The 222,588-nt window shown below is 64.9% G+C and carries 231 protein-coding genes, 7 tRNA genes and 1 pseudogene; 89 read left to right on the top strand and 150 right to left on the bottom strand.

Annotated features, from left to right (window positions below):
* Positions 1-29: 29 nt before the first annotated feature.
* The 4 genes from E9536_RS20540 to E9536_RS20525 form a co-directional block, all read right to left on the bottom strand.
* Complete coding sequence (locus E9536_RS20540) at positions 30-452, bottom strand: hypothetical protein (RefSeq protein WP_027787483.1); 423 nt, start codon at positions 450-452, stop codon at positions 30-32.
* Positions 453-553: 101 nt separating this feature from the next.
* Entirely contained in the window at positions 554-1,612 is a 1,059-nt protein-coding gene (locus E9536_RS20535; protein ID WP_136470512.1) for a permease, read from the bottom strand.
* Positions 1,609-2,736 carry a tRNA 2-selenouridine(34) synthase MnmH gene (gene mnmH, locus E9536_RS20530; RefSeq protein WP_060084830.1) on the bottom strand — a complete coding sequence of 376 codons (1,128 nt, stop codon included), beginning with the start codon at positions 2,734-2,736 and terminating at the stop codon, positions 1,609-1,611. The genes E9536_RS20535 and mnmH overlap by 4 nt, the downstream gene beginning before the upstream one ends.
* Positions 2,737-2,800: 64 nt before the next feature.
* Complete coding sequence (locus tag E9536_RS20525) at positions 2,801-3,754, bottom strand: LysR family transcriptional regulator (protein ID WP_060172132.1); 954 nt, start codon at positions 3,752-3,754, stop codon at positions 2,801-2,803.
* A 166-nt stretch (positions 3,755-3,920) separates the two neighbouring features.
* On the opposite strand from E9536_RS20525, the gene E9536_RS20520 reads away from it, so the two are divergent.
* Complete coding sequence (locus tag E9536_RS20520) at positions 3,921-5,342, top strand: M20 family metallopeptidase (RefSeq protein WP_136470511.1); 1,422 nt, start codon at positions 3,921-3,923, stop codon at positions 5,340-5,342.
* 35 nt (positions 5,343-5,377) lie between these two features.
* Positions 5,378-6,664, top strand: a complete 1,287-nt coding sequence (locus E9536_RS20515; RefSeq protein ID WP_060317984.1) for an MFS transporter — start codon at positions 5,378-5,380, stop codon at positions 6,662-6,664.
* Positions 6,665-6,741: 77 nt separating this feature from the next.
* On the opposite strand, the gene E9536_RS20510 is transcribed toward E9536_RS20515, so the two are convergent.
* A complete protein-coding gene (locus E9536_RS20510; protein WP_027787488.1) occupies positions 6,742-7,794 on the bottom strand; it encodes an NADP(H)-dependent aldo-keto reductase in 1,053 nt (350 codons plus the stop codon).
* 146 nt (positions 7,795-7,940) lie between these two features.
* Positions 7,941-8,378, bottom strand: coding sequence for a PaaI family thioesterase (locus E9536_RS20505; RefSeq protein WP_059700144.1), 438 nt, complete (start codon positions 8,376-8,378; stop codon positions 7,941-7,943).
* Between the two features lie 169 nt (positions 8,379-8,547).
* On the opposite strand from E9536_RS20505, the gene E9536_RS20500 reads away from it, so the two are divergent.
* On the top strand, positions 8,548-9,036 hold the full coding sequence (locus E9536_RS20500) for a helix-turn-helix domain-containing protein (RefSeq protein WP_060084825.1): 489 nt from the start codon (positions 8,548-8,550) through the stop codon (positions 9,034-9,036).
* Between the two features lie 346 nt (positions 9,037-9,382).
* Positions 9,383-10,006, top strand: a complete 624-nt coding sequence (locus E9536_RS20495; RefSeq protein ID WP_136470510.1) for a phospholipase D family protein — start codon at positions 9,383-9,385, stop codon at positions 10,004-10,006.
* Positions 10,007-10,106: 100 nt separating this feature from the next.
* Here E9536_RS20495 and E9536_RS20490 read toward each other — a convergent pair whose 3' ends face one another.
* On the bottom strand, positions 10,107-10,334 hold the full coding sequence (locus E9536_RS20490; protein ID WP_136470509.1) for a hypothetical protein: 228 nt from the start codon (positions 10,332-10,334) through the stop codon (positions 10,107-10,109).
* A gap of 6 nt (positions 10,335-10,340) precedes the next feature.
* On the opposite strand from E9536_RS20490, the gene E9536_RS20485 reads away from it, so the two are divergent.
* Together E9536_RS20485 and E9536_RS20480 are read left to right on the top strand one after the other, a co-directional pair.
* Entirely contained in the window at positions 10,341-10,565 is a 225-nt protein-coding gene (locus E9536_RS20485) for a hypothetical protein (RefSeq protein WP_136470508.1), read from the top strand.
* A gap of 33 nt (positions 10,566-10,598) precedes the next feature.
* Entirely contained in the window at positions 10,599-11,570 is a 972-nt protein-coding gene (locus E9536_RS20480) for a sensor domain-containing diguanylate cyclase (RefSeq protein WP_136470507.1), read from the top strand.
* A gap of 51 nt (positions 11,571-11,621) precedes the next feature.
* On the opposite strand, the gene E9536_RS20475 is transcribed toward E9536_RS20480, so the two are convergent.
* The 5 genes from E9536_RS20475 to E9536_RS20455 form a co-directional block, all read right to left on the bottom strand.
* Positions 11,622-12,095 (bottom strand): VOC family protein, encoded by a 474-nt coding sequence (locus E9536_RS20475; protein WP_136470506.1) that lies wholly within the window; start codon positions 12,093-12,095, stop codon positions 11,622-11,624.
* A gap of 157 nt (positions 12,096-12,252) precedes the next feature.
* A complete protein-coding gene (locus tag E9536_RS20470) occupies positions 12,253-12,795 on the bottom strand; it encodes a hypothetical protein (protein ID WP_060372787.1) in 543 nt (180 codons plus the stop codon).
* 178 nt (positions 12,796-12,973) lie between these two features.
* Positions 12,974-13,216, bottom strand: coding sequence for a hypothetical protein (locus E9536_RS42660; RefSeq protein ID WP_136470505.1), 243 nt, complete (start codon positions 13,214-13,216; stop codon positions 12,974-12,976).
* Between the two features lie 189 nt (positions 13,217-13,405).
* Positions 13,406-13,714, bottom strand: a complete 309-nt coding sequence (locus tag E9536_RS20460) for a phosphatidylserine/phosphatidylglycerophosphate/cardiolipin synthase (RefSeq protein WP_048020799.1) — start codon at positions 13,712-13,714, stop codon at positions 13,406-13,408.
* Positions 13,715-13,761: 47 nt separating this feature from the next.
* Complete coding sequence (locus E9536_RS20455; protein WP_136470504.1) at positions 13,762-14,205, bottom strand: VOC family protein; 444 nt, start codon at positions 14,203-14,205, stop codon at positions 13,762-13,764.
* 26 nt (positions 14,206-14,231) lie between these two features.
* Between E9536_RS20455 and E9536_RS20450 the strand changes: the two genes are divergently transcribed.
* A complete protein-coding gene (locus tag E9536_RS20450; protein WP_136470503.1) occupies positions 14,232-14,984 on the top strand; it encodes a DUF695 domain-containing protein in 753 nt (250 codons plus the stop codon).
* Between the two features lie 421 nt (positions 14,985-15,405).
* Here the strand turns inward: E9536_RS20450 and E9536_RS20445 are convergent, their stop codons facing one another.
* Both E9536_RS20445 and E9536_RS20440 read right to left on the bottom strand, forming a co-directional pair.
* Positions 15,406-16,032 (bottom strand): hypothetical protein, encoded by a 627-nt coding sequence (locus tag E9536_RS20445; RefSeq protein WP_059700133.1) that lies wholly within the window; start codon positions 16,030-16,032, stop codon positions 15,406-15,408.
* 209 nt (positions 16,033-16,241) lie between these two features.
* Positions 16,242-16,664: a hypothetical protein gene (locus E9536_RS20440; protein ID WP_136470502.1), complete on the bottom strand. Its 423-nt coding sequence runs from the start codon at positions 16,662-16,664 to the stop codon at positions 16,242-16,244.
* A 287-nt stretch (positions 16,665-16,951) separates the two neighbouring features.
* Here E9536_RS20440 and E9536_RS20435 point away from each other — a divergent pair, with 287 nt between their 5' ends.
* Entirely contained in the window at positions 16,952-17,422 is a 471-nt protein-coding gene (locus E9536_RS20435; RefSeq protein ID WP_027787501.1) for a hypothetical protein, read from the top strand.
* A 69-nt stretch (positions 17,423-17,491) separates the two neighbouring features.
* On the opposite strand, the gene E9536_RS20430 is transcribed toward E9536_RS20435, so the two are convergent.
* Positions 17,492-18,007 (bottom strand): GNAT family N-acetyltransferase, encoded by a 516-nt coding sequence (locus tag E9536_RS20430; protein WP_134255380.1) that lies wholly within the window; start codon positions 18,005-18,007, stop codon positions 17,492-17,494.
* A 691-nt stretch (positions 18,008-18,698) separates the two neighbouring features.
* Between E9536_RS20430 and E9536_RS20425 the strand changes: the two genes are divergently transcribed.
* On the top strand, positions 18,699-19,217 hold the full coding sequence (locus E9536_RS20425) for a VUT family protein (RefSeq protein WP_136470501.1): 519 nt from the start codon (positions 18,699-18,701) through the stop codon (positions 19,215-19,217).
* A gap of 250 nt (positions 19,218-19,467) precedes the next feature.
* Here E9536_RS20425 and E9536_RS20420 read toward each other — a convergent pair whose 3' ends face one another.
* The 3 genes from E9536_RS20420 to E9536_RS20405 all read right to left on the bottom strand — a co-directional run bounded on the left by E9536_RS20420 (position 19,468) and on the right by E9536_RS20405 (position 22,155).
* Positions 19,468-19,914, bottom strand: a complete 447-nt coding sequence (locus E9536_RS20420) for a hypothetical protein (protein WP_136470500.1) — start codon at positions 19,912-19,914, stop codon at positions 19,468-19,470.
* Between the two features lie 827 nt (positions 19,915-20,741).
* Entirely contained in the window at positions 20,742-21,014 is a 273-nt protein-coding gene (locus E9536_RS20415; RefSeq protein WP_136470499.1) for a type II toxin-antitoxin system RelE/ParE family toxin, read from the bottom strand.
* A gap of 445 nt (positions 21,015-21,459) precedes the next feature.
* The gene (locus tag E9536_RS20405; RefSeq protein WP_136470497.1) at positions 21,460-22,155 is read right to left on the bottom strand and encodes an SOS response-associated peptidase family protein; all 696 of its coding nucleotides are present in this window, start codon (positions 22,153-22,155) and stop codon (positions 21,460-21,462) included.
* An 81-nt stretch (positions 22,156-22,236) separates the two neighbouring features.
* Between E9536_RS20405 and E9536_RS20400 the strand changes: the two genes are divergently transcribed.
* Positions 22,237-22,701 (top strand): hypothetical protein, encoded by a 465-nt coding sequence (locus tag E9536_RS20400; protein ID WP_247873480.1) that lies wholly within the window; start codon positions 22,237-22,239, stop codon positions 22,699-22,701.
* Between the two features lie 43 nt (positions 22,702-22,744).
* Here E9536_RS20400 and E9536_RS20395 read toward each other — a convergent pair whose 3' ends face one another.
* From E9536_RS20395 to E9536_RS20375, 5 genes are all read right to left on the bottom strand, one after another.
* The gene (locus E9536_RS20395; RefSeq protein WP_136470495.1) at positions 22,745-23,224 is read right to left on the bottom strand and encodes a DUF2514 family protein; all 480 of its coding nucleotides are present in this window, start codon (positions 23,222-23,224) and stop codon (positions 22,745-22,747) included.
* Entirely contained in the window at positions 23,221-23,769 is a 549-nt protein-coding gene (locus tag E9536_RS20390) for a hypothetical protein (RefSeq protein WP_136470494.1), read from the bottom strand. Before E9536_RS20390 ends, E9536_RS20395 begins: the two co-directional genes overlap by 4 nt.
* 112 nt (positions 23,770-23,881) lie before the next feature.
* Positions 23,882-24,073 carry a hypothetical protein gene (locus E9536_RS20385; RefSeq protein ID WP_136470493.1) on the bottom strand — a complete coding sequence of 64 codons (192 nt, stop codon included), beginning with the start codon at positions 24,071-24,073 and terminating at the stop codon, positions 23,882-23,884.
* Positions 24,073-24,777, bottom strand: a complete 705-nt coding sequence (locus E9536_RS20380) for an ORF6N domain-containing protein (RefSeq protein ID WP_136470492.1) — start codon at positions 24,775-24,777, stop codon at positions 24,073-24,075. Before E9536_RS20380 ends, E9536_RS20385 begins: the two co-directional genes overlap by 1 nt.
* Complete coding sequence (locus E9536_RS20375; protein ID WP_136470491.1) at positions 24,777-25,043, bottom strand: hypothetical protein; 267 nt, start codon at positions 25,041-25,043, stop codon at positions 24,777-24,779. The genes E9536_RS20380 and E9536_RS20375 overlap by 1 nt, the downstream gene beginning before the upstream one ends.
* 391 nt (positions 25,044-25,434) lie before the next feature.
* Here E9536_RS20375 and E9536_RS41855 point away from each other — a divergent pair, with 391 nt between their 5' ends.
* On the top strand, positions 25,435-25,878 hold the full coding sequence (locus E9536_RS41855; RefSeq protein WP_211097475.1) for an Arc family DNA-binding protein: 444 nt from the start codon (positions 25,435-25,437) through the stop codon (positions 25,876-25,878).
* Here E9536_RS41855 and E9536_RS20360 read toward each other — a convergent pair whose 3' ends face one another.
* Together E9536_RS20360 and E9536_RS20355 are read right to left on the bottom strand one after the other, a co-directional pair.
* Positions 25,879-26,376, bottom strand: a complete 498-nt coding sequence (locus E9536_RS20360; RefSeq protein ID WP_136470490.1) for a lysozyme — start codon at positions 26,374-26,376, stop codon at positions 25,879-25,881.
* Positions 26,369-26,551, bottom strand: a complete 183-nt coding sequence (locus tag E9536_RS20355; RefSeq protein WP_027791743.1) for a hypothetical protein — start codon at positions 26,549-26,551, stop codon at positions 26,369-26,371. The genes E9536_RS20360 and E9536_RS20355 overlap by 8 nt, the downstream gene beginning before the upstream one ends.
* A gap of 96 nt (positions 26,552-26,647) precedes the next feature.
* Between E9536_RS20355 and E9536_RS20350 the strand changes: the two genes are divergently transcribed.
* Both E9536_RS20350 and E9536_RS20345 read left to right on the top strand, forming a co-directional pair.
* Positions 26,648-27,415, top strand: a complete 768-nt coding sequence (locus E9536_RS20350) for an SGNH/GDSL hydrolase family protein (protein WP_136470489.1) — start codon at positions 26,648-26,650, stop codon at positions 27,413-27,415.
* 8 nt (positions 27,416-27,423) lie between these two features.
* Positions 27,424-28,437, top strand: coding sequence for an acyltransferase (locus E9536_RS20345; protein WP_168799549.1), 1,014 nt, complete (start codon positions 27,424-27,426; stop codon positions 28,435-28,437).
* A gap of 139 nt (positions 28,438-28,576) precedes the next feature.
* Here E9536_RS20345 and E9536_RS42140 read toward each other — a convergent pair whose 3' ends face one another.
* From E9536_RS42140 to E9536_RS20320, 5 genes are read right to left on the bottom strand one after another with little or no spacing between them, the layout of a single operon-like run.
* A complete protein-coding gene (locus E9536_RS42140) occupies positions 28,577-30,802 on the bottom strand; it encodes a hypothetical protein (protein ID WP_247873474.1) in 2,226 nt (741 codons plus the stop codon).
* A 60-nt stretch (positions 30,803-30,862) separates the two neighbouring features.
* Positions 30,863-31,525: a DUF2612 domain-containing protein gene (locus E9536_RS20335; RefSeq protein WP_136470487.1), complete on the bottom strand. Its 663-nt coding sequence runs from the start codon at positions 31,523-31,525 to the stop codon at positions 30,863-30,865.
* The gene (locus tag E9536_RS20330) at positions 31,525-32,706 is read right to left on the bottom strand and encodes a baseplate J/gp47 family protein (protein WP_136470486.1); all 1,182 of its coding nucleotides are present in this window, start codon (positions 32,704-32,706) and stop codon (positions 31,525-31,527) included. The genes E9536_RS20335 and E9536_RS20330 overlap by 1 nt, the downstream gene beginning before the upstream one ends.
* A complete protein-coding gene (locus E9536_RS20325) occupies positions 32,703-33,056 on the bottom strand; it encodes a hypothetical protein (protein WP_136470485.1) in 354 nt (117 codons plus the stop codon). The genes E9536_RS20330 and E9536_RS20325 overlap by 4 nt, the downstream gene beginning before the upstream one ends.
* A 7-nt stretch (positions 33,057-33,063) precedes the next feature.
* Entirely contained in the window at positions 33,064-33,813 is a 750-nt protein-coding gene (locus E9536_RS20320) for a Gp138 family membrane-puncturing spike protein (protein ID WP_136470484.1), read from the bottom strand.
* Positions 33,814-33,822: 9 nt separating this feature from the next.
* Here E9536_RS20320 and E9536_RS20315 point away from each other — a divergent pair, with 9 nt between their 5' ends.
* Positions 33,823-34,194 (top strand): hypothetical protein, encoded by a 372-nt coding sequence (locus E9536_RS20315; protein WP_247873473.1) that lies wholly within the window; start codon positions 33,823-33,825, stop codon positions 34,192-34,194.
* On the opposite strand, the gene E9536_RS20310 is transcribed toward E9536_RS20315, so the two are convergent.
* The 23 genes from E9536_RS20310 to E9536_RS20195 all read right to left on the bottom strand — a co-directional run bounded on the left by E9536_RS20310 (position 34,191) and on the right by E9536_RS20195 (position 53,660).
* A complete protein-coding gene (locus E9536_RS20310; RefSeq protein ID WP_136470482.1) occupies positions 34,191-35,162 on the bottom strand; it encodes a hypothetical protein in 972 nt (323 codons plus the stop codon). The genes E9536_RS20315 and E9536_RS20310 overlap by 4 nt on opposite strands.
* Positions 35,159-35,476 (bottom strand): hypothetical protein, encoded by a 318-nt coding sequence (locus E9536_RS20305; RefSeq protein WP_136470481.1) that lies wholly within the window; start codon positions 35,474-35,476, stop codon positions 35,159-35,161. The genes E9536_RS20310 and E9536_RS20305 overlap by 4 nt, the downstream gene beginning before the upstream one ends.
* Entirely contained in the window at positions 35,476-36,051 is a 576-nt protein-coding gene (locus E9536_RS20300) for a phage baseplate protein (protein WP_060276468.1), read from the bottom strand. The genes E9536_RS20305 and E9536_RS20300 overlap by 1 nt, the downstream gene beginning before the upstream one ends.
* On the bottom strand, positions 36,048-38,276 hold the full coding sequence (locus tag E9536_RS20295) for a mannosyl-glycoprotein endo-beta-N-acetylglucosamidase (protein ID WP_136470480.1): 2,229 nt from the start codon (positions 38,274-38,276) through the stop codon (positions 36,048-36,050). The genes E9536_RS20300 and E9536_RS20295 overlap by 4 nt, the downstream gene beginning before the upstream one ends.
* Before the next feature lie 740 nt (positions 38,277-39,016).
* Positions 39,017-39,556, bottom strand: coding sequence for a phage tail assembly chaperone (locus E9536_RS20285; RefSeq protein ID WP_136470478.1), 540 nt, complete (start codon positions 39,554-39,556; stop codon positions 39,017-39,019).
* 2 nt (positions 39,557-39,558) lie between these two features.
* Entirely contained in the window at positions 39,559-39,999 is a 441-nt protein-coding gene (locus E9536_RS20280; RefSeq protein ID WP_060276460.1) for a phage protein, read from the bottom strand.
* Between the two features lie 15 nt (positions 40,000-40,014).
* Positions 40,015-41,490, bottom strand: coding sequence for a DUF3383 domain-containing protein (locus E9536_RS20275; protein WP_136470477.1), 1,476 nt, complete (start codon positions 41,488-41,490; stop codon positions 40,015-40,017).
* Positions 41,491-41,499: 9 nt separating this feature from the next.
* Positions 41,500-42,090 (bottom strand): hypothetical protein, encoded by a 591-nt coding sequence (locus E9536_RS20270; protein ID WP_136470476.1) that lies wholly within the window; start codon positions 42,088-42,090, stop codon positions 41,500-41,502.
* Between the two features lie 4 nt (positions 42,091-42,094).
* Positions 42,095-42,466: a hypothetical protein gene (locus E9536_RS20265; RefSeq protein WP_136470475.1), complete on the bottom strand. Its 372-nt coding sequence runs from the start codon at positions 42,464-42,466 to the stop codon at positions 42,095-42,097.
* An 88-nt stretch (positions 42,467-42,554) separates the two neighbouring features.
* On the bottom strand, positions 42,555-42,950 hold the full coding sequence (locus E9536_RS20260) for a phage protein NinX family protein (RefSeq protein ID WP_136470474.1): 396 nt from the start codon (positions 42,948-42,950) through the stop codon (positions 42,555-42,557).
* 43 nt (positions 42,951-42,993) lie between these two features.
* Entirely contained in the window at positions 42,994-43,473 is a 480-nt protein-coding gene (locus E9536_RS20255; RefSeq protein WP_136470473.1) for a hypothetical protein, read from the bottom strand.
* Positions 43,474-43,501: 28 nt separating this feature from the next.
* Entirely contained in the window at positions 43,502-43,885 is a 384-nt protein-coding gene (locus E9536_RS20250; protein ID WP_136470472.1) for a DUF4054 domain-containing protein, read from the bottom strand.
* A 63-nt stretch (positions 43,886-43,948) separates the two neighbouring features.
* Positions 43,949-44,416: a hypothetical protein gene (locus E9536_RS20245; protein WP_059863049.1), complete on the bottom strand. Its 468-nt coding sequence runs from the start codon at positions 44,414-44,416 to the stop codon at positions 43,949-43,951.
* A 1-nt stretch (position 44,417) separates the two neighbouring features.
* Positions 44,418-45,509 (bottom strand): DUF2184 domain-containing protein, encoded by a 1,092-nt coding sequence (locus E9536_RS20240; protein ID WP_136470471.1) that lies wholly within the window; start codon positions 45,507-45,509, stop codon positions 44,418-44,420.
* 69 nt (positions 45,510-45,578) lie between these two features.
* Positions 45,579-46,085 (bottom strand): hypothetical protein, encoded by a 507-nt coding sequence (locus E9536_RS20235; protein ID WP_136470470.1) that lies wholly within the window; start codon positions 46,083-46,085, stop codon positions 45,579-45,581.
* 10 nt (positions 46,086-46,095) lie between these two features.
* The gene (locus tag E9536_RS20230; RefSeq protein WP_136470469.1) at positions 46,096-47,565 is read right to left on the bottom strand and encodes a DUF2213 domain-containing protein; all 1,470 of its coding nucleotides are present in this window, start codon (positions 47,563-47,565) and stop codon (positions 46,096-46,098) included.
* A 145-nt stretch (positions 47,566-47,710) separates the two neighbouring features.
* Complete coding sequence (locus E9536_RS20225) at positions 47,711-48,232, bottom strand: hypothetical protein (RefSeq protein ID WP_136470468.1); 522 nt, start codon at positions 48,230-48,232, stop codon at positions 47,711-47,713.
* A 232-nt stretch (positions 48,233-48,464) separates the two neighbouring features.
* The gene (locus E9536_RS20220; protein WP_136470467.1) at positions 48,465-48,758 is read right to left on the bottom strand and encodes a DUF6527 family protein; all 294 of its coding nucleotides are present in this window, start codon (positions 48,756-48,758) and stop codon (positions 48,465-48,467) included.
* Position 48,759: 1 nt separating this feature from the next.
* Positions 48,760-49,515, bottom strand: coding sequence for a phage minor head protein (locus E9536_RS20215; RefSeq protein ID WP_136470466.1), 756 nt, complete (start codon positions 49,513-49,515; stop codon positions 48,760-48,762).
* The gene (locus E9536_RS20210) at positions 49,512-50,978 is read right to left on the bottom strand and encodes a DUF1073 domain-containing protein (RefSeq protein WP_136470465.1); all 1,467 of its coding nucleotides are present in this window, start codon (positions 50,976-50,978) and stop codon (positions 49,512-49,514) included. The genes E9536_RS20215 and E9536_RS20210 overlap by 4 nt, the downstream gene beginning before the upstream one ends.
* 20 nt (positions 50,979-50,998) lie before the next feature.
* Positions 50,999-52,552 carry a phage terminase large subunit gene (terL, locus tag E9536_RS20205; protein ID WP_136470464.1) on the bottom strand — a complete coding sequence of 518 codons (1,554 nt, stop codon included), beginning with the start codon at positions 52,550-52,552 and terminating at the stop codon, positions 50,999-51,001.
* The gene (locus tag E9536_RS20200) at positions 52,503-52,982 is read right to left on the bottom strand and encodes a DUF2280 domain-containing protein (RefSeq protein WP_136470463.1); all 480 of its coding nucleotides are present in this window, start codon (positions 52,980-52,982) and stop codon (positions 52,503-52,505) included. The genes terL and E9536_RS20200 overlap by 50 nt, the downstream gene beginning before the upstream one ends.
* Before the next feature lie 18 nt (positions 52,983-53,000).
* Positions 53,001-53,660, bottom strand: a complete 660-nt coding sequence (locus E9536_RS20195) for a putative metallopeptidase (RefSeq protein ID WP_136470462.1) — start codon at positions 53,658-53,660, stop codon at positions 53,001-53,003.
* A gap of 64 nt (positions 53,661-53,724) precedes the next feature.
* Between E9536_RS20195 and E9536_RS20190 the strand changes: the two genes are divergently transcribed.
* Together E9536_RS20190 and E9536_RS20185 are read left to right on the top strand one after the other, a co-directional pair.
* The gene (locus E9536_RS20190; protein WP_136470461.1) at positions 53,725-53,925 is read left to right on the top strand and encodes a hypothetical protein; all 201 of its coding nucleotides are present in this window, start codon (positions 53,725-53,727) and stop codon (positions 53,923-53,925) included.
* A gap of 98 nt (positions 53,926-54,023) precedes the next feature.
* The gene (locus tag E9536_RS20185) at positions 54,024-54,356 is read left to right on the top strand and encodes a hypothetical protein (RefSeq protein WP_136470460.1); all 333 of its coding nucleotides are present in this window, start codon (positions 54,024-54,026) and stop codon (positions 54,354-54,356) included.
* A 116-nt stretch (positions 54,357-54,472) separates the two neighbouring features.
* Here E9536_RS20185 and E9536_RS20180 read toward each other — a convergent pair whose 3' ends face one another.
* The 7 genes from E9536_RS20180 to E9536_RS20145 are packed head-to-tail and all read right to left on the bottom strand — an operon-like array spanning position 54,473 to position 59,269.
* Positions 54,473-55,132: a hypothetical protein gene (locus E9536_RS20180; protein ID WP_060276420.1), complete on the bottom strand. Its 660-nt coding sequence runs from the start codon at positions 55,130-55,132 to the stop codon at positions 54,473-54,475.
* The gene (locus tag E9536_RS20175; RefSeq protein ID WP_136470459.1) at positions 55,129-55,455 is read right to left on the bottom strand and encodes a hypothetical protein; all 327 of its coding nucleotides are present in this window, start codon (positions 55,453-55,455) and stop codon (positions 55,129-55,131) included. The genes E9536_RS20180 and E9536_RS20175 overlap by 4 nt, the downstream gene beginning before the upstream one ends.
* A gap of 11 nt (positions 55,456-55,466) precedes the next feature.
* Positions 55,467-55,937: a RusA family crossover junction endodeoxyribonuclease gene (locus E9536_RS20170; protein ID WP_021161600.1), complete on the bottom strand. Its 471-nt coding sequence runs from the start codon at positions 55,935-55,937 to the stop codon at positions 55,467-55,469.
* On the bottom strand, positions 55,934-56,194 hold the full coding sequence (locus E9536_RS20165) for a hypothetical protein (RefSeq protein ID WP_136470458.1): 261 nt from the start codon (positions 56,192-56,194) through the stop codon (positions 55,934-55,936). The genes E9536_RS20170 and E9536_RS20165 overlap by 4 nt, the downstream gene beginning before the upstream one ends.
* Positions 56,191-57,240, bottom strand: a complete 1,050-nt coding sequence (locus E9536_RS41850; protein WP_247873479.1) for a DUF1376 domain-containing protein — start codon at positions 57,238-57,240, stop codon at positions 56,191-56,193. Before E9536_RS41850 ends, E9536_RS20165 begins: the two co-directional genes overlap by 4 nt.
* 56 nt (positions 57,241-57,296) lie before the next feature.
* Positions 57,297-58,403: a site-specific DNA-methyltransferase gene (locus E9536_RS20150; RefSeq protein WP_136470457.1), complete on the bottom strand. Its 1,107-nt coding sequence runs from the start codon at positions 58,401-58,403 to the stop codon at positions 57,297-57,299.
* A complete protein-coding gene (locus E9536_RS20145; RefSeq protein ID WP_060276404.1) occupies positions 58,400-59,269 on the bottom strand; it encodes a hypothetical protein in 870 nt (289 codons plus the stop codon). Before E9536_RS20145 ends, E9536_RS20150 begins: the two co-directional genes overlap by 4 nt.
* Positions 59,270-59,361: 92 nt before the next feature.
* On the opposite strand from E9536_RS20145, the gene E9536_RS20140 reads away from it, so the two are divergent.
* Positions 59,362-59,874, top strand: a complete 513-nt coding sequence (locus tag E9536_RS20140; RefSeq protein ID WP_136470456.1) for a SlyX family protein — start codon at positions 59,362-59,364, stop codon at positions 59,872-59,874.
* A gap of 80 nt (positions 59,875-59,954) precedes the next feature.
* Here the strand turns inward: E9536_RS20140 and E9536_RS20135 are convergent, their stop codons facing one another.
* Entirely contained in the window at positions 59,955-60,176 is a 222-nt protein-coding gene (locus E9536_RS20135) for a hypothetical protein (protein ID WP_136470455.1), read from the bottom strand.
* Positions 60,173-60,547, bottom strand: a complete 375-nt coding sequence (locus tag E9536_RS20130; protein ID WP_021161594.1) for a hypothetical protein — start codon at positions 60,545-60,547, stop codon at positions 60,173-60,175. Before E9536_RS20130 ends, E9536_RS20135 begins: the two co-directional genes overlap by 4 nt.
* 452 nt (positions 60,548-60,999) lie before the next feature.
* Between E9536_RS20130 and E9536_RS20125 the strand changes: the two genes are divergently transcribed.
* The 13 genes from E9536_RS20125 (at position 61,000) to E9536_RS20080 (ending at position 69,707) form a co-directional block, all read left to right on the top strand.
* Positions 61,000-61,392, top strand: coding sequence for a helix-turn-helix transcriptional regulator (locus E9536_RS20125; RefSeq protein WP_136470553.1), 393 nt, complete (start codon positions 61,000-61,002; stop codon positions 61,390-61,392).
* A gap of 836 nt (positions 61,393-62,228) precedes the next feature.
* Entirely contained in the window at positions 62,229-62,669 is a 441-nt protein-coding gene (locus tag E9536_RS20120; protein WP_136470454.1) for a hypothetical protein, read from the top strand.
* Entirely contained in the window at positions 62,666-62,815 is a 150-nt protein-coding gene (locus tag E9536_RS41490; protein ID WP_168799548.1) for a hypothetical protein, read from the top strand. The genes E9536_RS20120 and E9536_RS41490 overlap by 4 nt, the downstream gene beginning before the upstream one ends.
* Before the next feature lie 25 nt (positions 62,816-62,840).
* Positions 62,841-63,164, top strand: coding sequence for a hypothetical protein (locus tag E9536_RS20115; RefSeq protein ID WP_060318110.1), 324 nt, complete (start codon positions 62,841-62,843; stop codon positions 63,162-63,164).
* Entirely contained in the window at positions 63,161-63,406 is a 246-nt protein-coding gene (locus E9536_RS20110; RefSeq protein WP_060318113.1) for a hypothetical protein, read from the top strand. Before E9536_RS20115 ends, E9536_RS20110 begins: the two co-directional genes overlap by 4 nt.
* Positions 63,407-63,578: 172 nt before the next feature.
* Positions 63,579-63,728: a hypothetical protein gene (locus E9536_RS41485; protein ID WP_168799547.1), complete on the top strand. Its 150-nt coding sequence runs from the start codon at positions 63,579-63,581 to the stop codon at positions 63,726-63,728.
* A complete protein-coding gene (locus E9536_RS41480) occupies positions 63,725-63,868 on the top strand; it encodes a hypothetical protein (protein ID WP_168799546.1) in 144 nt (47 codons plus the stop codon). The genes E9536_RS41485 and E9536_RS41480 overlap by 4 nt, the downstream gene beginning before the upstream one ends.
* 115 nt (positions 63,869-63,983) lie before the next feature.
* A complete protein-coding gene (locus E9536_RS20105; protein WP_060318116.1) occupies positions 63,984-64,283 on the top strand; it encodes a KTSC domain-containing protein in 300 nt (99 codons plus the stop codon).
* Positions 64,280-65,089, top strand: coding sequence for a PD-(D/E)XK nuclease family protein (locus tag E9536_RS20100; RefSeq protein WP_136470453.1), 810 nt, complete (start codon positions 64,280-64,282; stop codon positions 65,087-65,089). Before E9536_RS20105 ends, E9536_RS20100 begins: the two co-directional genes overlap by 4 nt.
* 10 nt (positions 65,090-65,099) lie before the next feature.
* The gene (locus E9536_RS20095) at positions 65,100-66,386 is read left to right on the top strand and encodes a hypothetical protein (RefSeq protein WP_247873472.1); all 1,287 of its coding nucleotides are present in this window, start codon (positions 65,100-65,102) and stop codon (positions 66,384-66,386) included.
* A 29-nt stretch (positions 66,387-66,415) separates the two neighbouring features.
* Positions 66,416-67,297 (top strand): DNA translocase FtsK, encoded by an 882-nt coding sequence (locus E9536_RS20090; RefSeq protein ID WP_136470452.1) that lies wholly within the window; start codon positions 66,416-66,418, stop codon positions 67,295-67,297.
* The gene (locus tag E9536_RS20085; RefSeq protein ID WP_136470451.1) at positions 67,294-69,066 is read left to right on the top strand and encodes an AAA family ATPase; all 1,773 of its coding nucleotides are present in this window, start codon (positions 67,294-67,296) and stop codon (positions 69,064-69,066) included. The genes E9536_RS20090 and E9536_RS20085 overlap by 4 nt, the downstream gene beginning before the upstream one ends.
* Before the next feature lie 86 nt (positions 69,067-69,152).
* Complete coding sequence (locus E9536_RS20080) at positions 69,153-69,707, top strand: 1-pyrroline-5-carboxylate dehydrogenase (RefSeq protein ID WP_247873471.1); 555 nt, start codon at positions 69,153-69,155, stop codon at positions 69,705-69,707.
* Between the two features lie 67 nt (positions 69,708-69,774).
* On the opposite strand, the gene E9536_RS20075 is transcribed toward E9536_RS20080, so the two are convergent.
* A complete protein-coding gene (locus tag E9536_RS20075; RefSeq protein ID WP_247873470.1) occupies positions 69,775-70,368 on the bottom strand; it encodes a hypothetical protein in 594 nt (197 codons plus the stop codon).
* A 138-nt stretch (positions 70,369-70,506) separates the two neighbouring features.
* Here E9536_RS20075 and E9536_RS20070 point away from each other — a divergent pair, with 138 nt between their 5' ends.
* The 4 genes from E9536_RS20070 to E9536_RS20050 all read left to right on the top strand — a co-directional run bounded on the left by E9536_RS20070 (position 70,507) and on the right by E9536_RS20050 (position 75,593).
* Positions 70,507-72,303: a DNA cytosine methyltransferase gene (locus E9536_RS20070; RefSeq protein WP_136470449.1), complete on the top strand. Its 1,797-nt coding sequence runs from the start codon at positions 70,507-70,509 to the stop codon at positions 72,301-72,303.
* Between the two features lie 292 nt (positions 72,304-72,595).
* The gene (locus E9536_RS20060; protein WP_136470448.1) at positions 72,596-73,144 is read left to right on the top strand and encodes a hypothetical protein; all 549 of its coding nucleotides are present in this window, start codon (positions 72,596-72,598) and stop codon (positions 73,142-73,144) included.
* A gap of 731 nt (positions 73,145-73,875) precedes the next feature.
* On the top strand, positions 73,876-75,213 hold the full coding sequence (locus E9536_RS20055; protein ID WP_136470447.1) for a hypothetical protein: 1,338 nt from the start codon (positions 73,876-73,878) through the stop codon (positions 75,211-75,213).
* Positions 75,210-75,593: a DUF4031 domain-containing protein gene (locus E9536_RS20050; RefSeq protein ID WP_136470446.1), complete on the top strand. Its 384-nt coding sequence runs from the start codon at positions 75,210-75,212 to the stop codon at positions 75,591-75,593. Before E9536_RS20055 ends, E9536_RS20050 begins: the two co-directional genes overlap by 4 nt.
* Before the next feature lie 4 nt (positions 75,594-75,597).
* Here the strand turns inward: E9536_RS20050 and E9536_RS20045 are convergent, their stop codons facing one another.
* Together E9536_RS20045 and E9536_RS20040 are read right to left on the bottom strand one after the other, a co-directional pair.
* On the bottom strand, positions 75,598-75,822 hold the full coding sequence (locus E9536_RS20045) for a hypothetical protein (RefSeq protein ID WP_136470445.1): 225 nt from the start codon (positions 75,820-75,822) through the stop codon (positions 75,598-75,600).
* A gap of 331 nt (positions 75,823-76,153) precedes the next feature.
* Positions 76,154-76,363: a hypothetical protein gene (locus tag E9536_RS20040; protein ID WP_136470444.1), complete on the bottom strand. Its 210-nt coding sequence runs from the start codon at positions 76,361-76,363 to the stop codon at positions 76,154-76,156.
* A 36-nt stretch (positions 76,364-76,399) separates the two neighbouring features.
* On the opposite strand from E9536_RS20040, the gene E9536_RS20035 reads away from it, so the two are divergent.
* From E9536_RS20035 to E9536_RS42135, 5 genes are all read left to right on the top strand, one after another.
* Positions 76,400-76,960, top strand: a complete 561-nt coding sequence (locus E9536_RS20035) for a hypothetical protein (RefSeq protein WP_136470443.1) — start codon at positions 76,400-76,402, stop codon at positions 76,958-76,960.
* Positions 76,957-77,127, top strand: a complete 171-nt coding sequence (locus E9536_RS41475) for a hypothetical protein (protein WP_168799545.1) — start codon at positions 76,957-76,959, stop codon at positions 77,125-77,127. The genes E9536_RS20035 and E9536_RS41475 overlap by 4 nt, the downstream gene beginning before the upstream one ends.
* 365 nt (positions 77,128-77,492) lie before the next feature.
* A complete protein-coding gene (locus E9536_RS20030) occupies positions 77,493-78,251 on the top strand; it encodes a hypothetical protein (protein ID WP_348772164.1) in 759 nt (252 codons plus the stop codon).
* Entirely contained in the window at positions 78,248-78,487 is a 240-nt protein-coding gene (locus E9536_RS20025; RefSeq protein ID WP_060051606.1) for a DUF4224 domain-containing protein, read from the top strand. Before E9536_RS20030 ends, E9536_RS20025 begins: the two co-directional genes overlap by 4 nt.
* Before the next feature lie 2 nt (positions 78,488-78,489).
* Positions 78,490-79,611, top strand: coding sequence for a hypothetical protein (locus E9536_RS42135; RefSeq protein WP_136470441.1), 1,122 nt, complete (start codon positions 78,490-78,492; stop codon positions 79,609-79,611).
* Between the two features lie 10 nt (positions 79,612-79,621).
* On the opposite strand, the gene E9536_RS20015 is transcribed toward E9536_RS42135, so the two are convergent.
* The 9 genes from E9536_RS20015 to ssuD all read right to left on the bottom strand — a co-directional run bounded on the left by E9536_RS20015 (position 79,622) and on the right by ssuD (position 85,362).
* Entirely contained in the window at positions 79,622-80,182 is a 561-nt protein-coding gene (locus E9536_RS20015; RefSeq protein WP_168799544.1) for a hypothetical protein, read from the bottom strand.
* A 76-nt stretch (positions 80,183-80,258) separates the two neighbouring features.
* Positions 80,259-80,334 (bottom strand) — tRNA-His (locus E9536_RS20010).
* A gap of 57 nt (positions 80,335-80,391) precedes the next feature.
* Entirely contained in the window at positions 80,392-81,378 is a 987-nt protein-coding gene (gene dusA, locus E9536_RS20005) for a tRNA dihydrouridine(20/20a) synthase DusA (protein WP_021161571.1), read from the bottom strand.
* Between the two features lie 130 nt (positions 81,379-81,508).
* Positions 81,509-81,754 (bottom strand): hypothetical protein, encoded by a 246-nt coding sequence (locus tag E9536_RS20000; protein WP_011351864.1) that lies wholly within the window; start codon positions 81,752-81,754, stop codon positions 81,509-81,511.
* A 54-nt stretch (positions 81,755-81,808) separates the two neighbouring features.
* A complete protein-coding gene (locus E9536_RS19995; RefSeq protein ID WP_027787628.1) occupies positions 81,809-82,006 on the bottom strand; it encodes a hypothetical protein in 198 nt (65 codons plus the stop codon).
* Positions 82,007-82,145: 139 nt separating this feature from the next.
* Complete coding sequence (locus E9536_RS19990) at positions 82,146-82,361, bottom strand: TOBE domain-containing protein (RefSeq protein ID WP_006476104.1); 216 nt, start codon at positions 82,359-82,361, stop codon at positions 82,146-82,148.
* A gap of 57 nt (positions 82,362-82,418) precedes the next feature.
* The gene (locus E9536_RS19985; protein WP_059700123.1) at positions 82,419-83,378 is read right to left on the bottom strand and encodes an ATP-binding cassette domain-containing protein; all 960 of its coding nucleotides are present in this window, start codon (positions 83,376-83,378) and stop codon (positions 82,419-82,421) included.
* On the bottom strand, positions 83,375-84,187 hold the full coding sequence (ssuC, locus tag E9536_RS19980; RefSeq protein WP_059526339.1) for an aliphatic sulfonate ABC transporter permease SsuC: 813 nt from the start codon (positions 84,185-84,187) through the stop codon (positions 83,375-83,377). Before ssuC ends, E9536_RS19985 begins: the two co-directional genes overlap by 4 nt.
* Positions 84,188-84,204: 17 nt before the next feature.
* On the bottom strand, positions 84,205-85,362 hold the full coding sequence (gene ssuD, locus E9536_RS19975) for an FMNH2-dependent alkanesulfonate monooxygenase (RefSeq protein ID WP_027787631.1): 1,158 nt from the start codon (positions 85,360-85,362) through the stop codon (positions 84,205-84,207).
* A 340-nt stretch (positions 85,363-85,702) separates the two neighbouring features.
* Here ssuD and E9536_RS19970 point away from each other — a divergent pair, with 340 nt between their 5' ends.
* The gene (locus E9536_RS19970; RefSeq protein WP_006484223.1) at positions 85,703-86,131 is read left to right on the top strand and encodes a hypothetical protein; all 429 of its coding nucleotides are present in this window, start codon (positions 85,703-85,705) and stop codon (positions 86,129-86,131) included.
* A gap of 115 nt (positions 86,132-86,246) precedes the next feature.
* Here E9536_RS19970 and E9536_RS19965 read toward each other — a convergent pair whose 3' ends face one another.
* The 3 genes from E9536_RS19965 to E9536_RS19955 are packed head-to-tail and all read right to left on the bottom strand — an operon-like array spanning position 86,247 to position 88,278.
* Positions 86,247-87,407, bottom strand: coding sequence for an enoyl-CoA hydratase/isomerase family protein (locus tag E9536_RS19965; RefSeq protein ID WP_136470439.1), 1,161 nt, complete (start codon positions 87,405-87,407; stop codon positions 86,247-86,249).
* A 31-nt stretch (positions 87,408-87,438) separates the two neighbouring features.
* Positions 87,439-87,777 (bottom strand): multidrug efflux SMR transporter, encoded by a 339-nt coding sequence (locus tag E9536_RS19960; RefSeq protein ID WP_021161565.1) that lies wholly within the window; start codon positions 87,775-87,777, stop codon positions 87,439-87,441.
* 3 nt (positions 87,778-87,780) lie between these two features.
* Positions 87,781-88,278, bottom strand: a complete 498-nt coding sequence (locus E9536_RS19955) for a heme-degrading domain-containing protein (RefSeq protein WP_027787634.1) — start codon at positions 88,276-88,278, stop codon at positions 87,781-87,783.
* 197 nt (positions 88,279-88,475) lie between these two features.
* Between E9536_RS19955 and E9536_RS19950 the strand changes: the two genes are divergently transcribed.
* The 7 genes from E9536_RS19950 to E9536_RS19920 all read left to right on the top strand — a co-directional run bounded on the left by E9536_RS19950 (position 88,476) and on the right by E9536_RS19920 (position 93,768).
* Positions 88,476-88,552, top strand: a tRNA-Met gene (locus E9536_RS19950).
* A gap of 183 nt (positions 88,553-88,735) precedes the next feature.
* Positions 88,736-89,281 (top strand): NUDIX hydrolase, encoded by a 546-nt coding sequence (locus E9536_RS19945; RefSeq protein WP_021161562.1) that lies wholly within the window; start codon positions 88,736-88,738, stop codon positions 89,279-89,281.
* Positions 89,282-89,292: 11 nt separating this feature from the next.
* Positions 89,293-90,057, top strand: coding sequence for a leucyl/phenylalanyl-tRNA--protein transferase (aat, locus tag E9536_RS19940; RefSeq protein ID WP_021161561.1), 765 nt, complete (start codon positions 89,293-89,295; stop codon positions 90,055-90,057).
* 33 nt (positions 90,058-90,090) lie between these two features.
* Positions 90,091-90,921, top strand: coding sequence for an arginyltransferase (locus E9536_RS19935; protein ID WP_021161560.1), 831 nt, complete (start codon positions 90,091-90,093; stop codon positions 90,919-90,921).
* A 98-nt stretch (positions 90,922-91,019) separates the two neighbouring features.
* Positions 91,020-92,057, top strand: coding sequence for a quinone-dependent dihydroorotate dehydrogenase (locus E9536_RS19930; protein WP_136470438.1), 1,038 nt, complete (start codon positions 91,020-91,022; stop codon positions 92,055-92,057).
* 101 nt (positions 92,058-92,158) lie between these two features.
* Complete coding sequence (locus E9536_RS19925; RefSeq protein ID WP_027787637.1) at positions 92,159-92,953, top strand: cystine ABC transporter substrate-binding protein; 795 nt, start codon at positions 92,159-92,161, stop codon at positions 92,951-92,953.
* Between the two features lie 122 nt (positions 92,954-93,075).
* Complete coding sequence (locus E9536_RS19920; protein ID WP_027787638.1) at positions 93,076-93,768, top strand: amino acid ABC transporter permease; 693 nt, start codon at positions 93,076-93,078, stop codon at positions 93,766-93,768.
* A 52-nt stretch (positions 93,769-93,820) separates the two neighbouring features.
* On the opposite strand, the gene E9536_RS19915 is transcribed toward E9536_RS19920, so the two are convergent.
* The 6 genes from E9536_RS19915 to rnr all read right to left on the bottom strand — a co-directional run bounded on the left by E9536_RS19915 (position 93,821) and on the right by rnr (position 101,039).
* Positions 93,821-94,807, bottom strand: coding sequence for a Gfo/Idh/MocA family oxidoreductase (locus E9536_RS19915; protein ID WP_136470437.1), 987 nt, complete (start codon positions 94,805-94,807; stop codon positions 93,821-93,823).
* A 101-nt stretch (positions 94,808-94,908) separates the two neighbouring features.
* The gene (locus tag E9536_RS19910) at positions 94,909-95,625 is read right to left on the bottom strand and encodes an FCD domain-containing protein (RefSeq protein ID WP_027787640.1); all 717 of its coding nucleotides are present in this window, start codon (positions 95,623-95,625) and stop codon (positions 94,909-94,911) included.
* Positions 95,626-95,904: 279 nt separating this feature from the next.
* Positions 95,905-96,600: a ribose-5-phosphate isomerase RpiA gene (gene rpiA, locus E9536_RS19905; RefSeq protein ID WP_136470436.1), complete on the bottom strand. Its 696-nt coding sequence runs from the start codon at positions 96,598-96,600 to the stop codon at positions 95,905-95,907.
* A gap of 86 nt (positions 96,601-96,686) precedes the next feature.
* Positions 96,687-97,559: an N-acetylmuramoyl-L-alanine amidase gene (locus E9536_RS19900; RefSeq protein WP_136470435.1), complete on the bottom strand. Its 873-nt coding sequence runs from the start codon at positions 97,557-97,559 to the stop codon at positions 96,687-96,689.
* 97 nt (positions 97,560-97,656) lie between these two features.
* Positions 97,657-98,400: a 23S rRNA (guanosine(2251)-2'-O)-methyltransferase RlmB gene (gene rlmB / locus E9536_RS19895; RefSeq protein WP_021161555.1), complete on the bottom strand. Its 744-nt coding sequence runs from the start codon at positions 98,398-98,400 to the stop codon at positions 97,657-97,659.
* Positions 98,401-98,549: 149 nt separating this feature from the next.
* Complete coding sequence (rnr, locus tag E9536_RS19890) at positions 98,550-101,039, bottom strand: ribonuclease R (RefSeq protein ID WP_027787643.1); 2,490 nt, start codon at positions 101,037-101,039, stop codon at positions 98,550-98,552.
* 250 nt (positions 101,040-101,289) lie between these two features.
* On the opposite strand from rnr, the gene E9536_RS19885 reads away from it, so the two are divergent.
* A tRNA-Leu gene (locus E9536_RS19885) sits at positions 101,290-101,376 on the top strand.
* Positions 101,377-101,603: 227 nt separating this feature from the next.
* Here the strand turns inward: E9536_RS19885 and E9536_RS19880 are convergent.
* Positions 101,604-102,041 carry a MarR family transcriptional regulator gene (locus tag E9536_RS19880; RefSeq protein ID WP_027787644.1) on the bottom strand — a complete coding sequence of 146 codons (438 nt, stop codon included), beginning with the start codon at positions 102,039-102,041 and terminating at the stop codon, positions 101,604-101,606.
* A gap of 99 nt (positions 102,042-102,140) precedes the next feature.
* Positions 102,141-103,703 carry a DHA2 family efflux MFS transporter permease subunit gene (locus E9536_RS19875; protein ID WP_136470434.1) on the bottom strand — a complete coding sequence of 521 codons (1,563 nt, stop codon included), beginning with the start codon at positions 103,701-103,703 and terminating at the stop codon, positions 102,141-102,143.
* Between the two features lie 356 nt (positions 103,704-104,059).
* Between E9536_RS19875 and E9536_RS19870 the strand changes: the two genes are divergently transcribed.
* The 8 genes from E9536_RS19870 to E9536_RS19835 all read left to right on the top strand — a co-directional run bounded on the left by E9536_RS19870 (position 104,060) and on the right by E9536_RS19835 (position 112,073).
* A complete protein-coding gene (locus E9536_RS19870) occupies positions 104,060-105,049 on the top strand; it encodes an aliphatic sulfonate ABC transporter substrate-binding protein (protein ID WP_124918352.1) in 990 nt (329 codons plus the stop codon).
* 109 nt (positions 105,050-105,158) lie between these two features.
* A tRNA-Leu gene (locus E9536_RS19865) sits at positions 105,159-105,245 on the top strand.
* 409 nt (positions 105,246-105,654) lie between these two features.
* Positions 105,655-105,741 (top strand) — tRNA-Leu (locus tag E9536_RS19860).
* Positions 105,742-106,112: 371 nt separating this feature from the next.
* A complete protein-coding gene (locus E9536_RS19855) occupies positions 106,113-107,360 on the top strand; it encodes an ROK family protein (RefSeq protein WP_059700361.1) in 1,248 nt (415 codons plus the stop codon).
* Positions 107,347-108,900: a sugar ABC transporter ATP-binding protein gene (locus E9536_RS19850; RefSeq protein ID WP_136470433.1), complete on the top strand. Its 1,554-nt coding sequence runs from the start codon at positions 107,347-107,349 to the stop codon at positions 108,898-108,900. The genes E9536_RS19855 and E9536_RS19850 overlap by 14 nt, the downstream gene beginning before the upstream one ends.
* Positions 108,901-108,940: 40 nt before the next feature.
* Positions 108,941-109,978: a hypothetical protein gene (locus E9536_RS19845; RefSeq protein WP_021161550.1), complete on the top strand. Its 1,038-nt coding sequence runs from the start codon at positions 108,941-108,943 to the stop codon at positions 109,976-109,978.
* A gap of 82 nt (positions 109,979-110,060) precedes the next feature.
* Positions 110,061-111,005 carry an ABC transporter substrate-binding protein gene (locus E9536_RS19840; protein WP_059700109.1) on the top strand — a complete coding sequence of 315 codons (945 nt, stop codon included), beginning with the start codon at positions 110,061-110,063 and terminating at the stop codon, positions 111,003-111,005.
* A gap of 132 nt (positions 111,006-111,137) precedes the next feature.
* Positions 111,138-112,073, top strand: a complete 936-nt coding sequence (locus E9536_RS19835; protein ID WP_136470432.1) for a carbohydrate kinase — start codon at positions 111,138-111,140, stop codon at positions 112,071-112,073.
* A gap of 22 nt (positions 112,074-112,095) precedes the next feature.
* Here the strand turns inward: E9536_RS19835 and E9536_RS19830 are convergent, their stop codons facing one another.
* From E9536_RS19830 to E9536_RS19820, 3 genes are all read right to left on the bottom strand, one after another.
* Entirely contained in the window at positions 112,096-113,826 is a 1,731-nt protein-coding gene (locus E9536_RS19830; protein WP_136470431.1) for a SulP family inorganic anion transporter, read from the bottom strand.
* Between the two features lie 7 nt (positions 113,827-113,833).
* Positions 113,834-114,460 (bottom strand): ParB-like protein, encoded by a 627-nt coding sequence (locus tag E9536_RS19825; protein WP_027787652.1) that lies wholly within the window; start codon positions 114,458-114,460, stop codon positions 113,834-113,836.
* A 127-nt stretch (positions 114,461-114,587) separates the two neighbouring features.
* Positions 114,588-115,130, bottom strand: a complete 543-nt coding sequence (locus E9536_RS19820; protein ID WP_027787653.1) for a GNAT family N-acetyltransferase — start codon at positions 115,128-115,130, stop codon at positions 114,588-114,590.
* 281 nt (positions 115,131-115,411) lie between these two features.
* Between E9536_RS19820 and E9536_RS19815 the strand changes: the two genes are divergently transcribed.
* From E9536_RS19815 to E9536_RS19800, 4 genes are all read left to right on the top strand, one after another.
* Positions 115,412-116,632, top strand: coding sequence for an MFS transporter (locus E9536_RS19815; RefSeq protein WP_027787654.1), 1,221 nt, complete (start codon positions 115,412-115,414; stop codon positions 116,630-116,632).
* A gap of 215 nt (positions 116,633-116,847) precedes the next feature.
* Positions 116,848-117,669, top strand: coding sequence for a TetR/AcrR family transcriptional regulator (locus E9536_RS19810; RefSeq protein WP_027787655.1), 822 nt, complete (start codon positions 116,848-116,850; stop codon positions 117,667-117,669).
* A 156-nt stretch (positions 117,670-117,825) separates the two neighbouring features.
* Entirely contained in the window at positions 117,826-119,580 is a 1,755-nt protein-coding gene (locus E9536_RS19805; protein WP_136470430.1) for an AMP-binding protein, read from the top strand.
* 29 nt (positions 119,581-119,609) lie between these two features.
* Entirely contained in the window at positions 119,610-120,527 is a 918-nt protein-coding gene (locus tag E9536_RS19800) for a DUF1571 domain-containing protein (protein WP_136470429.1), read from the top strand.
* A 27-nt stretch (positions 120,528-120,554) separates the two neighbouring features.
* Here the strand turns inward: E9536_RS19800 and E9536_RS19795 are convergent, their stop codons facing one another.
* Entirely contained in the window at positions 120,555-120,839 is a 285-nt protein-coding gene (locus E9536_RS19795) for a PXPV repeat protein (protein ID WP_060172084.1), read from the bottom strand.
* Positions 120,840-121,134: 295 nt separating this feature from the next.
* On the opposite strand from E9536_RS19795, the gene hfq reads away from it, so the two are divergent.
* Entirely contained in the window at positions 121,135-121,719 is a 585-nt protein-coding gene (gene hfq, locus E9536_RS19790) for an RNA chaperone Hfq (protein ID WP_136470549.1), read from the top strand.
* Positions 121,720-121,796: 77 nt separating this feature from the next.
* On the opposite strand, the gene E9536_RS19785 is transcribed toward hfq, so the two are convergent.
* From E9536_RS19785 to E9536_RS19720, 14 genes are all read right to left on the bottom strand, one after another.
* Complete coding sequence (locus tag E9536_RS19785; RefSeq protein ID WP_027787660.1) at positions 121,797-122,504, bottom strand: DUF2968 domain-containing protein; 708 nt, start codon at positions 122,502-122,504, stop codon at positions 121,797-121,799.
* Between the two features lie 54 nt (positions 122,505-122,558).
* Positions 122,559-123,950, bottom strand: a complete 1,392-nt coding sequence (locus E9536_RS19780; RefSeq protein ID WP_091921408.1) for a sigma-54 dependent transcriptional regulator — start codon at positions 123,948-123,950, stop codon at positions 122,559-122,561.
* 17 nt (positions 123,951-123,967) lie between these two features.
* Positions 123,968-125,842 carry a TadG family pilus assembly protein gene (locus E9536_RS19775; protein ID WP_060358183.1) on the bottom strand — a complete coding sequence of 625 codons (1,875 nt, stop codon included), beginning with the start codon at positions 125,840-125,842 and terminating at the stop codon, positions 123,968-123,970.
* 11 nt (positions 125,843-125,853) lie between these two features.
* The gene (locus E9536_RS19770; protein WP_311766547.1) at positions 125,854-126,216 is read right to left on the bottom strand and encodes a DUF3613 domain-containing protein; all 363 of its coding nucleotides are present in this window, start codon (positions 126,214-126,216) and stop codon (positions 125,854-125,856) included.
* Complete coding sequence (locus E9536_RS19765; RefSeq protein ID WP_027787664.1) at positions 126,206-127,093, bottom strand: pilus assembly protein; 888 nt, start codon at positions 127,091-127,093, stop codon at positions 126,206-126,208. The genes E9536_RS19770 and E9536_RS19765 overlap by 11 nt, the downstream gene beginning before the upstream one ends.
* A gap of 23 nt (positions 127,094-127,116) precedes the next feature.
* Positions 127,117-128,127: a type II secretion system F family protein gene (locus E9536_RS19760; protein ID WP_027787665.1), complete on the bottom strand. Its 1,011-nt coding sequence runs from the start codon at positions 128,125-128,127 to the stop codon at positions 127,117-127,119.
* 4 nt (positions 128,128-128,131) lie between these two features.
* On the bottom strand, positions 128,132-129,127 hold the full coding sequence (locus E9536_RS19755; protein WP_027787666.1) for a type II secretion system F family protein: 996 nt from the start codon (positions 129,125-129,127) through the stop codon (positions 128,132-128,134).
* On the bottom strand, positions 129,120-130,484 hold the full coding sequence (locus tag E9536_RS19750; RefSeq protein ID WP_060358187.1) for a CpaF family protein: 1,365 nt from the start codon (positions 130,482-130,484) through the stop codon (positions 129,120-129,122). The genes E9536_RS19755 and E9536_RS19750 overlap by 8 nt, the downstream gene beginning before the upstream one ends.
* Before the next feature lie 3 nt (positions 130,485-130,487).
* Positions 130,488-131,768, bottom strand: coding sequence for a fimbrial protein (locus E9536_RS19745; RefSeq protein WP_027787668.1), 1,281 nt, complete (start codon positions 131,766-131,768; stop codon positions 130,488-130,490).
* Between the two features lie 45 nt (positions 131,769-131,813).
* Positions 131,814-133,106 (bottom strand): type II and III secretion system protein family protein, encoded by a 1,293-nt coding sequence (locus tag E9536_RS19740; protein WP_230961205.1) that lies wholly within the window; start codon positions 133,104-133,106, stop codon positions 131,814-131,816.
* Between the two features lie 108 nt (positions 133,107-133,214).
* On the bottom strand, positions 133,215-134,126 hold the full coding sequence (gene cpaB / locus E9536_RS19735; RefSeq protein ID WP_136470428.1) for a Flp pilus assembly protein CpaB: 912 nt from the start codon (positions 134,124-134,126) through the stop codon (positions 133,215-133,217).
* Positions 134,127-134,211: 85 nt separating this feature from the next.
* On the bottom strand, positions 134,212-134,682 hold the full coding sequence (locus E9536_RS19730; RefSeq protein WP_060358189.1) for a TadE/TadG family type IV pilus assembly protein: 471 nt from the start codon (positions 134,680-134,682) through the stop codon (positions 134,212-134,214).
* Entirely contained in the window at positions 134,679-135,179 is a 501-nt protein-coding gene (locus E9536_RS19725) for a prepilin peptidase (protein ID WP_027787672.1), read from the bottom strand. Before E9536_RS19725 ends, E9536_RS19730 begins: the two co-directional genes overlap by 4 nt.
* Positions 135,180-135,261: 82 nt before the next feature.
* The gene (locus E9536_RS19720; protein WP_027787673.1) at positions 135,262-135,432 is read right to left on the bottom strand and encodes a Flp family type IVb pilin; all 171 of its coding nucleotides are present in this window, start codon (positions 135,430-135,432) and stop codon (positions 135,262-135,264) included.
* A gap of 678 nt (positions 135,433-136,110) precedes the next feature.
* Here E9536_RS19720 and E9536_RS19710 point away from each other — a divergent pair.
* The 4 genes from E9536_RS19710 (at position 136,111) to E9536_RS19695 (ending at position 141,707) form a co-directional block, all read left to right on the top strand.
* On the top strand, positions 136,111-137,784 hold the full coding sequence (locus E9536_RS19710) for a collagen-like triple helix repeat-containing protein (protein WP_136470427.1): 1,674 nt from the start codon (positions 136,111-136,113) through the stop codon (positions 137,782-137,784).
* 40 nt (positions 137,785-137,824) lie between these two features.
* A complete protein-coding gene (locus E9536_RS19705; protein WP_136470426.1) occupies positions 137,825-139,246 on the top strand; it encodes a collagen-like triple helix repeat-containing protein in 1,422 nt (473 codons plus the stop codon).
* 144 nt (positions 139,247-139,390) lie between these two features.
* The gene (locus E9536_RS19700; RefSeq protein WP_027787676.1) at positions 139,391-141,079 is read left to right on the top strand and encodes a POTRA domain-containing protein; all 1,689 of its coding nucleotides are present in this window, start codon (positions 139,391-139,393) and stop codon (positions 141,077-141,079) included.
* A 166-nt stretch (positions 141,080-141,245) separates the two neighbouring features.
* Positions 141,246-141,707, top strand: coding sequence for a DUF2147 domain-containing protein (locus tag E9536_RS19695; protein WP_039358973.1), 462 nt, complete (start codon positions 141,246-141,248; stop codon positions 141,705-141,707).
* A 116-nt stretch (positions 141,708-141,823) separates the two neighbouring features.
* Here the strand turns inward: E9536_RS19695 and E9536_RS19690 are convergent, their stop codons facing one another.
* The 6 genes from E9536_RS19690 to typA all read right to left on the bottom strand — a co-directional run bounded on the left by E9536_RS19690 (position 141,824) and on the right by typA (position 151,504).
* Entirely contained in the window at positions 141,824-142,234 is a 411-nt protein-coding gene (locus tag E9536_RS19690) for a transposase (RefSeq protein WP_060084791.1), read from the bottom strand.
* Positions 142,235-142,378: 144 nt separating this feature from the next.
* Complete coding sequence (zapE, locus tag E9536_RS19685; RefSeq protein ID WP_027787679.1) at positions 142,379-143,476, bottom strand: cell division protein ZapE; 1,098 nt, start codon at positions 143,474-143,476, stop codon at positions 142,379-142,381.
* 98 nt (positions 143,477-143,574) lie between these two features.
* Positions 143,575-145,005 carry a dihydrolipoyl dehydrogenase gene (gene lpdA / locus E9536_RS19680; RefSeq protein WP_136470425.1) on the bottom strand — a complete coding sequence of 477 codons (1,431 nt, stop codon included), beginning with the start codon at positions 145,003-145,005 and terminating at the stop codon, positions 143,575-143,577.
* 81 nt (positions 145,006-145,086) lie between these two features.
* The gene (odhB, locus tag E9536_RS19675) at positions 145,087-146,361 is read right to left on the bottom strand and encodes a 2-oxoglutarate dehydrogenase complex dihydrolipoyllysine-residue succinyltransferase (protein WP_042977010.1); all 1,275 of its coding nucleotides are present in this window, start codon (positions 146,359-146,361) and stop codon (positions 145,087-145,089) included.
* A 135-nt stretch (positions 146,362-146,496) separates the two neighbouring features.
* On the bottom strand, positions 146,497-149,361 hold the full coding sequence (locus tag E9536_RS19670; protein WP_027787682.1) for a 2-oxoglutarate dehydrogenase E1 component: 2,865 nt from the start codon (positions 149,359-149,361) through the stop codon (positions 146,497-146,499).
* 316 nt (positions 149,362-149,677) lie between these two features.
* Complete coding sequence (gene typA / locus E9536_RS19665) at positions 149,678-151,504, bottom strand: translational GTPase TypA (RefSeq protein ID WP_027787683.1); 1,827 nt, start codon at positions 151,502-151,504, stop codon at positions 149,678-149,680.
* Positions 151,505-151,832: 328 nt separating this feature from the next.
* Here typA and E9536_RS19655 point away from each other — a divergent pair, with 328 nt between their 5' ends.
* From E9536_RS19655 to E9536_RS19640, 4 genes are all read left to right on the top strand, one after another.
* Entirely contained in the window at positions 151,833-152,324 is a 492-nt protein-coding gene (locus E9536_RS19655) for a MarR family transcriptional regulator (RefSeq protein WP_027787684.1), read from the top strand.
* Between the two features lie 87 nt (positions 152,325-152,411).
* Positions 152,412-153,908 (top strand): efflux transporter outer membrane subunit, encoded by a 1,497-nt coding sequence (locus tag E9536_RS19650; RefSeq protein WP_060084789.1) that lies wholly within the window; start codon positions 152,412-152,414, stop codon positions 153,906-153,908.
* A 52-nt stretch (positions 153,909-153,960) separates the two neighbouring features.
* Complete coding sequence (locus E9536_RS19645) at positions 153,961-155,175, top strand: HlyD family efflux transporter periplasmic adaptor subunit (RefSeq protein ID WP_060205595.1); 1,215 nt, start codon at positions 153,961-153,963, stop codon at positions 155,173-155,175.
* Between the two features lie 28 nt (positions 155,176-155,203).
* Positions 155,204-156,763 carry a DHA2 family efflux MFS transporter permease subunit gene (locus tag E9536_RS19640; RefSeq protein WP_021162400.1) on the top strand — a complete coding sequence of 520 codons (1,560 nt, stop codon included), beginning with the start codon at positions 155,204-155,206 and terminating at the stop codon, positions 156,761-156,763.
* 85 nt (positions 156,764-156,848) lie between these two features.
* Here E9536_RS19640 and truB read toward each other — a convergent pair whose 3' ends face one another.
* The 9 genes from truB to E9536_RS19595 all read right to left on the bottom strand — a co-directional run bounded on the left by truB (position 156,849) and on the right by E9536_RS19595 (position 169,033).
* On the bottom strand, positions 156,849-157,781 hold the full coding sequence (gene truB, locus E9536_RS19635) for a tRNA pseudouridine(55) synthase TruB (protein WP_059700075.1): 933 nt from the start codon (positions 157,779-157,781) through the stop codon (positions 156,849-156,851).
* Positions 157,782-157,794: 13 nt separating this feature from the next.
* A complete protein-coding gene (rbfA, locus tag E9536_RS19630; RefSeq protein WP_021162402.1) occupies positions 157,795-158,193 on the bottom strand; it encodes a 30S ribosome-binding factor RbfA in 399 nt (132 codons plus the stop codon).
* A 114-nt stretch (positions 158,194-158,307) separates the two neighbouring features.
* Positions 158,308-161,235: a translation initiation factor IF-2 gene (infB, locus tag E9536_RS19625; protein ID WP_027787688.1), complete on the bottom strand. Its 2,928-nt coding sequence runs from the start codon at positions 161,233-161,235 to the stop codon at positions 158,308-158,310.
* A gap of 91 nt (positions 161,236-161,326) precedes the next feature.
* Entirely contained in the window at positions 161,327-162,802 is a 1,476-nt protein-coding gene (gene nusA, locus E9536_RS19620; protein ID WP_006476166.1) for a transcription termination factor NusA, read from the bottom strand.
* Positions 162,802-163,260, bottom strand: coding sequence for a ribosome maturation factor RimP (rimP, locus tag E9536_RS19615; RefSeq protein WP_014897219.1), 459 nt, complete (start codon positions 163,258-163,260; stop codon positions 162,802-162,804). The genes nusA and rimP overlap by 1 nt, the downstream gene beginning before the upstream one ends.
* Positions 163,261-163,719: 459 nt before the next feature.
* A complete protein-coding gene (gene rluB / locus E9536_RS19610) occupies positions 163,720-165,486 on the bottom strand; it encodes a 23S rRNA pseudouridine(2605) synthase RluB (RefSeq protein WP_136470424.1) in 1,767 nt (588 codons plus the stop codon).
* Between the two features lie 60 nt (positions 165,487-165,546).
* Positions 165,547-166,581 carry an SMC-Scp complex subunit ScpB gene (gene scpB / locus E9536_RS19605; protein ID WP_136470423.1) on the bottom strand — a complete coding sequence of 345 codons (1,035 nt, stop codon included), beginning with the start codon at positions 166,579-166,581 and terminating at the stop codon, positions 165,547-165,549.
* 272 nt (positions 166,582-166,853) lie between these two features.
* The gene (locus E9536_RS19600; RefSeq protein ID WP_027787691.1) at positions 166,854-168,056 is read right to left on the bottom strand and encodes a pyridoxal phosphate-dependent aminotransferase; all 1,203 of its coding nucleotides are present in this window, start codon (positions 168,054-168,056) and stop codon (positions 166,854-166,856) included.
* A gap of 74 nt (positions 168,057-168,130) precedes the next feature.
* On the bottom strand, positions 168,131-169,033 hold the full coding sequence (locus E9536_RS19595; RefSeq protein ID WP_060084784.1) for a LysR family transcriptional regulator: 903 nt from the start codon (positions 169,031-169,033) through the stop codon (positions 168,131-168,133).
* A gap of 430 nt (positions 169,034-169,463) precedes the next feature.
* Between E9536_RS19595 and E9536_RS19590 the strand changes: the two are divergent.
* Together E9536_RS19590 and E9536_RS42130 are read left to right on the top strand one after the other, a co-directional pair.
* Positions 169,464-169,850: pseudogene (locus tag E9536_RS19590) on the top strand (transposase); the annotation flags it as partial.
* 206 nt (positions 169,851-170,056) lie between these two features.
* Positions 170,057-170,308, top strand: a complete 252-nt coding sequence (locus E9536_RS42130) for a hypothetical protein (RefSeq protein ID WP_027787693.1) — start codon at positions 170,057-170,059, stop codon at positions 170,306-170,308.
* 196 nt (positions 170,309-170,504) lie between these two features.
* Here the strand turns inward: E9536_RS42130 and E9536_RS19580 are convergent, their stop codons facing one another.
* Positions 170,505-170,822, bottom strand: a complete 318-nt coding sequence (locus tag E9536_RS19580; protein WP_011351791.1) for a hypothetical protein — start codon at positions 170,820-170,822, stop codon at positions 170,505-170,507.
* A 157-nt stretch (positions 170,823-170,979) separates the two neighbouring features.
* Between E9536_RS19580 and E9536_RS19575 the strand changes: the two genes are divergently transcribed.
* The 3 genes from E9536_RS19575 to E9536_RS19565 all read left to right on the top strand — a co-directional run bounded on the left by E9536_RS19575 (position 170,980) and on the right by E9536_RS19565 (position 172,592).
* Positions 170,980-171,696, top strand: a complete 717-nt coding sequence (locus E9536_RS19575) for a YdcF family protein (RefSeq protein WP_060172040.1) — start codon at positions 170,980-170,982, stop codon at positions 171,694-171,696.
* Between the two features lie 224 nt (positions 171,697-171,920).
* Entirely contained in the window at positions 171,921-172,199 is a 279-nt protein-coding gene (locus E9536_RS19570; protein ID WP_011351789.1) for a hypothetical protein, read from the top strand.
* A 135-nt stretch (positions 172,200-172,334) separates the two neighbouring features.
* On the top strand, positions 172,335-172,592 hold the full coding sequence (locus E9536_RS19565) for a hypothetical protein (RefSeq protein WP_021162409.1): 258 nt from the start codon (positions 172,335-172,337) through the stop codon (positions 172,590-172,592).
* Between the two features lie 40 nt (positions 172,593-172,632).
* Here E9536_RS19565 and E9536_RS19560 read toward each other — a convergent pair whose 3' ends face one another.
* The 4 genes from E9536_RS19560 to E9536_RS19545 all read right to left on the bottom strand — a co-directional run bounded on the left by E9536_RS19560 (position 172,633) and on the right by E9536_RS19545 (position 175,749).
* The gene (locus tag E9536_RS19560) at positions 172,633-172,923 is read right to left on the bottom strand and encodes a putative quinol monooxygenase (protein ID WP_027787696.1); all 291 of its coding nucleotides are present in this window, start codon (positions 172,921-172,923) and stop codon (positions 172,633-172,635) included.
* A gap of 525 nt (positions 172,924-173,448) precedes the next feature.
* On the bottom strand, positions 173,449-174,657 hold the full coding sequence (gene bamC / locus E9536_RS19555; RefSeq protein ID WP_059700059.1) for an outer membrane protein assembly factor BamC: 1,209 nt from the start codon (positions 174,655-174,657) through the stop codon (positions 173,449-173,451).
* 140 nt (positions 174,658-174,797) lie between these two features.
* Positions 174,798-174,874 (bottom strand) — tRNA-Pro (locus E9536_RS19550).
* Positions 174,875-175,035: 161 nt separating this feature from the next.
* Positions 175,036-175,749 carry a methyltransferase domain-containing protein gene (locus tag E9536_RS19545; protein ID WP_027787698.1) on the bottom strand — a complete coding sequence of 238 codons (714 nt, stop codon included), beginning with the start codon at positions 175,747-175,749 and terminating at the stop codon, positions 175,036-175,038.
* A gap of 423 nt (positions 175,750-176,172) precedes the next feature.
* Between E9536_RS19545 and E9536_RS19540 the strand changes: the two genes are divergently transcribed.
* Together E9536_RS19540 and E9536_RS19535 are read left to right on the top strand one after the other, a co-directional pair.
* A complete protein-coding gene (locus E9536_RS19540; RefSeq protein WP_247873469.1) occupies positions 176,173-176,964 on the top strand; it encodes a tyrosine-protein phosphatase in 792 nt (263 codons plus the stop codon).
* Positions 176,965-177,309: 345 nt separating this feature from the next.
* The gene (locus E9536_RS19535) at positions 177,310-179,520 is read left to right on the top strand and encodes a hypothetical protein (protein WP_136470421.1); all 2,211 of its coding nucleotides are present in this window, start codon (positions 177,310-177,312) and stop codon (positions 179,518-179,520) included.
* A gap of 80 nt (positions 179,521-179,600) precedes the next feature.
* Here E9536_RS19535 and E9536_RS19530 read toward each other — a convergent pair whose 3' ends face one another.
* The 13 genes from E9536_RS19530 to E9536_RS19465 all read right to left on the bottom strand — a co-directional run bounded on the left by E9536_RS19530 (position 179,601) and on the right by E9536_RS19465 (position 192,697).
* On the bottom strand, positions 179,601-180,014 hold the full coding sequence (locus E9536_RS19530) for a MerR family transcriptional regulator (protein ID WP_027787702.1): 414 nt from the start codon (positions 180,012-180,014) through the stop codon (positions 179,601-179,603).
* 62 nt (positions 180,015-180,076) lie between these two features.
* Complete coding sequence (locus E9536_RS19525; protein ID WP_006486093.1) at positions 180,077-180,463, bottom strand: integration host factor subunit alpha; 387 nt, start codon at positions 180,461-180,463, stop codon at positions 180,077-180,079.
* A gap of 72 nt (positions 180,464-180,535) precedes the next feature.
* A complete protein-coding gene (gene pheT / locus E9536_RS19520; RefSeq protein WP_136470420.1) occupies positions 180,536-182,965 on the bottom strand; it encodes a phenylalanine--tRNA ligase subunit beta in 2,430 nt (809 codons plus the stop codon).
* 96 nt (positions 182,966-183,061) lie between these two features.
* Positions 183,062-184,075, bottom strand: coding sequence for a phenylalanine--tRNA ligase subunit alpha (gene pheS, locus E9536_RS19515; protein ID WP_021162419.1), 1,014 nt, complete (start codon positions 184,073-184,075; stop codon positions 183,062-183,064).
* Positions 184,076-184,223: 148 nt separating this feature from the next.
* Positions 184,224-184,583 (bottom strand): 50S ribosomal protein L20, encoded by a 360-nt coding sequence (gene rplT / locus E9536_RS19510; protein WP_004192938.1) that lies wholly within the window; start codon positions 184,581-184,583, stop codon positions 184,224-184,226.
* Positions 184,584-184,613: 30 nt separating this feature from the next.
* Positions 184,614-184,811 (bottom strand): 50S ribosomal protein L35, encoded by a 198-nt coding sequence (gene rpmI / locus E9536_RS19505; protein WP_004191477.1) that lies wholly within the window; start codon positions 184,809-184,811, stop codon positions 184,614-184,616.
* A 189-nt stretch (positions 184,812-185,000) separates the two neighbouring features.
* Entirely contained in the window at positions 185,001-185,525 is a 525-nt protein-coding gene (gene infC / locus E9536_RS19500; RefSeq protein ID WP_071734130.1) for a translation initiation factor IF-3, read from the bottom strand.
* A 49-nt stretch (positions 185,526-185,574) separates the two neighbouring features.
* Positions 185,575-187,482, bottom strand: a complete 1,908-nt coding sequence (gene thrS / locus E9536_RS19495; protein ID WP_060358201.1) for a threonine--tRNA ligase — start codon at positions 187,480-187,482, stop codon at positions 185,575-185,577.
* A 271-nt stretch (positions 187,483-187,753) separates the two neighbouring features.
* Positions 187,754-187,830, bottom strand: a tRNA-Val gene (locus tag E9536_RS19485).
* A gap of 87 nt (positions 187,831-187,917) precedes the next feature.
* Entirely contained in the window at positions 187,918-190,152 is a 2,235-nt protein-coding gene (locus E9536_RS19480; RefSeq protein WP_060084775.1) for a bifunctional (p)ppGpp synthetase/guanosine-3',5'-bis(diphosphate) 3'-pyrophosphohydrolase, read from the bottom strand.
* 44 nt (positions 190,153-190,196) lie between these two features.
* On the bottom strand, positions 190,197-190,550 hold the full coding sequence (locus E9536_RS19475) for a RidA family protein (RefSeq protein ID WP_021162422.1): 354 nt from the start codon (positions 190,548-190,550) through the stop codon (positions 190,197-190,199).
* A gap of 80 nt (positions 190,551-190,630) precedes the next feature.
* Positions 190,631-191,527 carry an alpha/beta hydrolase gene (locus E9536_RS19470; protein WP_136470419.1) on the bottom strand — a complete coding sequence of 299 codons (897 nt, stop codon included), beginning with the start codon at positions 191,525-191,527 and terminating at the stop codon, positions 190,631-190,633.
* A 285-nt stretch (positions 191,528-191,812) separates the two neighbouring features.
* The gene (locus E9536_RS19465; protein WP_124816499.1) at positions 191,813-192,697 is read right to left on the bottom strand and encodes an EamA family transporter; all 885 of its coding nucleotides are present in this window, start codon (positions 192,695-192,697) and stop codon (positions 191,813-191,815) included.
* A 92-nt stretch (positions 192,698-192,789) separates the two neighbouring features.
* Here E9536_RS19465 and E9536_RS19460 point away from each other — a divergent pair, with 92 nt between their 5' ends.
* The gene (locus E9536_RS19460) at positions 192,790-193,722 is read left to right on the top strand and encodes a LysR substrate-binding domain-containing protein (protein ID WP_136470418.1); all 933 of its coding nucleotides are present in this window, start codon (positions 192,790-192,792) and stop codon (positions 193,720-193,722) included.
* 79 nt (positions 193,723-193,801) lie between these two features.
* Here E9536_RS19460 and E9536_RS19455 read toward each other — a convergent pair whose 3' ends face one another.
* Positions 193,802-194,443 carry a CoA transferase subunit B gene (locus E9536_RS19455; RefSeq protein WP_027787710.1) on the bottom strand — a complete coding sequence of 214 codons (642 nt, stop codon included), beginning with the start codon at positions 194,441-194,443 and terminating at the stop codon, positions 193,802-193,804.
* A 1-nt stretch (position 194,444) separates the two neighbouring features.
* Entirely contained in the window at positions 194,445-195,149 is a 705-nt protein-coding gene (locus E9536_RS19450) for a CoA transferase subunit A (RefSeq protein WP_021162428.1), read from the bottom strand.
* 222 nt (positions 195,150-195,371) lie between these two features.
* On the opposite strand from E9536_RS19450, the gene E9536_RS19445 reads away from it, so the two are divergent.
* Complete coding sequence (locus E9536_RS19445; protein ID WP_027787711.1) at positions 195,372-195,917, top strand: LuxR C-terminal-related transcriptional regulator; 546 nt, start codon at positions 195,372-195,374, stop codon at positions 195,915-195,917.
* Positions 195,918-196,023: 106 nt separating this feature from the next.
* On the opposite strand, the gene E9536_RS19440 is transcribed toward E9536_RS19445, so the two are convergent.
* Together E9536_RS19440 and E9536_RS19435 are read right to left on the bottom strand one after the other, a co-directional pair.
* Complete coding sequence (locus E9536_RS19440) at positions 196,024-196,464, bottom strand: thioesterase family protein (RefSeq protein WP_027787712.1); 441 nt, start codon at positions 196,462-196,464, stop codon at positions 196,024-196,026.
* 32 nt (positions 196,465-196,496) lie between these two features.
* Positions 196,497-197,279 carry an SDR family oxidoreductase gene (locus tag E9536_RS19435; protein ID WP_011351770.1) on the bottom strand — a complete coding sequence of 261 codons (783 nt, stop codon included), beginning with the start codon at positions 197,277-197,279 and terminating at the stop codon, positions 196,497-196,499.
* A 178-nt stretch (positions 197,280-197,457) separates the two neighbouring features.
* On the opposite strand from E9536_RS19435, the gene E9536_RS19430 reads away from it, so the two are divergent.
* Positions 197,458-199,131 carry an electron transfer flavoprotein-ubiquinone oxidoreductase gene (locus tag E9536_RS19430; protein ID WP_060151308.1) on the top strand — a complete coding sequence of 558 codons (1,674 nt, stop codon included), beginning with the start codon at positions 197,458-197,460 and terminating at the stop codon, positions 199,129-199,131.
* Positions 199,132-199,265: 134 nt separating this feature from the next.
* Here the strand turns inward: E9536_RS19430 and aroC are convergent, their stop codons facing one another.
* The 3 genes from aroC to E9536_RS19415 all read right to left on the bottom strand — a co-directional run bounded on the left by aroC (position 199,266) and on the right by E9536_RS19415 (position 203,120).
* Positions 199,266-200,366, bottom strand: a complete 1,101-nt coding sequence (gene aroC, locus E9536_RS19425) for a chorismate synthase (protein ID WP_059699057.1) — start codon at positions 200,364-200,366, stop codon at positions 199,266-199,268.
* A gap of 224 nt (positions 200,367-200,590) precedes the next feature.
* Entirely contained in the window at positions 200,591-202,525 is a 1,935-nt protein-coding gene (locus E9536_RS19420; RefSeq protein WP_060349698.1) for an MFS transporter, read from the bottom strand.
* A 139-nt stretch (positions 202,526-202,664) separates the two neighbouring features.
* Entirely contained in the window at positions 202,665-203,120 is a 456-nt protein-coding gene (locus tag E9536_RS19415) for a CBS domain-containing protein (RefSeq protein WP_006755543.1), read from the bottom strand.
* A gap of 159 nt (positions 203,121-203,279) precedes the next feature.
* Between E9536_RS19415 and E9536_RS19410 the strand changes: the two genes are divergently transcribed.
* Positions 203,280-203,597, top strand: coding sequence for an Mpo1-like protein (locus E9536_RS19410; protein ID WP_021160807.1), 318 nt, complete (start codon positions 203,280-203,282; stop codon positions 203,595-203,597).
* Between the two features lie 16 nt (positions 203,598-203,613).
* Here the strand turns inward: E9536_RS19410 and E9536_RS19405 are convergent, their stop codons facing one another.
* The gene (locus tag E9536_RS19405; RefSeq protein ID WP_027787716.1) at positions 203,614-204,945 is read right to left on the bottom strand and encodes a YihY family inner membrane protein; all 1,332 of its coding nucleotides are present in this window, start codon (positions 204,943-204,945) and stop codon (positions 203,614-203,616) included.
* 145 nt (positions 204,946-205,090) lie between these two features.
* Here E9536_RS19405 and wrbA point away from each other — a divergent pair, with 145 nt between their 5' ends.
* Genes wrbA through E9536_RS19385 form a run of 4 tightly spaced genes read left to right on the top strand, consistent with a single transcriptional unit; the run spans position 205,091 to position 208,396 of the window.
* Positions 205,091-205,711, top strand: coding sequence for an NAD(P)H:quinone oxidoreductase (gene wrbA, locus E9536_RS19400; protein ID WP_027787717.1), 621 nt, complete (start codon positions 205,091-205,093; stop codon positions 205,709-205,711).
* Positions 205,708-206,100: a DUF2069 domain-containing protein gene (locus E9536_RS19395; RefSeq protein WP_021160810.1), complete on the top strand. Its 393-nt coding sequence runs from the start codon at positions 205,708-205,710 to the stop codon at positions 206,098-206,100. Before wrbA ends, E9536_RS19395 begins: the two co-directional genes overlap by 4 nt.
* An 18-nt stretch (positions 206,101-206,118) precedes the next feature.
* Entirely contained in the window at positions 206,119-207,540 is a 1,422-nt protein-coding gene (locus tag E9536_RS19390; protein WP_136470417.1) for an FAD-binding oxidoreductase, read from the top strand.
* A 25-nt stretch (positions 207,541-207,565) separates the two neighbouring features.
* Positions 207,566-208,396 (top strand): metallophosphoesterase, encoded by an 831-nt coding sequence (locus tag E9536_RS19385; protein WP_136470416.1) that lies wholly within the window; start codon positions 207,566-207,568, stop codon positions 208,394-208,396.
* A 70-nt stretch (positions 208,397-208,466) separates the two neighbouring features.
* Here the strand turns inward: E9536_RS19385 and E9536_RS41470 are convergent, their stop codons facing one another.
* Complete coding sequence (locus tag E9536_RS41470; protein WP_006476208.1) at positions 208,467-208,619, bottom strand: hypothetical protein; 153 nt, start codon at positions 208,617-208,619, stop codon at positions 208,467-208,469.
* 117 nt (positions 208,620-208,736) lie between these two features.
* Positions 208,737-209,678, bottom strand: a complete 942-nt coding sequence (locus E9536_RS19380) for a LysR family transcriptional regulator (protein ID WP_027787721.1) — start codon at positions 209,676-209,678, stop codon at positions 208,737-208,739.
* A 157-nt stretch (positions 209,679-209,835) separates the two neighbouring features.
* On the opposite strand from E9536_RS19380, the gene E9536_RS19370 reads away from it, so the two are divergent.
* From E9536_RS19370 to E9536_RS19355, 4 genes are read left to right on the top strand one after another with little or no spacing between them, the layout of a single operon-like run.
* Complete coding sequence (locus tag E9536_RS19370) at positions 209,836-211,443, top strand: efflux transporter outer membrane subunit (RefSeq protein ID WP_136470415.1); 1,608 nt, start codon at positions 209,836-209,838, stop codon at positions 211,441-211,443.
* Positions 211,444-211,457: 14 nt separating this feature from the next.
* On the top strand, positions 211,458-213,659 hold the full coding sequence (locus E9536_RS19365) for an FUSC family protein (RefSeq protein ID WP_059699049.1): 2,202 nt from the start codon (positions 211,458-211,460) through the stop codon (positions 213,657-213,659).
* A complete protein-coding gene (locus E9536_RS19360; RefSeq protein ID WP_011351756.1) occupies positions 213,656-213,859 on the top strand; it encodes a DUF1656 domain-containing protein in 204 nt (67 codons plus the stop codon). The genes E9536_RS19365 and E9536_RS19360 overlap by 4 nt, the downstream gene beginning before the upstream one ends.
* A 12-nt stretch (positions 213,860-213,871) precedes the next feature.
* Positions 213,872-214,747 carry an HlyD family secretion protein gene (locus tag E9536_RS19355; RefSeq protein ID WP_014897260.1) on the top strand — a complete coding sequence of 292 codons (876 nt, stop codon included), beginning with the start codon at positions 213,872-213,874 and terminating at the stop codon, positions 214,745-214,747.
* Positions 214,748-214,784: 37 nt separating this feature from the next.
* Here the strand turns inward: E9536_RS19355 and E9536_RS19350 are convergent, their stop codons facing one another.
* Together E9536_RS19350 and E9536_RS19345 are read right to left on the bottom strand one after the other, a co-directional pair.
* A complete protein-coding gene (locus tag E9536_RS19350) occupies positions 214,785-215,813 on the bottom strand; it encodes an EpsG family protein (RefSeq protein ID WP_168799543.1) in 1,029 nt (342 codons plus the stop codon).
* Positions 215,814-216,014: 201 nt separating this feature from the next.
* A complete protein-coding gene (locus tag E9536_RS19345; protein WP_060349704.1) occupies positions 216,015-217,688 on the bottom strand; it encodes a methyl-accepting chemotaxis protein in 1,674 nt (557 codons plus the stop codon).
* Between the two features lie 407 nt (positions 217,689-218,095).
* On the opposite strand from E9536_RS19345, the gene E9536_RS19340 reads away from it, so the two are divergent.
* Positions 218,096-219,334, top strand: a complete 1,239-nt coding sequence (locus E9536_RS19340; RefSeq protein WP_136470413.1) for an MFS transporter — start codon at positions 218,096-218,098, stop codon at positions 219,332-219,334.
* A gap of 69 nt (positions 219,335-219,403) precedes the next feature.
* Here the strand turns inward: E9536_RS19340 and E9536_RS19335 are convergent, their stop codons facing one another.
* Both E9536_RS19335 and E9536_RS19330 read right to left on the bottom strand, forming a co-directional pair.
* Positions 219,404-220,201 carry a 5'-methylthioadenosine/adenosylhomocysteine nucleosidase gene (locus tag E9536_RS19335; RefSeq protein ID WP_059699042.1) on the bottom strand — a complete coding sequence of 266 codons (798 nt, stop codon included), beginning with the start codon at positions 220,199-220,201 and terminating at the stop codon, positions 219,404-219,406.
* A complete protein-coding gene (locus E9536_RS19330) occupies positions 220,198-222,561 on the bottom strand; it encodes a UvrD-helicase domain-containing protein (protein WP_060082897.1) in 2,364 nt (787 codons plus the stop codon). The genes E9536_RS19335 and E9536_RS19330 overlap by 4 nt, the downstream gene beginning before the upstream one ends.
* Positions 222,562-222,588: the final 27 nt, after the last annotated feature.

Here is a 222,588-nt window from a genome sequence, read left to right as displayed (position 1 = left end):
GCACCGGGCGCCGGCTTCATGCGACGACGTTACTCGTCGTCGTCGCTCCACGGGATCTCGACGTCGGTCAGGAACGCGACGGTCGCGAGCGGGCCACCTTCCTGGCGGCCGAGCTTGCCGTCCGCGCGATGCCATTCGACGCGGAACTGCGTGCCCGGATCGTCGGCGACCAGATAAACCGAGCGCAGCTCTTCCTTGTCGGCCTCGTCCACCGGGCCGTCGAACGACACCAGCATCTTCTGCGGCCACAGGCCGTTGACCGGATCGTAAATGCGGTCGCCTTGCGGAATGTCGATGCTGGCCTCGACGCCGATCGTTGCGGAGGCCTCGATGATCATCGTGCCGAGTGCGTTCAGCACGGCAGTCGCCCGCGCGGAATTGGCCTGGCGGATCGCGAGATCGCCGCGCGTCAGCGCCTTTTCGAGTCGAGGATGAATCTTCGGTTGGGTCATGCGTTTTCCTGTTTGCTTCTTGTAAATGGCGCCGCACGCGTGAAACGGCGGCGCCGGATGAATACGACGATTGCGCCCGGCCAGCGCACCGCTTGCGCGCGTCAGAACCCGAGCGCGACCGCGAGCAGGCCGCTCGCGATCCCGAACACGACGACGAGGATCGCGACGATGGCCAGCATGTAAGGCTTGAACGAACGCGCGAGCATCGCGAGCGACGGCACGCTGATCGGCGGCAGCGTCATCAGCAGCGCGGCGGCCGGGCCGACGCCCATGCCGAGCGACAGCATCGCCTGGATGATCGGCACCTCGCCCGCCGTCGGGATCACGAACAGCATGCCCGCGACCGCGAAGGCGATGATCCAGCCGAGATGATTGCCGATGTCCGGGCCGATATGCGGGAACAGCCATGCGCGCGCGGCGCCGAGCAGCAGCACGAGCACGATGTATTCGGGCACGAGCCGCACGGCCATGCGCGCGAGCAGCTTCATCCAGCGGACGAACGGATTGCCGGCCGCGGCCTGCTCGGCCGCCAGCGCGGCGAGCTGCGCATCGTCGATGCGGGCGTCTTCAGGGCTCGCGATCCGGTTCAGCAGATAGCCGATCCCGAATACCATCGCAACGCCCAGCACGAGGCGCAGCGCACTCCAGTGCCAGCCGAGCACGAAGCCCATGAAAACCAGCGCCGCCGGGTTCAGCACCGTGTTGCCGAGCCAGAACGCGACCGCGCCGCCCGGCGAGGCATGACGTGCACGCAGCCCCGCGACGACCGGCGCCGCGCAGCACGTGCACATCATGCCGGGCAGCGACAGCAGGCCGCCCGCGGCGACGCTGCCGAAGCCGGTGCGGCCGAGCACGCGCGCGACCCAGTGCGCGGGCAGCAGCGCCTGCACGGCCGAACCGAGCAGCAAGCCGAGCACCATCGCCTGCCAGATCGCCTTGCCGTACGCCCATGCGTAGTCGAGCGCGGCCTTCAGCGACGGCTCGGGCGCGGCCGCCGACGTGCCCATCAGGATCGACTGTCCGATCGAATGATGCTCGGCGGCAACGAACGCCTTGTTGTAGTACGGGAACCATTTCACATAGAACAGTCCCGCGACCGCGATCAGCAGGAAGGTCATCCAGCCGAGTGCCGGATTGGGTTGGGTGCGTGTGGTCGTCATCGTGTGATCGTCGATTGGTTTTTGTCGGTGGCGGGCTTCACGCCTGCCGCAAGCGCGGCCGACGCGGGCAGCCCGGCCTGCGCGAGTTGCGCCAGCAGCGTGCGCGCCTGGTCGCACGCATCGGCCGCGTTGGGCCGGAAGGTGAACGTCAGCGCCCGGTTCGGCTTGTTGTACGTCGCGCGATAAGTGCGCGCATAGGCGGGATCGTAATGCTTGTCGATCAGTTCGGTGAACAGTTCGGCACGCGCGCCGGCATCGATCAGCGCCTTCCAGTGCGTCACCTGTTCGCGGCTGTGCAGGCCGATCAGCCGGTGCAGCTGTGCCTTGAACGCGTCCGGTTCGTCGAACAGGTGCGCGTAATCGTCGAGGAGGAACGCGATGCGCTCGTCGTGCGCCGCGTCGACATGCACCCACGGCCCTGCGTGAAACGCTTCGATCAACGCGATCGGCAACTGCACGAGCCCGATCCTGCGGCTTTCCGACTCGACAAATACCGGCCATTCGGGGTCGAAACGCCCAAGTGTTTCAACGAGCCCCGAATCGAACCCCTTCTGCGCCGGCTGCGGCTTGCCCGGCAGCGCGCCGAGCAGCGAACCGCGATGGCACGCGAGCGCCTCGAGATCGAGCGTCTGCGCGCCCGCGTCGCGCAGCGCGTTCAGCAGGCGCGTCTTGCCGCAGCCCGTATGGCCGACGAGCGCGATGTAGCGAAAGCGCGTCGGCAGCGAGTCGAGCGTCGCGCATACCGACTGGCGGTATGACTTGTAGCCGCCGTCGAGCTGGCGCGCCTTCCAGCCGATCAGGTTGAACCAGGTCGTCATCGAGCCCGAGCGCTTGCCGCCGCGCCAGCAGTAGATCAGCGGCCGCCAGTTGCGCGGCCGGTCGGCGAACGTCGTGTCGAGATGACGCGCGATGTTGCGTGCCACCATCGCCGCGCCGACGCGCGTCGCCTCGTACGGCGACACCTGCCGGTACATCGTGCCGACGAGCACGCGCTCCTCGTTGCTGAGCACGGGCGCGTTCAGCGCGCCGGGGATATGATCCTCGGCGAACTCGAGCGGCGTGCGCACGTCGATGATCTCGTCGAACTCGCCGGCGCGATCGAGGGTGACAATCAGGTTCTTCAATTTGGCGTCGAACAGGGGCGATGCGGCTCGATGAGCCGCATGGGCACGGAAGGCGGATTGGCGATTATCTCACGGGCCGGCGTCTCGGGCCGCGCGCGGCGGCCGGCGGCGGCGATGCGGCCTGCATCGCGTCGATCAGATGATCGCGGAACGCGCGAACCGACGCGGGCAGATCGCGCCCCGCCATCGTCTGTACCTGGATGCTGCGCTCGCGCAACTGCGGGTTCGTCACGGGCACGACGACGAAGCCGTCCGCGGCGCAGCGGTCGCGCACCGACAGCAGCCCCGTGAACATCACCGCGCCCGTGCGCCGCGCATAACCGTACATCGCCGCCGTGTTGTTGCTCGTCAGTTCAGGCTCGAGCAGCAGCCCGTCGAGCGCGCATGCGATGTCGATCAACTGGCGCACCGTGGTGCCGGCCTCGGGCAGCACGTGCGGGTGACGCGCGACATCGGCGAGCGACACCGCTTCACGCGTCGCGAGCGGATGGTCGCGCCGCACCAGCGCGAAGATCGGCGCGCGCTCGGTATGCTCGACGCGCACGCCCTTCTCCGGCGCGAGGCTGAAGCTCAACGCGATGTCCACGTCGCCGTCGCGCACGCGCCGCGTCGCGTCCGCCGGCGATACGACCCACACCGAGAAATCGACGCCCGGATGGCGCGCCTTGAAGCGTGCGAGCGTGCCGGGCAGGAAATCGATCGCGAACCCTTCCGAGCAGGCGATCTTCAGCAGGCTGCCGTGCAGCGCGTCGAGCCCGCCGATGTCCTTCATCACGTGCTCGGCCTCCAGCAGGCTGCGCTGCGCGAACGCCAGAAGCCGCTCGCCGGCCTCCGACAGCGCCATCCCGCGCGGCCGGCGCTCGAACAGCGGTGCCCCGAGCTCGCTCTCGAGTTTCGCGATCTGGCGGCTGATCGCCGAGACGGCCACGTGCAGCCGCGCGGACGCGTCGCTGATCGAACCGGTGCGCGCCACCTCGACGAAATACCGCAACGCCAGGCCATGCAGGAAAGCCGCCATCGTTCTGTCTCCACCCGGCTGCCGGCCGCGTTGCTTTGCCTTTTCGGCAAAGAAAGGTTCGAAATTCGATCATTGTGACAAAAAAAACGGCTTTCTAGAATCGATCGCACTTCACGCTGCACGCACGATCCGCCGCATACAGCGAACCCGACAGAGGAGACACGACTTGAGCCGTACCGCCGCCATCCAGCACGCGCTGCACCAGTTCGAATCCGGTGCGTTCTTCACGACCCTGAGCCGCCGCGTCGGCTTGCGAACCGAAAGCCAGGAGAGCGGCAACGGTGCCGCGCTGCGTGCCTACCTGACCGACGAGATCGCACCCGAGGCCGCGCGCCTCGGCTTCACGTCGCGGATCGTCGACAATCCCGCCGACGGCGGCGGCCCGTTCCTGCTCGCATCGCGCCACGAAGACGATGCACTGCCGACCGTGCTGATCTACGGCCACGGCGACGTCGTGCGCGGCTATGACGCGCAGTGGCGCGCACCGCTGTCGCCGTGGACGCTGACGGCCGACGGCGACCGCTGGTACGGCCGCGGCAGCGCCGACAACAAGGGCCAGCACACCATCAACCTGGCCGCGCTGGCGAGCGTGCTCGATGCACGCGGCGGCCGGATGGGCTTCAACGCGAAGCTGCTGATCGAGATGGGCGAGGAAACCGGTTCGCCGGGCCTCGACGCACTGTGCCGTCAAGAGCGCGACGCGCTCGCGGCCGACGTGCTGATCGCGTCCGACGGCCCGCGCATCGCGGCCGCGCGCCCAACCGTGTTCCTCGGCTCGCGCGGCTCGGTCAATTTCAAGCTGAGCCTGCGCGCCCGTGACGGCGCGCATCACTCCGGCAACTGGGGCGGGCTGCTGCGCAATCCGGCGATCGTGCTCGCGCACGCACTCGCGAGCCTCGTCGACGCGCGCGGCGCGATTCGCGTCGCGGGGCTGCGTCCGCCGCCGATCCCGGCCGCCGTGCGCGAGGCGCTCGCCGATCTCTGCGTCGGCGGCGGCCCCGGCGATCCGGCGCTCGACGCCGGCTGGGGCGAGCCCGGCCTCACCGCGCCCGAGCGTGTGTTCGGCTGGAACACGTTCGAGATCCTCGCATTCAAGGCCGGCAACCCCGAGCACCCCGTCAATGCGATCCCGCCCGCCGCGTATGCGCACTGCCAGTTGCGCTTCGTCGTCGGCACCGACTGGCAGGCGCTGCATGCGCACCTGCGCACGCACCTCGATGCGCACGGCTTCACCGACATCGAGATCGACGTCGAGCGCGGTGCACCGGCGACGCGCGTATCGCCGGACGATCCGTGGGTCCGTTGGGCGGTCGCGTCGCTGGCGCGGACCACCGGCAAGAAACCCGCGATCCTGCCGAATCTCGGCGGCACGCTGCCGAACGAAGTGTTCGCCGACACGCTCGGGCTGCCGACCCTGTGGGTACCCCATTCGTACCCCGCGTGCTCGCAGCACGCGCCCGACGAGCACCTGCTCGCGAGCGTCGTCAGCGAGGGGCTGCAGATGATGGCCGGCCTCTTCTGGGATCTCGGCGACGACGCCCCGACCGTTCGCCGCGCGGCGCCCGCCGCGGCCGGCGCCACTCTGTAACGCGCTTCGCCCCTTTCACGGGACCTGCCCACACGATGAACACGACCACCCTGACCTCGCAGGAAGCCGCCCTCCCCAGCGCCGCGAAGATCCGGCGCATCATCTTCGCGGCGTCGATCGGCAACGCACTCGAATGGTTCGACCTGATCGTCTACGGCTTCTTCGCGGTGACGATCGCCAAGCTGTTCTTCCCCGCCACGAGCGAAGCGACGTCGCTGATGCTCACGCTCGGCACGTTCGGGCTGTCCTACCTGATCCGGCCGATCGGCGGCTTCGTGCTCGGCGCGTACGCGGATCGCGCGGGCCGCAAGGCGTCGCTGCTGCTGTCGATCGCGATGATGATGGCCGGCACGCTGCTGATCGCGTCGATGCCGACCTATGCATCGATCGGCATACTTGCGCCGCTCGGGATCATGTTGTCGCGGCTGATGCAGGGCTTTTCCGCGGGCGGCGAATTCGCGAGCTCGACCGCGTTCCTCGTCGAGCACGCGCCGCAGCGGCGCGGTTTCATGTCGAGCTGGCAGTTCGCGAGCCAGGGCCTCGCGACGCTGCTCGCGTCGGGCTTCGGTGCGCTGCTGACGTCCACGCTGACAACCGCGCAACTCGAAAGCTGGGGCTGGCGCGTGCCGTTCCTGTTCGGGCTCGCGATCGGCCCGGTCGGGCTGTACATCCGCCGTTACGTCGACGAAGGCGTCGAGTTCAAGACGCAGGCGCGCTCGGAAGCGCCCGTGCGCGAACTGTTCGCGGATCAGAAGCTGCGGCTGCTGCTGTCGATCGGCGCGCTCGTGATCTCGACCGCGATCAACTACATGGTGCTGTACATGCCGACCTATGCGATCAAGCAGCTCGGCCTGCCCGCGTCGACGGGCTTCGCGGCGACGCTCGCGACCGGTTTCGTGCTCACGCTCGTCACGCCGGTCGTCGGCCACCTGTCCGATCGCACGGGGCGGATCCGCATGATGGCGGCCGCGGCCATGCTGATGCTCGTCAGCGTGTGGCCGACGTTCGCCTGGCTCACGCGCCACGCGTCGTTCGCAACGATGCTCGCCGCACTGGTCTGGATCGGCGCGCTGAAGGCGATGTACTGCGGCGCGCTGCCGGCGCTGATGGCCGAGCTGTTCCCGTCGCAGACGCGCGCAACGGGGCTCGCGGTCAGCTACAACACGGGGGTCACGCTGTTCGGCGGCTTCGCGCCGTTCGTCATCACCTGGCTGATCAGCGCAACCGGCAACCGGCTGTCGCCGGCGCTCTACCTGATGGGGTGTGCGGTGCTGAGCCTCGTCGCGCTGTTCGTCGCGCGCACCCGGCTCAAGATGCGATAACGGAAGAAACGACGGCGCGGCGACGCGCCGCCGGTGCGGCCCGGCGCGGCATCGTCGCCGCGCGGGCCGCGCGCCGTTTACGGCGCCGGGTTCGGCTGCCGTTCGTGCAGCGCATCGATCTCGGCGAGGATCTCGTCGGACAGCTTCACGTCGACGCTGCCGATGTTCTCCTTCAACTGCTCGAGCGACGTCGCGCCGACCAGGTTGCTGCGCACGAACGGCCGGCTGTTGACGAACGCCAGCGCGAGCTGCGCGGGCGACAGCCCGTGACGCCGCGCGAGCGCGACATAGCGCGACGTCGCCTCGACGGCCTGCGGCTTGCTGTAGCGCTGGAAACGCTCGAACAGCGTAATGCGCGCACCGGCCGGACGCGCACCGTTCTCGTACTTGCCGGACAGCCAGCCGAACGCGAGCGGCGAATACGCGAGCAGGCCGACGCCGTCACGATGCGTGAACTCCGACAGCCCGTTCTCGAACGTGCGATTCACCAGGCTGTACGGATTCTGGATGCTCGCGATACGCGGCAGCCCGAGCTTCTCGGCCGCGCGCAGGAACTGCGCGACGCCCCACGGCGTTTCGTTCGACACGCCGATCGCGCGTACCTTGCCGGCCTTCACGAATTCCGCGAGCACGCCGAGGGTTTCCTCGATCGGCACCGTGTAGGCGTCGTCGACCCACGGATAGGCGGGACGGCCGAACGTCGTCGTGCTGCGATCGGGCCAGTGCAGCTGATAAAGATCAACGTAGTCGGTCTGCAGGCGCTTGAGGCTGCCGTCGAGCGCTTCGGTCAGGTTCTTCCGGTCGAACTGGTTGCCTTCGCCGCGAATATGGCGCGGATTGTGCGGCTGCCGCGCCGGCCCCGCGATTTTTGTCGCAAGCACGATGCGCTCGCGCTGCGCGCGATGCTGCGCGAGCCACGTGCCGATGTACTGTTCGGTGCGCCCCTGCGTATCGGGCTTCGGCGGCACCGGATACATCTCCGCGGCATCGATCAGCGTCACGCCTTGCCCGATCGCGTAGTCGATCTGCTCGTGCGCATCGCGCTCCGAATTCTGCTCGCCCCACGTCATCGTGCCGAGGCCGATCAGGCTGACCTCGATGCCCGAATCGCCGAGTGTGCGGTATTCCATGCTGTTCCTGTCGCGTCAGTGGAAAGCAGGAACGCTATCACATTGAAGCGACCGCTTCAGACAGATGCCGCACACGCTTACAGGCGGCCTTCGGTACGGTGTGAGCGTTCACGCGCAGGGCCCTAACGAAGGCGTTGCAGCCCCCGTTACTGCGGCCGCTGGATGAAACAGGTCGCCGACGCATGCGCGACGATCTTGTCGTCCGGCGTCTTCAGCGTGCCCTCGGCAACGCCCAGCGAACGCGACAGGTGAATCACGCGCCCTTCCGCAACCAGCTCGACGTCGCGCGGCACGGGCCGCAGCATCTTCACATGCAGATCGACCGTACCGTAGCCGACGCCCGCATCAAGCATCGAATGCACCGCACACCCCGTGACCGAATCGAGCACCGTCGCAGCGAACCCGCCGTGCACGCCGCCGAGCGGGTTCAGGTGCCGGCCGTCCGCCCGCGCCGAAAATTTCACATAACCGAGCTCGACGTCGAGCGGACGCATCGGGATCGTCTCGGTAATCGACGCGAGCGGCGCATCGCCCGATACCGCTGCGCGCAGCAGATCGAGACCAGACAGGGAAAGCGGGTTCATCGGGTTGTCTCCGGGTTGAAAGCGCGTCGCCGCGCGAGTAAGTTCCAAATTGGAACTGATTATTCACAACGATCACGGTCGTTGTCAACGTGGCCGGGCTCGTTGCAGTCGAAGGCGGGTTCTATAATCGAGCCCGCTATTTCGCTGAACCGCCGCAAGAGACTCGACGATGAAATGGGATGACATCGGCACGCTGAACTGTTCGGTCGCGCGTACGCTTGCCGTGCTCGGCGACCGCTGGACCATGCTGATCCTCCGCAACGCGTTCCTCGGCTGCCGCCGCTTCGACGCGTTCCAGACCCAGCTCGGCGTCACGCGCCATGTGCTGGCGGAGCGGCTCGCGCGGCTCGTCGACGAGGGCGTGCTGGCCAAGCGCGCTTATCAGGAACGCCCGCCGCGTTTCGAATATCGTTTGACGGACAAGGGCCTCGACCTCTATCCGACCCTGCTTGCGCTGACCGCATGGGGAGACCGCTGGAAAGACGACGGCCAGGGACCACCGGTGCAGTTGCGTCACCGTACCTGCGGCCATCTGATGCACGCGGTCACCGTATGCTCGGCGTGCGGCGAGCCGCTCGACGCACGCGACGTGCAGCCGGAGCGTGGCCCCGGATGGGTCGCAGCCGAAGCTGCCGGAAGGGCTGCGGCCGAGGACTGACGCATCGCGCATACGGGAGCGCATACGGAAACGCGTGACGCACACGGATCGTTCGTTGCGTTCGCGTTGCTGTCGCCGGTTCCAGCGAGCCTACCTGGTTGCACTCTCGCACGGCTTGCACGCCGACACCCTGCTGCCACCGCACGCGCATTCACGCGCTGCCATCGCCCCCATCCGCCGATCGCCCCGATCGCACACACGGATCCCGCACAACGCAACTTTGCGTCACCGCCTCTGCCATCGCCGGTCTTCGCGATGCGTCATCCCGTTGCATCCGCACGTGACCGGGCCGCCACGTGTGCGTTACACTCACGGCCCGCTGTCTCGAAATTATTCGCTGTCCAAGATGTTGTCGCGCAATCGCCTCGCCGCTGCCTGTCTCGCCGCCTCCCTGCTCGCCACACCGTTCACCGCTTTCGGCAAGACGCAAAGCGAATCGCTGCTCCAGCAGGCGATCGACTTCGTGTCGCGGTGGCTACCGGCCCCCACTCACGAAGCGCCCGCAACACAGGTCGTCGAATCGGCATTTTCACCCGATGGCGGTGCCGAAGCGCTGGTGCTGAAAGCGATCGGCGCCGCGCGCAGTTCGATCCGCGTCGCCGCCTATTCGTTCACGTCGCCGCCCGTCACGCGCGCACTGCTCGCCGCCAAGCGACGCGGTGTGAATGTCGCGGTGGTGGTCGACGACAAGGGCAATCGCGCAAAGAGCAGCAAGCAGGCGTTGAACCTGCTCGTCAACGCAGGCATCCCGACACGCGCGATCGACGCCTATGCGATCCATCACGACAAGTACCTCGTGATCGACGCCGAGCACGTCGAAACGGGTTCGTTCAACTACAGCGCGTCGGCGGCCAGCCGCAATTCCGAGAACGTCGTCGTGGTGTGGAACAACCCGCAACTCGCGTCGCGCTATCTCACGCACTGGCAAAGCCGTTTCGACCAGGGCACGCCGTACCGCTCCAGCTACTGACGCGCGCCGCGCTCACCCCGTGTTCGATCCGCCGTGGTGCAGATGATCGGCGAGCATCGCGCGAAGCTCAATTCGGCCGAATGGCCAACGCGTCGCCTGCTTAATGGATTTCAGCCGTCCGCCCCGTCGCGGCACCGGCCTGTGCCATCGGCCCGCAGCGATTCGCATGCGCACCCGCGCCGCGTGCCGACGACGTCGACAAGCCGCTGGCGCCGCCCGGCAGCGCGTTGCTCACACATACGACGCCGAATGCCAGCGTGTTCTGAACCATCGGATAAAGCAGATACAGCGCAAACGCGAGATAGCCCGCGTACAGAATTCGAACCATGATGGAATGGAAGGCGACGAACGATTGGACTCGCCCTGTTTACGGCACTGCGCCGGGCACCTTGAGACGTCGCGCACCGGATTGCGCATCGGGGCGAAACACGGGCCCATGACGCCCGCTTCTCACCGCATCTGCAACGATCCGGGCCAGGCCGAAACCGCCCGCTTCCGGATTGCCGGAATGGCGATGCGCCGCGCAATGCGCGATACTGTCCGGCATACGATCCCGTGACCGGCCTCGCAGCCGGGACAAAGGACACGACCCATGCAAATTGCACCGAAACCGGCCGACGAGGCGGCCCGGCTCGATACGCTTCATTCGCTCTCGATCCTCGACACGCCGCCCGAAGAACGCTTCGACCGCCTGACGCGTCTTGCACGCAGGCTGTTCGACGTGCCGATCGCACTCGTCAGCCTCGTCGACGACGATCGCCAGTGGTTCAAGAGCCATGCCGGGCTCGACGTCACGCAAACGTCGCGCGACGTGTCGTTCTGCTCCCATGCGCTGCTTGTGGGCAATACGATGGTGATCCAGGATGCGCTGAACGACGATCGCTTCCACGACAATCCACTCGTCACCGGCGCGCCCGGCATCCGCTTCTACGCCGGCCGGCCGCTCGCGGCGCCGAACGGCGCGCCCATCGGTACGCTGTGCCTGATCGACACGCGGCCGCGCTCGCTCGAACCCGACGAGCTCGCGCTGCTCGGCGATCTCGCCCACATGACCGAACGCGAGATCGCCGCGCTGCATTTCGCGACCACCGACGAGCTCACCCAGCTGACGAACCGCCGCGGCTTCGAGATCCTGGCCCGCCACGTGCTGAGCCTGTGCGATCGCCTGGGTCGTCACGCGGTGCTGCTGTTCTTCGACCTGAACGATTTCAAGGCGATCAACGACCGCTTCGGCCATGCCGAGGGCGACCGCGCGCTCAAGGCATTTGCCGACACGCTGACGGGCGCACTGCGCGACAGCGACGTGATCGCACGGCTTGGCGGCGACGAGTTCGTCGCGCTGCTGAGTGCCACCGATCCGGCCGACGTCGCCGAGCCGGTCGACCGCGTGACGCAGGCGCTTGCGCTGCGCAACACGGCCGACGCGCGCGGCTATGACATCCGGTTCAGCGTCGGGCACGTCGACTACGACCCCGCGCACCATCACGACGTGGCCGGCCTGCTCGCATCGGCCGACCAGCGGATGTACGAGCACAAGCAGCGCGGCAGGTCGGCCGGCGCGTGAGCGCGGGCACATGCCGCCGCCCTGCCGTTCAATTGCGGCGGCGCGGCTGTGTCAGCTGCCGCACGGCGGCGCGCTGGCCATCGCCTCCGCGATCTGTTCGGGCGTCAGGTCGCGCTGGTGCGTCGCGAGCGACCAGCGATGTCCGAACGGATCCTCGACCTGTCCGTAGCGGTCGCCCCAGAACATGTCTGCGGCAGGAATCGTCACCGTCGCGCCGGCCGCGACCGCCTTCGCGATCGCGGCGTCCGTGTCAGGCACGTACAGGTGCAGGCAGACCGGCGTGCCTCTCAGGGCCTTCGGCCCGAGCGCGCCGTGTTCGGGCATTTCATCCACCAGCATCAGTGTCGAATCGCCAATCACGAGGCACGCGTGCGCGAGCCGGCCGTCAGGCATCGCCAGGCGAAACTGTTCGCTCGCATTGAACGCGCGCTTGTAGAAGTCGATGGCTGCGGTTGCGCCGGCGCAGATCAGGTGCGGCGTCAGCGTACGCATCCCTTCCGGGATCGGTTTGACGGACGTGGACATGGGTGTCGCTCCTTCGGTCGGTTGTCGTATCGGAATCGGGACGGACGCGCGATGCGCACGCCTCCGATGCTACGACGGACGACCCCGGCGGAAATCGACACGGCGCCCTGCATTTTTTTCTCGAGTATCAGGGCGCCCGAGGTCGCCGCATCGGGCGTCACCCGCCCGTTCGGTCGACCTCGTTGTCCGGCATGCCGAACTGCCGCCGACATGCCTCGAGCAGTCCTGCCACCGCATCGAGCGGAAGATCGGCAAACCGCGCAATCGGCAGCATCACGCCGCCCGGCACCCTGATGCGCGACGAATGCGCCGAGAACTGGTAGCCGATGTAGCGATTGCCTGCGACGCTGATGATCCGGAATTCGGTGACATCACGCCATGGCGTAGCGGGTTGTTCGCGTACGCCTCCGATCAGCCTGAAACCCGTCTCGTCGACATGCAGCACCATCCTGCGTCGCGACGACACGAAGAAGGCGGCCCCCGCCAGCGCCAGCAATCCGGCCAGCGCCGCTACCGGCCAGAGTGCCGGGGCGGCCGCATAACCGCACAGGCTTGCCGCGGCCAGCACCATGCACGCGATCGCCCTTCTTTTCAGGCTCCGGCTGTCAACCGCCAGCGTCACCGGCAACTGGCCGATGATCGTTCCCGCGACCGGATCGACGTGCCAGCCGGAATCGATGGATTCAAGTGCGTCTTTCATTGTGCGATCGCTCACCTCGACGGCCGCCGGGTGATCGAAGTTGGACACCCCGTCGATGCGCTGAAACGGTCGGCGTGCCGACGGGAAATGATCGTGATCGAAAAAGGTACGCATCGACGCACGGCAGCACGCACTCGTCCACGCGGAACGGGCAGTGCCCGGCCGGCACCGGTCATATTCAGTTGCACACCTTGACGGTGCCGTTGGTCGTGCATTGACCGGTGGCCCAGTGACTCTGCCCTGCCAGATGAGGCGCCAGGCCGATGCCACGGATCGGCGCGGCTGGCGACGATGCCGGAACGGCTGCGGCCGCCGACGCGGCGTCGGGCGACGGCAGCGGAGGCGGCTCGGACGCCGTCTGGCAAGCCGACAGCGCCAGACAAAACGCGGATGCCCACGGAGCGATGAGGGATCTGGACATGATCTCGTACGCGTTTGCGAAGTTCGCTTCCGGTAACGGCTCGCCGAAGATCGCGTGACTCGTCAAACCGTTCGGCACAACCGGCCATGCGGCACGACGATCGTCCAATACTACTCCTCGCGATCGACGTCGTGCGAGCTACCGTTCGGCCAGGTGCCGCCATTCATGCGACGGCGCATGCCGCTTCGGTCAGATTTGCGGCAGATCGCGCAACGTGCGCGATTCGTTCGTGGCATCGATGTCGAGCTCGATGCCTTCCGATGCATCGCGATACAGCACGCGTTTGAGCCGGGGCCCGATCGCGGTGGCGTCCGATGCCGAAAAGATTGCGCGGACATCGTTGCCGGACGCGAGCGCGCGCGCCACGTCCGCCACCGGCGCCTCGCTCGGCGTCGCCGCCCACGACCGGTCGGACGGATTCACGGCCGCCCAGCGCACGTGCGTCACGCGCGCGCTGAGCGGATCGATTCGCACACCATTCACCGCAAACATCGACATCGGCATCTCCTTCGAATATTTTTGCGGCCCGCCGTACCGATGCACGGTCACGGACGGCCCCAGATCTCGCAGACGTTTCCCGCCGGGTCCGCCACGGAAATCGCAACCGTGCCGTCGCCGTAGTCCCACTCGTTCAGGATGCCGGCGCGGCACGACTCGAGCCGTGCGACGGCTTCCGACACATGCGCGACTTCGACGGCCAGCGCAATGCCATGGCCGGTCGGTCGAAACTCCGGATACGGAAACTTGCCGCCGCTGCCGGTGTGAACGGTCAGCGTTGCTCCGCCCATCACAAAGCGGTGCCACGGATTCCCCGCGGCCGACACGCCTTCGGAGTGAACCGGCAGCGCAAGCGCCAGACGGTAGAAATCCACCACCGCCCGAAAGCGATCGTCTTCGACCGGCACCAGGATGCCCAGACTCGCGATCATGTGCACCCCTCCGGTCAACGCGATTTTCGATGATACATTGGGACGCTTTACAACCGTCAACAGACAATCGTGCACGGGAGAAACACATGACCGACGCCTGGGGAACCTTCCCTGCCAGAATGGGCGACCATCAGGCTTTCATCAGCTTCAACCACGACTTTGCGGAAATCACGGAAGGCGATCCGCGCACGTCGCTGCTCAGCGTGCGCGTCCCCTTTGCGCATCCGACGCCGGAAGGCCTGCCGACCGGCGACGAATTCGCCGACCTCGCGAAGATCGAGGACCTGCTGGACGCCACGATCACGGCGAAAGGTGGTGTGCAGGTCGGCCGCATCACCGTCGACGGCCATCGGGATTTCCTTTTCTACGTATCGCTCGACGAAGAAGCCGCGGCGGAGATCATCGACGCGCTGGCCGATCAGACGACCTACGCGTTGCAGTACGCGCACCAGGACGATCCGGACAAGGAAGCGTACTGGCAGACGCTCTACCCGACCGACGACGACCGGCAGATCATGCGCGACATGCGCGTGCTGGACGAACTGCGGAAGAAAGGCGACGCCGGCGATGTCAGCCGGCGCGTGATGCACTGGGCGTACTTCCCCGACCAGAGCGACGCGCATCAGTTCGCGGACTGGGCCGAAGCGAAAGGCTATCCGGTCGAATCGGTCGCCCCCACCGAGGACGGCAAGTCGGCCGTACGGTTCTCGCACGAGGGCACCATGGCACTGGCCGACATCACGCGCCATACGGTCGCGATCAATCGCGAGGTACATTCGTTCGGAGGGGAATACGACGGATGGGAAACCAGCGTCGAACAGGCTGGCCGAGCGGGTTGACCTGCCCGCCGCAAGCGACGTGATGCAACGCATCCGGCGCAAAAAACATCCCGGCGGCATTGATGCGCGCCGCCGGGACCAAGGCATCACCGGCCGAAACCGGCGATGGGCCTGAGGGTTCGCTCAGGCACGAGGAAAGCGATACGTGCGGACCGGGCGATCGAATGCAGGGACACGCAACCGGTGCGATTGCGCTGCCCGCCGAACGCCTGTCCGGTTCCGCCGACGCGGCCTTGCGGCGTCGGACGGGCAAAAAGCCCCCGCTCCTGCGCGAGCGAGCGGGGAAATGGTTGACCGGGCCGGGGAAGAACGGTCAACCGGCCAGATTGTGAGCGCCGGCCGCGCAACGATCTGTGCGGCAACTCACCATTTGGTGACAATGCCGCGGCAACCGGCACGCTCGCGTGCCGCGCGGATCGCGTCACGGCCCGAGCGCGACGCCCGCGACCGGCGCGAGCAACACCACGATGACAGGCGACAGCACCACCGCCCCGATCATCATCACGCCGTCGGCCGCGAGCGTGACGGGGGTCGCGAGCACGCGCACGGCCTTGCCCGCCGTGGTGATGCGATCGGTGACGTCGATCTTGTACGAATGCGCAAACGACGACCACGTCTTGCCCTGTGCAAAACCATCGGCCAGATAACGCGAACCGGCCAGTTCACCCTTCATCTCCAGATCCCTGCTCCCGCGCATCGTGAAACCGTCCTCCAGCGCGCGGTCCCAGCCCTCGTCGGTCATATCGGCGCGACGGAGCCGGAGCCGGAACTTGCCCGAGATCTTGCTGCCCTGCGCGACGAATTCATAGAGCGACGCGTTGATCGACTTGCGGTAGGGCGATGCCAGCACGGCACCGAGATGCTCGGGCATATCGAAGATGTAGTGATATTTCTCGCCGAGCACGACGAATTTCTTGCCGTCCTCGCTGACGAGAAATCGGTCGACCGTCTCTTCATATCGGCCATCTTCGAACAGCATTGCCGTGCAGCCTGTCAGGCCGGCGGCGACGACGATCGCGCCCGCCGTCAGCAGCGCTCTTCTTTTCATGTCTGGAATTTGATCTTGTTTTAATGCAAGCGGATATTTTCAGGCCCGGGGCAAGTCTCCGGTAAGTCGCGGCTGCTGTCAAAGCAGGTTTATTCTATTTTTCCGATCGACACGATTCAGGCTTCATTTTTTCTGCATCTTTTTTTGAAACCATGTTTCGCGAACACAAGAGCCCGCATCATGACAGCCGGGTTTCGTCCTCATACCGGTCAGCTGAAAAGCCATTCGGCAACCATCTCGATCCAGTCGAGATCGCTGGCGATGTCGATGACGGTTTCGCCGACGATTTCGGCAGTCGATGTGGTCGATGTCGTTGACGCGTTCGATGCAGTCGATGCGCCCGTCACCAACGCGCCGGCAACGACCATATTCGCCTTCGCCATTTCCGCGGAAGCGCCCAATCCCGGAGCGGCCAGCCGCTCCAGCCAGTCGACGATATTGGCACGCGCATCCTCTTCATCCGCGAAATCATTCCGCTCGAGATAGCGGTCGAATACGGTCCACGCAAGTGTCTTGCTTCGCGAAGCGGATTCGAGATGCCAATCGACAACGCCCGTCCGACCGGACTCCCTGACTTCGAGCGTCGCGGTGAAACAGTAATCGAGATATTCGATCTCAAGTTTCGACGACATGGTTTTCTCCGGTCAATCCGCCCTCTCTGTTCTTGTGATCATCCGGGCTTGCCGGGTTTCGCGACACAGTGTGAATTCTGCATGAAATTCGCGCGACGGATCATTCCCGCTGGCGGGATCACGATATTCTCATAACCTGTCGATAACGATCGCCGACACATGACTGTACTTGATTTGCCCACCATTCCCCTCGGCGCTTTCCTGTACCGGGTATTGCCCTGCTTCGCCATCGCAATCGCACTGCTAAACTCCGGCCAAGACGGCCGCTTGCAATACCAGAGGAAAAAATGGCACTCGCCCGCGCACAACAAAATGGCGTAGAGGTCTGGATTGTCCAGCTTCCCGGGCACACTCCGTATGCCCATACGCACCTCAAGCGGGTATTCTCGTGCGACGATACGCGACACAGGGTCGTGACGATCGACCTGCCGAAACTGCTGGCATGTGCCGACCGGGACACGACGGACTACGTGTTGCCGCCTGTTCTTTACTGGGCCCCAGGAAAAGCCGCGGGCATTCGCGAATTCCTCGATCCTGAACAGGACAGGATTCCGGACATGCCGTACATCACGTTTCGCGAGACGAGAACACGAACGCTGCTCGGCATCCCCGGGCTGTCGAAGGTCGGCGTCGCATCGTTCCGGAACGGCCAGCATCGCGCGCGCTATCTTGCCTATGCAGGTGCAACGACCCTGCCCGTCGAAGTGCACGAGACGGAAGCCGATTTGCTCGTGCGGTACTGCGGCGTGTCACCGTGAAGTACGTTCGGCTTTCGCCCGGCGATGGCCGCACATCATGCGGCCGTTCGCTCGAATGTGGCCAGGTGGCTAGGCCTGTATCGCGTAGATCCGGTCGGTGACTTCCGTCTGGCCGATGCGGCTCGTTTCGATACCCGCCAGTTGCCATCCGTTGTGCTCGTAGAAACCGATCGCGCGCTCGTTGCCCGCCAATACCTTCAGATGGACCTGGTGCACGCCGAGCGTTCGCGCCCATGCACGGACGGCTTCGATCATGTGCTTGCCCGTGCCGCTTCCGTGATGCGAAGGATGGACGTGCAGGCAGTCGAGCAGCACGCCCAGCGCCGGATCGACGGGGCGCTCGGCACTGACGAACCCCACGGGCTCGCCGTCCGCCTCGGCGATCAGCACCAGGCCCCGCTCGTTTTCGTTGCGATCGAAATATTGCCGCCACCGGGTCGCGTGTTCCGTCGGCACCTCGTCGGACAGGTAGGTCGCCGGCAAGATATGGCTGTATGCAGTTTGCCAGCTCAGCGTGTGCAGGCGGGCGATGTGCCGTGCGTCTTGCGCTGTCGCGGCACGCAGCGTGGCACGGGTTTCCGGCATCGGTCGTTACTCCTTCCACTTGTTCTCTTGATCGGAACGTCTCGCCGCGAAATATACCGCGTGGAGGCGCGCAAGGCTCAATGTCGCCACGCGCAGGTTATCGTCGCGTACCTTGCAAGCGCCGTCGCCGCACGTTGGCTCGTGATGTTTGCAGGCGTTCGCCTCCGTCACGCCTGACGCGATCGCGTCAGCAGTTGTCTGCCGGACGCCATGCAGGGTTCGTGCACCGCTGCAGTTCGTTGCCAAAACAACGAGGCACAGGCAAAAAAAATCCCGACACTGTCATTGGCTGTCGGGATCGAACGGCCCTGCAAAGCATGAGGGCACGAGGAAGTCGATACGTTACACCAATGTAAGACTGTTGCGCGCTGTCGGCTCGCGCCAAGTCCCTGTCTCATTCCGCCATAAACGAAAAAAGCCTGCTCACGCGAAACGCGAGCAGGCAAGAAAACGGATCAGCATTCGAGGCACGAGGGCTGTCCAGGAAAGATAACGGCACCGGGAGCGAGAACCTTAGTCGAAAAAGGAAATTGCGCAACATCACGTCGACTGAATACGGCCATACAATCTCGCATCGACGATGGATTGACGAATACCGGCGGCACTGTGGCGATATCCTGTCCAATCGGCCATGTATGGCAAACTTCGGCTCCGAATCGACGCAGCGCGCACTCTTTACCGCAGGGGAATCATGTACGTCTTGATCTATATCGCAGCGGTCGCCGTCGCCAACCTGATGGTCGCTCATTTCGGGCCGGCTGCAACACCGATCATCGCGTTCCTGCTGATCGGCCTCGATCTCGCGATTCGAGACCGGCTCCACCTCGATTGGCGAGGCCGCGCGCTTTGGTCGCGAATGTTTGCGTTGATCGCGGCCGCCGGTGTCGTCAGTTATGCACTCAATCCCGCCGCCAAGGAAATCGCCGTCGCGTCCCTGATGGCGTTCGGTTCGGCAGCCGTGGCGAGCACAGTCGTGTTTCAACTCGCACGTCGCTTTCCGATACTGGCGCGCGCAAACGGCGCGAACGTCGCGGGTGCGGCTGTCGACTCCATCATCTTTCCGCTTATTGCGTTCGGGGCCGTGTTTCCGACGATCGCCGCGTTGCAGTTCGTCGCCAAGGTGGCTGGCGGCGCCTTGTGGTCGTGGGTGGTGTTTCGAAACACTCGATCGGTTCAGGCGGGAATCGCGAGCAATGTGGTCGATCGGTGAGGACGGGTTTGCTTTTCGCGGCATTCGCTACGTTCGAATGCGCGTCTGACCAGACGCCCAAAAACAACAATCCCACTCGGTCGCACCATACCCCATCGCCATGCGCTTGCCGTCCGAATAGCGGCGACGACGTTTTGATAGATGAAGGCCGAAGCGCATCCAGCATCTTCCGCCAGCTTCAGCGCCTGACTCACCCGCTCAAGAAAGGGAAACAGCGCGGTGACGTTGCGAGGAGAACGCGGATCGGAACCTATCGGGCGGGAACCCTGGCCAAGCGTCTTACAAGCAGTGCTGCAAGCACCTCCAGCTGATACACGATCGCCACGACGTTGCACGCGATGAGGGCAAAGTCACCAAAATCCACCGGGTGCATGTGATAACCGATTCGGTGGTTATCGATGATTTTTTCGAACGAGGCAATGGCCGACGGCAAGCTGACGACGCTCCCGCAGATCAACAGAACGCTGACTCCCGCAACGTGTTTGATTCGCGCCTTTTGCGGCAAAACGCAAGTTGCGAGAAGCAAGCCGATGCCGCCTGCGGTGGAAAAAAGAAAAGACCACGCTATAGGCCAATCCACGGTCCAATCCAGCAAAAAATGGATAAACACAAGCCACGACAAGATCAGCAGGGGCATCGCCGGCGCGACTCCAGCGAACAGATAAAACGACGCCCTCACCACCCCGAGAGTCGTCATGACCGTAATCTTTGGCCTTGAATCGGTTTGCCGTTCCGTTGTCTGTGCAACGGGTTTACTCTTTGACTGCATGGATTCCCCGAGAAGCCTCGAATTCCAAATCCTGTGGAGCCCATCAATTTACCGTAGAACGCCGCTCCGCCAATAGCGCGCGCAAAACGCAACCGGAAATTTGACCGCCCGCTCCTTTCGGCGCATTGGCGCGGCTGCGTTCATTCACTCGGATTCCCGGCACCGCAATTTTCGACTGCACGAAGTACGACACTCGGCATGTCTACGCGATCGCGATACCGTTGGCCGGAATGACCCGCTCGTGTGAGCGATACAGCTCAAGCACGACACCGAGTTGTTCCCGACTGGATGCGCAAAATGGAGGATGGCGAGCAGAACGCTCTGGAGGGGGACGACGAGAGCTCGAATCGACGCTATTGCGACGATTGCCTCCCGCAAAGCAAAACAGGCGCCTAGGCGCCTGTTTTGTTAATGCATTCGGTGGGGTGGCTGATGGGACTCGAACCCACGACGACAGGAATCACAATCCTTATACAATTTCCTTATATTTCATGGCGTTAGGCAAGAACATTGGAATATATGGTGTCGCGAGAGCCTTGTTTGGCGCGGCGAAAATCCCTCATCTTCCAGAGAAATCCGCCTCATCCCGCTGCCGTCGACTCAGTCGCGGTGTTTTCCCCTGGGTTAAAGCCGAGGCACAGCATGCGCGGTCTCGACGTTTGACGGCGCCGCCCGCATCGCCCCCTATCTTCAAAGCAATGCTGGGACCCAGAAAAACAAAGAAGCCCGCTCAAAGCGGGCCTCAGTCCAGCAACCTATTTCGAACGTTCCCAAGCGCTGTACACGTCGCCATCGTTTCGCTTACCGACGACAAGAACCTCGACACTATTGTCATCGAACGAATAAATGACGCGATATTCCCCGACATCGAGTCGCCGTTCACCGCGGGGGGCACCCCGAAGCTTCTGACTGTCGTGTGGCTCGGGATTCGACAAAAGCGCGAGAATCGCCGAGACAACTTGACGATACTGCTTTGCGTCAAGTTTGCTGATGGCCTTGAGGGCCTGTTTTGTTGGTTTCAGGTTCATCTATGGTGTTCCTATGTACCGCAAGGAACGCCTTGACCTCTTCATCACTCGCGAAACCTTCCGCGCGAGCAGCGTCAGCTCGTAGCAGCCAGAGTTGATCCTCGAGCTCTTGGAGTCGCTCGCGCATTCCATCGAAATCCCTTTTCGACACAACATACGCAGTCAAGCGGTCGTGACGAGTGATGCCAACAGGATGCCCGAGTGCTTCATCCAAGACCTCGCCGAAGCGAGTCTTAGCGTCCCTCGCGCTGAAAGTCACGAGGGATTCATACGACATTGCCTTCTCCTTGTTTACCTATCGGTTCGGCTATTGACTGATAGGGTGGCCGCGAAGCGAGTTGTCGCTTCTTTAACAGCCCCGTTCGCCTGGTTCATTCCCCGCAATGAGCGACGGTGATCACATCATAGCACATTAACCATAAAAGTTCAAAGTGGTCATTTTGATCTAAATTAGTCCAGTCGGACCATCGGAGTAAGGCTCCGCCGCCATGTCCTCCGCCGGATACGGTTGCAGCATCGCGCGCGCGGCCTCGATGTTCGACGTCGTCAGCCATTCCTCCCAGTCGTCCGGGTGCAGGATCACGACAGCCCGCTTCTCGTCGTCTGGCTTGTGCATCCGAGAAAAAATCGGGTGCCCATCCCCGTTGACCGTGATCATCGACATCGTGTGATGCTCAGCCCCGTCCGGGCTCGTCAGCGTCCGCCAGATGCCGGCGACGCACATCGTTCGCCAGTCGGTCAACCCGATCCGGTGCCACACGTTCTTCCCCGTCTCGTAGCACGGCTCGTAGATCCAGTCGGCCGGGATCAGGCAGCGGCGCCCGGCGCGCCAGGCCGGCCCGTACAACGGTGACTTCCCAAGGTTGTCGTCGCGCACGTTCATGGTGCTGCGCATGATCGGCGGTTTCCGGCCCTGCTCCTTCGCCTTTTCGATGTTGGCCTTCTGCAGCGCTCGCGGCCAGAAGCCGAAGCCGGCCGCCAATGGTCTGAGCTTTCCGTCGACATTCGCGACGATCGGCGCGAGGTAGTCCTGGTAGATCTCCGGCTTCCACGGGAAGTCGCGGTACAGGTCGCTGAACGGCTCGATCCTCAGTTCGCGGATCTCGTAGTCCTCGTGCGGCGCTCGGTAGTTTGTACACATCGCCCGTCCCCATTTTTCCGGCCTTGACTAGGGTAGCTTATCGCGAAATATACTGTGTTTTTATACAGTGGTGATGACGTGATCAAGCCGGAGTGGGCTTACATCTGGGAGTACGGGTTCCAAGGCGACAAGACGCGCCGAAGGACGCCTATCGAGCTCACGAAGCAGGAATTTGAACTGTGGATCGATCAGGACGAGCGGTCGACGTTCCTGAGCTCGTGCACGCCAATCGAGGCCACCCGAATTGATCGCAACCGCGTGCCGCTCACGGATCCACGCTTCAAGCTGAAGTCTAAGATGCCGGAATTTGATGCCCCGTCCGATGCTGAGCTGCGGGCCCTGTGGCGCGAGTACACCGACCTTCAGGTGCGCTGGCTGATCCTCGAGATTCTTGCTCTTCGAAAATCGCTGGACAGGGTTCAGGAGTGGTTCGACTACGTCGACAAGAACATCCCCGACCGCGGGGAGCTGAGTGGTGGGAATGGAAAATTTCAGGAGCTGCGCCACCTTCTCCGGAAGGAAAAGGGGCGCGCTGGGATGATGTGACGCGCGGCAGCCATGGCTGCGAGCTCGTCAAATGTGGAAGGTTTCAGCGCGCGGCAGCCGTCAAGGCGTCGTAGTCGCGCTCACATTGCTGGCCGGCGATACGGGCGCGGTCAGCGTACTCTGCCAAGTCGCCCGCGCGCTGGTCAGCGCGGCCGAGCACGTTGGCAAGCAGATCGAGGGCGTCGCCGGTTGCCGGGCCTCCGGTGGTAGCGGCGGGATGGCGGGCGGCGGCGACGAGCTGGTCGACACGCTGCTGCAGGCTGCCAGCGGCAGCACGAGCAGCAAAAGCATCCGCGAGCGCGGCCGTGCGTTGTTGGTTCGCATCGTTTGCGATCTCCTGTTGTGCCGCGGTGCGGCGTTGTTCCTCGGCGCGCGCAGCCGCGACGGCGTCGAGCTGCGCCTTCTGCGCGGCCACGACCGTCGCGCGCGCACCGTCGGCGTGGCCCTTGAGGTAGCCGCCGGCGAGGCCGACGGCACCCGCCACAATGATGGCCAGCCAAACACGTGGATCGAACCAGGTCATTTCGGCTCCTTCGCGTGCAGTTGCTTCAGCTCGTCCGGCGAGTAGACGAAGCCCGGCAGCAGGAACGCCTGCACGCTCCAGACGGGATCGCTTTCCTCGTGCCGGCCGTGATCCTTGCCCCGGTGATGGAGCGCACACAGCAGCAGTTGGTTGTAGGTCGAGTCGACGAACGCCTCCGGCCGCGCCGGATCGAACGCCTCCCAGTCAAAGCCCTGCGTCAGCCGGATCACGTCCCAGACCGGATGCTGGCGCGGGATGGGCACGATGCGCTGCAGCTTGTGGCTGAACATCGTGTCGACCTGGTTCAGCGCGACGCCGCGGATCCACTTCCAGTCAATTGCATGCGAGAACGCCCACTCGAAGAACCGGTGGTGCGACTCGACCGCCTGGTCGTCACCGCATACCGCGCAGACGTAGCCGCCGGCCGCTTTCATCGAGCGCTTGCTCGCGCGGAACGTTGCCGACTCGGTGCGCGGCTCGTGGTCTGGGTAGAACACGTCTTCGGACAGCGTCCGCCGCGTCTCGTGAGATTCCTCAACATCCATAAAACCTCCGGACAATAAAAAAGCCCCCGGGGATGCCGGGGGCCAGGTAACAACGTCGATTTCTATGCGGGGCACGTCGATCACATGCCCCGTCGAAGCGAAAATCCGAAACTTAGTCGCGATATCTCATTTGTGGCGGGAGTCCAATCGATTCGCGGAAGCGCACGAGCGCCTCGCCATCTTTCCGCTCCTCCTCGCGCGTCTTGTGCTGATTGCATACGCCGTTCGGAGTTACGTTGCCGATGCCGTTCATGCACTCGCCGTCGTCGTAAGACGAGCATGTCGAACAGGAGCGATCGCTCATCAGTGCTTCCCCTTTCTCTTCTTCGAGCCACCCGACAGAGACAACGTCACGCCGGCGAGTTGCTGTTGCGTCTCCTCTCCGTAAAGCATCGCGCGATTCCGTTCAATACGCTCGAAGTCGCGTTGCGTTGCCTCGCCTTTCAGGAGACGCCCAGAGAAGCTAGTCGTCTCGACTGCCTGTCGCTTTGTCATCGCAGGAAAACGTCGCACCCCCGCAAATTGGCTGAAGGCCCGATACGCGTTCGGGAGCGAAATATGCAACGACACCATCACATCAATCGCGTCATGCAACAGCGGCGCCCGATCCTTGACCGTCGACGGCTCTTCGTCACTGCCCTCATGCGACTCGGCAGTTCGACGGAAGTAGCAATCCTCCAGCTTCTCGAAAACGTCCCAAGCCTGATCGGTTTCGATCATCTTGGCATGCCGAGCAGCGCCGCGCTCCGTCCAAAGGATCAGGCTGCGCGTTTTCGGGGAAATTTGTGACTGACTAAAAGTCAGTCGCAAACTTTTCAGGTCATCGCCATTGAGCAGAAAGTAATGCTTCCCTTCTTCGAACCGTTCGGCATTTCGGCGATGGTTAGTCTGGATGTTGTTCGGCTCTACGCCGTACAGCTTCGCCAACAACTCGGTGGTGATGACGTTGGTTTCACGCCAGACGATAGCCGGTAGCGTCTCCGGCGTGACATCGCGTTTCGGCTTCATCAGTGCACCTCCCGGCTGACCGACAGGACGTCCGCGCAGCCCGCATCGAACAGATCTTCGGTGTTCTCGGCAACGAACTGGCCGAGCGCCGCCAGATCGACTGCGACCTTCGACGACTCACCTGCCGTGGCCTTGATCGCGATGAAGAGCGCGTGCATGTAACGGAGGTGGTTGTCCATCATGCTCGAAAGGTCGACCACGCGCCGTTCGAGCGGCCGGGATTGCTGAACCTTGTCATTGTTGGGTGCAGTGCTATCATGCGTCATGCTTATCCCCTGGTAGGGTGGGTTTGCATAAACTAGGTCAACATTACCTAGCCTCTAAGGCCCTGAACGTAATCCGCCAAGATCACGCGTTCGGGGCCTTTCCTTTTTCTGCTTCCAGACTTGCTGCCAGCCGAGCGTTTATCTCCGCGTTCATACTCCTGCGGTTCCGTGCCGCAATGACTTTCAGTTCGTCCCTCATTCCCGCTTTGTCGAACCGCACCATAAAGCTATCGGCGGTTCGACTCGGATACAAATTTCGGTTCATACTCACCTCACTCATGTCACCGTGACATGAGAACAATCATATGTCACGGTGACGCATCGAGCAAGCAATATTTAAGTCACCGTGACATCATTCCAAAAGAGTCACCGTGACGGTACCCTTTGCCCCATGAAAAAGCCCCAATCGCCCCCAGATCTCGCCCCTTCAACCGGACCTGTTGGTCGCGAGTCGGACAAGTTCATGCTTCGCTTCCCAGATGGCATGCGCGACCGTATCGCTGAGTCGGCCAAGAAAAATGGCCGCTCAATGAACGCGGAAATCGTGTCACGCCTTGATGTGTCGCTGAACTCGAGCGCCGACATCGTGTCGCAAAAGCTTCTGCGCGAAATTCGGCTCTATGAGGAGAAGCACGGCATCAACTTCGGAGAAGCCATCGAGCGACTGCTCTACGCCGGATTGCAGCCTGATGCGCCTAGTGTCGTTGTGCTTCACGTCGATTCCGCTTTAGAAATCAGCAAGCTTGCGTCCTTCCTCGATCTGATCGTGAAAAAGACGCCGAAGGGCAGCGTTGTCGCCGTTGAGCCGCCAGAAGGCGGAACTCGACAGCCGTAATCAAAGACCTCTTTCACACAGCGCGCGCTCTTCAGCACGACGCTTCACCAAACCCGGCAGCACCCGACCACCAGCCGTCACCCACTGCGGCCGGCCGTTGTCCGCCTCGTTCATCGCGCGGCACGCGCCCTTCCAGTCGCCCGCGTTGAACCGCTTGGCCGTCGTGCTGCCGCAGTACGCGCCCGCGCCGACGTTGTAGGCGAAGCTGACCGCCGCCGCGAGCTGGTACGTGTGCCCCTTCAGGACGGGCGTGCACTTCAGGACCGGCTCGGCGTGCTCGATCAGCCGCTGCTCGAGGCGCGCGTGGCACTCCGCCGGCGTGAATCGCTGCCCGGCGTGCACATCCTTCGTGTCGCCGTTGCACGCCGTGACGATCCCGATCGGATCGGGCCGCGCGACGAGCTCGAGCCCCTCGAATTTCGGGACCATGGAAAAAAGAAGGGCTGCCGCAGCAGCCCCTACAACGCTGGCAAGCGTCTTCTTCGGAACGTTAACCATCGAGCAATGCCCTCTTCCCTTTGTTCTTGACCAGGTAGTACGCCTGCAGCCCTATGTACGCGATGGTCGCGACGGCTACCCACCAGTTGATGTCGTGGCTCGTAAGCCATAACCAGAGATTGCCGCCAACCGCCGGCACAGCCTTTGCTGCGCTCGCAACGACCTCGCTCTTCATCGAGCCCCCGTAATGAAAAAGCCGCCCCGAAGGCGGCTGGTTACAAACCTTGATCTTGTCTCGCCCGTTCTGGGCATCTACCACTCGAGGTAAAACATGAAAATGAACTTGGCCGCGCTCGCCGCGGGGATCGCGCTCGCCTGTGCATTGTCAGCATGCGGCGGCGGCGATGGGGACGCGAGTAGCCCCATTCCGCATGCGAAGGCCGACACCATCCCGGCGTTGATCGACGTCTTCGGCGACAGCACATCGAAGGGCGTACAAACTATCGGTGGTCGACTATTCAACACTGCGGACAGCGAACCTGCGATCCTGCAGAACATGCTTCAGGCGCGATTCGGGGCCGGCGCAATCGTCAACAACCAAGGCGTCGGCGGAACGGAAGCCGCGCAATTGCTCAATGGCACCGATGGAGTTCACCCGCCGTTCGACCAGGTGATGGCTGCAAGCAAGGCGAAGATCGTCGTCTTCAATTTCGCACTCAATGCCAGCTACTACGCATCGAAGCCGACGGAAGGCATCCCCATAGAAACAGTCGATACTTACTGGGCCAACATGTCGCAGCTCTGCCAGATCGCGCGCAAGTACGGCAAGATCTGCGTTTTCGAAGAGCCCAATCCGGTCAACGGCGTTCAAAATCCGAACGCGCCGATCTACGGATATGTCTCCGTGCTCCGGCAACTCGCAGCGCAACTGAATGCACCACTCATCGCGCAATTCGATCAATTCCAGACGCTTCCGAATTGGATGGCGTGGCTAAGCGAAGACCAGACGCATCCGACGGATGCGGGATATGCATACAAGGCGGCAAATACGGAGGCGGTGTTGCGGCCGATTGTGGCGGGTCTACTGGGAGCCCGCTAAAGCCTTGTGTGAGAGAATCCCGAATCCCAAAGAAAGAGCGCATTGTGCGGATACTCTCACTACAGGCCCTGCGCGCAGTCGGCGCCATCGCGGTCGTTCTCTATCATGCCGGAACGCTTGGCGCAGGGATCAATCTGCGTGTGGGCGCTACCGGCGTCGATCTGTTCTTCATCATCAGCGGAGCGGTAATGTACCTTTCCGTCAATGACCAGACCAGTATGCTCAGTTTCCTCTGGGCGAGATTTACACGAGTTGTCCCGCTGTACTGGATCGGAACCATCGGAGCGGTGGGAGTCTATATCGCCAAATCAGGGCATTTCCCACCGATCTTCGATATTGTTACGTCCGCCCTCTTTCTGCCGTCCGAGCACTTTGGTGACTTCCCGATTCTCTATCCGGGCTGGTCGCTTAATTACGAAATCTTCTTCTACGCGCTAATTGCGGTCCTGCTTATGTTCGGCTCAAGCGCCATGGGCCTTGCGGCAACTACCACGCTGGCGCTCGGCACATTGCATGAATCGGTGCAAGCTCCTTATGCTGAATACTACTGTCAACCAGTAATGATCGAGTTCGCAGCGGGCATCCTGATCGGCATGGCAATACGTGCCAGGCTCACCCCAAGCCGTGGCGTATCGCTAATGCTGATCTGCGTCGGGATCGCGCTGCTTACTCTTCACTCGCCTGAGTCGAAAATCAACGCAGCTATCGGTTGGGGTGTTCCGTGGGCCATGATTCTTGTCGGCTCCATTGCCTTCGATTCATCCCTCCTTGTTCGATCGAAAGTCACCCAGTTGCTCGGAGCGGCGAGCTACTCGATATATCTCGCGCACCCGTTCGTAATTTGGGGCATCGAGGCGCTCACGCGGGATAGGAACAATCTCGTCTTCGCTGCCGCAGCGGCTCTGTCCATTCTTTCTGGCCTGATCGTACATCTCGCGATCGAGAAGCCGCTGCTATCGGGTCTGCGAAAATTTCAGCCCTTCAAGAAATTGAACGTTCCGGAGGGAAAGAGTGCGGCATAGGATGTCCACCGCTCATCGTCGCTATCCACGGTCCCTTGGTTCGGCCACACATCGGGGTCTTGAGGACACGAAAACGATGCGACGATCTTGTCCTCGGTGGCGTCTGAGAATGAGACATAAATTTCCATTTTTCACCTGTTCAGAACGTGTATTCGTATAGGCCGACCGTGAATGTCAGCGTTCCGCTTGATGCGGCCGCGATGTAATACAAGGTCTGCGGCGTGACGAGCGGGACGTGGGGGAATGACGTTGTTACCGATGATGCGTTCGTCGGCATCGTACCGCCTTGACCGACCGCACCAACCCCTCCCGACGAACCGGCAATGTTTGAAGAAAGACCCGCTGACGCAGTATTGCCAGAAATTGCCTGATAACCTCGGCATGTCTTCGCGTTCGGCGGCACTGCGCCGGCAACGGAGAATGAGATATAGCTCGCAGCGGACACCGTGGTGTTAAGTACAGTGAAGCCCGGCGTCGAAATCGTGCGGCCGAACTGGCTACCCACGTTGAGCAGACCGCCCGAAGTCGTCTGCCACACCGAAACGAGCGCCGATGCCATATAGCCGGACGGCATGTTCGCGCCCCCGTACACGTTGGGGGCCGCTGACGATGTTGCGTTCGTGGCCAGCAGCGCAGTCGCCTGCGTAGCCGGATTGTAGATCGCGTAGAGCGCCACAAAGCCCGACGCCGGCGCCGAACCGGTGTCCATGCCGCCCGCGCCAGTGGTTGCGAGGTTGATCGTCTTGTTGAAGTTGGCGATCCGGAATGCGGCGCCACCGAGCGCTGTTTCGACGACAACCTCGTCGGCGGTGAACGTCGCCGATGCGCTTGCCGATGTGACCGACATTGCGGCGTTGCGCATCGAGCCGACGACGGCGCCAACTGCCCGCTGAACAAACGCAGTCGTCGCAAGCTTGTTCGAATTATCGAATTGCGACGGCGTCGTTCCCAGAACCGTCGTGTAGCTTGACAAGTACCAAGCACCAGTATTGCTGACGAACTGAGCCTGCTCGCCCGCGTTCAGCGCAAACGTGTTCGACAAGCCTCCGCTCTGGTTGTTGATGTTCTCGGTTCCGTTCCCCTTAACGGTTATGCCGACCGGAGTCGCAATGGTGATTGTTGCGCCATTGGGAACGCCGGCGACGGGTGGCAAAGTTAGAGTTATGCCTGCGCCGTATGCCCAAAGAAATGCTCCGACGTGCCCGCCGTTCAATGATGCCGTCGCGTTGATACCTTGAATTCCCGAAAACGACTCACCGGCCTGCTTTACGAACGCCGTAGTCGCTAGCCTCGTGCTGTTGTCTCCAGCAGCAGCGGTCGTTCCAAACTGGTTGAGCAACTCCCCAGCCACGTCCCATTTCATGCTGCTTTCGTTAACCAGCTCGAAGAAACCGTACACACCAACAGCGAATGTGTAAGTGTCGGCTCCGCTAGTAGGAACATTCAATTGCCCCGGCTTATTTGCCGCAAGAACGGAAGCAATCGGCCCTGCGTACTTAAACACACGAATTGCTGCACCACCGGGAAAGGCGGTGGCATCCGGCAACGTCAACGTGCCGTTGCCGTCCCAAGTAATCATCGCCCCGATGTCAATGGCGCTTAGGGTAGCGTTGCCGACATATCCTCTCGCGGACCGATAATTACCGAGGGCTCGCTGCGTGAATGCCGTTGTCGCGAGCATCGTGCTGCTGTCGAACTGAGCCGGTGTTTGCGCAATGGGGCTGCGCGTATAGTGGCTTACGATGGTCCAGTTTGATCCATCGGAAACGAGTTCAACCGTCGCTCCGACGTCAATCAAAAACGTCGATGCTCCCATCGCTTGGTTGTAGATGTTCGCCGAGGGCGTCGCGATGGTGACCGACGTGCTGTTATTTGTGACGTTTGTGATCGTATACGTGAGATTGATAGTCGTCGGCGCAGGCAACGTGATTGTGGATGGCCCGCTTCCACCAGCCTGTATCCACGATCCCGTGTCGGAAGCCGCAAGGGTGCCGGACCCTACGACGTACTTTCGAGTTTGGAAATTCCCGCCGGCCCGCTGAACAAATGCAGTAGTCGCAAGTTTCGCGGTGTTGTCGAACTGCGGAGCCGTAATCCCGGCCGCGTTGATCGCTGCTTGCAAGTTCGCCAGGAGCGTCGCGATCGTGCCGTCGTCGACCGAGTTCTGGCCAGAAAAGTTGGCGGTGAACTGCGCGAGTACCGCCGCCATGATCGAGCTCTGGCGCCACACCTTGTTGAGCTGCGCCGACAGCGCGGTGCCGGACTGAAATCCCGACAGACGGGCCGCCAGCGCCGCGTACGTCGCCTGGTCGATAACGTTCGGGGAGCTGCCCCCACCGAACACGAGAAAGTCGTTCGTTGCCATCAATGCTCCGAGCATAAAAAAAGCCACCCGAAGGTGGCTTGCAGACAATGCGATAGGCGGTTAAACGGGCCTGCTCCAGGCTCCGACATCGAACCCGGCCACAAGCTGATTGCTCATGTCGAATCCGAACAGGGGTGATCCGTCGACGGACGTGACGACCGTGTAGTTGACCCGAACTCCTTCGGGTTTCAGGGGGATGTATCCGCCGGAAAGCAGCGCGAGAAACGTCGCCGGCGGGACCTTCCCGGCAATGCCGATCGTCATCGACATGTCCTGGTGGTCCTCGATGAACACGTGCGTGTCGGCGTCGAAGATACTGTTCAGGATCGCCGCGCTTTGCTCGAGCGTGCCGTCCCAGTGGTTCGCGCCGATCTTCGCGCGGATGACCAGCCGGTACGTGTCGTCGTCCAGTACGGTCAGCCCCGAATCTGGATCGAACGGTCCCTTCCAGGTGCCCTGGTCGAAGCCGAGGCCTGCGATGTCGAACGAGAAATAAACGCCTGTCAGCGGTGTACGGATCTTCCGCGACACTCCAACCCAGAGCCCGACGTCGTCCAGCTGGACGCCGACCGCGTTATCGAGGTCGAACCTGCCGGGCATGCTCTGCAGCACGCCCATCTGGTCTACGAGCGGCTGTACGAGCGCTTCGACGGTCGCCATGAACCGCGGCTTGTCGCTGTGCTCTGACGTGATCAGCGCGGTGTATTCGGTCAGGTCAGCCATCAGGTCACCACCAGAATCACGTTCGCCGGCGTGCACGATGCAGCCTCGTTGAACAGCAGCGCGACGTCCGGCGCGCCGGCGCCACGCGGACCAGAGAGCGTCAACCCGGACAGCTTGAACGTCACCCCGCCGCCTACACTATTCGCCGCGGTCAAAGCGTCGCCCCATTCGACGCTGCCGGACAGGCCGCCGCCGATCTGCACACCATTGATGTAGTCCGACACCGCCTGCTGTATCTGCTGACCCGCCTGCGTCGTATATCCGCCGAGCGCCTTGATCGTCACGGTCGCCCCGATCGGTGCGCCTGTCGGCCGGAAGAAGCTGATCGTGATCGGCCGGCCATAGATGTCCGCGACGACGATCGACGTCGTGCCGAACGTGCCAGCGCCTGGCGTCTTCTTCGCCGCGATCGCATTCGCGATCGCCGTCGCGTCGCCACCCTCGACGACGAGCGAAATCGAGTGCGACGGGATGCCGTTGGCGTCGGTCGCGCTGGTGTCGTTTTCGTAGGCGACGTACCGCGTGACGCCGGGCACGTTCGCCACTGCACCGATGATGCCGTCGAGAACCGTGAGCGATGGCAGCGCGGTCGACACCGTCTGCCGCTGCCGCAGCACCGGGTCCTTTTCGACTGGGGCGCCCTCGGCAGCATCCGCCGGGTTCGTCACCGACTGCCAGCCGAGCGCTGGCGTCGCGATCTGGTTGATCGTGCCGGCACGCGCGGACACGTCGCCGATCGACGCGCACGTGGCCGTCACCGTGATCGTGCCGCTCGGCGGGATCGTCACCGTAGCCGGCAGCAACCACTGCACGCCGTTGGTGTCCTTCGCCGCGCCGTTCGTGATCGTCTTGCCAGCCTGGCCGATCAGCACGAGGTCCGCGCTCGAGTACGACGCGACCTTCCGCGCGATCCCATTGATCTTGACGTTGCTCGAAAGCGCGTCGCCCTGCGCCGTCGCCGGGCTGAACGACCGGTAGATCGCGATCGCGACCGAGTTGACGTCGCTGATCGCCTTCGCGAACACGCCGAGCAGCTGGCCGTCCTGGCTGTCCGGCTCCAGGTACGTGTCGGCGCCGTAGATCGAGCGATACTGGTCCTGCAGAAACGCAAGCACGTCCGCGTACGTCGGCGCGGTAATGCCGTTCTCGTCGATGGTTGGTGCGAGAGTCGTGAGAGTCACAATGTCGCCTGTACCGTGGTGGTGCCGTAGATGGTGTTGATCGTCGCGGTAACCGTCAGCACGCGCGTCTCGGGATCAGCCGTACTCGAGTAGCTCGTGAGTTCGGTCACACCCTGTGTGGCGAGGATGCACGTGCGGATCGCCGCGTCGTACTTGCCGCTGGTGTACTTCCCGAGTACGTCGGTGTCCCATAGCATGCCGGCCGTCGTGTCGAGGAACCATTCACCGCGCAGCAGGCGCAGGCGTGTCAGCACGGCCTGCGCGACCGCCTCGGGCGTGTTCACGAGGAAGTCGGCCGGGCCTCCGCCGAAGACGTAGTCGCCGTCAGCGTCAAGTTTTCGGTATCGCATGGGAGTCTCAGTTGACCGGGCCGGTGTTGCCGCCCTGCGGATCGGAGTGCGTGTGCGTGTCGTCGACACGCTTGCCGTTCGCCGTGATCTGGCCGATCACGTTGAGGATGCCGTTGAACACCGCGGCGGCACCGCTTGCAGCGCTGCCGACCATGCCGCCGACGAACGTCAGCAGCCCGGTGATCGTCACGGCCGCCGAGAATGTCGACAGCGGCGCCACCACATCGAAACCGCCCGGCGCAACGATCTTCACCTTCTGCAGCGCCGGGTTCAGGTCGATATACGTCGCGCCGTCGTCGCTGCGCAGCTGCGTCGAGGTGCCGCTGACGCCGACGAGAGCGCGCGGTCGCGAACGAAAGCCGAGCAGCGCGAACCCGTCCGACAGGTCGTGCATGCGGAGCTCGGCTTGCTCCTGCACCCCGCCCGACTGCCACCACGCGTCGATGCACCGCGAGGCGAACACGACAAGGCACTCATCACCCTGCTTGACTGGGAACGTCAGCGTACAATTTCCGCCAGCTGGAAACTGGACCGGGCAGTCGACCAACAGCGGCAGTGCAACGCTCTGGATCGTGCCGTCGATGCCGCGCACCTGCGCTTTGATCGCCGGCTGCACGCTGCATGTCGGCGGCCGATCGGCGGCACTTTCGAACGACTGGATGATGCCGGGCAATGCTGTCCAGATGCCCGCGCGCACGCCGTCGAACGCTTCACGCAGTGCGACCTCCGGGTCGCCTACCCTTTCACGTCGATCCATGGGATGAAAATGAAAAAACTGCTGTTGACCGCCGCGCTGCTCGCGCCGCTCGCCGCCATCGCTGACGACGCCTTCGTTTACCCGTTCGCCGGCATGAAGGTGGGCGTGACCGTCGAGAACGAGTTCCCAACCATCCTTTACACGGCAAAGAAGTGCGACCTGCCGCTTTCCAACGCGAAGAATATGCGGCGCTACGAGTCCTACCGCGGTGTGTGGGACATTGGCTGCTGGGGTGAGACGATCGACGGCAATGCCGTGATCATCGTGCCGAAAATGCCGACTAAGTCGATGCCGCTCAACGTGCTCGCCCGCGCGGACGTGAAGCGCAACGGCGAGAACACGACGATGACCATCAAGGCGCTGCCGACGTATGGCCGCTAGCCGAACCTCTTGATCACGTCGGCGGGTGGCACCGCCGCCTTGTCTTTGAACGAGTCAGGCAGCACCGTGACGTCGGCCGCCAAGCAGATCACGCTCGTGTACCACTCTTCGCCGCGCGTGTCTCCGCTGACCTCCGCGAGCATCACGTAGTAGAAGCCGTCGTCCTGCAGCTTCGCCTGCATCTCGATCCGCTCGTTCTCGGCCTGCTGGCCCACGTTCAAGCTGTACTCGTACTGCTGAATGCTCGCGTTGTCGAGCCAGATCAGCCGGCCGATCTTTACGCTCGGATTCAGCAGCATCTTCACCTCGATGCCGTTCGCCGTCTGCTGCGGCAGGCCGACCATGCCAGTCGCAGAAGTGATCACCGGGATCTCGCCAGGCATGTATGCCGTCTCGGGCACCATCACCACCTTGCCGTCTTGGATGCTCCAGACGGTCTGCGTGGTGCGCGCGGTCCATCGCATGAAGTCCCGCGCCATGCCAAACATCACCTTGCCTCTCGGCAGCGGGTTCGACGGCAATTCCGGTAGATAGCCCTGCTGCACGCCATACTGGCCCATCGCAGTGCATACGGCCGCCACATGGTCGGCCGGCGTCGACCCGGCCGCGAGCGTCGTGTTCACCACGGCGAAGTTGTACGCCGAGTCGCCGTCCGCCGCAGTGATATCGATGAATGTATCCGTCTGGCTCTCGCGCCCGCGCCGTACCTGCTTGATCTGTCCGTCGAAGATGATCCCGTAGTTGCCCTCGTAGCCGGCCTGCAGCACGACGCGCGTGAATTCCTTACTTTGGGCTCGTCGTGCCGTATTCGCGGACACGTTGTAGACGCGGATCCGCGCCGAGTTCGGCGTCTGCAAATCGCCCCGCTGCACGCGGAACACGATCCGCAGCTCGGACAAGTCAAGTGCTTCTCCGCTGTCGAAGCCGATGATCAACGATACCTTCCGGCCGAACTGCTGAACGCTCATTGATCCGTCACCCAGAAAACATGCGACCCGATGCCGAGATCCTCGTACGTCGCAACGTCGTCAGGATCAGCGGCGCCCTGCACCCACATCCGCCCTTGGAACCCAAGGTGCTTGTACTGGCCGAGCAGGTCCATACCGGTAACCAGCGGTATGCCCGATACCAGGGGATTGTCCGATGCGTCAGCGATGTCGAGCACCCATCCCGCGCCGCCGGCCTTGCGGTACTGGACGGTCAGGCGATAGTCAGTCCCGCTCAGCGTCACGGTGAAGCGCTCCGGGCGCGGAGAAAACGGAATCTCGAAGAAGCTCGGCATCACATACTCCCCGGCGGCACCGCGCCGCCCGGAGCGGGCGTCGCGGGCATTGCTGCTTTCGTGCCGCCATTGCCTGTTTCAGCCGTCGAAGCTGGATCGGCCTGGTTCTCTTTCGGAGGCAGTTTCGTAACCTGCGTCGACACGATCCGGATCTGCTTGAGCGTCGCCGTCAGGATCAGCGCGCTCGACGTCTTGGCGTCAGTCGTGAGCCGCAGCCCCTGCAGAAGCATGTTCTGGTAGAAGCGGCGGCTCGTCGTTACATCGAACGGCGTGCGTGCCTGCTGTAACGCAAGCAGCTGCGAGTAGATCGCATTCACGTACTGCGCCGATGGCAGGCCACCGCCATCGAACGTCGCTTCCGCGGCGCCGAGCAGTGCCTCGTAATCGGCATTGCTCCAGCCGCAACGTATCGCGACATCCGGCTGCCGCTTGAAGGCGTGATCGGTGATCTGCGCCCCTTGCTCGACCGGATGTTCCGTGATCGTGAGCTCGTCGTTGTAAACCTCCTCGATCGCGACCTGCACCGTAATGCTGCCGATCTTCTTCGGCGAGATCATGATCATGTCGAGGATCATGCGACTACCCCCTGAAGGTTTCGAACCAAGTCGGAATTCACCGCACGCTGCTCACGCTCAACTGCCCGGCCCGCTGCGGCTGGATCACCAGCGCCGCTCACGTGAATCTGCGTGGTTTGGTTCACCTCGACCTTCGTCGCAGCCGCCGACGTGGCCGCGGCTTGCGCCATCGCGGCAACCGGCTGCTGATAGGTCGCGCGCGTATTGCGCAGCGCCGCCTCCATCTCGGCAGCCGAGATGCTCGCGCGGTTGTTTCCCTTGCCAGCGTAGTAGCTGCGACCGGTATCCGGATCTGCCACGCTCGCCCACTCGCGCGATGCTGCCCGCAATGCCGCGCGCAGGTCACCGCTTCGCCCTTCCACGTAGTCGGCGATCGCGCGCCGCTTGTTGCGCACCAGGTACTGCTCGAAGATCCGATCCTGAAGCCGTCGATCGAACATCTCATTGCCTCTCAGCTTCAACCCACGCGCAGCTTCGGCCAGCGTGCTGCCGATGATCTGATAGCGTCCGGCCGCGTTGAACTGCCCGGCACGCTGCGCGGCCATGACCTGCGCCAGCGTCATACCCTCGAGGTTCTCAGTGCCGGCACGGTAACCGCCTCGCGCGCCGCGATTCACGCTGTTGTAATCGCCTTCACCGCGTGCGATCAGCTTGCCGAACGCCGTGTCCGCGAGCTGGCCGAGACGGCCGGCGAGACCGCTGTCGTCGGGAATGGAAACACGCTCAATCTGCGGCGCCGGCAGCTGCGGCTGCTGCGGCAGCTGAGTCAGATTTTTCGGACCGGACGTTACCGAACTCGGTACAGATGCCTTTTCGCCAGGCTGCGCGGGCGCTGAAGCCGGAACAGGCGCACCTGATGGAGCCGGAGCCTGAGCCGCCGCCGGTGCCGCTGCCGGGGCAGGAGCCGGTGTCCCCGACGACTCGCGAACGGGAGTCGGTTCCGGCGCACTGGATGGCGCCTGAGTCGGTGGCTGATCAGAGCGCGGCGGCGTCAGCTTCGCGCCGCCTCCATCTTTCACGCTGTCGATTTCCTCCTGCGTGTAGCCGCCGGTCGCGTCGAGGCCGCGGCGATCTTTCAGCGTGAGGATGTCCCACAACGAGCGGAAGCGGCCGCCCGACAGCTGAGCGATCAGCCCGTCGACTTTATCGCGCAGCGCATCGCCGATCTTCCAACCTGCGAACGCAGCACCGACGGCAGCCACTGCCGTCGCGAGACTGCCGAGCACCGAAAGCAGACCGCCACTCGCGGCAGTAGCACTTGTCGTCGCCGCACCCGCTGCGCGCAAGGCCCCTGCCATCTTCAGGATGCCGCCAGCGATCCGAAACACACCCAGCGCCTTCAATGCCACGCCGAGTAGCAGAATCTTCGTCGACCACCCGTCGGTGCCACGATCGAGCTCTACAAACTTGTCGGCCAGCCAGGCTAGCGGCGGCCCCATTGCTGCGGCCGCCTTTACGACAGCGTTCGCGACATCGGTAATCCGATTCGCGATCTCATCGCCGTGCTCGTCCATCCACCGTTGAAAGCGATCGAGGCTCGGCCCGATCTTCTGCAGCATCGCGCCCTCGACACGGATGCCGAGATTCTCGAACGACGTGCCGAGGCCGCGCAGCTGCGTCATGAACCGGTGCGAGTCGTCCGCAGCCTTGTCCAGACCCGTCGTCTGCGACATCTCGCGATACTGCTTCAGGAGCTTCTCGAAGTCCCCGTTGCGCATCGCGAGCATCAGGTTCTCGTCAATGCCGAGAATGTTGCCGTATTGGTTGGCAAGCCAGGTCGGCTTGTTCGCCAGCGACTTCCCGAGGTCCGACATGATGTCGACCGTGTCGCGCAGCTCGCCGTTTGCGTTGCGCGTCTGCACGCCCAGCGTCGCGAGGTATCCCTCGCCCGCCGGGTTGTTGCGCAGGAAGCGCGCAAGGTTCTCGATCGTGCCGGTGGCCGCCTCGGCGGAGACGCCCATGTTGCGCGCGGCGAACTCGAAGCCGCGCAGGTTGGTTGCCGATGCGCCCGTGCGCTGCGACACGAAATACAGGCGCTCGAGCTTCGACGCGAATGCCGCGACGCCGGCGCTCACCGTGAGCGCGGCGCCGGATACGGTGGCGATCAGCTGCTTGACGCCCTTCGTCGTGCCTTCGACGCCTTCCTTGAAGTTCTTCAGGCCCTTCTCGTCGACCTTGAAGCCCAAAGCCACGAGAAATTCACGGATGACTACGCTATCGGCCATTTTTTAATCCGATGATGGGTACCATTTCAGGTCGATACCGTCTGACATCTAAACCGCGTATGTCACGAACAAAAGCACTCACGCAGGATCGTCTCAAACAGCTACTTCACTATGATCCTGGAACTGGCGAATTCACGTGGCGCGTATCTCGCGGAACCGTGAAAGCTGGATCGAAGGCCGGCAGCAACAACCAAGGGTACGTTGACATTAGCATCGACGGAGTAATGCACAAGGCGCATCGCCTCGCGTGGCTGTACATTCACGGGAGATGGCCGGACGACGAACTCGACCATCGAGTCGGTCGCCGATCTGACAATCGAATCACTCAGATCCGCGAAGCTACGCATGCCGAAAACATGCGCAACCGAGGCGCATACGCGTGCAACAAGTCTGGCTATGCCGGAGTCGACTGGCGACCCAGTAGAGGGGTATGGCGCGCTCGCATTGGTCTCGACGGGAAGCAAATCCATGTCGGGAACTTCGCCACAGCGGAGGAAGCGCACAAAGCGAGAATTGCACGGCTGAAGGAGATGCAGGACGAGTTTAGGCGCCTGCCTCTTGAATCCTACTCAGATGCTCCTGAATAAGCGCTTGATTCTCGCCCTGAACCGCTAGCATGTCATTCATCAGCGCAATGTCGGCGAGGTCCAACGTGCCATCCTTCAAGCTCTCGTAGCTACACATGCCGCGCATGACCGGATACAACAGCCAGTCCTCTCCTCCCGGAAGGCTCCGTAACTCTAACGAGCCGAGGTCTCGCTCGCCCCGGGGCTGGAAAGGAGACCTTGAATAAAATTGCCGAGGTTCGCCACCACGACGCGCACGACGAGCGGCAGCATCACGTCGATGCCGATGTCGTCGAACATTGACGTCTTGTGAGCGGCGGACCAGATCTTCGCCCAGCCAGCACCCTGCCGGCGCTCGACGACAGACAGGCACGTGCCGAAGACGTATTCGGCGTCCTCGTCCTTCAGGCCGGCCAGCGCATCAGCGAACGGCTGCAGCACCGGCGCGATTGCATCGACGAGCGTCAGCAGCTCGCGCGGCTGGTCGACTACAGGCGCCGCCTCCTCGCCGCTGGTGAGCGCCGCAAGCGCGGCGTTCGCGCGGGCCTGCTCGCGCGCGACATCGGCCTGCTCGAGTTCGGCGTAGAACTTCATCAGCACCGGAATCATCGGCGGGATGATCGGCGCGATGCGCCGCGACACGTGGAACTGCTGCATCGCGCTCAGCTTGCCGATCGCGTATCGCACGCTGTTCAGTTGGACTTCGGTCGTCATGCTCAGTACGTCCCGAGGATGTTGTCGATCTTGATCGAGTCGAAGACCCATTCGACGATGTCGCCGTCCTTCGCGTATTTCAGATCCGGCGCCTTCTTGAACGCGCAGCTGCGCGCGGTCATCACGTCGCCGGCCGCCGTCTGCCGAACCTCGATCAGGTTCTTGCCCCACAGGCGACTGTCGAGCGACTGTGCGTCGTACAGCGCCATCAGCTTCGCGTTAATCGGCGCGGTCTTCAGGTAGCGCAGCGTGACCTGACCAGACTTGTCGGCATGCAAGCTGTGCATGCCCTCGCCATCCGAGCCGATCGTCATCGTGTTCTTGTCGCCCGCGCGCACGATCGTGATGCCTTCTTCCGCGGTTGCTTCGCCGTAGCCGAGCGAGAACGCCCCGCCCGGGCCCACGATCGTCGCCGCGACGTCCTGAAAGCTGTAAGTCGTCATGTTGAGATGCCCTTGTTAGCGGTTGACGTTGACGAGGATGTCGACGCTGTGGATCGCGCCGGCTTCCTTCGCCGCGACCTGGAACGTGACGGACTTGCGCGCCTCGCGATCGGCCTGTGACTGCGTGGCGATCGGCGGTGCATAGACGTAGTAGCCCTGCGCCAGCGTGTCGCCCTGACTCAGCGCGCCGAAACCGGCCGAATTCCAGACGCCCGGCGCGAGATACCCGTTGTTCACCCCCGCCTCGCCGGCCGCGGAGATCGTGGCCGCGATCGTGGCGTTGCCGCCGTCGGTCTGCGGGATCTTCGTCGGGCTCTGGTACAGAAGGTTGTAGACGTCCGTCTCGATCCGGTTACGGAACCAGATCGCGTTGTATACCGAGTCGATGAACAGGCCGCTCGGTGTCACGCCATACTGGATGATCGACGTGTCGTTGCTGTAGTTCACGAACACGTTGCAGTTCTTCGCCTGCAGGGTGTTCGCCTGCGTGCTGGTCAGTTGTTCGGCAGCGACGCTCGGCTCCTGCTTTAACATCACCGTGATCGTCGTGTTGTTCCCGTCGAAGTTCACCGTCAGCAGCCGGCCAAGCAGCGACGACACCGCGTACGGCGTCGCGCTCGAGTACTGCACGACCGTGTACTGGAGATTCAGCGCCTTCAGCTTGCTTGCGATGTCGGTCGACACAGTCGAGTCGAGCACCTGCGGGTTCTGCGTCGTGATGCCATAAATATGGCGCTGGTCGGCCTCGATGAGCGTTGCGACCGCGATGTGCTGCGCGTCGGTGATCGACGCGTCAGCGAAGTCGAGTCCGAGGAATTGGTTCGCAAAGCGGTCAAGGAACACCGCAGCAGCGTCCACCGGCTGTTCCGGTGCAATGCCGGCCGCCGGCGTACCGGCGAGGCTGCTGGTCAGTCCGAGCATGGACGACACGTCCGTGCCACTGCCTGGCGCGGTCGCGAACCCAACGGTCGAGCTGGTACCGGACGTGCTCGACGTCACCACGAACTGCGAGCCGCTCCACGCGATCGTCGCGCCGGTCAGCTTCGCGTTGATCACCGTCGCGACCCCATTCAGGTTAGTCTGCGCGGAGAAATCGAGTGCCGTGACAGTCTTCGCGGTGCCATCGATCGTGATGTTGAAGGCGCCCGTCGTGATCGCCTTCCAGACAGTGATGTCCTGCTGCGCCGTCGACAGGACGCCACCACGCAGCGACCCGGACGTCGCCGTCTTCGCCCAGCGGCCGATCAACAGTTCCTTCGGCTTCGGTTTTTGGTTGAAGTACAGCGCAGCGGCGTAGTACTCCGGCGTGTTGGTGCCGAAGTCGGGCGTCACCTCGTCGATGCCGCCGTACGAGCGCGCACGCTCATTGGTATCGATGACGGCCGACGGGCCGAGAATCAGCCCAGTGTTCAGATTCGCGCCCTGCGCCGCGAGTGCGGCGAGGTTGATCGTCACGTTGATCAGACGCGATACCGGCAATCCGTTGGACATGCTGGTCCCCTACGAGTGGATGTTCGAAACGCCGGCCACGGGCGTCGACGAGCCAGTCGTCGTCGCCACGGTGGCCGATTTGAGGTTGAGGACCGCGTAGGTCCGGGTGATCTTGCGGCGCAGCGTCACGGTCATGTCGTAGCGCCGCACCCACTGCTGATTGACGAGATCGGGCGCCGGGCGGATCGCACCGACGCCGACGAACGCCATGTCCAGCAACTGGAGCTGCTCGCGGTTCTGCGGGATCGCGAGTCCGTCGGCGAGGCGCTGCGCGTATCCCTTTGCACGCGGCCCGTAGAACGTGCACATCACGTCGACGTCCTGGTGCCGGATGTACGTGTCGTGCCCGTCACCCGTGCCGTCGTGCTGAATCGCCGGGCCCGCGTCCGGCTCCTGCTCCTGCACGCCGAACGCGCACCAGTCGACGGACGGCTCAGGCTGCTTCGGCACGGTCGGCTGCCAGCGCGGCCGCACGAAGTCAGGCGGCAGCGCCGTGACGCCCGCAATCAGGTCGTGCACCAGATCGTCAAGGGCATCGTCCTCGGCCGGCGGCGCATCGACGGCTGGCGCCAGGTATCCGCCGGTCGAGCTGTCGTTCATGGGGTCATCCCGAAAGAGGCTTCAGGTCGCACGTCGCGCAGACGAAGCCGCGGCCGAAGTGCGAATAGTCGTTCACGTTCACGACGGTGTAGGTGCGCCCCGCCCACATGACTTCGTCGGCGTCATGGCCGGCACTCCCGTCCATCAGCCGGAACATCGTGTGCAGGGTGATCGAGCCGACGATCCGGCTGCCATCGGCATTCCGATGCAGGATGTCGCCCTTGTCGCTCGTCACGACGGCCGAGAACGGCGTCGAGGTGGGCGTGTTATGCGCCCGCCCCTTCTCGTCCGTGACCTGCGTCATGCGGTTGCAGATCAGGCCCATGTCCATGAAGTCGGGATCGAGCAGGACGTCGGTGACGTCGAGGAAGGCCATGCGAAGCCCCAGAAAAGCAAAAACCCGCCAAAGCGGGTTTCTTTCGATTCACAGGCAGATTGCCTGTGCCCTGGTTGAACTTCTCAGTTCAGGCTGCCGCGTCCTGAACCTCATCGCCAAATTTCGAGGCGACGTAGGCGCGCATGGCAGCGATCAGGGGCGTAGTTGCCTCTTGCGAACGGTGTATATAGAACATCCCGCCGCGCGCATCAGCATCAAACTCGTATGCCGCGCCCCACATTCCATCCTCAAATGGCTTGAGGATGATCCGTTCGCGCTCGATGATCGCGCCTCCTTGCGCCCATGAGCTGCTTGGATGCCAGAAGTCCCAACCAAGATCATCGGAGCCAAAGTGCACCATCAGTTCGCCAGCAATGTTGCGCTTGGCGCGCATGGTCATATGGCCGTGCATGTAGCCTTGCTCCAGATCGGCGAGAGCGACCCAGTAATCCAACTCTCCGCCGGTCAATTCCGAAATCTTCATTCCGTCTCCATACGCACGCGAGGCGGCCGCCTCTCTCGCAATTCTACTTCTTACGGACCACGTAAGTGATCGAGTTGCGGTACTGGGCGGTATCGACCAGCGTGTTCTCGCGCATGACGCCGCGGCGCCGGCGCGCGGCCAGTGTCGAGTCAGCGAGCTTGGGCTGGATGTTGCTGTTGATCTTCGCGCGAACCGAGTTCTGTGCGACAAGGCCGGCGCGATTCAGGCTGCGGTCGACTTTCTCGAGGTCGCCGTCGAGCGCCGCCTCGACGCCCTTCTGAAGCTGCGGCTCGAACTTCGGCCGCGCGTCCTGCACGCCGGGCACCAGGTGCGGGCGCGCCGGGATATTGTTCGCCGGCGAGCCGTTTTCCATGATGTAGCCGATTTCGGCGTTGCTGAGCGGCTCGCCCTCATCCTTCCGGCCGGCCGTGCTGTCCGGCACGCCGACCAGCACCTCCTTCTGCACGAGCCCGCTGATCGACTTCAGCACCTCGTCGAGGCGGTCGATTTTCATGCCGTCCATGGGATTCTCCCGATGGGCGGCGACAGCATTACAGCTGAATGCCGCCCGAGCCCATCATCAGCGCCATGCTGAGATAACGAACGCCGTACATCGTGGCGTTCCAGAAGCCGCCGTCCTTGATGGCGACGGCCTCGGTGTTGTAGCTGGCGCTGACCTTGTCGACGGCCTTCGACGACTGCGGCCCGGTCACCTGCCCGGGCACGCCGCCGACTGCCGCCGTCTTCTGATCCTTCAACGCCAGCGCGAGATGATGCGCAGTGACCAGCGCGACGCCCAGATCAGTCAGCTCGCCCCAGCGATCGGCATTGACGAGCGAGACCGCGACCGTCATCCAGAATTGAACGAGAGAGTCGGGGTACGTCGTCGTGTCGTTGAACTCGGGAAACGACTGTCGGAACTGGGCGATATCCACGTGTCACCTTGCCAATATGCGGATGCCCGGCGCGCGCCAGCATGGCGCAGCGCCGGGAGGCCATTATGCCTTCTTCCCGCTGCCGGACTTCTGCGCCGCGCCGTCGGCTGCGCCATCCTTCGCGGCCGCCGCGGCGTCCTTCTGGGCTGCGTCGAAGGCGGCAACCCGCGCGGCGAGATCCTGCTCGCTCGCCGCAACCGCAGCTTCGCGCGTGTCGAGCGCCGCCGCGCGGTCGTCCAGGCCCTTGCCGAACGTATCGAGTTCGGCACGCAGCTTGTCGAGACGATCGGACTCGGCTTGGAGGCTCGCCTTCGCCGCTGCGGCTGCCGCCGCCTGATCGGTCGCGTCGCTCTGCGATCCAGCCGAATCGCCGGAAGTCTCCGGCAGAGGGCCGGTGTGCGCCTTCGCGTACCAGTGCTCGGCGATGAAGTCCTCGACTTCCTGCACACCAGCCTCGACGCGGCGAATGACTTCCTCGCCCTCGCGGGCAAGCCGGATCGTGAACGCCGTCAGAACGTTGATCTTCGCCATGTCAGATACCGTCCCGGTAAGCGGCCGTCGTGCCGTAGCGCCATTCGACGCGGCCGATACGCGACCAGTAGGTCGTGATCTGGAACAGCGAGCGATACTCGAGCGGCGTGCGCTGCAGGTCCGTCATCGGGAACTGGACGTACTTCTTGTCGCTGTTGTACGCCACCATCCGGTCCACGGTGCCGAGCTGGCCCTGCGTGCCACCGGCGCCGGCGCCGATCAGCCACTTGAGCTCGAGGATTTCCAGCGGCGTGCCCTGCTGCGTGCAGATGTTGTTCTCGAGCAGGTACGTCAGGATCGACTTGCTGCCGGCGTTGCTGATGATGCGCGCCGCGATGCCACCGAGCGTGCCCGGGGGCAGCATCAGGCGGTTCGGCTTCACTTTCCAGCCGGACGCTTGCCACGCCGACGTCAGGATCTCGTTGACGTCCTTCAGGATTTCGTCCGGCGTCTTGGTGTTCCACTGCGGCGTGCCGGCGGCGCCGTTCGCGACGTTCGAAACGCTCCCGACAGCACCGATCGAGTTCACCAGCCCGGTGAAGCTCATCTGCGGATCGCCGTAGTAGACGATCTGGTCCAGGTCCATGTTGCGTTTCATGTTCATCGCCTCGACCTTCTGCGAGTCGATGGGCATGCCGAGCGCTTGCGATTTGATCAGCTCGGGCACCGTGTACTTGACCTCGGCACCCCAGAGCAGCATCGGCTGCGCGGTCTTGCCGATGTCGACCGACGGGCCCGCCAGCGCGTTGCCCTCGTTCGAGATCCAGTTCAGGCCGTTCGGGTTGATACCGCCGCTCATCCCGAACGCCGAGTTCGTGAATGACGCGACTTCGTCGGCCGCCGACACGTCACTGCGGATGTAGATGTCGCGCGACCAGGTGTATTCGACGAGCGGCTCGTTGAGCGTCTGGTCGAGGCGTTCGAGCTGACCGTTCAGGAATACGCCGGTCGAGTCGATCGTCGCGCGATCGTAGGTGTACTGCTGGTCCTGCGTACGCGCGCGGATCAGCCGGCGCGTCGCATCCGCGACGGCCGCCGACATCGGGATCGAGGCCCCGGCCCGGCGCAGGTGCTTCAGTTCGGACATGTCCATGTAATGGCTCCAGAAATGCAAAAGCCCCGCGATTGCGGGGCCTCGGGTGAAGCGCTGTTCAGCGCCGGATCAGATGTTGACGGCGATTTCGGCGATGCCGTACGCGTCGGCCGGGCCGTTGAAATACCAGTTCGAGGGCATCGCGACCGTGTTCGTGCCGTCAGCGGCCGCTTCGAAACCACCGAGCGGCTTGCCGGCAGCGGCCGCCGCGACGCGCACATAAACCGTGCCGTTCTTCGTGGCCGGCGCGGTGCCGCCCAGCGCGGCATTGAAATAGCCGCGCTTCAGGATGTCGGTCGGGCCGCTGGTCGGCGGCGTCGACGTGCCGAGCGGATCGTTGCCGTTGCCCTGGATCGGGTACGCGCGCAGGTTCACGCCGTAGACGAGCGCGGCGGTGTCGGCCGCGTTGTTGATCGGCTGGATCTTGCCGTTCACCATCTTCACCGGCACACCGAAAGCCGTCGGCGGCGCCGCCGGATCGATCAGTTGCGTCTCGATCGTGGCGACTTCGGCGCGCTGAAGGTCACCGGCAAAGCCTGCCGGCATGCGATATTGATAAGCTTGCAACGAGGGCATGTCGGCTCCTTTACTTGCGGACCTTCCAGAATTCCGCGTGGATTGCGTTGATGTCTTTCCGCTCGGCCTGAGTGGAATCGTTCGTCCGGCTCTGCGTCATGCCGGAGTTCTTGCCGCGCACGACCTCCGACGCTGCATTGAAGAACGCCGTCACGGAATCGCAGGTCATGCTGGCCACGTTGGCGCCGCCGACCACCGACTTGACCAGTTCGGCGTTCTCGTTTTCCAGCGCCGCGCGCAGCGCGCGGCGGCGCAGCACGCAGATGGCGTCGACCGTCTTCTTGCGTGCAACCTTCGCGTCGAAGGTCGGCAGCCGCACGCCCGGCGCGAGGATCTCGGCGCGCGAGAGCGCGTCCTGGAACTGGTCGCGCAGCGCGGTGCTGTCGCCAGTACGCGCGCCGGTCTTGTCGTCGTCACCCTCGCCTGCACCGTCGTTGTCCATCGTGCCGGTACCGTCCAGATCGTCGTCATCGCCGTCACCGTCGCCGGTCTGCGTGCCCCCGCCTTCGAGCTTCGTCACGCGATCGGCGAGCGCGTCGATCTTGCCGTTGGTGGCTTGGATCGCGTCGAGCACTTGCTTGAGCGGATCACCTTCGCCACCGCCCACACCATCGTCGCCCGTCGCGGAGACGGCCGCCTTCGGATCGGCGCCGGTACCAGGCATGTGGATGTGAATCTGGGGTTGGCCGTCGCCACCCTCGCCGCCTTCGTCGCCGGTCATCTCGCTCGCGACCTTCTCGAACGCTTCGGAATCGCGCGTCATGAACGCCTTGCGCAACGCGTCGACGAACTTGGAGCCTTTCTTGGTTGCCATGCTTGCATCTCCTGTCGGGAGTAGGTTGGAACTGCTATCCCCGATCGAACACACGGGGCCACAGCGGGCGCTTTTCACGAGGGCGACGTGGTTGCCCACGATCACCACCTGTCGCGCCCGCCCAGGCGCAATCTGTTCGTAGTCGGCGTCGTAGCCGTTGCTGACCTGTGTGAGCGCGTCCGCACCCTTGCTCTGGACACGTCGGATCGCCTCGGCGTCGGTGATCAGCAGGTCGGCGAGCATCAGCTCGGCCTGGTCACCCTCACCTTGCCGTACGTTGCGGACCGTGCCGCGCGCCACCGACATGTAGTTCGCCGGCGTCACAAAATCCGGCGGGTGGTCGATCGTGATCGGCTTGCCTTCGAAACTGGCGAGCGTCTCGGGGCTGAACAGCACGTCGGCCGTGCGCTCGGCGACGATGACGCCGTCCTTCGCCTCGATCTCGGGCAGCTCGAAATAGGCGTAGTCCTGCGCGCCGACGCGCGCGATCGGTACGGCCTCGCAGAGCAGGAAACCTTCGGGCGTGATCGACTGCCGCTCGCCGAGTTGCTCGGTCGCATACACGCCCGACGCGGTGATGCCGTCGCGCGTATGCGCGCGTGCGCGTGCGCCGCCGGCGCCGCAACTACAAGCGTGGTCCGCCGTAGGAATTCGAATGGTCCGCATCTGGATCGAAATTGGAGGTACGTCGTTGATTCAGCAGGGAATCTGCAAGTCGCGAGGACTTGGCTATAATGCGAACTGGGACGGTCGCCGGAGGTGAGCCGACTGCCGAAAGGCAGGGGGTGCCTTATTTAAACGACGGCCGGCCCTATTCCCCTTCCCGCACCAGGCCCTGGTTGTAGTACCGATGGCCGTCGTAGAACACCTTCACCGTGATCACCGCCCGATAGCTCTTGCCGTCCAGCTTGAGCGGAGCCGAGTACGTCTCGACCGCCTTGACGTTCGGATCACCACGCTTGTCGGGCTGCGAGTCGATCAACCGAGCCTTCGTCAACAGGTCCGGCAACGCGGGGATGGAACGCAGCACCTCATCGTGACCGGTCGCCACGGTGTGTCGGATCCCCCCGTTCGTCACCTCGATCTGGTTGCCCGTCGCCACGTTCTTGAACTTCTTCCCAGCGAACTGCTTGCCGTAGGCGATCGCCTTCTGGCGTAGTTCCTTCATGCTGGTGAAGTCGCCAAGCTCATTGCCCTTCAGCGTCGTCGGCGCGGCCGCCGTCGGCCCAGTGGCCCCGCCTGCTCCGAACTGGCCGTTCGCGGCTCGCGGATGCTTCGATTCCTCCCACGACGCGTCATACGTATGGAAGTAGATGTGCAGATGCTTGGGCATTGATCAGTCGGGTCTAACGGGCTTGGCCCGGCTGGTACGGTGTGCGCGCGATTGCTGAACGTTCAGCGTTCGATGCTGGATCGGACGCCGCGCGCAATGACGCCGCGGATTCGCTCGTAGTCGGGTTCGGTGCGCGTGAGCCGGCACCAGACGGCCAGGGATCGGACGTATAGCGGCAACCACCACGCGGTGCGCACTCGCACGCGCAACGTCGTTCGATGTGTCGTCACGTTCAGTCCACCCAGTCGGGAATCTCGACCGTCTGCCCGGCGAGTTCGTGTGTGCAGTCGCCGCAGAACTGGATCCGGCCATCCGTGATGAATGAATGGCAGACGTTCTGCTGGTCACCGGGCCCGGGCCACGAAACGAGGATCGACGGAGACAACGTCGGTGCATCCACGCTGCCGTTCCAGTTCCATCGCGCCGGGTTCGGCGAATCGCAACCATGCGGATAGACGACGTGCAGCTCGCCGCATGGGCACTCGAACAGCAACGATCCGCTGCTGTCGCGTTTCATCTTCGCCATATCACCCCTTCGGAAGCACGACTTCGGCCCAGCATCGGCAGTTGTAGATGCAGCCCGGATGCGCCCGCGCGCCGGACCGCTTATCCGCGATCGGCGGCTTGTCCCACGTGAAAAACTTGCCTTCCAGCTCGCGATGGTCCTCGCGCACGTCCGAGTCTCCCGACGTCCGCCAGAAGTAACCGGGGCTGCCCACGTCGAGTGCGCGCGCCTCGGTGAGGGTCGCGGCCGTGCGGCTAACCTCGGTTCTCGCGATGGTGTCGGCCCGGCTTTTCGCGACCTGCCCGGACTCCTGAATCGCCTTCGAGATCTGCGCGGCGCGCGTGCCGTCGACGATTCCTTCCAGCGTCAGCCGGTGCACACGCTCGGCAGCGTCCAGCGGAATTGACTTGATCAACCGCACCTGCTCGGACAGAAGCGCACGCATCGTCTCGCCGGTGGCGGCGCCGCGGATCTCTTCGCGCAGCGCGCGCGACATGTCTGCGGCCTGCTTCATCCACATCTGCTCGTCACGCCGGTTCAGGTCGGCGATCATGCGCGCGGCGGTCGCTTCCGCCCACGGCGCGAGCGCCTCGGCGTACCGCCGCAGCAGTTCCTCGATCGTCGGCGCATACGACGCGTCATCGGCCGGAAATCCGTTCACGAGCACGCCGACCTGATGGGCGATCTTGCGCAACTGGCTGCCGTACTGCCGCTCGGCACCGCTCAGCCGAACGGGGTTCTTGCGCCGGTCGCGCTTTCGATCGAGGGTGAGAATCATCGACGTCGGAAAAGCCTGCGAAGCAGAGAATCGTTCGTGCGCGCGCCCGCACCCGGCAGCGGGCCGAGCGGAAGCGTCGGATCAATTCCCGGCGGATCCTCGCCCTGTTCGTCACGTTCGGCCTGCTCGATCGCATCGTCTGGGATGTCGCCGAACATGCCGGTATCGGGCGACGACGCCTTCAGCTCGCGCATGCCCTGGCTGCGCGGAATCAGGTCGGCGTCGACGGCCTTCGTCACCGAATCGACCGTCTTGTTGCCGATCTCTGCCTTCTCCGCGGCCGACATCTCCTGCAGCGGGTTGAACTCGTACGAGAAGTCCTCGGGGAGCGGCTGCCCGATTTCCGAACGACACATCACGTCGAGCAGCCCGTGCAGCGGGTTGCGCAGCCGCCGCTCCTGCCGCGTGTGCACTTTCTCGTGATACAGCAGGCGCGATCCTTCGCCGGTGTCGCTCAGGCCGGCCGGCTGCTGGCCGAACAGGCGATCGAGCGGAATGCCCGTCGCGCCGCTAAGCTGCATCGCGAACTGCAGCATCACGTCGGACAGCCCGCTGAACGTGTACTGGTGCGTCTCGAACTTGTCGGTCGCGTCGATGAGGGTGATGCCCTCGTTCGACTGCCCGAGCCGGATCATTTCGACCTGCTTCAGCAGGCCGTTCAGCGCCGGGCCGCCGGCCGCGATGATCTCGCGCAGTTTCTCGACGCTCAGCGTGCGCAGATGCGCCTTGTAGACGAGCTGTCCTGCACCGACCGTCGCGCTGTCGAACGCGATGAGCCGGTCCCACATCGGCTCGAGGATCGACAGGCCCCAGCCGTTCTCGCTGATGCGCTGGTAGAACGGCAGTGCTTCACCGTCCATTCGCAGCACGCGCGAATGGTGAATGCGCCCCTGCGGTAAACCGATCGCCGTCGGCAGCACGTCGTAGTACTTCGGCATGCCGAGATCAGGGCCGAACTCGGTCACGACCTCACCGACCGGCGGCGCAACCATCCAGCGGTCGAGCACGAGCAGGCCCTTGAACTGGCCTTTCCCGATCGTCTCGCGCCGAAGCGGCTGCGACATGTCCTGGCCGTCGATCAGCATCACCGCGATCGCACCGCCGTACAGCTGCGCCCACTTGCCGGTGTCGCAGAGCTGGTCCCAGATCGCCTTACGCGTGAGCGCCGTCTCCATCTTCGACACGTCGGTCGGATCGAGCCCGGACATCTCGATGCCCTTGCGGGTCATGTCCTCCGGGATCGCGTCCACTGCGGCGCGCACGATCCACGAACCGCGATAGGCGGCTTCCAGCCAGACGCGGTTGCGGCTCTGGTACGTCAGCGTGTACTGCGCCGCCGACGCCTGGTTGTCGGCGCCCCATCCGAGCCGCGCTTCGAAGTTGGCGAACGAGTCAACCGTGCGATGGCCATGCGTTGCCGCCGGCGCGCGCGGCGGCCGCGTCTGTTGCTTCCGTTTCGACATTCCGGGAAATCCTGTCGTGCTCAACCGGCAAGCCGCTCCCAGACCGACAGGTCCTTCGCGCCTCCCAGCATGTCGTTGATTGCGTCGACCATCGGGTCAATCTGGTCGTCGTGCATGTGCGTGTCGTCAGCGGTGAACGAGTCGCACTCGGTCAAGAAGTCGCTGACCCATGGGGCATCCAGCGGCACGCCGACGTTGCCGGCGTCGATGTGGCTGACGACGTCCATGACGCGCGTCAGCTTGTCCTTCACACGCTCGATGCCTTCGATCGGGATGCCGCCCTCGGCCTGAATATCCTGAATCAGTCCGGTACCGCTGGACTTGTCCTCGACCTTCATCTGACGCAGCACCGGCGCGCCCGGATTGTCGGCGCCGACGGCCGCATGCTTGTTCCAGAAGTCGATCGCGCGACGCTTCAGCTCGGGCGCCTTCCACTTCCCGCGCACCAGGTCGATCAGGTACAGGCGGTTGTCGTACCCGAGGCCCCAGCACTCGAACACGCTGTAGTCGTTCCGCTCGGCGGTCTTCTGCGCCGTGTCCGCGAAGATCTTCCGGTACTGGAGCTGCGGCAGCGCGCCATAGCGCAGGAACTTGCCGCTCTGGATGATGCCGCCGCCCAGCGGCGACGGCCGCTGCATGTACTGGCCGTTGAAGACGTACGCGTCCGCCTTCTCGGACGCGAGCAGCTCCTGCAGCGGCTCCTTGTACGGCCAGTAGCTGTAACGGCCGTCCGCGTCTCGCTCGTCGCGCTCGACGCGGTCGCGGATGTGCGCGGGCAGCTTCGCGACGTACTCATCCGTGATCAGCGCCGGGATCTCGATGAACTCCCAGTCGCCCGGCAGCTTGCGCGCCTTGATGAAGCCTGTCGGATCTTCCTCCGCAAGCCGCTGCATGATCACGATGATCGGCGTGTCCGGATTCGCCTTCCGGCTCTTCACGGTCGACTGCAGCTTGCGGTTAGCTTTGTCCCGGTTCGTCTTGCTATACGCGTCCTCGACCTTCAGCGGGTCGTCGATGATGATCGCGCCCTGCCAGCCCTCGGCCATGTGCCCGGCCCGGAAGCCAGTGATCTGACCGCCGAGCGAAACCGCGTACACGCCGCCGGCCTTCTTCCCGTCGACGAGCACGTTCCAGCGCTTCTTCGACTTCGCGTCGTCAGCTACCTTCAGTGGCCAGAGCGCCTGATACTCGTCGGATGCGACGATGTCGCGCGCCGTCTCGCTGTTCAGCAGCGCGAGGTCGTCCGAGTAGCTGATGTGCAGGAACCGCGCGCGCGGGTTCAGCGCGAGGCCGCGCGCGATCAGGTTGATCGCGACCAGCTCAGTCTTCGACGAACCCGGGGGCACGTTGATGACGACGTTCTTCAGCGTGCCGTCGATCACGCGCTGCACCGTGTCGGCGATCAGCACGTGGTGCCAGTTGACGCGGAACTTGATCGCCTGCCGGTGCTTGAAGAAGTACCGGCTGAAAAACAGGTGATCCCGCTCGCACTTCGCCTTCAGGACGGCCCGCTCGATGGCGGGGTCAATACTCGTCTTCGAGCTTGGCGACGGCGTCTGCGACCTGCTTTTCATCGACGACGACCGTCCTCTGATCGATTGGGGCGCCGTCCTTACCGGTGTGTTCGAGCCGGTGCTTGTTCGTGAATGCGTCCCCTGATTCCTTGGCTGCCTGTTCGAGCAGTTGAGCCATCAGCGGGATGTTGCCGCGCTCCTCGGCGACGCCGACGGCGCGATCCAGCTTGCGCAGACGCACCGCGCGGTGCGCGACGCCGATGCGCGATGTGTCGTTGAGGAACTCCTCACGCGTGCGCTCGAAGATCTCGCGGTATTTCTTGCTGAGCGTCGATCCCGCGCGCTTCGTTGGGTCGTAGCGCTCGCACTGCTGCGGCGAAACGTCGACGCCGAACTCCTCCCGCACGGCCTTCGCGGTGCGCGAGATCGTGTCGAAGCACGCCAGCGACTGCACGATGAACACCTTGATCGCGTCGGGAAGTGCTGCCATAGCGGGAAAACGTTCGGGTTATGCGGCCCGCAGGATGCAGGTGCCGCAGGCGCGGGCGATGTCGACGTGACCGACCTCGGGCGCGCGCCGCGCGGCGTCGACCAGCTTCGCGGTGTCGCCCGCACCGCCGGCCACTCCGTAGCGCCGGACGATGCCGACGAACTCCTCGACGTCGTGCCCGCGGATGCCGAGCTTCGGCATGCCGTCCTTCGTGAATGCCGGCGCGCCGAACTCGTCGGCACGCTGACCGATGTGATACAGCTCGTGCTCGATCAGCGCGCACCACTGCAAGTCGTTGCACTCGCGCGCGTAGTGCGCGTCGAGCGTGATCAGGAACGCCGGCACGCGGCCGAACCATTCGAGGAACTGCTGTTCCTGCCGGGCGCGCTGCCAGCCGCCGGCGCGGATCGTCACCTCTTCGCACTGGCCGACGACGCGCCGCATCTGACGCACGTTCTCGACGGCCGCCCAGAGGTAGGCGACGTCGGCGTCGACCAGGTGCTCGTGATCAGGGTTGTGCAGCGGCGCGCCTTTGCGCAAGAGCGTGTGGTACACCCAGTCGTTAACGCTGTCGGCCGGTGCAATGCGTCCGAACCAGTTCGATTCGTCAAACAACGTATCAGGTGGAACCGGACGCAGATTCGACGCGGCCATGCGATCCCCCAAGGTAGTCGCCATGTTCTGATCCTCGAATATGCTCCGACGTCGTAGAATCAAAAGTCCACACTACTTCGGGGAAACTATGGAAAAGAAAGAATTGGAAAAGGCAGCACGGTCGCTCCGACATATGGTCGGTTTTGCCGGTGGCTTTGCGCGTACCGGAACACAGAGCCAGGTGTTCCATGCATTCGAGGAAGCTGCAACAGCTCTCGCGAACTTGATCGCTGTCGTAGAAGAGCAGCAGAAGGAAATCGAACGTTTGAAGGCAAATCAGCCGCGCTAATGCGCTTGCGTTCCGCCCCACTCCGATCGACAGCGATCAAGCGGAAATGGCCCGCTGGCTTTCGCTCAGCGGGCACCAACCACAAGGCGATCACAGAAATGGAACGAGAATATCTATTCAAGTACTACACGAAGCGTTGGGGACATGCTGAAACACTGCGCATCCGCAAAACGGATGAGGGTTGGCACGTCGACCACTTGTCATTCAAAGGTGAGACGAACAAGGCCGGAAACCACCTGCTCTACGCCAATTTCGACCAAGACTACGTGAAGTACCCGACCGGGCTCGGCGGCTTCTTCGAGTTCATCTGGGACGAACTTGACAGTGGGAACATTGACGAAGACCGCGCACAACAGCTTTTCGACGAACTCGGTGAGTGGGTAGCGAACTGCGAAATGAGCCAACCTGTTTGGCGAGGCTGGAACGCATAGCAAACGAAAAAGCCCGCTGGCTTGTCGGCTCAGCGGGCTTTAGTCGCAACTCTGCAATCTGACGAAAATCTACACCCTGTCCGCCACATTTGCAAGGGGAATTTCCGCCGTACCCCTTACGCCTCAACGGCCTCGGCGATCGTCACGTTGTTTCGCTCGAAGAGCGGAGTCAGCCGCTTCACGGCCTGCTGCTCCAGTCCGACCAGGCGCTTCCTGATGATCTGGGCGTTCCGCTCGAGCGTCCGAATCGTGATGTGAGTCTCCTCCGAAATCGCCCGGTACGACAAGCCGTCCTGACGCTGCCGAGCCTGAGAGTGCCCAGCAATCAGCGCCATGATCGCGTCGCTGTTCGTCACGGTAAGCGATGGCCGCAGGTACGTTCGCATCTCGACCAGCGCGCGCTTCCACTCAGCCGACGGCGGGATTCCAGGGTCAGCCGCCCGCGTCGCGCTTGCCGGCCGCGCCGGCATGCCGCAGGCATAGCGGAGCCACACCGCATTGCGCTCCGGCTTCAGCAGATGGTCATGCACGGCCGCGACGACCATCGCGCACTGGGCCCGGATTTCGTCACCGCTCAACCCTTCGAAGTTGATCGTGCCCGACGAAGTGCCGTACAGGTAGTCGAGAAACTCAGCTTGCCGAGCACTCAGGCGGCCGACGGATTCAAGGATCTGGATCAGCGCGAGGCGGAACTGTTGCTTCTGCCGCGGCGGCAGCGACGTCACGAGAAAGCTGACGTGCAGCGCCTGTTGCGTGTTCTCGAAGATGGCGATCACCGGCCACCCCGCGTCATCATCGCCAGCGCCTGGCGCGTGCTGAGCTCGGCCATGTACCCCGACAGGTTGCTCGTGAAGTCCGGCCGGATGCGCGTGTCGACGTGCGTGCCCGGCGAGCGGCTCGTGCCCGCGAGCGAGTACATCCGGCCGCGACTCTCCGAATGGCAGTCCAGCCGCGCGAGCGCAACGTCGAGCGCGAGCAACTGGCGCACCGACGAAACGGGATGCTTCATGCGGCGTGCGAGGTCGTGCGCCGAATACCGAACACCGGGCTTCATGGCCGCGATGATGGCGTTGATCGTGAGTTTTCCGTTTGCTTTCAAGGCCCCGCTCCTTATGCTGACTTCAGATTCAATTCGATCGCCTCGATCCGCACGCCCGGCGTGCGCGCGTAGCGCTTCGACACCCAGAGGTCGACGACCTGGCCGTCGTCGACGTACACCACCCCGTTCATCCCGTCCTTCAACGCCTTGACAACGTTGTCGGCGTCCGGCTTCTTCGTCGCGCCGATGGCGCCGGCGGCCGCCTCGCCCTGCCGCTTGTTCGACCAACTCGCCGGGATCGGCAGGCCGATGTGCACGATCAGCCGAATCGGGCCGGCGTACGGCGCGGTGCTGCGCATCGCCGCGCGGGCGGCCATCTTCACGAGGTTCTCGTACCGCTCGGTTTTCTCGGGCGTGTAGGTCGTGACGTGCGCGCCGCGGCGTGCGAACCTCGGACGCCCCTTCGCGAGAGGCGCACCGGGAACGACGAACTCGACGCGCTGTGCGACCGGCGATGCCGCGATGAGCGACTGCTGGGTCATGCCGTCACCTCACCGGCCACGTCGTCGGTCACCAGCACGCCGCTGATCGGGCGCAGCCACGCATCCGGAATCCATCCGGTCTTCAGCTCGCATGGCCGAAACGTGAGAACGTCCGTCGCCGGGATAGGCGTCGGTGCCTCGACGAACCAGCAGAAGCCGAGGTGCAGGTAATCGCCGTAAGGCGCCTTCACCTCGACGATGCGGTCGCGGGCTTTGCCACGCGTGATCACGGCCATGTCGCCGACTTTGCAGTTCATCGCCCTTCCCCCATCAATGCGCCGGCCGCGACGGGCCCGGCAGTGTTGCGAAATGCGCGGTTGTGCTCGTCCCACCACGGGCCGTCGCCGGCCGCGTCGAACACGCGCAGCTTGAAATCGAACGGTGGTTCCTCGCGGCCCTGCTCGACGCCGAGCGTGCTGCCGTGCTCGACGATGCCGGTCCACGATCGCCACCAATCGCCGACGGTGCACGTGCCTGTCGCTGGCGTCGCGGCGCGCGCGGCGAGGAGATCGCCGAGGATCGTGTCGAGGAATCCGACGTTGAGCGGTTGCTCGGAGCGCTCGCGCTCGCGGCGCTTGCGGCCCGTGGCGACGGCCGCACGCAGGTCGTCGACCGTCACGCCGCGCGCGGGCCAACCGGCCAACCGCGCGTCATCGGCGGCGAAGCCGACGCCCGACGAACGAAGGATTTCGACGAAAGCGGCGGCGGCGATCGGCGGTTCTTCCCCACCTCCCTGTGCTGTGCCGCCGCCGCTTGCTGTGTTTACATCTCCCTCTCCTTCTCTCTTGCGATCGGGGGGCGAATCGGGGGGCGATTGCGTTGGTGATCGGGGGGCGATCGGGTTGGGATCGCGACTCGAATCGGCCACGATGTCTTTCACCTGCTTTTTCCGCAGCCATTCCGATTGGGGGGCGACGCCCTTCAGCAGGTGCGCTGCCTCGACAACCTGCTTGCGAACGGCAACCGTGTCGATCTCGATCCCCCATCGCTTGGCATTGCCGACTGAGCCCGACAGGCTGCTCGTGAGCTTCGACAACCACGCCTCCAGCACCTTCTCAGCGGCGACCGGGTGATAGAGCCGACCGTCGGCGCACTTCACCCATCCACGCAATGCGTGATCCTTCACGCGCTTCCAGTTCTTCGCCTGGGACAGATGGCCGAGCATGCGATCGTCGGCCGGCAGGCTGGCGGCCGGAATCTGATGCCAGCTTTCGAGCCACAGCGTGATCGCGGCCGCGCGCTCATCGCCGGTGCCGAGAATCCACGTTTCGGACGTCAACAGGCGCTTCACTTCGAGCGGCATGAACGGAAAATCGCGGAGGTTGCAGTCCGCTGGGGTGAGAGGATTCGGGAGCTGATTCATGCAGATTCCAGCATCAGGCTCGGCTGCCGCAGGCGATCGCGCTGCAGCGGCGTGTATTCAGGATTCAGTTCGCAGCCGAGAAAGCGCCGGCCGAGCCGTTGCGCGACCTGGCCCGCCGTGCCGCTGCCGAAGAACGGATCGAACACGACGTCGCCCGGGCGGCTGCCGGCGAGCACGCAGGGCTCGACCAGCGCCTCGGGGAAGGTCGCGAAATGAGCGGCCGCGTACGGCTGCGTCGCGATCGTCCAGACGCTGCGCCGGTTGCGAGTGCCGAGATCGGACGGGTTCGCACTACGCTCCCGCTCCGCGTAGGAGACCAGTCCAGCCTTCGTCCGATGCTTCTCGTCGGACGATGATGCTGCCGTGCCCTTATGCGACTTGTTGCCGGGCACCTTACGTTTCCCGAGAGTTCCGTTGTCGGCTGCCCCACCGACATAGCAGCCGCCGCGGAAGATCACGCTGTCTTCGTCCTGCGCGCGCGGCTCGCGCATCGCATCAGCGTCGAAGTAGTAGCGTTCGCTCTTGCTCAGCAGGAACAGGTACTCGTGCGCCTTCGTGCAGCGATCGCGCACGCTCTCCGGCATCGGATTGGGCTTCGCCCAGATAATGTCCTGCCTGAGCCACCACCCTGCCTCCTGAAGCGCGAACGCGAGGCGCCACGGCTGGCCGACAAGGTCTTTCGGCTTCAGGCCGTCGACGCGCACATCGGAGCGAGGTATCGGTGCATCGTCGCGCCGGCGGCTCGCCGTCATGGCGCGGTTCGCCTCAGTCTGGTTGCGGCGAGTGCCGTTCAGCGTCGATGCCGTTTCCGGGCCGCTGCGCGAACCTGCGTAGCTGTCGCCCATGTTCAGCCAGAGCGTGCCGTCGTCCGAGAGCAGCTCGCGCGCGAGGTCGAACACGCCGACCAGCGTGTCGATGAACTCGCGCAGCGTCGGCTCCTGGCCGATCTCACGCGCTTTGTCAGGGTGGCCATCAGGCAGATACGAGCGCAGGCCCCAGTACGGCGGCGACGTGACGATCGTCTGCACGCGCACGCCGTCGGCGATCATCGCGCGCATCAGGTCGCGGCAGTCGCCGCGGTGGGATTGGTCGAGCCAGTTCACGCAACCTCCCGCGCGATGTGCGGCAGCGGTTCGGCAGCCGATTCGATCGCGGCCTGGATGCGCTCCAGCTGCTGACGGAGTCGCCTGATTTCGGGATCGGTGCTGAGCCTGCGCGCGGCCTGCTTGCAGGCGCTTGCAATCTCCCAAGCGCCGGCGCTCGCCGGCAGCCCGAGCGCACGCGCGAGCTCGAGGCGTGCGCCGTCGACCTGCGCCGCGTCGCGCTGCGCATGCTCTTTCGCTCGATCGAGGATCAGCCGTCGCTCGTTTTCCGCCTCCTCGGCCAGGTTTTCGAGCCGCTCGGTGGCCGTCTTCAGTCGGCGCTCCGCATGCAGCTGGTCCCGTACTGCATCCGCGACAACGTCACCGAGGCGCGCGCGAAGCTTCTTTTCGAGCGTCCATTCGTTGCACAGACCCGCGCGCAACTGCTCGTGGTTTTGATCAGCGAGCCGCGCCATGCCGTCGATGATCAGCTTGATCCATGCGTCGCGCGGCAGGTTCTCCATGTTCTTCAGCGTCGGGCCCTTCAGCGACCGCCAACCGTCCGGCCCGCGCACGATCAAGCCGCAGCCGGCGGGGATGTCTTCTTTCTTCAGCAGCCCGGCGGGCGCGGCGAAGATCACGCCGGCGGCGAAGCGCAGGTACGACGTCCACTTGCCGGCCGTCACGTCTCGCCGGAAGTCGGCAACGCTGATCTTGCATTCGTAGGCGACCGGCTGGAATCGCGCGAACGAGCACGGCACCGTGTAGACGTCCGGCCGCGGTGAGCCTGCCGGCCCGAGCTGCATGTCAGTCCATACGAGGCGATCGGATGCGCCGCGAAGATGGGCGGCGAGATCCTTGGCGAGGTCATCGTGCGCCCAGGTCATGCTGACTCCCATCGCACGCCAGCTCCCCCGGCCAGTGCGCTATGATGATTTCGCCGCGGGCGTGCGCGGCAGATCACAAGACGGGGAACCAGATGCCGATCATGACCATAACGGCCGCCATCGCCGGCCTGAAGAACACTATCGATATCGCAAAGGCGGCGGTTGCTGCTCGAGATGAGTTGAAGCTTGCTGAGATGCAGCAATCGATCAACGATCGCGTAATAGACGTGCAAAATGCCGCGCTCGCTTTGCAGGAAAAGCAATCTGCGGCCCGTGATGAAATTGACCGGCTCAAGGACGAGCTGAGAGAGACGGCCGCCAAACTTGCCGAAGTCGAAAAGAAACGTACCGACCGCGCCCAATATGTTCTGCACGAACTCACGACCGGTGTGTTCGTCCTGGCAAGCACCATGTCCGATGCGACTGGCCATCCGGCGCACTTTATTTGCCAGCCGTGCATGGACAACAAGGCGCACAAAGCTGTTTTGCAGCAGACCGGTACGCTCGGCACGATCAAGCTTAAGTGCCCCGAATGCTCGACGGAATATCGAACCGGCGAACACGTTCGACGGCCGCCCATGCGGATCTCTGGGGCGGGCTACTGACTCGCAAGCGCAGCAAGCGTGCAACACGACACATCGCGTCTGTTCATCAGTACGCCCCCCGATGCGTTCGAATAGATGGGTCACCATGCGCTGGCCTCCTTCGTGTTGTCGATCGGCGCCGCCTCCGGCCGCACGCGCTCGAGCATCCAGAGCTGGTCAGCCCTGAACGCAAGGTAGTCCTGCGGCGGATCGCGGAAGATGAAAAGGTGCTTTTCCTCGACGATGCCGAGGTAGGTCATGGGGCGCCCGAGCTTGCGGGCGAAATGCTTGCCGACGTCGCGGTGGCTGAGCGTCAAGGTCATGCCGCCGCCTGCCGCTGGCCGAACGCCTGCTGAACGAACTCGCCGATCGCCTGCTGGCTGAGCCGACGGTATTCCTCGATCGCCTTGCGCTCCTGGATGGCGAGCCACTGTCGCGGGTAGTCACAGCCCGTGAACATGCAGAACAGGTGCAGCTTCGTCGCCGGGAACGGACGGCGGCCGGCGACCAGGTCGGCGAAGTGCGGATAGTGAATCCCGCAGTTCAGCGCGAGCGTCTTCCGGTCGAAGCGGCGCAGGCCCAGCTCAAGCGCGCGCGTCAGGCAGTCCTCGAAGCTCATCGCCTCGACTTCCCCGTCCGGCAGCGTCGCGGCTTGGACCCACGGCGCGAACATCCTGAATTCGGTCTGGTTCATACGAAAAATCAATCGTTACCCAGTTGATTACCCACTTGCTTACCCAGTTGGCGCCGGGGCGAAATAAAGGCCAGGTCCACACCTGGCCAACACTCACGAAACCGACCTCGTCGCACTGAACGAATCGATTACGCCGGAAAAGTCGGCGCGACCCGATCGTCGCTCAGCGCGAGGACACCCTCTTCAACGCGCTCTCGGCAGATGCACACCGTTCCGCATGAAGTACCCTCACGCGATCGGCGATCGCAAACGAAACGCGCGAGCCGCGGGCTCCCCTGAGAAGCGCGGAAATAAGAGATTGCGAGCACGGAATGAGGCCGGCCAGCTGGGATTGGGTAAGCCCCGAACCAAGGAGATCGGAGACGGCTTGTTGGATGTCCATGGCCCAGTATCACATTTGTGTTTGTCGCGGTCAACACAAATCGAATGGGCCGTTCTATTACGATTGTGATATGTACACGCTAGCCGACAGACTTAAATGGGCACGAGCCCGAGCCGGCCTATCCCAAGAGGAATTGGGCGAGAAAGCCGGCGTTTCCCAATCGACGATTGGGAATCTGGAAGCGGGAACGCGCAACAGCGCGCGCCGCCTTCCTCAAATTGCCGACATACTCGGTGTGAACGCACTATGGCTCGCCGAGGGGAAAGGCAAACCGACGTCGGATACCGATACCGCGGAAAGCTACGATTCCGCGCTGATCACGGCGAGCGCAGGAGCGAAGGCTCTGATTGACGCGATCCTCAAGGCAGACAAGGCTGGTGAGCCGGAACAAACGTTCGCGCTGATGCTTCGGATGCTTCCGAATCCGGACGAGCCATTTCGCCTGGAAGACCCGTCCCGCTGATAGGCGTCAGATTCCAGTCGTTCAGCAATGCACGCCGGCGCAGAGTAACGTCCCCTGTTACAGCGCCGCGCGCCAAAACCCCCGGCCCCTGCAGTACTACGAGCCAGTCATGCTGACCGTCCCAGCATCTCTCGATCACCCGCACCAGTAGCCCGATCCGATCCGACACCCCGCATTTCGTCACGATCGCCAAATCCCCGGGCTTGCATCGCAGACGCACCTTCACTTCTTCTTTCATCAGTCGCCCTCGTTTCTCTCTGCATCGAACACTGTATGAATGTACAGTAGTTTAGTACCAGATCCGGGCGACTTTCAACTGGTGTCAGCAACCGCTTAATCAGTGGGCGTTTCCGCGACCCTCACCCCCCCTTGTTACAAACTTTTCCGGCCAAAATCACATTTGTGTTGACTGTGGCAAATCACGTATGTGATTATTCCCTCAACGCGGCACCGATGCCACGCCACCGCCTCCAGCGGCTCGCTCTCTAACAATCGAAGGTAAGCCGGGACCGCACACGCGGAGCAACCGGCCGGCGCGATCAGCGTCGTGAGTCAGGACAGGCGCAGCGCGCTAGGCCGATGTTTGGCTACCGCTTGCAGGCTTGAACGAACCTGATGCAAGACAGCCAGCACCACGTGACCGATGGCTTCGTAATCGGCACAAACCTCGCGCGGCCCGGAGCCGGCACGGCCGGGAGTAGTCGGGCGCGCGAGTGATGCAGTTCTGACCGGTGGCGGTTCTTCTTCTGAGGCGTCACCAGTGAGGGCTGCGCACGCAGCGTTTCAGTTCAAGACAGAAATTCAGTTAGCAATCCTACTTTTATTTGGAGGATGCGATGCATAGTCCTCGAACCCATCAGCACAATCTCCGCGTTCTCCCGGCCCGCGCCGAGCAGCACGCCGACCAACTGCAAGCCGCGGCAGACGATGCCGCGCTGGCGCGCGACGAGCGCAATGAAGCGATCGCCGATGCCGTCACGTTCGACGTGCTGCCGTTCTCGACTGAGCAGATCGCCCTGTTCGACGCAGCACTGCGTCGCGGCTACATCGAGGACGTGTACGAGGTCTGGAACACCTGCCAAGACGTTCTCAAGGCCGAGATCGCGAGTCGCATCGCGACCGCCGACCTCGCAGCCGTCTCACCGCGGCACGCAATGACGTACTGCTCGTCGTGCGGCGCGGAACTCGGGCCCGGAAACGCAGGAGTGAGCAGTTGCAGCGATCACCGCATCGCCCCGCGGCGCTCGCTCCACAGCATTCATCCGAGGGAGTCATGAGCCAAATTGCCCGCGACCTGCTCGAACTTCTATCCATGCCGCGCAATGACGACGGCAAGCTCGGCGGCCTTGTGGAACTGCTGCTGCGCGAGTATGCGCTGAACATCATCGCGCCGGGCGTCGCTGACGCGCGGCGCGGCTGCTGAAAAACACACAACACCGAGGGACTACATGAACGAGATCACCACCGGGCCCGACCTCGAAGCCTGCGGCTGGTATGTGCGCACGAAGCGCACTGACGTGGACACGGCCGGCTGGTTGGTCGCTGACTGCTCGACGTCGCCGCATGGGAAGGAATACGCACGGCTATTCGCGGCCTCGCCGAAGTTGCTCGCAGCATCTCGCAGCTTTCTCGACGCGTGGGATGAAGGGCTGGAGTTCGTGACGGATGAATGCCTCTCGAACCTGCGCGCCGCGATCAAACTCGCGATGCAGGCTCCTGCGGAAGCGCCGCTCCAGGTGCAGCATGTGACGATCGCAGGAGTGAATCGGTGAGCACCCTCAAATCCCCCGCCCAATGCGGCGACCTTGCTGAAAAGCTGATCGCCGACTACGTGCGCGAATCCGGTGCGTATGGCAACCCGAACGCGCTCGCGAACGTGATCGAGATGCTGATCAGCAAAGCGGCGCTCGGCATCGCCATGGTCGGCAGCGAGGCGATCGCCCAACAGATCCTCGATCGCACGAAGCACAACGTTGCGACGTTCGCAGACCGGAACCTTCGGAGGGGGCACTGATGCGCACGCCTTCCAACAGCCTACAGCCTGTATTTCTCAGAAACAAACGATCGCTTGTATTGCGCATACGGTATGTGCTCGAAGGATCGGCATGGGCGGCCGCCTACGGCGTCGCGATCGGGTTCCTGTGGTACGGCGCGCTCGTCGCCGGACCGTACCTGCGGAGCCTCGGATGAGGGCCCTACTTCGCAAGATCGCCGAGCTGTTCGCCCTCTGGATCGTCATTACGACAGGACTGTTCCTGTTCGTATGGCTCGTCGTGCCGACGCTGATGAGTACGCCGGACGACGCGCCCGTCACCGTTTCGACGAGGCCCACATGAGCCGCTTCACCGATCACGCCGTACGCTTCGAAATTCATCACCCGCGCGCTGCCCGGGTGCTGGTGCTCGCGATATTCGTGGCCGTCGCGCTTCTCGCAGCAGCCATCGACAGCATCACGAAGCACTTCGGAATTTTCTAAGCAACACCGCCTCGCGCTCCGCGAAGCGTATTCCCCTGCACTTCCCGAATCTCGCTCGCGCCTCACCCGAGCGCAGTCGGCGCGCGCGCCCACCATTCACTCGGAGCACCACCAGATGAAAACCATCGACACCCTGCCCGTCGAGTCGTCGCAGATACACAGCATCGGCTACGACGCCGAAACCGAAACGCTCGCGGTCCGCTTCAAGGACCGCAAAACTGGCGCGCGGACCTCGCTCTACCACTACACCGGCTTCACACAGGCGAACTTCGACGCGCTCAAGGCCGCCGACTCGCTCGGTTCGCACTTCTACAAGCACATCAAGCCGTTCCCCGAGCGCTTCCCGTACGTGTGCATCGAGAAGATGCCGGCGCCGGCCGCGGAGGCCACCGCCGAAACTGCAGGTGCGGCATGACTCCCTCGGTCTACACCGTGCGCGCGTCCAGTTGGGGCGCGCTCTTCGAATGTGCCTATCGGTGGGAGGCAATCCACCTCCTGAAGATGCGCAACGTCGTCGGTCTGCGCGCCGCACTCGGTACCGCGATCCACGCAGGTACGGCCGCCTATGATCAGAGCGTGCTCGATGGCTCTGGTCTGACCGTCGACGACGCGGCGGGTGCATTCGTCGACAAGCTGCACGACCCATCGAACGAGTACAACCCGGAGAGCGACGATCTCAACCTGAAGGAAGCCGAGCGCATCGGCATCTCGCTCACGACGAAGTACTGCCTCGAGATCACGCCGCGCTACGACTTCGTCGCGGTCGAAATGGAAACGAGGCCGCTCGACATCGACTGTGGCGGCGGCATCACGATTCGCCTTACGGGAACGATGGATCGGGCGCGCGTGCGTCGCACCGCGCTGGGCCCGGGCATCGCCGACCTGAAAAGCGGCTCATCCGCGGTGCAGAAAGGCGTGGCGGTCACGAAGGGACACGGCCCTCAGATCGGCACCTACGAGATGCTCTATGAGCACACGACCGGCGAGCTAATCGCCGACACGGCCGAGATCATCGGCCTGAAGACGAAGGGCACGCCCGAAGTTGCCACCGCGCCCGTGAAGAACGCCAAGCGCGTGATGATCGGCACCGAGGACGAGCCCGGTCTCATCGAATTCGCAGCCGACATGTTCCGCACCGGCCGTTTCTTCCCCAACCCGAAATCGCTGCTCTGCGACGCGAAGTACTGCCCGCGGCACGGCATCTGCAAATTCCACGAGTAACGAGGCACCCATGAATGCACCCGCACAACTGAGCGAAGTGAAGGCAGCCGGCGGCGTGCCGGCGCTGATGCCGGACCAAGCCGTCGACATGTTCACCGAGCGCGGCTTTGTCCTGGCCAACCGCATCGCCAAGGCTTACGCGAGCAGCGATGCTGTTCCGGCACAGTTCCGGTCACACAACCTGAAGAAGGCGAACAGCGAGGAAATCTGGGTCGAGAACCCGTCTGCGATCGGCAACTGTCTCGTCGCGATCGAGGTCGCGCGCGCCGTCCGCATGTCGATTACCGCAGTGATGCAGAACGCCGACATGATCGAAGGCAAGCTGCGGTGGTCGGGCAAGTTCGTGATCGCCGCCATCAACGCGTCGGGCCGCTTCACGCCGCTGCGCTTCCAGATGATCAGCCGCGGCAAGATCACGGCCAAGTACAAGGAAAAGACCGGCTGGAATCAGCAGGCTCGGAAGCCGATCTTCGAAGAGCGCGAGGTCGAGGTCGATGACATCGAGTGCATCGCCTGGGCACTTCCGCGGGGCACACCGGAACCGCGTCTCGCGCCCGAACAGGTTCGCCAATACGCGGGCCGCATGCTCGACCTTTACCGTGACATCGGCATGCCCGTGATCGAATCGGCGCCGGTCAGCATGCGAATGGTCGTCGAGGAAGGCTGGTACGGGAAGGCCGGATCGAAGTGGCAGACCGGCCTGCGCACGCTGATGTTCCAGTACCGCGCCGGCAGTTTCTTCGGCAACATCCACGCGCCCGACATCGTCATGGGCATGGGTCGCACTTCCGAGGAAGAAGCCGACATCGTGGACGTCTACCCCGACGGCTCCTTCACCGTGCAGACCACGACGCTCGACACCCTGCGAGCGGGCCCGGCACATCCGGCCGAAGAGGTACGCCGCACCACCGTAGCGGCCCCCTCCACGCCGACCGACGAGCAACCTCCTGAAGACGAAGGCGACAACGCAGGCCAGAGGGAAGCCCGGGCGTCGGATGAGGTACCGGGCGACGCTGATCACGCACCGCAAGGCGGCTTCGACTTCGACGTGAGCGGCCTGGTGCTCGGCATCCGCGAGGACATCGAGTCGGCCAAAACCCCCGAGGATCTCGACCTCGCGCGCAGCGCGATCAGCGGCGTGCCTGACGAAACCGCCAAGGCCGAACTGAACGCCCTTGCCTCGGCGCGCATGCGCGCCATCACGGCGGCGGCTGATCAGGCGGCCACCGGCAAAGCGTCGTCTCAAACGACCGCACCGGCCGGCCGCCGGGCACGCGGCCCGATCAGCGCCGATTAACCCCCTCTATCGCCGCCAAGGATTTCGACATGACCGACAAGAACGTTCTCCAGATGACCGCCGACAGCATCGGCAAAGACCTGCTTTCCGCGTTGGTGACCGAAATGAAGCTGATGCCCGACATCTGGGTAAAGCTCTCCGAGAAAAAGCAGAACGACGTCATCGACAGGCTGAAGGCACGCGTCGACCACAACGTGAAGATGGCAACGCACCTCATCGCCAGCAACGGTCGCATCGTCGTGCAGGGTGACCTCGACCAGATCACGATCAAGGACGGCGTCAAGGCGGTCGTGAAATTCGGCGGCTCTCAGCCGAACCTGCATGAGCTCTACGAAGCGAGCGGCAAAGCCGTCCTGGTCGTTGTTGCGAACCCCGACGAGCACACCGGCGGCATGGACGAGATCCGCGGCGAATCGGATCAGCGCGGTTTGGACCTAGGCCGCGAGTACACCGACCAGGACGGCGACGGCATGGACGGCGACAAGCCCGATAGCGACGTCGTCGATGCCGATTTCCGCGAGGTGCCGAAGCTCGGCGACGGCCCGACCCAGGCGCAGCTCGACGAACAGCATCAGGCAGGCCGGCAGGCGGCCGCCGAAGGCAAGCCCGAGAGCGAATGCCCCGTGATGGCCGGCGAGCTGTGCATCGCCTGGGTGAAGGGCTGGAAGGAGTGGCACGAGGAACAAGCCGCGTCCGGCAACGAGGATCCGCTGTACGCCCAAGTCGAAGCGTTCGTGATCGAGCATCAGAAGGTGACGATTTCGAGCGTGCAGCGCCAGTTCAAGATCGGCTACAACCGCGCCGCGCGGCTGATCGAGCTGCTCGAAGCCAAGGGCGTCGTCAGTGCGATGGATTCGGACGGCGGCCGCACGGTGCTGCGGCCGCGCGGAACGCAAGGAGAAGCAGCGTGAAAATCACCGACATCTACGTGGCGAACGTGCTCGGCATCCGCACCGCGGATATCCGGCTCGCGAAGCCCGTCGCCCTCTTCACCGGCCCGAACGGTGCCGGCAAGAGCAGCCTGCAGGAAGCGGTGCGCATGGCGCTCACCGGCGACACCGTGCGCGTCGCGCTGAAGAAGGAATACGGCTCGCTCGTCACCGAGGGGGCGGACGGTGGCCAGATCGTGGTCGCGTGCGGCGAGCAGGCGAACAGCGTCACGCTGCCGTCCGGGAAGCTCAAGCGCGAGCTCGCCGAGGATCCTCGCCTTCCGCTGGTGCTCGACGCGCAGCGGTTCGCGCACCTCGGCGCGGCTGAGCGCCGGACGTTCCTGTACGACCTGATGGGCGTGAAGATCGGCGTCGACGAAATGCGCGCCCGGCTGCTCGACAAGCTCGGGTTTCGCACCGACGCGGTACCGGCACCGGCCGCCGCGCGGCTCGCGGCCATCACGCCGATGTTGCGCGCCGGCTTCGAAGCGGCGCAGAAGGAAGCGGCCGACCGCGCGCGCGGCGCGAAGCAGTCGTGGCGCAACGCGACCGGCGAGACGTACGGCAGCCAGAAGGGAGCGACCTGGCGCCCGGCACCGGTCGAGTTCGACGAGGCAGCATTGCGGAAGCTCACGGGCGACCGGGCGACGCTCGACGATCGGATCGGTGAACTGCAGCAGCAGATCGGCGCTGCCGACGCGGCGGACACTGCGGCACGTGCGCGTGCGTCGAAAATCGCTGATCTGCGCACGCGCGCCGCCGGTTACGCGAAGGCGGTCGAGCTCGCGCAGCTCGCCGACGAACAGGTCACCGAATTCCTGCCCAAGGTCGAAGCGCTTCGTGTGCGCGCCGGCGCGGCACCGGCCGGCACCGAATGTTCGTGCCCCGAGTGCGGCGCGCTTCTGCGCTACCTCAACGGCGTGCTGTCGGCGGCGGCCGCAGCCGGCGCGCGCGACGCTGACGCGGCTGCGAAGCTACCCGAGTACGAGCAGGGCCTGAAGACGCTGCAAAACGCAGCCGCAAACCGCAAACGCGATCTCGAAGCCGCAGACGCGGCCGCGACGCAGTTGCGCGCGCTCGAAGACGATGCGGCGGACAGTGGCGCGGCCGCCGCACGCGAGAGCGGAGACGCCGCGCGCTCGGAGCTGGCCGACCTCCAGCGCCGCCGCAAGCAGCTCGACACCGACATCGCGACGCTTCGCGAAATCGAACGTCGCGCCGCCGGCGCCGCCGACCTGGCAAAGCAGGCCGCGGCGCTGCACGAAGATGTCGCAGCGTACGAAGCGATCGCCGACGCACTCGCGCCGAACGGGATCCCGGCCGATCTGCTCAAAGAGGCACTCACGCCGATGAACGAGCGCCTGACGGACCTCGCCGAGATGTCCGAATGGGAATGGGCCGACGTGACGATCACGCCGGAGATGGAGATCTTCGCCGACGGCCGCGCCTACGCCCTGCTGTCCGAATCGGAGCGCTGGCGCGTTGACGCGCACATCGCCGCGGCTATCAGCCACTTCTCGGGCCTGAAGCTGCTCGTGCTCGATCGCGCCGATGTCCTGGTCGGGCCGGAGCGCGACCGGCTGCTCTACTGGCTCGACGATCTCGCCTATGGAAACCAGATCGACACGGCGCTCGTATTCATGAGCCTGAAAGCGCCGCCCGGCGGGCTGCCGGAGGCCATCGAAGCTTTCTGGGTTGAGGGCGGTCAGGTCGCGCCGGCCACGCAGCACGTGATACGGGAGGCAGCATGAGAGAGGACATCGAGAAGTATCTCGCCGCCACGTCGGAAGCCACGGCGAAGGCCGTGGCTTCCGGAACCGGGCTCCCGCATCTCGACGTGACGAAGGAGCTGAACCGGATGCTCGGCGAGGCGGTCGTCGAGCGCGAGAAGCGCGCCGGCGGCGGCAACGAATACGTGTACTGGCTCGCGCGCGGCGCCGCGCCGATACCGCTGGCCAACGCCGCGCCGCCGGTTGTCGCTTTGACGCTGGCCGAGGCTGTTGCGGGCCTGCCGCCGTCGGCCGTAGCAGCCGACACCACCTCACGCGTCATCGCAGAGCTGCGAGCCGAAGTCGAACGCCTCACCGCTGAGCGCAACGCCGCGGTAGCCAAAGCTGAAACTTGGCGCGCGAACGCTGCGTCACTCGAAGCGCGCATCGACGAGCTGACACTCGGCCCGGTCGGCGCACGCGCGCCGCTGTTCGTGACGGTCGGCAGGTATTGCAAGCCGAAACGTCACACGTCGCTCGAGAAAGCCCAGCGACGCGGCAGCGCGCTCGTGCGCAGCGAGAAGGAATCCGAGGTGCTTGTGCTCGAACCGGTCGGCCGGATCGTGCGCGGCACAGAATGGATATCCTGCCGGAAGCAACCCGCGACGGCCACAGCGAGGTAGACACCTTCTATAGCGCCAGTATTTTTACGATTTCGCCCTTGCAGCAATACGTGGTGGCCAGTCAGGGTTACGGTGAGAACTGCGCAGTACGTTCAACTCCGGTTGCTGAATTCGAAGCCTCTCGCGCGCCGATACGAAACTCCTCAATCTTCTCAACCTCTTCGAACGTGAAGAGCGCCGTCGGCCTCGCGATGTGAGCTCGAATTATCCGTACGGTACCGATAAGGGACCGTCGCATCACTCCGACCATCGCCAATTGCCCCTTGTGCTTAGCTCGTTGGCGACACCACGAAAGACGCGTGAGAAGGTCGGCGACCTCGTCGTCCGAGATGACTAATGCTGATCGTTCATTTGGCTTGACGTCAATAAACTGATTGAGAAAGCCAAGCACCTCTAGGCCCAACCATGCGATCTCGGCATTCAGAACATAATCGGACTCGGCGTCTTCCTTCGCGCGTCGCATGACATCGCGTCGATGCTGCTCGCTGGCGACCCACAGTGCACCCAGAATGGCAGCAATGGATCCGATTGCTTGCATCCAATATGCCATGAGCGTCGGGTCGTATGGTTTCTTCAATGCGCTAGTCGCCCCAAATAGAGCGACGAACACTGTAGTTACAAGAGCTGTGACTAGCCCACCAAGAAACTTCCAGCCTTTCATTCGATTCCCCGATTTTGTAGTGCACAAATCGTAGCACGCACCCCCTCCAAAGCCGCGCAAATTCCGGTGCCTCGGATGCGCGGCTTCTTTTATGGGCGGCCATTACGGCGCCCGTTTTTTTGAATTACTCCGATATCTATGAACGTCCAGCGCGTATACAACAGCTTCGGTTTCTGCTGCGGCCTCGGCGGCGGTGCGAAGGGATTCATCAAGGCCACCTCTCGCGTCGGCAACATGACCGCGACATGGCGCTGCATTGGCGGGATCGACAACGATCCGGCGGCCGCGCGCGACTTCGAAACGCTGGTCGGCACGCCGTGCACGGTCATGGATCTGTTCACGCGCGAGCAGTACACCGCGTTTCACGGCGTCGAGCCACCGGCCGGGTGGCGCGAGGTCACCCCCGAAGACGTGCGACGCGCCGCCGGCTACCAGCATCCGCACTGCGTGTTCATCTCGTCGCCGTGCAAGGGTGCGTCCGGCCTGCTGTCGGAGACGCTCAGCCGCACGCCGAAGTACCAGGCGCTCAACGAACTGACGCTGCGCTGCGTCTGGCTGATGTGCGAGGCGTGGAAGGACGATCCGGTCGAGCTGATCGTGTTCGAGAATGTTCCCCGGCTCGCGACGCGCGGCCGCCACCTGCTCGACCAGATCGGCCAGCTTTTCCAGCACTACGGCTACGCGAAAAACGAGACGACGCACGACTGCGGCGTGATCGCGGGCCTCGCGCAGAGCCGCAAGCGGTTCCTGCTCGTCGCGCGGCACATGGAGAAAGTGCCGGCGTGCTTGTACGAGCCGCCCGTCAAGCGCCTGCAGGGCGTCGGGACGTTGCTCGGCCGCATGCCGTTGCCGGGCGACATCGGTGCGGCCGGCCCGATGCATCGCGTGCCGTCGCTGCAGTGGAAGACGTGGGTGCGGCTCGCATTCGTCGAGGCCGGGAGCGACTGGCGCAGCCTGAACAAGCTCGCGATCGAGAACGGCCACCTACGCGACTACCTGATCGTGCCGGACATGCACAACGGTGTGCTCGGCGTGAATCGCTGGGACGAGCCGAGTGGAGTCGTCGCCGGCGCGAGCCGTCCCGGCAACGGCTCATTCTCGGTCGCAGACCCGCGATTTGCGCAGAGCGCGAAATGGAACGACGGCCACGCCTATGGCGTGCTGCCGTGGGATGACCACTGCGGCACGATCGCGGGGCAGCAGACACCAGGACAGGGCTACTACACCGTCGCCGACCCGCGTCATGGCGGCCCGGCGAAGCACAACAACGAATTTCGGATCGTGCCGTGGGACGACGCTGCGGGAGCGGTCACCAGCGCGCATGGTACTGGCCAGTGCGTGCAGGATCCGCGGTCGACCACCGGCTTCGAAGGCGCCGGCAAGTACCGCGTCACCGGCTTCGACGAACCTGCCGGCACCGTGATCGCTCGCAGCGACAGCGGTCAAGGCGCGTTTGCTGTTGCCGATCCTCGCCCGGGCATGCGCCGCGAGCGCGGCGACGCGTATCTCACTGGCGGCCACTATGGAGTGGTCGGCTGGGACCAGCATAGCGGCGCAGTATCCGCGGCCGCCGGCCACGACAACGGCCGGTGGTCCGTCGCCGACCCGCGCATGCCTGCAGCGAACGAGAAGACCGTCGCCGTCATACGCGCGCTCGACGGCACGTGGCACCGGCCGTTCACCACGCTCGAGCTCGCCGTTCTGCAATCGCTCGTGGAACCGGAGGAGCAGCTTGAGCTCGACGGCCTTTCCGACCAGGCGTGGCGCGAGCGCATCGGCAACGCGGTGCCTCCTGACGCTGCCCAGGCGATCGCCGAAGTGATGGGCACGACGCTGCTGCTCGCCGAATCGGGCGAGACTTTCCAGCTTTCGTCCACGCCAGTCTGGGTGCGCCCGATCGCCATCGCGCTGACGGTCTCGCCGCAGCCCTTCTAAGTCGGAGGCATCTGATGCCCTGTACCCCGTTCCGCCTTCCCGGTGGCATCTCCGGAATCATCTGCACACGCGGTCGTAAGCGTGCGCACCACTGCTCGGTCGACGGCTGCACCGCGCCAAGCGGCTTCCAGTGCGATTTCCAGACGAAGCCGGGAAAGACATGCGACCGGCACTTGTGCGCGGCGCATGCGCACCTGGTCGGCGCAGATACCCACTTCTGCCCTACGCACCTCGCGGAGTCGAGCGGCAAAAAGCAGGGCGACCTATTCGCATGACCATCGAGGCTCACACCATGACCACCAACACCTACGGCGGCTATACCGTCGACCAGCTGCGCGAGTTCATCCGCCATCACTACGACGCGGAGCATGGCGGCGACAACATCGACGAACTCACGAACGACAGTTCGGCGAGCGTCAAGATCGTGCGCGACCTGCTCGACGCCATCGAGCCGCAGCAGGACGGAGATCTCCTGCGCCCGATCGCGCGCTGGGTCTACAACGCGGTGCGCGTGAATCTCGACCTGCTCCACGGTATCTGCGGCGAATTCGGTTGCCCGCAGGGCGAAGACGTTGCGGCGTGGCTGCGCGCGCGGCTCACGCAAGCGCCGGCGCCGTTCCAGCAGCGCGTGCAGCCGTGGATGCTGGCGTGCTTCGGCGCCAAGATCTCGGCGGGCAAGCTCGAGCGCAATCACCGGTTCTTCGAAGAGGCCGGCGAGCTCGTGCAGGCATGCGGGATGACGCGCGAAGAAGCACACGCGCTGGTCGCCGTCGTGCTGGTTCTCGCCGCCACCCAGCAGTGGGATGAATCAGCACGCTGCGCGTCGACCTACTGCACCTAGCTATGGGAAGGCCTAGCTTTCGTCGGGCATATGGAAGGTTCGACGGACAGGCTGCAGGAACTCTCCACCGAGCCCCCAACCGGATTCGTATAGCAGCGCTGGAGAATATCCCGTCGTTGCCGTTGGACTCGAAGATTTACATCTCGCTATCCCACCGCCAAGGCTGTACGAAATCAACAGCCCCGGCCCTCTGGGCTTCTCAACGTATGTCAGAGATCCCGGAATGTTAACGATCAAGTAGTCGTCATGCGCAAACGCGCTCATCGACGTACTGAGGAGGATCGCGGCAAGCAATGCCGCAATGTACTTGAAAGGACCATGCACGATCGCACCCCCGCGTGTTTCGGTGCGAATCGTAGCACGACCACCTTCCCCCAAGCCGCGCAAATTCCGGTGCCTCGGATGCGCGGCTTTTCTTGTGGGCGGCTTGTATAGCGCCCAGTTTTTTCAATCTACTTCGAAAGATTGAGTCCTCGGGTGACCGCGTCGCCATATGACGCACCGGCTTTCGCATTCGCAGCGCACTCGCCTAGCATCTGCTCCTGGCGCGCCCTATCGGCGGGATCCGAACTACCCACCGTGTCGTGCAGATACACAGCTGCGTCCATGCAAGTCTTTTCCGTTTTGGTGTACATCTGGAACATCGGATAGGCGATTGCAAAAATCATAGCCAGAACGGCGAAGTACAAGATTCTCACCACAGCTCTCCATCATTGGCCGAAGGAATATTCATGACGACTGGGAACGAAAATAGCCCGCTCACGCGAAGCGCGAGCGGGCAAAAAAACGGAACAGCAATCGAGGCACGAGGACTGTCCTCCGCAGATAACGGCATGACGGCAGAAAACATTAGCCAACGAAAGAGCCCCGATCCCGAACTGGCGAGCGAGGCGGCAGATCAGCGGCCGAGTACGGAGAACTCGACCGCCGTGGGCATTGTCGACGCGCAAGCAGCCAGCGGCAATGGGACGAGTTCGAAAGTTGGCCGCGCTGATGCGCTGACGCGTGAATCGATCGAAGCAATCGCGCGCAAATACGCGGGAGCCTACTTCTCCGGCCTGCTGTTTCAGGATGCGGATTCGTTCGCGCGATTCTCCGACGATCTGATCCTCGCCGCATCCCCTCTCGAGCAGCCCGCAGCAGCGCCGAACGACTCGGGCACGGTATCAGTCGCGTGTTTTTCGGGAAGCTACCCGCACGGTACGATTACCTACAGTCAGCTCGCACCCTCGCCAGCGGACGAGCGGGCGGCGTTCGAGGTCACCGGGGCAACGGAAGCGCTGCGCGAATACCTCGACGCAGAGGAAACGTGGCGCATCGTGACGGACGTTGAAGACCCCGACGAAATCGATCCTATCGAGCGAACGATGGCCGCGTCTCGTCGCGTCGCTGCGCGCGAGGCCGCACGAAAGGTTCTTGCGGCCCGCACCGCATCTGCCAACGAGACGGTGGCGGAAGGGGCGGCGATCCCAGCTGGCTATGCGCTCGTGCCGATCGAGCGCTCCTACGATATGCGGGCGAAGGCACTCATCGCCTTCAACACGACCGAGCAATCCGGGAAGGATCGAGACGATGCGCTCGATGCCGCATACCGCGCCGAGCTTGCCGCCGCCCCGCAGCCCGCGCAGGCAGACGCTCGGGTCGGGCTGACGGACGATCTGCGCCAGCGTTGCCGAGAACTGCTCGAACTGAACGAAAAAGGCGAGTCACCGCAGGTCGCCCTTCGCGTTCTCGCCGACATGTATCACCCCGATATTTCCGCGCATGACCGCCGGTCGATGGCCGTATCGCAGACGCATATCGAAGCGCTGCGCGCCCTTCTTGCCGCCCATCCGGGCCAGCCGGAGCCGCGCGCCGAGGCGACCGACGACTGGATCAGCGTTACGGCACAGCGCCCGTGCGATGCGGGGATTGCTTCATGCGATGACGTTCTCGCATGGAACAACGATCCTGGCTTTCCGACAATCGTCGAGGCGCACTTCGTCAGCCCGGGCTTTCCCGAGTACACGCACTGGAAGCATAAGCCGATAGGCCCTGCCAACGCCGCCCGCACCGGAGCGTCATCATGACCGTCTACGTCGACGACATGTACCGGTACCCGGTCGGCCAGTTCGGTCGGATGAAGATGTCGCACCTCATCGCCGACACGACCGACGAGTTGATCGCAATGGTGCGCGAGATCGGCGTCAATCCGAAATGGATTCAGCACGCCGGCACGCGCGACGAGCACTTCGACATCGCGATCAGCAAGCGTGCTGCCGCGATCACCGCCGGGGCGATCCCAATCACCTATCGCGAATGCGGGGCGATGAACAAGCGCAGACGCGTAACGGGCGCGCTCGGCTCGCCGGCCGACGCGGTCGAGTGGCTCGAAAAATTTATAGCCACTCGGCGCGAGTCGCGCATAGCTGCACCGATCGAACCGAGTGGCTCGGAGGACATTTTGTGAGCGACTAAACGCGATCTAGCTGCTCCTGAGCGATCCGAAAACCGGACTCGAAAGCCTCCTCCATTCGGTCCGCTTTCCATTGGCCGACCAGATGCGCGCCGTCGACGTAGATGTGAAACGGCCATTTATCGGAAAGCGAATCATAGCCAGTAACAACTTCGATTTTGCGGCCTTTATAGACGTCCTCTTGGACGTTTCGCGCGCCACTTTGCGTCTGGATTCTCGCCATGGTTATCCCCTCAAATCAGCAAGCCCACATCTGCCGATTGGGTACTCCGATTCAAACCGAGCGACTGCTTGCATTTCTCGGATGACTGCCCGCGAGTATCGAGCCCGCGCTGATTCGTCTCCGCGGCATATGCGCTGCAGCAGCAAAATCGATTTCCAGCGCGCACGTATCATAGAAACATATGCGGATCGCCCGCGTTCCATCATCTTATCGATTGATTTATCAGCCACTTTATTCTCCAAGGAAGTTGCTGATTACCAATCATAGGGCGGGAATAAATTAATGCAATAGCCGAATGTTATACTTTTAGAAAGCTTAATGTAATAGAAATTTAGGCATATCTGCTGAGCCACTCTTCCGAAAAATTCTTCGCGTAAGCGACCGCTTCGGCCTCGGTGTCGAACTCGCCAAGTTTCCGAAAGGCCGCCTCGCGGCTGAATCCCACCTTCGTCACTTCGACCTGCGCGGCGAACTTGCCGTCGTCGGTCGGGCGTGGCGTGCAGTTCATCTCATACCCACGCATCAGGAAAACCGTCTTCATCTGGTGCTCGCTGGAAAAAACCGGAGGAATCGTAGCATGTCGACGTCGACACGGAACCCGTGGACGACCGGCGAGATACGTCTGCTCGCCCGCCTCTATCCGTCCCACATCCCATCCAAAGCGCTCTACGCGGCGTTTCCGCGACATCCACGGAAGTCGGTGCAGACCTATGCGCGGACGGTGCTGAAGATCTCGCGGCCGCCGCGCGACCACAAGTCGGTCGCGGCGCCGGCATGGAATCACATGCGCGCCATTCTCAAAACGGAACAGCTGTCAGTTCGAGAGCTGGTGAAGCGCTGCGGAGTCTCGCAGCAACGCGTCAGCGAACTGCTGACGACCCACCGAACCGAGGTGCACATCGTCGATTGGATTCCGCCCGTCGGTCGAGCGCAGTGGCGCCCCGTTTGGGCTGTCGGAAATGCGCCGGACGTGCCGTGCCCGGCAGCGATCAAATCGGCGGCAGCGCGCGCCGCCCGAAGCGCCATGAAGCGCAATCCGTTTCTCACTGCGGCCGGCCTCGTGACGATCCCCGTCGGCGAGCCCGGCCGCGTTTTTCAGCAACCCATGGACGTCGACGAAGAGGAGCTTGCGGCATGAACACCCGAACCATCATCGAGATCAATTACGACTTCGTGCACCGGCTGCTCCGCGATACCGTCACCGTCGCCGCCACGCTGCGCTCGGTCTGCTGCGACCACCAAGCCGAGTTGAATGACGACAACGCGCGCGGCGGACTGCTCGACATCGGCGACGGCATCGTCTAACGCCGCCATCACTCCGAGGAAGCTCGCATGACATATTCCCTTCCTCGCGATAACTGGAAGGTCACTTAGAAGGACAAACGGTCCGGGCAACGAATTCTGGGACGCTATCTGGAACGATGTCGAATCGGTCAGTCCCAACTCCGCTCTCGACCACATTCCCTTTTTCGCTCCACATAACCGTAGAAGCTGCCGACGTCATTTGTGAACAGTCGATCGCCAGGCGATACATCAAAGTATCAAACGCACGACCCGATGGACTCGTTCGGTCAGAAAAAAACACTTCGCGCACCCAGACCTTTACCTGCATCCCGGACCGGAGAACTGATCCTTGATCCATTTCGATCCGCTCGAGCTTGCTTTGTCCGATGGCAGTCCAGTTCGATGCCATTGCTGCACTTATTAGACAAGCAAGCGGTATCACCCGCAGCGCTTTGCTCATACGCCCCTTACAAATTATCGAAGGACCCGTCACGCCCATGCGCGAATACCCGATTTTATTTTCTGGCCCGATGGTACGAGCCATCCTACAAGGCCGCAAGACGCAGACACGCCGCCCGGTGAAATCGCAACCTCCCGCGGCAACGCGCGACGTCTTCACTTTTCACCATCCAGACCCTCGCACGCACTTCTGGGCATTCGATGGCGGCTCCTTGCTCGATTGGACCCAGCCGTGCCCATACGGCGAGGTTGGCGATCGCCTGTATGTGCGCGAAACGTGGCAGCACAGCAATCACCCATTCGGGCCGTACGACGCCGACTGCCTGGTGTTCTACCGCGCCGATTATCTCGACGATCCGCACGGGCCCGACGGCGAAAAGTCGCCGGAGGGCAAATACCGCGACTGGCGGCCGTCGATCCACATGCCGCGAGCGGCGTCGCGCATCACGCTCGAGATAACCGGCGTGCGCGCCGAGCGCCTGCAGAGCATCAGCGAATCGGATGCGCGCGACGAAGGCGTGACGATCGAGGACCATCACATGCGCGGCTACTGCACCGGCGCCTTCCGGCCGCCGAGCATCCGCGCTTTTCACGATCTCTGGGACAGCCTGAACGCCTCGCGCGGGTACGGCTGGGACACGAACCCATGGGTCTGGGTCGTGGCATTTCGAAGGATTGCATCATGAGCCTCTACCTCACCACCCCGGAGCTGGCCGAGTTGGTCGGCTGCAAGCCGCGCAGCCACGCGTGCATGAAACGTTGGCTTGAGCGCAATCACTGGCCGTTCGCGGTCAACATCGCCGGCGTACCGCTCGTCGCGCGCGAGTACTATGACGCCCGCATGAACGGCACCGCCCCCTCGACACCCGCGCGCCGGCACCGCACCGCCGCGTCAGAAGAACCGAACTTCGCCGCACTGTAATCATGATCGGACGACGGAAACGCCCGGACGGGTTGCCCTTCCGGCTCTACGCCCATTACGGGAAACACAAGGTCAGCTTCGGCTACAAGCTGCCCAACGGCAGATGGGCATTCCGCCTGTCGGCCCCGGCCCACAACAAGGAAGCCCTCGCCGAGATCCGCAAGCAGGCGATCGAGCGCGCGGAGGCGCTCAACGGGAACGCGATCGAACCTGGCACGGTCGAGGCGCTCGTTGCGCGGTACTTCGAATGGCAGGATGGTCTGCCGCACACCGACGAGCGGCGCAAGGCACAGTCCACGTTGGAAGAGAACCGCGTCGAGGCGAAACGGCTCGTCAAGGTCTTCGGGAAGATGTCGCCGGCCGCCATCAAGCCCAAGCACGTGTATGGCTACCTGGACAAGCGCGCGCAGCTCGGCGCGCCAGCGAAGGCGAACAAGGAAATCGCCCTGCTGTCCGCAGTCCTCGAATACGGCCGGCGCCGCGGCGAGCTCGAAACGAACCCGTGCCGCGGCATCGAATACAACCCGACGCGGCCGCGGCAGAGGTACGTGACACAGGACGAAATCGAGCTTGCCGTCGAGGTCGCGCGATCGCGTCGCAGCGTGGGCGACCAGCATGCCAGTTCGACGTACGTGATCCTCGCCCTCTGCGTGAAAGCGGCGTACCTGACCGTCGGCCGTCCGACCGAGATGCGCGAGTTGCACCGCCAGTCGATCACGGCCGACGGCGTCGAAGTGCCGATCGCGAAGCGCAAGGCCGGTGAGCAACAACGCGTGAAGCTGGTCCTGTGGTCACCTGAGCTGAAGGCAGTGATCGACGAAGCACTCGCGCTGCAGCGCACGTCGAGTGTGCACGTGTTCGGCAATACTGCCGGCCAGGTGTACACGCGCAGCGGGTGGAACACGAACTGGTCGCGCTTGATGGGTTATTGCGAGAAGGAAGCGCAGGCGCGCGGCGTGCCGTTCGAACGGTTCGCGCTGCGCGACATGCGCCCGGCGGCCGTGACCGATCGCCAGGAGGAAGGCGACGACCGGATTATCGACGCGACCGGCCATGCGGACGAGCGCATGGTGCGAAAGACGTACGACCGACGCCGGCAAAGAAAGGTACGGGCAACACGATAGTTGCCTAGCGCTACGGCAACAAGTGTCCTTCCGCTGCCTTCAAGTGGCGCGCCATACTCTGCGCCGCAGAATAGGATGCAGTCGACATAAATGCCACAGTGCAAGACGAAATCGCGTAGAACGCGAATACGAACGCAGAAAGGCCGCCTATTTTCGATGAGCCTACTATTTGGCTCGCGATCACCTGATTCGGCTCAACAGCAGAAAGCGCTCCAAGCAGGCCCAATAGGAACGTAGCAACGACGGCACCAAAAATCGCAGTATGGCGATGCCTTACTTCTTCCCGAAAATAGGCGGCACGCGCCTCAGGGCTCTGCTTCAGAGCGGCTACTGTCCGAGCAAACTTCTCCTTCGATTTTTCGGACCGATCCGACCATTTTTTCCCGAAGTACCGAAAGAGTCGATCTAGGCCCCGCGTTGCATAGGCGGCAACGATACTCAAGAGAATACCTACGGTAACCACCGACAGCCACCAATATGGCGAATGCAAGTTTTGCAGAAAGTCGTCCATCGATTCCCCGAAAAATGAGCGCAAAAAAGCCCGCACATCGGCGGGCTTTCGGAACTTCATCTTCCAAATTTTGGAATCTCATCTTCCAAAACTTGTAACACATCAGCTTGTTTCTGCTGCAAGTGCTTGAATTCGTTGGGGTGGCTGATGGGACTCGAACCCACGACGACAGGAATCACAATCCTGGACTCTACCAACTGAGCTACAGCCACCACTGTTACTGCTTTTTGTTCTTCGCTGCTTTTGTGTTTCAGCAGCGAAGAACAAGATTATACGAACACTTTTGAATCTTGCAAAGCTTTTTTTTCAAAAACTTCTTCGGCCTCGTTCAGATGCGCGCGCGCCTCGTCGAACACGGCCAGATCGCCGCGTGCGAGCTTCTTGTTGTCCGACAGCACACGACGCCAGCCACGTGCACCGGGCATGCCGCGATACAGTCCGAGCGCATGCCGCACGATCGCGCCGAGATAGGTGCCGCGCTTCAGTTCGGCCGCGCAGTATTCGATCAGCTTCGCCTCCGCCTCTTCGCGCGTCGGCGTCGCTGCCGTCGATCCGTAGAAGCGTGCATCGACCTCCGCGAGCACGTACGGGTTGTGATACGCCTCGCGGCCGAGCATCACGCCGTCGACATGCTCGAGATGTTGCGCAACCTCGTCGAGCGTCGTGATGCCGCCGTTGATGACGATCTCGAGCGAAGGAAAATCGCGCTTCAACCGATACGCATAGTCGTACTTGAGCGGCGGGATCTCACGGTTCTCTTTCGGCGACAACCCTTTCAGGATCGCATTGCGTGCATGCACGACGAACGTTTCGCAGCCAGCCTCGGCCACCGTGCCGACGAAGTCGCGCACGAATGCGTAATCCTCGACCGCGTCGACACCGATCCGGTGCTTGACCGTGACCGGCACCGACACCGCATCGCGCATCGCCTTCACGCAGTCCGCGACGAGCTGCGGCTCGTTCATCAGGCACGCGCCGAACGCGCCGCGCTGCACACGCTCGGACGGACATCCGCAATTCAGGTTGATTTCGTCGTAGCCCCACTGCTCGCCGAGCTTCGCCGCGCGCGCAAGATCGTCGCGCTCGCTGCCGCCCAACTGCAGCGCGACCGGCGATTCGTTCGGCGTGAACGCAAGATGCCGCTGGGCATCGCCGAACAACAGCGCGCCCGTCGTGATCATCTCCGTATACAGCCACGTATCGCGCGTCAGCGTCCGGTGGAACGAACGGCAATGACGGTCGGTCCAGTCGAGCATGGGCGCGACGGATACGCGGCGGGGAGGAAGCGAGGACGGTACGGACATGGATTTCGGGCAACAGGCCAGACGGCGCGGAAACAACCCGGCATTTTACCGCAACAGCGGGCAGGCCTGCCCGGCATGCACGCTACCCCTCGCCCAGCTCCGCATCGACCGCCCGCCGCGCCTCGTCCAGCACGCGCTCGATCACGCGTCGTTCGGTCAGCAGGATCCCGTCCACCTTGACGAGCCGCCAGTCGATCCGCACGGCATCGCCCTGCAGCACGCGGTAATGCGCATGCTCGCCGTCCCAGACCTGCTCGGTCTTCACCTCGATCTCGAAGCCGCGGTACGGCTCGCTGAAATCGCCGAGGTCGCTGCCTCTCGGTTCCATCGCACGCTCCGTGGCGACGCAGCGCAGGCCGCCCGCGCGGCCGGCGCCGTGCGCTCAATCGTATTCGTCGGACAAAAAGGATTTGCCATCGGCCGTCAGGTCGACCCGGTCGGCCGCAGCCTGATAGATCAGCCCCTCGTTCAGCAACGCATAGACGACGTCGTCGAACGCAGCGGGAACCGGCCGGCTTTCACCGAACTGGTCGATCCACTTCAGCGCCTCGATGGCTTCGGGGGAAAGGATGGGGGTCATGCGTGGCCTCCGGCATCGGTGTCGCTCCATCCTAGCACTTCGTCCGGACGTCGAATACCAAGGCAAACGCGCTGCGCAAATGCCGGGCGGCGCCAACGGGCAGGCTGCCCGCGGCGCCGCACCGGCGCGGGACACGCGCTCAGAGGCGTGCGATCGATACTTCGGTCGATTTCACGAGCGCGACGACTTCCGCGCCGACCTTCAGTTCGAGTTCGTCGACCGAACGGGTCGTGATCACCGACGTGACGATGCCGAACGGCGTCTCGACGTCGACCTCGGAGACCACGGATCCGCGAATGATCTCCTTCACCTTGCCCTTGAACTGGTTACGTACGTTGATTGCAGTGATGCTCATCAGGTTGATCGCTCCGAAGAAAAAGATCTCAGAACGGGCGGCCGCTGCCGCCCGGATTTAAACGGCCCAGCGGATCTGCCCGACCGGTCGAACGTTGTCTGCCTCGTGCACCTCGCCCTGTGCGTCCGTACCGGGCCCGCCGGCGAGCACGCGTTTCAGCACGCGGTCCTCCAGCGCCGCAAACGCGGCCGATGCGCGGGCGCGCGGCCGGTCGAGCGGCACCGGCTGATCCAGCGCCACGCGCCCCTGCTCGATGAGCAGGATGCGGTCGCCGAGCGCGACGGCTTCCTGCACGTCATGCGTGACGAGCAGCGCGGTGAACCGATGCTCACGCCACAACCGCTCGATCAGTGCATGCATCTCGATGCGTGTCAGCGCGTCGAGCGCGCCGAGCGGCTCATCGAGCAACAGCAGTTGCGGCCGGTGAACAAGCGCGCGGGCCAGTGCCACACGCTGCCGCTGGCCGCCCGACAGTTGCGCGGGCCAGTCGTTCGCACGCTCCAGCAGGCCGACTTCGTCGAGCACCGCGCGCGCTTTGTCGCGCGCGCCGCGTCCGAGGCCCAGCATCACGTTCTGCAGCACGGTCTTCCATGGCAGCAGGCGCGCATCCTGGTACATGATCCGCGTGTCGAGCACGCCGCCGCCTTCGCCACGCGTCACGAGCGCGCCGCTGCTCGGCTGCTCGAGCCCTGCGACGAGACGCAGCAGGGTCGACTTGCCGCAGCCGCTGCGGCCGACAATCGCGACGAAGCTGCCGCGTGCGATGCCGAGCTCGACGTCGTCGAGCACCGTGCGTGCGCCGAAGCGCTTGCTGACACCCGACAGCGTCACCGCATCGTCGGGTGCCGGGCTTCCTGCCCGCCGCCGCGCGAGCGGAACGATGGACGCACTGCCGTCACGGTCGAGGATCGCCGCATCCCGCGCGTCGCCGTCCGTGACACGCGCCTGCGCCAGTTCGACCTCGAGGTCTGCGCCGGCAAGCGGGCCGTAGGCGGCCGCCGAAGTCGTCGCATTCATGCCTTTGCTCCTGATTGATAAGCCGGGTGCCAGCGCAGCGTCACGCGCTCGAGCCATTTCGCCAGCACGTCGGCCAGCTTGCCGAGCACCGCGTACAGCAGGATGCCGACCACCACCACGTCGGTTTGCAGGAATTCACGCGCATTCATCGTCATGTAGCCGATGCCCGACTGCGCCGAGATCGTTTCCGCGACGATCAGCATCACCCACATCAGCCCGAGCGCGAAGCGCACGCCGACGAGAATCGACGGCAGCGCACCGGGCAGGATCACGTCGCGGTACAGCGCAAAGCCGCGCACGCCGTAGCTCTTCGCCATCTCGATCAAGTTGGCGTCGACCGAGCGGATCCCGTGGTAAGTGTTGATATAGACCGGAAAGAACACCCCGAGCGCGACGAGGAACAGCTTCGCCTTCTCGTCGATGCCGAACCACAGGATCACGAGCGGAATCATCGCGAGCGCCGGGATGTTGCGGATCATCTGGATCGTCGAATCGAGCGCGACCTCGGCCGCCTTCGACAAGCCGGTTGCGAGCCCCAGCGCGAGGCCGACACCGCCGCCGATCGCGAAACCGAACAGTGCGCGCCATGTGCTGACTTTCACGTTCGCCCACATTTCCCCCGACGTCACGAGCGACCACGCCGCTCGCACGACCGCCACGGGTTCGGGCAGCACGCGGGTCGACAGCCAGCCGATGCGGGCGCCGACTTCCCATGCCACCAGCAGCGCGAGCGGTACGAGCCACGGCGCGACGCCGCGCCATGCGCGGGCGGCCAGGGCCGCGCCCGTCGCCGACGTTTTCGTTGTCATCGCAGGCCTCCTGTCACTCAGCTCTGGGCTGCCTTCGGCAGATAGCTGTTGCCGACGATCTCGCCGAACGGGCCGGACAGCGGGCCGGTCGCCTTCGCCGCGCCGTTGCCCTTGATCAGCGGGAACACGAGTTCCGCGAAACGGTACGACTCCTCCAGGTGCGGATAACCGGACAGGATGAAGGTTTCGATGCCGAGATCCGCGTATTCGCGCATGCGCTCCGCGACCTGCTCCGGATTGCCGACGAGCGCGGTACCCGCGCCGCCGCGCACGAGGCCGACGCCGGCCCACAGGTTCGGATACACCTCGAGTGTCTCGCGGCCGCCGCGCTTGCCGCCGTGCAGCGCGGCCATCCGGCGCTGGCCTTCCGAATCCATGTTCGCGAACGCCTTCTGCGCGCGGGCGATGGTTTCGTCGTCGAGGCGGCTGATCAGGCGCTCCGCGTCGCGCCATGCTTCGTCCTCGGTCTCGCGCACGATCACGTGCAGACGAATCCCGAACTTGATCTTGCGGCCGCGGGCTTCCGCGCGGGCCCGAATATCGGCGATCTTCTTCGCGACGGCCTCGGGCGGCTCGCCCCAGGTCAGGTAGGTGTCGATGTGATCGGCCGCGATCTGATGCGCGGCCGGCGACGAACCTCCGAACCACAACGGCGGATGCGGACGCTGCACGGGCGGATACAGCGCCTTGCCGCCCTTCGACTGCAGGTGCTTGCCGATGTAGTCGAACCCGCCGTTGTCGTGCGACGCGGACAGCAGCCCGCGCCAGATGTTCAGGAAGTCGTCGGTGATTTCGTAGCGCGTGTCGTGATCGGCGAACAGGCCGTCACCCTCGAGTTCGGCGGCATCGCCGCCCGTCACGACGTTGATCAGCAGGCGGCCGCCCGACAGACGGTCGAACGTCGCGGCCATCCGCGCCGACAGCCCGGGCGACGCGATACCGGGACGGATCGCGACCAGGAACTTCAGGCGCTGCGTCGCCGGGATCAGGCTCGACGCAACGACCCACGCATCCTCGCAGGAACGGCCGGTCGGCAGCAGTACGCCCTCGTAGCCGAGCGTGTCGGCCGCAACCGCGACCTGCTTGAAGTAATCGTAATCCGCGGCGCGTGCACCTTCGGCCGTACCGAGATAGCGGCTGTCGCCGTGCGTGGGGATAAACCAGAACACATTCATCTGCTGCTCCTGCTTGACTGTCCTTGCCGGAATTTGAAAAAACACCGCCCTGCTCGCGTCGCGGATCAGCGGCGCATGCATGGTGTGCGTTCGAATCGGGATGGTTCGCCGGTCAGGCCGTGCAGCGGGCGAGGACGCGATTGCACGGCTGTTTCTGGGAAATCAGTCTAGGGATCGGTACAGGGCTTTGGAACGATTTTTTTGAGCTTAGGTTTTCCGCTTTCGTGATTAGCACGACGCTGGAGCGAATATCACCGCGGGCGGGCCCTATAATGGCGCACCTATCCGAATAACTCCGCGCGTACAGCCCCGGCCGTGCGCGCCTGCGGTGCACTCATCGATGCAGAAAGTCATCCTGCCATTCCTGTCCGGCTTCCTGGCCGCCCTGTTCTTCCGCGAAGCCACGCTCGCACTCCTTCACACGGCCGACCTGATCGCCGCAACCGGCTTCTCCACGCAGCCGTTCGCGCCGCTCGGCATTCCTGAATTTGTCGCGAATGCGCTGATCAGCGCGTGCTGTGCGATCCCGATGGCGTGGCTGCTGCGCGTCTCGCCGGAACGCGAGGCATCGTGGATCGGCGCGCTGGTGTTCGGCGGCATCGTGCTGACGGCCGCCCGCGTGTTCGCGATCGATCCGCTGCGCGGGATCTGGCCGTCGGGCAACATGATGCCCGTGCTCGCCGCCGGCTTCGCGGCAAACGCGGTATGGGGCTTCGGCGCGCTCGTGTTCATGCGCGCGTTCATGTCGGACGACGCCGGCGACGAGTAACGCGGGCGCAAGCGCTACGCCCTTCGGCCGCCGGGCGGTCGACATCCATGCAAAAGGCCGCCTGCACCTGCAGGCGGCCTTTTCGTTTCCGGCTCGCGCGTCGGTCGGCCCGACGTCAGTCCTGCAGATTCCGCAGCGGATGCGTGTCAGGTGTCCACGGGCTGTCGAACATCGCGAGCACGTCTGCACGATCGATATCGGCGGACGACTTGAAGCGCCAGACCGGCTGGTGGTCCTTGTCGACGATCAGCGCGCGCACGCCTTCGATCACGTCGCCGCGCGCGAACGTCGAGCGTGTGAGGTCGAGATCGCGCCGCAGGCAATCGGCCATCGTCGCGCCGCGTGCACGTTCGACGACTTCCAGCGACACGGCCATCGACAGCGGCGACAACTGTTCGCGCATCGCATGGGTCGCCTTCTCGACCCATCCGTCGACGGCCGCGCAATCCTGCTCGGCGTCGAGCGACGCGAGAATCGCGACGATGTCGGGCTGCGCGAAATGCCGGTCGATCCCCGCGCGCGCGTCGGCCAGCGCCGACGTGTCGAGCGTCGGCACGACCTTGTGTGCGGCGGCCGCCTCGGCTACGCACGCGACGGCCTGCTCGCCGCTGTCGATGCGCGCGTGACGCAGCGTGTCGAGCAGCGCCGGCAGCGCGGCATCGGGCAGATAGACGTCGGCGAGCTGCGCGTACAGCGCGCCGGCCGCGTCGAGCGTCGCGCCGGTCACGGCGAGATAGCGGCCGATCGCCCCGGGTGTGCGCGCGAGGAACCAGCTCATCCCGACGTCCGGGAACAGGCCGATACGCGTTTCCGGCATCGCCATCTTCGTCGAGTCGGTCACGACACGCAGGCCGCCCGTATGCCGCGCCGCCTGCGAAATGCCCATGCCGCCGCCCATCACGACGCCGTGCATCAGCGCGATGTAAGGCTTCGGATAGGTGAAGATCGCGTGGTTCAACGTGTATTCGTCGATGAAGAACGTATCGACCGCATCGCGGTCCCCGCGCTGCCATGCGTCATGGAAGAAGCGCACGTCGCCGCCCGCGCAGAACGCGCGCGGATGCGGGCTGTGCACGACGATCGCGACGACCTCGGGATCGTCGCGCCACGCGTCGAGCGCCTGCTGCATCAGCCGGATCATGCCGACCGACAGCGCGTTGAGCGCCTTCGGGCGGTTCAGTTCGAGAAAGCCGATGCGGTTCGCGACGTACGCGCGTACGTCGGGCTGGGCGGATTCGGCGGAAACGGCAGCGGAAGTGGGAGTGGAATCGGTCATGAGGGCCATCCGGCAAATGGCAGTCGCACGCTCAGTGCGCCTGCATCTTCGAAAACAGGTTCAGCACCACGACGCCCGCGATGATCAGGCCGAGGCCGATCACGGCCGGCAGGTCCGGCACCTGGCGATAGAGCAGCATCGCGACGAGCGTGATCAGCACGATGCCGGCACCCGACCAGACGGCATAGATGATGCCGACGGGCATCGTGCGCAACGTGAGCGACAGGCAGTAGAACGCGATGCCGTAGCCGGCGACGACGAGCGCCGACGGCCAGAAGCGCGTGAAGCCGTCCGCCGCGCGCAGCGCGGACGTGCCGACCACTTCCGCGACGATCGCGATCGCGAGCCATGCGTAACCGGGAAGCTGCATCGCTCAGTTCCTTGCAAGGGCCAGCACGGCGTAGTCGTGGCCGAGCTCGGCACACAGCACCTCGACGACGAATTCGTGATCCGCGCGCTGCGGCAGCCCGGACGCGGTGATCGAGCCGATCACGCCGGCGCCGGCGACGGTCAGCGGAAACGATCCACCGTGCGCCGAATATTCGGCGATCGGCAGCCCGTGCTTGTCCGCCAGCGTCGCGCCCGCCTGCTGCATGCGCAGGCCGATGGCGTACGAACTGCGGCGGAAATGGGCGACGACGTTGCGCTTGCGGCGCACCCAGTCGGCGTTGTCGGGCGTGGCTCCGGCGAGCGCCGCGTAGAACAGCGGCTGGCCGAACGTGACGATGTCGAGCGCGACCGCATGGCCGCGAGACGCCGCGAGCGCATGCATCCGGTTGCCGAGCGCCCACGCGCGGGCCGGGTCGAAATGGGGAAACACGAGCGCCTGTTCCTGCGCGCCGATCGATTGCAGATCGTGAGCGATGTCCATGAATCCGTCGATGCAGTAATGAGAGTTGCAACGGCGCCGATGCGATCGCGCACGGCGTCGCTGGCGAAGAGGCGAAACAAACCGTTCGATTCTAGCGCACGCGCCCGACGTACCGTCCCTACAAGACACGACACGCGATTGTCAGAAAATGCTTGCACACGTTCGGGTAACTCCTTATAATTCATTTCTTCGACGGACGCGGGGTGGAGCAGTCTGGCAGCTCGTCGGGCTCATAACCCGAAGGTCGTAGGTTCAAATCCTACCCCCGCAACCAACGTCCCGATTCATGCAAAAAGCCCGGCTCAGTGCCGGGCTTTTTGTTTTTCCGTCGCATTTCCCTCCCCTCTTCGCGCATCGGCACCTTCCGCTTCGCGCGACACGCGGCCGGCATGCGCAGGCGTTCAAGAATGCCGCGACCCGGTGATACACTCGCATCACCTCGTCCCTTCCACTCGACATGAAATTCTGCTCCGTCTGCGGTCACGAAGTCATCGCGCGCATTCCTCCGGGCGACAACCGCGAGCGCTTCGTCTGCGATCACTGCGGCACGATCCACTACCAGAATCCGCGCAACGTCGTCGGAACGGTCCCGGTCTGGGGCGATCAGATCCTGCTGTGCCGCCGCGCGATCGAACCGCGCTACGGGTTCTGGACGCTGCCCGCGGGCTTCATGGAAATGGGCGAGACAACGGCCGAAGCCGCCGCGCGCGAAACGCTCGAGGAAGCCGGTGCGCGCGTCGAGGTGCAGAACCTGTTCACGCTGCTCAACGTGCCGCACGTGCACCAGGTCCACCTGTTCTACCTCGCGCGGCTCACCGATCCGGGATTCGAAGCCGGCGAGGAAAGCCTCGAAGTGAAGCTGTTCGACGAAGCCGACATCCCGTGGGACGAAATCGCGTTCCCGACCGTCAGCCAGACCCTGCGATTCTTCTTCGCCGATCGCGCCGCCGGCGACTACGGGGTGCACACCGGCGATATCTTCCGCTCGCTGCGCAACGGCTGAGCCCTCGCCCCATGGTCCCCTGGCTCGGCCCGGACGATCCGTTTCCGCCCATCGAACGCGCGCTCGGCCCCGCAACCGGCGCGCCGGGGCTGCTCGCCGCGAGCGCCGACCTGCTGCCGTCGCGCCTCATCGACGCATACCTGCGCGGCATCTTCCCGTGGTATTCGGACGGCCAGCCCGTGCTGTGGTGGAGCCCCGACCCGCGCATGATCCTCGTGCCGGCCGAGTTCAAGGTGTCGCCTTCGCTGCGCAAGACGCTGAAGCGCGTGCTGCGCGAGCCCGAATGGGAAGTGCGCGTCGACCACGACTTTCCGGGCGTGATGCGCGCCTGCGCGCAGGCGCCGCGCCGCGGCCAGCGCGGCACATGGATCACGGCCGAGATCATCGATGCATACACGTCGCTCTACCGGTCCGGCAACGCGCACAGCATCGAGACCTGGCACGACGGGCGACGCGTCGGCGGCCTGTACGGCGTGTCGTTCGGGCGGATGTTTTTCGGCGAGTCGATGTATGCGGACGCGACCGACGCATCGAAAATCGCGCTGGCCACGCTCGTCGCGCACCTTCGCGAGCAGGGGCTGGAAATGATAGACTGCCAGCAGAATACGTCGCATCTAGCGTCGCTCGGCGGCCGCGAGATCGCACGCAAGGCCTTTGTCGCTCACGTGCGCAGCGCGGTAGCCGAACCGCCGATTCCGTGGCAGTTCGACAAGCGCGTGCTCGCCGCGCTGACGGGCCGCGCCGAAACGGCGCCCCCCTCCGGGATCGAGCGCTAGCGCGGCACTCCCTCCCTGCAACGAGAGCTGCCCATGACTCATCCGACTGAGCTGCCGCTTTCACCGCTTTCGGCGCTGCAATTCTATGCAACGGCGCCCTATCCGTGCAGCTATCTGGACGGCCGCGTCGCGCGCTCGCAAGTCGCGACGCCGAGCCACCTGATCAATTCCGACATCTATACCGAGCTCGTGAAGGCCGGCTTCCGGCGTTCGGGCGTCTTCACATACCGTCCGTACTGCGACGGCTGCCGTGCCTGCGTGCCGGTGCGCGTGCCCGTCGACGCGTTCGCGCCGTCGCGTACGCAGCGCCGGATGTGGAAGCGGCACCGCACGCTCGTCGCGACGGTTTCGCCGCTGCACTACGACGAAGAGCACTACGCGCTCTACATGCGCTACCAGTCCGCGCGCCACGCGGGCGGCGGCATGGATCGCGACAGCCGCGACCAGTACGAGCAATTCCTGCTGCAGAGCCGGATCAATTCGCGCCTCGTCGAATTCCGCGATCTCGACACACCGGGCGGCGAGCCCGGCAGGCTGCGCATGGTCAGCATGATCGACATCCTCGGCGACGGGCTGTCGTCCGTTTACACGTTCTTCGAGCCCGACGACCAGCACACGAGTTACGGCACCTACAACATCCTGTGGCAGATCGAACAGGCCAAGAGCCTCGGCCTGCCCTACGTGTATCTCGGATACTGGATCCGCGAGAGCCCGAAGATGGCCTACAAGGCGAACTTCCACCCGCTCGAAGGGCTGATCGACGGCCGCTGGAAGATACTCGATCCGGATCGGATCGACCTGCCGCCCGTCGACGCGGCACTGGCCCGCGCGCCATTGCCGGGCGGACATTCCGGCTCGGGCTGACGCGCGCTGCGGGGGCGAGGACGCGAAGCGCGCCCCTGCCGCTCAACTCCCGGTAAAATAGCGGGTTGTCATCCATTCCGGCTGTCCGCCCTATTCCCGTGTTCAGTTCCCTTTATCCGCTGGCCCGCGCATCCCTGTTCAAGATGGATGCGGAAGACGCTCACCACCTCACGCTGCGCGCGCTCGGCGCGGCCGGCCGCACGGGCCTTGCCTGCGCGCTGTCGGCCCGCGTGCCCGACGCGCCGCGCACCGTGATGGGGCTCACGTTCCGCAACCCGGTCGGCCTCGCGGCAGGCCTCGACAAGGACGGCGCGGCCATCGACGGCCTTGCGGCACTCGGCTTCGGCTTCATCGAGGTCGGTACGGTCACGCCGCGCCCGCAGCCCGGCAACCCGCGCCCGCGGATGTTCCGCCTGCCGCAGGCCGAGGCGCTGATCAACCGGATGGGCTTCAACAATCACGGTGTCGACCAGTTCGTGAAGAACGTCCAGGCCGCCCGCTATCGGGGCATCCTCGGCCTGAACATCGGCAAGAACGCCGATACGCCGATCGAGCGTGCCGCAGAGGATTACCTGTACTGCCTCGAGCGCGTGTACCCGTTCGCGAGCTACGTAACGATCAACATCTCGTCGCCGAACACGAAGAACCTGCGCCAGTTGCAGGGCGCGGGCGAGCTCGACGCGCTGCTCGCGGCGCTGAGGGACAAGCAGCAGCGCCTCGCCGACCTGCACGGCAAGCTCGTGCCGCTCGCGCTGAAGATCGCCCCCGATCTCGACGACGAACAGGTCAAGGAAATCGGCGACACGTTGCTGCGCCACAAGATCGAGGCGGTCATCGCCACCAACACGACGCTGTCGCGCGCGGCCGTCCAGGGCCTGCCGCATGCGGACGAAGCCGGCGGCCTGTCGGGCCGCCCCGTGTTCGACGCGTCGAACGAAGTGATCCGCAAGCTGCACGCCGAAGTCGGCAGCGAAGTGCCCATCATCGGCGTCGGCGGCATCTTCTCGGGCGAGGACGCCCGTGCGAAGCTCGCGGCCGGCGCAGCGCTCGTGCAGCTCTATACGGGCTTCATCTACCGCGGCCCCGCGCTCGTCGCGGAGTGCGTGAAGGCCGTCGCCAGCGAACGCGCCGCGTAATATAGGCATAAACAAACGATATTTAGAGGTCGATTGCATTTTTGCTATCATCGGCCCTCATTATCAGAATCAATGACCCGGACAGGGCAAGGAAACACACGATGAAGATTGCGCTGCTGAAGAAGCTGCTGGTTGCCGGCCTGATCGGCACGTCGCTCGCTGCCGCCACCGCGCATGCGGCCGACCTCCTCGACCAGGTGAAACAACGCGGCACGCTGCGGGTCGGCCTCGAAGGCACGTTCCCGCCGTTCAACTCGAAAAACCCGCAAGGCGAACTCGTCGGCTTCGACGTCGACATCGCGAAAGCCGTGGCCGCGAAGCTCGGCGTGAAGGCGGAATTCGTGACGACCGAATGGAGCGGCATCATCGCGGGTCTGCAGGCCGGCAAGTTCGACGTGATCTCCAACCAGGTCGGCATCACCGACAAGCGCAAGGAAACGCTCGACTTCTCGCCGCCTTACACGTTTTCGTCCGCGCAGCTGATCCAGCGCAAGGACGACACGCGCGAGTTCAAGTCGCTGGATGACCTGAAGGGCAAGAAGCTCGGCGTCGCGCTCGGCACGAACTACATGGACATGGCGAAGTCGGTGCCCGGCATCGACGTGAAGACGTACCCGGGTGCGCCCGAGTACCTGCGCGATCTCGCGGCCGGCCGCCTCGACGCCGCGCTCAACGATCGCCTGATGCTCGCGTACCTGACGAAGAATTCGCAACTGCCGCTGCGCCCGGGCGCGAACGTCGGCTCGGCGAACCCGTCGGGCATCCCGTTCAAGAAGGGCAACCCGAAGTTCCAGAAGGCGATCGACGACGCGATGGCGCAACTTCAGGCCGACGGCACGTTCACGAAGATCTCGGACAAATGGTTCGGCATCGACGTGACGAAACCGATCAAGTAAGCACGCCTGCATTTCCCGCCTGACGGCGGGCCGGAAAGGGCGGCATCCGTGACGATGCCGCCCTTTGTTTTATTCGTCCGGTTTATGATTGCGCTTTCGCGCACGCATTCGATTCGTATTCCATGTCGACAACGTCCCTGCTCGTCCAATCGCTGCCGGTGCTCGCCCAGGGTGCCGTGCTGACCGTCAAGTTCGCCGTGCTGTCGATGGTGTTCGGCCTGCTTGGCGCCGTCGTGCTCGCGATGATGAGCATCCGGCAAAGCGAAGCGCTCGACGGCTTCGAACGCATCTGGGTCAACGCGCTCGCGTGGCTGGCACGCGCGTACGTGAGCCTGATGCGCGGCACACCGCTGCTCGTGCAGATCTTCGTCATCTATTACGGGCTGCCGAGCCTCGGCATCTCGCTCGACCCGACGCCCGCCGGCGTCATCGCGCTGTCCGCGAACGTCGCGGCTTACATGTCGGAAAGCATGCGCGGCGCGATCAACGGGATCGCGCGCGGTCAATGGCTGGCTGCGTACAGCCTCGGGCTGTCGTGGGGGCAAACGCTGCGCTACGTGATCGGTCCGCAGGCGCTGCGCATCGCGGTGCCGAGCCTGTCGAACAGCCTGATCAGCCTGATCAAGGACACGTCGCTCGTGTCCGTGATCACCGTGACCGAACTGCTGCGCAGCGCGCAGGAAGTGATCGCGGCGACCTATCAGCCGCTGCCGCTTTATCTCGCCGCAGCGGCCGTGTACTGGATCCTGTGCCAGATCCTCGAATGGGTGCAGCGCTGGTACGAAAAACGCCTGTCGCTGCCGTCGCGGCACTGAGCACCGGCCGTTCGCCGGGCCGCCCGCGTGCGCCCGGCGCCTTCCTTCCCGCTTACTCGCCCGAATAGCGCACGCCGAGCGCCGCTCGCGCGGCATCGGTCATCGCGATCATCTGCCGCGAATGATCGTGCGTCATGATCGGGCTTTCGGTCTTGCCCGCGCGCAGCAGGTCGCAGAAGTGTGCGGTCTCGTAGTTCAATCCGCCGCCTTCAGCCGGCGCGTCGAGTTCGACGGTGCGCCCGTCCGCATAGCTGATCGTCGCGCGCACCGGGTTCCACCACTTCTCGTGAATCGTCACGTGGCCGCCGGCTGCGGCGATCAGCGCGTCGCCACGCCCCATCACGTCGAGCCCGCAAAAAAGCTGTGCGATCCCGCCGTGCGCATGCACGCTGTTCAGGCTCGCGAACAGGTCGACACCCGTCGCGCCGACGCGGCCGAGCGTCTGTACGTCGAGCGCCGCACCGAGCCAGTCGACCGCGAGAAAGGCCTCGTAGATCCCGATATCGAGCAGCGCACCGCCCGCGCGATCGAGGCGATAGACGGAATGATCGCCGGGTACCGACGACGACGCGCACCCTGCCCGCACGAGCCGGATCTCGCCGATCGGATCGTCCTGCAGGTGCGCGCGCAACTGACGGTACAGCGGGAAGAACGGCGGCTTCATCGCCTCCATGAAAAGCTGCCCGGCGTCGCGTGCCGCCTGCAGCACGGTGTCGAGCTGCGCCGCGTTCAGCGTCGCGGGCTTTTCGCACAGCACGGCCTTGCCGGCGGCAAGCGCGGCCAGCGTGTACTGCGCGTGACTGTCATGGAGCGTCGCGATGTAGACCGCGTCGATATCGCTCGCGAGGAGTGCTTCGAGGCTTGCGGCAAGTGAACCGCCGTGCGCGCCGCAAAAGGCTGCCGCGGCGTCTGCGCGGCGGGCCCAGGCACCGGCGAGCGTGGCGCCCTGCACATGTGCGAGGCTTTGCGCGAAGCGGCGCGCAATGCTGCCTGCGCCGATGATGCCGAAGCGCACCGGGCGATGGTCGTTGTCGTTCATCCTGATCTTCCGTGTCGGTCGTATGACGGTGGCCGGCACGCTGCCGGCCGGACGTCATGATAAACGGCCCGGCGGCACACGGATGAGCGAAACGCGCCGCGTCAGGCGCGCATGGGCACGTCGACGGAGAAGTCGCGCGAGATCTCGTCGGCGCTGAAATCGATCAGCGCGAGCGAAGCGGCTTCGGCTTCGCGCGGATCGCGCCGCTCGATTGCGTCGACCACACGCGCGTGCGCCTTCACCACGACATCGTGCGCGCCCTCCTTCTGCACGACACGCGGATTCACGAGGCGCACCGCGCCGCGTACGATCGCCGCCATCTGCTGGAAGAACTGGTTGCCGCTCGCCTGGACGATCCGCGTGTGCAGCAACTCGTCCGCCGTGTCGTAGCCGGAATCGCCCGGCTGCAGCACCTTGAATGCATCGAACGCTTCACGGATGCCGGCGATGTCCGCCGCCGTTGCGCGCACCGCCGCCTGCGCGGTCGCGCGCGGTTCGATCAGCATCCGGAATTCGATGACGTCGCGCATGAACTGCGGATCGGGTTTCGCCCGGAAGCGCCAGCTCACCACGTCTTCATCGATCATGCGCCAGTCGCGCATCGGCCGCACGCGCGTGCCGACTTTCGGACGCACGTCGAGCATGTCGCGCGCAAGCAACATCGACAACGCTTCCCGCATCACGGTGCGACTCACATCGAACTCTTTCGACAGCACGTCCTGCGGCGGCAAGATGCCGCCGTACTTGTCTTCGACGATACCCGAGACAAGCCCATCCATCACTTTGGCGACCAGTGACCGGTCTTTGCCCTGCTCCATGACACCTCCCCGTGCGTCGATTTGCGAACACCTGCTCCGCAGTTCCGCCGGCCCTGGTTACGACTGTTCTTATGATCTATAAGTTGATGAGTTCGAGGACATTTCGCTATCTGGTAAACACCTGACAGGGTTATCCCTCTTTTTGACGGGGTGATTTATACGGCTAAAAATAAGGCCCGGGAAGCGCATTGCGCCTACCGGGCCCCGAATTCCACAAGATTTAAACATTCAGTTCATTACGGCACATGGCGCACCGTTACGGACTGCTTTCTATATCTTTCAATTAGCCGAATAAACGATCGTTTCAACGCCGTTTTCCGTGCCGAGCAAGCACAGATTCGCGCCGCGCTCGGCGAACAGGCCGACCGTCACGACGCCCGGCCATGCGTTCACCTGCGCTTCGAAGCCGCGCGGGTCAGCGATCTGCAGCCCCTTCACGTCGATGATCTCGTTACCGTTGTCGGTGATGTACTGCGCACCGTCCTTCGTCACGCGCAGCACGGGCACGCCGCCGAGTGCGGTCACGCGCCGGCCGATCGCCGTGCGCGCCATCGGCACGACTTCGATCGGCAGCGGGAACGCGCCGAGCACCGGCACGCGCTTGCTGGCGTCAGCGATGCAGACGAACGTGTCGGCCACCGATGCGACGATCTTCTCGCGCGTGAGCGCACCGCCGCCACCCTTGATCATCGCGCCGCCGGCGTCGATCTCGTCGGCGCCATCGACGTACACCTGCAGCGAGTCGACCTCGTTCAGGTCGAACACCTTGATGCCGTGCGATTTCAGGCGTTCGGTCGTGGCGACGGAGCTCGACACGGCGCCGCGATAGCGTGCCTTGACGACGGCGAGCGCGTCGATGAAGCAGTTGGCGGTCGAGCCGGTGCCGACGCCGATCACGGCGCCTTCCGGCACGTTCTGGATCACGTAATCGGCGGCGGCCTGGCCGACGAGGCGTTTGAGTTCGTCTTGAGTCATGGAGTGGTAAAGCTGCGGGATTGCGGAAAACCGCCAGTTTACCGGAGTCGGATGGCAGCCCGCGTTTTTCGGCGTGCGGTGCGGGTTCAGGGCTCACCTGCCGCAGGCGCATAGTCCGCGGGTTGCGTGCCGGCGAAGTACTTGTCGAGCAACGCCTGCGCGATCGCATCGGTTTCGGCGTCAGGATCACCTGTGTAGTCGGCCGGCCTGAAATGCATCTGAAACGCCGCGAACACGCGTCGCGTACGTGCGTCGAGCACGCCGTCGGTGGCCACGTCGTAGCCGTAGCGCGCGAGCTTGAGCTGCAGTTCGCGCACGTCGACCGGCGCATGCGGATCACGACCGGCGAGCCGCGCCGCCACGGTCGCGGCGTCCGGCCACGCACCGACGCCGGCCTGCGCCAACGCGTGCCACGGGAACAGCGGCCCCGGATCGATCTTGCGTTGAGGTGCGATGTCGCTGTGCCCGACCACACGCGTCGGCGGAATCGCGTAGCGCGCAACGATGTCCTTCGACAGCCGGGTCAGTGCGGCGACCTGCTCGGGCGGATACGGCTGCCAGGTGCGGTTCTGCGGATCGAGCGGGCCGCGGTTCACGTTCTCGATGCCGATCGACACCGCGTTCAGCTCGGTCGTGCCCTGCCACTCGCTGACGCCCGCGTGCCATGCGCGCTCCGATTCCGGAACGAGCTGGTAGACGACGGGCAGCCCGCGCTCGATGCGCGGCTGCGGCGGGATCACGTAATGCACGCTGACCGAATCGCCCGTCAGCGTGCGCAGCGATTTCGCCTCGTCGCTTTCGGTGTAATGCATCACGAGAAAGCGGATCCGCGAATCGGCACCACGCGCGTGCAGGCTCGTGTCGGCATAGTAGGTGCCGCGTTCGACGAGCGTCGGCGACGTGCAGGCAGCCAGCAGGCACAGCACGGCGCAGGACGCGCCTATGCGGAACAGGGTCATCGGTCGCGTGCTCCGGAGGGCCGCGTACCGCACCGGATCGCGGCACACGTCGTTCGGGTCATTCGAGGCCCGCGCAAGCCGCGCGGGACGGGCTGCGTCAGCCCTTCACGCGCCGCTGGCGCACGGCTTCGTACAGGCACACGCCGCTTGCGACCGACACGTTCAGGCTTTCGACGCTGCCGGCCATCGGAATGCTCATCACTTCGTCGCAGGTGTCGCGCGTGAGCCGGCGCATGCCTTCGCCTTCCGCGCCCATCACGAGCGCGACGGGGCCGTCGAGCTTCGTTTCGTAGAGCGTTGCCGAGGCTTCGTCCGACGTGCCGATGACCCACACGCCGGCGTCCTTCAGCTCGCGCAGCGCACGGGCGAGGTTCGTCACCGTGATGTACGGCACCGTATCGGCCGCGCCGCTCGCCACCTTGGCGGCGGTCGCGTTCAGGCCGACCGCACGGTCGCGCGGCGCGATCACCGCGTGCGCACCGGCCGAATCGGCGACACGCAGGCATGCGCCGAGGTTGTGCGGATCGGTGACGCCGTCGAGCACCAGCAGCAGCGCGGGGCCCTGAATCCCGTCGAGCAGCTCGGACAGGTTCTGCGCGAGCGGGATGTCCTCGACACGCGCGACGACGCCCTGGTGGCGCTCGGTATGCGCGAGGCCCCACAGGCGCGTTTCGTCGGCCGCGATCAGCCGCACGCCCGCTTCCTTCGCGGCGTGCAGGAAGTCCTGCATGCGGCGGTCGCGGCGCGTCTGGTCGTACAGCACCTCCGCAACCGTCGATGCATCGTGCCGCAAACGTGCGGTCACCGCATGAAAACCGTAAAGAACCTTCAGACGTGACATGACTGGAACAACCTTCGATCAAACGTGCGGCCGCGCGACGCGCGCAGCCGCGATCCATGGAAAAGGAAAGCGCCGCGTTGCCGGCCGATGACCGGTTACGCGGCGTCTCTCGATACTGCAGGGCGTGCACATGGCGCCGCCCCGAACGCTCAATACTTCTTGCGGGCGCGGGTCTTCTTCGCGGTCGGCTTCGCCGCCGCACCGCCGCCGCCGTTGCCGGCACTACCGCCCTTCTTCTTCGCGGCGGCACGCGCGGCGCGCGCGTCGTTCACCGCGACGCTCGGCGCGCTCGCGGCCTTCTTGCGGCGCGGCGCGGGTTCTTCCGCCTGCGGCAGAGCACGGACACGCGGGCCGTTACGGTCGATACCGCCGCCAGCCGAAGCCGGCGCGGGCGACGGGCGCGGCGCCTTCACCGGCGTATCGCGCACGAGGCGGAAGTCGATCTTGCGTGCGTCGAGATCGACACGGCTCACCTGTACGCGCACGCGATCCGACAGGCGATAGCGGATGCCCGTCCGTTCGCCGCGCAGCTCGTTCTTGATTTCGTCGTACTGGAAGTAGTCCGAGCCGAGTTCGGTGACGTGCACAAGCCCTTCGATGAAAAGCGTGTCGAGCTGCACGAAGATGCCGAACGACGTGACGCCGTTCACCATCCCGCCGTACTCCTCGCCGAGCTTGTCGCGCATGAAGTAGCACTTGAGCCAGGCCTCGACGTCGCGCGATGCTTCGTCCGCGCGGCGCTCGTTCGCCGAGCAGTGCAGGCCGAGTTCTTCCCAGATCGCCGTATTCGGGCGCGAGCGGCCGCGCGTTTCGTCGTCGGCCTGCTGCATCGCACGGGCGCGTGGCGACAGCGCGGTGTTCAGCTCGAAGCCGTCCGGCGCCTTCGGCACGTATTTCCTGCCGGACAGGATCGCGTAGATCGCGCGGTGCGTGAGCAGGTCCGGATAACGGCGGATCGGGCTCGTGAAGTGCGCGTACGCCTCATAGGCCAGGCCGAAGTGACCGATGTTGTCCGGGCTGTAGACCGCCTGCTGCATCGAGCGCAGCAGCATCGGCTGCAGCATCTGCGCATCGGGCCGGTCGCGGATCTGCGCCATCAGCGCCGCGTAGTCGCTCGCATGCGGCTTGTCGCCGCCGCCGAGCGACAGGCCCATGCCGCGCAGGAACGCACGCAGGTTCTCGAGCTTCTCCGGCGTCGGTCCCGCGTGCACGCGGTACAGGCCCGGATGCTTGTTGCGCTTCAGGAAATCGGCCGCGCAGACGTTTGCGGCCAGCATGCATTCCTCGATCAGCTTGTGCGCGTCGTTACGCTGGCGCGGCACGATCTGCTCGATCTTGCCCTGCGAGTTGCAGACGATGTAGGTCTCGGTCGTGTCGAAGTCGATCGCGCCGCGCTTCTGCCGTGCGGCGAACAGCGACTTGTAGACGCCGTACAGATCCTGCAGGTGCGGCAGCAGGTCCGCGCGGCGCGCGGCCTCCGGCCCCTTCGTGTTCGACAGCACGGCCGCGACTTCGGTGTACGTGAGGCGCGCAGCCGAATGGATGACGGCCGGGTAGAACTGGTACGCCTTGATCTCGCCGCGCCCGGTGATCACCATGTCGCACGCGAGCACGCAACGGTCGACCTGCGGATTCAACGAGCACAGGCCGTTCGACAGCTTCTCCGGCAGCATCGGAATCACGCGACGCGGGAAGTAGACCGACGTGCTGCGCTCGAGCGCGTCGGCATCGAGCGCGCTTCCAGGCTGAACGTAATGCGACACGTCGGCGATCGCGACGATCAGCCGGTAGCCGTCGCCGCGGCCGACCTTCACCGGCTCGCAGTAGACGGCATCGTCGAAGTCGCGTGCGTCCTCGCCGTCGATCGTCACGAGCGGCACGTCGCGCAGGTCGACGCGGAAACGCAGGTCGGTCGGCCGCACCTTGTCGGGCAGCGCGGCGGCTTCGTCGAGCGCCGGCTGGCTGAATTCGTGCGGGACGCCGTACTTGCGCACCGCGATTTCGATTTCCATGCCCGGATCGTCGATGTCGCCGAGCACCTCGACGACACGGCCGAGCGGCTGCGAATGGCGGCTCGGGAAATCGGTCAGCTCGACGACGACGACCTGCCCGACCTTCGCCTTCTTCACGTTCTGCGTGATCAGGATGTCGTGGCCGATGCGCTTGTCTTCCGGTGCGACGATCAGCGCGCCGTTCTCGTTGAGCAGGCGGCCGATCACGCGCTTGTTCGCGCGCTCGGTGACTTCGACGACGTGCCCTTCCGGGCGGCCGCGGCGATCGTAGCCGACGATCCGCGCGAGCACGCGATCGTTGTGCATCACCTTCTGCATTTCGCCGTTCGGCAGGAACAGGTCGTCCTGGCCGTCGTCGCGGATCACGAACCCGTAGCCGTCGCGATGCCCTTGCACGCGCCCGGCGACGAAGTTCGACGGATGGGTCAACTGGTAGTGGCCGCGCTTGTCGAGGCGGATCTGGCCGTCGCGCTCCATCGCGGCGACACGCCGGAAGAACCCCTCGCGCTCCTGACGCTTGATCGACAGTGCTTCGGCGATGTCGTTGGCGGCCAGCGGCGCGTCGCTCGTACGCAGCACGCCGAGAATTTCTTCACGGCTCGGAATGGGGTACGGATATTTGCTCAAGGGTTTGTCGATGATTGTTCTCGTTGCGTTGACTGATGGTGCACGGCATCAACATAGAGGTGTCCTTCAGACAGTTCTATATTGACGGCGGCGGGTCATTCTATCACCCGCCTGTGTCGCCAAATGACGGGGAATGCCGCCGACAGGCGCGGTGGAGCCCGGTTTGCGGTGCATCGCAAAAAAGTGTTGACACGATTAATTGGGGCGCTATAATTTCGCTTCTTTGCAGCAAGCAGCTACTGCAAAACGTGCCCAGGTGGCGGAATTGGTAGACGCACTAGGTTCAGGTCCTAGCGGTGGCAACATCGTGGAGGTTCGAGTCCTCTCCTGGGCACCATCTGTTTTCTAAAAAGGTCGGCTTCTAGCCGACCTTTTTTCATTTCAAGCCCAGGAAGCAAAGCACCTGCGCGCTTTGCGCGAGGACTCGAAAGGCTGCGCTTGCAAGCGCAGCCGGGGTCGCGCATGTGTGACCGAGTCCTCTCCTGGGCACCATCTGTTTTTTTGAAAAGATCGGCTTCCAGCCGGCCTTTTTTCATTCTCAGCGCCAGGAAACAGGCGCCCGGCTTACTCGCCGATGAACTTGCGCAACAGCCGGGTCAGCTCGTCGAACTCGGACTTCGAAAATTTCCGCAAGCGGGCATTGAGCACCTTCGGCGCAATCTCCGGAATCTGCGCGGCAACCGCCTGCCCCGCTTCGGTCAGCGCGAGGTTCACCACCCGCCGATCGCTCACGCTGCGCGAACGCTCGACGAGCCCCTTGTCCTCCAGCTTGTCGAGCACGCGCGTCATCAGCCCGGTGTCGACGCCGAGCAGCTTCGACAATTCGAACGGCGTCGCCGCGCTGCCGGTCCGCAGGGACAGCAGGATGCCCATCTGCTGCGCCGTGATATCGAGATCCTTCAACGCCGCATCCATCTCGGACGTGATCAGGTTGCGCGCTTTCACGAGCACAAACCCCACGCTTTCGGTGTGCAGGAAATTCTTCGGCGTGTAGTGTTCCATCGTGCTCGCTGAGTCGCATATTGTTGACCCACACAATAATTGCGACATCACGATTTTTCAAGACACACGGCACCCCGCATACGCCCCGCCCGCACCGGCTCAATGCCCGCCGGCCGCCGCGGCTCCGGCTGCCACCCCCTTGCCCGGCTTCGTCACCCAGACCAACGGGATGATCAGCACGAAAATCACCGACGATAGCCAGAAAACGTCGTTCAGCCCCAGCATCGTCGCCTGCGCATTCAACGTCGTCTCGAGGAACGTCAGTGCCTTCGGCGCACCGGCATCGAGCGCGCTCTGCACGCCGGCAACCGCGCTCGCGAAGATCGGATTGTTCACACTGCCCTGCTCGGCGAGTTGCGCGTGATGCAGGATCGTGCGGTCGTTCCAGGCGGTGCTCGCGAGCGACGTGCCGACCGCACCCATGAAGACGCGCGCGAAATTGGACAGGCCGGCCGCCGCCGGGATGCGCTCGGGCGGCAGCCCCGACAGGATGATCGACGTGAGCGGCGTCATGAAGAACGCCGTCGGAATGCCCTGCAGTAGCGTCGGCACCACGAGCGTCCATGTATCGACGCCCGTCGTATAGCGCGAGCGCATGAAAAACACGCCAGCAAACCCGAGAAACGCCAACGTGACGAGCACACGCATGTCCGATTTCGGCATCACCTTGCCGACCATCGGCGCGAGGATCACCGCGAAGATACCGAGCGGCGCGGTGACGAGGCCCGCATTGACCACCGGATAACCGAGCGAGCCCTGTATCCATTGCGGCAGGATCACGAGGTTGGCGAAAAATACCGCGAACGCAATCGAAATCGCCACCGTTCCGCCGAGGAAATTTCGTTGTGCAAACAGCCTGAGATCGACGATCGGACGCGCCTCGGTCAACTCCCAGATCAGGAAGAACACGAAGCCGACCACCGCCACGATGATCAGGATCCAGATCGTCGACGAATTGAACCAGTCGAGATCCTTGCCCTTGTCGAGCATGACCTGTAGCGCGGCGACCCACACGACCAGCGCGATCAGCCCGACCTTGTCGATCGGCAGCTTGCGGGCCGGCGTTTCCCGGTTGCGATAGAGCGCCCAGATCACGGCGGCCGCGAACAACCCCACGGGCACGTTGATGTAGAAGATCCACGACCAGCTGTAGTTGTCCGTAATCCAGCCGCCGAGCGCGGGGCCGGCAATCGGCCCGACGGTCGCAGTCATCCCCCACAGGGACAGGGCGCTCGAACTCTTCTCCTTCGGGAACGACGCCAGCAGCAACGCCTGCGACAACGGCACGAGCGGCCCGGCCACGGCACCCTGAACGATCCGGGCGGCGAGGAGCACGGTCAGGTTGGGCGCGAGCCCGCACGCAGCCGACGACAGCACGAACAGCAGGATCGCGCAGACGAACAGCCTGACCTGCCCGACCCGCTGCGTCAGCCAGCCGGTCAGCGGGATCGACACCGCGTTGGCCGCCGAGAACAGCGTGATGACCCACGTGCCCTCGTCGATGGACACGCCCAGATTGCCGGAAATGGTTGGAATCGCGACGTTGGCGATCGACGAATCGAGAACGTTCATGAACGTGGCGAGCGCCACTGCCAGCGTTCCCAGCATAAAGCGGGCGCCGGTCAGGGGCGCCGGCGTACCCGGACTTTCGGACGGCTTCATCGGATGTCCTTCTGATCGGGCGCCACGCGAACAGCCCCGGCGCCGAGCAAAATTAACTGACAAGTCAGATACGTGATTGAAAAAAAGCGATCGACGTGCCGCGCGGGTGTTGCTCACGCTTACGTCAATCGCTGACTTTGATATTTCTGCGATGACTATATTTGACTATGCAATCAAATGCAACCCGAAGGCATCGATCGACCGCACATGTATGGACGCGCCGCGATCACGGGCGGCCCCGCCCTTATGCCCGCCAGCAGGATCGATAGCAGAATTTATCGGTTATCGTCCGCTCGCCCTGTTGGTACGTTAGCCGGCTCGCTTCAATGCAACGAACCAGACAAGGAGCACGATCCATGACGCCGATGAACCGCCGCGCATTCGCGCGCGCGATGCTGGCCGCAGGCCTCACTGCCGCCGGCGTCCGAGTGCGCGCCGAGAACGCACCCGATGTGCTGCGCATCGGCTACCAGAAGTCGTCGACACTCATCACGCTGCTCAAGACGCGCGGCGCGCTCGAGCAGGCGCTGGCGCCGCTCGGCTTGCGCGTGTCATGGCATGAATTCGCGAGCGGATTGCCGCTGACCGAAGCGCTCAACGTCGGCGCCGTCGATTTCAGCGCCGACGTGGCCGATACGGTCCCGGTCTTCGCACAAGCTGCCCATGCGCGCTTCGTGTACGTCGCACAGGAAGCGCCTTCGCCGAAAGCGCAGGCGATCATCGTCAAGCAGGACAGCACACTGCGTACGCTCGCCGATCTCAAGGGCAGGCGCATTGCGGTCACGAAGGCGGCCGGCAGCCATTACCTGTTGCTTGCCGCACTCGCACGCGCGAAGCTCGGGCCGGCCGATGCGACGATCCACTACCTGACGCCCGCGGACGGCCGCGCGGCGTTCGAGCGTGGCAGCGTGGACGCATGGATCACGTGGGATCCCTATGTCGCATCGGTCGACCGCAATCCCGACGTACGGATTCTCGCCGACGGCAACGGACTCGCGTCATACCAGCGCTACTACCTTGCGTCGACCAGCTTCGCCACTGCGCGGCCCGACGTCGTCCAGATCCTGTTCGACCAGTTGTCGCAGGCCGGCACGTGGCTGCGCGACCACCCGCAGGACGCAGCGAATACGCTTGCGCCGATCTGGGGGCTCGACGCGGCGACGATCGCACGCGCGAACGCGCGGCGCAGTTATCTCGTTCGCGCCGTGGTCGCGCAAAACTTCGGCGAACAGCAGAAGATCGCCGACACGTTCCTCGCGGCCGGACTGCTGCCGGCGCGAGTCGACACGAGTCAGGCGCAGCGCTGGAACTTCGACGCGAAACGCGCGATTCCGGTCGGCGCGTGAGAATCCGTCGCACGAGGGGCAATATTTTTATCGCTTTGAATGAAATTGTGTTGACAGGCTGCGCCGACACGCTAGAATAGCGGTCTTCGCATCGCAGCAAGCGAAACGTGCCCAGGTGGCGGAATTGGTAGACGCACTAGGTTCAGGTCCTAGCGGTGGCAACATCGTGGAGGTTCGAGTCCTCTCCTGGGCACCATCTGTTTTCTAAAAAGGTCGGCTTCTAGCCGACCTTTTTTCATTTCATGCCCTGGAAGCAATGCGCTTGCTTGCTCCGAGCGGGGCGTCGAAGGGCTGCACTTGCAAGCGCGACTCGGGTTACACATGTGCGACCCAGCCCCTCCTGCCTGACCTTCCACTTCCCAAAAAAGCTCGTTCCAGTCGGCCCGCCTGCATTCCCGGCATCCGGAAGGGATCAGCCCGCGCGCATCCGCCCATCACAAGTTCGATGATGCACGTCGGTCGACCGCCGCGATGTTTGCGCACCTCGCTCGATGCCCAAACAAATCCGTCAAATTATTTTCGTTCGCGACCTCAAATCCTGTTGACAGCCGCCAAAGACGCGCTATAATTTCGCTTCTTTGCAGCAAGCAGCTACTGCAAAACGTGCCCAGGTGGCGGAATTGGTAGACGCACTAGGTTCAGGTCCTAGCGGTGGCAACATCGTGGAGGTTCGAGTCCTCTCCTGGGCACCATCTGTTTTTTGAAAAGGTCGGCTTCTAGCCGGCCTTTTTTCATTTCCGGCTCCGGAAGAACCTCCCCCTCATCTTCGCGAGCAGACCCAGCCGCTTCGATTTGCGCCGCCAGCGCAAGCAAACCGCGACGGCATGCTGCGAATCCGGCGACAACCCACTACCCCGGGTTCATGCCACCACCCACGCCACCTTCTGCCTGAATGACCGGCTTCCGCGATCCATCCTCGATTCCGGATGCCCCGCACTACCATCCCCGCTCCCACCTCAAACCGGGATTTCCCTAGGCTGACATGTCGGCGTTCACGCGGTTAAATAAATCAACGTGATTTATTTAATGCGCCGCTGCGCGGCGCGCCATGGAAGGAGACGCCATGAGAAGCCCGCACTTCGGCCAGGGCAGCAATTCGGCCAACGTGCGCCGTTACAACGAGCGCCTGCTGCTGAAGACGCTGCGCCGCGCAGGCAGCGCGTCAAAGGCCGACCTCGCCCGCCTCGCGAACATGACGGGCACGGCGGTCGGCAGCATCATCACATCGCTCGCCGACGCGAAGCTGATCGAATTCGCGGGCCGCACCGAAGGCCAGCGCGGTCAGCCGGCTTCGCTGATTCGCCTCGACCCGCGCGGCGCGTTCGGCATCGGCGTCCATCTCGACCGCATGCGCATCGAAACGGCGCTCGTCAACTTCGCGGGCGACGTGCTCGGCCGCCGCTCGCACGACACGCTGCTGCCCCCGCCCGCCGACGTGCTCGAGATCGTCCGCCACGACATCGAAGCGATGCAGGCCCTGCTCCCCGACCACGAGCGCGCCCGCCTGGCCGGCATCGGCGTCGCGCAGCCCTACAACCTCGGCGCGTGGATGCGCGAACTCGGTCTCGCACCCGACACGTTCCGCGCGTGGGAAGACGTCGATTTCGCAAGCGACCTCGGTCGCATGCTGTCGCTTCCGGTATTCGGCGAAAACGACGGCAACGCGGCCGCGATCGCCGAGCTCTTCTACGGATACGGCCGGCAGTGCGACGATTTCGTCTATCTGTTCATCGGGCCGGCGATCGGCGGCGGCATCGCGATCGACGGCGACTGCCTGCGCGGCGTGACCGGCAACGCGGGCGACATCGCCGTGATCCCCGTGCCGCCGAGCCGGCTCGCTTCCGCGCCGCCGCCGCGTGGCCCGTGGGACATCCTGCTCGCGCGCGCGTCGCTGCATGCGCTCGTGCGCCATCTGCGCCATCACGGCGAGACGGTCGACAACCGGGCCGATCTCGAAGCCTGCATCGCTCGCGGCCTGCCCGCCGTCGACGAATGGATCGACGATTGCGTCGACGCCCTCGCACCTGCGTTGCGCGCGGTGCTGTGTGTGGTCGATGCGCCGGTGGTCGTGCTCGACGCCGATACCGACGCAGGCCTGCTCGACGCGGTGACAACGCGCCTGCGTGCCGCGCTCGTGGCCACCGCGCCCGAAGCGCGCGGCACGCCGGTGCTCGTACGCGGCACATTCGGCGCCGACGCCGGCGCGATCGGCGCAGCCACGCTGCCGATGTATTTCAACTTCTCCCCGCGGGCCGGCATCCTCAAGGGCGCCCGCACCGACTCGCAGGAGGTCAACCATGTCGCGATCTGAGTCGCCCCGTCCGCTGCTCGAGATGCGCGGGATCAGCAAGACGTTCCCGGCCGTGCGCGCGCTCGACAACGTGAGCCTGACCGTCTATCCCGGCGAGATCCACTCGCTGATGGGCGAAAACGGCGCGGGCAAATCGACGCTGATGAAAATCCTGTCGGGCGCATACCGCGCCGACGCCGGCGGCGAGATCCTGATCGACGGCGAACGCATCGACATCGACGGCCCGCTTGCCGCGCGCGATGCGGGCGTCGCGGTGATCTACCAGGAGCTGTGCCTGTCCCCGAACCTGAGCGTCGCGGAAAACATCTACATCGGCCGCGAATTGCGGCGCGGCAACCGGCGCTGGGGCACGATCGACCGCGCGGCAATGGCACGCGGCTGCGAGGACGTGCTCGCGCGCCTGGGCGCATCGTTCGGGCCCGACACGCTCGTCGGCACGCTGTCGATCGCGGAACAGCAGCTCGTCGAGATCGCGCGCGCCGTGCACACCCGCGCACGCATCCTCGTGATGGACGAGCCGACCACGCCGCTGTCGTCGCGCGAGACCGAACACCTGTTCCGCCTGATCCGCCAGTTGCGCGAGGAAGGTCTCGCGATCATCTACATCAGCCACCGGATGGCGGAGATCTACGAATTGTCCGACCGTGTGTCGGTGCTGCGCGACGGCACGTATGTCGGCACGCTCGAGCGCTCATCGCTTTCGGCCGAGCGTCTTGTCGCGATGATGGTCGGCCGCGACATCTCCGGCTTTTACAAGAAGGAACACGCGCCGTACGACCCCGGCCACCTGCTGCTGTCGGTACGCGACATCGCTGACGGCGCGCGCGTGCGCGGCTGCAGCCTCGACCTGCACGCCGGCGAAGTGCTCGGCATCGCGGGGCTCGTCGGCGCAGGCCGCACCGAGCTCGCGCGGCTGATCTTCGGCGCCGAACCGCGCGTGCGCGGCAACGTGAAGGTGGGCGAACGCACGTTCGGCGCGCACTCGCCGCGCGACGCGATCGACGCCGGCCTCGTCTACCTGACCGAAGACCGCAAGCGCCAGGGCCTGTTCCTCGACATGAGCGTACGCGACAACATCAACATCTCGGTCTGCAACCGCGATGCGCGGCTCGGGGCGCTCGACCTCGCGCGCGGCGCCGAACGTGCACGCGACGCGATTGCATCGCTGTCGATCCGCGTCCCCCACGCGAACGTCAACGTCGGCGCGCTGTCAGGCGGCAACCAGCAGAAAGTGCTGCTGTCGCGCCTGCTCGAAACGAAGCCGCGCGTGCTGATCCTCGACGAACCGACGCGCGGCGTCGATATCGGCGCGAAATCCGAGATCTACCGGATCATCAACGAACTGGCCCGCGCCGGCGTGGGTGTGATCGTGATCTCGAGCGAACTGCCGGAGATCATCGGCGTCGCCGACCGGGTGCTCGTGATGCGCGAAGGCGAGATCGCGGGCGAGCTCGGCGGCCACACGCATACGCCCATCACGCAGGAAGCCATCATCGCGCTCGCCACCGGCTCGCAGGCCGAACTCGCCGACGCGCACTGAGCCCGCCCTTTCAGTTCACTCTTACATTCAGGTTACCGACATGATCAACCCGACCAAGCAGCGGAACCTCGCTTCCGCGACGGCCCATCCGGTGGGCAACCGTACGCCGCTGTTGCGCGGCGCCGATCACCGCGCCCGCATGCAGTCGCTCATCCGCACCGCCGGCATGCTGCCGGTGCTGCTGGTTCTGTGCATCGGCTTCGGCTTCCTGACCGACGGCTTCTTCACGCTGCAGAACCTGTCGATCGTCACGCAGCAGGCGTCGATCAACATCGTGCTCGCCGCCGGCATGACCTTCGTGATCCTGACGGGCGGCATCGACCTGTCGGTCGGCTCGGTGCTCGCCGCCGCGGCCGTCGCGGCGCTGCTCGCGTCGACCATTCCGGGCTGGGGCTGGCTCGGCGTACCGTTCGCGCTCGTCGTCGGCCTCGTGTTCGGCGCGATCAACGGCGGCCTGATCTCGTTCCTGCGCCTGCCGCCGTTCATCGTCACGCTCGGCGCGATGACGGCCGTGCGCGGCGTTGCGCGCCTGATCGGCAACGACACCACCGTGTTCAATCCGCAGTTGCCGTTCGCGTTCATCGGCAACGGCACGATCCTCGGTGTGCCCTGGCTCGTCGTCATCGCGTGCGCGGTCATCGCGATCTCGTGGTTCATCCTGCGCCGCACGGTGCTCGGGATGCGCATCTATTCGGTGGGCGGCAATCCGGAAGCCGCGCGCCTGTCGGGCATCAACGTGCGGGCGATCCAGATGTTCGTCTATGCGGCGTCGGGCCTGCTCGCCGGGCTCGGCGCGGTGATGTCGGCCGCGCGGCTTTATGCGGCAAACGGCCTGCAGCTCGGCCAGTCGTACGAACTCGACGCGATCGCCGCGGTGATCCTCGGCGGCACGAGCTTCGTCGGCGGCGTCGGCTCGATCGTCGGCACGCTGATCGGTGCGCTGATCATCGCGGTACTGACGAACGGCCTCGTCCTGCTCGGCGTGTCCGACATCTGGCAGTACATCATCAAGGGCCTCGTGATCATCGGCGCCGTTGCGCTCGATCGCTATCGCCAGCGCGACTCGGCGCGCACCTGACCCTTCCCGTCGATTCAACCTTGCGGCGCAGGCCGGTTCGCCTGCGCCCGTTCACCAACAAACCTCTCGGAGACACAACGACATGCTCAAGCACAAAGCCGCCCTGACCGCCGTCGCCTGCGCACTCGCCTTCGGCGCTTCCGCCGCACACGCGGCCGACAAGCCGCTCAAATCGATCGGCGTCACGGTCGGGTCGCTCGGCAATCCGTACTTCGTCACGATCGTCAAGGGTGCCGAAGCACGCGCCAAACAGCTCAATCCGAATGCGAAGGTCACGGCCGTCTCGGCCGACTACGACCTGAACAAGCAGTTCACGCAGATCGACAACTTCATCTCCGCGCACGTCGACATGATCCTGCTCAACGCGACGGATCCGAAGGCGATCGAGCCGGCGGTGAAGAAAGCGCAGGCGGCCGGCATCACGGTCGTCGCGGTCGACGTCGCCGCGGCGGGCGCAAACGCGACCGTGCAGACCAACAACGTGAAGGCCGGCGAACTCGCGTGCGACTACATCGCGAAGAAACTCAACGGCAAGGGCAACGTGATCATCGAGAACGGCCCGCAGGTATCGGCCGTGATCGATCGCGTCAACGGCTGCAAGGCCGTGCTCGCGAAAAACGCCGGCATCAAGGTGCTGTCGAGCGACCAGGACGGCAAGGGTTCGCGCGAAGGCGGAATGAATGCGATGCAAGGCTACCTGACGCGCTTTCCGAAGCTCGACGCTGTGTTCACGATCAACGACCCGCAGGCGATCGGCAGCGACCTCGCCGCGAAGCAGCTGAACCGTCCGGGCATCGTGATCACGTCGGTCGACGGCGCACCCGACATCGAAGTCGCGCTCAAGTCCAACACGCTCGTGCAGGCGTCGTCGAGCCAGGATCCCTGGGCCATGGCGCAGCAGGCGGTCAACGTCGGCTACGGGATCATGAACGGCCAGAAGCCGGCCAATCCGATGATCCTGATCGAGCCGACGCTCATCACGCGCGACAACGTGAAGACCTACAAGGGCTGGAGCTCGCCGCGCTGATCGCGCCGCCTGTCCGCCCGCGCAACCGGGCGGTGCCGGGCCGTGTCGCCATGCGCGACGGCCCCGCACTGCCCGCCTTTTCGGATCAACCGCTGTACGGCCGTGCGCAACGCCACGGCACAAGGTTTCGACATGACGACGACGTTCCCCCGCCTGATCGTATTCGGCGAAGCGCTGACCGATTTCATCCGCGACGACGCGCAGCACTGGCACAGCATCGCCGGCGGCTCATGCTGGAACGTCGCGCGCGTCGGCGCGCGACTCGGCGTGCCGACGGCCTTCGCCGGCACGGTCAGCCGTGACATCTTCGGCGACGAACTGATGCGCAAGAGTGCCGACGCCGGGCTCGACCTGCGCTTCATCCGGCAGGTCGATCGTGCGCCGCTGCTCGCGATGGTCGTGTCGAAGCAGCCGCCCCACTATTTCTTCATCGGCGAGAACAGCGCCGATCTCGCGTTCGATCCGGCGGACCTGCCCGCCGGTGCGCTCGATGCGGCCGAGATCGTGCACGTCGGCTCGCTCGGCGTCGTGCGCGAGCCGCTCGCGGCGCGCCTGATCGAAGTCGCGCAGGCCGCGCGAACGGCCGGCAAGCGAATCTCGTTCGACCCGAACTTCCGTGCGCCGATGGCCGCGCCGTCGTATCGCGACACGCTGCGCCGGCTGGCCGGGCTCGCCGACTGGATCAAGGTGTCCGACGAGGATTTGCGGGGGCTGTTTCCCGAACTCGATGAAGCCGCCGCGCTCGCGCAACTGCGCACGTGGGCGCCCGACGCAACGATGCTCGTCACGCGCGGCGCATCGGGCATGCAGCTCCTGCATCGCGACACCGTGCTGTTCCAGCCCGCGTTCCCGACCGAGGTGGCCGACACCGTCGGCTGCGGCGACGCGAGCATCGGCGGCTGGCTCGCGAGCCAGCTGGCGCGTCCCGACGCGTCAGCCGCCGAGCATCTGCGCTACGCGGCCGCGTGCGCGGCGGTCGCCTGTGCGCATGCAGGCGCCTATGCGCCGACCGCGGCCGAGGTGAACGACATGATCGATCGCACTACCGACACTGCAGTTTCGCAATAGCACCTACCGGCGCACCGCTCCGTCACGCGGCGGTCGTTCCGCCGCTGCCGCCCGGCGGGGTCCCGGCCTGCAGCAGTTGCAGGCTCTCGTCGACGCTCAGTTCGGACATCGCATCGTCGTGAAGCGTATCGTCGGCCGCGCGGCGCAATGCATGCAGCGTGTGCACCTTGAGCCGCACGAGCGCGAGCCGCAACCCGCGCGCCGCGCATTCGGCCGCAAAGGTGCGCAACGATTCGATCGTCGTGCCGTCGACATCCGGCGTTTCCTCGAGGCTCAGCATCACGGTATGCGTATCCGGCGCAGCCTTCATCAACGCACGCACACGGTTCAACATCCGGTCCGCATTCGCGAAGAACAGCTGCGCCTCGGGCCGCACGATCAGCACGCCCGGCACCGGCTTCGCGTCGGCGTGGCTCGCGACGTCGACGAAATCATGGCTGTCGCGCAGCCTGCCGAGCACGCTGACGTTCGGCTCGGACAACTTGCGCAGCGTCAGCAACAGGCTCACGCCGATGGCCGCGAGCAGCCCGTGCAGCACACCGAGCACGAGCACCGCGAGCAGCGCGGCGATCACGACGAGCCGGTCGCGATGCCAGGCCCAGTACGGCCGGAACACCGACGGATGCAGCGAGTGGCTGACCGCGAAGATCACGATCGCCGCGAGCACGGGCTCCGGCGTGCGCGCGAGCTGCGGCAGCAGCAGCCACACGATCAGCGCGACCACGGCCGCCGCCCACAGGCCCGCGAAGCGCGACTGCGCGCCGGCCGCTTCGTTCGCCGAGGTCGCCGAATACCCGGCGCCGACCGGCATCCCGTGCAGCAGGCCCGACACGAGATTCGCGCAGCCGAGCGCGACGAGGTCGCGGTTCGGCGACACGCTGTCGCCATGCTTCAGTGCGAAGTTGCGGATCGATCCGTACGACTCCGCATACAGGATCAGCATCAGCGCGAACGCAAGCTCGACGGTCTGCATCCATGCGTTGCGGTCGAGGGTCGGCAGGCCGAACTCGATATGCCGGAAGTCGATGTGGCCGACGATCGCAATGCCGTATCGCCGCCAGTCGACCGCATAACCGGCCGCGATCGACAGCACGATCACGACGAGCGTCGCGGGCACCCGCGTGCTCCGTCCGAGTGCGAACAGCAACGCCAGCGCGGTCGCGCCGAGCACGACGCTCGCGAGATTCGCGTGCGGCGCACCGCTGATCAGGTCGAGCGCGACATGCGGCGCATCGCTGTGCTGCACGGAAATCGCGAGAATCTTCGGCAACTGCTTGATGACGATCGTCAGCGCGAGGCCGAACGTGAAGCCGCGCAGCACCGGCCGCGCGACGAAATCCGACATGCCGCCGAGCCGCGCGGCACCCGCCAGGATGAACAGCACGCCCGTCATCGCGACGAGCGCCGCCGCCAGCGCGAGCTGCGCGGCAAGCGCCATTCCCGACTCCGCGAGCACGGTCGCCGCGAGCACGGCAGCCGACGACGACGTCGACGACACGATCGCGAAACGGCTGCTGCCGGTGAGCGCATAGACGACGAGCCCCGACAGCAACGCGATGAGACCGGCCTGCGGCGGCAGGTTGGCCAGCCCCGCGTACGCGACCGCCTCGGGGATCAGCAAGCCCGCGATCGACAGGCCGGCCAGCGCGTCGAGGCCGATGCGCCGCGTCGGCGGCGGCGAGGCCGCGTCGAGCGCGGAGAAATGCTCGGCATGCTGCGGGCCGGCATCGGGGCGGATCGGGGCAGTCGTCATGAGGTGCTCAGGGCCTGACGGCGATGACGCCCGACCAGCCGGGCAGATAGCGTGCATCCTGCTCGTGTGCGCGATGCAGTGCGATATCGAGCGCCTTCGCGAAGTTCTTGCGGATCTGGTCGAGCGACACGTGCTGGCGCAGGTAGTCGGCCCACAGGAATTCGCTGAACGGCGTCGCGTCCTTCGCGTAGCCGCCCGCGGTGCGCAGCTCGCCGGCGAGGCTGCGGTACGGATCGTCCACGAGCCCCGTCAGCACCTTCGGCAGATTCGCGTAGTCGCGGCGCGTGCCGTCCGCGCCGAACGGATGCACCCACTGGTTGTGTTCCATCATCCGCCAGAAGATCGTGTCGTCGAGCCACGACAGATCCTTCAGCAGCATCGCGTTCACGCGCGCCTCGCCTTCCTCGATCAGTGCGAGGCCGAGATGATGATGATCGGTGATGTAGTGCAGCCCGCCCGGGCCGAGCACGGCCGGGAACCAGTGCGATTCGATCGCGGTCTTGCGCGCGCGCTTGCTGAGCCCCTTCCAGTGCTTGCGCTTCGCCTTGACTTCGCGATAGCCGACCGTCATCTGCGTGGGACGCAGTTCTTCCAGCTTGACGGGAATCAGGTGAACATCGGTGCCGAGTGCCATGGTCGTACCCCATGTTGCGAAATTCCGGCAACGATACTCCTGAACGCACGAGCCGTTAATACGTCATGACCTCGATACGCATCCGGTTAACGATCCACGACAACTGCCCGTGTACGCACGCGCCGCGCTACACGCGCAGGTCGTTGCGTTCGAGACGATGTCGAATGTAGGGAATGCCATCGTGCACGACGCTCACCCGGCGCATCCCGAGCTTGCGCGCGACGTTCAACGAGCCGCCGTTGGCCTCCGCGATATCGGCGATCACGCGCGGCAGGCGCACGGTGTCGAAGGCGTGGCGCACGACGGCCGACGCGGCCTCGCTCGCGATGCCGCGCCCCCATGTTGCACGCACCAGCCGCCAGCCGATCTCGACGTCGCGCGCACCATCCGCATAGTCCGGAATCAGCAGGATCCAGCCGATGAACGCATCGGGCGCGGCCTTCTCGAAGATCGACCAGTAGCCGAGGCCCGGCGGATAGTCGCGCGTGATCCGGTGCGTGACGAAGCGCCGATGCTCGACGGGATCGTGCCACGGGCCCGCGATGTGCCGCGTGACCTCGGGATCGCGATCCATCGCGATGCAGGCGTCGAGATCGGCCAGTACGCGCGGACGCAGCCACAGCCGCGCAGTTTCGAGTACGGGCAGCGTGGCGGCGGAAGGTTCAGTCATCTGGACTCCTGATTCGGTGACGATGCTCACCGGACGCATTACAAAACAGATACAAACAGCCTTCCGGAATGATACAGATGCCTGCCGCCGGTTTCGCGCAGCGCCGTTGCCGAATCCGAAACAGTTCATTTCCTAGGGATTATTCCCGATTCGGCGTTATCGCGCCCCACATCGCCAAGCGCCGCGGCCTACACTCGATCCATGCCCCCGCACCGCGCGCAAGCCGGGCCGGCATCCGCATGCACATCGTAAGCGCGCAAGCCAACGAGGAGACTTCGGACATGAGCTGGACCCGCGAACAACGCAACGTGACGATCGCCGCCTACCTGGGCTGGACACTCGATGCGTTCGATTTCTTCCTGATGGTCTTCGTGCTGAAGGACATCGCCGCCGAATTCGGATCGACGATTCCCGCCGTCGCGTTCGCGCTCACGTTGACACTCGCGATGCGTCCGCTAGGCGCGCTGATCTTCGGCCGGCTCGCCGACCGCTTCGGCCGCCGCCCGACGCTGATGGTCAACATCGCGTGCTACTCGCTGCTCGAACTCGCATCGGGTTTCGCGCCGAGCCTGACCGCGCTGCTCGTGCTGCGCGCGCTGTTCGGCGTCGCGATGGGCGGCGAATGGGGTGTCGGCTCCGCGCTGACGATGGAAACCGTGCCGACCCATGCACGCGGCTTCGTGTCGGGGCTGCTGCAGGCCGGCTATCCGAGCGGCTACCTGCTCGCGTCCGTCGTGTTCGGCCTGTTCTACCAGTACATCGGCTGGCGCGGGATGTTCATGGTCGGCGTGCTGCCCGCGCTGCTCGTGCTGTACGTGCGCGCCCACGTGCCCGAATCGCCGGCGTGGAAGCAGATGGAGAAACGCCCGCGCCCGAGCCTCGGGGCCACGCTGCAGCAGAACTGGAAGCTCACGATCTACGCGATCGTGCTGATGACCGCGTTCAACTTCTTCTCGCACGGCACGCAGGATCTCTATCCGACGTTCCTGCGCGAACAGCATCATTTCGATCCGCATACCGTGTCGTGGATCACGATCGTGCTGAACATCGGCGCCATCGTCGGCGGCCTGTCGTTCGGCTCGATCTCGGAGCGGATCGGCCGGCGTCGTGCCATCTTCATCGCTGCGTTGATCGCCCTGCCCGTGCTGCCGCTGTGGGCGTTCTCGAGCGGCCCGGTTGCCCTCGCCGCGGGGGCGTTCCTGATGCAGATCTCGGTGCAGGGTGCGTGGGGCGTGATCCCGGTTCACCTGAACGAGATCTCGCCCGACGAGATCCGCGCGACCTTCCCCGGCGTCGTCTACCAGCTCGGCAACCTGCTCGCGTCGGGCAACGCGACGATGCAGGCCTCGCTCGCCGTTTCGCACAACAACAACTACAGCTTCGCGCTCGCGCTCGTGGCCGGCATCGTCGCCGTCGTGATCGCCGTGCTGATCCTGTTCAGCCGCGAGCGGCGCGGCATCGACATGACGCAATCGGTCAATACGCGTAGCACGGTCGCCTGATCCCGCGCATTGCCGCATTGCACCATCGCGCGTGCCCCGCCCTGTCGAAGGCGCGCGCGATACTTTCCGCATTCGCACATCGAACTAGAGGAATTTGTCCAGATTCCCCGCTTGCCCGCTCCGCTCGCCCTTTTTTATCTTAATAAAAACGACTGTTTGAATCAGATAATCAAATCACCAGTTCGCGGCCGGGCGACCGGCATGGGAGGCGGGACATGGCAGTAAGTCAGGAGGGGCGGCCATCCGCGGGACGGCCGTCCGGGGCACGGTCATCCGGCACTCGGCAGACCGGCGGGACGAAAGCGCGCATCCTCGATGCGGCCGAGGACCTGTTCATCGAGCATGGCTTCGAGGCGATGTCGATGCGCCAGATCACCTCGCGCGCGGCGGTCAACCTCGCCGCGGTCAACTACCACTTCGGCAGCAAGGAAGCGCTGATCCACGCGATGCTGTCGCGCCGGCTCGACCAGCTCAACCAGGAACGCCTCGGTATCCTCGACCGCTTCGATGCGCAACTCGGCACGCACATCACCTGCGAGCACGTGCTCGGCGCGATGTTCATTCCCGCGCTGAAGGCATCGCGCAATCCCGAACGCGGCGGGCCCGGGTTCCTGCGGCTGATCGGCCGCGCGTACACCGATCCGTCGCCGTTCGTGCGCAACTTCCTGACCGCGCACTACGCAAGCGTCGCGGGCCGCTTCTTCGACGCATTCCAGCGCGCGTTGCCGCACCTGCCGCGCACGGAGCTCGGCTGGCGGCTGCACTTCGCGATCGGTGCACTCTCCGGCGCGCTCGCCGGCGCCGAAACGGAAAGCCTGATCGACGAGTTCTCGCAAGGCCGCACGATGAACGACGTGCAGATGATCGCGCGGCTGTCGTCGCTGATCGTCGCCGCGCTGAAAGCGCCGATGCCCGACAGCGCGCAACTGTCGATCTTCGCGGCCGTGCTCGACGATGCAGGCGCAAGCGAGGCGTTCGGGCTGCCGTCGTCGGGCGCAGCCACCGCCGATACGGCGACGCTGCATTCCACGAACTGAGCGCGCGAGGCCACGCGCGGCTTCCTGTTCACGATTTGATTGAAACGCGCGGTCATGCGGAGCGCCGAGGCGCCCCGTCGATCGACCGTGCGGCACGGGGCACGGGCCGGCGCTGAAGCGTCGGCCTTCGCCGAGAGCAAAGACCGGAGACATGTCATGTCATCTTCCGCAGCAACCGCAGCGGCCCAGGTTCCGCCGAACACCGACGGCATCTGGTACGCGTCATATCCGCCCGGCGTCCCGCACGACATCGACGTCACGCAATACGCATCGCTCGTGCAGTTCTTCGACGAATGCACGGGCCGCTTCGCCGAGCGCGTCGCCTATGTGAGCGCGGGCGCATCGATGACCTATCGCACGCTCGCGCAGAAAGTCGACGCGTTCGCGTCGTACCTGCAAAGCCTCGGCGTCAAACCCGGCGACCGCGTCGCGATCATGCTGCCGAACACGTTCCAGTACCCGGTCGCGCTGTTCGGCACGCTGAAAGCCGGTGCGATCGTCGTCAACGTCAATCCGCTCTATACCGCGCGCGAACTCGCGCACCAGCTGAAGGACAGCGGCGCGCAGACGATCGTCGTGTTCGAGAATTTCGCGCGCACGCTGCAGGATGCGCTGCCGGAAACGCAGGTGAAGAACATCGTCGTCACCGCGCTCGGCGACCTCCTCGCCGACGGCTTCAATGCGAAAGGACGCCTGATCAATTTCGTGCTGAAGCACGTGAAGAAGCTCGTGCCGGCCTACCACCTGCCGCAGGCCATCCGGTTGCGCTCCGCCCTCGCGCTCGGTGCGCGAAGCAAGCCGCAGCCCGTGCAGACGACGCGCGACGACCTCGCATTCCTGCAATACACGGGCGGCACGACGGGCGTCGCGAAAGGCGCGATGCTCACGCACGGCAACCTGATCGCGAACCTGCTGCAGGCGAAGGCCTGGATCGCCGACCAGGTATCGGGCGACGTCGAAACCGTGCTCACGCCGCTGCCGCTGTATCACATCTATTCGCTGACGGTGAACGCATTCATCTTCATGGGGCTCGGCGGGCGCAACATCCTGATCGCGAACCCGCGCGACATGACGATGGTGATGAAGATCATCCGCAACGAGACGTTCACCGGGATCACCGGCATCAACACGCTGTACAACGCATTCCTCGACAACGAGGAATTCCGCAAGCGCGATTTCTCGAAGCTGAAGCTCGCGATGGCGGGCGGGATGGCGATGCAGCGTGCGGTCGCGGAACGCTTCCAGCAGGTGACGGGCCGGCCGGTCGTCGAAGGCTACGGCCTGACCGAATGCTCGCCGATCGTCACGATGAACCCCGTCAACCTGAACGACATGGCCGCGTTCAGCGGTTCGATCGGCCTGCCCGCGCCGTCCACCGTCGTGCGCTTTCGCCGTGAGGACGGCACCTGGGCGCCCGTCGGCGAGCCGGGCGAGCTGTGCGTGCGCGGCCCGCAGGTGATGCGCGGCTACTGGCAGCGCCCCGACGAGACGGCCAAGGTGATCGACGCCGACGGCTGGCTCGGCACCGGCGACATCGGTGTGATGGACGAACGCGGCTTCATCCGCCTGATCGACCGCAAGAAGGACATGATCCTCGTGTCGGGCTTCAACGTGTATCCGAACGAGATCGAGGAAGTGCTGGTGATGCATCCGGGCATCAGCGAAGCCGCGGCGATCGGCATTCCGGACGAGGTACAGGGCGAACGGATCAAGGTGTTCGTCGTGCGCCGCGACCCGTCGCTGACGACCGACGATGTGCTCGCGCACTGCCGCAAGAACCTCACGGGCTACAAGATGCCGAAATTCGTCGAGTTCCGCGACGCGCTGCCGCAGACGAACGTCGGCAAGATCCTGCGCCGCGCGCTGCGCGACGAAGAACTCGCCAAAATCAAGGCCGCGAAGCAAGGTTGAACGATCCGTCGCCCAGGGAGACGCCGTCGATGAACGAAGGAAAGAAGCACCACGCGCGGCATGCCGCCGCCGTGGCAGTCGCCTGCCTGCTGTCGCTCGGACAGGCGGCCCTGCATGCCCAGGAAACGGCCGACGCCGCAAGCGCGGCCGCGGGCGCCGCGCTGCCGGCGGACCTCGCGAAAGTCGCGCGCGAGCCGGTCGCGCAGCAGGCGCGCTGGCTGCGCACGGCCGCACAGCGCGGCACGCTCGCGCAACTCGACGACGCGACGCTCACGGCGCTCTTCAAGGCACTCGATCCGCTCGCCGTGCCGCTCTATATCCGTAACGGCCCCAACGGCTATCCGTCGTACCAGTTCACGATGGTGCGTCAGGAGCGCATCAGCGGAAAGTGGTCCGATACGCCCGACCGCATGCTCGTGAAGACCACCCGCGAGCCGCTGCGCGTCTATGCGAAATGGCTGCCGGGCGGTGCGCATGCCGGACAGGAGACCATCTACGACACGACGCAGCGCAAGGACGAGATGTACGGGCACCTCGGCGGCCTGCTCGGCAAGATTCCGCTGTGGACGGCACTCGACGGCGCACTCGCACGCGCGCAGTCGAATCACCAGGTGAAGGATCTCGGTACCGAGTTCATCACGAACCTGTACCTGACCGAAGGGAAGAAATACGTGGAAGCCGGCGTGCAGCGGCCGACCGATGTGGAAGCCAGGACGATCGGCGGCGTGCGCGTGGTCGCGCTCACCTACGAAACACCGACCGGCCGGCCGCAGTTCTATGCGAAGAAGGAAGTCCTCGGGCTCGATCTGCACGCGCCCTATTTCCGGACCGTCGAGTCCTATGACAACGACGGCAAGATCTTCGAGCGGATCGTCATCGAGAAAATCGCGCCGGCGACGCTCGACGACACCGCATTCGACCCGAAAAACCCCGACTACGCGTTCTGATGCGCGCCGGCGGGGCTGGCCTCGGGCTCAATCGTCATCGTCGCCGCCGTGGTGCCGGTGCCAATGCTTGTAATAGTGCTTGCGCCACTTGCGATAGCGATCGTCGTCCTCGTCGCCGTAGTAGCCGTATCCATAGCCCGGATAGGCGACCACGGCCGGCTGCGGCGCCACATAGACCGGCGCCGGCTCGACATAGACCGGCGCGACCGGTACGCCGATGCCGACCGACAGGTCGACATGCCCCGCCATCGCACTGCCGGAAGCCAGCAACGCCACGACCCCGACCCACCCCGCCCATCGTCTCTTGTCCATGTTCTCAATCCCTGATATACCGGCCCGCCCGGCTCGCGCAGCCAATGTACGCGTCGGGCGGGAACCAAGGTGATACGGCGCTGCGAGAGTCGTAACGCGGCGTAACGAAATGGCATTGACCGTTCGGCCGAATCGCGAAAATGCGCTGGAACGTCTATAGTGGGTTACGGTTCGACACAATCACGACTGCGCGTTTCCCGATTGAACAGGGTAGAATCCCGCCAAACACCTTGTGGACGCACACGCCACACACACGCACAACATATTCTCTGACGCAGGCTCCTGCCGCACCTCAATGGCCAATCCCGCAGAATCCCATCCGCAAAACGACTTCATCAATTCGGCGCGCAAGGAACGTAAGCGTGTTGAAATCTATCTCGTCAACGGCATTCGTCTGACGGGGTGTATCGAGTCGTTCGACCAGTACCTGGTGATGCTGCGCACCCCCGTGGGTCTGCAAGGCATCTACAAGCGCGCGATTTCCACGATCCAACTCGACACGGGCGGCTCGCGCCCGGGCGGCAGCGGCGGCCCCCGCGGGCCGCGCACCGGCGGGCGCCCGGGCGGCCGTGAAGGCGGCGGTCACAGCCCGTACGGCTCGCACGGCGGCCCGCGCGAATCGCGCGGCGACGGCGGCGGCTACGGCTCCCGCGAACCGCGTGAAGGCTATGGCTCGCGCGAACCGCGCGAGGGTTACGGCTCGCGTGAGCCGCGTGAGGGCTACGGCGCCCCGCGCGAACCCCGTGAACCGCGCGAAAGCTACGGCGCACCGCGCGATGCCGGCGACGCATCCGGCAACGCTTCGCCGCCGGATTCCCGCGGCGGCAACGGTCCGGTGATCGTGACGCGCCGCCGGCGAATCGTGCCGGACGGCCAGTAAAACAAAAGGGCAAGCCAACCGGCTTGCCCTTTTTACTTGTGCGGCCGGCGCGGCATGTCGCCGCACCGCTGCCGGGTTCAGCGTGCCGTCGTCGGCAAACCGGCGTCGGCCTCCCGCTGCAACGAACGCACCTGCTGCTGCAACGCCCGCAGTTGCGACTGAAGCTCGGCCTGCTGCGCCTGCAATGCGGCCGTCTCGTTACGTACGCTCTTCTGACGATCCGCGACTGCCGCCTGCTGCTGGCGTGCGATCGAGATATCCGCCTGCAGACGCCGCGCGCGATCCTGCGTGACTTCGATCTGCTTGTCCATCTGCGCCTTCTGCGATTCCAGCTTCGCTGCTCGCAGTTCGTTTACGGCCAGCCGCTCCGCCTGGTGCGAGAAATCGCGGTAGATCGCTTCCGCACGCGATTCGTCGTAAGTCTTGATCACGCGCCAGAACGCCTTCTGCTGGAACAGCGCGACGAAATACGCGCCGTCCTTTACGTTGAACAGCAGGCTCGCACCGTAGCTGCCGTTGTAGCTCGTGCGCATTTCCGTCAGCGAGTGCGCCTGGATCTGGCGCTGCAGGTCGTCGACCGTGCTCGGCCCCGTCGACTCACCTGCCTGCGGCTGCACCGACGTCTGGACCTGCGGATCGACCACCGGAATCGCGGCCACCGGCGCCGACGCCTGCTGTACTGCCGGCGACCCGCTGTCCGCCAGGCTCTGCGCATAAGCGCCCTGCATGCCTCCCACCACGGCGAGCAACACGCACGCCTTTCCCAACCCCGTCATATGGCTCATGAAGTTCTATTCCCGCCCGTGTCGTTGTAATTCAGCGCGATTTTATCTCATTAATTACTCACTTTCGCGGGTCTCGGGCTCCTCGTCAAAGATCTGATATTTGCGCATTTTTTCCCACAATACCTTGCGGCTGATACCGAGCTGCTGCGCCGTATCCTGACGCCGCCAGCCGTTGGCGTCGAGCGCCGCAATCACGCGGTTGCGCTCGTTCATGTCCCACTTGCTGCGATCGACGAAGACCTCGGCCGCGCTCTCCACCGGTACCGGCTGCGCCGAACTGCGCGCGTGCGCGATCAACCGCTGCAACCGCGCGGCATCCCACCCGCCCGTCTGCCGCACCGTCACACCGACGCGCTCGGCGAGGTTGCGCAGTTCGCGCACGTTGCCGGGGAAATAGCTGTCTGCGACAGAGTCCGTCAGCCAGTACGGCAGATCGGACAACTGGGCGAGCCGTGCCTCGCCGACGACCTGTGCGACGAACGACTTGAACAGCGCGATCTTGTCGACGGCGCCGCGCTCTTCCAGCGACGGAATGCTCAGCTCGATCACCGCGAGCCGGTAGTAGAGATCGGCGCGGAACAGGCCATCCTTCACGAGTTGCGGCAGCTTCTTGTTGCTCGCCGCGACCAGGCGGAAATCGACCTTGACCGGCGACGTTGCGCCGACGCGCAGCACCGCGCCGTCCTCGAGCACGCGCAGCAGCTTGACCTGCTGGTACAGCGGCAGATCGCCGACTTCGTCGAGGAACAGCGTGCCGCCGGCCGCCTGTTCGAAATAGCCTTTATGCGCAACAACCGCGCCCGTGAACGATCCTTTCGCGTGACCGAAGAACAGCGATTCGAACAGGCCGTCGGGAATCGCACCGCAGTTCACCGGCACGAATTCACCGTGCCGGTAGCGCGAATGCTTTTCGTGCAGCAGTTGCGCGATGCGCTCCTTGCCGACGCCGGTTTCTCCGTGCAGCAGCACGTTGGTGTCACAGTCGGCGAATGTATCGACTTCGTGCAGGAGTGCCTGCATCGATTCCGAGTGCGCGACGAGCTCGGTCGGATGCGACGTTTCGGCCGTATGCGCCCGCAGCTGTGTGACGAGCTTGCCGATCATGCCGCGCAGCTCGGCGCACGTGAAATCGAGCGGCAGGATGTGCGAATACTCGGGCGGATACTGCGACGCGTCGTGATCGCGCGCCGCGCCGACCCAGACGACCGGCATGCCGATGTTGGCCTGCCAGTCGCGCAGGAACGCTGCGCCGATTTCGATCATCGTCACGCTGATGATCGCCAGTGACGGCCGCAATGCGGCGCGCTCGGGCGAGATCTCCGCGTTGTCGGCGCGGATCACTTCGACGTCGAAGCTCGCCATGCACCGGGCGACGCGGTCGACAATGTCCGCCTTGCCTTCCCAGACGTACAGGTCGAGCTCTTCGATTGCGGGCGTGGTTCTCATCGGATGGTCTTGCTTCTCTAATTGCTGACTGTTTGCGCGACGCCGCAGGTCAGCGACATCTGATGCACCGTGGCGGCGCCAAGCTGGACGCCGAGCAGGTCCAGCAGCGGATCGATGATACCGTCGAGCGCGGTCAACAGCGGGCTCAGAACGGTGGTCAGGACCGACAACAGCGACGAAATGAAATCCGGCGTGATCGTGACCGAGATGAGCCCGAACAGCAGACTCACGGTCGGCGTGATCTGTGCGTTTTTCAGGCCCGCCAGCGCATTGTTCACCGCCGAACCCAGCGCATTCGTGTTGGTCGTCCAGTAGTACGACGGATCGCTGCCGCCGCGTCCGTAGAACGTATTGGTTGCCGGATTACCGGCCAGATCCACCGACACGTTGGAAACGGTCGCGGACACCTCGACTGCACCAGCCAAAACCAGGACGTCAAGCACCTTGGCTGGCGACGTGCAGCTATAGTTTGCCGGCAGGTTCAGCAGATTGCCGGACGTGAGCGGCGGCTGGCCGATGCAGAGATTGGCAACGCTCGGTTGAGCGGAAATCGTCGCGGAATTCGGGGACGTCAGGCAGTTGGTCGACAACAACGTCGCGCTTCCGGCGCCCAGTTGCACATAGAGCGGCAGATAGACGTTCGCGGAAACCACGACCGGCAGCGGGTTCACGCCCAGGTTGACGACGAGATACAGGCCGACCTGCGCATTCGTCGCGACCGTCCGCCACGCGCCGTTTTTATCCTTCCCGCCTTCGCCGACCGCGATGGTCGGTGGGCTGATGACCTGCGCCTGCAGTTGGACGATCGATACCGAGCTGCCGTTCGGCAACGTCAGCGGCACATTGGCGCCGATCACCACGCCGGGCTTGCCGGCCTGCGAGATCTGGGCCATCGCCATCACGAGATCGAGCACGTTAACGGTCGCGTCTGCCGCCGCCTGCGTGTTCGCGAGCCCCAGCGTCAACAGCGACGTGGCGCCCTGTCCGGTCAGGCTCGCGACCTTGATCGCCGTGTTGCTGAGCAGGTTCAGGCCGAGCAGGTTGGTCAGTGCACCGGTTGCGCTTGTCTGCAGCGTCGTACCCAGCGTGGTCGACTTGTTGACGGCCGCCACCATCGCGTTGAGCAAGGTGCCGACCGACGCGTTGGCATTGACGAGCCCGCCGATCGTCCCGTTGCCGACCGATAGCGACTGCAGCGCGACGGCGATGTCGCCGAGCTTGACGTTCGCACAGGCGAGCCCCTGGTACGACACGAGATTGAGGTTCAGCGGCGTGCCGCTCTGCCCCTGCAGCAACGAGCCCAGCAACGCGTTCACCAGGCCGGGGTTCCCGCTTGGCACGCCCGAGCAGCCGACGCCGCCCACCGCGGCCAGCGTCGCGCCGATAGAAAAGGTATCGATGTTGGTCGCCTTCGCGGTCGACGTTGCAGTCACCGTACGTGTCGGCCCGAAGAAGAAATACGGCAGCGTCTTGGAGACCGTCACGCGCACCGCGTTCAACTGCGTCGCGAGCGGCACCGTCGATTTCGACGAATAGAAGGAACTCGCCGTTCCGGTCGCCGACGGTGCCCAGTAACCGCATTCGGCCGACAGCGACGTGGTGCCGCTGCCGTCAATCGTGAAGCCGTTTGTCGACGCGTTGCTCGTGGCCGCGGAGGTCACGTTCGCACATGTATCGTCGAGCTTCTGAACCGCAGCGAGTGCAGCAAGATCGGCCACGCGCTGCATGTCACGGCGCGTGAAAAAGACGTTGCCGATGTCGATCGAACCGAGAATCACCATCGACAGCAGTATCCACACGGCCGCCGTGACGACGACCGAACCCCGCTGCCGCCGCGGCGACGCGCGACCTGGTCCGGCCATCCGACTCGATGCATGTCGAGCAGTGCTCATCGCTGCTCCGCTCAATACGATTGCGATGAACTCTGTCCGCCGGACGATCCGTTGCCGTTCGTATTGACCGGCGACCCCATCGATTCCGGAATCTTGTGCTTGAACGATTCGAGATAGCGTTGATAGGAAAGCGATGCGGCATCGCCCAGTACCGGCAAGGCCGGGCCGGCCGCGCGCCCGTCACGCTGGAATGCAAGCAGCGCGTTGGTTGCATGACCGATTTCCGACGCGTCGGGCGCCGGCTGATCGCTATACGCCGCGGTTGCGGCCCCCATGAGCACGAGAAGCGCGACACCTTGGCACACGCGTGCCACGCGACCTGGATTCTTGTTGTTCGTCATGTCAGTTCCCCCTATGCCCTTTTCATTGTGCAAACCGCTGCAGCAAAGGCGCAGTCGGATCGAATCCCTGGATGTTCGCAACCGGCGACGGACGCTTCGCGACATTCGAGCCCGACACGTCGACCACGCTTCCCGAACCGGTCGGCGTCAAAACGGAAGCCGAAGCCGGTGACTGGGACGCACGACGCCAGGTACGTGCCGCCGTGGCAATCTTCGTCGCGTCGTTGCGGATATCGTTGCGAACGTCCATCGACAGCTTCTGCTGCGCCATCAGCTTCTGCGCATCGTGGGTTCGGCCCGAGGCGAGCAGGTACAGCACCAGGTTGCTGATGATCTTCGGATTGCTCTGGTCAAGCTCGGCCGCCTTCATCAGCGGAATGCGCGCCCCCTCGATATCGCCGCAACGCAGCTTCGCGTAAGCGAGATCCGAAAGCGTCGATGCATCGGTCGGCGCCAGCACGGTTGCCTGCGACAACGCCTGCGCGGCGCGCGGAAAATCGCCCGCGCCGCCGGCAATCAGCCCGAGCCCGCGATAGCCGCGCGCGGCGAGCGTTGTGTTGAGCAACTGCGTATAGACCGCAGTGCTCGCGGCAGGCTGGTCCGTCATGCGCAATGCATCGGCGCGCAGCAGGATCGTTTGCGGCGACGCCCCGTACTGTTTCTCGTATGCGTCGATATGCGCCAGCGACGCGTAATACAGCCCTTGAGCCTGCATCCGCTCGATCAGGCCGAGATACATGCCCGGCGTATCCGGCGCCGCCTGCTTCTGCGCCGCCGCGTCCATCAGCGCCGCGCGTTCCGCCTGCGGGCCGACGCCGTACCCGCTTTCCTTGAATGCCGAGCACGCGCCGAGCAAGCCCACCATTGCCAACACGCCCACCACTTTCACAATTTCATCGATGCGTCTCATCTTGCTTCCTTTGCATCCCGGCATCAGGGCTGCGCCTGGCTCAGCGCGCGCAACACGGAGATCATTCCCGGTCCGGCCGTCACGATCAGCAGTGCCGGCAGCAACGTCAGGATCATCACGCCCGTCATCTTTACCGTCAGCTTGCCGATCCGTTCGCGCAGCATCGCACGGCGCGCCTCGCGCAACCGGTCGCCGAACTGCTTGAGCGGCTCCTGTACCGCGCCGCCGTGCTTGTCGACCTGGATCAGCAGCCGCACGATCGCACGCAGATCCTCGTTCTCGAAACCGGACGACAGCCGCTGCAGCGATTGCTCGCGCGTCCGGCCGGCAGCGAACTGCCGCTGGGCGATTTCCATTTCCAGCGACAGCACGGGCATCATCCCCTTGAAGTCGTTCGTCAGGACCTGGATGCTCTGGTCAAGCGACAATCCGACGCCTTGCAGCAAGCGAAGCATGTCGACCAGCAGCGGCAGTTCGTCGATCACCGCCTGCCGGCGCTGTGCAGCACGACGCCGCAGGTACAGCTTCGGCAACATGAAGCCGGTGACGAGCGCAATGCCCCCACCCGCCCGCCATTGCGCGCCGGTCAGTTGAGAGCCCATCAGCATGAGGAAAAGCAACGGCACGACGATCGCACAGGCGAGTCGCGCGCTCAGGAACAGTCCGCGGGTGCGCGTGTCGGCGTAGCCGCACTGCTCCAGCAGCAGCCGATCTTCGTCGGCGACAAGATACCGGCCCAGGCGGGTATCGAGCAGGCGCGCCCCGACCATCGACAGACGGTCCAGCCATTGCACAAGATACGATCGCCTGTCACCCGCATTCCGTCCTAACGGATTTTGCCGGGATTCATCGGACTCCTGTGCAGCACGCGTACCCGCTGCCTCCAACGTCGCTGAGCGCCGCTCGAGCGCGCTGGCCAGCGTGCGATCGCTGCGCGTCTGCGCACTTGCGCGGCGTACTGCAAGCAGCGCCAGCAGCACGACGCCGAGTGCGCCGAGTGCCAGCGCGAGCGAACCGAGTTGATTGGCTGTCATGCCGTCACCTGAGCTTGGCCATGTGGTACAACCAGATCCCGCCCGCGAACTGCAGCATGAAGGCGATGAACAACAGCTGACGTCCCGTGTAATCGTTCCACATCGACTGGAGATAGAGCGGATTCGTCGCGATCACAAAGCTGCCGATCGCGATCGGCAACATGACCAGCACCCATGCGGACAGTCGCGTTTCCGACGACATCGCAGCCAGTTCCCGTTCGGCCTGCTCGAGGTCGCGCATGAACGTCGACATCCGATCGAGCATGACGTCGGCGCGGCCGCCGTACCGGACCGAGAGCCGCAGCACCGAACCGACCAGTTCGAATTCCTTGGTTTGATAGACGCTCGCGATGTGTCCCATCGCACGATCGATCTCGACACCCGTGCGCAACATCCGCGATACGTGGTCCAGACAACCGCGCAACGGCGCCTCCGTCGTCAGCAGTGCCGCCTGGAACGCCGCCGGCACGCTGTTGCCGAGCGTGACGAGACGCACGATGCCGTCGAGAAACGACGGCAACTGGCGAACGATCGTCAGGCGACGCCGCTGAATGCGGGACACGAGCCAGAACACGAGCAGCGACGCGCCGCACACGAGCGCGGCGACGCAAGCCAGCCAGCCGCCCCGATTACCGGCGACGAGCCCGAGCGCGACCAACCCCAGCAGCGCGAGAAGCGCCTTGCCGCGCGCATCCTCGATGCCTGCACGGCTCGCCACGTTGACGAGGTATTCCGTACCGATCTCACGCCACTGCGCCCAGCGCGAAGCCGGCGCAGCGGACTGCGCGCGGGCCGCACCGGGCACAGACGCGACATTCTGGACCGGTCTCGCGTCAGGCTGAAGCGCACCCGCCGCTCGCGCGGCCGGCTCGATGCGGCTGTCGATGAAGCGCTGCACGTCGGCGCGGCCGCGTTTCACCTCGCCATGCCGCCACAGCATCAACGCGGCGGCAACGCAAAGGAGTGCCATTGCAAGCGCGCCAGCCATCAGGCTATACATTGAAACCCCCGCCGCCGCGGCCGAATCCGCTACCGAATCCGCCGCCACCGCTACCGCCAAAGCCCGCGGCCTGCAACGACTGCCGGAAACGCGCGAGCTTCGGCGAATGCGGATGAATGCCGAGCGACTCCCAGTTGTCGACCTCTTCGCCCTCGGGTGTCACGCGCGCTTCGTAGCGATAGAGTTCCTGCGTCGCGATGATGTTGTCCGACAGGCCGGTCACTTCGGTAATCGAAAGAATCCGGCGTCGACCGTTCGACAGACGGCCGATCTGCACGATGAAGTCGATGGCATTCGCAATCTGCCGACGCAGGCTCGATTCCGTTCCCTGGAAACCTGCGAAACCGGCCAGCATCTCAAGACGATACAGACACTCACGCGGCGAACTCGCGTGGACGGTGCCCATCGATCCGTCGTGCCCCGTATTCATCGCCTGCAGCATCTCGAGCACCTCGCCGCCGCGTACTTCGCCGACGATGATGCGATCCGGCCGCATCCGCAGCGTATTGCGCAGCAGGTCGCGGATCGTCACGACGCCGTTACCGTCGAAACCGCCCGGGCGGCTTTCGAGACGCACGACATGAGGGTGATTCAGCGACAGTTCTGCCGTGTCCTCGATCGTCACGACCCGCTCGTGCTCGGGAATGTAGAACGCCAGCGCATTGAGCAGCGACGTCTTGCCGGAACTCGTGCCACCCGACACGAGGATGTTGCAGCGCGCCTCGACCGCCGCTTCCAGCAACGTACCGATCTCCGTATTGAACGTACCGTTGGCGAGCAGGTCGGCAGGTTTCAGCGGGTCCTTGCGGAATTTCCGGATCGATACGACCGGCCCGTCGATCGACAGCGGTTCGATCACGACGTTGACGCGTCCGCCGTCCGGCAGCCGCGCGTCGACCATCGGGTTCGATTCGTCGAGACGTCGGCCGATCGGCGCGAGGATGCGGCGCACGATCCGCAGCAGGTGCGCGTTGTCGGTGAAACGGATCGGCAGCTTCGCCAGGATGCCGTGGCGCGACACGTAGATGTCGTTGTAGCCGTTGATCAGGATGTCCTCGACGTGCGGATCGGCGAGCAGATCCTCGATCGGACCGAACCCGGCGAGCTCTTTCGTCAGCGCCTCCGCGATCGCCCTGACCTCGGTCTCGTTCAGCGGAATGCGCCGTAGACGCACGAAGCTGTCGATTTCCAGATCGACGAACTGGTTGATCGCCTGGCGCGACCAGCGGCCGAATTCGGCGCCGAGTTCCTCGATGCGCGTCAACAGATGCTCGTGCGCGGCATTCTTGATGTCGTGAAACTGCTGCGACTGGGAGAACGGCGCTGCGCCGTCGGCAAATTGGATGTCGTGTGCCATCGCTTACGATCGCCTGGACGAAGGTTGAATGAAACGCTTGAGGGCGGACAGGCCCAATGCACCGCGCTGGCCGGCGGAGATCGGGCCGGCCAGTCGATCTGCGAGCGGCTCGAGGGCACGCACATACGGATCGCGTTCGGCCGTTTCGACGATCAGCCGCCCCTGATTGGCCGCCTGGCCGATGGCCACGCGACGCGCCGGCAGCGTCGCCAGCAGCGAAATGCCGAGCCGCTCTGCGATCTGGGCCGGTGTCAGGCTCAGCGTCGCGTCGTACTGGTTGACGACGAGACGAATCTTGCCGATGTCGACGCCCGCATCGCGCAGCCCTTCCAGCAGGTCCACCGCAGAGACGATCGATGCGACGCCCTGGTCGCACACGAGCCACGCTTCGTCGGCCACAGCAGTGATCTGCGCAACGAATTCATGATTCGTGAATCCGCCGAGATCGACGATCTGCTGGTCGAAGAACGCGCGCAACCGGTTCAACAGGCCGACGCAAGCCGCATACGACACGTCGCGCAGGTCGGCGAGATTGGGCGGCAAGGTGGTCAGCGCGACGCCGCTCGCGTGACGCGTCAGCGCCGTGTTGACGAAGGTCCGGTCGATGCGCCGCAGGTTGCGCACGGCTTCGACGAAATGGAATTCGCAGCGCGTGTTGAGGAACAGCGCACTGTCTCCCGCGGGAAGCCCGAGGTCGACCAGCGCCGTCTGCCGCGCGTGAGGCGCGGCGACTCCGAACGCAGGCGTGCCCGCTTCCGGGGTGCCCGAACCCGTACGCTTGTGCAGCCACACCGACAGATTCGCGGCGAGCGTGCTGACGCCCATCCCCGCGCGAGCGCCGAGCAACGCGACGAGTTTGCCGTGCCGGTTGGCCGGTTCGGTACCGGTATGCTCGAGCAACCCGCGGGTGATCCGCAAAGCGTCCTCGGCACTACCGGACACGTCGATGAAATCGCGTACGCCAGCCCGCAGTGCCGCAAGCGCGCTTTCCGGCTCCGAAAGCGTGCCGAGCGCGACGACCGGCAGGCCCGGATGGGCGAGCCGCACGGCGGCCGCAGCAGCGCTCGCCGCGCCCTGCGCACGAGAAAAATCGATGAAGACGATCGCAGGATTGAGCCCCGTGATGCGCTGGCTCAGCGCACCTGGGTCAAGCGACAACGCTTCCACCGTGCCGGCCGACACCAGTGTCTCGCCCAGCCAGCGGGCATGTTCATCCTGCTGCGATGCGCACACGAAATAATCGGTCACGGCAGGCTCAGCCAACGATAGGGTTCTCGCGTTCATGTTGAACACCCCCGGTTACATATCGCGCGACATCTCGTCCCGCATTCATTTCGAAAATCCGGGCGCTGCATCGGGTGATGCGATACCGCCAAGATACGACCGCCACACCGGCCCATCGCGCTGTTCGGACAGTTCGCCCGGCGTAGTCGGCAACGGCGCGCCCTTCGCGATCGGCGCAACGAGATGCGGCGTCACGATGATCACCAGCTCCTTGTCGTTCTGCTGATAATTCAGCGACTTGAAGAAGGCGCCGATGATCGGCAGATCGCCCAGGACCGGCACCTTGTTGATGTTCGACATCGTTTCGCGGTCGATCAGGCCGCCAATCACGAAGCTTTCCCCGTCACCCAGCTCGACCGTCGTATCGGCGCGACGGGTCGTGATCGCCGGCACCGATACGCTGTTGATCGTGACGCCATGCTGGAAGTCGAGCTGGCTCGATTCCGGCGCCACCTTGAGCGCGATGCGGCGCTGGCTCAGCACAGTCGGTGTCAGGGTGAGGCCGACGCCGTACTGCTTCCAGTCGATTGCCGTGGAGCCAAGCGCCTGCGGCACCGGCACGGGGATCTCGCCGCCGGCGAGGAAGCTCGCGCTTTGCCCGGACAACGCCACCAGGGTCGGCTGCGCAAGTACGCGGGCAAGGTTGTTCGCCTCGAGAATCGAAATATTGCCGAAGATGCCGCGGCCCGCCGAATTCACCACCAGGTTGAACGCGGACGCGATCGGAATGCCGGCAGTCGCCTGGAACGCCGCCGTTCCGCCACCAGTCACCGACTGGAGACCGCCCGGCGCAAATGCGCCGAATGCGAATCCGTTGCTTTGCTTGAAGAAATTCAGCCCGGCTTCCTTCAGCACCGAGCGGCTGAATTCGACGACCCGCACGTCGACTTGCACAACGCTCCGGTTACCGACTGTCGACGTATCGATCACGGTCGCATCTTTGCCGCCCATCCGCTTGCCGACTGCAACTGCCCGCTCATGCGCGTCGAGCGAAGCCGCCGAGCCCGACACGACAGCGGCACCGCCATACGCCTTCACGGACGGTCCCGCGCCGTCCAGCACGGCCTGCGCGGCCGCATCGACGACATTGACATTCCACACCGTCGGCTCGTCGCGCCCCCGCTCCCACAACATCACGTTCGTCGAACCGGGAGCCTTCGCAACCAGCAGTACGTTGCCGGCGCGGCTGCCCTTCATGACCAGCACGTCGACGACCGAAGGATCGCCCACCGCGATCCGCTGCAACGTGCGGCCGGTAGCGACCTGCCGCTGCGAGCCGACCGCAAGATCAATCGACCCGTTTGCGCCGGCAGCCTCGGCCAATACGGCGAAGGTCATGGCCCAGATGGCAATCGCGTATGCAATCAGTTTTTTTGTCATTGTTTCGGAGACCGTCGTACGGCCTTCTCCCTTCCATTACTGCTGTCGATGACCGTGCTTGGATTGTCAATAAGCGACCGTTTCGGTCCGCCCACCCCGGATCACTTCAATGCTGCTTCCGCCTTCGCGCGCGACGATCGGCGCACGCGGGGCACGCGGCGGCGCCTGCACGCGGGGTGCGGTGCGCGCACGCCCACCCGACAGTTCATCGAGCCATACGCCGGCGGCCGCCTGCCCGGAAGGCGTCAGATCGCCGGCCGTGCGGATCGCAACCGTCTGTGCCGCGACCTCGTCGTCGCGCGGATTGCGGAGCGCGAGCGTCAGGCGGCCGCTCGCTTCCGCGAGCGTCAGTGCATCGACCTGTGCCGTCGGCACCGCGAGCACGGCGGTCCGTACCGCACCACCCGGGCCACCGCTACCGTCGCGGTCGGGCGTCGCGTCGCCGAACGACAGGATCCGCAGCTTCGACATCAGCAGTCGCGCCTGTGAATTGGGAATTTCCGATCCGGCTTGCGTCATCCCCGAGTTGTCGCGTCGCAAATTCAGGAACACGTCGACAAAGTTGCCGGGGCGCAACCGGTTTCCGACCGCATTCGTCTCGTCGACCTTGATGGCCACGGCCCGCTCGCCGGGCGCCACCTGGTTCGCCAGCCCCGACGTCAAGCCGCCCTCGACGACCGGCGCGGCGGCAAGGATGTCGTTCGCCGGGATGCGACCGACCAGCAGCGACGGATCGCTGAATCCGCCAGTCGGCATCATCGGTGCCGACGCCAACTTCAGCGCATCGACCGGAATCGGTTGACCGGCCGGCAACAGACGCGTCGCCACGACCACCGGCACCGTCTGGACCATTGCCGCGGCAGGCACCGCGGCCGGCGGATGGGCCGGAGCGCGGCCGAGCATCCACGCATAGATTCCGAGCAGCACGGCGAGCGCAATCAGCAGCCCGGCGATGATCTTCGTCAAGTTGTTGCCCATGGTGAATGTTGAGTGCCGTAAATGTTGTTATGTCGACATGTGAACGCCGCTTGCGCCTGTTGCCGCGCACTGGCCGGCGTCCGTTTCATAAAATGGTCGCCGGATTGATCTGCACGGTTGCCGTGCCGGTCAACTGCGTCGGCGTAACGAGCCCGAGCAAGGGCAGCGACGGAACCAGCGGATTGGTCTTGTACGGATACGTCACCGTGACCGTCACGCAATACATGGTCGCGTCGTAACTGCATGCCCCCGACACGGGTGTCGGAATCTGAACGTTGGCCAGCCACGACGTCAGCCCGATCGCGGTCGACTGTGCCGCCTTCGCCCGGTCGGTCAGCGCCTGCGCCCCCGACCCGTTGGACTCGTAGACATAATTCAGCGCCGTGCGCGCACCTTCGGTCGCAGCAAGCGTCAAGCCTTGCTGAACCGCGAAGATCAGCCCGAACGTCACGATCGCGTACATGATCAGGAAGAACAGCGGAAACACCAGCGCGAACTCGACCGCCGTCGCCCCCTTCTGACGCCGCCATGACCGTGGCTGGTACTGTCGCTTCATTGCAGCCCCCCGGTAACGACGAGATAGGCCAACCATATCGCTGCCGGAGCGACAAGACAGGCTGCGTAAGGTGTTGCCCGCCGTGCGCCGAGCGAGAGCGTCGGCGAACCGCGCGACCACAGCGCGCCCAGCGACGTATGGGTCAGCGTCATCAGCGCGAGGACATGTATACCGGCCGCAAGACTGGCGACAACCCACAGCCATGGCAGTATCGACAAACCGCACCACGCGCCGAGAACCGCAAACACCTTTACGTCCGCCGCGCCCATGACGCGAAATGCAAAAAGCGGGAAAAAGCTCACGAAACCGACGAGCATGCCGATCAATGCCTGCTCGACTGAAACACGAAACGGATTTGCATCAACCAATGCGCTGCCAAGCGCCGCCAAAAGCCCGACGACGACAAGCGGATTCCGAACAAGCCGAAATCGAATATCACCGACGGCAACGAGCGTCGCCCAGGCAAAAAAAATGCTGGTGCTGAGAAGATGTGCCATATCGCGATCGACCGACCAAGTCGACGTAAGGGCGAGCGGTCCGCAAAAACGGACCGCTCGCCGCCCACCGGACTACCGAGGATCAGCCGCCCGGCAACGAACTGGCAATCGTGGAGAACAGCGTCGAGATCTTGGTGCCGATAGTGGTGACACTACCGATGATCAAGGCCGCAATCAGACCCGCAATCAGACCATACTCGATCGCGGTAACCCCGTCTTCTTCCTTAAGGAAGCGCTTGATGAGTGCTTTCATTTTATTCCTCGTGCCTGTATTTACGTTCTTTGGCCTTTTATACGTAAACATCCCCGCATATCCGGCCGGTCGCCCCGCGCTGTTCGCCACATCTGCTGTAACGACAACCAGGTGCACTTTCTTTATAGATTGCCCCGAGGGGCATGGCTCACCATTTGATGCAAGTTAACATTCGCGATAGCAACCCTCCTCGAACGTTGTGTACCGAACCGTACATTTCCTTACATCTGCTCCGGATTCTATATCCGATCCTATTTAAGTTCCAACCTCTTTTAACGACTTGGATCGAAAAAAATGACCGTGAGCACAGCGTATTTGTACGGCGTTTCGGTACGACTTACACATAGGATTTACGATAGGTTAGATGTGCACACCTAATCCACCTGTAAAACAGTTGCCTCGTCCACCAAGCCTGCGCGGCCTCCCACGTTACGTCGCACGCGTAACGCCAATGTTGTGACGTTACGTTACGAAACGATCGAAATCGTTCTCATTCGTCTGCACTTAAACAGATTCAACAATCTTTCAATTCCCGTAACTTCCTTTTCCGACAAGGAATTGCCCCGTTTAAAACCTGTTGCCGAACCGTCGGGCATCGAAATGGCACGACAGTTGCAGAGTAGTCCTCGCACCACTCAACACAACGCAGTTCACAACACATTTTAATGCGAGGACAAAATGGACATTAAGGTTATCCCTCATGGCGTGTTCCGGACGACTCTGATCGCGGCCACCGTTGCAGCCATGCTTTCCCTCTCCGCGTGCGGCGGCTCGGGTTCCATCAGCCAGGGTCTTGGCGGCGGCTCGAGCTCGGGCGGCGGCGATACGATCTCCACGTCCGGCACGAGCGGCACATCGGGCACGTCGGGCTCGAGCGGAACTTCGGGTACGAGCGGCACCAGCGGCACCTCGGGTACGAGCGGTACGTCCGGCACAAGCGGGACCTCCGGTACCAGCGGTACGTCGGGCACGAGCGGCACGTCCGGTACTTCCGGCACGTCGGGCGTGTCGTCGAACCCAGTGGGAACTGTCCTCGCAAGCAGCAGCAACATCTTGACGGGTGTTGGCGGAACCGTCTCGGGCCTCGGTTCCGTCATCGGCAGCCAGACGCTGCCGGGCGTCAACCCGGCCACCACACAAGCCGCGGGCGGCATCGTGCAAAGCGTCGGCGGCGCAGTGACCGCACTCGGCAATGGCCTCGGCAACGGTCTCGGCCAGCTCGGCGCGACGAAGGATCCGGTCGGCACCACGCTCGCCAGCACGGGTGGCGTGGTCAACCAGCTCGGCAGCGCAGTCACGCAAACGGGGACCCTGGTCTCGAGCCTCGGCAGCGGCCCGCTCTCGCCGCTCGCACCGGTCACGGGCGCCGTCGGCGGCCTCGTGTCGACGCTCGGCGGTGCCGTCTCGAACGGCGGCAACACCCTCACCAATGCACTGTCGACCGGCCCGATCCAGCAGGTCACGCAGACGGTCAGCTCGGCCATCACGCCGATCACGACGATGGTCGGCCAGACGACCCAGACGATCGGCACGGCAACCGGCCTCGGCGCGCCCGTCAACACGCTGCTCGGCACGGTCGGCAACGGCCTGAACCAGGCCGGCGCCCTGCTCGCGTCGACGGGCGGCAACCCCGTCACGACCGGTCTTGGCAACACGGTCTCGTCGACGGGCAACACCGTGAAGGCCGTCGGCGGCCTGCTCACCGGCGGCACCGGCGGCGTAACCAACCCGCTCGCGCCGCTCACCGGCCTCGTCTCGACGGTCACCGGCGCACTCGGCGGCGCAACGGGTGGCGGCAGCGGCCCGCTTGCCCCGGTTACCGGCCTCGTCTCGACGGTGACCGGCGCACTCGGCGGCGCAACGGGCGGCGGCAGCGGCCCGCTCGCCCCGGTCACCGGCCTCGTCTCGACGGTCACCGGCGCGCTCGGCGGCGCAGCAGGCGGCAGCGGCGGCCCGCTCGCACCGGTCACCGGTCTCGTCTCGACGGTCACGGGCGCACTCGGCGGCGCAACAGGTGGCAGCGGTGGCCCGCTCGCACCGGTCACCGGTCTCGTCTCGACGGTCACGGGCGCACTCGGCGGCGCAGCAGGTGGCAGCGGCGGCCCGCTCTCCCCGGTCACGGGTCTGCTCGGTACCGTGACGGGCGCCCTCGGCGGCGCAACAGGCAGCGCCGGCGGCAGCAGCCCGCTCGCCCCGGTGACGAACGTCGTGTCCACGGTAACGAGCGCGGTCGGTGCCCCGGCATTGACCGGCGGCACGGGCGCCGTCACGAACTCGGGCTCGGCGTCGAATCCGCTCGCACCGGTCACGTCGCTGATCGGCGGCCTGCTCGGTGGCACGCACGGCAAGTAAACCAACATCCATCAATCGACAAGACAGCGAGGAGTCAATCATGTCCCAGCAACGTTCTCTCACGACAGCCGCCCTGCACCAGTGGCGCGTGCCCCTCACGGCCTTCGCCGCAGCCTGCCTGCTGGCCGCCTGCGGCGGCGGCGGCGTGAGTTCGCCGCCGACCAGCAGCAACAACAACCCCAGCAGCACGAGCGGTACACCGAGCACGAGCGGTACCAGCGGCACGTCCACCGGCACCAAGGGCGTCGTCAGCACGGTTGGCCAGACGGCCACCGACCTCGGCAGCACGGTCGGCAACATCACCGTGCCCGGCCTCGGCGACGGTGTGACGAAGGGCGTCGGCAGCACGCTCTCCAGCACGGGCACGATCGTCGGCGCAGCTGCCGATGCCGTGAGCAACGGGCTGGGACAGATCGGTACGACTAAGGATCCGGTCGGCACGACCGTCGCTGGCCTCGGCAACGTGGTCGGCGCGACGAGCAACACGGTGTCCGGCCTGAGCTCGACGGTCAAGGCGCTCGGCACGGGGCAACTCGCGCCGCTCGCGCCCGTCACGACCCCGGTCGGCACCGTGCTCGACACGGTGGCCAATGGCCTGACGGCTGCCGGCACGACGATCGGCTCGACGCTGTCGTCGGGCGCCGTGCAGCAAGTGACGCAGCCGCTCAGCTCGGCGATCACGCCGCTCGTGATCACCGCGGGCCAGGTCACGCAACAGGTCGGCACGACGACCGGCCTCGGCCAACCTGTCTCGGGCCTGCTCGGCCAGGTCGGCGGCGCGATCAGTTCGGCCGGCAAGCAGGTTGGCGGCACGTCGAGCCAGCCGCTCGTCGGCGACGTCGGTCAGCTCGTGACTGCGGTCGGCAACACCGTGACCAACGCGGGCGGCCTCGTCAACCCGAACGGCCCGAACGGCGCGGCGCCGATCCCCGGCCTGATCACGAGCCTCGTCGGCGGCTCGACGGCGACCGTGCAGAACGGCACGTCGTCGGGTTCCGGCTCGACGAATCCGCTCGGCGGCCTGCTGTCGGGTCTCGGCTCGACGCCGCTCGGCTCGCTCACGGGTGCACTCGGCGGCGCGACCGGCGGTTCGGGCAGCAGCCCGCTCGCGCCCGTCACGGGCCTCGTCTCCACCGTTACCGGCGCACTGAGCGGTGCGGCGGGCGGTAGCGGCGGCCCGCTCGCCCCCGTCACGAATCTCGTGTCGACGGTGACGGGCACGCTCGGCGGCGCAGCGGGTGGCGCAGGCAGTGCAAACCCTCTCGCGCCTGTCACCGGTTTGCTGAATACTGTCACCGGAGCAGTTGGCGGCGCAGCGGGATCCGGGGGAGCGAGCCCGCTCGCGCCGGTCACGTCGCTGGTCGGCAGCGTCACGGGAACGACAACGTCGGGCGGCGGCTCGACGGGCCTGCTGGCACCGGTAACGGGGTTGCTGGGTACGCTGGGTAGCGTTGGCAAGTAAGGAGGACGGTCGCACCTTCGCAGCCGGAGCGGATGGTGCGACTGTACAAACACAACCGGCATTGCGGCACGCGGCGCGCGGCACCCTGGTGTCGCGCGCCGGCATTACAAAGAAGACGAAAAGCAAGGCCTACGAGGAAGAACAATGAAATCCAGACTCGACAGATGGATGATGCTGCTCGCCGCCATCGCGGCAGCCAGCACGGCACAGGCACAAACGCGCGTCGGCGGTAACCCGCTCGACTCCCTGCCCCAGATCAACGCGCCGAAAACCGGCCCGAACGTAACCGTGCAGGTCGCGCCCCAGGCGCCGCAACTGCAGGAGTTGCTGTCGCGCCACCTGACACCGACGACATTCCAGGTCGAAGGCGTAAAGTCGGTACCGTTCGAGGAAATCTCGCGTCGCTTCACCCCCCTCGTCGGCAAGGACATCACGATCGGCGATCTGATCGAAACCGCCAACGGCGTGACGAAGCTTTACCAGGAACGCGGTTACGCGCTGTCGTTCGCGTTTGTTCCCGCGCAGACGTTCGAGAACGGTGTCGTGCGCATCACGGTTGTTGAAGGCTATGTGTCGGACGTCAAGGTCACCGGCAAGCCCGGGGCAATGGAATCGAAGATTCGCGCGATCGCAGCGCATATCACCGACGATCGCCCGCTGCGCCGCGCAACGTTCGAGCGCTACGTGAACACGTTCGGCCTCTTGCCCGGCCTCACGGTGAAGGCGAACGTACCACCGCCGCAAACCACCGACGGCGCCACGACGCTCGAACTTGCCGTCGACCGCAAGGCATTCAACGTCAGCACCGGTATCGATTTCAACCACCCGGGCGTACAGGGCCTCATCACCGCGACCGAAAACGGCCTCACGAAGTTCGGCGAGCAGCTGAGCATCTCCGCACTGGCGCCGCCGGGGCGTGACAAGCAGACCTACTTCGCGTTCAGCGGCGCGGTGCCTGTCGGCAGCAGCGGCCTGATCACGCGCCTCGATGCAAGCACCTATCGCGGCAAGCCTACTGACAATCCGGGCCTGCCGTCGTCCGTCGAACGCACCGTCAAGAACGAGAAGCTTGGTCTTTCGGCATCCTATCCGATACTGCTGAACAACCAGCGCAGCCTGCTCGGCACTGTGTCGGGTTATGCCGCACACAACGAAGACCGCTACCAAAGCCAGATCAACGGCAATACCCTCGAAAACCGGTCACAGGTCCGCGTGATGCAATTGCAGCTCGACTACACGAGCGTCGAACCGAAGCAGGTGCGAAAACTGAGCGTCAACGTCGCCAAGGCATTCGACATCCTCGGTGCATCGAAATCGCAGACTGGCGTGGTTAACGGTGTGGGGTTTACATACGCCGACCCGACGTCGCTGACCTTCGTCCGTACCGGCGCGACCTTCACGCAAACCAACGAATGGCCGTTCCGGATCGGCACGTCAGTCTCGCTGACCGGGCAATACAGCCCTGACTCACTGCCGACGTCCGAGCAGATCTCGTTCGGCTCGACGCGCTACGCGCTCGGCTATCAGCCGGGCGAAGCGTCGGGCGACTCGGGATGGGGGATGTCGCTGGAGGTCAACCGTGGCTTCACGCCGGGCTGGACGTATATGAAGTCCGTGACGCCGTACATCGCCTACGACATGGCGCGTGTGTACCTGCATTCAGGCACGCCGTCGCCCAACCGCATGTCGTCGGTCGGCATCGGTGTGCGTTTCACGGACAGCCGCTTCTACAGCCTCGACCTGAACGTCGCGAAGCCGGTAGGTGACGCGCCAGTCGAAAGCGCATCACGCAGCCCGCGCATCAACGCCGCATTCTCGTATCAGCTCAACTGATCGGTCACCAAACAGCCCGCGCCATGCGGGCTGTTTCGATTAGAGCCCCCTCTATCAAACGTGGCGCGCGGTTTCACGTATTCTGGCGAAGCTCGCAACATGCCCGCCCCATGCAGACGGTCGTGCGGGCAAATCGAACACGACATGCAAAACAAGGAGGATGACAATGATTCAACTGACCCGCCCGTTGCGTGCAATCGCCATCGCCGGCGCACTGCTCGCTTGCGCCGCCCCCACGTTCGCACAGGCAGACAGCCCCATCGGCATGTGGCAGACGATCGACGACAACACCCATCAGCCGAAGGCACTCGTGCAGATCGCCGAGGACGGCGACGGTGCGCTGACCGGCAAGGTCGTCAAGGGCCTCGGCGCGAACGATACGCCTGATCGCCGCTGCACCGCCTGCACCGACGAGCGCAAGGATCAGCTCATCAAGGGCATGACGATCATCAAGGCGATGAAGAAGGAAGGCGACCACTGGGACGGCGGCAACATTCTCGACCCGGAGAACGGCAAGGTCTACAAGTGCAAGATGACGCTTGAAGACGGCGGCCAGAAGCTCGTCGTGCGCGGCTATATCGGCGTATCGCTGCTCGGCCGGTCGCAGACCTGGGTTCGCCAACAATAACGCGGCGCGCGCTGAAACGCGCGGCTCAACGAAAAAACCGGCCTGACGATGAATTCGTCAGGCCGGTTTTCTTTTGGTGCGCGCGTCGGCGCAAACAACGCAGTAAACAGCGGACATCAGGCTGCATGCTTCATCGCATCCGGCGCATAACCACCTGGTGTGCGACCCACGGGTACCACGCCGCTACGCGCCTCCGCCGCCTTCGATTGCGTATGCTTGCGCATCCGCACCGACAATTCGTTGCACAGGTTCACGCCCGAGTCGCCGTAGAGTTCACGCATCACGCTCATCAGCGTGCCCGTCTCATGCCAGACCTTGAAGCGGCGATGGCACGTCTGATACGAAGGGTAACGGCGCGGCATCGCCGACCACGTTGCGCCGCTGTAGATGACCCAGAGCACGCCGTTCATCACGGCACGGGTATTGGCCAGCGGCCGGCCGCGCAACTCGGTGCGCGGCTGCATTTCGGGCAGAAGCGGCGCGACGCGGCGCCACTCGTGGTCGGTCAGATCGCGATACGGTGTCATGGACATCTCCAGCCTTGGTAACCATGACACAACGATATCGGCTCACCTCAACCGTGAATATAAGACAAGTCCGAAAATACCCCGAGATCGCCTGAATTTGACCGGAATTGACGTTTGAATACCGCCAATTGCCGGAAATCGCACTCAGGTCAGCGACGTATCGACGATACGGCGCGGTGTTTCGAGATACTCCTTCGACTGCATCTCGACGATGCGCGAGACCGTACGCGCAAACTCGTTGGCCATCGGACCTTCGACGTACAACTGCTCCGCCGGCACCGCCGCGGACATCAGCAGCTTGACCTTGTGGTCGTACAGCACGTCGATCAGCCACGTGAAGCGGCGCGCTTCGGACGCCATCCGCGGCGACATCTGCGGCACCTCGGACAGCACGATCGCGTGGAACCGGCTCGCGAGTTCGAGATAGTCGTTCTGCGAGCGCGGGCCGCCGCACAGCGTCGCAAAATCGAACCACACGACGCCGTCCGCCTTGCGCAGCGCCTTCAACTCGCGCTTCTCGATATGCAGAAGCGGGCTTTCATCGGGTACCGCCGCGAGCTTGCCGAATGCATGGCGCAGTTCGCGATCGGCGTCCGCGCCGAGCGGCGTGTGATACATCTTCACCTGCGCGAGCGTGCGCTGGCGATAATCGACGCCCGCGTCGACGTTCAGTACATCGAGCTTGTCCTTGATCAGCGCAATCGCCGGCAGCATGCGGTCGCGATGCAGACCGTCCGGATACAGGTCGTCGGGATCATAATTGGACGTCATCACGAACTGCACGCCGTTGTTGAACAGGCGGTCGAGCAGACGGTACAGGATCATCGCATCGGCAATGTCCGACACGTGGAACTCGTCGAAGCAGATCAGACGGTAGCGCTTCGCGATACGCCGCGCGAGTTCGTCGAGCGGATCGGCCTGCCCTTTCAGTTCCTCGAGCTCGCGGTGTACCTCGCGCATGAATTCGTGGAAATGCAGGCGCGTCTTGCGCTGCACGGGCACGACCGCGTAGAAGCTGTCCATCAGGAAGCTCTTGCCGCGACCGACGCCGCCCCACATGTAGACGCCGCGCGGGAGGTCGGGATGATTGATGAGCTTCTTGAATGCGTTCGAGCGGCGCGCCTTGTACTCGACCCACTCGTCGAAACATTGCTGCAGGCGATCGACGGCCGCGCGCTGCGCGGGATCGGACTGATAGCCGCGCGTGGTCAGCTCGCGCGTGTAGTATTCGGTGACGTTCATCGGGCAAACCGGAAAAAACGAAGGCGGACGGGAAACCCCGCCCGCCCTCGTCATGAGACGGCTGCGCCGGCCGATGGCCGGCCGGCGCTATACCGCGCTCAGCTGTTCAGCGAGCGCTTGTCGACGGCGAGCGCCGCTTCGCGCATCACTTCCGACATCGACGGGTGCGGATGGCAGATGCGGGCGATGTCTTCCGACGCCGCCTTGAATTCCATCGCCACCACGGCTTCCGCGATCAGGTCCGACGCGTTCGCCGCGATCACGTGCACGCCGAGCAGTTCGTCGGTCTTCGCATCCGCGATCATCTTCACGAAACCGTCCGGCGCGTTCATGCCGAGCGCGCGGCCGTTGATCGAGAACGGGAACTTGCCCGACTTGATCTCGCGGCCTTCGGCTTTCAGCTGCTGCTCCGTCTTGCCGACCCATGCGATTTCCGGGTACGTGTAGATCACCCACGGAATGCAGTTGTAGTCGATGTGCGGCTTCTGGCCGTCGATCACTTCCGCGACCAGCACGCCTTCGTCTTCCGCCTTGTGCGCGAGCATCGGGCCGCGCACCACGTCGCCGATCGCGTAGACGTTCGGCACCGCCGTGCGGCAGTGGTCGTCCACGTCGATGAAGCCGCGCTCGTTCGCCTTCAGGCCGATTGCCTCGAGGCCGAGGTTGTCGGTGTTCGGCACGCGGCCGACCGACACGATCAGGCGGTCGGCGTCGAGCGTCTGCGCGTTGCCGTCCTTGTCCGTGTAAGCGATCGACACGCCGTCGGCGGTCGTCTTCACTTCGCCGATCTTCACGCCGAGATGGATGTCGAGGCCCTGCTTCTTGAACAGCTTGGCCGCTTCCTTCGCGAGCGCTTCGTCGGCTGCGCCGAGGAATGCCGGCAGCGCTTCGAGCACCGTCACTTCGGCACCCAGGCGACGCCACACCGAGCCGAGCTCGAGGCCGATCACGCCTGCGCCGATCACGGCGAGCTTCTTCGGCACGGAGTCGAACGTCAGCGCACCTTCGTTGTCCGACACGATCTTGTTGTCGACCGGGATGCCCGGCAGGTGACGCGCCTTCGAGCCCGTCGCGATGATCACGTTCTTCGCGGTGACGACTTCGGTTTCACCCTCGCCGCTCACTTCGATCTGCACGCCGGCGTCGGTCTTGCCGGTGAACTTGCCATGGCCCTTCAGCCAGGTGATCTTGTTCTTCTTGAACAGGAACTCGATCCCGCTCGTCATCTTCTCGACGATCGCGTCCTTGCGGCCGAGCATCTTCGCGACGTCGATCTTCACGCCGTCGACCGTGATGCCGTGGTCGGTCAGGTGATGCGACGCGTTCTCGAACTCTTCCGACGACGCGAGCAGCGCCTTCGACGGGATGCAGCCGACGTTCAGGCAGGTGCCGCCGAGCTTCAGCGCGCCGGCCGGGTTCTTCCACTTCTCGATACAGGCAACGGTCTTGCCGAGCTGCGCGGCACGAATCGCGGCGATGTAGCCGCCGGGGCCGGCGCCGATCACGACGACGTCAAATTCCTTGGACATGACAATCCTTTCTACTTGTACGCCTGCACGTTCGCGCGCGGGCGCGAACGTGCAGAACGGGTCGATGCAGTGAGACTCGGCTTACAGGTCGAGCAGCAGGCGTGCCGGATCTTCCAGCGCATCCTTCATCGCGACGAGCGACAGCACGGCTTCGCGGCCGTCGATGATGCGGTGGTCGTACGACAGCGCGAGGTAGTTGATCGGACGGATCACGATCTGGCCGTTTTCAACGACCGGACGCTCCTTCGTCGCGTGCACGCCGAGGATTGCCGATTGCGGCGGGTTGATGATCGGGGTCGACAGCATCGAGCCGAACACGCCGCCGTTCGAGATCGAGAACGTACCGCCCGTCATTTCCTCGATCGACAGCTTGCCGTCCTTGGCCTTCTGGCCGAATTCGGCGATCTTCTTCTCGATCTCGGCGAGGCTCAGCTGATCCGCGTTGCGCAGGATCGGCACGACCAGGCCACGCGGCGAGCCGACAGCGATACCGATGTCGAAGTAGCCGTGGTAGACGATGTCGTTACCGTCGATCGACGCGTTCACGAGCGGGAACTTCTTCAGTGCGTGGACAGCGGCCTTCACGAAGAACGACATGAAGCCGAGCTTCACGCCATGTTCCTTCTCGAACTTGTCCTTGTACTTGTTGCGCAGCTCCATGACCGGAGCCATGTTGACTTCGTTGAACGTCGTCAGGATCGCGTTGGTCTGCTGCGATTCGAGCAGACGCTCGGCGATACGCGCACGCAGACGCGACATCGGCACGCGCTGTTCCGGACGGTCGTTGAGCCACGTCGTCGCCGACGCCGGCACCTTCACTTCCGGCAGCGACGGCTTCGCCGCGGCCTTTGCCGGTGCGGCAGCCGGAGCGGCCTTCGGTGCGCTGCCTGCGGCCAGCGCGTCGCCCTTCGTGACGCGGCCGTCGCGGCCCGAACCTGCGACGTCGCCTGCCGACAGGCCCTTCTCGGCCAGCAGCTTCGATGCGGCCGGCGATGCCGTAGCCGAGCTCGATGCCGTTGCGGTGGCCGGCTGTGCTGCCGGTGCGGCTGCAGCAGGCGCTGCGGCCGGCTTGACTTCGGCCGCGCCCGCAGCAGCTTCGGCTGCACCTGCCTTCGCTTCCGTATCGATCGTAGCGATCAGTTGATCGGCAACGACGGTGTCACCGTCGTTCTGCAGCACTTGCGCGAGCACGCCCGCGGCCGGTGCCGGCACTTCGAGCACGACCTTGTCGGTCTCGAGTTCGATCAGGATTTCGTCCTGCGCGACTGCTTCGCCCGGCTTCTTCTTCCACTGCAGCATGGTGGCTTCCGAAACCGACTCCGAAAGCTGGGGGACTTTGACTTCTACGATAGCCATGTGATTTTCCTGGATGCTTAATCTGGGTAATGACGAGGTTCGTGCGATTCCTTCGGCCGGTGCGGCGCGCAGCGCGCCCGGCGGGCCAAAGGAGACGGGAAAGCGCGCTGCGCCTTCCCGTTTCGCTTCCGTCGGTTATTTCGCGATCGATGCGCTCTTCAGGCGGCCGAAAGCACCTTCGATGAGGGCCTTCTGCTGCTCGTAGTGCTTCGCGTAGTAGCCAACCGCCGGCGAGGCCGAAGCCGGACGGCCGCTGTATGCCAGCTTCTGCCCTTCCTTCATGCCTTCCTTCAGGTGGTGCTCGACGTAGAACCAGGGGCCCTGGTTCTGCGGCTCGTCCTGCACCCAGACCACTTCAGTCGCGTTCTCGTACTTCTTCATTTCGGCTTCGAACTGCTTGTGCGCGAACGGATACAGCTGCTCGATACGGATGATCGCGACGTCGTTCGCCTTCGCTTCGCGGCGATGTGCGACGAGGTCGTAATACACGCGGCCCGAGCATGCCAGCACGCGCTTGACCTTCTTCGCGTCGATGCCGCCGTCGGTTTCGCCCAGCACCGGCTGGAACGAACCCTTCGCGAGCTCCGACAGGTCCGACACGGCTTCCTTGTGGCGCAGCAGCGACTTCGGCGTTGCGACGATCAGCGGCTTGCGGAACAGGCGGATCATCTGGCGACGCAGCAGGTGGAAAATCTGCGCCGGCGTCGTCGGTTGAACGACCTGCATGTTGTGATCGGCACACAGCTGCAGGAAACGCTCGATACGCGTCGACGAGTGTTCCGGACCCTGGCCTTCGTAGCCGTGCGGCAGCAGCATCGTCAGACCCGACACGCGACCCCACTTCACTTCGCCCGACGAGATGAACTGGTCGATCACGACCTGCGCACCGTTGACGAAGTCGCCGAACTGGGCTTCCCACAGCACGAGCGTGTTCGGCTCGGCGGTCGAGTAACCGTATTCGAAGCCCAGCACCGCTTCTTCCGACAGCACCGAGTCGATCACCGTGAACTTCGCCTGACCGTCGGCGATGTTCTGCAGCGGCACGTACGTGCCGTCGTTCCAGCGCTCGCGGTTCTGGTCGTGCAGCACCGCGTGACGGTGCGTGAACGTGCCACGGCCCGAGTCCTGGCCCGTCAGGCGCACCGAGTAGCCCGATGCGACGAGCGACGCGAACGCGAGGTGTTCACCCATGCCCCAGTCGAGCGGCTGGTCGCCACGCGCCATGTTGCGGCGGTCGTTGATCACGCGCTCGACGAGCGGGTGAACCTTGAAGTTTTCCGGGACCGTCGTGATGCGTTCGCCCAGGCGCTTCAGTTCGGCGAGCGGCACGGCCGTGTCGGCTGCATCCGTCCACTTGCGGTTCAGGAACGGAACCCAGTCGACCGCGTACTTGCTCTTGTAGTTCGACAGGACCGGATCGACCGTGTGGTGACCGTCGTCCATCGCCTTGCGGTACGCCTTCACGTAGTTGTCGGCGTCTTCCGCGGTGATCACGCCCTGCTGCACGAGCTTCTCGGCGTACAGCGCACGGGTGCCCGGGTGCTGTGCGATCTTCTTGTACATCAGCGGCTGCGTGACCGCCGGCGTGTCCTGCTCGTTGTGACCCAGCTTGCGGAAGCAGACGATGTCGATCACGACATCCTTGTGGAACTGCATCCGGTAGTCGATCGCGATCTGCGTCGCGAGGATCACGGCTTCCGGATCGTCGCCGTTCACGTGCAGCACCGGCGCCTCGATCATCTTGACGACGTCGGTACAGTACAGCGTCGAGCGCGCGTCGCGCGGGTCGGACGTCGTGAAGCCGATCTGGTTGTTGATGACGATGTGCAGCGTGCCGTGCGTGCCGTAACCGCGCGTCTGCGCGAGGTTCAGCGTTTCCATCACGACGCCCTGGCCAGCGAAGGCCGCGTCGCCGTGGATCTGCACCGGCAGCACCTGCAGGCCGTCTTCGTCGCCGCGACGGTCCATCCGCGCCTTCGCGGAACCTTCAACCACCGGGTTCACGATTTCGAGGTGCGACGGGTTGAACGCGAGCGACAGGTGGACCGGGCCGCCTTCCGTCGACACGTCCGACGAGAAGCCCTTGTGGTACTTCACGTCACCTGCCGGCAGGTCGTCGACGTGCTTGCCTTCGAATTCGGCGAACAGATCGGCCGGCATCTTGCCCAGCGTGTTGACCAGCACGTTCAGACGGCCGCGGTGCGCCATGCCGATGATGATTTCCTGCACGCCGCGCTTGCCCGCGTGCTGGACGACTTCGTCCATCGCCGCGATGAAGCTTTCGCCGCCTTCGAGCGAGAAGCGCTTCTGGCCGACGTACTTGGTATGCAGGTAACGCTCGAGGCCTTCGGCAGCCGTGAGGCGATTCAGGATGTGCTTCTTCTCGTCTGCCGAGAAGTTCGGCGTCGCACGGGTCGATTCCAGACGCTCCTGCCACCAGCGCTTCTGTTCCGGGTCGCTGATGTACATGTACTCGGCGCCGATCGTGCCGCAGTACGTGTCACGCAGGCCCTTGACGATGTCGCGCAACGAAGCCTGGTCGAAACCGAAATATAGGTTGCTTGCGCTGTACGTCTGGTCGAGGTCGCCTTCGGAGAAATCGTAGAACGCGGGTTCGAGTTCGGGAATGGCGGGACGTTCGCGACGCTTCAGGGGATCGAGATTGGCCCATTGCGAGCCAAGGAAGCGATAAGCGCTGATGAGGGACTGCACGTGCACTTGCTTGCGCGCTGCAGCAAGGTTGGTGCTGCTTTCGCGCGGGATGAAGGCATTGGCCTTCGCACGCTCGGCGAACGATTCGACGATCGGGAAATGAGCGACGTCATTGGCATTCGAGCCGTCCGTTGCAGGCACGTTCTGCAGCGCGTCGAAATACTCTCGCCAGTTCTCCGGCACCGATGCCGGATTGTTGAGGTATGCATCGTACAGTTCTTCAACGTACGAAGCATTGCCGCCGAACAGATAGGAGTTCAGCTGAAACTGCTTCATTACATCTGACATTTTACGCTCACCTTTCTTCGAGCTTCTCGAGAAATAGCGGGTTACTCAACCTTCCGCGACACGGCCTGACCGTTTAGCGGATTGCGAATCAAGTCTTGCTTGGAAGGACCTAAAACTTGCGTGCGCGCAGCATATCACAGAACCGATACCGGAGTTCACGGCGAAATGTGCCTGAAAGCACCGCGCGACGGGGTTTTGCCGGATTGCCACAACACGCGGGAACAGTGTTTTGCAGCGCACCCGATTGCACATCGGGCAGATGCAAAAAAGGCCACCCGAAGGCGGCCTTTCTCGTCCTGCACGGGAACGATCGAGCTTAGTCGACCGCGCCTTCGCGGCTCGCGCGGCGACGCTCGTGCTCCTTCAGGAAGCGCTTGCGCAGGCGGATCGACTGCGGCGTCACTTCGACAAGCTCGTCGTCGTCGATGAATTCGACCGCGTACTCGAGCGACATCTGGACCGGCGGCACCAGGCGCACGGCTTCGTCGGTGCCCGACGCGCGCACGTTGGTCAGCTGCTTGCCCTTGATCGGGTTCACGACGAGGTCGTTGTCACGGCTGTGGATGCCGATGATCATGCCCTCATAGAGCGCATCGCCCGGCTTCACGAACATGCGGCCGCGATCCTGCAGCTTCCACAGTGCGTAGGCCACGGCAGCGCCGTCGTCCTGCGAGATCAACACGCCGTTGCGGCGCTCGAAGACCGAACCGTCCTTGACCGGTGCGTACGAGTCGAAGATGTGGCTCATCAGGCCCGTGCCGCGCGTGAGCGTCAGGAATTCGCTCTGGAAGCCGATCAGGCCACGCGCCGAGATCTTGTACTCCAGACGCGTGCGGCCACGGCCGTCCGATGCCATGTCGAGCATCTCGCCCTTGCGGCGGCCGAGCTCTTCCATCACGCCACCCTGGTGCTCGTCCTCGACGTCGACGGTCAGCAGTTCGTACGGCTCGTGACGCACGCCGTCGATTTCCTGCATCACGACGCGCGGACGCGACACGGCCAGCTCATAGCCTTCACGGCGCATGTTCTCGACGAGAATCGTCAGGTGCAGTTCGCCGCGGCCCGACACTTCGAACACCGTTTCGTCGCCGGTGTCCTTCACGCGCAGCGCGACGTTGTGGTTCAGCTCCTTCATCAGGCGGTCGCGGATCTGGCGGCTCGTGACGAACTTGCCTTCGCGACCGGCGAGCGGCGACGAATTGACGAGGAAGTTCATCGTCAGCGTCGGCTCGTCGACGGTGATCATCGGCAGCGCTTCCGGCGTATCGACCGCGCAGATCGTCGCGCCGATGCCGACGTCTTCAATACCGTTGATCAGCACGATGTCGCCCGCTTCGGCGGATTCGACCTGCACGCGCTCGAGGCCCGTGAACGACAGCACCTGGTTGATCTTGCGGTTCAGCACTTCGCCTTCCGGGCCGAAGCGCATCGCGACCGGCTGGCCCGGCTTGATGCGACCGCGCGTGATGCGGCCGACGCCGATCCGGCCGACGTACGTCGAATAGTCGAGCGACGTGATCTGCAGTTGCAGCGGCGCGTCCGGATCCGCCGGACGGACCGGCACGTGCTCGAGGACTGCCTCGAACAGCGGGCGCATGTCGCCTTCGCGCGCGGCCGGGTCGAGCGACGCATAGCCGTTCAGGCCCGATGCGTAGACGATCGGAAAATCGAGCTGCTCTTCGGTTGCGCCGAGCTTGTCGAACAGGTCGAAGGTCTGGTTGATGACCCAGTCGATCCGCGCACCCGGACGGTCGATCTTGTTGACGATGACGATCGGCTTCAGGCCGAGCGCCAGCGCCTTCTTCGTGACGAAGCGCGTCTGCGGCATCGGGCCCTCGACCGCGTCGACGAGCAGCAGCACCGAGTCGACCATCGACAGCACACGCTCCACCTCGCCGCCGAAGTCCGCGTGCCCCGGCGTGTCGACGATGTTGATGTGCGTGCCTTCGTACTCGACCGCGCAGTTCTTCGCGAGAATCGTGATCCCGCGCTCTTTTTCGATGTCGTTCGAGTCCATCACCCGCTCCGCAACCTGCTGGTTCTCGCGGAAGGTGCCGGACTGGCGGAGCAGTTGGTCGACGAGCGTGGTCTTGCCGTGGTCGACGTGAGCGATGATGGCGATATTGCGAAGGGCGCGGGTCATAGAAACCTGGAAATCGTTTGAACGCGCAAAAGCGCCCGCTCGTGTTTTTCACGGGCGCGCGCATTGCAGCTTGGAAAGCCGCAAATTATAGCACGTGAGAATGTCGGTAACCGACGGGCACGTTGCAACGCAGCAGGCAGGCCGGCGCACCCTCCTCTCGAACGCGCCAATCCGTCGAAGCCCGTGTCGCCGTCGGGCACAAAAACCTTATTGATATGAGGGATTTTTGAGACGCAAAGCGCGCCCCTTGCCGTTCGATTAACATTTGCCGCGGCAAGCAACTGTGCCTATACTGCTGCCTAGTCAACTATTGCAGCTTCAGGGTTTTATGTCGGATTCTTCTACCCCATCCCCCGTTTCGCCGCTGTCCTCGTACCAAATGAACGACAGCGTCGGTTATCTGATGTCGCGCGTGAAGTCGGTGATGACCAACCTCGTCACGCAACGCACGCAGGAAGAGCTTGGCATCACGGGCACGCAGGCGAGCATGCTGTTCATGATCGCGGTCGGCAAGTGCTCGACGGCCGCCGAGCTTGCCCGCGAGTACGGGATCGACGCGAGCGCAGTCACGCGCCTGCTCGACCGGGTCGAGAAGCGCGGCCTGCTGTCCCGTGTCCGCAGCATCGAGGATCGACGTGTCGTGCGCCTCGAGCTGACCGACGAAGGCCGTGCGCTCGCCGAACGGCTGCCGCCGATTTTCCGCAGCGTGCTCGACCAGGTGCTGGACGGGTTCACGCCGGAAGAAGTCGGGTTCCTGAAGAGCATGCTGCGCCGCATTCTCAGCAACTATTGCGAGACCGCCGGCGGCAGCATCACGTAATAGTTGCCATAACAATTACTTTTGACAGATTAATGTAAGGAAATCCTTGCAGTGTCCATCATTCATTCCGAGTCAGGGATCAGCGCGATGAAATCCTCCCCGTTGTCCGTGCGCGCCGGGTCGTGCCGCACCGCCGTCGCCGTCGCGGTCGCCGCACTGGCGCTGGCGGGCTGCGCGAACTACATCGGCATCAAGAGCGACAAGCAGATCGCCCCCGCGTCGCAATTCGAATCCGCCCAGAGCCTGCCGGCCCAGGGCGGCCAGTGGCCGGCGCTCGACTGGGCCAGCCAGTTCGGCGATCCGCAGTTGCCGAAGCTGATCGACGAAGCCCTGCAGGGCAATCCGTCGATCGCGCAGGCACAGGCGCGCATCGCAAAGGCGTCGTCGTACATCGAATCGTCGCGTTCGAACCTGATGCCCAAGGCGGAAGCCAGCTATTCGTGGACGCGTGAGCTGTATTCGTCGAACGCGCTGTTCCCGCCGCCGTACGGCGGCCAGTGGTACAGCGAGAACAACGCGCTCGCGAGCGCGTCGTGGGAACTCGACCTGTGGGGCAAGAACCGCGAGCGCCTGCACACCGCCGTGTCGCAGGAAAAGGCGGCCGAAGCCGACATGCAGCAGGCACGCATCACGCTCGCGTCGTCGGTCGCACGTACCTACAACTCGCTCGCGCAGCTCTATGCGCTGCGCGATATCGCCCAACGCGAGATCGCCAACCGCGAGACGGTCGGCAAGATCACCGACGGCCGCGTGTCGGCCGGCCTCGACACCAACGTCGAACGCCAGACGGCCCGCGGCAATATCGCGACGACCCAGGCTTCGCTGTCCGATCTCGATGGGCAGATCACGACGGTGCGCTACCAGCTCGCGGCACTGCTCGGCAAGGGCCCGGATCGCGGGCTGCAGATCGCGGCGCCCGTGATGAACCCGAGCGGCGATGTCGCACTGCCCGGCAACCTGCCGGCCGATCTCGTCTCGCGCCGCCCCGACATCGTCGCCGCGCGCTGGCAGGTCGAAGCTGCGATGCACGACGTGAAGGAAGCGAAGGCCGAGTTCTACCCCGACGTGAACCTTGCGGCCGGTTTCGGCTTCGATGCGTTCGGCTGGGGCAAATTCCTGAACTTCGCGAGCCGCCAGGCGCAATTCGGCCCGGCGATCCACCTGCCGATTTTCGACGCCGGCGCGCTGCGCGCGCAGCTCAAGGGCCGCTACGCGGACTTCGACCTGTCGGTGGCGAACTACAACCAGACGCTGATCAGCGCGCTGAACGACGTCGCGACGCAGGTCGCGTCGATCCGCGCAGTCGATCGCCAGATGGGCGATGCGCAACGCGCCCTCGACGCATCGACGCGCGCATACGACCTCGCGGTCATCCGCTACAAGGCCGGCCTGTCGCCGCAGCTGCAGGTGCTGACTGCGGACAGCAACCGCCTCGCATCGGAGCAGACGGTGACCAACCTGAAGATGCGCCGGCGCGACATGCAGCTTGCACTGATCAAGGCGCTCGGCGGCGGGTTCGACGCGACCGGCACGCCGCTTGCCGCGCCCGATGCCGACAAGCCGACAAAACAGGCCGCCAACTGATCCGGCGCCACCACTACGCAGACACTCGAAATAACGGACGGAGAAAATCGCCATGAGCGACCAACAAAACGCCGCCAGCGCGCAGCCGCAGAACAACGGCAAGCGCAAACGGATGATGACGCTGCTCGTCGCGGTCATCGTGATCGCGGCCATCGCGTATGGCCTGTACTACTTCCTCGTCGCCCGCTTCCATGAAGGGACCGACGACGCGTACGTGAACGGCAACGTCGTGCAGATCACGCCGCAGGTCACCGGCACCGTGATCGCGGTGAAGGCCGACGACACGCAGACGGTGAAGGCCGGCGATCCGCTCGTCGTGCTCGACCCGGCCGACTCGCAGGTCGCGCTGCAGCAGGCCGAAGCCAATCTCGCGCAGACGGTGCGCCAGGTGCGCGGCCTGTTCGTCAACGACGACCAGTATCGCGCGCAAGTCGCACTGCGCCAGTCCGACCTGTCGAAGGCCGAGGACGACCTCCGTCGCCGCGTGGCCGTCGCGCAGACGGGCGCCGTGTCGCAGGAAGAAATCTCGCACGCACGCGACGCCGTGCGCGCCGCCCAGGCATCGCTCGACGCCTCGCAGCAACAACTCGCGTCGAACCGCGCGCTGACCGCAAACACGACGATCGCATCGCATCCGAACGTGATGGCCGCAGCCGCGAAGGTTCGCGACGCGTACCTGGCGAACGCGCGTAACGTGCTGCCCGCACCGGTCACCGGCTATGTCGCGAAGCGCTCGGTGCAGGTCGGCCAGCGCGTGTCGCCGGGCACGCCGCTGATGTCGGTGGTGCCGCTGAATGCAGTGTGGGTCGATGCGAACTTCAAGGAAGTCCAGCTCAAGCACATGCGCATCGGCCAGCCGGTCGAACTGACGGCCGACATCTACGGCTCGTCGGCGGTCTATCACGGCAAGGTGGTCGGCTTCTCGGCAGGTACGGGCTCGGCGTTCTCGCTGCTGCCGGCGCAGAACGCGACGGGTAACTGGATCAAGGTCGTGCAGCGCCTGCCGGTGCGGATCGAACTCGATCCGAAGGATCTCGCCAAGCACCCGCTGCGCATCGGCCTGTCGATGCAGGTCGACGTGGACATCAAGGACGAACGCGGCGACCAGCTCGTGAACGCACCGAACACCGTCTACGAGACCAACGTGTTCGCGAAGTACGGCGACGAAGCCGACGCCGAAATCGCCCGCATCATCGCCGAGAATGCCGGCGGCAACGCACCGGCGCCGGCTGCGGCGAAGTCGAATGCCGTCGCGAAGATGATGTAACCGCTCCGACTCCGGAAAGACAACCGACATGGCACAGGCACCTGTCTCTCACCCGCCCTTGCAGGGCGGGCAGCTCGTGATCGGGACGATCGCGGTATCGCTCGCGGTGTTCATGAACGTGCTCGACACGTCCATCGCGAACGTCGCGATCCCGACCATCTCGGGCGACCTCGGCGTGTCGTCCGACCAGGGCACGTGGGTCATCACGTCGTTCGCAGTCGCGAACGCGATCTCCGTGCCGCTGACCGGCTGGCTGACCGACCGCTTCGGGCAGGTTCGCCTGTTCCTCGCGTCGATCATCCTGTTCGTGATTTCGTCGTGGATGTGCGGGCTCTCGCCCAACCTGCCGTTCCTGCTTGCGTCGCGCGTGCTGCAAGGCGCGGTGGCAGGCCCGATGATTCCGCTGTCGCAAGCGCTCCTGCTGTCGAGTTATCCGCGCGCCAAGGCGCCGATGGCGCTCGCGCTTTGGGCGATGACGACGCTGATCGCGCCCGTTGCCGGCCCGATTCTCGGCGGCTGGATCTCGGACAACTACTCGTGGCCGTGGATCTTCTACGTCAACATCCCGGTCGGCATCGCCGCCGCCGCCGCGACGTGGGCGATCTACCGCAATCGGGAATCGGCCGTGCGCCGCGCCCCGATCGACGGCGTCGGCCTCGCGCTGCTGGTCGTCTGGGTCGGCTCGCTGCAGATCATGCTCGACAAGGGCAAGGATCTCGACTGGTTCGCGTCGACGACCATCATTGTGCTCGCGCTGACCGCAGTCATCGCGTTCGCGTTCTTCGTCATCTGGGAACTGACTGCCGAGCACCCGGTCGTCGACCTGTCGCTGTTCCGCATGCGGAACTTCACCGGCGGCACCGTCGCGCTGTCGATCGGGTACGGCCTGTACTTCGGTAACCTCGTGCTGTTGCCGCTGTGGCTGCAGACGCAGATCGGCTACACGGCGACCGACGCCGGTCTCGTGATGGCGCCGGTCGGGCTGTTCGCGATCCTGCTGTCGCCACTCACCGGGAAGTACCTGCCGCGCACCGATCCGCGCTTTATCTCGACGGCGTCGTTCCTGACGTTTGCGCTGTGCTTCTGGATGCGGTCGCGCTACACGACGGGGGTCGACGAATGGTCGCTGACGCTGCCGACGCTCGTACAGGGCATCGCGATGGCCGGCTTCTTCATCCCGCTGGTATCGATCACGCTGTCGGGCCTGCCCGGCCACCGCATTCCCGCGGCATCGGGCCTGTCGAACTTCGTGCGGATCATGTGCGGCGGCATCGGCACGTCGATCTTCCAGACGGCCTGGGACCATCGCAACAACTTCCATCACGCGCAACTAGTCGAGCAGGCGAACGTCTACAACCCGACGTTCAACCAGGCCGTCACGCAGATGGGCAACCTCGGGCTGACGCGGGACCAGGCACACGGGCTGATCAACAACCTGGCCACGCAGCAGGCCGCGCAGCTCGGCGTGAACGACCTGTTCTACATTTCGGCGGCGATCTTCGTGCTGCTGATCGGGCTGATCTGGATCACGAAGCCCGAGCGCTCGGGCGGTGGCGATGCAGGTGCCGCGGCATCGGCTGCACACTGAACACGCTGCCTGGACGCAAACAAAAAGCCCCGCTTCGTGAAGCGGGGCTTTTTCATTCCGACGGGCGCGCGTTCGCGCGGCTGCGTCAGGCTGCCGTGACGACGAGCCGCTCCGGCGCCAGCACGCCGTTTGCCTTGCGGGCCACGCCGAGCAGGCGAGTCGCGTCGTAGACGCGCACACGCCCGCCTTCGGTCGCGTCGATCGGGTCGAGCGACGACAGCGGCAAACGCTGCCCGTGCAGGAACCGCTTCGCGCTGGTTTCATCGAGACGAACCAGCGGAAACGTCGACAGCAACGCATCGACCGGCTGGAGCCACGCATCACGTGCCGCTTCGTCGGCATCGGACAGCGCATCGAGCGTTACCGCATGCTCGAGCGTCAGCGCGCCGACGCCCGTGCGCCGCAGCATCGTCAGATGCGCACCGCAACCGAGCGCCTCACCGATATCCTCTGCCAGCGTGCGCACATAAGTGCCCTTGCTGCAGGTCACGCGAAACGTCACGTCAGGCAGGTCGCACGCGAGCAGGTCGAGGGCGAGGATCGTCACGTTGCGGCCCTCGCGCTCGACGGTTTGCCCCGCGCGCGCATATTCATACAGAGGTTTGCCATCGCGCTTGAGCGCCGAATACATCGGCGGCACCTGCACGATCTCGCCGGTGAAGCGCACCAGCGCGGCTTCCACCGCCGCACGGTCGCATTCGACGGGGCGCGTGTCGATCACCTCGCCTTCCGCGTCGCCGGTAGCCGTACGCTGGCCGAGACGCATCGTCGCTTCGTAGGTCTTGTCCGCTTCGAGCAGATCCTGCGAGAACTTCGTCGCCTCGCCGAAACACAGCGGCAGCAAACCCGAAGCCAGGGGATCGAGCGTACCGGTGTGACCGGCTTTTTTCGCGAGCAGCAGGCGCTTCGCGCGAATCAGTGCATCGTTGCTCGAAAGGCCGACCGGCTTGTCGAGCAGGAGGACGCCGTCCAGCACGCGCCGGGGCACGCGCGGACGTTGGGATGCTGCAGTCGTCATAGGCCGGTCGAGCTCAGTCGTCCTTGGTAGCCGCGTCGGCCTCGTCGTCGTCCTTCGCGCGCGTCGAGTTCGCTTCCTTGATCAGGCGCGACATTTCCACGGCCTTCTCGATCGTCTGGTCGTAGTGGAAATGCAGCGTCGGCACCGTATGGATGTGCAGGCGCTTGAACAACAGGTTGTGCAAGTGACCCGACGCGTGGTTCAGCGCTTCCTGCGTCTTGGCCGGATCGCCGGTCAACGCGGTGAAGTAGACCTTCGCGTGCGCATAATCCGGCGTGAGTTCGACGCTCTGGATGGTCACGATGCCGATGCGCGGGTCTTTGACCTCGCGCATGATGAGTTCGGACAGATCGCGCTGAATCTGGTCAGCGATCTGCACGTTGCGATTGGGGGAAGTACGTTTCCTGGACATGATCGATCCGTGATCCGTTTATCAGGATGAAGCGGCGGCCAGTGTTGGCGCGCCACCATGAAAATGGGCGGGACAGGCCCAAGCCTGCCCCGCCCATGAGCCGATGCGCGAGGATTACAGCGTACGCGCGACTTCGGTCACTTCGAAGACTTCGAACTGGTCGCCTTCGATGACGTCGTTGAAGTTCTTCACCGACATACCGCACTCGAAGCCTTGCTTCACTTCCTTCACGTCGTCCTTGAAGCGCTTCAGCGATTCGAGTTCGCCCGTGAAGATCACGACGTTGTTGCGCAGCACGCGAACCGACGACGAGCGCTTGACGATACCGTCCGTGACCATACAGCCGGCGACCGTGCCGACCTTCGGCACCTTGAACACCTGGCGCACCTCGACCATGCCGGTGACGACTTCGCGCTTCTCCGGCGCCAGCATGCCCGACATTGCCGCCTTCACCTCATCCACTGCGTCGTAGATGATGTTGTAGTAGCGGATGTCGATGCCGTTCGCTTCGGCCAGCTTGCGCGCCTGTGCATCCGCACGCGTGTTGAAGCCGATGATGACAGCCTTCGATGCCGTTGCGAGGTTGACGTCGTTTTCGCTGATGCCACCCACCGCGCTGTGCACGATCTGCACGCGCACTTCGTCGGTCGACAGCTTGAGCAGCGACTGCACGAGCGCTTCCTGCGAGCCCTGCACGTCCGCCTTGATGATGAGCGGCAGGTTCTGCACTTCGCCTTCGCCCATCTGCTCGAGCATGCTTTCCAGCTTCGCGGCCTGCTGCTTCGCCAGCTTCACGTCGCGGAACTTGCCCTGACGGAACAATGCGATTTCACGCGCCTTGCGCTCGTCCGGCAGCACGATCACTTCCTCGCCAGCGCCCGGCACTTCCGACAGACCCTGGATTTCGACCGGGATCGACGGGCCGGCTTCCTTCGTCGGCTTGCCGTTCTCGTCGAGCATCGCGCGTACGCGGCCGTAGGCCGTACCCGCCAGCACGATGTCGCCGCGGTTCAGCGTACCGGACTGCACGAGGATCGTCGCGACCGGGCCCTTGCCCTTGTCGAGCTTCGCCTCGATCACGATACCCTTGGCCGGCGCTTCGACCGGTGCCTTCAGCTCCAGCACTTCGGCTTGCAGCAGCACGTTCTCGAGCAGATCGTCGATGCCCGCGCCCGTCTTTGCCGACACCGGCACGAACGGCGAATCGCCACCGTATTCTTCCGGCACGACGCCTTCCGCGACCAGTTCCTGCTTGACGCGATCGGGGTTCGCTTCCGGCTTGTCGATCTTGTTGATCGCGACGACGATCGGCACACCACCCGCCTTCGCGTGGGCAATGGCTTCCTTCGTCTGCGGCATCACGCCGTCGTCGGCTGCCACCACCAGCACCACGATGTCGGTCGCCTTCGCGCCGCGTGCACGCATTGCCGTGAACGCTTCGTGACCCGGCGTATCGAGGAACGTGATGACGCCACGCGGCGTATCGACGTGATACGCGCCGATGTGCTGCGTAATGCCGCCCGCTTCGCCTGCGGCAACCTTCGCGCGGCGGATGTGGTCGAGCAGCGAGGTCTTGCCGTGGTCGACGTGACCCATCACCGTGACGACCGGCGGACGCGGCAGTTGCTCGGCGTCGGTACCGGTTTCGCCTTCGACGAGCAGCGCTTCCGGATCGTCCAGCTTCGCGGCAACCGCGCGGTGGCCCAGTTCCTCGACGACGATCATCGCCGTTTCCTGGTCCAGCACCTGGTTGATCGTGACCATCTGGCCCATCTTCATCATCACCTTGATGACTTCGGAGGCCTTGATCGACATCTTGTGCGCGAGATCGGCAACCGACACGGTTTCCGGCACGTGCACTTCACGGACGATCGGCTCGGTCGGCGCCTGGAAGGACGATGCACTGTCCTGGTGACGGCCACGGCCCTTCGGGCCGCCGCGCCAGCCGCGGTCGACGCCGCCGCTCGAATCGCCGCGCGTCTTGATGCCGCGACGCTTCGACGCGTCGTCCTGCCAGCCGCCCTTGCCAGCGCCCGGCTTCTTGTTGCGGTCGCCCGCGCCTGCCGGCGCCTGCGTCGTTGCCGGTGCCGCACCGGCCGGCTTCTTCACGGCCGGGCGCGCCTGCGCACCTTCCGGCTTTGCCGGCTTGTGCAGCGTGCCCTTCGCTTCGGCCGGCTTCGGCGGCTCGACCGGTTTCGGCGGCTCGACTGCCTTGACGACGGCCTTGCGCGGCGTGTTCATCATCTCGCGAATCGCACGCGCTTCGGCTTCAGCCGCCGCACGGCGCTTGCTGATCTCTTCCTGCTCGGCACGCGCCTTGTCCGCTGCCTCGCGGGCAGCGTCTTCAGCCTTCTTCGCCGCTTCGCGCTGCGCCGCACGTTCGGCGGCTGCGCGCGCCTCGTCCTGCGCGGACTGCGCCGATTGCGGAGTCTCCGCTTCCTGTTCGGCTGCAGCAGCCTGCTGTGCGGCCGCCTGCTGCTGTGCCGCCGCAGCTTCGGCCGCGGCACGCTTCGCCGCCGCTTCTTCCTCGGCGCGACGGCGCTCGGCTTCGGCCGCTTCCTCGCGGGCACGACGTTCCGCTTCCTCGCGCTCGAGGCGCTCCTGACGCTCGCGCAGTTCCTGCGCCTGCTTCTCGAGCAGCTCGGCCTCGCGGCGCGCTTCTTCCTCGCGACGCTTCAGTTCTGCATCGTCGTCCGCTTCGGCGACCTGCGCCTGACCCTGTTCCGCACCTTCGGCCACGTCGTCGCGCTTGACGAACGTACGCTTCTTGCGGACCTCGACCTGAATGGTGCGAGCCTTGCCCGTCGCGTCAGATTGCTTGATCTCCGACGTATGCTTGCGGGTCAGCGTGATCTTGCGCTTGTCGCCGTCGGTTGCGCCGTGCGACTTGCGCAAATGATCGAGCAGACGCGCCTTGTCCGTTTCGGACAGCGCATCGTCTTCACTCGCTTTCTGGACGCCCGCTGCCTGCAGCTGTTCGAGCAGCACACCAGCAGGCATTTTCAGTTCCGCGGCAAATTGGGCTACGTTGTTACTCGCCATTCATTCCTCTTAGTGCAAGGACCGATTCCTTGCGGTTAGCATCGGGTCAGGCCATACGGCCGCCATCAAATCAGTGCGCCATGGTCATTTCTCACTGGAACCAGTGTTCACGTGCTTTCATGATCAACGCCTTAGCGGCATCCTCTTCCATCCCGGTCATGTCGACCAGTTCATCCACAGCCAGCTCGGCGAGATCGTCGCGCGTCTGCACGCCGTGTTCAGCCAGCTTCGCGAGCAGCTCCGGCGTAATGCCGTCGAGGCTCTTGAGATCCAGCGCTGCGTTCTCGACCTTTTCTTCGTTCGCGATCGCCATCGTCAACAGCGCGTCGCGTGCGCGGTTGCGCAGTTCGTGCACGGTGTCCTCGTCGAACGCCTCGATTTCGAGCATTTCGTTGAGCGGCACGTACGCGATCTCTTCCAGACTCGTGAAGCCTTCGTCGATCAGGATGTCGGCAACTTCTTCGTCGACGTCGAGACGCGCCATGAACAGCGCACGCAGCCGGTCGCGTTCTTCACCCTGCTTCAGGGCGGATTCGTCCGGCGTCATGATGTTGATCTGCCAACCGGTCAGTTCGCCAGCAAGACGAACGTTCTGACCGCTGCGGCCGATCGCGACAGCCAGCTCGTTCTCGTCGACGACGACGTCCATCGAGTGCTTTTCTTCATCGACGACAATCGACTGGACAGCTGCCGGCGCGAGCGCGCCGATCACGAACTGGGCGGGATCCTCCGACCATAGCACGATGTCGATGTTTTCGCCACCGAGCTCGTTGCGCACGGCCTGCACTCGGGAACCGCGGATACCGACGCAGGTGCCGATCGGGTCGATCCGCTTGTCGTACGCGATGACGCCGATCTTCGCGCGCACGCCCGGGTCGCGGGCAGCCGCCTTGATCTCGAGCAGGCCCTGCTCGATTTCCGGCACTTCCATCTCGAACAGCTTCATCAGGAACTCGGGCGCCGTACGCGACAGTTCGATCTGCGGGCCGCGCGCGGTGCGGTCGACCTTCGCGATGTACGCACGCACGCGGTCGCCCACGCGCAGGTTTTCCTTCGGGATCAGCTGATCGCGGCGCAGCAGCGCCTCGACACGGCCCGATTCGACGATGAAGTTGCCCTTGTCGAGGCGCTTCACCGTACCCGTCATGATCTTTTCGCCACGTTCGAGGTAATCGTTCAGGATCTGCTCGCGCTCGGCGTCGCGCACCTTCTGCAGGATCACCTGCTTCGCGGCCTGCGCGCCGATGCGACCGAACTCGATCGACGGAACGGGTTCCTCGACATACTCGCCGACTTCGACGTCGGGCTTCTGCTCACGCGCTTCGAACAGCAGGATCTCGCGATCCGGCTCCTGCAAGCCTGCCTCGTCGGGCACGACGAGCCAGCGACGGAAGGTTTCGTGCTCGCCGCTTTCGCGATCGATATGGACGCGGATTTCGGCGCCTTCGTCGAACAGCTTCTTGGAAGCAGATGCGAGCGCGGCCTCGAGGGCGCCCAGCACCACATCCTTGTCGACGTTTTTCTCGCGCGCCAGCGCATCCACCAGCATCAACACTTCGCGACTCATTATTTGCGGCTCCTAAAGTCAACTTGCGGAATCAGGCGGGCTTTGTCGATATCGGCCAGCGTGAAATCCAGCATGGCCGCCTCGCCCTTCTTCCTCTCAAATTCCAAACCGATCGTTTCGCCATTCGGCGCGTGCAGAATGCCCCGGTACGTCTTGCGCCCGTCCAGCGGCTTTTTCAAGGTCACGGAAACTTCGCTGCCGGCGAAGCGCTCGAAGTCGGCCAGCTTCTTCAACGGGCGGTCGAGCCCCGGGGACGAGACTTCGAGCCGTTCGTAATCGATGTTTTCGACCGTCAAGACGTGCTGGAGCTGACGCGTGACCTTTTCGCAATCTTCGAGCGAGATGCCGGCAGGCTGATCGATATAGATGCAAAGCATGCCGCGCCCAGTGCGCTCGAGATCCACCAGCTCGTAACCGAGCCCGGTGACCGTGGTTTCTATCAGTTCCGTCAGTTGCACAGTGTCCTCTCAGGTGTTCGCGCCCGCCGCTCGCGAATTCACCCGCGGGCGCGCGCCTTAGCCGGCGCAGGAAGCGCTACCCGAGATGCCTAACCGTTTCAGCAAAAAAAAATGGGCGGAACGCCCATCTTCTTACTGGTGGTCGCACCTGAGCCGCACATTGAATCCGTACGCCCAGCGACTCCGCGATTATAGCGATTTTTGGCGCAAACGCCAAGCCAGCCGGTAAAAGCAGCGTATCGCCCGCCTTTACCGACCCAAAAATGCGAAATCGGGTTATCCGATCAGCCAGCACCATCCTGCCAGGCCGGAGATCGGTCATGCCGGCTGCGACGCAGCGGCACGCAATATATATACAGTCGAAAGCGATCGGCGCAATACGCCGTGCCGGCAAAATCGGCGGGATGCCGATCGGGCCGGCACGCCGGCGGCTTTGCGCCGCCGTGCGCCAACATGTGTTTAGCGGCTGCGCGTACGACTGCGCTGCTGACGCTGGCCGCCGCCGCGCGGACCGCCGCCGTTGCCGGCGCCGTCAGCCCGATTGCCGTTCGGATTGCGATTGCCGCCACCCTTGCTGCCGCCGCGCTTGGCGCCCGCGCCTTCGCGCTTGGGGCCTGCGCCGTACGACGCACGGTTGCCGTCGACATCACGGCCGCCACCCGCGCGATTGCCGTCGCGACCACCGCCCGCACGGTTGCCATCGCGGCCGCCGCCGGCACGATTGCCGTAACCCGACGGCGCAACCGGCAGGCTGCCGTAGCCGCTCAGGCCCGGCAACCCCGGCCCGCCGCGCCGACCGCCGCCGCGACGCGGCTGATCCAGCTGCCCGTGAGCCGTCAGCACCGGCTCGCGGCTGATGAAGCCCATCGATGTCTGCATCGGATCGGGCTGGCGACGCTCGGCCTGGCCGGCACCGCCGCGCTTGCCCTTCTCCTCGGACGGTGCCTTCAGACCGACGGTCGCCATCAGCTTGCGCACCTGCGTGTCGTCGAGCTCCTCCCAGCGGCCGCGCTTCAGACCGCGCGGCAGCGGAATCGGACCGTGACGCGTACGGATCAGGCGGCTCACCATCAGGCCGACCGCCTCGAACATCCGGCGCACTTCGCGGTTGCGGCCTTCGGCCAGCGCGACGTGATACCAGTGGTTCGTACCCTCGCCGCCGCCGTCGCGGATGCGCAGGAAGTTTGCCGGGCCGTCATCGAGCTCGACACCATGCAGCAGCTTCTGACGCATGCCTTCGGCCAGTTCGCCGACGACGCGCACCGCGTATTCGCGCTCGACGCTGTAGCGCGGATGCATGAAGCGGTTTGCGAGGTCGCCCGAAGTCGTCAGCATCAGCAGACCTTCGGTATTGAAGTCGAGGCGGCCGACCGCGAGCCACTTCGCCGTCTTCATCGGCGGCAGTCGGTCGAACACCGACGGACGGCCTTCCGGATCCGCGTGACTGACGATCTCGCCCGTCGGCTTGTGGTACAGCAGCACCCGCGGCGGCTTGTTCGGCAGCTTGCGCTTGACCGGCTTGCCGTTGATCCGCACCTGGTCGGTCGGCATGATGCGCTGGCCGATGTGTGCGGGCTCGCCGTTCACCGACACGCGACCGGCGACGATCAGCTCTTCCATCTCACGGCGCGAGCCCATGCCCGCTTCCGCCAGCACCTTGTGCAGCTTCGGCGCGTCGTCGTCCGGCGACAGCACGCGCTTGTTCGCCGGCTGGTTGCGGCCGCGACGCAGCATCGGCGCACGCACGCCGCTACCGCCCGCGGAATTGTCGGCGTCGAATGCCGGCGACGTCACGTAGGCAAACAGTTCGTCCTGGGACGCGTCGCCTTCCGTCTTCGCCGCACCACCTTCAGCCTTCGATGCGCCGCCGCGACGGCCCTGGCCGCCCTGACCGCCCTGGGTCTTGGTCGCACTTTCGCGCTTGCCGGCCGGCTTGCGACCGCCCTTGGCCGCGCCTTCCTTGCGCGGCGCACGCGCCGGCTGCTGCGCGTCGGCGGCTTCGGCCGGCTGTGCGTCAGCGTCTTCGCCACCCTGCGGCTCGCCTTCGGCGCCCTTCGACTTGGCCGCCGCGCGACGTCGCGCGATCAGGCTGCGCGGGCCTCGCCGCAGACCGCGGCGGGGACGCTCGTCGCCACCCTCGGCCGGAGCGCCCTGCTCCGGTGCATCGTCGGCACGCGCTGCCTGCACGGCAGGCGCGGACGATTCAATATCGTGGATATCTGTCAAAACAACCTCAAAATGTCAGGTCTCGCGCCCGGCGCGGGCGCGGCAAGAAGTTGGCCGCGTTCAGGCGCGACGCTGTTCGGGTTCTGCTTCGTCGTCCGGCAGCGCGTCGACACCGATGGGTGCACTGGCGCTTCGTACGGCATCGGCGAGACTGTCGGACGTGTCGTCCAGCATCTCGCCGTCCGCGGGACGGGAACGGGAGGCGTCGGCCTGACCAGCCTCGCCGGGCATGTCGCCGGCCGCTTCCGTTGTTCCGTCTCCGGCAACCGCTTCGGCGGCCGGCTTGCGATCTTCCTCGCTCCAATCCGCGCGCAGCGGCTCGGGCTGCACACCGGCCGGCACTACTTCGGCGCCAGCCTGTTCCAGTTGTTCCGCTTGCCCGCGATCAGCTTCGAGCGTATCGCGGCTCGCGATTTCCTGCGTCGGCACGACGTCCACCGCGGAATCGCCCGGCAATCCGGCCGACTGGCCGGCGGATGCCTCGTCCGCCTGCGGCGCGTCGCCCGCTGCGTCGTCGGCAATCGACATGTCTCCGTCGAAATCCATCGCCTGCTGCGCCAGCAGCGCAGCCTCGATGTTCGCGGCCGGCTCTTCGAGCGCCGGCAGATCATCGAGCGCCTTCAGGCCGAGGTCGTCGAGAAACTGCTTGGTCGTCGCATACAGCGCCGGGCGCCCCGGCACGTCACGATGACCGATCACTTCGATCCAGCCGCGATCCTCGAGTTGCTTGACCACCTGCGTATTGACCGTGACACCGCGAATCTCTTCGATGTCGCCGCGCGTGACGGGTTGCCGGTACGCGATGATCGCGAGCGTCTCGAGCACCGCGCGCGAATATTTCGGCGGCTTCTCGGGATGCAGGCGATCCAGATAGTGACGCATCGCCGGCTTGCTCTGGAAGCGCCATCCGGTCGCCAGCGCCACCAGTTCGACGCCGCGGCCGGACCAATCCTGTTTCAGATCTTCGAGCAACGTGCGGACCGTGTCAGCCGACACGCCGTCGGCAAAGAGCTTGCGCAAATCGCCGAGCTTCAGCGGTTCCTGCGCGCAGATCAAAGCAGTCTCGAGGACGATCTTCGCCTCTTGGGTATTCATGCAGCTAGGCCAGACCCTGTGGTCAAACGAACCGGATCAACAAACAGACGAAAGGAACGGAAGACGCGCTCGCCCGATTCTGATCGGTCATATTGATGGGAGCACGAACCGGGGGCGGCGAACCAACTTCAGGCCAGGCCCAAACCGGACGGAACAGCACGGCTCAACGACGGAACCGCGTGACTGAGCGCCATATTACGCAAAATTGCCCGGTGCGTAAAGATGAGCCGAACCGGCTGCCGCCAGCGCGCCGAATCCGCTCCGGCCCCGCTTCAGCGGGTGGCCGCTCCGCGCGCGAGGAAGCTGCGCAGCCGCTCGACGCCCGCGTCGAGTCGTGCCGGATCGCATGCGTAGCACCAGCGCACGAACCCTTCGCCTTCCGGGCCGAATGCACGCCCGGGCGCAAGGCCGAGCCCCGCTTCACGCACCAGCGTCTTGCAGAACGCCAGACTGTCGGCCGCGCCCGGCAGGCGCAGGAACAGGTACATCGCGCCCGGTGGCGGCGGCACCTCGACGCCCGGCAGCGTGCGCAGCGCGGCAACCAGGTGATCGCGCGCGTCACGCAGCGCCGCGACGAACGACCGCACGAACGGCTCGCCATCGCGCAGTGCGACCTCACCCGCAGCCTGCACGAAACCCGGCGCGCACGACGTGTTGTATTCGACGAGCTTCGACAGGTCGCCCATCACCGCTGCCGGCGCGATGAGCCATCCCAGGCGCCAGCCCGTCATCGCCCATGCTTTCGAAAACGAATTCACGACAACGACCCGCTCTTCGCGCGACGCGATGTCGAGGAACGACGGCGCGCCGTCCGCGCCGAACGCGAGCCGCTCGTACACCTCGTCGGCAACCAGCCAGATGCCGTGGCGGCGGCAATGGGCGAGCACGGCCCGCTGGTCGTCACGCGACATCGTCCAGCCGGTCGGATTGTTCGGCGAGTTGATCAGCAGCATCCGCGTATCGGGTGTCAGCGCCGCAAGCAGCCGCCCGATCTCGAGCTGCCAGCCTGCCTCGCCATAGCCGAGTGGCACACATTCGACCCGCGCCCCAAGAATCTTCGGAATCTCGACGAGATTCGGCCACAGTGGCGTGACCGCGACGACGCGCTCGCCCGGACCGACCAGCAGCTGCGCGGCCAGCATCAGCGCACTCACGCCCGAACTCGTCACGGCCACGGTGTCGGCCGCCGTCGCACCGTGACGGGCGCTGACGTAGGCCGCGATCGCGTCGCGCAACGGCGCGGTACCGAGGTTGTGCGTGTAGAAGGTTTCGCCGTCGCGCAGCGCCGCCGCCGCGGCGTCGCGGATGAAGTCCGGCGTCACGCGATCGGATTCGCCGAACCAGAACGGCAGCATGTCCGGCACGCCGAAGCCGGCGTTTGCCACTTCCCGGATCAGCGACGGACGCAACGCGTGCACCACATCGCGCGCCGCCAGCGCGCCAGACACCGAAAGAGAACCTGCAGAATGCGCCATCGAGCACCACCATCGAGGAACACGATCCGCGTAGTGTACCGGCCCCAAGCCGGACCGACGCGCGTCGGTGCGCGTCAGTCGAGGTCCTCCGCCCTCGCCGGCATCTGCCGCACAAGCTCCCAGATCGCCTGAGCGGCAGGCGACAACGACCTGTCGCGGCGGCGCACCAGCTCGACCGTGCGTTCGGTGCGCGGCGTGAGCGGCCGCGCGACGAGCGTCGAGCCGGCCGGCAGCGGCAGCGACAGCCACGGCTGCACACTCACACCGACGCCGGCCTCGACGAGGCCGAACACGGTCGCCGAATGCCCGAGCTCCTGCATGACCGTCGCGTTGACACGATGGGCGGCCAGCGCGGCATCGATCAGCGGCCGGCTTCCCGACGCATGATCGAGGAGCACGAGGCGCTCGCCGTCCAGCGCCGTCCAGGGCACCTCGGCGCGCGCCGCGAGCGGATGGTCGGCGCGCGCGACAAGGCAGAACGAATCGGTCATCAGCGGTTCGCAGACGAGATCGCCAACCGTGAGCGGCCCGATCACGACGCCGAAATCGACCTCGCTCGACTTCACCTTGCGCAACACATCGCTCTGCACGTCGTCGCGCAAGCCCAGCGTCACGAACGGGAACTGGCGCTCACACGACGCAACCACGCGCGGCATCAGCCGGCATGCGATCGTCGGGCTGGCCGCGACGATCACGCGCCCCCGGCGCTGCTCGCCGATTTCGCGAATCTCGCGCAGCGTGTCGTCGAGATCGTCGAGCAGACGAGACACACTCGCGATCAGGTTCGCGCCGACATCGGTCAGCTGCACGTCGCGCGTCGTGCGGTCGATCAGCTTCAACCCGAGCTCGGCCTCGAGCTCGCGCACGCAGCGGCTGACCGCGGACTGCGTGAGCCCGATTTCGTCGCCCGCGCGACTGAAGCTACTGAGCCGCGCTACCTCGATGAAGACGCGAAGCTGGCGCAGCGTGACGTTCATTTCCTGACCTCATCAATCGTCGATATCGATGCACGATTTTAATGCGCGAATCCGGCGTCGACGTGCGAATCAGGCATCTGCCCCCATGTTTCGCTGCGGTGCAATACCTACGCGAACGCACGCGGTGCGGGCGAACTGCACAAGATTGGTGATTGTCCCGATTTGCTGGCGGGTTATTTTGGCGTCTTATACGCCCCTAGCTGACTTAGCCGTTAGCTCGCTGCCAAGCGGCTCTCGAGGGAATTACCTCCGACATGGCACGCTTCGTGCATCACCTGGCGCACAGGGCGCAGGTTTCGTCGGACGGAAGAGCAGAAACGCCGCTGCCGGCCAACCGGACGCCCCCACCCGGCACTCGACGATCGAGTGCTTGAAGAGTGCGCGGCGCAGGGCAGCGCACCGGAGTTAGCTTCGCTGAGGTGAGGACATGATGCTGTTCGACGATTTGAGAGATAACGAGTGGGCGCTGGTCGAAGGTCTGTTTTGCTCGGAACCCGCACGGAGTGAGCGGCGCGGCCGCCCCCGCGTGGAAGCCCGCTCGGTGGTGAACGCCGTGCTGTGGGTGCTGTCGACGGGCGAAGGCTGGTCGAAGCTGCCAGGCCGCTATCCGTCGCCGCCGACTTGCCGCCGCCGCTTCGACGAATGGCAGGCAGACGGCACGCTCGCCGAAATCGTGAAGCGACTCGGCACGAGCGGCCGGCAGATCTCCCTGCGCGGGCGCATCGGCGCGAGTGCTGCGAAGCCGCCCGCCCCGCCGAGCCGCGACCGGCTGCGCGGCGCCTTCTGGACCAATCCGGAATCCTGGCGCGCGCCCGTCAAGATGGCGTAACGAATGCTCGATCGGGCGGCTTCGGCCGCCCGGTTTCTTTCCGCAACTCGATCTGTTCGCGACGCCTGCGGTGCCGTCGATTACCGTTGTCGTGGCGCGATACATCTATTTACCAATATTTACAGCAAGCCTGCACTCCCGCGCTTACCTTAGCGACATATCAACAAGCCGCGTGGCTTGAGGGGAGCCCCGCCATGAAACCAATGTCACTGCTCGTTGCATGCGGCATTGTCATTTCCCTGGCGTTGTCCGCTCCAGCCCGCGCCGACGATCGCGCGAAGCCGCCCCATCGCCAGCAGGATCACCGGAACACGCTCCGCCAGCCACCCTCCGCCAACGCGTCCGGCCGGCAGACCGTACCGCGCGGCGACCTGCGCGGCGACATCGCCAGCAATGCGCGAGCGCGCATCGGCTCGCAGCCGTCGGACGTACCGCGTCATCCGTAGTCCTGCCAATTTCAGGATTTCACCAAAGAAAATGCCCGCTGCCGGGAACTGCGCCGCATGCGGCGAGTCACAACGTTGCCATGAGCACAGCGTGGCAACAGCAAAAGTATCCGGTACGCCCGTATCCTCGCGATACGGGCTTTTTTTTTTTGCATCGCCTGCCGCTCGGCGATGCGTTTGGAGAAATGATCGGCCGCTACAGGCGGCTTTCGAGAATCGCCACGGCACTCGCTTCGCTCAATGCGTAGTCGGCCATGCGGCGATCGGTCCAGGAAAGTAATTTCTCGTCGCGCTCGAGGCGCGAGAACTCGGCTCGGCCGCTTTCGGTCAGCACGGCAATGTCGACCGGTGCGTGAAAGCCCGGCGCGGGGGCAACGGTTTTCTGCCTGACCGTGTCCATCAGCCCAAGCGAACGGAGATACTCGAACACGCCCGGGCGGCGCGCCCACGGTACCTGGCGGTACTGCACTCGTCTCAATGCGTCGAGCACCGCTTCGTTGGAATACGTGGCCATCTCGATTCTTTCTTAAAGTGCAGCGACAATGCGAAGCGGCGCGCCGGGCGGGGTCTCCACCCACCGATACCGCCACCGATTCTGGAGGCCGACGTTCGGCGTCGCGTCAGGGCTGGATCGTCAGCCGTCCATAAAAAGACACCATACCCCAATCAAATTGATTCTGTTCGATTCATTTGTACTTCTCTTCATCTGTTTCATGCTCTGCCGCAAGCGGCGGCAAATCATCTCGATGGCCGCCGCTGCGCTGTTCTGGCTGCTCGCGACAGGCTGGCTCACCGCGCCGCTGATCGCGTGGACCGAGGCGGGAGTCGTACCTGTCGAGCACCCGGACATGCATGGGCGGACCACACTGATTCTCATCGGCGCCGGAACACGGCGCACCGACGCCGGGCTGCAGCCCCCGCCTGACGGAGCCGCTCGCATCCACAAGGTCGCGGCGCTCTACCACGCGTGCCGGCAGCAGGCCGCACACTGCACCGTGGTGATGTCGGGCGGCGACCCGCAGCATCACGGAGAAACCGAAGCGGCCGTCTACGGACGCCAGCTCGTCGCGGAAGGCATTGCTCCCGCGGACCTCGTTCTGGAACCAGATAGCCGCACAACCTACGAAAACGCGAAATTCACTGCACCTATACTACGCTCACAGCATGACGACGCACGCATTCTCGTCACTTCGTCATATCAGATGCGCCGCGCATTGCTCGATTTCCGCCACTTCGGGATCGACCCGCAGCCCGTTTATGCGAATCGCCGGCGCGCGCAAACCGGCTGGCTGCCGCGCTGGCGCAACCTGGCCAACGCCGAACAGGCGCTGCATGAACTGGTCGGCATCGCGCAGTTCCACGTCTATCGATGGCTCGGGTGGTTCTGACTGACGGCTGCGGGAAACCCGAGCGGGAATGAATGCGGCGGCGACGATGGCAGGCGCGTGACGAAGTGTGCGAAGTGTTGCGCGACTTCAACGGGGCCTTGCGTCCCGCCTCGATCCGATGCACATTGATCCGTCACTTTTGTTACACTCGACACGCACTCGATTGCAGTCGCCAGACAAAACGGCAACACTCGGGTTCATCACCACTTAGCGGAGGTAAAGCAATGAAGAAGACGTCCCTGGCTATCCTGGTAGCGATGTCGGCGCTGACTGGCGCAGCGTATGCGCAAGAGAGCACGGAAATCAAGACGATTACCGATCCGGCCAAGATCTCCGAGATCGAGCAGCGTGCACAGGCGCTGCAGCAGCAGCAAGCGGCCGAAGCCGCACAGCCGGCGATGCAGGAAGAGCATCACCACGGCAAGAAGGCTGCTCACCACAAGGCTGCCGCGAAGAAGGCCGGCAAGAAGGCTGCCAAGGCCGCAGACGCTGCCAGCCAGTAAGTTCGGCGGTACCGCACAAGAAAAAGCCGAATCCGGGCAACCGGGTTCGGCTTTTTTGATTGCGGCGCGCGTGCGCTGTGCTAAAGTCGCGCACCGAATTTTTCCACCCGTGCGCACCCCGGTGCGGAGGACAGCATGAGCAACATTCAACTCGACATCGAGTGGACCGAAGCCGCCACTCGCCAGATCAAGCAACTGATGCCCCGCGGCTCGGCCGACGCATTCCTCGCGCTGCCGCCGATCGAGTGCCTGCCGATGGAGGGCGACGTGCTCTTCCTCGGCCCGCAAGGCAAACAGCAACCGTTCATCGTCGCCGAGCGCCAGTATCATCACGACGGCGACGCCGACTGGACGATCATCCTGATCCTCGACGTCCCCAACACGTCGCACTGACGCACCCCGCGACCGGACACGTCCGGTCGCCCCACCCGGCTCAGACGAGCTTCGACAGCACGCGGATTTCGGAACGCTCGATCCAGTCCGCGGCCGCTTCGCGATAAGCAAGAATGTGCGCGGAACGCGCATGGGCAGCAAGCGCCTCCTCGCTTTCCCAACGCTCGACGAATACGAACCGCGCGGGCTCCTTCAGATCCCGATGCAGGTCGTACTGCAGCGCGCCTGCTTCGTTGCGGGTCGGCTCGACGATCCCTTCGAGCTGGACGCGCAACTTCTCCTCGGCGCCCGGCTTCGCCACGATCAGCGCCACGACTGCAATTTCCGCCATTCCTTCCCCCTCATCTCGAAAAGTCCGAGAATACGCGAATCGTGTATCGGCTGCGCCGGCACGGCCCCGCACGACGGCCAAAAAAATAGCCCGCGCTTCAGAGAAGCGCGGGCGAAACCGTCGCCCTACGAGGATAGGCGACGGGGCCATCGGGATCCGCACGCTGGCGCGGATCATCATCAGTTGCGCCGACACTTGTCGCATCGGCATTCGAAGACGTCGATACCGTTGATCGCGCGCTCGCGGCGCACCCCCGGTATCTGACGCCATCCTCCCTGTTTCAACGATTCCAACATATAAAGCAGGTTGCATGCCAGCCATCACACGCGAACCACCTCATTGATTTATAAGGACAAAATTTTTGCAGACGACAATACGGCACGTGTTCTGCCGCCGTAACGCGCGGATGTTACGTAACGTCACGAGAAGGGACTGAACACCCCTCTCATGTGCGCGCCGGCGAGCGGCCATGAAAAAGCCCGCCATGTGGCGGGCTTTTTCATTGGTGCGGAGAAACCGCGGAAATCAGCGGAGCTGATTCACGAGCAACCCCATGATCTGGCGAGCCGGCGACGATGTGTCGATCGCACCCGAATCGTCAACGACCGCCACGCGCGTCTGGTCGGCCGTGAGCGCCTTCACGTTGACACGGTACTGCTTCGCCTGCTTTTCCTTCTTGCCGTGGAACAGCTGGCTCCAGAAGCCCTGCTCGGCCGAAGTCAGATCCTTCGGATCGACATAACGCACGAAATACAGGCCCTTCGTGCGATCGCGATCGTCAACCGTGAAGTTCGCACGATCGAGCGCGAGACCGACGTGCAACCACGACCGGTCGTACGGCTCGCCAAGCGTGACTTCCGACGGCACGGCCGCGTCGGCCGCATCGTTGCCTTGCGCCGACGTGCGGGAAACGTTTTGCGCGGCAATCGCGGCAGCCGCCTTCGACGACGCGTCGGTGTCCGCCTTCTTGTCCTTCGGGATCGTGTTGTCCTTGATGTTCGCGATCGGCGGCTCGCCGTTCTTCGCGCGCTGCTCGTTCTGTGCGAGCACGGCCATCAACCGCTTCAGGTATTCGGTCTCGAGCGCCGGATCGTTCGGCTTCGGTTCCCACTTGCTCGAATCGTTGTTCGCGCCCGTGATCGCTTCGCGCATCCCCTTCTGGCTGATGAACACGTAGGTGCCGCCATTCGGCGCCGCATCGAGACGCGTACGGTACTTGTTGCGCTCAGCCGTCACGTACGAGTTGCCCATCGCCTTCGAGATCACGCTGCGGATCAGGCCGTCGTTGATCTGCGGATGGGTTTCGTTCCAGTCGGTTTCCATCACGCCCTTGTCGCGCTGGTCGACGACGAGCAGGAAACCCTGCTCCTGCCAGAAGCGGCGGACCTGCGTCCAGACGTCGGCCGGCTGCTTGCCGTCGATCACGAGCCAGCTCTCGGTGCCGTCGCGCTGGATATGCATGCCGGCTACGGCCGGAGCAACGGTGTCCAGCGCAGGCGCCGCCTGCTGGACCTGCTGAAGCGCGGACAGGGAAGTCGCGCCGCCCTGGGGCGGCAGCGAACGCTGATCGGCCGTCTCGTCGAGCATGTTGGGCGGCACTGCGAGCGACGCTTCCTTCGATTTCGAATCGCTCTTGTAGTCCACTTTCGTGGGCGACGACGTACCGCAACCGGCGACGAGCGCGCCGGTGGCGAGCACTGCAGCGAACCGCATGGTAAGACGAAGATCAGTCATGTTCGGGGAATCCTCTTCCGCTAAATCACGGCGCTTTCCGTGGATCAACCTTGCATTTTACCGGGGCCGCGCCGCGATGTGCAAAAAAGCGACCGGCAAGAAAAAACCCGCGTCAGCCCAAGCTGACGCGGGTTCTTGTCTGGTCGGGGCGAGAGGATTTGAACCTCCGACCACCTGCACCCCATGCAGGTACGCTACCAGGCTGCGCTACGCCCCGAAAGAAAAAAATTATAACAGACAGTTTCCCGATTTAGAACGGGTCACATGCATTTTGTGAATGTTCTTGCGAAATTTTTTGGCGTAACGCCTCCGATGCAGCCAACGACGCGCATGACATGGCGACCTTCGCACCGGCCGCACGGCCCCCGCGCATCGCATTCAAAGCTTGCGCGCGATACAGATGACCGTCAGGCCGGCGACGCGATTGAAGCGAAACATCGGCAACTCGATCCGGCAGATCGTCTTGAGCAAGCCGTTGACGAACGGATGGTGACGGCGCAATTGCGACGCCGGCTCGCGCGGATGCCGACGCGCCCGCTCCCCCAGCCGCAGCGCTGCCGCAAGCGGAAACGTGAGGCCGAAATAATAGGCGCCGTGCTCGACGTCGAGCCCCGCGCGGCGCACCACGTCCTCGAGACTGCCGAGCGTATATCGGCGCTTGTGCTCGAGAAAATCGTCATGGCCGCTCCAGAGGAACTGGAACGCGGGAACCGTGATCAGGAACCGGCTTCCGGAAGGCGCGCCCGCCACATAACGTGCGAGTAAACCGACGTCGTCGTCGACATGCTCGAGCACGTCCATCAGCAACACGAGATCGGCATCGAATCGTTCGACGGAGCGCCGAAAGTGGATGGGCTTTCCGGCCGCCTCCGCGTCGGTATCGTCGGCGTAGCTCGTATCGACACACCACGCCTCCGACGCCTGCGTACGCTCGAGCAAGTGCTTCGAGAAGAAGCCGGAGCCTGCACCGACATCGAGTATCCGGTTCGCGCCCGATGCACCCAGGAACCGGCGGATCGCACTCGCCTTCGACGCGTAGTACCAGTGATCGCCCACGCCCGCACCCAGTACGTCGACTTCCTTGAGATCCATGACGCTTCCCCGTGATGGCTACTTGTGCTTTGGTCGATACAGCCACTGTCGCCGATCTTACCTCGCCGCTGCCACCGATCCTACCCGTCGACGACGCACATCCGCTATCGGTATCCCGCATTCCGCCCTAATCGAAAAGGACGATGGCCGGTTCGCCGCAAATCGCTACCGTGCGCTTACCCGGCGCGAGACCGATGCGCGCGGGCCATCCGTCCGACTGCATGCCGATCGATCCGGCCCGCCCCGGCTTTGCCGCGTCGCGTGCGAGACACGAGGCGGCGTCGGTCGCCACCGCGGTCGCGACCGCTTGCAACCTTCTTCGACAAAGGACATTGAATGCATCAGAAAAACGAAATTTCCCGTCGACATTTTCTCCGGCTGGGTGCCGGCACGATAGGTGCGGCGCTCGGGAGCGCGTCATTTTTGTCGGCATGCGGAGGCGACTCGATTTCGGTCGCGCCGGTCGCGACGCCGCGGCTGGGTTCCGCATCGAATTTTCGCGACACGGCCGGGCCGGACGGAACCGGCTATGTAACGACGAGCGGCGCGAAGATGAAGAAAGGCGTGATCTATCGGTCATCCGCGCTCGCGTTATCCGCCGCCGACATCGCCACCGTCGGCACGCTCGACATCAGGCAGGTCTGCGACCTGCGCACGCCCGCCGAGATCAAGACACAACCGGATGCGCCGCTGGCCGGTGCCACATGGCAAAACCTCAACGTGCTCGGAGCCGCCAGCATCACCCCGATCCCGACGACCGGCGCCACCGCAACAGCGTTCATGTCGAGCATGTATCGTGCGTTCGTCACGTCGGACTCCGCGCATGCCAGCTATCGTGCACTCTTCACCGGCTTCGCTGCCTCCGGCGAGAACCTGGTGTTCCACTGCACGGCCGGCAAGGACCGCACCGGCTGGGCCACCGCCATTCTGCACACGATCCTCGGCATCTCCGGGCAGACGATACTCGCCGACTACCTGTTGACCAACGCCTACAGCGCGTCGGAAATCTCCGCCTCGATCGCCCAGGCACAAAAAGCCGGCGGGCAAAATGCGGCAGACATGATGACCGCGCTGCAGGGCGCGCACGCCGACTATCTGCAGGCGGCATTCGATCAGGTCACCGCGTCGTACGGCTCGATGGCGTCGTATATCGCGAACGGCCTGCAACTCGACCAGGCAACGCTGAACGCCATCCGGCAGCACATGCTGGCCTGATCCACCCGCGGGCCGCTTCGACGGGGCCGGGTCGCATCTGCGCTTCGATCGCAGCGGCCGCTGCACCTCGTATCCGGCGGAACCCTTACCAGCCAAGGCCTGGGCGGGTTTTCCCGGTTACAACGAAAGCCGCCTGAGGCGGGCCGTGAGAACCAAACGACCGTTTGATCCGCGCGCCCGACCACCCCGAATCCGTTGTCCCGCAGCACGCTGGCCCACTCTGCCCGGGCGCCCGTTGTTTGGTAACGCCGCTCTAGCGTGCTATGCCACACTGCACGGCATCGACGCTCGCGCCGTGTAGTGCCGCGCACCGCCGTCGATCACGACAAGACATGGAGACAGACGATGCGGAATGCGGTCCGGCGCGGCCATCGCTCGCCTTTGGCAATTTTCGACTGGATTTCCGGCCCGCAACGCGCGGCCCGGCCTATTTCGCCCGGAACATCCCGCGTGTTCGGCTGCGGCATGCTGGCGCTCGCGCTGCTTTGTGCCGGTTGCGCGGAATCGTCGGCGCAGCGTGACGGCAACACGTCGGTCGCGTCGACGAAGATCGAACGCACCAAGGCCGAGCGGCTCGCCCGCGAGCAGCAGCTCGCACGTACCGTGCCGTCGCTCGCATCGATCAGCCTGACGCAACCGCGCCCGTTCACGCTGCGCGACTCGGGCCAGAACGGCGCGATGACGTTCCTGCGCGACGTCGATTTCCGTATCGTCAACAATCTCGGCTTCTTCATCCATCAGTTGTCCGCCACGCTGGTGCCGACGCAGGCCGGCGCGCCGATCGTGTTCGACGATCCGACGAGTTTCGAGATCGACGTGCATGAAGGCACGGTCACGCTCGACAACGCGAAGCTGACCGCGCTCTTCAACACCTACATCTTCGGCTACCGCAACGCGCCGCTGCGCAAGCTCGCCGTGTCGGCCGGCGACGGCGTGATTCACCTCCAAGGCGAGATGCAGCGCGACGGCTGGGTGCCGTTCTCGCTGACCGGCACGCTCGCGATCCGCGACGGCAGCCAGCTCGTGTTCCATCCGACGGGGGTGCGCGTTTCGGGCATCAACGCGCAGCCGGTGATGCGCGCGGCCAACGTGAAAATGGCCGACTTGCTGAAAGTCCAGACGCCGATCGCGCAACTCGCCGGCGACGATCTCGTGATGTCGGTCGACAAGCTGATGCCGCCGCCGCGCCTGAAACTCACGATCACCACGGTGCGCGTGACACCAGCCGGCCTCGACCTGAAGCTCGACGACGGCACGCACGCCGGCTTCGCGATGCCTGCGAATGCGCCCCAGCAAGCCATGTACATTCGAGGCGGCGACGTGAAGTTCATGCGCTCGATGCCGATGAACGCGGACATCCTGATCGGCCCGGTCGATCCGGCGAAGCGCGACCAGACTTTCGTGTTCGATCTGTATCACTATCGCGACCAGGTGTCGGCCGGCTACTTTAATTTCGACGAAAGCGGTGCGATGGCGATCCGGATGCCTTCGTACACGGGCCCGGCCAGCGGCGCGCTGCTCGGCAACGCGGCCGCGCGCCTGAACGACAGCTTCCTCGCCGCGCAGCAGACTGCGCTGCGTGACATACGCCAGCACTGGGAAGCCTACGCACTCGCGGCGAACGCCACGCACCCCGGCATGCAGAAGGTCGCCATGCGGCGCACGTCGACCACGCCGTTCAACGAGCGGCACGTGTCGAACCGCAACCCGACGATCCATCTGCGCAACGTCGATTTCAACCTGTCCGGGGATATCGGCTTTCACGTCGAGGATCTCGACGTGGAACTCGTATCGAAGCGGCCCGGCGAACCCGTCGATCTCGACGACCCGAACCAGTACGACATCCGGATTCTCGGCGGCACGGTCGTCGAGTCGTGGAAGGCGATGTCCGCGCTCTTCAACGACTATCTGCTCGACTACTCGCCGCGCTCGCTCAACGACCTGCAGCTGAGCGCGGACGGCACGAACCTGCGTGTCCAGGGCGGCATCAAGCTGTGGAACCATGTGCCCGGCGTCTGGCTGCCGACCGACATGAAGGGCTCGCTGTCCGTGCTCGACGACCGGCATCTCGCGTTCAAGCCATCCCAGGTGTCGGTGCTCGGGATTCCGCAGGCGAAGCTGCTGCGTTCGCTCGGCATCGAGCTCGCTTCGCTGACGCCGTTGCAGCGTCGCGGCGCGGAACTGCGCGGCGACACGCTCGTGCTCGACCAGTACACCGTGTTCCCGCCCCCCGTGCTGAACGGCAAGCTCGGCCAGGCAACGGTCGAGCGCGACGGGCTGCGCCTCACGTTCAGGCGTCTGGCGGGCTCGCCTGCGCCGCAACGGCCGCAGATCGATGCGCCGAGCTACATGTGGATGGAAGGCGGCGACATGAAGATGTTCAACGTGCTCGAACTGAACGTGCGCGCGCTGATCAGGAATTCGGCCGAGGCCGGCCCGATGCGTTTCGACCTGTACGGCTACCGCAGCCAGGTCGCGCAAGGTTCCGTGCGGATGCTGCCGGACGGCACGCTGGTCGTCGACATGGGCCAAAAGAATCCGCTCGCATCGCGTTGATGTGCATGCGCGACGCGCAGCAAAAAGCCCGGTGGCGCGTCGCCAACCGGGCTTTTCATTTCATGCTTCGCGTTTCGCACTCAGTCGTGCTTCAGTCCATCGATCACGTCGAGCAGCGCCTGCCGCAATGCAATTACGTCGACGGTTGCGCCCGGCTTGCCCGGTGTGCGCGCATCGGCGGCCTGGGCCTCCGGCTCGACGGGTGCCGGCGCGGCCCGCTCGCCGCCCGGTGAATCGAGCCGGTTGCGCGCGCCGTTGATCGTGAATCCCTGCTCGTACAACAACTCGCGAATCCGCCGGATCAGCAGCACTTCATGGTGCTGGTAATACCGACGATTGCCACGCCGCTTCACCGGCCGCAGTTGAGTAAATTCCTGTTCCCAATAACGCAGCACATGCGGCTTGACCCCGCACAGCTCGCTGACTTCACCGATCGTGAAGTAGCGCTTCGCGGGAATCGGAGGCAAGACGACTTTCTCAACCGTAGTGGTCATCGTCGGTTAACCGTCGGTAAAGGGTGCGCGGCGGCCGCGCGGGGACGTCAGCGCCCGGGGGCTTACTCCGCGCCGTTTTCGACCAGCGCCTTCAGCTTCTGGCTCGCGTGGAAGGTTACCACCCGGCGGGCCGCGATCGGAATCGCCTCGCCCGTCTTCGGATTGCGGCCCGGACGCTGCGGCTTGTCGCGCAGCTGGAAATTACCGAACCCCGACAGCTTGACGCTTTCGCCGTTTTCGAGCGCGTCGCGAATCACCTCGAAAAACGCCTCGACCATGTCCTTCGCTTCACGCTTGTTCAGCCCGACGCTGTCGAACAGCAACTCCGCCAGTTCCGCTTTCGTCAGCGTGGGCGTCTCGGTGGACGCCGGCGCCGAAGCATCGCGGTTCATGGCGCTGCGTTGCGCCGTCAGGAGGGCTTCGAATTCACTCGAGGTCATGTCGTTCATATCTGCCATACAGCGCGTTAAATCAAAACTTACGATCGGAAAAGGCCGCCCGCGAGCGGGCGGACCTCCTCCTTAGCCGCGCAGGCGCGCACCGGCGCGAGCCATCCGCTCGACCAGCGCCTGGATCGCCTGATCGACGACCTCGTCCTGTAGCGTGCCAGCCGCGTCCTGCAGCGTCACGCGGAAGGCAAGGCTCTTCTCGTGCGCAGCAAGGCCACCGGAAGTATTTGATTTTGCACGAAATTCGTCGAAGAGTACAACCTTCTGAACGAATCGGCAGGCCTCTTCGGCAAGCGCCTTCTTCATTTCGTCGAAAAGTGCCTGAACCTCGACCGCCTGATCGACGACAACGGCGATATCGCGACGAACCGGCGGGAATTTCGACACCTCGGTCGGCGTGGGCAACGCACGCGCAATCAGCGCGTCCGCGTCGATTTCGAACATCACCGGAGCGTGCGGCAGCTCGTACTTCTGCATCAGGCGCGGGTGCAACTCGCCGATCCAGCCAACCGCACGGCCGTCGACTTCGATTCGCGCGCTGCGCCCCGGATGGAGGGCCGGATGCTCCGCCTTCACGAAGCGTGCGGCTGCCGGCGCGAGCAGCGCCTCGAGATCGCCCTTCACGTCGAAGAAATCGACCGCACGGGTCGCCACGCCCCACTGCTCGTCGAGCACCGGGCCATAGGCAAGCGCACCGACGCGCTTCGGCTGCACGTAGCCCTCGACCGTCAGCTCGCCGGCCTTCGCCGACGCATCGGCGAGGAACACACGGCCAGCCTCGAACACGCGCACGCGATCTGCACGGCGGTTCAGGTTGTGGCGCAGCACGGAAATCAGGCTGCCGAACAGCGTCGTGCGCATCACCGAGAGCTGGCTCGCGATCGGGTTCAGCAGGCGGATCGGCTGGTCGTTGCCCGCGAAATCCTGCTCCCACTCCGCATCGACGAAGCTGAAGTTGACGGTTTCCGCGTAGTCGCGCGCGGCGAGCGCGTGACGGACATCGTGGATCGAACGCCGCGTCTCGTTGGTCGCGCGCATTTCGCTCGTCGCGACCGGCGGACGCGCCGGGATCTTCTCGAAGCCGTAGATCCGCGCGACCTCCTCGATCAGGTCTTCCTCGATCTCGATGTCGAAGCGATGCGACGGCGGCGTGACGAGGAACGCGTCCTCTTCACGCTCGAACGGCAGGCCGAGGCGCGTGAAGATGCTGGCGATCTCGTCGGCGCCGATCTGCACGCCGATGATGCGGTTCGCGCGCGACACGCGCATCTTCACCGGCGCGCGCTGCGGCAGGTTCACGGACTGATCGTCGACCGGGCCGGCCTTGCCGCCGCAGATCTCGAGGATCAGCTGCGTGATGCGCTCGACGTGCTCGACGGTCGTCGCGTAATCGACGCCGCGCTCGAAGCGATGGGCAGCATCGGTCGAGAAGTTGTACTTGCGCGCGCGGCCGCGGATGCTGTCCGGCCACCAGAACGCGGCTTCCAGGTAGATGTTGGTCGTATCGAGCGTGACGGCCGTGCTGTCGCCGCCCATGATGCCGGCCAGGCTTTCGACCTGGCGGTCATCCGAAATGACGCCGACCGTTTCGTCGAGTTCGACCGTGTTGCCGTTGAGCAGCTTCAGCGATTCGCCGCGCTTGCCCCAGCGCACCTCGATGCCACCGTGGATCTTGTCGAGATCGAACACGTGCGACGGGCGGCCGAGCTCGAACATCACGTAGTTCGAGATGTCGACGAGCGCCGACACGCTGCGCTGGCCGGAGCGCTCGAGGCGCTCGATCATCCACTGCGGGGTCTTCGCACGCGCGTTCACGCCGCGGATCACGCGACCCGAGAAGCGACCGCACAGATCGGGGGCGGCAATGCGCACCGGCAGCGTTTCGTCGAGTTCGACGCGCACCGGGCGGATATCGACCGGCGTCAGCGGCGCACCGGTGATCGCGGCCGTCTCGCGCGCAATGCCGAACACGGACAGGCAGTCGGCCTTGTTCGGCGTCAGCTTGATTTCGAAGATCGTGTCGTCGAGATTGAGCGTCTCGCGGATGTCCTGGCCGACCGGCGTATCTTCCGGCAGCACCAGCAGGCCGCTGTGATCCTCGGACAGCTTCAGTTCACGTGCCGAGCACAGCATCCCCTGGCTCTCCACGCCGCGCAGCTTCGACAGCTTGATCGCGAACGGCTTGCCACCCTCTTCCGCCGGCGGCAGTTCCGCGCCGACCAGCGCGACCGGCACCTTGATGCCGGGCGCGACGTTCGGTGCGCCGCAGACGATATTCAGCGTCGCGCCGGTGCCGGCATCGACCTGGCAGACATTGAGCTTGTCCGCATCCGGATGCTTGACGACTTCGAGCACGCGGCCGACGACGATCTTCGACGTCGGCGGCGCAGCCTTGCTCAGCGATTCGACTTCGAGCCCCGCCATCGTCAGCGCGTGCGACAGTTCGTCGGTCGTCAGCTGCGGGTCGACAAAGGTTCTCAACCAGGATTCAGGGAATTGCATGGATGTCTACGTTCGAAACAGGTTAGATCGACGCCCGGGCCCCGCCGGATCGTCCGTCGGGGCGTGCACGGGCACAGGTCGGCGCGGCGCGCGGCGTTACGCGAACTGGCGCAGGAAACGCAGGTCGTTCTCGAAGAACAGCCGGAGATCCTGGACGCCGTAGCGCAGCATCGTCAGGCGCTCGAGGCCGCTGCCGAACGCGAAGCCGATGTAGCGCTCGGGATCGAGGCCCATGTTGCGAATCACGGTCGGATGCACCTGCCCCGAACCGGAAATCTCGAGCCACTTGCCGGCGTTCTTGCCTTGCTCGAACATCATGTCGATCTCGGCCGACGGTTCCGTGAACGGGAAATACGACGGACGGAAGCGCACGAGGATGTCGTCGCGCTCGAAGAATTTTTTCAGGAAGTCGGTATAGACGCCCTTGAGATCGGCAAAGCTGATGTTTTCGTCGATCCACAGCCCCTCGACCTGATTGAACATCGGCGAGTGGGTCGCATCGCTGTCGACGCGATACGTGCGGCCCGGCGCGATCACCTTGATCGGCGGACGGTTCATGCGCGCGTAACGCACCTGCATCGGGCTCGTGTGCGTGCGCAGCAGCAGCTGGCGGCCGTCGGCATCCTTGCCTTCGACGTAGAAGGTGTCCTGCATCGAACGCGCCGGATGGTTCTCCGGGCTGTTCAGCGATGTGAAGTTGTACCAGTCGGTCTCGATTTCGGGGCCGTCTGCCACATCGAAGCCGATCGAGCCGAAAATCTGTTCGACACGCTCCCACGTGCGCATCACGGGGTGCAGGCTGCCTGCACCGGCGCCGCGGCCCGGCAACGTCACGTCGATCGACTCGGCGGCGAGGCGCTGGTTCAGCAGCGCGTCGGCCAGTGCCTGACGGCGTGCGGTCAGCGCGGCTTCAACCTGCTGCTTCGCGACGTTGATGCGTGCGCCTTCGGTCTTGCGTGCTTCGGGATCGAGCTTGCCGAGGCCCTTCAGCAACTCGGTCAGCGCACCCGATTTGCCGAGAAATCGTGCTTTCTCGTTTTCGAGCGTGGTGATGTCGGCAGCCTGTTCGAAGGACTGCTGCGCGTCGGCGACAATCTGGTCCAGATCCATAGATCCCATCATTTCCAACGTCATTCGGTCTTGGCGAGCGAAATCGCACACCAAACAAAAAAGGGGCTCGGAAGAGCCCCGTTTTCGCTGCAGCGGCCGAAACTACCGGAGCATCGCTGCAACTAACCACGCAGTGCTAATTTCGCAATTAGGCTGCAACGGCGGCTTTCACCTGCTTGACGATCGCAGCAAAAGCAGCCTTATCGAACACCGCCATGTCAGCCAGCACCTTACGGTCGAGTTCGATCGACGCCTTCTTCAGGCCGTTGATGAACACGCTGTAGGTCATGTCGTGCTGACGAACCGCCGCGTTGATACGCGTAATCCACAGTGCGCGGAACACACGCTTCTTGTTGCGACGATCGCGATATGCGTACTGACCAGCGCGCATCACCGCCTGCTTGGCGATGCGGTAGACGTTATTGCGGCGACCGCGATAACCCTTGGCCAGGTTGATGATCTTCTTGTGGCGGGCCCGTGCGGTTACCCCACGTTTGACTCGAGGCATGTTTCTCTCCTTAGAGTATCGATTGAGGGGTTACGCGAACGGCAGCATCGCGCGGACGGAGTTCAGATCGGAATCATGAACTGCCGTTGCGCCGCGCAGGTGGCGCTTGTTCTTCGTGGTTTTCTTGGTCAGGATGTGACGCTTGAAGGCTTGACCGCGCTTGACGGTACCGCCCGGACGCACCACGAAGCGCTTTGCAGCGCTCTTCTTGGTCTTCATCTTAGGCATGACGAACAACTCCAGTTTATTAGATGGCGATGGGTGTGCGGTTGGCTTGCGCCCTTGACCCGCCCTTCGAAACCCAGTCCACTTGTGTACGGCGAACCGCTTGCGCAGCCGCCGTCATTGCTGGCACGTTGCCCTGACCGGGCAACGCGCCGAACCACTGCGAACCTGCGCGCAAAGCGCGCGGGCCCGTTACTTCTTTTTCTTCGGCGAGAGCACCATGATCATCTGGCGCCCTTCCATCTTCGGCATCTGCTCGACCTGGCCGACTTCCTCGAGATCCGTGCGCAGACGCTCAAGCATCCGCATACCGATTTCCTGGTGAGCCATTTCGCGACCGCGGAAACGCAACGTGATCTTCGTCTTGTCGCCTTCTTCGAGGAAGCGCACGAGATTGCGGAGCTTGACGTTGTAATCCCCGTCATCGGTACCCGGGCGGAACTTGACTTCCTTGACCTGGATGACCTTCTGCTTCAGCTTCGCTTCGTGCTGCTTCTTCGATTCCTGGTACTTGAACTTGCCGTAATCCATCAGACGGCAAACCGGGGGAACCGCTTGCGGCGCGATTTCCACCAGGTCAACATCCAGTTCTTCCGATTTACGGAAAGCATCAGCGAGTTTTACGATACCGAGCGGTTCGTTCTCGATCCCGACCAGACGCACTTCCGGCGCAGTGATTTCACCGTTGATGCGATGCGACGACTTATCAGTAGCGATGTTACGTTTCCTCTAAAAATTAAAAAAACGAGCCGCGCTGCCAGGGCGGTTACTTGAACGAGCGCAGGTCTTCCTGCAGACGCTCAACGAAGGCTTCGACCGGCATCACGCCAAGATCGACGCCGCCACGGGCACGCACGGCTACCGTTTGCGCATCACGCTCCTTATCACCCACGACGAGGAGATAAGGCACCTTTTCCAGCGTGTGCTCGCGTATTTTATAGCTAATCTTCTCATTGCGCAAATCGGCCGTCACTCTAACCCCTTGTTTTTGCAACGATTGGGTCAGAGATTGCGCATATTCGGCCTGACTTTCGGCAATATTGAGCACAACTGCCTGGAACGGCGCGAGCCAGGCAGGCATTGCACCAGCATGGTGCTCGATCAAAATGCCGAGGAAACGCTCCATCGAACCGACGATCGCACGGTGCAACATCACCGGCCGGCGACGGCTGCTGTCGTCGGCAACATACTCGGCGCCGAGGCGTTCCGGCAGCACCATGTCGAGCTGCAGCGTACCGCACTGCCACGAACGGCCGAGCGCATCCTTGATGTGGTACTCGATCTTCGGACCGTAGAACGCGCCTTCACCCGGCAATTCTTCCCACGTCAGACCGCAGGCGGTCAGTGCGTCGCGCAGGCCCTGCTCGGCACGATCCCACGTCTCGTCCGTGCCCGCACGCTGATCCGGGCGCAGCGACAGCTTGATGTCGATGTGATCGAAACCGAAGTCCTTGTACACGCTCATCGCCAGCGTATTGAACGCGATCGATTCCGAGATGAACTGGTCTTCCGTACAGAAGATGTGCGCATCGTCCTGCACGAAGCCGCGCACGCGCATCAGGCCGTGCAGCGCGCCCGACGCCTCGTTGCGGTGGCACGAACCGAATTCCGCGTAGCGCAGCGGCAGGTCGCGATACGAGCGCAAACCGTGCTTGAACACCTGGACGTGACCCGGGCAGTTCATCGGCTTGATCGCGTAGTCGCGCTTCTCCGACTCCGTCGTGAACATGTTCTCGCGGTAGTTCTGCCAGTGGCCCGACGCCTCCCACAGCGAGCGGTCCATGATCATCGGCGTCTTGATCTCGAGGTAGCCGGCTTCGTTCACGCGGCGGCGCATGTACTGCTCGACCTGCTGCCACAGCGCCCAGCCCTTCGGATGCCAGAACACCATGCCCGGCGATTCTTCCTGCATGTGGAACAGGTCGAGCTGCTTGCCGAGCTTGCGGTGGTCACGCTTTTCCGCTTCCTCGAGCATGTGCAGGTACTGGTCCTGGTCTTCCTTCTTCGTCCAGGCCGTGCCGTAGATGCGCTGCAGCTGCTCGTTCTTCGAATCGCCGCGCCAGTACGCGCCCGCGACCTTCATCAGCTTGAAGACCTTCAGCTTGCCCGTCGACGGCACGTGCGGGCCTCGGCACAGATCGGTAAAGCCGCCGTGCGAATACAGCTTGATTTCGTCGCTCTGCGGAATCGATTCGATGATCTCGGCCTTGTACTTCTCGCCGATGCTGCGGAAGTAGCCCGCCGCTTCGTCGCGCGACACGACACGGCGTGTCACGGGCTCGTCCTTCTTCGCGAGCTCCTGCATGCGCTTTTCGATCTTCTCCAGATCTTCAGGCGTAAACGGACGGTTGTACGAGAAGTCGTAATAGAAGCCGTTGTCGATCACCGGGCCGATCGTCACCTGCGCGTCCGGATACAGTTCCTTCACCGCGTATGCGAGCAAGTGCGCCGTCGAGTGGCGAATGATGTCGAGGCCGTCGGCATCCTTGTCGGTCACGATCGCGAGCGACGCGTCGCGGTCGATCACGGCCGACGTATCGACGAGCTCGCCATCGAGCTTGCCACCAAGCGCAGCCTTCGCAAGGCCGGGACCGATCGAGGCTGCAACCTCGGCAACTGTCACCGGATGCTCGTATTGTCGAACTGAGCCGTCAGGCAAGCGTATCGAAACCATAGCAATCTCCGTGATGCCGACAGTGGGCGGCAGACCAGGTACGCGACATGAAAATCGCGCGGGAAAAATTCGCGACAAAAAAAATGCGGCCCCGCTTTCGAGGGGCCGCATTCGATACTTCACTCAGACTGAAAGGGCGAAAGGGTTCCTCGACTAGCGTCGCTCCGAAAAGGTTTCGGTCAACGTTCGCGGTGTCATAACCGTATTCGCCTTGTTCGCGTTGAGTTATTTACTGCATCGAACACCCGGAGACCGGGCATTCTCAATTCGTTGGTAGGCTCGATTGGACTCGAACCAACGACCCCCACCATGTCAAGGTGGTGCTCTAACCAGCTGAGCTACGAGCCTAAAGAAGCTAAGATTATATGGAGCCGTTACCGGCTTGGCAAGTGTTTTTATGCGGTCGCAGCAAAATAACGGGGCTCCAACCCCATATCATGCCTTCCGCCCCGCCCTCACGACACCTTGCACCTCGCCGAGCAGCGTGCACGCGCGCTGCACCTGCGCCGAGTTCGACACCTCGACCGTGAACTGCATGAATGCCGCATTGCGGCGGCTCTGCGTCTTCACACCCACCACGTTCATCTTCTCGCGCGCGAACACTTCGGAGATATCGCGCAGCAACCCTTGCCGGTCGCTTGCCTCGATCATCAGGTCGACCGGATAGACGGACGCACCGCGCCCGCCGAGTACGTCGGCCGACCAGGTCGTCTGCAGCACGCGCTCCGGCGCGCGCTCGACCATCCGGCGGAACGTCGGGCAATCGGTGCGGTGGATCGACATCCCCTTGCCGCGCGTGACGAAACCGCTGATCGGATCAGGCGGCGCCGGACGGCAGCAGCGCGCGAGCTGGGTCAGCAGCGCGTCGACGCCCACGACCAGCACGCCGGTCGACGCGCCGTGCGCCACGCTCGCGCCGCTGCTGCGCTTCTCGAAATCGGCGGGTGCTTCGGGCGCCGGCTCCGGCGGCGGCGCATCGGACAGCGCGTGCTCGACATTGCGCAGGCTGAACTCTTCCTTGCCGACGACCGAGAACAGCTCCTCGGGCGACTTGAAGCCGAGCTTCGCGGCGAGATTGTCCAGGTTGACCGATGTCTTGCCCTCGCGCTGCAGCGTCTTTTCGACGAGCGCGCGGCCGTGCGAGATGTTTTCTTCCTGCTCGATCGAGTTGAACCATGCACGCACCTTCTGACGCGCACGCGGGCTCTTCATGTAACCGAGCTGCAGGTTCAGCCAGTCGCGCGACGGCCCGCCCTCCTTCACCGCGACGATCTCGACCGTCTGGCCGTTTGCGAGCGGCGTGTTGAGCGGCACCATCGCGCCGTCGACGCGTGCGCCACGGCAGCGATGGCCAAGCTCGCTGTGCAGGTGGTACGCGAAATCGACCGGCGTCGCGCCCTGCGGCAACGCGATCACACGCGCCTGCGGCGTCAGCACGTAGATGTGGTCGTCGTCGAGCGACGTCTCGCGCAATTGGGCCCACGCCTTGTCGCCCGACTTTTCCGCGCCGTCCTCGACGTCATCCTTCCACGCGAGCAGCTGCCGCAGCCATGCGATCTTCTCGTCGTATTTGTCGCTCGCCGAGAACTGGCCGCCGTAGCCGCGCGCGCCGGCCTCCTTGTAGCGCCAGTGCGCGGCGACGCCGTACTCGGCGAAACGGTGCATCTCCTGCGTGCGGATCTGCACCTCGAACGCGCGGCCGTCATCGCCGATCACGACCGTATGCAGCGACTTGTAGCCGTTCGGCTTCGGCCGCGAGATGTAGTCGTCGAACTCCTTCGGCACCGGCTGCCACAGGTGATGCACGATGCCGAGCACCGCGTAGCAATCCTTGATGTCCGGCACGATCACGCGAAACGCGCGCACGTCGTACAGCTCGGAGAAATCGAGCTCCTTGCCGCGCATCTTGCGCCAGATGCTGTAGATATGCTTCGGCCGGCCGCTCACATCGGCCTGGATGTGCGCGTCCGCCAGCTCCTGCTGCAACCGGTCGATCGCCTGCGTGACGTACGCTTCGCGCTCGATGCGCTTCTCGTCGAGCAGCTTCGCGATCCGCTTGTAGGTGACGGGATCCTCGAAGCGGAACGCGAGATCCTCGAGCTCCCACTTCAGTTGCCAGATACCGAGACGGTTCGCGAGCGGCGCATAGATCTCGAGCGTCTCGCGCGCGACGTCGGGCGGCGGGTCGATCTTCGCGGCCGCGTAGTAGCGCAGCGACTGCAGGCGCGACGCGAGCCGGATCAACACCACGCGGATGTCTTGCGCGAACGCGAGCAGCATCTTGCGCAGCGCCTCGATCTGCGTACGCCGCTCTTCCGCCGTGTCGCGCCCCGCATCGGGCACCGCGTTCTGCGCGGCACGCAGGCTGACGGTACCGAGCCGCAACAGCTTACGCACGTCGGACACGAGCCGCGCCACTTCGTCGCCGAAACGCTCGGTGAGTTCGCGCTCGGGGTCGCTCAAGTGCGGCGTCAGCACGAATAGTGCGGCCGCCTGCATCGCGGGCGGATCGACGTTCAGCGTGCGCATGATCGACGCCGTGCCCGCCGAGTGATCGGCGAGCAGTTCGCCCGACGACAGGCGCGCGTCGCCGGCCCGTTCGCGCACGAACGCGAGCACGTCGTCGAACGACGGTGCCGCGACGGGGGAAGCGGAAACGGACTCGGTCATTGCTTGGCCTGGCGGAATGCGATCATCGTCGGGTTGCGTCCGGTTCAGCTCCGCTGTGCGGCGACCACCACGATCTCGACGAGCAACGCCGGATCCGCGAGCTTCGCCTCGACGGTGGCGCGCGGCGGCGTGTTGCCCTGCGCGACCCATGCGTCCCACTCCGCATTCATGCCGTCGAAATTCGCCAGATCGGAAATGTAGATCTGCACCGACAGCAGATGCGCCTTGTCGCTGTTCGCTTCGGCGAGCAGGCGGTCGATGTGGCCGAGCACTTCGCGCGTCTGGCCCTTGATGTCCTGCGTGGTGTCTTCGGCGATCTGGCCGGCCAGATACACGGTACCGTTGTGGATCGCGGTTTCGGAGAGTCGGGCCCCGACGTGGTGACGAATGACTGCCATGGAATGTTCCGGTCGTGAGTGGATGGAGATTCGGGTGACGGCACGGCCCGCGTGCCGTCGAACCGCATATTATGACGCGTTTATGCGCCGCCTTTGACGAAAAACCGCCGCGCGAGCGCAATCTGGCCTGCGTCGATGAACGCCGGCGCATGGCCCGCCCCTGGAATCTCGGCGTGCGTGACATGTCGGCCACGACGCACCATGTCGGCCACCGTCTCGCGCGACAGCAGGTCGGACGTCTCGCCCCGCACGACGAGCAGCGATGCATCCGTCGTCTCGATGGCGTGCCACAGCGCGGCCTCGCCGAGTGCGGCCAACTCGGGCGTGGTTGCCTTGAACGGCTCGGCGATGCGCGGATCGTAGCGGACCGTCCAGCCACCTTCGGGCAGTTCGCGCAACAGCGGCCCGTTGATCTCGCGCCACTCGTCGGCGCTCAGCGCACCGAACGGCAGCGACAGCGACGTCAGATAGTCGATGCCCTCCTGCTCGGTCGCAAAGCGCGGCTGCACGCCGAGATATTCGCCGATGCGCGTCAGCGAATCGGGTTCGATGCGCGGGCCGACGTCGTTGACGATCATCCGGCGCAGCGGCGAACCGGGCAGCCCCGCGAACGCCATGCCGATCAGGCCGCCCATCGACGTGCCGAACCAGTCGACCGATTCGACGTCGAGTCGCGCGATCAGCGTCACCATGTCGGCCACGTATTGCGGAATCGCGTAGAGCCGCGGATCGGCCAGCCAGTCCGATTGGCCGCGCCCGACGATGTCGGGGCAGACGACGCGATACGTATCGGACAGCGCCGTGGCGAGCCGGTCGAAATCGCGCCCGGAACGGGTCAGGCCGTGCACGCAAACCAGCACGCGCGGGTTCGCGGGATCGCCCCACTCGGTATAGGCGACGTGGTGAAGGCCGGCCGCGCTCGCACACTGCACGCGCCGCTGACGGGGAATCGGGGAGTTCACGGGGGAAGTGGGCATCGGAGGCGTCCTGCCGAACGGTGCGGCGCGATGGCATGTGGGCCCGGCCCGCCAGGGCAGCCGGGGGATGCGATCGATTGTAAACCCGTTCCGGATCACGAGTCGCCTGACCACCCTTGCGGGCTTGCGGCTCGTGCGAGCGCCAACGAATGTCACGCGGCCGTGCGGAATCGGGCGCGGTGTTCCGTGTTCAGCAGGCTACCGATCCAGCCTCCCCTGCGGCCGCGGCGACGGCGCCGCAAACGCACCATCGCGCACCGGCCCGTCATGACCGGGAAAGCGCGGCTATTTCTGCATGACCGCGCCGATGCTCGCACCGACCACGCACAGCGTGCCGGCGACCTGCAGCGTGCTCATCGGCTGCGCCAGCACGACATAACCGATCCCCGCAGCGATCGCGGGCTCGGCGCTCATCAGGATGCCGAATGCCGATGCGCTCATCCGTCGCAACGCAATCAGTTCGAGCACGTACGGAAACAGCGGGACGAGCACCGCCAGATACGCGGCATCGATCAGTTGACCGGCCGGCAAGTGGCCGCCGCTTTGCGCCAGCCCGAACGGCGTCGTGACGAGCGCGGCCACGAACAGCGACGCGGACAGCCCTTGCAGCCCGTCGAACAGCGTGCCGACACGCTTCATCAACACGATATAGGCGGCCCAGCCAAGCGCGGAGCCGACCGGGAAGACCAGCGCGGCCGGCGCCGTCACCCACATGCCGTCCTGCCGCGCCAGCAGCAGCACGCCAGCCAGCGCAAGTGCCGGCCATGCCAGCATCGCCGGCTTGCGCACGCCGATCGTGGCGACCGCCAGCGGCCCGAGAAAGTTGATCGCGACCGCCAGCCCGAGCGGCACGCGACGCACGGCTTCGAAGAAGCACAGCGTCATCGCGGCCATCGCCGTGCCGAGCGCGATGGCCGCGATCCAGCGCTGCCGGGAATAGGTGTGAAGCGGCGGCCGGACGACAACGGCCAGCGCGAGCGCGGCGAAACAGAGCCGCAGCCAGGTCGTGCTGACGGTGCCGTACTCGATCGTCGCCGGCCTCGACAGCGCCGCGCCGAGCTGCACGCTGCACATCGACGCGACGGCCAGCAGCGGCGCCACCGCATTCGTGAAAGGTGACGCCACGCGCTGCGCGACATCCGGTCGTACCGTACTCGATTCCTCGCTCATGCAACCGCTCCGGTTCAGTGACACGCCGATGCTAACCGCGGCCGCATGCTTGATATAAGCTGATAATTCTTATGCTCGCATCAGGAATATTGATGGCCCGCGATCTCGACAGCACCCTGCTGCGCACGTTCGTCACCGTGGTCGAAACCGGCAGCGTCAGCACGGCGGCAACAGCGCTGCATCGCACGCAGGCCGCCGTCAGCATGGCGCTGCGACGGCTCGAGGATGAAGTCGGCCAGCGCCTGCTCGAACGCTCGCCGCGCGGCGTCACGCCGACGGCCGCGGGCAACGTGCTGCTGCCCTATGCACACCAGCTGCTCGGCGTCGGGCTCGCCGCACGCGCCGCGCTCGCCGCAGGCGACATCTCGGGCACCGTCCGGCTCGGTGTCCTCGAGGACATCGCCGTCGGCCGTCTGCCGCACGCGTTGCGACAGTTCGCAGCGTCATTTCCGAACGTCGCGCTCGAGATCGTCGTCGATACGAGCCCCGTCCTGTCGCAGCGACTCTCGACCCACGCGCTGGATTTCGTGATCGGCGACCCCGCGCTGATCCGGGCAGAGCCGCTCGCGACATGGCAGCATCCGCTGCACTGGGCCGCCGCAGCCACCACCAACCGGCTCCCTCGCAACGAACCGGTGCCGATCGTTGCGTTCGGCGGCACCTGCCCGTGGCAGGAAAAGCTGTTCGCGATGTTGCGCGACGCCGGCCGTGCGTGGCGCGTCATATGCACCAGCACGAGCCTGTCCGCGATCCAGTCGGCGGTCGAGGCAGGCCTCGGCGTCGCGGTACTGCTCGACTGGAACGTGCGTCGCGACACGATGCGCGCACTCGATCCGCTGGCAGCCGGGTTGCCCGCGCCACCCGCCGCTGATTTCGGGCTGTTCAGCCGCGCGGACCTCGGCGATCACACGTCGGCGGCAGTCACGCTGCAACGCTTCCTGTTTCATGCGCTGCAGCTGGATTCACCCGACGACGGCACACCCACCGGCGAACAACGCTTGGAATCGTTGCAGACCGTCGTCTGACGCGGCCGGGCGCGCATGCCACAAACATAAACGCCCCGCATGCCTGACGGCATGCGGGGCGAATCGACATGAAGAAAACTCAGGCGACCGCGCTGACGTCGAGCGGCGCGCCCGTCTTTGCCTGGATCTCGTCGGCGCTCACGCCATCGGCAAGCTCGAGGACCTTCAGGCCGGACGGCGTCACTTCGATCACGCCGAGATCGGTGATGATCAGGTCGACCACACCGACACCCGTCAACGGCAGGTTGCATTCCTCGAGGATCTTGTGCTGATCGCCCTTCGCGACATGCTCCATCAGCACGACGACACGCTTCACGCCGGCGACGAGATCCATCGCGCCGCCCATCCCCTTGATCATCTTGCCGGGGATCATCCAGTTCGCGAGGTCACCCTGCTTGCTGACCTGCATCGCGCCGAGGATCGCGAGGTTGATATGGCCGCCGCGGATCATCGCGAACGAATCGGCCGACGAGAAGATCGACGAGCCCGGCAGCGTCGTGACGGTTTGCTTGCCGGCGTTGATGAGATCGGCGTCGACTTCGTCTTCGGTCGGCGACGGGCCGATGCCGAGCAGGCCGTTCTCCGACTGCAGCCACACCTCGACACCATCCGGCACGTGGTTCGCGACGAGCGTCGGCAGGCCGATGCCGAGGTTCACGTAGAAGCCGTCCTGCAGTTCCTTCGCCGCGCGCGCGGCCATCTGGTCACGATTCCAGGCCATGTCAGTCTCCTTTCGCGCGTACGACGCGTTGTTCGATGCGTTTTTCGGGCGTCGCGTTCAGCACGATGCGCTGCACGAAAATCCCCGGCGTGTGGATGTGATCCGGATCGAGCTCGCCGTTCTCGACGATTTCCTCGACCTCCGCGACGGTGATCTTGCCGGCCATCGCGCACATCGGGTTGAAGTTGCGCGCGGTGCGGCGATAGATCAGGTTGCCCGACTTGTCGGCCTTCCAGGCCTTCACGAGCGCGACATCGGCCGTCAGCGACGGCTCGAGCACGTAGTGGCGATCGCCGAACTGGCGCGTTTCCTTGCCTTCCGCGATCACGGTGCCGTAGCCCGTGTTCGTGAAGAACGCCGGGATGCCCGCGCCGCCCGCACGCAGCTTTTCGGCGAGCGTGCCTTGCGGCGTGAATTCGAGTTCGAGTTCGCCGGCCAGGTACTGGCGCTCGAACTCCTTGTTCTCGCCGACGTACGACGAGATCATCTTCTTGATCTGGCGCGTTTCCAGCAACAGGCCGAGGCCGAAACCGTCGACGCCCGCGTTGTTGCTGATGCAGGTGATGCCCTTGACGGCCGAATCGCGCAACGCCGCGATCAGCGCCTCCGGAATCCCGCACAGGCCGAAGCCGCCCACCGCGAAGGTCTGTCCGTCACGGACGATCCCTTCCAGCGCGGCAGCCGCGCTTGGATAGACTTTGTTCATCTGTTGTCCCTTCCTCTATGGAAACCAGCGAAACCGGTTCACGCGCCACGTGGCCCGCAAGCCCGCCGCACCATTCTATGCATGCACGGCGATGCCTGCGTCGAGGCGCGCTGTTTTTATACCGCGGCAAACCGCCACGAGATGCCTGAAAGGGTACGATGCGGCGCGGATGCGGCACAATACGCAAAAATACATAAGCGTTTGCCTCCGCTTGCCTGCGCCATGCCCGCTCTCGATTACCAGACCGCCTTCCATCTCGCGCCGCTCGGCCTCGTCCTGTCGCGTGACCGCGTGATCGAGGATTGCAACGACGCGCTCGCGTCGATCTTCCGCTGCGTGCGGGCCGACCTGATCGGGAAATCGTACGAGGTGCTCTACCCGTCGACGGACGAATTCCAGCGAATCGGCGAACGTATCGCGCGCATGATGGCCGCGAACGGCATCTACTCGGACGACAGAATCATGAAACGCGCGGACGGCGAGCTGTTCTGGTGCCACGTCACCGGCCGCGCGCTCGACCGCACTGCGCCGCTCGCAGCAGGCGTCTGGACCTTCGAGGATTTGAGCGCGACGCGCCGGGTCGCCGTCGAACTGACCCCGCGCGAGCGCGAGATCGCGGCCCAGCTCGCGACCGGCAAGACCAGCAAGCAGATCGGGCGCGTGCTCGACATCAGCTCGCGCACGGTCGACATCTACCGCGCGCGGCTGATGCGCAAGTACGGCACCAACAATACGCCGGAGCTGCTGCAGCGCCTGCTCGGGCAGTGAATGGCGGCTCCCGTATGACAATCGGCCGCGCATGACGGCCGATTCGTGAAACAGGCAGGCATGGCGTGCCGCCGGCGCCCGAGCGCCGGCCTCGCCGTGCCGGCACTCAGCCGACCTTCGTCGCGAGCGCGCGCTCGATCGTGTCGCGCAGCAACTGGGGCAGCGGTACCGACTTGCCGAGCGCGTAGTCGACCCACACGCAGCGCGCCTTGCCGCGCGCATAGACGTGCTGCGGATCGTCCGCGCGCGTAAGCTCGAAACCGGTGTCGAAGCTGCTCCGGCCGGGTTTCGCGGCCGACATCTTCGCGATCACGTCGCCCGGATAGTGCAGTTGCTTGAGGAATTCCATCGACGCAGTGACGATGACCGGCCCCTGCCCCTCGCCATTGCCGCCGGCGATGCCGAGCTCCTCGAACCACGAGATCCGTGCCTGCTCCATGTAGCGGAAATAGACCGTGTTGTTCACATGGCCGAACGCGTCCATGTCGCCCCAGCGGATCGGCATCGACATCTCAAATACGGGGGAGTAATCGCTTGTTGCGCTCATTGCAGTCTTCTGTGTTGCTGAATGTCATCCGCTCAGGCGAGGCCGAAGCCGTCGTCGGCGGAGATAATCGAGCCATTGATGAACTGCGACTCGTCGGCCGCGAGCAGCAACAACAGCCCGTCGAGATCCTGCGGCTTGCCGACGCGCCGGCGCGGCAGCATCGACTGCAGCTTCTGGCCCTGCTCGGTTTCCCACAGGTAATGATTGATTTCGGTATCGATATAACCCGGACAGATCGCGTTGACGTTGATCCCGTGGCGCCCCCACTCGAGCGCCATCGCGCGCGTCATCTGCACGACCGCGGCCTTGCTCATCGCGTACAGCCCGATCTGCGGGAACACGCGCAGGCCGGCCACCGACGCGATATTGATGATCCGGCACGGCGGCTTGCCGTTGCCGCTGCCGTTCGCGCGCATGATCATCCGCTTCGCGACTTCCTGCGCGACGAAAAACGCGCCGCGCGTGTTGGTATCGAACACGAACTCGAAATCGGCCGGCGTCACGTCGACGAGCTTCTGCATCGTCGAGACACCCGAATTGTTCACGAGGATGTCGATCGTGCCGGCCTCCGTTTCCGCATGCGCGACCGCCGCCTTGATGCTCTGGACGTCGGTGACGTCGAGCGACACGACGTGCGCGGCGCCGCCCGCCGCCTCGATCTCGGCACGCAACTCCTTCAGGCGCTCGACGCGACGACTCGCGAGCACGACCTTTGCACCGGCCTGCGACAGCACCTGCGCAAAACGCTGCCCCAGGCCGCTCGACGCCCCCGTGACCAGCGCAACCTTGCCTTCCAGATTGATCGAACGACCCATTTGCACATCCCCTTTCGATGTCGTTTCGCCGCTACGAGCAGCACTGCCCGAGCGGCATTACCCTAGCACAAAAATAGAACGATCGTGCTAATCTAGCCGCATGCTGTTGCGGCAAGCGTTTCGTTTCGCAGACAATACGCTCCCGAATAAAAGCATTCTAACGGTTAGAGGAACGCCAATGACCCCCGCAAGCCTCATCGAGCAATATGGCCCGCGCGAATCGATGGAATACGACGTCGTGATCGTCGGCGGCGGCCCCGCCGGGCTGTCGGCGGCGATCCGGCTCAAGCAGCTGGCCGCCGAGAAAGGCACCGAGATCGGCGTGTGCGTGCTCGAGAAGGGTTCCGAGATCGGCGCGCACATCCTGTCGGGCGCGGTGATGGACCCGCGCGCGATCACCGAACTGTTCCCCGACTGGAAGGAACGCGGCGCGCCGCTCGACGTCGAGGTGACGGAAGACCGCTTCCTGTTCCTGTCCGAGAAAAGCGCGGTCACCACGCCGAACTGGGCGCTGCCCGCCAACTTCCAGAACCACGGCAACTACGTGATTTCGCTGGGTAATGTCACGCGCTGGCTCGGCCAGCAGGCCGAAGCGCTGGGCGTCGAGATCTTCCCCGGCTTCCCGGCCGCCGAGATTCTCTACAACGACGACGGCTCCGTGAAAGGCGTCGCGACCGGCAACATGGGCGTGGGCAAGGACGGCGAGCCGACCGAGAACTTCCAGCTCGGCATGGAACTGCACGCGAAGTACACGCTGTTCGCCGAAGGCTGCCGCGGCCACCTCGGCCGCCAGCTGATCGCGAAGTTCAAGCTCGACGCGAACGCCGATCCGCAGGCGTACGGGATCGGCATCAAGGAGCTGTGGGAAATCGATCCCGCCAAGCACAAGCCGGGCCTCGTGATCCACACGGCCGGCTGGCCGCTGAAGTCGGACACCTACGGCGGCTCGTTCCTGTATCACATGGACAACAACCAGGTCGTGGTCGGCTTCGTGGTGGGCCTGGGCTACACGAACCCGTACCTGTCGCCGTTCGAGGAATTCCAGCGCTACAAGACGCACCCGTCGATCCGGGCGTTCCTGGAAGGCGGCAAGCGCGTGTCGTACGGCGCGCGCGCGATCACGGCGGGCGGGCTACTGTCGCTGCCGAAGACGGTGTTCCCGGGCGGCGCGCTGATCGGCGACGACGCGGGCTTCCTGAACGCGTCGCGGATCAAGGGCAGCCACGCGGCGATCAAGACCGGCATGCTGGCCGCCGACGCCGCGTTCGACGCGGTGCAGGCGGGCCGCCAGTCGGACGAGCTCAATGCGTACCCGGATGCGTTCAAGCAATCGTGGCTGTACACGGAGCTGTACCGCGCGCGCAACTTCAAGCAGTGGATGGCGAAGGGGCTGTACCTCGGCACGCTGATGGTCGGGCTCGAGCAGAAGGTGATGGGCGGCAACGTGCCGTGGACGCTGCACCACAAGCATGCGGACCACGAGATGCTGAAGCCGGCGTCGCAGTGCGAGCCGATCGAGTACCCGAAACCGGACGGCAAGCTGACGTTCGACCGGCTGTCGTCGGTGTTCATCTCGAACACGAACCATGAAGAGAACCAGCCGGCGCACCTGACCTTGAAGGATGCGAACGTGCCGGTGAACGTGAACCTGCGCACGTATGCGGGGCCGGAAGGACGTTTCTGCCCGGCAGCGGTGTACGAGTTCGTGAAGAACGACGACGGAAGCGATCGCCTCGTGATCAACGCGCAGAACTGCGTGCACTGCAAGACCTGCGACATCAAGGACCCGACGCAGAACATCGTGTGGGTCACGCCGGAAGGCGGCGGCGGGCCGAATTACCCGAACATGTAATCCGCCACGACGCGCCGCCGCGAGCGGCGCGTTTTTGCTGGTCGCCACAAACGAAACGGGGCGCTGCTTCAGGCAGCGCCCCGTTTTGTATTCCCTGCGCGTTCGCGAGGCGCGCCGCGCCCCGCCCGCTTGTGTCAGGTCGCGCTACCGGCGATTTTCGGCGTCGACGTCTCGACGTCCCCGCACTGCGCGCGATGGCGCAGCGCATGGTCGATCAGCACCAGTGCGAGCATCGACTCGGCGATCGGCGTCGCGCGGATGCCGACGCACGGATCGTGGCGGCCGAACGTTTCCACGGTCGCCTCGTCGCCCGCCTTCGTGATCGAACGGCGCGGCGTACGGATGCTCGACGTCGGCTTGATCGCGATCGACACGGTGATGTCCTGCCCCGTCGAAATCCCGCCGAGCACGCCGCCCGCATGGTTGCCGACGAAACCGCCCGGCGTCAGCTCATCGCCGTGCATCGAGCCGCGCTGCGCAACACTGTCGAAACCCGCACCGATCTCGACGCCCTTCACCGCGTTGATGCTCATCATCGCCTTCGCGATGTCCGCATCGAGACGGTCGAACACCGGCTCGCCCCAGCCGACCGGCACGCCCGACGCGACGACGTCGATGCGCGCGCCGATCGAATCGCCATCCTTGCGCAGCGCATCCATGTACGCCTCGAGCTCCGGCACGACCGCCGCATTCGGCGCGAAGAACGGATTCTCGTGCACGTGCGACCAGTCGACGAACGGCACGTCGATTTCGCCAAGGCCACTCATGTAGCCGCGCACCTCGACGCCGAAGCGCTCGCGCAGCCACTTCTTCGCAACCGCACCCGCGCCGACGATCGGCGCGGTCAGGCGCGCGGACGAACGGCCACCGCCGCGGTAGTCGCGGATGCCGTATTTCTGCCAGTAGGTGTAGTCGGCGTGGCCGGGACGGAACGTCTCGACGATGTTGCCGTAGTCCTTGCTGCGCTGGTCGGTGTTGCGGATCAGCAGTGCGATCGGCGTACCGGTCGTCACGCCTTCGAACACGCCCGAGAGGATCTCAACCTGGTCAGCCTCCTGCCGTTGCGTCACGTGACGCGACGTGCCCGGCTTGCGGCGATCGAGTTCGACCTGGATGTCGGCTTCGGTCAGCCCCATTCCCGGCGGGCAGCCGTCGATCACGCAGCCGATCGCGGGACCGTGCGATTCGCCGAAGGTCGTGACAGTGAAAAGCGTGCCGAGGGTATTGCCGGACATGATGGAACCGCCCAAAGAGAAATGGGCAAACCGATGCGCTGCCCGGGCCGCAGGCAGATCGATCGTTTGCCGGTCGAGAAAAGAGGTAAGCCGCTATTATGCCAGCCGTCCCGCACCCGCGGGCCGCAGGCCGCATGAAAGGCAGCCCGGACGCGCGGCCCGGCCTGTGCGGCGCAAGCCCGTCCGGCCCGGTTGCAGCCGAACGCATCCGGACAGGCGCCCGCCTACTTCCGCGCGCCGCGCAGTTCGGTTACCGCGGCCTGCAGCGACTCGGGCGTCGCGACCGACGCCGGGACCGGCTCGCCGACCGCCAGCGTCAGCCGGCTCATCACGCCGCGCTTGATAGGCCGCGGCATCCGCGCATCGGAATGCCGCGAAAAATAGCTGCCCCACAGCCCGCGCAGCGCCATCGGAATGACCGGCGCCGGCGTGCGGCCCAGGATCTCGGTGATGCCGTGATGGAACGTGTTGATGTCGCCCGTCTTGGTCAGCTTGCCCTCGGGGAAGATGCACACGAGTTCGCCGTCCTTCAGCGCGGCCTCACATGCGTCGTACGCGCGCGCGAGCATCGCGGGATCCTCGTGGCGCGGCGCGATCGGGATTGCCTTCGCATGCCGGAATACCCAGCTCGCGAAGCGCGTCTTGAAGATCCGGTGATCCATCACGAAACGGATCGGGCGCGGGCTCGCAGCGGCCAGCACGAGCGCATCGACGTAGCTGACGTGGTTGCACACGAGCACGGCCGCGCCTTCCGCCGGAATCCGCTCCGCGTGCACGAGACGAATCCGGTAGAACGTGTGGACGAGCACCCACGCGACGAAGCGGAGCAGGAACTCTGGCACGAGCAGATAGATGTAGGCCGCGACGATCACGTTCAACAGCGCGGTGACGAGGAACAGCCCCGGGATGTCGACGCCGGCCTTGGTCAGCCCCATCGCCATCACGGCCGACAGGATCATGAACAGCGCGTTCAGGATGTTGTTCGCGGCGATGATCCGCGCGCGGTGCGTCGGCGCGCTGCGGCTCTGGATCAGCGCGTACAGCGGCACGCTGTAGAAGCCGCCGAACATCGCGAGCAGGAACAGGTCCGCCAGGATGCGCCAGTGGCGCGCGCCGGCCAGGAATTCGCCGACCGACAGCAGATGGCCGGGCGACGGTAGCGCGCGGCTCGCGAAATACAGCTCGATCGCGAACACGCTGATGCCGATCGAGCCAAGCGGCACGAGGCCGATTTCGACGCGCCGCTGCGACAGCCGTTCGCACAGCAGCGAACCGAGGCCGATACCGACCGAGAACGTCGCGAGCAGGATCGTGACGACGTCAGGGCTCGCCGACAGCACGTCCTTCGCAAAATTGAAGAACGACGTGAGGAACGTCGCGCCGACGAACCACAGCCACGAGATGCCGAGCAAGCTCAGGAACACGGTGCGGTTCTGGCGTGCGAGCCCGAGGTTGCGCCAGGTCTCGCTGACCGGATTCCAGTTGATCACGAGATCGGGCTGCGGCGCCGGCGTGGAAGGCACGCGCTGCGCGACGAGACGCCCCGCGATCGCGATGACGAGCACGCTCACCGCGAGCACGCGCTCGCCGGCACCTTCGATGCCCGCGGCCGCGCCGCCGATGATCGTGCCGATCAGGATCGCGATGAACGTGCCCATCTCGACGAGGCCGTTGCCGCCGACCAGCTCATGCTCGCCGAGATGCTGCGGCAGGTACGAATACTTGACGGGCCCGAACAGCGTCGAGTGCATCCCCATCATGAACGTGCACAGATACAGCAGCGGCGCGCTGTGCATGACGAAGCCCGCCGCGCCGACCAGCATCAGCACGATCTCGAAGGTCTTCACGAAACGCGTGAGGGTCGCCTTGTCGTACTTGTCGGCGATCTGGCCGGACGTCGCCGAGAACAGCACGAACGGCAGGATGAAGATCGCGGAAATCAGGAAGGCCGCCGTCTTCGCATCGACACCGGCGAACCGCGCGGTGTGATAGGTGACGAGCGACGTGAAGCCGATCTTGAAGACGTTGTCGTTCAGCGCACCGAGGAACTGGGTCGTGAAGAACGGCGCGAAACGGCGCTCGCGCAGCAGGTCGAACTGCGACGCGTGCGCGTGCCGTTCGTCGCGCCGCCTGGAAGTGGCTTGCGTATGATCGCTCATGCGGAATACGCGCGCGCCGTCTGGGCGACGCTGCGCGGGCCTTGTATGGTCATTGAAAAAACGGCGGCGCAGGACAAGCCTGCGCCGCCGCGTGCCGGGTGGCGGCGCCCGCGCATGACGGCGACGGGCGCGGCGTGGTTCACGACTTGTGCGCTTCGGCTTCCGATTCCGGCCAGTCGCGGATGTACGCCTTCAGCATCCGGTTCTCGAAGCTCTGCGCCTCGACGACCGTCTTTGCGACGTCGTAGAACGAAATGACGCCCATCAGCACCTTCTTGTCGAGCACCGGCATATAGCGCGCATGGCGCTCGAGCATCATCCGGCGCACTTCGTTGACGTCCGTTTCCGGCGTGCACGTGAGCGGCTCGTCCATCACCTTGCGCACCTGCACGTCGCCAATTGCGCCGCCGTTCACGTGCAGGCGCAGGATGATCTCGCGGAACGTCAGCATCCCGACGAGATCGCCGTACTCCATCACGACGAGCGAACCGATGTCGTGCTCGGCCATCGTGTCGACCGCTTCGCGCAGCGGCTTGTCGGGCGTCACCGTAAACAGCGTGTTGCCCTTAACTTTCAGAATATCGCTGACGCGCATCGTAGTCCCCTCATGCTTGAATGCAAAACCTCTTTCGATCCTATCGGAAAGCCTGTCAAAAGGAAAGCGCGGGCCCGTGCGGCGGGCCGCCGCCCCGCTTGCGGAAGCAGGCCGCCGGCAGCACAATGGCCCCATGAACAGCGGCCCGAGGAGACGGCCATGGCGCATACGCATACGGAGCAATTCGCCAGCTTCGCTGATTTCTACCCGTATTACCTGAACGAACACCAGAACCTGACGTCGCGGCGGCTGCACTTCGTCGGCTCGCTCGGCGTAATCGGCTGCGTCGCGATGGCGATCGCGACCGGCGACTGGCTGTGGCTGCCGGCGGCGATCGTCTGCGGCTACGGGTTCGCGTGGGTCGGACACTTCTTCTTCGAGAAGAACCGCCCGGCCACGTTCCGGCACCCGATCTACAGCCTGATGGGCGACTGGGTGATGTTCAAGGACATCTGCACCGGCAAGATCCCGCTGTAACGGCCAGGCACCCCGCTCACGCGGGCCGCGGCGGCCGCGCGTGCGGGTCGGACACGCCGCCCGGCGCCTGCCCCGGGACACCCGCCGCTTGTGCGCCGGCCGGCCGGTGCGCGGCGATCAGCGACGCGAGCGACACGTCGAAGCGATCGCTCGACAGCACCGCGAGCAGCGCCGCGCCATCGACATGGCTGCGGCGTCGCTGCAACTGGTAGGTCAGCTCCGTGCGGTCGATCACCAGCACGTCGAACAACTGCGCGAGCGTCAGCTGCTCCGGGTTCGCGAGCAGGATGTAGCGCGGCGTGGTCTCGCCGCCGCCGTCCAGCCGCGCGATCCATTCCCGCTCCTCCATCGTCGTCAGCAGGCGCTGCGCGGTTTCCATGTCGCAGCGCAGCATGGTCGCGAGCCGCATCGCCGTGTAGCCGCGCTTGCCGGCCGTGCGCGCTTCGGCCAGCCGCGCGAGCATTTCCAGTGCGTCGAGCAGGTCGCTGCCCGGATAGTGGATGCGGTGGAACTGGCCGACGCGGATCGCCGGCAGCGCGGAGGCCACCATCGCGCCGAGCAGCGCGATGAACCAGCTCAGGTACACCCATAACAGGAACACGGGCAACGCCGCGAACGCACCGTATACGGCCGTATAGGTCGGAATGCGCCGCACGTAGTAGCCGAAACCGCGTTTCGCCAGCTCGAACGCAATTGCCGCGAACAGCCCGCCGATCACCGCATCGCGCCACGCGACCGTGCAGTTCGGCAGGTACACGTACAGCAGCGTGAACGCGAGCACCGCCAGCGGCAGCGACACGAGCGCCAGCAGCCACTCGACGATCGACGTGGACGGCCCCGCGCCGGTAAACGCGAGCGACTGCGTGAACAGGTACGACGAGATCGACAGGCTCACACCGAACAACAGCGGGCCCAGCGTGATCAGCGCCCAGTACGCGAGCACGCGCTGCGCGAACGGTCGCGGCTTGCGTACCCGCCAGATCAGGTTGAACGCCGACTCGATCGTCATCATCGTCATCACCGATGTGACGACGAGCACGATCAGGCCGGCCGTCGTCAGCCCCTTGGCCTTCGACGCGAACTGGTTCAGGTACTTGAATATCTGGACGTTGAACTGCGCGGGCATCAGGTGATCCGCGAGGAATCCCTGCAGCGAGATCTGGAACGACGCGAACATCGGGAACGCGGTGAACAGCGCGAACGCGACCGTCACGAGCGGCACGAGGGCCAGCATCGTCGTGAACGTCAGGCTGCCCGCCACTTGCGGGATGCGATCCTCGGCGCTGCGCCGGGCCGCGAACTGCGCCAGGCGCTTGAGGGTGTCGAGATCGACGCTCAACTTCGGCAAACGGCTTCTCCTTCTTGATACCGCGCGCCCGACGGCGCGCCGCCGCCGCGCTGCGCGACGGCTTCAGCCCCTATAATAGCCGCTCGATTCCAGCAGGGGCCGACTGCACCGGGCACGCGCGCGGCCGCACGCGGTTCCGTCGCCCATGAAAGACATCCTCGTTCTCTATTACAGCCGTCACGGCGCCACGCGTGATCTCGCGCTCGCGATCGCGAACGGCATCGACAGCGTGCCGGGCATGCAGGCCCGCATCCGCACCGTGCCGCCCGTGTCGACCGTCTGCGAAGCCACCGCCCCCGACATCCCCGCCGACGGCCCGCCGTACGCGGAACTGCGCGATCTCGAGGAATGCGCGGGCCTCGCGCTCGGCTCGCCGACCCGCTTCGGCAACATGGCCGCGTCGCTCAAGTATTTCCTCGACGGCACCACGCCGCAATGGTTGTCGGGTGCGCTGACCGGCAAGCCGGCAAGCGTGTTCACGTCGACGGGCAGCCTGCACGGCGGCCAGGAATCGACGTTGCTGTCGATGATGCTGCCGCTGCTTCATCACGGCATGATGATCGTCGGGATCCCGTACACGGAATCCGCACTCAGCACGACGCGTACCGGCGGCACGCCGTACGGCGCCTCTCACGTCGCGCAGCACGACCGCTCGGCCGCCGGCGGGCTGTCCGCGGACGAAAAGACGCTCGCGGCCGCGCTCGGCGTGCGACTCGCGCGCGCGGCGGCCGCCCTCTCCAGCGCCCAGGCCGCCGAGGCCGCATGAACGCCCCCGCCCGTCCCGCCGTCACTGCCCGGCCGCGCTACGCGCTGATTGCTGCCGCATGCCTCGTCGCGCTGATCGCGCTGTCGCTTGCGTGGGAGCTGCGGCTCGCGCCGCTGCGCCCGGGCGGCTCCGCGCTGATGCTCAAGGCCATACCGCTCGCGCTCGCGCTGCCCGGCGTCTGGCGGCGTAACATCTATACGATGCAGTGGGCGAGCATGCTGATCCTCGTCTATTTTGCCGAAGGCGTCGTGCGCGGCATGTCCGATCGCGGGCTGTCCGCGACGCTCGGCTGGTGCGAAACCGCGCTCGCCGTCGGTTTCTTCGTGACGGCGCTGGCGTACGTCGCGCCGTTCAAGCGCGCGGCGAAAAAGTCGCGCGCCGCGTCCTGACCCTTACGCGACAAGGTGATGATGTCCTCCGAAGCTTTCGTTTCCGCGTGCCGCGATGCGATCGGCGCCGATCATGTGCTGACCGACCCGCACGATACCGAACCGTTCCTGACCGACTGGCGCCGCCGCTACAAGGGTGCCGCGTGCGCGGTGCTGAAACCCGCGAACACGGCCGAGGTCGCCGCCCTCGTCAAGCTGGCCAACGCATACGGCATCGCGCTCGTGCCGCAAGGCGGCAACACCGGCCTTGCCGGCGGCGCCACGCCCGACGCGAGCGGCAGCCAGGCCGTGCTGAGCGTCGCGCGCCTGAACCGCGTGCGCGCGCTCGATCCGCACAACAACACGATCACCGTCGAATCCGGCGTGATTCTCGCCGACGTGCAGGCACGTGCCCGCGAAGGCGCCCGGCTGTTCGCGCTGAGCCTCGCGGCGGAAGGCAGCTGCACGATTGGCGGCAACCTGTCGACCAACGCGGGCGGCACCGCGGTGCTGCGCTACGGGAACGCGCGCGAACTGTGCCTCGGGCTCGAGGTGGTAACGCCGCAAGGCGAGATCTGGGACGGCCTGCGCGGACTGCGCAAGGACAACACGGGCTACGACCTGCGCGACCTGTTCATCGGCGCGGAAGGCACGCTCGGGATCATCACGGCGGCCGTGATGAAGCTGCATCCGCTGCCGGCCGCGCAGGTCACGGCACTCGCCGCGCTCGAATCGCCGCACGCGGCGCTCGATTTCCTCGCGCTCGCGCAGCGCGCGGCCGGGCCGCTCCTGACCGGCTTCGAGCTGATGTCGGATTTCTGCATGCAGCTGGTCGGCAAGCACTACCCGCAACTGCGCTACCCGTTCGCGCAGACGCACGCGCAAACGGTGCTGCTCGAACTGTCCGACAACGAAAGCGAAGCGCATGCGCGCGCGCTGTTCGAGAAACTGATGGAGGAAGCGTTCGAGGCCGGGCTCGTGGTCGACGCGGTGGTCGCGGAGAATCTCGCGCAATCGCGCGCATTCTGGGATCTGCGCGAGCACATCCCGCTCGCACAGGCCGACGAGGGGCTCAACATCAAGCACGACATCGCGGTGCCGATTTCGTCGATCGCGCGCTTCATCGACGAAACCGATGCGGCGATCCAGCAGGCCGCGCCGGGCGCGCGGATGGTCACGTTCGGCCACCTCGGCGACGGCAACCTCCATTACAACGTGCAGATGCCCGAAGGCGGCGATCCGAAGGCGTTCCTCGCCGCGTTCCAGGCGCCGATCAACCGGATCGTCTACGACAACGTGCACCGCCACCACGGCACGATCAGCGCGGAGCACGGGATCGGCCAGCTGAAGATCGACGACGCGCAGCGCTACAAGTCCCCGGTCGAAACGACGCTGATGCGCACGCTGAAGACCGCGCTCGACCCGCGCGGCCTGATGAATCCCGGCAAGGTCCTGCGCTGAAGCCGCCCACTCCGGAGCCCCGCCCGTGAAAATCCGCGTCCTGTCCGATCTGCACCTCGAAAGCAACCAGCCCGACGCGATCGCGCATGCCGACGCGGATATCGTCGTGCTGGCCGGCGACATCCACAATCATGCGGAAGGCCTGCGCTGGGCGGCCGAAACGTTCGATCCCGCGGTACCGGTGATCTACGTGCCAGGCAACCACGAGTACTACGACGGGGAATTCGGCGCGCTGGAGACGGCGATGCGCGATGCGGCGCAGGCGCTCGACAACGTGCATTACCTGAACAACGACGTCTACGTCGATCCCGGGCAGCGGTTCCGCGTGCTCGGCACGACGCTCTGGGCCGATTTTTCGCTGTTCGGTACCGACGAAGCCAGCCTCGCGGGCGCAATCGACGCCGGGCTGCGCGTGATGCTCGATTTCAAGGGCTTGATCCAGGTGACCTGGCCGCATGACGCGGCGCTGCATGCGGCGCCGGGCATGCCGGAACGGGATTTCTCGCCGGCCGACGCGATCGCGCTGCATCGACGCAGCCGCGCATGGCTGGAGACGCAACTCGCGACGCCGTTCGCGGGCCGGACGATCGTCGTTACCCACCATGCGCCGCACCGGCGCTCGCTGGCGCAGCGCTATGCGGACGATCTTGCGTCGGCGGGATTCGTCACGGACATGGCGGAACTCGTGCAGCCGCCAGTGGATCTGTGGCTCCACGGCCACACGCATACGTCATTCGACTACGTGGCGGACGGTGGCACACGCGTGGTATGCAATCCGCGCGGCTACATCCACCGGCGCACCGGCGAACGGGAAAACACCGCGTTCACGTGGGACAAGGTCGTCGAGCTCGGCTGAACGCCGGCCCGCCCGGCCGCATTGCGCGGCCTTTTTGCGCGACCTTTTCGACCCGGAGCGTGACTGCGGATCAGCGCCCCGGGCGGCGCGGCTCGCGCACCCGTACCGGCACCGGCTTCATCTGCGCCTTCGCCTTCATCGCGCGCAGCAGGTCGCGGGTCGCCGCGGCGGCCGCAGCCGCGCCCAGCAGGACTCCAAGGCCGATCATCAGGTGCGTATCCATCGCTACTCCGGGGTTGCGTATCTCGTTAATTTCCACAGTATCAAACTGTCCGGCACGCGTTCGTAAAAAAATGTTGCGTGAAGGACAAATCTCGTCAGATTGCGGCTAACCGCGCGGTCATGTCGCACGCGTGTACTGTTCGAGCGCGGCTTCGTCGGCTGCCAGCGTGGCCGGCAGCTCGTCGCGCAGGAAATCGACCCAGGTACGGATTTTCGCGTCGAGGTACTGACGCGACGGATACAGCGCGTAGATGTTCATCACGTGCGACCGGTATTCGGGCATCACGCGCACGATGTGCCCGCTGCGCAACCAGCCGATCGCCGAATAGAGCGGCAGGCCGCCGATCCCCATCCCTTCGCGCACGGCCACGGCGAGCGCCTCGGCGACGTTCACGCGAAACGGCGGCGCCGTGATCGGGACGACTTCGTCGCCGTTCGGCCCCGCGAGCGCCCATTCGTCGAACTGAAAGCCCGGCGCGACCATCCCGAGGCATACGTGCTGCGCGAGATCCGCGGGCCGCTGCGGCACGCCGTTCGCCTCGACGTAGCCGCGCGACGCGCACACCACGCTGTAGCTCTCGCCGAGCCGCTGCGACACGAGCCCCGAATCCGGCAGGTCGCGGCCGACGACGATCGCGACGTCGTAGCCCTCGTCGAGCAGGTCGGGCATCCGCTGCGCGAGCGTCAGCTCGACGTGCACGTCCGGGTAGCGCTCGCGATAGCGCGCGATGGCCGGCACCAGGTAGTGCTGGCCGAGGCTCGTGAAGCAATGCACCTTCAGCTTGCCCGACGGGCGCGCATGCGCGTCGCCCGCCTCGGCTTCAGCCTGGTCGACATACGCGAGGATCTGCTCGCAGCGCTGCAGGTAGCGCTCGCCGGCTTCGGTCAGTGCGATCCGGCGCGTCGTGCGGTTCAGAAGGCGCGTGCGCAGGTGCGCCTCGAGATCCGAGACCGCGCGCGACGCGTAGGCAGTGGTCGAATTCATCTGCTGGGCGGCCGCGGTAAAGCTTCCCGCGTCGACCACGCGGACGAATACCCGCATGTTTTGTAACGTATCCATCCCATTACCCGTTTGAATCCGGACGGATTGTTGCACAGAGGCAAACAAGTATTGTCTCAGGATTCGTAAAAATGACTTGCACCCTTGTCCATATATTCAGGAATCGCTGAAAAATATAATCGCATCCGACTCATCTATATCCGAAAGGGAGAAAATCGTGCAGTCTCCGGCGACAAAAGGGACGCTCGCACTGGCGGTTCTTGCAGTCTCATTAATAATGGCCGGGTGCGCGAGCATGGGCGACAACAAGCCGCAGTCGGCCCGCATCGAAGCGAACGCGCTCGATGCCGGCGCGGCCATCCGCGCGGCCGACCGTGACGCGGGCTGGCCCGCGGCCGACTGGTGGCGCGCCTACCGCGATCCGCAGCTCGACACATGGATTGCCGCCGCGCAGGCCGGCAACCCGACGCTCGCGGCCGCCGAGGCCCGCGTGCGCGAAGCGCAGGCGATGGCGCGCGTGGCCCGCTCGGCCGAATTGCCGCAGATCAACGGCAACCTCTCGCTGATGCGCCAGCACTGGCCGGACAACGTCTATTACGGCCCCGGCCCGCTCGCGAACACCGACACCTGGAACAACACCGGCACGCTCGGCCTGTCCTACCACCTCGACCTGTGGGGCAAGGACAAGAACGCGACCGAGCGCGCGCTCGATACCGCGCACGCGACCGCCGCCGACGCACGCGCGGCGAAGCTCGAACTCGAAGTCAACGTCGTGCGCGCGTACGTCGGCATGTCGATGAACTACGCGCTGCTCGACCTCGCGCACGAAACGTTCGAACGCCAGCGCTCGCTCGCCGATCTCGCGCGCAAGCGGCTGCAGGCTGGCCTCGGCACGCAGCTCGAGGTAAGCCAGGCGGAATCGACGCTGCCCGACTATGAGCGCCAGATCGACAGCTACGAGGAAGCGATCCAGCTCGCGCGGCACCAGCTCGCCGCACTGGCCGGCAAGGGCCCGGGCGCCGGCGATGCGATCAAGCGGCCTCGGCTGTCGCTCGACGCACCGGCCGGCTTGCCGTCGGCGATGCCGGCCGACCTGCTCGGCCGCCGCCCCGACGTCGTCGCGGCACGCTGGACGGTCGACGCGCAGGCGCGCGGCATCGACGTCGCGAAGGCTTCGTTCTATCCGAACATCGACCTGCTCGCGACGGTCGGCGGCTTCGGCGTGACCGCGCCGTTCACCGACTTCCTGCGCGCGATGAACGGCGGCTGGACGGCCGGCCCCGCGCTGTCGCTGCCGATCTTCGAAGGCGGCCGGCTGCGCGCGCAGCTCGGCGCGGCGAATGCCGGCTACGACCAGGCGGTCGAGCAATACAACCAGACGATCGTCGGCGCGCTCAAGGACATCGCCGACCAGGTCGTGCGGATCCGTTCGCTCGATACGCAGAAGAAGGACGCCGCACGCTCGGTGGCCGCCAACGACCGCAGCTACCAGCTGTCGCGCGAAGGTTTCCGCCGCGGCCTGACCGACTACGTCAACGTGCTGGTCGCGCAGCAGCAATTGTTGCGCGCGCAGGAAACGGCCGCCCGCATCGATGCGGAACGCCTCGCCGCGCACGCTCAGTTGATGGCCGCGCTTGGTGGCGGCGTCGAGACGGGCACGGACGTGCCGGGCGGCCATCCGCCGGGCAGCCAATCGTCGCATGGCGAATCCGCCGCGGGCGCAGCCGCGCCGGCCGCCGCGTCGGATGCGAAACCCGTGGCCGCCGCCGCCCGGCCCGCGCAGGTCGCGGCCGCCGGTGCCGCCGGCGTGCCGGCCGCACGGTAACCCGGAGCGACGCCATGTCAGCCTCCTCCCCCCTCTCCCCGACCGCCGGCGGTCCGTTCGCGGCCTGGTATGCCGCGTTCGGCGACTGGGCCCGCACCGACGGCGCCGCGTGGCTCTACCTGTTCAAGGCACTGCTCGCGGCCTTCATCGCGCTCGGCGTGTCGATGCGGCTCGACCTGCCGGCGCCGAAAACGGCAATGACGACCGTATTCATCGTGATGCAGCCGCAAAGCGGCGCCGTGCTCGCGAAAAGCTTCTACCGGGTCGCCGGCACGATCTTCGGGCTCATCGCGACGCTCACGTTCGTCGGGCTGTTCCCGCAGCAGCCGCAGCTGTTCCTGCTGGCGATCGCCCTGTGGATCGCGCTGTGCACCGCCGGCGCCGCGCGCAACCGCAACTTCCGCAGTTACGGCTTCCTGCTCGCCGGCTATACGACCGCGCTGATCGGCCTGCCCGCGTCGCAGCACCCGGATGGCGCATTCATGAGCGCGATGACGCGGGTCTCCGAAGTCATCATCGGGATCGTGTCGGCCGGCGTCGTCAGCGCGCTCGTGTTTCCTCGGTACACGGGCGAGCAGATGCGCACGACGGTGCGCAAGCGCTTCGGCAGCTTCGTCGACTACGTCGCGTCGGCGCTGTCGGGCCAGCTCGACCGCGCGCACATCGAGACCATCCATACGCGCTTCGTCGCCGACGTGGTCGGCTTCGAGGCCGCGCGCAGCATGGCCGTGTTCGAGGATCCGGACACGCGCATGCGCAGCGGCCGCCTCGCGCGGCTGAACAGCGAGTTCATGAGCGCGTCGAGCCGCTTTCACGCGCTGCACCAGCTGATGAACCGGCTGCACGCGGCCGGCGCGCAGGCCGCAATCGATGCGATCGAGCCGTATTTCCGCGAGATCGCGCCGCTGCTCACGCGCGATGGCGAACCCGTGCGCACGTCGATCGACGCCGCGCACTCGGCCGAGCAACTGCTCGCGTGGCGCGACGCGCTCCCGCGCCGTATCCGCGCGACACGCGCGGAACTCGAAACGCAGCCCGACTTCCCGCTGCTCGACTTCGATACCGCCGCCGAACTGCTGTACCGCTTCATCACCGACCTGCAGGAATACGCGGCGACCTATGCGTCGCTCGCGACCGCGACGCACGAGCGCGAACGCTGGATCGAACGCTACGAGCCGCGCACCAACAAAACGGCCGCCACGATCGCGGGGATCCGCACCGCGACGGTGATTCTCGCGCTCGGCTGGTTCTGGATCGAGACCGCGTGGCCGAGCGGCGTGATGCTGGTGCTGAACGCCGCGGCGACCTGCGCGCTCGCGTCGTCGGCGCCGCGCCCGACCGCGATGGCCGCGCAGATGGGGATGGGCACGGCGCTGGCCGTCTGCACCGGCTTCCTGCTGACGTTCGGCATCTACCCGCGGATCGACGGCTTCGTCCTGCTGTGCGCGGCGCTCGCGCCGTTGCTCGCGATCGGCATCTACATGTCGCTGAAGCCGAAGCTCGCCGGCTACGGCGCGGGCTATCTGATCTTCTTCTGCTTCCTCGCCGGCCCCGACAGCATCACGCACTACGATCCCACGAGCTTCATGAACGACGCGCTCGCGCTCCTGTTGTCGATGCTCGTCTCGGCGATCGCGTTCGCCGTGCTGTTCCCGCCGACCGCGCCGTGGCTCAAGAAACGCCTGTTCGCCGACCTGCGTCACCAGGCCGTCGCGGCCTGCCACGCGCGGCTCGCCGGACTGCGCACGCGCTTCGAGAGCGGCGCGCGCGACCTGATGTACCAGGCGCACACGCTGTCGGCCGACCAGCCTGACGTGCAGCGCGACGCGCTGCGCTGGATGTTCGCGGTGCTCGAAACCGGGAATGCGGCCATCGACCTGCGCCACGAGCTGGCAACGCTGCCGTCCGACCCGCGCTACGCGCCGACGACGCCGTGGCGCCGCGCGATCGAAACGATGCGCGCCGCGCTGTCGTCGCTGTTCGCGCGGCCGGACGCCGAACGTTTCGATGCAACGCTCGCCGCGGTAAACGATGCGATCGACGCGACCCGGCAGACGCTCGACGCATTCACGCCGACGCGCGAGGAACGCCACCGGCTGCAGCGCATCCTGAGCCATCTGCATTTCGTGCGCACGGCACTGCTCGATCCCGAATCGCCGCTCGCCGCGCTCAACCGCAACCGCCCCGTGCGTCCCCAACCAGGAGCCTCGTCATGATGCCGCGTGAAATCGCCATTCTCGATGCCTACATGCCCACGGTGGTGCTGATGTTCGTCCTCGGCGCGCTCGCGACCTGGGCCGTCGACCGCCTGCTCGCCTATACGGGCCTCTACCGTCTCGTCTGGCACCCGTCGCTGTTCCGGGCCTGCCTCCTCGTCTGCATTTGCGGCGGACTGAGTCTTGCCGTTTACCGTTGATTCCGAACCATCATGATTCTCAGAAAACTCTTCGGCTTCGTCGCGACCGCCGTCATTCTTCTCGTCGCGATCCTGATCGGGCGCTCGCTGTGGGTGCACTACATGGACGATCCGTGGACGCGCGACGGGCGCGTGCGCGCCGAGATCGTCAACGTCGCGCCGGACGTGTCGGGCGCGATCGTCGAACTGCCCGTGCATGACAACCAGCTCGTGAAAAAGGGCGACCTGATCATGCAGATCGACCCGTCGCACTACCAGATCGCGGTCGAGCAGGCGCAGGCGGCCGTCGCCGCCCGCCGCGCGGAACTGCAGATGCGCCGCGACGACGCGGCGCGCCGCGCGGATCTCGATGCGCTCGTCGTGTCGAAGGAAAACCGCGAGAACGCCGCGCACAGTGCGTCGAGCGCCGATGCGCAGTACCAGCAGGCGATCGCCGCGCTCGATGCCGCGAAGCTCAACCTCGAGCGCACGCGCGTCGTCGCGCCGGTCGACGGCTACATCACGAACCTGCAGACGTTCAAGGGCAACTATGCGGTGGCCGGCCAGGCGAAGCTCGCGATCGTCGACAGCCACTCGTTCTGGGTCTACGGCTACTTCGAGGAAACCAAGCTGCCGCGCGTGAAGATCGGCGCGCCGGCCGAAATGCGGCTGATGAGCGGCGGCGTGATGAAGGGCCACGTCGAAAGCATCTCGCGCGGCATCTACGATCGCGACAACCCGCAAAGCCGCGACCTCGTCGCGGACGTGAACCCGACCTTCAACTGGGTGCGCCTCGCGCAGCGCGTGCCGGTGCGCATCAGGATCGACGAAGTGCCGGCCGACGTGGTGCTGTCGGCGGGTACGACCTGCACGGTCATCATCGATCCGGACAAGCAGAAGAAGTCGTAAGCGCAACGCGTGCCGGGCGGCATCCCGCCCGGCGGCGTCACTCCCAGAAGAACCGGTAAGGCAGGAACGGCGACGGGCCGAGCCCCGCTTCGCCGATCATGTTGCGCAACCGCATCGCAAAGCCGATGGCGCCGATCGCGACGAGTGCGGCGATCACATACGGGCGCCGCACGTACGGCACGCGTTGCAGCGGCACGAACTGGCAGCCCATCGCGAACAGCACGAGCCACTGGAAGCGCAGCCCCGCATAGCTGACCCGCGCGAGCGCGAAACTCGCGATCTCGCAGGCGAACAGGAACACGAGCGTGCGCGGCATGCGGGCAAGCAGCGCCCAGCCGGCCGCGAGGGTCAGCAGCGCGAGCACGAGCGGTGCGCTGCCCGACATCTGTGCAGGCGGCGTGAATGCCGCATAGAGTCCGAACTTCGCCAGCAACGCGTCGTGGTGCATCGCGAACAGCACGCCGCCGATCGCGACCGCCAGCCCCGCATAACGCAGCAGGCGCAGCCGCCGCACCTGGAGCAGCACGACGAGCAGCACCGCCGACACGTGCATGCCGGCCGCCGCGGCCGCCAGCGCGATCGACGCGCCATGCCGCCTGCGCGCCCATTCGTCCGACGCGATCTTGGCCGCGCAGAACGCGAGGCCATAACGCAGCCCGCTCATCGCCATGTCGTAGAAGAACAGCGGAAAGATCAGCGTGGCGAACACGCACGCATCCTCGGCTGTCCGCCCGAACGCGACGACACATGCGATGACGATCAGCAGCGACAGGATTGCCGTCACGATGTGCGGGTCGTGCCCGACCCATTCGAGCGCGCGCACGAGCCATACGAAACCCGGCTCGAGCGTGCGCGGTACGACCTTCAGGTTGCCGCTCCAGATGCCGGCGATGATGTCCTGGTAAATCGCCGTGTCGGTGCCCGTCCGGCCACGCAGCACGGCGAACGTGGCGGCCGGTGCGATACCCGCCGCGAGCCACCGCCACGGCGGCATGCGCGTGCGCATGCCGAGCGCGGCAGAGACGAGGATGCACAGGTATCCGCTCAGATAAATCGTCGTTGTCATTGTTATGAATGACCCGCTCGGCGCAGTGCCGCACCGGTGTCGATGCGCGCGCCGCGGGTTCTGGTCCCCAGCTGTGTGGAAGCGCATTGTAGGGGATCGCGCGGCGCGTGACTGCCGGTTTTGTCACCCACCGGCGGATGAGCGGGCGGATTGCGCGTGTCGCGGGTGGCCGGCCCGCGACCGCGCGGCGCTCGGGCCGCGTCAGGCCGCGATACGAAAGCGCCCGACCAGCGACTTCAAGGCCTGCGCCTGCTCGTCGAGCGCGTTCGCCGCGGCGGCCGCCTGCTCGACGAGTGCCGCGTTCTGCTGGGTGCCGGCGTCCATCTGCGTGACCGCGCGGCCGATCTCGTCGATCCCCGCGCTCTGCTCGTCCGATGCGGCGGAAATTTCGCCGATGATGTCGGTCACGCGCTTGACCGCGCGCACGACGTCGCCCATCGTGCGGCCCGCATCGTGCGCGAGCGCCGCACCGTTCGCGACTCGCTCGACCGACGCGCCGATCAGCGCTCGGATCTCCTTCGCCGCGGTCGCCGCGCGTTGCGCGAGCAGGCGGACTTCACCCGCGACCACCGAGAAGCCGCGCCCCTGCTCGCCCGCGCGTGCGGCCTCGACGGCTGCGTTCAACGCGAGAATGTTGGTCTGGAACGCGATCCCCTCGATCGTGCCGATGATGTCGCGGATGTTCTTCGCGCTGTCGTCGATCTCGCTCATCGTCGCGACGACGCGCCCGACGACTTCCCCGCCCGTCTCCGCAACGGCCGAAGCATTGGCCGCGAGCGCGCTCGCCTGCCGCGCGTTCTCGGCGTTCTGCCGTACGGTCGACGTGAGCTGCTCCATGCTGGCCGCGGTGCGCTCGAGCGCGACGGCCTGCTGCTCGGTGCGCCTCGACAGATCGAGATTGCCGGTGGAAATCTCGCCCGACGCGGCCGCGATCGCCTCGGCGCTGACGGCGATCTCGCCGACGGTCGCCGCAAGCCCCGTCTGCATCTCGGCCAGCGCACGCACCATGCTGTCGCGGTCGTGCCGGCCCAGCGTGATCGGTCGCGTCAGGTCGCCGCGCGCGATGTCCGCGGCAATCGCCTTCGCATGCGCGGGCTCGCCGCCGAGCTGCGACGCGAGACGGCGCACGACACGTTCGGCGATGACGATCGCGAGCACGATCAGCGCAACCGTCATCGCCGCGATCATCGCGAACGACGACGAGAAAATGGTGGCGGACGCATCGAGCGTCGCCTTCGACTTCGCACCGCGTGTCTTCACGAGCTCGGCGACCAGTTTTTCGAGCTTGCCGGTTTCGACCAGCAGCGACACGTCCTGCGTGCCGACCTGCCAGCTCATCTGCGACAGGTCGAGCGGCTGTGCCTGCACGAGCGCGACGAAATCGCGCAGATGCGCGCTCCACGCGCCGACCGCCGTCGAGAATGCGCGCAGCCGCGCCGAATCGTCGACGTCGGCCGGATCCGCATAGCGCTGCAGCGTGCCGAGCGCCTGGCCGATCGACGCGAGCCCGGCGCCCACGTCTGCGCCCAGCTCGTTGCGTTCCTTCGCGGTGGTCGCGGTCAGCAGCATCTTCTGGGCACGGCTCGCACGCAGCACTTCGGCCCGAACCTCCTCGGCCGCGCGGCTCGCGACGTGACCCTGCTCGTAGACGGAGGCGATCGACGCATTCAGCCGGCTGATCTGCCAGAGCGAAAACATGCCGATCGCCAGCGTGCCGGCGAGCAGGATCGCGAATGCGGCGCGCAACGTCGCCTTGACGGTCCACGGCCGGCGCTCGCGACGCGCCGCCCGCGGGCGCCGGGCGGCGCGACCGGCGGCGACGTCGGGTGCGGCGGCAACCGCACCGGGCTGTGGACGCAAAGATGCTGCTTTCATCGATATATCCCCGTATTGATCACGCGGCCGGAAAGGTCGGTCCCGGCGTACCCGCGATGGCTGGCCATGCCGCGCGTCCTGCGCCCGCACGGCGGATAGCCGGTGCCGGGCGCGGCGCGCCTGTTGTCATTGGGTCGTTCTACGGCCGCCACCGCCGTTTCTTGAGTCCGGTAAACCACGCACCGGCCCCGGGCGCCCGCCCCGCTTGCGGGCGGGCGTGCCGCCAGCGTTATACCCGGCCAAAAAAGCGGGCACCGGCCGATCCGTCGGATGAATGTCCGATTCACGATAAAACTTGTCCGGACATTCCCGATACGCCACATTACACTTCTTTGACGCAGCAACGATTCAAGACGCGCCGATCCCCAACAGAGCGCGCCCGCCACCTCAACTCGTTCAGCTCTCACATGGAAACCAGCCTCGACACCGGCTCCGCCGGCGCAGCCGCCACCCAGCCTTCCGCGCCACCCGTCGCCCGCACCGTCTACCCGGTGCTCGGCGCGATCAGCTTCTCGCACATGCTCAACGACATGATCCAGTCGTTGATCCTCGCGATCTACCCGATGCTCAAGAGCCAGTTCGCGCTGTCGTTTGCGCAGATCGGCCTGATCACGCTCACCTACCAGATCACCGCGTCGCTGCTGCAGCCGCTCGTCGGCCTCTATACCGACAAGCGTCCGAAACCGTATTCGCTGCCGGTCGGCATGGGTTTCACGCTCGCCGGGCTGCTGCTGATGTCGGTCGCGCCGAATTTCCCGATGCTGCTGGTGGCCGCGGCGCTCGTCGGCTGCGGCTCGTCGGTGTTCCATCCCGAATCGTCACGCGTCGCGCGGATGGCGTCGGGCGGCCAGCACGGGCTCGCGCAGTCGGTGTTCCAGGTCGGCGGCAACGCGGGTTCCGCGCTCGGGCCGCTGCTCGCCGCGCTCGTGATCATTCCGCACGGCCAGCACAGCATCGCGTGGTTCTCGGCAGCCGCGCTCGTCGCGATGATCGTGCTCACGCAGATCGGCCACTGGTACAAGAAGCATCCGTCGATGAAGAAGAAAGCCGCGGCGGCCGGCCACCCGACGCTGTCGCGCGGCCGCGTGATGGGCGCGATCGGCGTGCTGGTGCTGCTCGTGTTCTCGAAGTATTTCTACCTCGCGAGCATCAACAGCTATTTCACGTTCTACCTGATCGACAAGTTCAACCTGTCGGTGCAGGCCGCGCAGATCCACCTGTTCGTGTTCCTCGCGGCCGTGGCGGCGGGCACGCTGATCGGCGGGCCGGTGGGCGACCGGATCGGCCGCAAGTACGTGATCTGGGTATCGATCCTCGGCGTCGCGCCGTTCACGCTGCTGCTGCCGTACGCGAACCTGTTCTGGACCAGCGTGCTGACCGTGATCATCGGCATCGTGCTCGCGTCGGCGTTCGCCGCGATCCTGGTCTACGCGACGGAACTGATGCCCGGCAAGGTCGGGATGGTCGCGGGCCTGTTCTTCGGCTTCGCGTTCGGCCTCGGCGGCGTCGGCGCGGCCGTGCTCGGCCAGCTCGCCGACGCGACGAGCATCACGTTCGTCTACAAGGTGTGCTCGTTCCTGCCGCTGATCGGCGTGCTGACGGTGTTCCTGCCGAACCTCGAAAGCAGCCGGCGCAAGAAGGCGTGAAAAAACGGCCGCGGCGCGCCTGCCGGCGCCGCGGCCGTGATGCTCCGATCGACGGGATCGACGGCGGCTTCAGGCCGCCGTCGTCGCATGCAGCGTCAGGAAACGCTTGAGGATGCCGGACGAATAGCTGCTCGCGATCGCCGACAGGAAGTGCGAGAACGACTGCGTCGCGTGATCGTCGGCCGTATCGGAGATCGTGCGCACGAGCGCGAACGGCACATCGTGCTCCGCGCACACCTGCGCGATCGCGGCCCCTTCCATTTCGACCGCGAGCGCATCCGGCAGCGCGTCGCGCAGCGCGACGACCTCGCGCTCGCTCGACACGAAGCGGTCGCCGCTGATGACGAGCCCCGCGTGCAGCGTCGCGCCGGCCAGGCTGAAGCGTGCGGCGAACTGCGCCCCCTCTTCCGCGACGAATTGCGTGCACGCGGCCCGCAGGCGCGCGGTCAGTGCGGCGTCGGTCGCGAAACGCGTGATGCCGAGCAAAGGCACCTCATAGCGCGGAAACAGCGGCGACGCGTCGAGATCGTGCTGCAGCAGCGTATCGGCCACGACGACATCGCCGACGCGCACCGTGCGCGACACACCGCCCGCGACGCCGGTGAACACGATGCCCGACACGCCGAACACGTGGATCAGCGCGCTGACCGTCGCGGCGGCCGCGACCTTGCCGACCCGCGCCAGCGTCACCACACAGGCCGCGCCGTGCACGGTACCGACGTGATAATCGCGGCGGCCGAGCGTGACCGTCTTCATCGCGCCGTCGGCGCGCATCGCGGCGATCAGGTCGCCGAGTTCCTCGGGCAGCGCGGCCAGGATGCCGAGCGGTCGAATCGAAGCCGTGCCCACCATACCGATGCCCGTCATTCCACCGCCTGCAGTTTCGCGACCGCGAGCGCGAGCCACTTCTCGCCGTGCCGCTTGAACTTCACCTGTGCCTTCGCATCGGTGCCGTTGCCTTCGAGCGCGGTGACCGTGCCTTCGCCGAACTTGGTATGGAACACCTGCTGGCCGACGCGGAAACCGGTATCGGCGGCCCGCTGCTTGTTCGCGAACGCCGGCAGCGGCGCGGACACGGCCGCATCGACGATCTGCTCGCGACTGCCGCCGCCCGGCCGCGCGAACCAGTCGCGCCCGTACCCGGCGTTGTCCGACCGGCCACCCCAGCGCGAACCGGCCTCGACCTTCGGCGTCAGCCACTTGAGCACGTGTTCGGGCAGCTCGTCGAAGAAGCGCGAGCGCACGTTGTAACGCGTCTGGCCATGCAGCATCCGGCTCTGCGCGAACGACAGGTAGAGCCGCTCCTTCGCGCGCGTGATCGCGACGTACATCAGCCGGCGCTCTTCCTCGAGGCCGTCCGATTCGAGCACGCTGTTCTCGTGCGGGAACAGCCCTTCCTCGAGGCCCGTGATGAACACGGCCGAGAATTCGAGCCCCTTCGCCGCGTGCACCGTCATCAGCTGCACGGCGTCCTGGCCGGCCTGCGCCTGGTTGTCGCCGGCCTCCAGCGACGCATGCGACAGGAAACCGGCGAGCGGCGTCATCGTGTCGGGGTTCTGTGCCGGATCGGCAGGCGATACCGGGTCGAGCACGTCGACCGCCTGATCGTCCGCGGCGGAGCCGAGCTCCGGGGCCGCGATCGCGCCTGCGCGCAGCGGAATCGAACGGGCCGGCGTGTCGAGCCCGTAGCCCTCCTCTGCGATGAACGCGGTGGCCGCGTTCACGAGTTCCTGCAAGTTCTCGAGACGGTCCTGGCCTTCGCGCTCGCCCTGGTAGAAATCGGCGAGACCGCTGGCGCGCACGATGTGCTCGACGGTGTCGGGCAGGTTCATCTGCTGCGTGTCGGCGCGCATCTTCGCGACCAGGTTCGCGAACCCGCCGAGGCTCGTGCCGGCCTTCCCCGTCACGTACGGAATCGCGGCGGCCATCGAGCAGCCGTACAGGCGCGCGGCGTCGGCGAGCTGCTCGATCGAGCGCGCGCCGATTCCGCGGGTCGGGAAGTTCACGACGCGCACGAACGCGGTGTCGTCGTTCGGGTTGTCGATCAGGCGCAGGTACGCGAGCGCGTGCTTCACTTCCTGGCGTTCGAAGAAGCGCAGGCCGCCGTACACGCGGTACGGGATGCCCGACGACATCAGCGTGTGCTCGATCGAGCGCGACTGCGCGTTGCTGCGGTACAGGACGGCCACTTCGCTGCGCGCCATCCCGGTGTTGATCAGCGAGCGGATCTCCTCGACGATCCAGCCGGCTTCCTGCGAATCGGTGCTCGCCTCGTACACGCGCACGGGTTCGCCGTGGCCCGCGTCGGTGCGCAGGTTCTTGCCGAGGCGGTGCGCGTTGTTCGAGATCAGCTGGTTCGCCGCGTCGAGGATGTTGCCGTGCGACCGGTAGTTCTGCTCGAGCTTGATCAGGTTGCGCACCCGGAATTCGTCTTCGAAGTCGCGCATGTTGCCGACGTTCGCGCCGCGGAACGCGTAGATCGACTGATCGTCGTCGCCGACCGCGAAGATCGCGTTCTGGCCGCCCGCGAGCATCTTGAGCCACGCGTACTGCAGCTTGTTGGTGTCCTGGAACTCGTCGACGAGGATGTGCCGGAAGCGCGCCTGGTAGTGCGCGCGCAGCGGCGCGTTGTACGCGAGCAATTCATAGCAGCGCAGCAGCAGCTCGGGGAAATCGACGACGCCCTCGCGCTGGCACTGCTGGTCGTATGCCTGGTACAGCTCGACGAACTTGCGGTTGAAGTTGTCGGTCGCGTCGACCTTGTCGGGACGCAGCCCCTGCTCCTTCGCATTGTTGATGAAGTACTGGACGTTCTTCGGCGGGTACTTCTCGTCGTCGACGTTCGCCGCCTTCATCAGCCGCTTGATCGCGGACAGCTGGTCGGCCGTGTCGAGGATCTGGAAGGTCTGCGGCAGGCCGGCGTCGCGCCAGTGCGTGCGCAGCATCCGGTTGCACAGGCCGTGGAACGTGCCGATCCACATCCCGCGCGTGTCGATCGGCATCATCGCCGACAGGCGCGCCATCATCTCGCGCGCGGCCTTGTTCGTGAAGGTCACTGCGAGCACGGTGGGCGGCGATGCGTAGCCCTGCTGGATCAGCCACGCGATGCGCGTGATCAGCACGCGGGTCTTGCCGCTGCCCGCCCCTGCGAGGATCAGCGCCGGTTCGTTCGGCAACGTGACGGCGGCGAGTTGTTCGGGGTTCAGATTGGCGAGCAGGTCGGGCATGGAGCGGCAGCGAACGGGCGAGGAAAA

It is taken from the genome of Burkholderia sp. LS-044, from assembly GCF_004803625.1.
Lineage (GTDB): Bacteria > Pseudomonadota > Gammaproteobacteria > Burkholderiales > Burkholderiaceae > Burkholderia > Burkholderia cepacia.
Note: the sequence above shows the minus strand (reverse complement) of the source record. Positions and strands in the feature narration are given on the sequence as shown.

What these genes read in the sequence shown, in the direction of transcription:
- E9536_RS20540 (WP_027787483.1), bottom strand. Translation starts at nt 452, where the DNA reads ATGACCCAACCGAAGATTCATCCTCGACTCGAAAAGGCGCTGACGCGC.
- E9536_RS20535 (WP_136470512.1), bottom strand. Translation starts at nt 1,612, where the DNA reads ATGACGACCACACGCACCCAACCCAATCCGGCACTCGGCTGGATGACC.
- E9536_RS20525 (WP_060172132.1), bottom strand. Translation starts at nt 3,754, where the DNA reads ATGGCGGCTTTCCTGCATGGCCTGGCGTTGCGGTATTTCGTCGAGGTG.
- E9536_RS20515 (WP_060317984.1), top strand. Translation starts at nt 5,378, where the DNA reads ATGAACACGACCACCCTGACCTCGCAGGAAGCCGCCCTCCCCAGCGCC.
- E9536_RS20510 (WP_027787488.1), bottom strand. Translation starts at nt 7,794, where the DNA reads ATGGAATACCGCACACTCGGCGATTCGGGCATCGAGGTCAGCCTGATC.
- E9536_RS20505 (WP_059700144.1), bottom strand. Translation starts at nt 8,378, where the DNA reads ATGAACCCGCTTTCCCTGTCTGGTCTCGATCTGCTGCGCGCAGCGGTA.
- E9536_RS20500 (WP_060084825.1), top strand. Translation starts at nt 8,548, where the DNA reads ATGAAATGGGATGACATCGGCACGCTGAACTGTTCGGTCGCGCGTACG.
- E9536_RS20495 (WP_136470510.1), top strand. Translation starts at nt 9,383, where the DNA reads ATGTTGTCGCGCAATCGCCTCGCCGCTGCCTGTCTCGCCGCCTCCCTG.
- E9536_RS20490 (WP_136470509.1), bottom strand. Translation starts at nt 10,334, where the DNA reads ATGGTTCGAATTCTGTACGCGGGCTATCTCGCGTTTGCGCTGTATCTG.
- E9536_RS20485 (WP_136470508.1), top strand. Translation starts at nt 10,341, where the DNA reads ATGGAAGGCGACGAACGATTGGACTCGCCCTGTTTACGGCACTGCGCC.
- E9536_RS20480 (WP_136470507.1), top strand. Translation starts at nt 10,599, where the DNA reads ATGCAAATTGCACCGAAACCGGCCGACGAGGCGGCCCGGCTCGATACG.
- E9536_RS20475 (WP_136470506.1), bottom strand. Translation starts at nt 12,095, where the DNA reads ATGTCCACGTCCGTCAAACCGATCCCGGAAGGGATGCGTACGCTGACG.
- E9536_RS20470 (WP_060372787.1), bottom strand. Translation starts at nt 12,795, where the DNA reads ATGAAAGACGCACTTGAATCCATCGATTCCGGCTGGCACGTCGATCCG.
- E9536_RS42660 (WP_136470505.1), bottom strand. Translation starts at nt 13,216, where the DNA reads ATGTCCAGATCCCTCATCGCTCCGTGGGCATCCGCGTTTTGTCTGGCG.
- E9536_RS20460 (WP_048020799.1), bottom strand. Translation starts at nt 13,714, where the DNA reads ATGTCGATGTTTGCGGTGAATGGTGTGCGAATCGATCCGCTCAGCGCG.
- E9536_RS20450 (WP_136470503.1), top strand. Translation starts at nt 14,232, where the DNA reads ATGACCGACGCCTGGGGAACCTTCCCTGCCAGAATGGGCGACCATCAG.
- E9536_RS20445 (WP_059700133.1), bottom strand. Translation starts at nt 16,032, where the DNA reads ATGAAAAGAAGAGCGCTGCTGACGGCGGGCGCGATCGTCGTCGCCGCC.
- E9536_RS20440 (WP_136470502.1), bottom strand. Translation starts at nt 16,664, where the DNA reads ATGTCGTCGAAACTTGAGATCGAATATCTCGATTACTGTTTCACCGCG.
- E9536_RS20435 (WP_027787501.1), top strand. Translation starts at nt 16,952, where the DNA reads ATGGCACTCGCCCGCGCACAACAAAATGGCGTAGAGGTCTGGATTGTC.
- E9536_RS20430 (WP_134255380.1), bottom strand. Translation starts at nt 18,007, where the DNA reads ATGCCGGAAACCCGTGCCACGCTGCGTGCCGCGACAGCGCAAGACGCA.
- E9536_RS20425 (WP_136470501.1), top strand. Translation starts at nt 18,699, where the DNA reads ATGTACGTCTTGATCTATATCGCAGCGGTCGCCGTCGCCAACCTGATG.
- E9536_RS20420 (WP_136470500.1), bottom strand. Translation starts at nt 19,914, where the DNA reads ATGACGACTCTCGGGGTGGTGAGGGCGTCGTTTTATCTGTTCGCTGGA.
- E9536_RS20415 (WP_136470499.1), bottom strand. Translation starts at nt 21,014, where the DNA reads ATGAACCTGAAACCAACAAAACAGGCCCTCAAGGCCATCAGCAAACTT.
- E9536_RS20405 (WP_136470497.1), bottom strand. Translation starts at nt 22,155, where the DNA reads ATGTGTACAAACTACCGAGCGCCGCACGAGGACTACGAGATCCGCGAA.
- E9536_RS20395 (WP_136470495.1), bottom strand. Translation starts at nt 23,224, where the DNA reads ATGACCTGGTTCGATCCACGTGTTTGGCTGGCCATCATTGTGGCGGGT.
- E9536_RS20390 (WP_136470494.1), bottom strand. Translation starts at nt 23,769, where the DNA reads ATGGATGTTGAGGAATCTCACGAGACGCGGCGGACGCTGTCCGAAGAC.
- E9536_RS20385 (WP_136470493.1), bottom strand. Translation starts at nt 24,073, where the DNA reads ATGAGCGATCGCTCCTGTTCGACATGCTCGTCTTACGACGACGGCGAG.
- E9536_RS20380 (WP_136470492.1), bottom strand. Translation starts at nt 24,777, where the DNA reads ATGAAGCCGAAACGCGATGTCACGCCGGAGACGCTACCGGCTATCGTC.
- E9536_RS20375 (WP_136470491.1), bottom strand. Translation starts at nt 25,043, where the DNA reads ATGACGCATGATAGCACTGCACCCAACAATGACAAGGTTCAGCAATCC.
- E9536_RS41855 (WP_211097475.1), top strand. Translation starts at nt 25,435, where the DNA reads ATGAAAAAGCCCCAATCGCCCCCAGATCTCGCCCCTTCAACCGGACCT.
- E9536_RS20360 (WP_136470490.1), bottom strand. Translation starts at nt 26,376, where the DNA reads ATGGTTAACGTTCCGAAGAAGACGCTTGCCAGCGTTGTAGGGGCTGCT.
- E9536_RS20355 (WP_027791743.1), bottom strand. Translation starts at nt 26,551, where the DNA reads ATGAAGAGCGAGGTCGTTGCGAGCGCAGCAAAGGCTGTGCCGGCGGTT.
- E9536_RS20350 (WP_136470489.1), top strand. Translation starts at nt 26,648, where the DNA reads ATGAAAATGAACTTGGCCGCGCTCGCCGCGGGGATCGCGCTCGCCTGT.
- E9536_RS42140 (WP_247873474.1), bottom strand. Translation starts at nt 30,802, where the DNA reads ATGGCAACGAACGACTTTCTCGTGTTCGGTGGGGGCAGCTCCCCGAAC.
- E9536_RS20335 (WP_136470487.1), bottom strand. Translation starts at nt 31,525, where the DNA reads ATGGCTGACCTGACCGAATACACCGCGCTGATCACGTCAGAGCACAGC.
- E9536_RS20325 (WP_136470485.1), bottom strand. Translation starts at nt 33,056, where the DNA reads ATGCGATACCGAAAACTTGACGCTGACGGCGACTACGTCTTCGGCGGA.
- E9536_RS20320 (WP_136470484.1), bottom strand. Translation starts at nt 33,813, where the DNA reads ATGGATCGACGTGAAAGGGTAGGCGACCCGGAGGTCGCACTGCGTGAA.
- E9536_RS20315 (WP_247873473.1), top strand. Translation starts at nt 33,823, where the DNA reads ATGAAAAAACTGCTGTTGACCGCCGCGCTGCTCGCGCCGCTCGCCGCC.
- E9536_RS20310 (WP_136470482.1), bottom strand. Translation starts at nt 35,162, where the DNA reads ATGAGCGTTCAGCAGTTCGGCCGGAAGGTATCGTTGATCATCGGCTTC.
- E9536_RS20305 (WP_136470481.1), bottom strand. Translation starts at nt 35,476, where the DNA reads ATGCCGAGCTTCTTCGAGATTCCGTTTTCTCCGCGCCCGGAGCGCTTC.
- E9536_RS20300 (WP_060276468.1), bottom strand. Translation starts at nt 36,051, where the DNA reads ATGATCCTCGACATGATCATGATCTCGCCGAAGAAGATCGGCAGCATT.
- E9536_RS20295 (WP_136470480.1), bottom strand. Translation starts at nt 38,276, where the DNA reads ATGGCCGATAGCGTAGTCATCCGTGAATTTCTCGTGGCTTTGGGCTTC.
- E9536_RS20285 (WP_136470478.1), bottom strand. Translation starts at nt 39,556, where the DNA reads ATGACGACCGAAGTCCAACTGAACAGCGTGCGATACGCGATCGGCAAG.
- E9536_RS20280 (WP_060276460.1), bottom strand. Translation starts at nt 39,999, where the DNA reads ATGACGACTTACAGCTTTCAGGACGTCGCGGCGACGATCGTGGGCCCG.
- E9536_RS20275 (WP_136470477.1), bottom strand. Translation starts at nt 41,490, where the DNA reads ATGTCCAACGGATTGCCGGTATCGCGTCTGATCAACGTGACGATCAAC.
- E9536_RS20270 (WP_136470476.1), bottom strand. Translation starts at nt 42,090, where the DNA reads ATGAACGACAGCTCGACCGGCGGATACCTGGCGCCAGCCGTCGATGCG.
- E9536_RS20265 (WP_136470475.1), bottom strand. Translation starts at nt 42,466, where the DNA reads ATGGCCTTCCTCGACGTCACCGACGTCCTGCTCGATCCCGACTTCATG.
- E9536_RS20260 (WP_136470474.1), bottom strand. Translation starts at nt 42,950, where the DNA reads ATGAAGATTTCGGAATTGACCGGCGGAGAGTTGGATTACTGGGTCGCT.
- E9536_RS20255 (WP_136470473.1), bottom strand. Translation starts at nt 43,473, where the DNA reads ATGGACGGCATGAAAATCGACCGCCTCGACGAGGTGCTGAAGTCGATC.
- E9536_RS20245 (WP_059863049.1), bottom strand. Translation starts at nt 44,416, where the DNA reads ATGGCGAAGATCAACGTTCTGACGGCGTTCACGATCCGGCTTGCCCGC.
- E9536_RS20240 (WP_136470471.1), bottom strand. Translation starts at nt 45,509, where the DNA reads ATGGACATGTCCGAACTGAAGCACCTGCGCCGGGCCGGGGCCTCGATC.
- E9536_RS20235 (WP_136470470.1), bottom strand. Translation starts at nt 46,085, where the DNA reads ATGCCCTCGTTGCAAGCTTATCAATATCGCATGCCGGCAGGCTTTGCC.
- E9536_RS20230 (WP_136470469.1), bottom strand. Translation starts at nt 47,565, where the DNA reads ATGCGGACCATTCGAATTCCTACGGCGGACCACGCTTGTAGTTGCGGC.
- E9536_RS20225 (WP_136470468.1), bottom strand. Translation starts at nt 48,232, where the DNA reads ATGCCCAAGCATCTGCACATCTACTTCCATACGTATGACGCGTCGTGG.
- E9536_RS20220 (WP_136470467.1), bottom strand. Translation starts at nt 48,758, where the DNA reads ATGGCGAAGATGAAACGCGACAGCAGCGGATCGTTGCTGTTCGAGTGC.
- E9536_RS20215 (WP_136470466.1), bottom strand. Translation starts at nt 49,515, where the DNA reads ATGATTCTCACCCTCGATCGAAAGCGCGACCGGCGCAAGAACCCCGTT.
- E9536_RS20210 (WP_136470465.1), bottom strand. Translation starts at nt 50,978, where the DNA reads ATGTCGAAACGGAAGCAACAGACGCGGCCGCCGCGCGCGCCGGCGGCA.
- terL (WP_136470464.1), bottom strand. Translation starts at nt 52,552, where the DNA reads ATGAAAAGCAGGTCGCAGACGCCGTCGCCAAGCTCGAAGACGAGTATT.
- E9536_RS20200 (WP_136470463.1), bottom strand. Translation starts at nt 52,982, where the DNA reads ATGGCAGCACTTCCCGACGCGATCAAGGTGTTCATCGTGCAGTCGCTG.
- E9536_RS20195 (WP_136470462.1), bottom strand. Translation starts at nt 53,660, where the DNA reads ATGGCGACTACCTTGGGGGATCGCATGGCCGCGTCGAATCTGCGTCCG.
- E9536_RS20190 (WP_136470461.1), top strand. Translation starts at nt 53,725, where the DNA reads ATGGAAAAGAAAGAATTGGAAAAGGCAGCACGGTCGCTCCGACATATG.
- E9536_RS20185 (WP_136470460.1), top strand. Translation starts at nt 54,024, where the DNA reads ATGGAACGAGAATATCTATTCAAGTACTACACGAAGCGTTGGGGACAT.
- E9536_RS20170 (WP_021161600.1), bottom strand. Translation starts at nt 55,937, where the DNA reads ATGACCCAGCAGTCGCTCATCGCGGCATCGCCGGTCGCACAGCGCGTC.
- E9536_RS20165 (WP_136470458.1), bottom strand. Translation starts at nt 56,194, where the DNA reads ATGAACTGCAAAGTCGGCGACATGGCCGTGATCACGCGTGGCAAAGCC.
- E9536_RS41850 (WP_247873479.1), bottom strand. Translation starts at nt 57,240, where the DNA reads ATGCCGCTCGAAGTGAAGCGCCTGTTGACGTCCGAAACGTGGATTCTC.
- E9536_RS20145 (WP_060276404.1), bottom strand. Translation starts at nt 59,269, where the DNA reads ATGACCTGGGCGCACGATGACCTCGCCAAGGATCTCGCCGCCCATCTT.
- E9536_RS20140 (WP_136470456.1), top strand. Translation starts at nt 59,362, where the DNA reads ATGCCGATCATGACCATAACGGCCGCCATCGCCGGCCTGAAGAACACT.
- E9536_RS20135 (WP_136470455.1), bottom strand. Translation starts at nt 60,176, where the DNA reads ATGACCTTGACGCTCAGCCACCGCGACGTCGGCAAGCATTTCGCCCGC.
- E9536_RS20130 (WP_021161594.1), bottom strand. Translation starts at nt 60,547, where the DNA reads ATGAACCAGACCGAATTCAGGATGTTCGCGCCGTGGGTCCAAGCCGCG.
- E9536_RS20125 (WP_136470553.1), top strand. Translation starts at nt 61,000, where the DNA reads ATGTACACGCTAGCCGACAGACTTAAATGGGCACGAGCCCGAGCCGGC.
- E9536_RS20120 (WP_136470454.1), top strand. Translation starts at nt 62,229, where the DNA reads ATGCATAGTCCTCGAACCCATCAGCACAATCTCCGCGTTCTCCCGGCC.
- E9536_RS41490 (WP_168799548.1), top strand. Translation starts at nt 62,666, where the DNA reads ATGAGCCAAATTGCCCGCGACCTGCTCGAACTTCTATCCATGCCGCGC.
- E9536_RS20115 (WP_060318110.1), top strand. Translation starts at nt 62,841, where the DNA reads ATGAACGAGATCACCACCGGGCCCGACCTCGAAGCCTGCGGCTGGTAT.
- E9536_RS41485 (WP_168799547.1), top strand. Translation starts at nt 63,579, where the DNA reads ATGAGGGCCCTACTTCGCAAGATCGCCGAGCTGTTCGCCCTCTGGATC.
- E9536_RS41480 (WP_168799546.1), top strand. Translation starts at nt 63,725, where the DNA reads ATGAGCCGCTTCACCGATCACGCCGTACGCTTCGAAATTCATCACCCG.
- E9536_RS20105 (WP_060318116.1), top strand. Translation starts at nt 63,984, where the DNA reads ATGAAAACCATCGACACCCTGCCCGTCGAGTCGTCGCAGATACACAGC.
- E9536_RS20100 (WP_136470453.1), top strand. Translation starts at nt 64,280, where the DNA reads ATGACTCCCTCGGTCTACACCGTGCGCGCGTCCAGTTGGGGCGCGCTC.
- E9536_RS20095 (WP_247873472.1), top strand. Translation starts at nt 65,100, where the DNA reads ATGAATGCACCCGCACAACTGAGCGAAGTGAAGGCAGCCGGCGGCGTG.
- E9536_RS20090 (WP_136470452.1), top strand. Translation starts at nt 66,416, where the DNA reads ATGACCGACAAGAACGTTCTCCAGATGACCGCCGACAGCATCGGCAAA.
- E9536_RS20075 (WP_247873470.1), bottom strand. Translation starts at nt 70,368, where the DNA reads ATGAAAGGCTGGAAGTTTCTTGGTGGGCTAGTCACAGCTCTTGTAACT.
- E9536_RS20070 (WP_136470449.1), top strand. Translation starts at nt 70,507, where the DNA reads ATGAACGTCCAGCGCGTATACAACAGCTTCGGTTTCTGCTGCGGCCTC.
- E9536_RS20060 (WP_136470448.1), top strand. Translation starts at nt 72,596, where the DNA reads ATGACCACCAACACCTACGGCGGCTATACCGTCGACCAGCTGCGCGAG.
- E9536_RS20055 (WP_136470447.1), top strand. Translation starts at nt 73,876, where the DNA reads ATGACGACTGGGAACGAAAATAGCCCGCTCACGCGAAGCGCGAGCGGG.
- E9536_RS20050 (WP_136470446.1), top strand. Translation starts at nt 75,210, where the DNA reads ATGACCGTCTACGTCGACGACATGTACCGGTACCCGGTCGGCCAGTTC.
- E9536_RS20045 (WP_136470445.1), bottom strand. Translation starts at nt 75,822, where the DNA reads ATGGCGAGAATCCAGACGCAAAGTGGCGCGCGAAACGTCCAAGAGGAC.
- E9536_RS20040 (WP_136470444.1), bottom strand. Translation starts at nt 76,363, where the DNA reads ATGAAGACGGTTTTCCTGATGCGTGGGTATGAGATGAACTGCACGCCA.
- E9536_RS20035 (WP_136470443.1), top strand. Translation starts at nt 76,400, where the DNA reads ATGTCGACGTCGACACGGAACCCGTGGACGACCGGCGAGATACGTCTG.
- E9536_RS41475 (WP_168799545.1), top strand. Translation starts at nt 76,957, where the DNA reads ATGAACACCCGAACCATCATCGAGATCAATTACGACTTCGTGCACCGG.
- E9536_RS20030 (WP_348772164.1), top strand. Translation starts at nt 77,493, where the DNA reads ATGGCAGTCCAGTTCGATGCCATTGCTGCACTTATTAGACAAGCAAGC.
- E9536_RS20025 (WP_060051606.1), top strand. Translation starts at nt 78,248, where the DNA reads ATGAGCCTCTACCTCACCACCCCGGAGCTGGCCGAGTTGGTCGGCTGC.
- E9536_RS42135 (WP_136470441.1), top strand. Translation starts at nt 78,490, where the DNA reads ATGATCGGACGACGGAAACGCCCGGACGGGTTGCCCTTCCGGCTCTAC.
- E9536_RS20015 (WP_168799544.1), bottom strand. Translation starts at nt 80,182, where the DNA reads ATGAAGTTCCGAAAGCCCGCCGATGTGCGGGCTTTTTTGCGCTCATTT.
- dusA (WP_021161571.1), bottom strand. Translation starts at nt 81,378, where the DNA reads ATGCTCGACTGGACCGACCGTCATTGCCGTTCGTTCCACCGGACGCTG.
- E9536_RS20000 (WP_011351864.1), bottom strand. Translation starts at nt 81,754, where the DNA reads ATGGAACCGAGAGGCAGCGACCTCGGCGATTTCAGCGAGCCGTACCGC.
- E9536_RS19995 (WP_027787628.1), bottom strand. Translation starts at nt 82,006, where the DNA reads ATGACCCCCATCCTTTCCCCCGAAGCCATCGAGGCGCTGAAGTGGATC.
- E9536_RS19990 (WP_006476104.1), bottom strand. Translation starts at nt 82,361, where the DNA reads ATGAGCATCACTGCAATCAACGTACGTAACCAGTTCAAGGGCAAGGTG.
- E9536_RS19985 (WP_059700123.1), bottom strand. Translation starts at nt 83,378, where the DNA reads ATGAATGCGACGACTTCGGCGGCCGCCTACGGCCCGCTTGCCGGCGCA.
- ssuC (WP_059526339.1), bottom strand. Translation starts at nt 84,187, where the DNA reads ATGACAACGAAAACGTCGGCGACGGGCGCGGCCCTGGCCGCCCGCGCA.
- ssuD (WP_027787631.1), bottom strand. Translation starts at nt 85,362, where the DNA reads ATGAATGTGTTCTGGTTTATCCCCACGCACGGCGACAGCCGCTATCTC.
- E9536_RS19970 (WP_006484223.1), top strand. Translation starts at nt 85,703, where the DNA reads ATGCAGAAAGTCATCCTGCCATTCCTGTCCGGCTTCCTGGCCGCCCTG.
- E9536_RS19965 (WP_136470439.1), bottom strand. Translation starts at nt 87,407, where the DNA reads ATGACCGATTCCACTCCCACTTCCGCTGCCGTTTCCGCCGAATCCGCC.
- E9536_RS19960 (WP_021161565.1), bottom strand. Translation starts at nt 87,777, where the DNA reads ATGCAGCTTCCCGGTTACGCATGGCTCGCGATCGCGATCGTCGCGGAA.
- E9536_RS19955 (WP_027787634.1), bottom strand. Translation starts at nt 88,278, where the DNA reads ATGGACATCGCTCACGATCTGCAATCGATCGGCGCGCAGGAACAGGCG.
- E9536_RS19945 (WP_021161562.1), top strand. Translation starts at nt 88,736, where the DNA reads ATGAAATTCTGCTCCGTCTGCGGTCACGAAGTCATCGCGCGCATTCCT.
- aat (WP_021161561.1), top strand. Translation starts at nt 89,293, where the DNA reads ATGGTCCCCTGGCTCGGCCCGGACGATCCGTTTCCGCCCATCGAACGC.
- E9536_RS19935 (WP_021161560.1), top strand. Translation starts at nt 90,091, where the DNA reads ATGACTCATCCGACTGAGCTGCCGCTTTCACCGCTTTCGGCGCTGCAA.
- E9536_RS19925 (WP_027787637.1), top strand. Translation starts at nt 92,159, where the DNA reads ATGAAGATTGCGCTGCTGAAGAAGCTGCTGGTTGCCGGCCTGATCGGC.
- E9536_RS19920 (WP_027787638.1), top strand. Translation starts at nt 93,076, where the DNA reads ATGTCGACAACGTCCCTGCTCGTCCAATCGCTGCCGGTGCTCGCCCAG.
- E9536_RS19915 (WP_136470437.1), bottom strand. Translation starts at nt 94,807, where the DNA reads ATGAACGACAACGACCATCGCCCGGTGCGCTTCGGCATCATCGGCGCA.
- E9536_RS19910 (WP_027787640.1), bottom strand. Translation starts at nt 95,625, where the DNA reads ATGGAGCAGGGCAAAGACCGGTCACTGGTCGCCAAAGTGATGGATGGG.
- rpiA (WP_136470436.1), bottom strand. Translation starts at nt 96,600, where the DNA reads ATGACTCAAGACGAACTCAAACGCCTCGTCGGCCAGGCCGCCGCCGAT.
- E9536_RS19900 (WP_136470435.1), bottom strand. Translation starts at nt 97,559, where the DNA reads ATGACCCTGTTCCGCATAGGCGCGTCCTGCGCCGTGCTGTGCCTGCTG.
- rlmB (WP_021161555.1), bottom strand. Translation starts at nt 98,400, where the DNA reads ATGTCACGTCTGAAGGTTCTTTACGGTTTTCATGCGGTGACCGCACGT.
- E9536_RS19880 (WP_027787644.1), bottom strand. Translation starts at nt 102,041, where the DNA reads ATGGAACACTACACGCCGAAGAATTTCCTGCACACCGAAAGCGTGGGG.
- E9536_RS19875 (WP_136470434.1), bottom strand. Translation starts at nt 103,703, where the DNA reads ATGAAGCCGTCCGAAAGTCCGGGTACGCCGGCGCCCCTGACCGGCGCC.
- E9536_RS19870 (WP_124918352.1), top strand. Translation starts at nt 104,060, where the DNA reads ATGACGCCGATGAACCGCCGCGCATTCGCGCGCGCGATGCTGGCCGCA.
- E9536_RS19855 (WP_059700361.1), top strand. Translation starts at nt 106,113, where the DNA reads ATGAGAAGCCCGCACTTCGGCCAGGGCAGCAATTCGGCCAACGTGCGC.
- E9536_RS19850 (WP_136470433.1), top strand. Translation starts at nt 107,347, where the DNA reads ATGTCGCGATCTGAGTCGCCCCGTCCGCTGCTCGAGATGCGCGGGATC.
- E9536_RS19845 (WP_021161550.1), top strand. Translation starts at nt 108,941, where the DNA reads ATGATCAACCCGACCAAGCAGCGGAACCTCGCTTCCGCGACGGCCCAT.
- E9536_RS19840 (WP_059700109.1), top strand. Translation starts at nt 110,061, where the DNA reads ATGCTCAAGCACAAAGCCGCCCTGACCGCCGTCGCCTGCGCACTCGCC.
- E9536_RS19835 (WP_136470432.1), top strand. Translation starts at nt 111,138, where the DNA reads ATGACGACGACGTTCCCCCGCCTGATCGTATTCGGCGAAGCGCTGACC.
- E9536_RS19830 (WP_136470431.1), bottom strand. Translation starts at nt 113,826, where the DNA reads ATGACGACTGCCCCGATCCGCCCCGATGCCGGCCCGCAGCATGCCGAG.
- E9536_RS19825 (WP_027787652.1), bottom strand. Translation starts at nt 114,460, where the DNA reads ATGGCACTCGGCACCGATGTTCACCTGATTCCCGTCAAGCTGGAAGAA.
- E9536_RS19820 (WP_027787653.1), bottom strand. Translation starts at nt 115,130, where the DNA reads ATGACTGAACCTTCCGCCGCCACGCTGCCCGTACTCGAAACTGCGCGG.
- E9536_RS19815 (WP_027787654.1), top strand. Translation starts at nt 115,412, where the DNA reads ATGAGCTGGACCCGCGAACAACGCAACGTGACGATCGCCGCCTACCTG.
- E9536_RS19810 (WP_027787655.1), top strand. Translation starts at nt 116,848, where the DNA reads ATGGCAGTAAGTCAGGAGGGGCGGCCATCCGCGGGACGGCCGTCCGGG.
- E9536_RS19805 (WP_136470430.1), top strand. Translation starts at nt 117,826, where the DNA reads ATGTCATCTTCCGCAGCAACCGCAGCGGCCCAGGTTCCGCCGAACACC.
- E9536_RS19800 (WP_136470429.1), top strand. Translation starts at nt 119,610, where the DNA reads ATGAACGAAGGAAAGAAGCACCACGCGCGGCATGCCGCCGCCGTGGCA.
- E9536_RS19795 (WP_060172084.1), bottom strand. Translation starts at nt 120,839, where the DNA reads ATGGACAAGAGACGATGGGCGGGGTGGGTCGGGGTCGTGGCGTTGCTG.
- hfq (WP_136470549.1), top strand. Translation starts at nt 121,135, where the DNA reads ATGGCCAATCCCGCAGAATCCCATCCGCAAAACGACTTCATCAATTCG.
- E9536_RS19785 (WP_027787660.1), bottom strand. Translation starts at nt 122,504, where the DNA reads ATGAGCCATATGACGGGGTTGGGAAAGGCGTGCGTGTTGCTCGCCGTG.
- E9536_RS19780 (WP_091921408.1), bottom strand. Translation starts at nt 123,950, where the DNA reads ATGAGAACCACGCCCGCAATCGAAGAGCTCGACCTGTACGTCTGGGAA.
- E9536_RS19775 (WP_060358183.1), bottom strand. Translation starts at nt 125,842, where the DNA reads ATGAGCACTGCTCGACATGCATCGAGTCGGATGGCCGGACCAGGTCGC.
- E9536_RS19765 (WP_027787664.1), bottom strand. Translation starts at nt 127,093, where the DNA reads ATGAGACGCATCGATGAAATTGTGAAAGTGGTGGGCGTGTTGGCAATG.
- E9536_RS19760 (WP_027787665.1), bottom strand. Translation starts at nt 128,127, where the DNA reads ATGACAGCCAATCAACTCGGTTCGCTCGCGCTGGCACTCGGCGCACTC.
- E9536_RS19755 (WP_027787666.1), bottom strand. Translation starts at nt 129,127, where the DNA reads ATGTATAGCCTGATGGCTGGCGCGCTTGCAATGGCACTCCTTTGCGTT.
- E9536_RS19750 (WP_060358187.1), bottom strand. Translation starts at nt 130,484, where the DNA reads ATGGCACACGACATCCAATTTGCCGACGGCGCAGCGCCGTTCTCCCAG.
- E9536_RS19745 (WP_027787668.1), bottom strand. Translation starts at nt 131,768, where the DNA reads ATGAACGCGAGAACCCTATCGTTGGCTGAGCCTGCCGTGACCGATTAT.
- E9536_RS19740 (WP_230961205.1), bottom strand. Translation starts at nt 133,106, where the DNA reads ATGACCTTCGCCGTATTGGCCGAGGCTGCCGGCGCAAACGGGTCGATT.
- cpaB (WP_136470428.1), bottom strand. Translation starts at nt 134,126, where the DNA reads ATGGGCAACAACTTGACGAAGATCATCGCCGGGCTGCTGATTGCGCTC.
- E9536_RS19730 (WP_060358189.1), bottom strand. Translation starts at nt 134,682, where the DNA reads ATGAAGCGACAGTACCAGCCACGGTCATGGCGGCGTCAGAAGGGGGCG.
- E9536_RS19725 (WP_027787672.1), bottom strand. Translation starts at nt 135,179, where the DNA reads ATGGCACATCTTCTCAGCACCAGCATTTTTTTTGCCTGGGCGACGCTC.
- E9536_RS19720 (WP_027787673.1), bottom strand. Translation starts at nt 135,432, where the DNA reads ATGAAAGCACTCATCAAGCGCTTCCTTAAGGAAGAAGACGGGGTTACC.
- E9536_RS19710 (WP_136470427.1), top strand. Translation starts at nt 136,111, where the DNA reads ATGGACATTAAGGTTATCCCTCATGGCGTGTTCCGGACGACTCTGATC.
- E9536_RS19705 (WP_136470426.1), top strand. Translation starts at nt 137,825, where the DNA reads ATGTCCCAGCAACGTTCTCTCACGACAGCCGCCCTGCACCAGTGGCGC.
- E9536_RS19700 (WP_027787676.1), top strand. Translation starts at nt 139,391, where the DNA reads ATGAAATCCAGACTCGACAGATGGATGATGCTGCTCGCCGCCATCGCG.
- E9536_RS19695 (WP_039358973.1), top strand. Translation starts at nt 141,246, where the DNA reads ATGATTCAACTGACCCGCCCGTTGCGTGCAATCGCCATCGCCGGCGCA.
- E9536_RS19690 (WP_060084791.1), bottom strand. Translation starts at nt 142,234, where the DNA reads ATGACACCGTATCGCGATCTGACCGACCACGAGTGGCGCCGCGTCGCG.
- zapE (WP_027787679.1), bottom strand. Translation starts at nt 143,476, where the DNA reads ATGAACGTCACCGAATACTACACGCGCGAGCTGACCACGCGCGGCTAT.
- lpdA (WP_136470425.1), bottom strand. Translation starts at nt 145,005, where the DNA reads ATGTCCAAGGAATTTGACGTCGTCGTGATCGGCGCCGGCCCCGGCGGC.
- odhB (WP_042977010.1), bottom strand. Translation starts at nt 146,361, where the DNA reads ATGGCTATCGTAGAAGTCAAAGTCCCCCAGCTTTCGGAGTCGGTTTCG.
- E9536_RS19670 (WP_027787682.1), bottom strand. Translation starts at nt 149,361, where the DNA reads ATGTCAGATGTAATGAAGCAGTTTCAGCTGAACTCCTATCTGTTCGGC.
- typA (WP_027787683.1), bottom strand. Translation starts at nt 151,504, where the DNA reads ATGACCCGCGCCCTTCGCAATATCGCCATCATCGCTCACGTCGACCAC.
- E9536_RS19655 (WP_027787684.1), top strand. Translation starts at nt 151,833, where the DNA reads ATGTCGGATTCTTCTACCCCATCCCCCGTTTCGCCGCTGTCCTCGTAC.
- E9536_RS19650 (WP_060084789.1), top strand. Translation starts at nt 152,412, where the DNA reads ATGAAATCCTCCCCGTTGTCCGTGCGCGCCGGGTCGTGCCGCACCGCC.
- E9536_RS19645 (WP_060205595.1), top strand. Translation starts at nt 153,961, where the DNA reads ATGAGCGACCAACAAAACGCCGCCAGCGCGCAGCCGCAGAACAACGGC.
- E9536_RS19640 (WP_021162400.1), top strand. Translation starts at nt 155,204, where the DNA reads ATGGCACAGGCACCTGTCTCTCACCCGCCCTTGCAGGGCGGGCAGCTC.
- truB (WP_059700075.1), bottom strand. Translation starts at nt 157,781, where the DNA reads ATGACGACTGCAGCATCCCAACGTCCGCGCGTGCCCCGGCGCGTGCTG.
- rbfA (WP_021162402.1), bottom strand. Translation starts at nt 158,193, where the DNA reads ATGTCCAGGAAACGTACTTCCCCCAATCGCAACGTGCAGATCGCTGAC.
- infB (WP_027787688.1), bottom strand. Translation starts at nt 161,235, where the DNA reads ATGGCGAGTAACAACGTAGCCCAATTTGCCGCGGAACTGAAAATGCCT.
- nusA (WP_006476166.1), bottom strand. Translation starts at nt 162,802, where the DNA reads ATGAGTCGCGAAGTGTTGATGCTGGTGGATGCGCTGGCGCGCGAGAAA.
- scpB (WP_136470423.1), bottom strand. Translation starts at nt 166,581, where the DNA reads ATGAATACCCAAGAGGCGAAGATCGTCCTCGAGACTGCTTTGATCTGC.
- E9536_RS19600 (WP_027787691.1), bottom strand. Translation starts at nt 168,056, where the DNA reads ATGGCGCATTCTGCAGGTTCTCTTTCGGTGTCTGGCGCGCTGGCGGCG.
- E9536_RS19595 (WP_060084784.1), bottom strand. Translation starts at nt 169,033, where the DNA reads ATGAACGTCACGCTGCGCCAGCTTCGCGTCTTCATCGAGGTAGCGCGG.
- E9536_RS42130 (WP_027787693.1), top strand. Translation starts at nt 170,057, where the DNA reads ATGAAACCAATGTCACTGCTCGTTGCATGCGGCATTGTCATTTCCCTG.
- E9536_RS19580 (WP_011351791.1), bottom strand. Translation starts at nt 170,822, where the DNA reads ATGGCCACGTATTCCAACGAAGCGGTGCTCGACGCATTGAGACGAGTG.
- E9536_RS19570 (WP_011351789.1), top strand. Translation starts at nt 171,921, where the DNA reads ATGAAGAAGACGTCCCTGGCTATCCTGGTAGCGATGTCGGCGCTGACT.
- E9536_RS19565 (WP_021162409.1), top strand. Translation starts at nt 172,335, where the DNA reads ATGAGCAACATTCAACTCGACATCGAGTGGACCGAAGCCGCCACTCGC.
- E9536_RS19560 (WP_027787696.1), bottom strand. Translation starts at nt 172,923, where the DNA reads ATGGCGGAAATTGCAGTCGTGGCGCTGATCGTGGCGAAGCCGGGCGCC.
- bamC (WP_059700059.1), bottom strand. Translation starts at nt 174,657, where the DNA reads ATGACTGATCTTCGTCTTACCATGCGGTTCGCTGCAGTGCTCGCCACC.
- E9536_RS19545 (WP_027787698.1), bottom strand. Translation starts at nt 175,749, where the DNA reads ATGGATCTCAAGGAAGTCGACGTACTGGGTGCGGGCGTGGGCGATCAC.
- E9536_RS19535 (WP_136470421.1), top strand. Translation starts at nt 177,310, where the DNA reads ATGCGGAATGCGGTCCGGCGCGGCCATCGCTCGCCTTTGGCAATTTTC.
- E9536_RS19530 (WP_027787702.1), bottom strand. Translation starts at nt 180,014, where the DNA reads ATGACCACTACGGTTGAGAAAGTCGTCTTGCCTCCGATTCCCGCGAAG.
- E9536_RS19525 (WP_006486093.1), bottom strand. Translation starts at nt 180,463, where the DNA reads ATGAACGACATGACCTCGAGTGAATTCGAAGCCCTCCTGACGGCGCAA.
- pheT (WP_136470420.1), bottom strand. Translation starts at nt 182,965, where the DNA reads ATGCAATTCCCTGAATCCTGGTTGAGAACCTTTGTCGACCCGCAGCTG.
- pheS (WP_021162419.1), bottom strand. Translation starts at nt 184,075, where the DNA reads ATGGATCTGGACCAGATTGTCGCCGACGCGCAGCAGTCCTTCGAACAG.
- rplT (WP_004192938.1), bottom strand. Translation starts at nt 184,583, where the DNA reads ATGCCTCGAGTCAAACGTGGGGTAACCGCACGGGCCCGCCACAAGAAG.
- rpmI (WP_004191477.1), bottom strand. Translation starts at nt 184,811, where the DNA reads ATGCCTAAGATGAAGACCAAGAAGAGCGCTGCAAAGCGCTTCGTGGTG.
- thrS (WP_060358201.1), bottom strand. Translation starts at nt 187,482, where the DNA reads ATGGTTTCGATACGCTTGCCTGACGGCTCAGTTCGACAATACGAGCAT.
- E9536_RS19480 (WP_060084775.1), bottom strand. Translation starts at nt 190,152, where the DNA reads ATGACCGAGTCCGTTTCCGCTTCCCCCGTCGCGGCACCGTCGTTCGAC.
- E9536_RS19475 (WP_021162422.1), bottom strand. Translation starts at nt 190,550, where the DNA reads ATGGCAGTCATTCGTCACCACGTCGGGGCCCGACTCTCCGAAACCGCG.
- E9536_RS19470 (WP_136470419.1), bottom strand. Translation starts at nt 191,527, where the DNA reads ATGCCCACTTCCCCCGTGAACTCCCCGATTCCCCGTCAGCGGCGCGTG.
- E9536_RS19465 (WP_124816499.1), bottom strand. Translation starts at nt 192,697, where the DNA reads ATGAGCGAGGAATCGAGTACGGTACGACCGGATGTCGCGCAGCGCGTG.
- E9536_RS19460 (WP_136470418.1), top strand. Translation starts at nt 192,790, where the DNA reads ATGGCCCGCGATCTCGACAGCACCCTGCTGCGCACGTTCGTCACCGTG.
- E9536_RS19455 (WP_027787710.1), bottom strand. Translation starts at nt 194,443, where the DNA reads ATGGCCTGGAATCGTGACCAGATGGCCGCGCGCGCGGCGAAGGAACTG.
- E9536_RS19450 (WP_021162428.1), bottom strand. Translation starts at nt 195,149, where the DNA reads ATGAACAAAGTCTATCCAAGCGCGGCTGCCGCGCTGGAAGGGATCGTC.
- E9536_RS19445 (WP_027787711.1), top strand. Translation starts at nt 195,372, where the DNA reads ATGCCCGCTCTCGATTACCAGACCGCCTTCCATCTCGCGCCGCTCGGC.
- E9536_RS19440 (WP_027787712.1), bottom strand. Translation starts at nt 196,464, where the DNA reads ATGAGCGCAACAAGCGATTACTCCCCCGTATTTGAGATGTCGATGCCG.
- E9536_RS19435 (WP_011351770.1), bottom strand. Translation starts at nt 197,279, where the DNA reads ATGGGTCGTTCGATCAATCTGGAAGGCAAGGTTGCGCTGGTCACGGGG.
- E9536_RS19430 (WP_060151308.1), top strand. Translation starts at nt 197,458, where the DNA reads ATGACCCCCGCAAGCCTCATCGAGCAATATGGCCCGCGCGAATCGATG.
- aroC (WP_059699057.1), bottom strand. Translation starts at nt 200,366, where the DNA reads ATGTCCGGCAATACCCTCGGCACGCTTTTCACTGTCACGACCTTCGGC.
- E9536_RS19420 (WP_060349698.1), bottom strand. Translation starts at nt 202,525, where the DNA reads ATGAGCGATCATACGCAAGCCACTTCCAGGCGGCGCGACGAACGGCAC.
- E9536_RS19415 (WP_006755543.1), bottom strand. Translation starts at nt 203,120, where the DNA reads ATGCGCGTCAGCGATATTCTGAAAGTTAAGGGCAACACGCTGTTTACG.
- E9536_RS19410 (WP_021160807.1), top strand. Translation starts at nt 203,280, where the DNA reads ATGGCGCATACGCATACGGAGCAATTCGCCAGCTTCGCTGATTTCTAC.
- wrbA (WP_027787717.1), top strand. Translation starts at nt 205,091, where the DNA reads ATGAAAGACATCCTCGTTCTCTATTACAGCCGTCACGGCGCCACGCGT.
- E9536_RS19395 (WP_021160810.1), top strand. Translation starts at nt 205,708, where the DNA reads ATGAACGCCCCCGCCCGTCCCGCCGTCACTGCCCGGCCGCGCTACGCG.
- E9536_RS19390 (WP_136470417.1), top strand. Translation starts at nt 206,119, where the DNA reads ATGATGTCCTCCGAAGCTTTCGTTTCCGCGTGCCGCGATGCGATCGGC.
- E9536_RS41470 (WP_006476208.1), bottom strand. Translation starts at nt 208,619, where the DNA reads ATGGATACGCACCTGATGATCGGCCTTGGAGTCCTGCTGGGCGCGGCT.
- E9536_RS19380 (WP_027787721.1), bottom strand. Translation starts at nt 209,678, where the DNA reads ATGGATACGTTACAAAACATGCGGGTATTCGTCCGCGTGGTCGACGCG.
- E9536_RS19365 (WP_059699049.1), top strand. Translation starts at nt 211,458, where the DNA reads ATGTCAGCCTCCTCCCCCCTCTCCCCGACCGCCGGCGGTCCGTTCGCG.
- E9536_RS19360 (WP_011351756.1), top strand. Translation starts at nt 213,656, where the DNA reads ATGATGCCGCGTGAAATCGCCATTCTCGATGCCTACATGCCCACGGTG.
- E9536_RS19355 (WP_014897260.1), top strand. Translation starts at nt 213,872, where the DNA reads ATGATTCTCAGAAAACTCTTCGGCTTCGTCGCGACCGCCGTCATTCTT.
- E9536_RS19350 (WP_168799543.1), bottom strand. Translation starts at nt 215,813, where the DNA reads ATGACAACGACGATTTATCTGAGCGGATACCTGTGCATCCTCGTCTCT.
- E9536_RS19345 (WP_060349704.1), bottom strand. Translation starts at nt 217,688, where the DNA reads ATGAAAGCAGCATCTTTGCGTCCACAGCCCGGTGCGGTTGCCGCCGCA.
- E9536_RS19340 (WP_136470413.1), top strand. Translation starts at nt 218,096, where the DNA reads ATGGAAACCAGCCTCGACACCGGCTCCGCCGGCGCAGCCGCCACCCAG.
- E9536_RS19335 (WP_059699042.1), bottom strand. Translation starts at nt 220,201, where the DNA reads ATGACGGGCATCGGTATGGTGGGCACGGCTTCGATTCGACCGCTCGGC.
- E9536_RS19330 (WP_060082897.1), bottom strand. Translation starts at nt 222,561, where the DNA reads ATGCCCGACCTGCTCGCCAATCTGAACCCCGAACAACTCGCCGCCGTC.